138 protein-coding genes and 2 riboswitches (1 of these 140 cut by a window edge) are annotated in these 186,477 nt (G+C 35.7%); of the genes, 66 read left to right on the top strand and 72 right to left on the bottom strand.

Annotated features, from left to right (window positions below; genetic code table 11):
- From IRZ78_RS01480 to IRZ78_RS01495, 4 genes are all read right to left on the bottom strand, one after another.
- Positions 1-134, bottom strand: partial view of a SusD/RagB family nutrient-binding outer membrane lipoprotein gene (locus IRZ78_RS01480; protein WP_194614832.1) — the beginning only. 1,291 nt of this gene lie to the left of the window's left edge; 134 of the gene's 1,425 nt are visible here — the first part of the coding sequence; its start codon is at positions 132-134; the stop codon falls past the left edge of the window.
- Positions 135-146: 12 nt separating this feature from the next.
- Positions 147-3,347, bottom strand: a complete 3,201-nt coding sequence (locus IRZ78_RS01485; protein ID WP_194614833.1) for a SusC/RagA family TonB-linked outer membrane protein — start codon at positions 3,345-3,347, stop codon at positions 147-149.
- An 807-nt stretch (positions 3,348-4,154) separates the two neighbouring features.
- A complete protein-coding gene (locus IRZ78_RS01490; protein WP_065449857.1) occupies positions 4,155-4,610 on the bottom strand; it encodes a hypothetical protein in 456 nt (151 codons plus the stop codon).
- Positions 4,611-4,788: 178 nt separating this feature from the next.
- Positions 4,789-5,424: a hypothetical protein gene (locus IRZ78_RS01495; protein ID WP_194614834.1), complete on the bottom strand. Its 636-nt coding sequence runs from the start codon at positions 5,422-5,424 to the stop codon at positions 4,789-4,791.
- A 329-nt stretch (positions 5,425-5,753) separates the two neighbouring features.
- Between IRZ78_RS01495 and IRZ78_RS01500 the strand changes: the two genes are divergently transcribed.
- Positions 5,754-7,928 carry a TonB-dependent receptor gene (locus tag IRZ78_RS01500; protein WP_194614835.1) on the top strand — a complete coding sequence of 725 codons (2,175 nt, stop codon included), beginning with the start codon at positions 5,754-5,756 and terminating at the stop codon, positions 7,926-7,928.
- Between the two features lie 291 nt (positions 7,929-8,219).
- Here the strand turns inward: IRZ78_RS01500 and IRZ78_RS01505 are convergent, their stop codons facing one another.
- The gene (locus tag IRZ78_RS01505) at positions 8,220-8,786 is read right to left on the bottom strand and encodes a porin family protein (protein WP_194614836.1); all 567 of its coding nucleotides are present in this window, start codon (positions 8,784-8,786) and stop codon (positions 8,220-8,222) included.
- Positions 8,787-8,877: 91 nt separating this feature from the next.
- On the bottom strand, positions 8,878-9,636 hold the full coding sequence (locus IRZ78_RS01510; RefSeq protein WP_194614837.1) for a hypothetical protein: 759 nt from the start codon (positions 9,634-9,636) through the stop codon (positions 8,878-8,880).
- A 301-nt stretch (positions 9,637-9,937) separates the two neighbouring features.
- On the opposite strand from IRZ78_RS01510, the gene IRZ78_RS01515 reads away from it, so the two are divergent.
- From IRZ78_RS01515 to ilvN, 3 genes are all read left to right on the top strand, one after another.
- On the top strand, positions 9,938-11,041 hold the full coding sequence (locus tag IRZ78_RS01515; protein WP_194614838.1) for a histidine kinase: 1,104 nt from the start codon (positions 9,938-9,940) through the stop codon (positions 11,039-11,041).
- A complete protein-coding gene (locus IRZ78_RS01520) occupies positions 11,038-11,805 on the top strand; it encodes a LytTR family DNA-binding domain-containing protein (protein WP_194614839.1) in 768 nt (255 codons plus the stop codon). The genes IRZ78_RS01515 and IRZ78_RS01520 overlap by 4 nt, the downstream gene beginning before the upstream one ends.
- Before the next feature lie 393 nt (positions 11,806-12,198).
- Complete coding sequence (ilvN, locus tag IRZ78_RS01525; RefSeq protein WP_194614840.1) at positions 12,199-12,705, top strand: acetolactate synthase small subunit; 507 nt, start codon at positions 12,199-12,201, stop codon at positions 12,703-12,705.
- Here ilvN and IRZ78_RS01530 read toward each other — a convergent pair.
- Both IRZ78_RS01530 and IRZ78_RS01535 read right to left on the bottom strand, forming a co-directional pair.
- Positions 12,702-13,307, bottom strand: a complete 606-nt coding sequence (locus IRZ78_RS01530; RefSeq protein ID WP_194614841.1) for a hypothetical protein — start codon at positions 13,305-13,307, stop codon at positions 12,702-12,704. The genes ilvN and IRZ78_RS01530 overlap by 4 nt on opposite strands.
- 224 nt (positions 13,308-13,531) lie before the next feature.
- Positions 13,532-14,056: a PPC domain-containing DNA-binding protein gene (locus tag IRZ78_RS01535; RefSeq protein WP_194614842.1), complete on the bottom strand. Its 525-nt coding sequence runs from the start codon at positions 14,054-14,056 to the stop codon at positions 13,532-13,534.
- A 120-nt stretch (positions 14,057-14,176) separates the two neighbouring features.
- On the opposite strand from IRZ78_RS01535, the gene IRZ78_RS01540 reads away from it, so the two are divergent.
- Positions 14,177-15,397 (top strand): DUF763 domain-containing protein, encoded by a 1,221-nt coding sequence (locus IRZ78_RS01540; protein WP_194614843.1) that lies wholly within the window; start codon positions 14,177-14,179, stop codon positions 15,395-15,397.
- Positions 15,398-15,455: 58 nt separating this feature from the next.
- Here the strand turns inward: IRZ78_RS01540 and IRZ78_RS01545 are convergent, their stop codons facing one another.
- Entirely contained in the window at positions 15,456-15,650 is a 195-nt protein-coding gene (locus tag IRZ78_RS01545) for a hypothetical protein (RefSeq protein WP_065449850.1), read from the bottom strand.
- A 117-nt stretch (positions 15,651-15,767) separates the two neighbouring features.
- Positions 15,768-16,535, bottom strand: coding sequence for a LuxR C-terminal-related transcriptional regulator (locus tag IRZ78_RS01550; protein WP_194614844.1), 768 nt, complete (start codon positions 16,533-16,535; stop codon positions 15,768-15,770).
- Between the two features lie 162 nt (positions 16,536-16,697).
- Here IRZ78_RS01550 and IRZ78_RS01555 point away from each other — a divergent pair, with 162 nt between their 5' ends.
- The 3 genes from IRZ78_RS01555 (at position 16,698) to IRZ78_RS01565 (ending at position 19,027) form a co-directional block, all read left to right on the top strand.
- Positions 16,698-17,348, top strand: a complete 651-nt coding sequence (locus tag IRZ78_RS01555) for a DUF1349 domain-containing protein (RefSeq protein ID WP_194614845.1) — start codon at positions 16,698-16,700, stop codon at positions 17,346-17,348.
- 85 nt (positions 17,349-17,433) lie between these two features.
- Complete coding sequence (locus tag IRZ78_RS01560; protein ID WP_194614846.1) at positions 17,434-18,723, top strand: amidohydrolase; 1,290 nt, start codon at positions 17,434-17,436, stop codon at positions 18,721-18,723.
- A 19-nt stretch (positions 18,724-18,742) separates the two neighbouring features.
- Positions 18,743-19,027 (top strand): hypothetical protein, encoded by a 285-nt coding sequence (locus IRZ78_RS01565; RefSeq protein ID WP_228520320.1) that lies wholly within the window; start codon positions 18,743-18,745, stop codon positions 19,025-19,027.
- Here the strand turns inward: IRZ78_RS01565 and IRZ78_RS01570 are convergent, their stop codons facing one another.
- Together IRZ78_RS01570 and IRZ78_RS01575 are read right to left on the bottom strand one after the other, a co-directional pair.
- Positions 19,028-20,638 carry a family 43 glycosylhydrolase gene (locus IRZ78_RS01570; RefSeq protein WP_194614847.1) on the bottom strand — a complete coding sequence of 537 codons (1,611 nt, stop codon included), beginning with the start codon at positions 20,636-20,638 and terminating at the stop codon, positions 19,028-19,030.
- A gap of 41 nt (positions 20,639-20,679) precedes the next feature.
- Entirely contained in the window at positions 20,680-22,050 is a 1,371-nt protein-coding gene (locus IRZ78_RS01575; protein WP_194614848.1) for a glycoside hydrolase family 28 protein, read from the bottom strand.
- Positions 22,051-22,662: 612 nt separating this feature from the next.
- Here IRZ78_RS01575 and IRZ78_RS01580 point away from each other — a divergent pair.
- Positions 22,663-23,994 carry a rhamnogalacturonan acetylesterase gene (locus IRZ78_RS01580; RefSeq protein ID WP_194614849.1) on the top strand — a complete coding sequence of 444 codons (1,332 nt, stop codon included), beginning with the start codon at positions 22,663-22,665 and terminating at the stop codon, positions 23,992-23,994.
- A gap of 24 nt (positions 23,995-24,018) precedes the next feature.
- Complete coding sequence (locus IRZ78_RS01585; protein ID WP_194614850.1) at positions 24,019-26,874, top strand: glycoside hydrolase family 2 TIM barrel-domain containing protein; 2,856 nt, start codon at positions 24,019-24,021, stop codon at positions 26,872-26,874.
- A gap of 185 nt (positions 26,875-27,059) precedes the next feature.
- On the opposite strand, the gene IRZ78_RS01590 is transcribed toward IRZ78_RS01585, so the two are convergent.
- From IRZ78_RS01590 to IRZ78_RS01615, 6 genes are all read right to left on the bottom strand, one after another.
- Positions 27,060-29,498 (bottom strand): glycosyl hydrolase 115 family protein, encoded by a 2,439-nt coding sequence (locus tag IRZ78_RS01590; RefSeq protein WP_194614851.1) that lies wholly within the window; start codon positions 29,496-29,498, stop codon positions 27,060-27,062.
- 355 nt (positions 29,499-29,853) lie between these two features.
- Complete coding sequence (locus IRZ78_RS01595; RefSeq protein ID WP_194614852.1) at positions 29,854-31,194, bottom strand: hypothetical protein; 1,341 nt, start codon at positions 31,192-31,194, stop codon at positions 29,854-29,856.
- A 233-nt stretch (positions 31,195-31,427) separates the two neighbouring features.
- Positions 31,428-32,762, bottom strand: a complete 1,335-nt coding sequence (locus IRZ78_RS01600) for a glycoside hydrolase family 88 protein (RefSeq protein ID WP_194614853.1) — start codon at positions 32,760-32,762, stop codon at positions 31,428-31,430.
- A gap of 125 nt (positions 32,763-32,887) precedes the next feature.
- Positions 32,888-33,910, bottom strand: a complete 1,023-nt coding sequence (locus tag IRZ78_RS01605; protein ID WP_194614854.1) for a family 43 glycosylhydrolase — start codon at positions 33,908-33,910, stop codon at positions 32,888-32,890.
- 272 nt (positions 33,911-34,182) lie between these two features.
- On the bottom strand, positions 34,183-36,279 hold the full coding sequence (locus tag IRZ78_RS01610) for a RagB/SusD family nutrient uptake outer membrane protein (RefSeq protein ID WP_194614855.1): 2,097 nt from the start codon (positions 36,277-36,279) through the stop codon (positions 34,183-34,185).
- A gap of 47 nt (positions 36,280-36,326) precedes the next feature.
- A complete protein-coding gene (locus IRZ78_RS01615; protein WP_194614856.1) occupies positions 36,327-39,479 on the bottom strand; it encodes a TonB-dependent receptor in 3,153 nt (1,050 codons plus the stop codon).
- Between the two features lie 421 nt (positions 39,480-39,900).
- Here IRZ78_RS01615 and IRZ78_RS01620 point away from each other — a divergent pair, with 421 nt between their 5' ends.
- Positions 39,901-42,867, top strand: coding sequence for a sugar-binding domain-containing protein (locus IRZ78_RS01620; RefSeq protein WP_194614857.1), 2,967 nt, complete (start codon positions 39,901-39,903; stop codon positions 42,865-42,867).
- A complete protein-coding gene (locus tag IRZ78_RS01625) occupies positions 42,851-44,656 on the top strand; it encodes an alpha/beta hydrolase fold domain-containing protein (RefSeq protein WP_194614858.1) in 1,806 nt (601 codons plus the stop codon). The genes IRZ78_RS01620 and IRZ78_RS01625 overlap by 17 nt, the downstream gene beginning before the upstream one ends.
- Before the next feature lie 86 nt (positions 44,657-44,742).
- Here the strand turns inward: IRZ78_RS01625 and IRZ78_RS01630 are convergent, their stop codons facing one another.
- The 5 genes from IRZ78_RS01630 to IRZ78_RS01650 form a co-directional block, all read right to left on the bottom strand.
- A complete protein-coding gene (locus IRZ78_RS01630; protein WP_194614859.1) occupies positions 44,743-45,582 on the bottom strand; it encodes a DUF4249 domain-containing protein in 840 nt (279 codons plus the stop codon).
- A 4-nt stretch (positions 45,583-45,586) separates the two neighbouring features.
- Positions 45,587-48,205 carry a TonB-dependent receptor gene (locus IRZ78_RS01635; protein ID WP_194614860.1) on the bottom strand — a complete coding sequence of 873 codons (2,619 nt, stop codon included), beginning with the start codon at positions 48,203-48,205 and terminating at the stop codon, positions 45,587-45,589.
- Positions 48,206-48,305: 100 nt separating this feature from the next.
- Positions 48,306-49,154 carry a FecR family protein gene (locus IRZ78_RS01640; RefSeq protein ID WP_194614861.1) on the bottom strand — a complete coding sequence of 283 codons (849 nt, stop codon included), beginning with the start codon at positions 49,152-49,154 and terminating at the stop codon, positions 48,306-48,308.
- An 11-nt stretch (positions 49,155-49,165) separates the two neighbouring features.
- Entirely contained in the window at positions 49,166-49,375 is a 210-nt protein-coding gene (locus tag IRZ78_RS01645; protein WP_194614862.1) for a hypothetical protein, read from the bottom strand.
- A gap of 46 nt (positions 49,376-49,421) precedes the next feature.
- Positions 49,422-49,943 (bottom strand): sigma-70 family RNA polymerase sigma factor, encoded by a 522-nt coding sequence (locus IRZ78_RS01650; RefSeq protein ID WP_194614964.1) that lies wholly within the window; start codon positions 49,941-49,943, stop codon positions 49,422-49,424.
- Positions 49,944-51,260: 1,317 nt separating this feature from the next.
- Between IRZ78_RS01650 and IRZ78_RS01655 the strand changes: the two genes are divergently transcribed.
- Genes IRZ78_RS01655 through IRZ78_RS01665 form a run of 3 tightly spaced genes read left to right on the top strand, consistent with a single transcriptional unit; the run spans position 51,261 to position 56,970 of the window.
- Positions 51,261-52,367, top strand: a complete 1,107-nt coding sequence (locus IRZ78_RS01655; RefSeq protein WP_194614863.1) for an efflux RND transporter periplasmic adaptor subunit — start codon at positions 51,261-51,263, stop codon at positions 52,365-52,367.
- Positions 52,368-52,395: 28 nt separating this feature from the next.
- Positions 52,396-55,512, top strand: coding sequence for an efflux RND transporter permease subunit (locus IRZ78_RS01660; RefSeq protein WP_194614864.1), 3,117 nt, complete (start codon positions 52,396-52,398; stop codon positions 55,510-55,512).
- Between the two features lie 3 nt (positions 55,513-55,515).
- Positions 55,516-56,970, top strand: coding sequence for a TolC family protein (locus tag IRZ78_RS01665; RefSeq protein ID WP_194614865.1), 1,455 nt, complete (start codon positions 55,516-55,518; stop codon positions 56,968-56,970).
- A 294-nt stretch (positions 56,971-57,264) separates the two neighbouring features.
- Here the strand turns inward: IRZ78_RS01665 and IRZ78_RS01670 are convergent, their stop codons facing one another.
- The 3 genes from IRZ78_RS01670 to msrA all read right to left on the bottom strand — a co-directional run bounded on the left by IRZ78_RS01670 (position 57,265) and on the right by msrA (position 59,664).
- Positions 57,265-57,873 (bottom strand): 5'-methylthioadenosine/S-adenosylhomocysteine nucleosidase, encoded by a 609-nt coding sequence (locus tag IRZ78_RS01670; protein WP_194614866.1) that lies wholly within the window; start codon positions 57,871-57,873, stop codon positions 57,265-57,267.
- Positions 57,874-57,948: 75 nt separating this feature from the next.
- Positions 57,949-58,614, bottom strand: a complete 666-nt coding sequence (locus IRZ78_RS01675) for a GNAT family N-acetyltransferase (RefSeq protein ID WP_228520322.1) — start codon at positions 58,612-58,614, stop codon at positions 57,949-57,951.
- A 555-nt stretch (positions 58,615-59,169) separates the two neighbouring features.
- Positions 59,170-59,664 carry a peptide-methionine (S)-S-oxide reductase MsrA gene (gene msrA / locus IRZ78_RS01680; RefSeq protein ID WP_194614867.1) on the bottom strand — a complete coding sequence of 165 codons (495 nt, stop codon included), beginning with the start codon at positions 59,662-59,664 and terminating at the stop codon, positions 59,170-59,172.
- A 312-nt stretch (positions 59,665-59,976) separates the two neighbouring features.
- Between msrA and IRZ78_RS01685 the strand changes: the two genes are divergently transcribed.
- Positions 59,977-60,594: a hypothetical protein gene (locus IRZ78_RS01685; protein ID WP_194614868.1), complete on the top strand. Its 618-nt coding sequence runs from the start codon at positions 59,977-59,979 to the stop codon at positions 60,592-60,594.
- A gap of 306 nt (positions 60,595-60,900) precedes the next feature.
- Entirely contained in the window at positions 60,901-61,275 is a 375-nt protein-coding gene (locus IRZ78_RS01690) for a hypothetical protein (protein ID WP_194614869.1), read from the top strand.
- Between the two features lie 267 nt (positions 61,276-61,542).
- Here the strand turns inward: IRZ78_RS01690 and IRZ78_RS01695 are convergent, their stop codons facing one another.
- From IRZ78_RS01695 to IRZ78_RS01705, 3 genes are all read right to left on the bottom strand, one after another.
- Positions 61,543-63,558 carry a M56 family metallopeptidase gene (locus IRZ78_RS01695; protein WP_194614870.1) on the bottom strand — a complete coding sequence of 672 codons (2,016 nt, stop codon included), beginning with the start codon at positions 63,556-63,558 and terminating at the stop codon, positions 61,543-61,545.
- Entirely contained in the window at positions 63,555-63,917 is a 363-nt protein-coding gene (locus IRZ78_RS01700; protein ID WP_173971667.1) for a BlaI/MecI/CopY family transcriptional regulator, read from the bottom strand. The genes IRZ78_RS01695 and IRZ78_RS01700 overlap by 4 nt, the downstream gene beginning before the upstream one ends.
- A gap of 663 nt (positions 63,918-64,580) precedes the next feature.
- A complete protein-coding gene (locus IRZ78_RS01705; protein ID WP_194614871.1) occupies positions 64,581-65,609 on the bottom strand; it encodes a rod shape-determining protein in 1,029 nt (342 codons plus the stop codon).
- 384 nt (positions 65,610-65,993) lie between these two features.
- Here IRZ78_RS01705 and IRZ78_RS01710 point away from each other — a divergent pair, with 384 nt between their 5' ends.
- The 3 genes from IRZ78_RS01710 (at position 65,994) to IRZ78_RS01720 (ending at position 69,315) form a co-directional block, all read left to right on the top strand.
- Positions 65,994-66,374: a hypothetical protein gene (locus IRZ78_RS01710; RefSeq protein WP_194614872.1), complete on the top strand. Its 381-nt coding sequence runs from the start codon at positions 65,994-65,996 to the stop codon at positions 66,372-66,374.
- 230 nt (positions 66,375-66,604) lie between these two features.
- Entirely contained in the window at positions 66,605-67,342 is a 738-nt protein-coding gene (locus IRZ78_RS01715; RefSeq protein WP_194614873.1) for a hypothetical protein, read from the top strand.
- Between the two features lie 431 nt (positions 67,343-67,773).
- On the top strand, positions 67,774-69,315 hold the full coding sequence (locus IRZ78_RS01720) for a hypothetical protein (protein WP_194614874.1): 1,542 nt from the start codon (positions 67,774-67,776) through the stop codon (positions 69,313-69,315).
- A 93-nt stretch (positions 69,316-69,408) separates the two neighbouring features.
- On the opposite strand, the gene IRZ78_RS01725 is transcribed toward IRZ78_RS01720, so the two are convergent.
- The 3 genes from IRZ78_RS01725 to IRZ78_RS01735 form a co-directional block, all read right to left on the bottom strand.
- On the bottom strand, positions 69,409-69,792 hold the full coding sequence (locus tag IRZ78_RS01725) for a GreA/GreB family elongation factor (RefSeq protein ID WP_194614875.1): 384 nt from the start codon (positions 69,790-69,792) through the stop codon (positions 69,409-69,411).
- Positions 69,793-70,294: 502 nt separating this feature from the next.
- Complete coding sequence (locus IRZ78_RS01730; protein WP_194614876.1) at positions 70,295-71,395, bottom strand: SDR family oxidoreductase; 1,101 nt, start codon at positions 71,393-71,395, stop codon at positions 70,295-70,297.
- 85 nt (positions 71,396-71,480) lie between these two features.
- Positions 71,481-72,065, bottom strand: a complete 585-nt coding sequence (locus IRZ78_RS01735; RefSeq protein ID WP_194614877.1) for a Crp/Fnr family transcriptional regulator — start codon at positions 72,063-72,065, stop codon at positions 71,481-71,483.
- A gap of 305 nt (positions 72,066-72,370) precedes the next feature.
- Between IRZ78_RS01735 and IRZ78_RS01740 the strand changes: the two genes are divergently transcribed.
- From IRZ78_RS01740 to IRZ78_RS01780, 9 genes are all read left to right on the top strand, one after another.
- Entirely contained in the window at positions 72,371-72,919 is a 549-nt protein-coding gene (locus IRZ78_RS01740) for a GNAT family N-acetyltransferase (protein WP_194614878.1), read from the top strand.
- A 90-nt stretch (positions 72,920-73,009) separates the two neighbouring features.
- Positions 73,010-73,576: a contractile injection system tape measure protein gene (locus IRZ78_RS01745; RefSeq protein ID WP_194614879.1), complete on the top strand. Its 567-nt coding sequence runs from the start codon at positions 73,010-73,012 to the stop codon at positions 73,574-73,576.
- Positions 73,577-73,599: 23 nt separating this feature from the next.
- Positions 73,600-74,520 (top strand): phytanoyl-CoA dioxygenase family protein, encoded by a 921-nt coding sequence (locus IRZ78_RS01750; RefSeq protein WP_194614880.1) that lies wholly within the window; start codon positions 73,600-73,602, stop codon positions 74,518-74,520.
- Positions 74,521-74,691: 171 nt separating this feature from the next.
- Positions 74,692-74,829, top strand: coding sequence for a hypothetical protein (locus IRZ78_RS01755; protein ID WP_194614881.1), 138 nt, complete (start codon positions 74,692-74,694; stop codon positions 74,827-74,829).
- Between the two features lie 17 nt (positions 74,830-74,846).
- Complete coding sequence (locus IRZ78_RS01760; RefSeq protein ID WP_194614882.1) at positions 74,847-75,452, top strand: DNA-3-methyladenine glycosylase; 606 nt, start codon at positions 74,847-74,849, stop codon at positions 75,450-75,452.
- 313 nt (positions 75,453-75,765) lie between these two features.
- Positions 75,766-77,232 (top strand): glycoside hydrolase family 130 protein, encoded by a 1,467-nt coding sequence (locus IRZ78_RS01765; RefSeq protein WP_194614883.1) that lies wholly within the window; start codon positions 75,766-75,768, stop codon positions 77,230-77,232.
- A gap of 193 nt (positions 77,233-77,425) precedes the next feature.
- Complete coding sequence (locus IRZ78_RS01770; RefSeq protein WP_194614884.1) at positions 77,426-78,016, top strand: hypothetical protein; 591 nt, start codon at positions 77,426-77,428, stop codon at positions 78,014-78,016.
- Positions 78,017-78,511: 495 nt separating this feature from the next.
- Positions 78,512-78,814, top strand: coding sequence for a helix-turn-helix transcriptional regulator (locus IRZ78_RS01775; protein ID WP_194614885.1), 303 nt, complete (start codon positions 78,512-78,514; stop codon positions 78,812-78,814).
- Between the two features lie 46 nt (positions 78,815-78,860).
- The gene (locus IRZ78_RS01780; protein ID WP_194614886.1) at positions 78,861-79,802 is read left to right on the top strand and encodes a proline dehydrogenase family protein; all 942 of its coding nucleotides are present in this window, start codon (positions 78,861-78,863) and stop codon (positions 79,800-79,802) included.
- A 10-nt stretch (positions 79,803-79,812) separates the two neighbouring features.
- Here the strand turns inward: IRZ78_RS01780 and mqo are convergent, their stop codons facing one another.
- The 11 genes from mqo to IRZ78_RS01835 all read right to left on the bottom strand — a co-directional run bounded on the left by mqo (position 79,813) and on the right by IRZ78_RS01835 (position 93,693).
- Positions 79,813-81,408 carry a malate dehydrogenase (quinone) gene (gene mqo, locus IRZ78_RS01785; RefSeq protein ID WP_194614887.1) on the bottom strand — a complete coding sequence of 532 codons (1,596 nt, stop codon included), beginning with the start codon at positions 81,406-81,408 and terminating at the stop codon, positions 79,813-79,815.
- Positions 81,405-81,659: a hypothetical protein gene (locus IRZ78_RS01790; protein ID WP_194614888.1), complete on the bottom strand. Its 255-nt coding sequence runs from the start codon at positions 81,657-81,659 to the stop codon at positions 81,405-81,407. Before IRZ78_RS01790 ends, mqo begins: the two co-directional genes overlap by 4 nt.
- Positions 81,660-81,799: 140 nt before the next feature.
- Entirely contained in the window at positions 81,800-82,600 is an 801-nt protein-coding gene (locus IRZ78_RS01795; RefSeq protein WP_194614889.1) for a hypothetical protein, read from the bottom strand.
- A gap of 91 nt (positions 82,601-82,691) precedes the next feature.
- Positions 82,692-84,101, bottom strand: a complete 1,410-nt coding sequence (locus IRZ78_RS01800) for an efflux transporter outer membrane subunit (protein ID WP_194614890.1) — start codon at positions 84,099-84,101, stop codon at positions 82,692-82,694.
- A complete protein-coding gene (locus IRZ78_RS01805; protein WP_194614891.1) occupies positions 84,101-87,256 on the bottom strand; it encodes an efflux RND transporter permease subunit in 3,156 nt (1,051 codons plus the stop codon). Before IRZ78_RS01805 ends, IRZ78_RS01800 begins: the two co-directional genes overlap by 1 nt.
- A 31-nt stretch (positions 87,257-87,287) precedes the next feature.
- Positions 87,288-88,421, bottom strand: coding sequence for an efflux RND transporter periplasmic adaptor subunit (locus tag IRZ78_RS01810; RefSeq protein ID WP_194614892.1), 1,134 nt, complete (start codon positions 88,419-88,421; stop codon positions 87,288-87,290).
- A gap of 160 nt (positions 88,422-88,581) precedes the next feature.
- Positions 88,582-89,658 (bottom strand): adenylate/guanylate cyclase domain-containing protein, encoded by a 1,077-nt coding sequence (locus IRZ78_RS01815; protein ID WP_194614893.1) that lies wholly within the window; start codon positions 89,656-89,658, stop codon positions 88,582-88,584.
- Positions 89,659-89,828: 170 nt separating this feature from the next.
- Positions 89,829-90,584 carry a LytTR family DNA-binding domain-containing protein gene (locus tag IRZ78_RS01820; RefSeq protein ID WP_194614894.1) on the bottom strand — a complete coding sequence of 252 codons (756 nt, stop codon included), beginning with the start codon at positions 90,582-90,584 and terminating at the stop codon, positions 89,829-89,831.
- Between the two features lie 4 nt (positions 90,585-90,588).
- The gene (locus tag IRZ78_RS01825) at positions 90,589-91,683 is read right to left on the bottom strand and encodes a histidine kinase (RefSeq protein WP_194614895.1); all 1,095 of its coding nucleotides are present in this window, start codon (positions 91,681-91,683) and stop codon (positions 90,589-90,591) included.
- A 50-nt stretch (positions 91,684-91,733) separates the two neighbouring features.
- Positions 91,734-92,783: a beta-ketoacyl-ACP synthase III gene (locus IRZ78_RS01830; RefSeq protein WP_194614896.1), complete on the bottom strand. Its 1,050-nt coding sequence runs from the start codon at positions 92,781-92,783 to the stop codon at positions 91,734-91,736.
- A 76-nt stretch (positions 92,784-92,859) separates the two neighbouring features.
- A complete protein-coding gene (locus IRZ78_RS01835) occupies positions 92,860-93,693 on the bottom strand; it encodes a universal stress protein (protein WP_194614897.1) in 834 nt (277 codons plus the stop codon).
- Between the two features lie 499 nt (positions 93,694-94,192).
- Between IRZ78_RS01835 and IRZ78_RS01840 the strand changes: the two genes are divergently transcribed.
- Complete coding sequence (locus IRZ78_RS01840; protein ID WP_228520323.1) at positions 94,193-96,823, top strand: T9SS type A sorting domain-containing protein; 2,631 nt, start codon at positions 94,193-94,195, stop codon at positions 96,821-96,823.
- A 181-nt stretch (positions 96,824-97,004) separates the two neighbouring features.
- Here the strand turns inward: IRZ78_RS01840 and IRZ78_RS01845 are convergent, their stop codons facing one another.
- From IRZ78_RS01845 to IRZ78_RS01860, 4 genes are all read right to left on the bottom strand, one after another.
- On the bottom strand, positions 97,005-97,448 hold the full coding sequence (locus IRZ78_RS01845) for a VOC family protein (protein WP_194614899.1): 444 nt from the start codon (positions 97,446-97,448) through the stop codon (positions 97,005-97,007).
- Between the two features lie 420 nt (positions 97,449-97,868).
- Positions 97,869-99,362 (bottom strand): aminotransferase class V-fold PLP-dependent enzyme, encoded by a 1,494-nt coding sequence (locus IRZ78_RS01850; RefSeq protein WP_194614900.1) that lies wholly within the window; start codon positions 99,360-99,362, stop codon positions 97,869-97,871.
- A 63-nt stretch (positions 99,363-99,425) separates the two neighbouring features.
- Positions 99,426-100,886, bottom strand: a complete 1,461-nt coding sequence (locus IRZ78_RS01855) for an amino acid permease (protein WP_194614901.1) — start codon at positions 100,884-100,886, stop codon at positions 99,426-99,428.
- Positions 100,887-101,087: 201 nt separating this feature from the next.
- Positions 101,088-102,068, bottom strand: coding sequence for a TlpA disulfide reductase family protein (locus IRZ78_RS01860; protein ID WP_194614902.1), 981 nt, complete (start codon positions 102,066-102,068; stop codon positions 101,088-101,090).
- A gap of 254 nt (positions 102,069-102,322) precedes the next feature.
- Positions 102,323-102,422: riboswitch (SAM riboswitch) on the bottom strand.
- Positions 102,423-102,689: 267 nt separating this feature from the next.
- Here IRZ78_RS01860 and IRZ78_RS01865 point away from each other — a divergent pair.
- Positions 102,690-102,830 carry a hypothetical protein gene (locus IRZ78_RS01865; protein ID WP_194614972.1) on the top strand — a complete coding sequence of 47 codons (141 nt, stop codon included), beginning with the start codon at positions 102,690-102,692 and terminating at the stop codon, positions 102,828-102,830.
- A 186-nt stretch (positions 102,831-103,016) separates the two neighbouring features.
- Here the strand turns inward: IRZ78_RS01865 and IRZ78_RS01870 are convergent, their stop codons facing one another.
- Together IRZ78_RS01870 and IRZ78_RS01875 are read right to left on the bottom strand one after the other, a co-directional pair.
- On the bottom strand, positions 103,017-103,439 hold the full coding sequence (locus IRZ78_RS01870) for an MgtC/SapB family protein (protein WP_194614903.1): 423 nt from the start codon (positions 103,437-103,439) through the stop codon (positions 103,017-103,019).
- A gap of 82 nt (positions 103,440-103,521) precedes the next feature.
- Complete coding sequence (locus IRZ78_RS01875; RefSeq protein WP_194614904.1) at positions 103,522-103,890, bottom strand: helix-turn-helix domain-containing protein; 369 nt, start codon at positions 103,888-103,890, stop codon at positions 103,522-103,524.
- A 158-nt stretch (positions 103,891-104,048) separates the two neighbouring features.
- Here IRZ78_RS01875 and IRZ78_RS01880 point away from each other — a divergent pair, with 158 nt between their 5' ends.
- Complete coding sequence (locus IRZ78_RS01880; RefSeq protein ID WP_194614905.1) at positions 104,049-104,579, top strand: NAD(P)H-dependent oxidoreductase; 531 nt, start codon at positions 104,049-104,051, stop codon at positions 104,577-104,579.
- Positions 104,580-104,670: 91 nt separating this feature from the next.
- Here IRZ78_RS01880 and IRZ78_RS01885 read toward each other — a convergent pair whose 3' ends face one another.
- The 7 genes from IRZ78_RS01885 to IRZ78_RS01915 all read right to left on the bottom strand — a co-directional run bounded on the left by IRZ78_RS01885 (position 104,671) and on the right by IRZ78_RS01915 (position 113,535).
- On the bottom strand, positions 104,671-105,618 hold the full coding sequence (locus IRZ78_RS01885) for a DUF4465 domain-containing protein (RefSeq protein WP_194614906.1): 948 nt from the start codon (positions 105,616-105,618) through the stop codon (positions 104,671-104,673).
- Positions 105,619-105,676: 58 nt separating this feature from the next.
- Entirely contained in the window at positions 105,677-106,906 is a 1,230-nt protein-coding gene (locus IRZ78_RS01890) for a hypothetical protein (protein WP_194614907.1), read from the bottom strand.
- A gap of 7 nt (positions 106,907-106,913) precedes the next feature.
- A complete protein-coding gene (locus IRZ78_RS01895) occupies positions 106,914-108,146 on the bottom strand; it encodes a hypothetical protein (protein ID WP_194614908.1) in 1,233 nt (410 codons plus the stop codon).
- A 41-nt stretch (positions 108,147-108,187) separates the two neighbouring features.
- Positions 108,188-109,474 (bottom strand): cell surface protein, encoded by a 1,287-nt coding sequence (locus IRZ78_RS01900; protein ID WP_194614909.1) that lies wholly within the window; start codon positions 109,472-109,474, stop codon positions 108,188-108,190.
- A gap of 10 nt (positions 109,475-109,484) precedes the next feature.
- On the bottom strand, positions 109,485-110,630 hold the full coding sequence (locus tag IRZ78_RS01905; RefSeq protein WP_194614910.1) for a DUF5074 domain-containing protein: 1,146 nt from the start codon (positions 110,628-110,630) through the stop codon (positions 109,485-109,487).
- Positions 110,627-112,675: a TonB-dependent receptor plug domain-containing protein gene (locus tag IRZ78_RS01910; protein WP_194614911.1), complete on the bottom strand. Its 2,049-nt coding sequence runs from the start codon at positions 112,673-112,675 to the stop codon at positions 110,627-110,629. Before IRZ78_RS01910 ends, IRZ78_RS01905 begins: the two co-directional genes overlap by 4 nt.
- A gap of 113 nt (positions 112,676-112,788) precedes the next feature.
- Positions 112,789-112,997, bottom strand: a riboswitch (cobalamin riboswitch).
- A 289-nt stretch (positions 112,998-113,286) separates the two neighbouring features.
- Positions 113,287-113,535 (bottom strand): hypothetical protein, encoded by a 249-nt coding sequence (locus IRZ78_RS01915; RefSeq protein ID WP_065449787.1) that lies wholly within the window; start codon positions 113,533-113,535, stop codon positions 113,287-113,289.
- A 261-nt stretch (positions 113,536-113,796) separates the two neighbouring features.
- On the opposite strand from IRZ78_RS01915, the gene IRZ78_RS01920 reads away from it, so the two are divergent.
- The 3 genes from IRZ78_RS01920 to IRZ78_RS01930 all read left to right on the top strand — a co-directional run bounded on the left by IRZ78_RS01920 (position 113,797) and on the right by IRZ78_RS01930 (position 115,561).
- Positions 113,797-114,360 carry a Crp/Fnr family transcriptional regulator gene (locus IRZ78_RS01920; RefSeq protein ID WP_194614966.1) on the top strand — a complete coding sequence of 188 codons (564 nt, stop codon included), beginning with the start codon at positions 113,797-113,799 and terminating at the stop codon, positions 114,358-114,360.
- Between the two features lie 173 nt (positions 114,361-114,533).
- Positions 114,534-114,923, top strand: coding sequence for a RidA family protein (locus tag IRZ78_RS01925; RefSeq protein WP_194614967.1), 390 nt, complete (start codon positions 114,534-114,536; stop codon positions 114,921-114,923).
- Between the two features lie 392 nt (positions 114,924-115,315).
- Positions 115,316-115,561 carry a hypothetical protein gene (locus IRZ78_RS01930; protein WP_194614912.1) on the top strand — a complete coding sequence of 82 codons (246 nt, stop codon included), beginning with the start codon at positions 115,316-115,318 and terminating at the stop codon, positions 115,559-115,561.
- A 29-nt stretch (positions 115,562-115,590) separates the two neighbouring features.
- Here the strand turns inward: IRZ78_RS01930 and IRZ78_RS01935 are convergent, their stop codons facing one another.
- The 3 genes from IRZ78_RS01935 to IRZ78_RS01945 all read right to left on the bottom strand — a co-directional run bounded on the left by IRZ78_RS01935 (position 115,591) and on the right by IRZ78_RS01945 (position 120,694).
- Positions 115,591-117,099, bottom strand: a complete 1,509-nt coding sequence (locus IRZ78_RS01935; RefSeq protein WP_194614913.1) for a glycosyl hydrolase family 32 — start codon at positions 117,097-117,099, stop codon at positions 115,591-115,593.
- Positions 117,100-117,272: 173 nt separating this feature from the next.
- Complete coding sequence (locus IRZ78_RS01940) at positions 117,273-119,453, bottom strand: HAD-IIB family hydrolase (protein ID WP_194614914.1); 2,181 nt, start codon at positions 119,451-119,453, stop codon at positions 117,273-117,275.
- A 461-nt stretch (positions 119,454-119,914) separates the two neighbouring features.
- The gene (locus tag IRZ78_RS01945) at positions 119,915-120,694 is read right to left on the bottom strand and encodes a polysaccharide deacetylase family protein (protein ID WP_194614915.1); all 780 of its coding nucleotides are present in this window, start codon (positions 120,692-120,694) and stop codon (positions 119,915-119,917) included.
- A gap of 189 nt (positions 120,695-120,883) precedes the next feature.
- Between IRZ78_RS01945 and IRZ78_RS01950 the strand changes: the two genes are divergently transcribed.
- From IRZ78_RS01950 to IRZ78_RS01960, 3 genes are all read left to right on the top strand, one after another.
- Positions 120,884-121,576, top strand: coding sequence for a response regulator transcription factor (locus tag IRZ78_RS01950; protein WP_194614916.1), 693 nt, complete (start codon positions 120,884-120,886; stop codon positions 121,574-121,576).
- Positions 121,566-122,933 carry a HAMP domain-containing sensor histidine kinase gene (locus IRZ78_RS01955; protein ID WP_228520325.1) on the top strand — a complete coding sequence of 456 codons (1,368 nt, stop codon included), beginning with the start codon at positions 121,566-121,568 and terminating at the stop codon, positions 122,931-122,933. Before IRZ78_RS01950 ends, IRZ78_RS01955 begins: the two co-directional genes overlap by 11 nt.
- Before the next feature lie 403 nt (positions 122,934-123,336).
- A complete protein-coding gene (locus IRZ78_RS01960) occupies positions 123,337-126,552 on the top strand; it encodes a TonB-dependent receptor (RefSeq protein ID WP_194614917.1) in 3,216 nt (1,071 codons plus the stop codon).
- 183 nt (positions 126,553-126,735) lie between these two features.
- Here the strand turns inward: IRZ78_RS01960 and IRZ78_RS01965 are convergent, their stop codons facing one another.
- Together IRZ78_RS01965 and IRZ78_RS01970 are read right to left on the bottom strand one after the other, a co-directional pair.
- Positions 126,736-128,103, bottom strand: a complete 1,368-nt coding sequence (locus IRZ78_RS01965) for a HAMP domain-containing sensor histidine kinase (RefSeq protein WP_194614918.1) — start codon at positions 128,101-128,103, stop codon at positions 126,736-126,738.
- Between the two features lie 164 nt (positions 128,104-128,267).
- On the bottom strand, positions 128,268-128,774 hold the full coding sequence (locus IRZ78_RS01970; RefSeq protein WP_228520326.1) for an HAD-IA family hydrolase: 507 nt from the start codon (positions 128,772-128,774) through the stop codon (positions 128,268-128,270).
- A gap of 1,039 nt (positions 128,775-129,813) precedes the next feature.
- Between IRZ78_RS01970 and IRZ78_RS01975 the strand changes: the two genes are divergently transcribed.
- The 7 genes from IRZ78_RS01975 to IRZ78_RS02005 all read left to right on the top strand — a co-directional run bounded on the left by IRZ78_RS01975 (position 129,814) and on the right by IRZ78_RS02005 (position 143,835).
- Positions 129,814-130,353: a tail fiber protein gene (locus tag IRZ78_RS01975; RefSeq protein WP_194614919.1), complete on the top strand. Its 540-nt coding sequence runs from the start codon at positions 129,814-129,816 to the stop codon at positions 130,351-130,353.
- Positions 130,354-130,400: 47 nt separating this feature from the next.
- Entirely contained in the window at positions 130,401-130,940 is a 540-nt protein-coding gene (locus IRZ78_RS01980; RefSeq protein WP_228520328.1) for a tail fiber protein, read from the top strand.
- 15 nt (positions 130,941-130,955) lie between these two features.
- Positions 130,956-131,495, top strand: a complete 540-nt coding sequence (locus tag IRZ78_RS01985) for a tail fiber protein (protein WP_194614920.1) — start codon at positions 130,956-130,958, stop codon at positions 131,493-131,495.
- Positions 131,496-131,561: 66 nt separating this feature from the next.
- Positions 131,562-132,692, top strand: a complete 1,131-nt coding sequence (locus IRZ78_RS01990; RefSeq protein ID WP_194614921.1) for a hypothetical protein — start codon at positions 131,562-131,564, stop codon at positions 132,690-132,692.
- Positions 132,689-133,627, top strand: a complete 939-nt coding sequence (locus IRZ78_RS01995; protein WP_194614922.1) for a formyltransferase family protein — start codon at positions 132,689-132,691, stop codon at positions 133,625-133,627. Before IRZ78_RS01990 ends, IRZ78_RS01995 begins: the two co-directional genes overlap by 4 nt.
- 16 nt (positions 133,628-133,643) lie before the next feature.
- Entirely contained in the window at positions 133,644-142,934 is a 9,291-nt protein-coding gene (locus IRZ78_RS02000) for a T9SS type A sorting domain-containing protein (RefSeq protein ID WP_194614923.1), read from the top strand.
- A gap of 49 nt (positions 142,935-142,983) precedes the next feature.
- Positions 142,984-143,835 carry an outer membrane beta-barrel protein gene (locus IRZ78_RS02005; protein WP_194614924.1) on the top strand — a complete coding sequence of 284 codons (852 nt, stop codon included), beginning with the start codon at positions 142,984-142,986 and terminating at the stop codon, positions 143,833-143,835.
- 77 nt (positions 143,836-143,912) lie between these two features.
- Here the strand turns inward: IRZ78_RS02005 and IRZ78_RS02010 are convergent, their stop codons facing one another.
- Positions 143,913-144,371, bottom strand: coding sequence for a response regulator (locus IRZ78_RS02010; protein WP_194614925.1), 459 nt, complete (start codon positions 144,369-144,371; stop codon positions 143,913-143,915).
- 297 nt (positions 144,372-144,668) lie between these two features.
- On the opposite strand from IRZ78_RS02010, the gene IRZ78_RS02015 reads away from it, so the two are divergent.
- From IRZ78_RS02015 to ligD, 3 genes are all read left to right on the top strand, one after another.
- Positions 144,669-145,157 carry a hypothetical protein gene (locus IRZ78_RS02015; RefSeq protein ID WP_194614926.1) on the top strand — a complete coding sequence of 163 codons (489 nt, stop codon included), beginning with the start codon at positions 144,669-144,671 and terminating at the stop codon, positions 145,155-145,157.
- Between the two features lie 74 nt (positions 145,158-145,231).
- Positions 145,232-145,714, top strand: a complete 483-nt coding sequence (locus IRZ78_RS02020; protein ID WP_194614927.1) for a hypothetical protein — start codon at positions 145,232-145,234, stop codon at positions 145,712-145,714.
- Positions 145,701-148,253 (top strand): DNA ligase D, encoded by a 2,553-nt coding sequence (gene ligD, locus IRZ78_RS02025; protein WP_194614928.1) that lies wholly within the window; start codon positions 145,701-145,703, stop codon positions 148,251-148,253. The genes IRZ78_RS02020 and ligD overlap by 14 nt, the downstream gene beginning before the upstream one ends.
- On the opposite strand, the gene IRZ78_RS02030 is transcribed toward ligD, so the two are convergent.
- The 4 genes from IRZ78_RS02030 to IRZ78_RS02045 all read right to left on the bottom strand — a co-directional run bounded on the left by IRZ78_RS02030 (position 148,250) and on the right by IRZ78_RS02045 (position 151,227).
- Positions 148,250-149,020: a Ku protein gene (locus IRZ78_RS02030; RefSeq protein WP_194614929.1), complete on the bottom strand. Its 771-nt coding sequence runs from the start codon at positions 149,018-149,020 to the stop codon at positions 148,250-148,252. The genes ligD and IRZ78_RS02030 overlap by 4 nt on opposite strands.
- Positions 149,021-149,029: 9 nt before the next feature.
- Positions 149,030-149,398: an STAS/SEC14 domain-containing protein gene (locus IRZ78_RS02035; protein WP_194614930.1), complete on the bottom strand. Its 369-nt coding sequence runs from the start codon at positions 149,396-149,398 to the stop codon at positions 149,030-149,032.
- Positions 149,399-149,788: 390 nt separating this feature from the next.
- Positions 149,789-150,268 carry a hypothetical protein gene (locus tag IRZ78_RS02040; protein WP_194614931.1) on the bottom strand — a complete coding sequence of 160 codons (480 nt, stop codon included), beginning with the start codon at positions 150,266-150,268 and terminating at the stop codon, positions 149,789-149,791.
- Positions 150,269-150,270: 2 nt separating this feature from the next.
- Complete coding sequence (locus IRZ78_RS02045) at positions 150,271-151,227, bottom strand: heme-binding domain-containing protein (protein WP_194614932.1); 957 nt, start codon at positions 151,225-151,227, stop codon at positions 150,271-150,273.
- A 319-nt stretch (positions 151,228-151,546) separates the two neighbouring features.
- Here IRZ78_RS02045 and IRZ78_RS02050 point away from each other — a divergent pair, with 319 nt between their 5' ends.
- Positions 151,547-152,665 (top strand): LytTR family transcriptional regulator DNA-binding domain-containing protein, encoded by a 1,119-nt coding sequence (locus tag IRZ78_RS02050; RefSeq protein ID WP_194614933.1) that lies wholly within the window; start codon positions 151,547-151,549, stop codon positions 152,663-152,665.
- A 198-nt stretch (positions 152,666-152,863) separates the two neighbouring features.
- On the opposite strand, the gene IRZ78_RS02055 is transcribed toward IRZ78_RS02050, so the two are convergent.
- Positions 152,864-153,856: a TonB-dependent receptor gene (locus IRZ78_RS02055; RefSeq protein ID WP_228520330.1), complete on the bottom strand. Its 993-nt coding sequence runs from the start codon at positions 153,854-153,856 to the stop codon at positions 152,864-152,866.
- 201 nt (positions 153,857-154,057) lie between these two features.
- On the opposite strand from IRZ78_RS02055, the gene IRZ78_RS02060 reads away from it, so the two are divergent.
- From IRZ78_RS02060 to IRZ78_RS02070, 3 genes are all read left to right on the top strand, one after another.
- Positions 154,058-155,077, top strand: coding sequence for an SDR family NAD(P)-dependent oxidoreductase (locus IRZ78_RS02060; RefSeq protein ID WP_194614934.1), 1,020 nt, complete (start codon positions 154,058-154,060; stop codon positions 155,075-155,077).
- A 96-nt stretch (positions 155,078-155,173) separates the two neighbouring features.
- Positions 155,174-155,980, top strand: coding sequence for a helix-turn-helix domain-containing protein (locus IRZ78_RS02065; RefSeq protein WP_194614935.1), 807 nt, complete (start codon positions 155,174-155,176; stop codon positions 155,978-155,980).
- A gap of 337 nt (positions 155,981-156,317) precedes the next feature.
- Complete coding sequence (locus tag IRZ78_RS02070; RefSeq protein WP_194614936.1) at positions 156,318-156,647, top strand: hypothetical protein; 330 nt, start codon at positions 156,318-156,320, stop codon at positions 156,645-156,647.
- Between the two features lie 620 nt (positions 156,648-157,267).
- On the opposite strand, the gene IRZ78_RS02075 is transcribed toward IRZ78_RS02070, so the two are convergent.
- From IRZ78_RS02075 to IRZ78_RS02085, 3 genes are all read right to left on the bottom strand, one after another.
- Complete coding sequence (locus IRZ78_RS02075) at positions 157,268-158,035, bottom strand: methyltransferase domain-containing protein (RefSeq protein WP_194614937.1); 768 nt, start codon at positions 158,033-158,035, stop codon at positions 157,268-157,270.
- 1,034 nt (positions 158,036-159,069) lie between these two features.
- Positions 159,070-162,435, bottom strand: coding sequence for a CheR family methyltransferase (locus IRZ78_RS02080; RefSeq protein ID WP_194614938.1), 3,366 nt, complete (start codon positions 162,433-162,435; stop codon positions 159,070-159,072).
- Positions 162,436-162,503: 68 nt separating this feature from the next.
- Positions 162,504-162,959, bottom strand: coding sequence for a response regulator (locus IRZ78_RS02085; protein WP_194614939.1), 456 nt, complete (start codon positions 162,957-162,959; stop codon positions 162,504-162,506).
- A 316-nt stretch (positions 162,960-163,275) separates the two neighbouring features.
- On the opposite strand from IRZ78_RS02085, the gene IRZ78_RS02090 reads away from it, so the two are divergent.
- From IRZ78_RS02090 to IRZ78_RS02130, 9 genes are all read left to right on the top strand, one after another.
- On the top strand, positions 163,276-164,232 hold the full coding sequence (locus IRZ78_RS02090) for a DJ-1/PfpI family protein (protein WP_194614940.1): 957 nt from the start codon (positions 163,276-163,278) through the stop codon (positions 164,230-164,232).
- Between the two features lie 75 nt (positions 164,233-164,307).
- Positions 164,308-164,874, top strand: a complete 567-nt coding sequence (locus IRZ78_RS02095) for a cysteine hydrolase family protein (protein WP_194614941.1) — start codon at positions 164,308-164,310, stop codon at positions 164,872-164,874.
- Between the two features lie 288 nt (positions 164,875-165,162).
- Positions 165,163-165,825 (top strand): 3,4-dihydroxy-2-butanone-4-phosphate synthase, encoded by a 663-nt coding sequence (gene ribB / locus IRZ78_RS02100; protein WP_194614942.1) that lies wholly within the window; start codon positions 165,163-165,165, stop codon positions 165,823-165,825.
- Between the two features lie 3 nt (positions 165,826-165,828).
- The gene (locus IRZ78_RS02105) at positions 165,829-166,401 is read left to right on the top strand and encodes a Crp/Fnr family transcriptional regulator (RefSeq protein ID WP_194614943.1); all 573 of its coding nucleotides are present in this window, start codon (positions 165,829-165,831) and stop codon (positions 166,399-166,401) included.
- A gap of 194 nt (positions 166,402-166,595) precedes the next feature.
- On the top strand, positions 166,596-166,913 hold the full coding sequence (locus IRZ78_RS02110; protein ID WP_228520332.1) for a hypothetical protein: 318 nt from the start codon (positions 166,596-166,598) through the stop codon (positions 166,911-166,913).
- Positions 166,914-167,370: 457 nt separating this feature from the next.
- Positions 167,371-167,844 carry a DUF4625 domain-containing protein gene (locus IRZ78_RS02115; protein ID WP_194614945.1) on the top strand — a complete coding sequence of 158 codons (474 nt, stop codon included), beginning with the start codon at positions 167,371-167,373 and terminating at the stop codon, positions 167,842-167,844.
- Between the two features lie 7 nt (positions 167,845-167,851).
- A complete protein-coding gene (locus IRZ78_RS02120; RefSeq protein WP_228520333.1) occupies positions 167,852-170,284 on the top strand; it encodes a TonB-dependent receptor in 2,433 nt (810 codons plus the stop codon).
- Positions 170,285-170,315: 31 nt separating this feature from the next.
- Complete coding sequence (locus tag IRZ78_RS02125) at positions 170,316-171,218, top strand: DUF4625 domain-containing protein (RefSeq protein WP_228520335.1); 903 nt, start codon at positions 170,316-170,318, stop codon at positions 171,216-171,218.
- A 45-nt stretch (positions 171,219-171,263) separates the two neighbouring features.
- Complete coding sequence (locus tag IRZ78_RS02130; protein WP_194614947.1) at positions 171,264-172,478, top strand: hypothetical protein; 1,215 nt, start codon at positions 171,264-171,266, stop codon at positions 172,476-172,478.
- 557 nt (positions 172,479-173,035) lie between these two features.
- On the opposite strand, the gene IRZ78_RS02135 is transcribed toward IRZ78_RS02130, so the two are convergent.
- On the bottom strand, positions 173,036-174,733 hold the full coding sequence (locus tag IRZ78_RS02135) for a ribonucleoside-diphosphate reductase subunit alpha (RefSeq protein WP_194614948.1): 1,698 nt from the start codon (positions 174,731-174,733) through the stop codon (positions 173,036-173,038).
- A gap of 17 nt (positions 174,734-174,750) precedes the next feature.
- Positions 174,751-175,725 (bottom strand): ribonucleotide-diphosphate reductase subunit beta, encoded by a 975-nt coding sequence (locus IRZ78_RS02140; protein WP_194614949.1) that lies wholly within the window; start codon positions 175,723-175,725, stop codon positions 174,751-174,753.
- A gap of 602 nt (positions 175,726-176,327) precedes the next feature.
- Between IRZ78_RS02140 and IRZ78_RS02145 the strand changes: the two genes are divergently transcribed.
- The 5 genes from IRZ78_RS02145 to IRZ78_RS02165 form a co-directional block, all read left to right on the top strand.
- On the top strand, positions 176,328-176,882 hold the full coding sequence (locus IRZ78_RS02145) for a GNAT family N-acetyltransferase (protein WP_194614950.1): 555 nt from the start codon (positions 176,328-176,330) through the stop codon (positions 176,880-176,882).
- Between the two features lie 630 nt (positions 176,883-177,512).
- A complete protein-coding gene (locus IRZ78_RS02150; RefSeq protein WP_194614951.1) occupies positions 177,513-179,075 on the top strand; it encodes a histidine kinase in 1,563 nt (520 codons plus the stop codon).
- A 105-nt stretch (positions 179,076-179,180) separates the two neighbouring features.
- Entirely contained in the window at positions 179,181-181,781 is a 2,601-nt protein-coding gene (locus tag IRZ78_RS02155) for a zinc-dependent metalloprotease (RefSeq protein ID WP_194614952.1), read from the top strand.
- A gap of 25 nt (positions 181,782-181,806) precedes the next feature.
- The gene (locus tag IRZ78_RS02160; RefSeq protein ID WP_194614953.1) at positions 181,807-185,148 is read left to right on the top strand and encodes a SusC/RagA family TonB-linked outer membrane protein; all 3,342 of its coding nucleotides are present in this window, start codon (positions 181,807-181,809) and stop codon (positions 185,146-185,148) included.
- A gap of 11 nt (positions 185,149-185,159) precedes the next feature.
- On the top strand, positions 185,160-186,477 hold a 1,318-nt coding region (locus IRZ78_RS02165), incomplete at its 3' end, for a RagB/SusD family nutrient uptake outer membrane protein (protein WP_194614954.1).

The raw sequence follows: 186,477 nt of genomic DNA on the forward strand, positions 1-186,477 counted from the left end.
AATGTTCCTGTTAACAGGTAAGGAGCTAATGGAGTTTCTGTTGCATTTGGATTTTTATTGACATCATCCAGAGTGTCGCTACAAGAGACCAATGTCAATGCAAATAGCGTTATATATGATAGTTTTTTTAGCATGATTTCGTTTTTTTAAAATTTAAGATTAACATTAAGGCTAAAACTTCTGGTAGTTGGCAAAGATAAACTCTCCAATCCTTGTCCGTTTCCGGTATTAAAAGCCGTTTCAGGATCGATATTTGGTGCATCTTTGTAGATAAAAAACAAGTTACGACCAGTAGCAGTGATACTTGCAGCCTGGAAACCAAGTTTCTTGATAAATTTTCTATCAAAATTGTAACTAAGTTTTACTTCTCTTAATTTTACAAAAGTCGAACTGTAGATATAAGCTTCACTAATGTTATATGATGCTTTGTAATATTCCTGCGCACTTAAAACCTGAGTATTAGGAGTTCCGTCATCGTATACTCCTTTAAAGATCATACCATCATCATATACTATTGCACCTGCAGGAGCAGTTGCACCAGCTGGCAATAAGGTTTTTACTTTTCCTGCACCTGTAGTTACTTCATAGTAATTTAATCCCCCATTTGCTGCATCACGCCCCGGAAGCGTTTGAGCTAATACACCTGTATAAGTACCTGTTCTGTTCGTTCCTGAAAAAATTTCTCCACCTACATTCGCATCAACAAGGAACGAAAATTCAAAATTCTTGTACGATAAAGTGTTTGTGATACCACCTAAATAGTCCGGAGTATAATGTCCTAATACTTTCTTTTGCGGATCAGCTTTTGGTAATCCGTTCGCACCTACAACTATATTTCCGTTTGCATCACGTAGATAAGCTGTTCCGTAAAGCGCCCCATAAGCTTGTCCTACAGAAGCCAGTACATCAACACCACCTGAACTTGCAATGGTATAGTTTTTAATCAGTCTGTCATAGTCAAGAACCTCTACTTTACTTGTATTCTTTGCATAATTCACACCTACATTCCATTTAAAATCCTCTGTTTGAACAGGCGTTCCATCCAATTGAATTTCAATACCACGGTTGTTTATTTTACCTGCATTGATTAATTGTGAATCATAACCGCTCGCTGTAGTTGTTTTTATTTCCAGAATCTGGTCGAAACTGTTCGTGTTATAGTAAGCAAAATCAAAATGCAATCTGTTTTTCCAGAAAGAAGATTCTAAACCTAATTCAGTAGAACGGGTTGTTTCCGGTTTCAGGTTCTCGTTAAGTTTCTTTTTAGAAGAAGTCTGAATTGGATTTCCGTCAAATGCAGCCTGAAAATTATAAACTGTATTCAATTGATACGGATCTGCATCGTTACCTACTTCAGACCAGCCTCCACGTAATTTTAAGAAATCAAGAGTATTGCTTTTCAAATTCAAAGCATCAGATACTACTAAACTTCCACTAACAGAAGGATAAAAATAAGAACGATTACTGCTTGGTAATGTCGATGACCAATCATTACGTCCTGTTACGTTCAAAAACGCATAATTTTTATATCCTAATTGTGCCGATGCATATACACTGTATACTTTTAATTCTGAGAATACATTCGATGACGTTAAAGGATCGCGCGAATTAGTCAATGTGTATAAATCAGGTACGGCAAGACGAGGTGCTTTTTGATAATTGTTTGCATCGCTATGATTACGTTCATTGAATCCGGCAAGAGCATCTATACTAAAATCATCGTTTATTTTTTTAACATATTGAAAAATACCTTCTGTATTTCTTTCATCTACAGTGTAAGCATCTTCAGCATACGAACCAAAAGGAGTTCCGTTTGTACCATATTTAATCTGGTATTTTCTGCGATCATTATAATAATCAACGGCAGTACGGAATCTAAAAGTAAGCCCGTCGATAATTTTTGCTTCTAAATGGATATCTCCTATAAAACGGTTACGTTGTTGGCTTGTAGTATTGTAATATGCATTCCAATAAGGATTACTATAGTAACTGTTATTCCAGTTAACATCTCTGTTATTACGCAATTCATCAGTATCTACCTGACGTCCGAACCAAAGAAACTGAAGCATTACACCCGCTGCACGGTTACCTGTTGGTCCACCCGGCAAAGTTGGCGCAGTTGTCACGATATAATTCGCCGTTACCCCTACTTTTATGTTTTTAGATAATTGGTAATTAGTGTTAACCGTAAAGTTAGTTTTGTTTATTTCACTATTAGGCACTGTTCCTAATTGTTTTTGATTATTTACTCCCAAACGAAAATCTGATTTATCATCTGATTTTGCAATAGAGATACTATTATCGTAAGTAAGTCCTGTATTAAAGAAGTTTTTCACGTTATCCGGATGCGCCACAAAAGGAACCGCTACACCTTTAGAATAAAACTGAGGAATAAGACGTCCGTCTAGTTTAGGCCCCCAACTTTCATCAACTCCATCGTTCACTCCGCCACCTTTACCATCTACATAGCTAAACTTTCCGTTTGATCCCTGTCCAAATGAGTTTTGAAAACTTGGTAAAGTAGCCACCTGAGAAATGGTTATACCAGAACTAACAGTGATACCAAGTCCTTGCTGACTTCTGCCTGATTTTGTTGTAATAAGTACCACACCATGCGCAGCACGTGATCCGTAAAGAGCTGCAGCATTTGGTCCTTTTAGTACTGTTAATGTTTCAATATCGTTAGGATTCAAATCAGAAACTGCATTTCTAAAATCACGAGAAGCCGCAGCTCCCCCAGCAGAGTTCAACTGCGAGTTATCTACCGGAATACCATCAACCACAAATAACGGTTGGTTATTTCCTGAAATTGAAGTTTCTCCACGAATAATAATACGTGACGATCCCATATCTCCCTGAGAATTCGTGATACGTACACCGGCTAATTTACCGCTAAGACTATTTAAAAAATTCGTTTCTTTTGTATCTGATAATTCCTTGCCTTTAAGTGCCTGAGTGGTATATCCTAAAGATTTCTTTTCTTTTGTAATACCTAATGCAGTTACCACTACTTCAGACAACGCATTTTGTTCCTGCTCGATACTAACAGTAACCGGATTGGCAGTAACTACTACTTCGGTTTTTTTGTATCCTAAATAACTTACGATTAGTGTGTAAGGAAGTTTTTGTCCTGTTTGGAAATAAAATTTTCCATCAAAATCTGTTACAGCTCCGTGTGTAGTACCTTTAATGTTTATCGAAGCGCCTATCACTGGTTCTTTTGTAACAGCATCAACTACGATTCCTTCAAGTTTAGATTGAATTAACGGCTTGGTCTCTTGTGCTTTAACCCCTATGGAAATCAACAAAATGCATAAATATGCATATCTATTTAATTTTTTTTTCATTACTTTGTTTTAGTTTAATAAATAAGAAAGTCAAGGACAGATTTACTCCACTCCTGCTTCCTTATAGAGATGTACAATTTCTTTAAGCTTCACCATTTCTGCTGCAACAGAAATGGTCTTTTTTTTTCAGCTATGCATTCGTCTTTTCATTTTTATTTTTTTTTGATTACTATTATTTGTGTGAGACTTATAAGATTTTAGTGCAGAAATTAAACTCTGATATTTCTAAGAAAACTACGTAAATTACTGTTAAAGCCTTATTTTACTATAAATTCTACTAAATCGATAGAACAAAGGTAAATTAAAAATATTAGTTCCAAAATTTTAACCGAATTTTTTGAAAAAAAAATGTTAATTAAATTGAGTATCATTTTTAAAGCGCTAAAAACAAAACAGTTAAACGGTTTAGTCTTTTTTATTGCGTGTAGGAATTTTTCTAAAACAGATAGCATCAAAATTGAAAAAGTAACTTTTCTAATGATTATTACCAGAGGTTCTTACTACCTGAAAAAGTGTTAAAAAAAGTTTTTATATGATGAAAAATCCAATCTAAAATGAAATAAAACTACAGACACTAAAGAACTATGCTTAAAAGAAGCATAACAATAATTTTAAGAAAGAGAAAAGCGTCTTTATCGAAAGAAGTAAAATAGAAACTAATGATCCTGAAACTTAATTAAGTATTTGTATTGCCAGGGATAATTAGTTACAAAGAAATGAACCAGCATAAATAAAGAAACTGGTTTTTAGGCAAAAAAAAAGTTTATACTTTTCAGTATAAACTTTTTTTTGCTCTAAAATTATAAATTACATTTCGTTCAATTCATTGAACTCGTGTAAAGATTTTAATGTGTTTTCGTAAAATAAGATTGCCGCAACAAGATTTCCTTTGTCTGAGTATGGCATCATTTTTCTTTGAAACTCTACTGTAGTATCCAGGAAAGTTGTAGTACCAAGTGCCTGGTTTTCTAATATTTTTTTATGAACTCCATCGTCTGGAATACCTAAATCGGCCATAGTAACACCTGGCTTAGTAACCAAAGCGATGTAAGGTAGGGTTTTTACTAAAACTTTAATACGCTCGATGTATAGTTCCAGAAGTTCTCCCTTTTGCATACCGCTTAATTCTTTCTGATCATGGTATTTACGGATTAAGGCTGTTGTGCTAATAATACTTCTTGGGGCGTTTTTTGCCTGTGCAGAAATTGCACCGGTTGTCAAGAAGAAAAGTACGCATAGTAATAAAGTAATTTTTCTCTTCATTGTATAAATGTAATTGGTTGTTGATAAAAACAAAAATATATAAATTAACTTAAAATACAACTTTATTAATTTCTTTTTTTATTTAATAGTTGTAATTTCTTACTATATCGATCTCTATTCTAACTATTTAATTATTTTTTGTGAGATGCTGAAATTTTAGCCTTATTGCTGTTAATTTTTATGACTTGATTATTCTAAAACGTCCCGGATATTTAATCCAGATACTTTTTTTGTTGCCATAATAATCCATGAATTCTTCGCACACAAAAACTGCATGCACCTTTGACCATGCCACAACACCGCAAAATTCACTGCCTGATTGTCGCTTTAGCTTTTGTATTTGTTTGCCCAGTTTAAATCCTAAATATTTATAGATGGTTGGGGTATAAACTGCACCATCTTCTAAATCTTCTAATGCCCTGTCAAAAGTAGCTTCCTTATCAATTATCTGTTTGTATTTTGCCATTACTGCATAAGTCAATACAGCGTAATCTGTTATTTTTTCGCTCTCGCAATTGTCTTTGATAAATATAAAACCCGCAGATATTTTGGCTTTATTTATTTCGTCACTATTCAGCTCAAATGAGGCATCGTTTTTTAGCGTTATCCTTTGTAAATTATCGTTTATTTTTTCGGTTACAAAAAGATTGTCTAATCCATAAACATTCAAAGAAGCCTTGATAAAAGCAATTGATGAACAGTTGGTGCGTTCTCCTTGTTTAAAGCTTTCAAATATTTGATCTGAACTCAATTGTGCATAAGAAGCAGAACAAATAAAAATGAAAAATAAAAATGTTGAAGTAACTAATTTCATTGTCTTTAGATTTTATAATTGTTTCCCCAATGTTTTTTTGGCGAATATATAGATTTACAAATCTATAAAAAATCAACTCATAGTTGTTTTTTGATTCTTAACTTTTATCAAAAATTATAATGATTGTTTTTTACGGTTAGCATTCGATACTAATTTCAATAAAAAAAATAATCAAAAATTAAAGAAAATATTTAAATCCGTATCTTACTAGTTATCAACACAATCAGGTGTAATTGAGTTTCTCTACCACATAAAGTGATAATTTGCAGCGTTTGTTTCTTGTTTCATTTTCTATATTTGTGATTATTTAAATTAAATCTAAATAAGAAATGATAAAAATATCCCCCTTACTTTTCATGCTATTTATGATAAGTTCGATTTCTGCACAGCAAGTTTCCAAAACAAATACAACTACTACAAAAGATCAAAACATCAAAAGCCAGGATACAATCTTACCGGATCATTCGGGCACTGATAATGAATTAAAAGAAATAGTAGTTTCTGCATCCAGACAGCCGGAAATTTTAAACGAAGTCCCTTCATCGGTTACTACATTATCTAAAAAACAATTACAGCAACAACTTAATATAAGTTCTAATCTTAGCGATATCTTGGGCGCATCTGTACCTGGTCTGGGTTTTTCGACTAACAGAACTCAAAATTTAGGTCAGACTTTACGAGGCCGACGCGTGTTGGTTATGATCGACGGAATTCCTCAATCGACACCGCTTAGAGATGGTGCCAAAGATATGCGATCTCTTGATCCTACTGTTTTAGACCGTGTAGAAGTAATTAAGGGAGCAACCGCAATTTATGGTAATGGCGCAGATGGCGGTTTGATAAATTATATTACCAAAAAAGCAAATGTTGACAAAGCAATAAGTGGATCTACAGAGGCGGGAACTAATTTCTCTCTTGTAAAACCTAAACGAACAGCGGGTTTCTTTGTATCTCAGTTATTTACCGGAAAAGTAAATAAGATCGATTATGTGGTAAGCGGACGTTATGAAGAAACAGGATTGTATCGCGACGCCAAAGGACGCGTACTTTCTCCGGAATACGGAATGAATGATCTTAGAAACTGGAATGCTTACGCAAAAATTGGTTACGATATCAATACAAACAATCGTATAGAGTTAATGTACAATTATTTTAATAGTACGCAGCGTACTGATTATATTGCAAAAGCGGGAGTTTATGGTAATTTTGATTCGCCAACTACGGGAATAAAAGGACAACGCCCGGGAGTTCCTGAAGGAACACCTTATAACCATAACGCCAGTTTGAGTTATACCGGCAAAAATTTAATTGGAAATACTGATGTTAATGCTACGCTTTACTTTCAGGATTACCTTACGCTAATTAACTACAGTGACTTTTTTGAAAATAACGGACAACCGGCTACACAAAGTAAGAAGCTTGGTTTTCGTTTAAATTTGAACACGCCATACGAATTTAGTTCTCTGATATCAGGTAATATAACATACGGATTGGATATTCTTTCGGATATAACAGATACACATCTTACTGATGGAAGATTAGTAATTCCTGAAATGAATATGACGAATTTAGCGCCTTATTTTCAGCTTAAAAATATGTTTGGACCAAATCTGGTCTTAAAAACGGGTTTAAGACTCGAAAATGTAAATATCGATGTTCCGGATTATACAACTATTGGTATTCGTAATTATGTAAACGGAACTTACGTAGGCGGCGGCATTGCTGTAAATGGCGGAGCTCTTGATTTTAATGCGCTAATGTTCAATGCCGGATTGCGTTATACAAAATGGTCTTTGTTTAAACCTTTTGTAAGTTTCTCCCAGAGTTTTAGCGTTGCCGATTTAGGTTTGGTACTTCGTGCTGCCAAAGAAAATACGGTAAACAATACTTCGATAAAAGCAGTTACGGCCAATAATTACGAATTTGGATTTTCAGGAGCTTTAGATAAGCTTTCTTATGAAGGTGCTGTGTATTACAGTACTTCTAAACTAGGGGCTTCTTACGTTTACATTGACGGTAATCCACAGATTTCACGTTCGCCTGAAAAAATTTATGGTTTTGAAGTATCAGCAAAATACCGTCTTCATTCTAAAATCGATATTGGAGCAAATTATTCTTTTACAGAAGGGAAACGTGAACTTACAGACAAAAAAGTATATTTAGGAGGTGACCGAATCAATCCGCCAAAACTAACCGCTTATACCGTTTTTAGACCTTTAGAAAACTGGTCGGTTTTCCTGCAAATGATCAATACATCAGGCAGGGATAAATTCGAACCTGTAAATGGTGCTTATACTTACGGAACAGGGCCTATAAAATCTTTTACGGCTTTTAATCTTTCTTCGAGTTATACTTTCAAAGAAAAAAGCACCATTCGTTTAGGAGTCGAAAACTTATTCAACAAAGACTATTATTCTGTTATTTCGCAATGGCAGTCTAATAGTATGAATTATGTAAAAGAAAACGGGACACGCCTGACCATCAGCTTTGCGCAGGCGTTCTAATTTTCACCATTATAAGGAATCAAAAAAAGTCCTCAGTAAATATAGATTTACCGAGGACTTTTTATTTCGAACTAAACAAGTTCATTTTGTACGACCAATAAAAAGTTTTTACTTTTTAGCCAACCCAATCATCATTTTTCAATACCTAAACTACTATTTATCTTTTCGTTCAATTCTGTTCTTGCCTTTAAAACAAAAGTAATTGCGATACTAATTACAACACATAAGGAGATAAACAAGATTGCTAAAGTGATAAGCAGGCCTTTTAGTATTTTATAAAAATCCATTGTACTAAAGCAAACGAAGAGACAATCCTGCCTGAATCTGATGACTGTTTGCCTTTGCGCCAAAGTCACTCACATCAGAAAATCCCCAAACATATCTTGCATAAATCGTCACCGGTCTTATATTGACCTCGGCTCCGGCAACAAAGGCAAAATCAGTTTTTTTGAATAGTTTTTTACTATTATTTAAAACTGTTTCATTACCACTGGCCAGAAAACTAAACTGCGGACCCGCTACAACAGTAATTAATCCTTCACTGTTTAAACGCAGCAATACAGGCACACTTATATAGTTTAGCGTTTTGTCTTTTTTGAAAGCATTATTAAAAATATCTTTATAATTATCTATTATTTTGGTATTCGTCTGATTGAATAATACTTCTCCCTGAAGCCCTACAAAATCCGTAAAATTGTAGTAAGCCAAACCACCCAGCTGATAACCCAGCTCAAAATCACTATCAAAGTTTTTACCATCGAGTTTATTCATATTTACACCGCCTTTCACGCCAACATGTATCTGGCTATAACCCAATATTGACATGAATAAAGCTGTGGCTATAATAAAATTTTTCATTTTTTAATATCTTTTTAATTTAAAATAATACGATCCCGTACTACTGTTTTGTGTAGAAACGGCAGATCTAAAAAAACTGCCGTTTCTTAAATTATTTCTTCGTGTAATTTGAATATTCTGTAATCGTTTTTATATTAGTGGCCTGTCCTATAAATTTAGCTTCCATATTAAGGTTTTCATTTACAGGAACATATTGTCTTGCCTCATCGTTCCACTTGTATTTCACTACAATATCAAATTTATCTGCAGTAAGAATATTCACTTTTACCGGCTTTTCGTTTAGCGTTTGTATTTGCTCCATCTTTTTGGTTTTAAGATTGATGGTCATATAAAATCTACAATCTTTTACAAAAGCATTTTCTTTGGTAAGAGAAGCCGTCTCAACCTTATAACTAATGACCAATTGATCCGGTGTTTCTTTCTCAATTTTATAACTTGTATCATCTGTAGGCGGCGTTGACGAAGCTTTACTCTGATTTTTTCTAAAAGAATTTGTTGCCGACTTAGAAGGCGATTTTCCGTCTATAGAAACCACAGTCCATTGTTCAACTCCGGCATTAGAAGGATCGAATTTTGCAATTGTTACGGCTTCGCTGGCGCTCGTGATTATCGTTTGTTTAAAATCAAAAGCAAAATTATCAGGTCGTTTTGTTTTCTCGGGATTAAGGACGCTGGAATCAATTCCGTATTTAAAAAAGGCATCTAATACCTTTGATTTTTGTGCAGAAGCCATAGAAGTAAAAAGCACCATAAAAAGAAGCATTAAGGCATTCATGCTATAATTTCGTAAACGAGAATTCGATTTTATCGTTTTGAAATCTTCTCGTGTCATTACCATTGTTTTTTTCATTTTTTTAAAGATTATTTGTTATAATTATGGTGCAAAAATATTGTCGGTTTGTCTTTTCAAGGGAATTTATTAGGTGAAGTGACGAATCTGTCCAGTGAATCGTCGATTTGGGTTATTGAACCAAAATGCAAGTACTCTTTTTATCGAAAATCCCTTATATACAGTACATTTAGATAACATAAAATAAAGCACAGGCACTCAAAAAAATTTCTTATTTGATCGAAAACTCCCTCAAAATTCTTTTATTTGCACACTCAAAAAGGAATCAGACAACTTTTGATCTCCTGTAAAAACAAATCCCTTGCATCATACCGAAGAAATAACCGATCCTGTCAAAAAGAGCTACCAAAAGAGTCTGCTCCTGATCACGTTTTTATTCTTGGGCTCTTACGCAACCCTCTTTATTTTATTTCCATTTTCGTATTGGCGGGATTATTTTAACTTACCCGCTCATTTGATGCTTCTGGATATACTAACTAATATTATTTTCTGCACTATAATATTGATTGTCAGTCTTTTTATTGACAGGGTTTTAAACAAGAAAATATCATGGATGGTAAATCCTGTAAAACGCCTAATCATTCAAATTATATTTCAAAGCTTTGGAGCATTATTAATCATTATTTCTTTAAGCACCATTTATTATAATTATGGCGATTATTTAACGGTTACTCCACCGGTCAAAGTAGGTGTGCGGGAAGCATTATATACCATTATTTCGATCATATTATGGGCTCTAATGGTAAGCGCGTTAAATACAGGCGATTTTTTGCTGAAAAACTGGAAGAATGCTACTATAAAAGCGGCAGAATATAAAGTAAAAGCAGCCGAGAGTAAACAAATAGCAGCCGAAATCGAACTGCAAGCCCTTAAATTACAGCTTGATCCGCATTTTGTTTTTAATAACCTAAGCGTACTTTCGGAATTGATACTAAAAGATCAGCAGTTAGGACATGAATACACCGAAAATTTTGCAAAAGTCTATAGGTATTTACTAATTAATTCCCGAAAGAAACTGGTTGCGTTACAGGAAGAACTGCAGTTTCTGGAAGCCTATCTTTTTCTTATTCAGAACCGTATGGGCGATGGCTGTACTTTTGATATTAACATTGATAAATCGAAATTAAGCATGCAGATCCCGCCCATTACATTGCAGCTTTTTATCGAAAATGCCCTGAAACACAATCGTACCGAAGAAGAAAATCCGTTGCAGGTTAAAATTTATTCTAATGACAATGAGGAGATCGTAGTATCGAACACTATTTTACCGCTCATAAAAAAAGCACCTTCAACAGGAATCGGATTAAAAAATATTATCAATCGTTATGCTTTATTAAGCGACCGAAAAGTTTCTATCGAAGAAAATAAGGAGACTTTTACCATAAAAGTACCACTCATTAAATGAATACAATAAAAAAAATATTAATCCTTGAGGATGAAAAACTCAACTCGGAAAGAATTAAACGTTTGATTCTTAAAATAAAACCCGATGCCGAAATTGTAGGGGTTTTAGCGAGTGTTAAAAATACCGTTTCCTGGTTATCCGAAAACCAATCTCCCGATCTCATCCTTATGGATGTGCAATTGGCAGACGGACTGAGTTTTGAAATTTTTAATCTCGCAACTGTCACCTGCCCTATTATATTTACTACAGCGTATGACGAATATGCCATTAAGGCTTTTAAATACAATAGTGTAGACTATTTACTAAAACCAATTGAAAAAACCGAACTCGAAGCGGCTATACTAAAATTAGAAAATAATTTAAAACAATCTGTCAAACCCAATTCTCAGATTGAAGAACTAATCGCGTATATGCAGCCCAAAGAATACAGGAACCGTTTTCTTATACCGTACAGAGATGGGTATCGAAAAATTGATGTAGAGGATATTGCCTGTTTTTACTCGAACCTGAATATTAATTATGCCTATTTATTTAATGGCGAAGAAGTTGTCGTACCGCATACCCTCGAAGCTCTCGAACAGGAACTAAATCCTAAAAGTTTTTTCAGGGCGAATCGTCAGTATATTATACATATAAATTCTATCGAAAAAATCGATAACTATTTTAATGGCAAATTGAAACTAAAAATCAAACATAGTAAGGACGAAGCTGTGATTGTTAGCAGGACAAAAGCGTCCTTTTTGAAATTATGGCTCGATTATTAATTTTTTTTTCTTTCAAAGTAAACCGTTGAATAAAAATCAATACATTTGTCGCTCATCAATAAGAAAAATGAAAAACTTAATTAACATCACTATTATTAGTATTATTAGTATTATTATCATTCGATAATGATCAGGGATGTTATATAAATAAGTACATAGATACATTTAAAACCTCCCTCTTTGGGAGGTTTTTTTATTTAAAATAAACATGAAAAATTCAGTACAAAATATTATTAGCACAATTATTATTATTCGTCTTTTATGACGGGACAGGATTCTATTGTGTACTAATAAAAAGCCTTTCTCAGTCAAAATGAGAAAGGCTTTTTTATTTCCGACAAAAGCAGGCATTAAAATATCAAACCAATAAACTCTAATAATAACTAGATTCAAATGAAAAAAGAATACACTTTAACCGTTTACACAGAAGACCAAATGGGATTAATACATAAAATCGCCGTGATACTTTCCCGACGAAAAATAACTCTGGAAAGCCTGAATATTTCTGCCTGTGAAATCGATAAAATGTATCGTTTTACCCTTGTTCTAAACGAAACTTTCGAAATCGTCAGGAATGTAGCGCTTCAAATCGAAAAAGTTATTGAAGTTTTTCAGTGTAACTATAGTAAAAACGAAGAAATCGTCTGGAAACAAATGGCATTATTCAAAGTCAAAACCTCTAGCGTAATCCATCCCGAAAATACAGATGCATTGTTTCGAAAATACAACGCCCGATATATAACAATCGAAAAATATTACACCATATTTGAAGTCACGGGACAAGAAGACGAAATTAATAATCTAATTGTCGCATTAAAGCAATATGAATTAATAGAATTTATAAAAAGCGCCAGAATTGCTCTTACTATGAACAGTGAATCTTTCCAATTACCTGATTAAGGATTCACAATCTCATCATACGGAAGATTAAAAGTACCCTCGGTAATACTAATCGTTTCACCTGATGACACATTTCGAACTGTTCCCTCAAATGTGCCTTTGATGCCTTTTTTACTGATCGATTCAATTTTTACCGTAAAAAGATCGTCGCCTATAGCGGTGTTATAAAGTATGGTTCCGTCTTTAGTCTGAATGGCATATCGGCCCATCATTTCAAGCTCGGCAGGTGTTGAATAAGTGCCTGCTGTAATGTTGCCACCTACTCTCCATATTTCAAAATCTAATGATGGCGGTAATTGCTCACCCACTTTAGTCGGATGCGGTCCATCAAATCCGCCAACTACAATCATTTCAAAACGATCGTCGTTGCCTCCTCCCTGAAATTTTGCAGTACGAAAATCTATTTTTCTACCCGCTACACTTGCTCTAAAATAGTAGTCTGATTTATTTTCATCTGATCCTCCATCATCACTCGAACATGCTGAAAATAATACGATAAAAGCTGATACATAAAACAGCTGCTGCACTAATCTTGAGGCTTTATTTTTGAAAAATGATGATTTTACTGCTAAAGATCGATTACTATTGTTGTTGTTTTTCATTATAATACGTTTTGATTAACAACAAATTTAGTAACGTCCGATACGTAAAACAATACCTGATTTCATGGTAATTTCTTGCTGCTTATTTTTAACCGCAAAGCGCGCTAAGATTTTATTACTTTGGTTTTACTAAACACAAAGTTCGCAAAGCTTTGGGTGTAACTTTGCGAACTTTGCGTAACCCTTAGCGTGCTTTGCGGTTAAAATCTTAAAAGCACAATATATCATTTTAAACAAGGCAATTGCAACACATTAGCATTCAAAGGCTGTTCTATTTTTCGTTCCAGCTTTTCGTTATTCACGGTAATATAAACCTCCATAGAACCCGTTCCTACTTTCAAGGCAAGGATATGTCCGCCATAAGCATCAAACTTATCATCTGTTGCAACACCGTGTATGTGTATCGATGGTTTGCCTTCGTTCCAGGCTATAGAACCCGTTAAACTTCCCATCTCTACTTTTTTAAATGTTTTGGGATTAAATTTCTTTTGATCAAAATCATAAAAACCAAACGTCACTTCCTGCGCAAAACCAATTCCGGTAAAGTTGGCCGATGGAATTTGCTGTTCTTTTGTCAGATTTTCGATTAAGGCCAAAACATTATCGCCTTCGCGCATCACCATCAAATAGCCATAAGCAGTTTTTGTATAACGGCATTTTTGGCTGTTGTCTTTTTGTTGAGCATATATCGAATGTACTCCCAAACAAAGAAGTATTATAGCCAGCATTTTCTTAGAGGGTAAAAACATAGTATTGAATTTTAAATTTAATTTATTGTATAAATGGTTTTTGCGAAGACTGCCATCATCAAGCAACTCTAAATTTACGGATATTTTTTTCGTATTTTTGTATAAATTCAATCCTATCACATGAAACGTTCCGGTACAGCAGATCTTCCCTTACATTATGGGCATGTTCCCTTATGGCTTGCCGAACGCATGTCTAAACTCGGTTTTGCCATTGTAGAAACAATTGCAATGGAATTTTCTACTGCCGAAGTAATCAGCAAACTCAGTAATCCATTCTGGTTTCAAAGCTTTGGCGCTGTAATGGGTATGGACTGGCATTCCTCCGGAATAACAACTTCTGTACTTGGAGCATTAAAAAAATCCGTAAATCCGCATTCTAAAGAACTTGGAATTTATATCTGCGGAGGTAAAGGCAAACATTCGATGCTGACGCCACAGGAACTTTTATTTGTGGGCGAAAAAACAGGTCTCGACGGCATCAATCTTGCCAACTGCAGCCGACTTACAGCCAAGGTAGACAACACAGCCATTCAGGACGGATTTCAATTGTATCAGCATAATTTTATTGTCGATAATAAAGGACAATGGGCCGTTATTCAGCAAGGAATGAATCCAAATTCTAAAACTGCCAGAAGATACCATTGGCATTCGCAGGATTTAAAATCTTTTGTGGAAGAACCTCATACCTTTATATATGGTGAAAATCAAGGTACGATTTTAAACCTTACTGCTCAAACCGCAGCAAAATCAAGAGACGGTATTTTAGAATTGGCCAAAGAATCTCCAGCTAAAATCATGAAAGAGATGCAGTATCTTTCAATGCCGGCACATCATGATGTACGTATGGAAGATGTTAATATGAAAAGACTCGGCGCCATGCTTTGGGCCACTCACGAAAACAAACCGGAAGATTTTGAAGAATTATTACTTTTAAAAGGAATGGGACCAAGAGCTTTGCAATCACTGGCATTGGTGAGTGAAGTGATTTACGGCACTCCTACCCGATTCGAAGATCCTGCACGTTTTTCATTTGCGCACGGAGGAAAAGACGGACATCCGTTTCCTGTTCCCGTAAAAATCTACGACGAAACAATCGATACTTTGCAAAGAGCCATTCATCGCGCTAAAATTGGCAATAATGATAAAATAGATGCAATTCGTAAATTATCTGAAATCTCACGAAAAGCCGAAGAAAGTTTTACGCCCAATACCAATTTTGATGCGCTCGTGCAGAGAGAACGCGATGAATCGCACAAATACGGAGGACGAACTATTTTTGGCGATGCTAAACATCCCAAAAAAAGACCGCCAAATCCCGGAAATCAACTCGAATTATTTTAAAACTCTGAATATAATCAAAAGAAAAAAGTCTCAAATTTTAAGATTTGAGACTTTTTTTTTATTTTTTTTCTTCATTATCCAACTTATCGTCGAAATCAGGTTCTTCACCTTTAAATTTGTGTGTATCAACATCGTAATTTTCATCGTTTGTTAAAACTTCATCATGATCCTTATATTGATGTTTTCTCATGTCACTTCGATTATCAGTACCACTTTGCTTAGCAGTATTCTGATTTTGATTATTTGTTTTCATGTGATGCGTTTTTAAGTTTTATTAAAATTACTTAAAAGACCTGCATCAGTGCTTATACAATCATTTCTAAAAGTTATAAAATAACACTTTAATTATAGGGCTAATATTAAAATTGAACTACAACAAATTCAAAGCATCCGCCGTTCGTACAGCTTCAATAGAATTGCTTACATTCAGTTTTTCGAGGATATTCTGTCGGTGTCGGTTTACTGTATTAATACTTATGTTGAGTTGATCGGCAATTTCTTTACTGATAACGCCTTTACCTATTAACAATAAAACTTCTCTTTCGCGCGGTGTCAGCAAATTGATACAGTTCACATACGTATCCACATAAAAGATTTCTCCTGTTTTTGTATTGATAATTTTACCGTCGATACCGGTTAGCGTTTCTTTTTTCTCAAATAAATAATTGTAGAGACAAACCGCCAGCCACAAACCGCCTTCGGAACTGTTTTTGAGATAAAAACTGCGATGCAAAATACGCTGATATTCCTTTTTACTGTTCAGGGTTCTGATTTTGCATTTAGTGGCATAATTCAGTCTTTCGTTAGGTTCTATTGTTTTTAAAAAATTAAAAAACTCCAGTTCTAAAAGATTCCTTTCAAAAAGATCTTCAGGATGAATGCGTTGGTAAATATCTTCTTCCCAAATAGAATCAATGGTTAAAAAACCGGAAGTATCCATTTCGAAAAAACTACCAAAATCACCCGTAAAAATATAGCTTTTATTATCGGCCAGATCGGACAATACTGCTACTGAATGATCGATTTTTACAAATTCTTTCATTGTATAAATGGCCTCCTGTAAAGCTTCTTTGCGCTTATCCAGGCTGTCAATAGATTCAAAGGAAAATTGATCTTCTAATTTGGAAATGGGATTCATAACACTACTTCATTTTTTCTAATAGTATGAAACTACCATAGAGAGGGCTAAAAATAGACAATTATTTCTTTAAACCTCAAAATGGTTATAAATAACTATTGCAGTAAAAATAACGAATCGCCTACTTTGTAGATTATTAATAAAATTCAAATTTAAGAAATCATGAAGAGAATGCACTTAGTTTTAATCTTTATAGGCATCATGGCAGTAAAAGGAAATGCCCAAAAATTAAATTCAATGAACTGGCTTAATGAGCCGGCTGAGTGGGAAATAAAAGACAACACACTCACTATGCAGGTTACACCTCAATCTGATTACTGGAACAAAAGTCATTACGGATTTACAGTCTACGACGGACCTTTTTTGTATACAGAAAGAAGCGGCGAATTTGAAACTGTTGTAAAAATGAGCGGCGTTTACAAAACCAGATTCGATCAGGTTTGCCTGATGCTGCGAATTGATGAAAACAATTACATCAAAACCGGTGTAGAATATGTAGACGGTGTTTATAATATTAGTACTGTACACACCATCGATAAAAGTTCGTGGAGTGTAATGGGATTAAAAGAAAAACCTAAAAATGTCTGGATGAAGGCCGTACGCCGACTGGACGCAGTAGAAATTTTTTATTCGATAGACGCAGTGAATTATACCATGACCAATACGGTTTATTTTCCGGAACATAAAACGGTACAAGTGGGTATGATGGCGGCAAGTCCTGACGGAAAAGGCTTTACTGCTACATTCGAAGATTTTAAAATTACACATCTTCCGGATCAAAGACGTTTAGAATGGCTAAAAAACAATCAATAAAATAATGTAACATTTCTCAAAAAATGTCGTCTCTTCTATTGTACTCTTATCCTAGACCTAACCAAGCAGTAAATAAACTCCAATCATGAATTTAAAATTTTTGTTATACATCATACTAACCATTCTTGCGTTTTGTCAAAAGGCTTTTTGCCAGCAAACACAAACAGGGGGAATTCATGAATCGATAAAAACCGAAACAGATCATATTTTTAATAAGCTTGTTGACATTAGAAGAGACTTACATGAAAATCCGGAATTGGCCGGAAATGAAATACGCACACAACAAAAAATCAAACAACATTTACTTGATCTTGGACTCAATGTCGAAACCAATGTTTATGGTCACGGCGTTATTGGGATTTTAAAAGGTACCAAAAAAGGAAAAAATATTGCCTGGCGCGCCGACATGGATGCACTACCCAATGACTTCGATGATAACGTTGCTTTTAAATCTAAAACAAAAGGGATTCAGCATGGCTGTGGGCATGACGTACATATTGCAATCGCATTAGGAATAGCCGAAATACTTTCGAAACATAAAAAAGACCTTAAAGGAACTGTTTATTTTATTTTTCAACCGGAAGAAGAAACATTTGTGGGTGCAAAAAACATACTCAACAGCACTTCATTTTCTACAATACACCTGGATGAAATTTACGGATTGCACGTTACTGCATTACCATCTGATCAAATAATGGTCAAGCCAAATGAAATGTTTGCGTACCAAAAAAGAATACAAATTAAATTTAAAGAAGATCTGACGAAAGAGCAGACAACAGAACTAACCAAAAAGATTCAAGATGCATTATCCCACTATGCAGAAGGAACCAAGCCATGGGAAATACAAAATATGACCGATCCAAAAATAGGGCTTGCAAACGCAAATACCATTTTTAAAGATTACTTAATTATGGACGAGAAATTCTCTATTCATTCTAAAAATAATGAATTGATTCTGGATAATTATTTGTATGAAACGAATGCTTCAAACCTAAAAAACATTATTCCGAAAGTGAAACAAGTAATAGAAGCTGAAAATCTTAAAAATCAGCTGCTTTCGATTTCATTTACACAGGAAAATCCAACCGTTATTAATCACAAAAAATTGACCAGCGGCGCAGTAAAAACACTTGATACGATTTACGGTAAAGGATTCGTAGTGACAGATTATGGTCAGGTTCCTTATTTTAATGATGACTTTGCTTATTTCCAGCAAAAAATTCCGGGTGTTTACTTTTTTCTTGGAGGTTCTAATTTCAAAAAAGGAATTATTGCCATGAATCACGCTCCTAATTTTACTGTAGATGAGGAATGCATAAAAACCGGAGTCAGAAGTTTTTCTTCTTTAATTTTCGAAAAAGCTAATGGAAATTAAAACGCATAAAACTATTCACATGAAAAGCAAACAGCTTCTATATAGTGTAGTAAAAATGACCGCTGCATTTCAAAAAAAGATAAAAATAATGAGAGATAAAGATCGATTCCTGCACGCTTTAATAAAAAGTAACGGACACCATAATGTTATAGATCTTGGTGCACAAATTGGTCTTGACGAAAATGCTACTATGGAAATAGTGACGCAGCTTTTGGCTGAGCACAAAATCGAATATGCCTTAAACGGAGTCTGTGATTACAGTTTAATGAGAAGTCAAAACCGGCCTAAAAAAGCCAATAAGTAATCACTTTTTTATCCTGACCAAACTAACATCATCAATATAACAAAATGCTTTTGCTTTTCCTTCGGCAATAAAACCAACTTCGGCCTTTCCTCCTTTTATCGGAATATTGGTAATCATGATTATTTTCCAGGATTCATTTTTTTCTTTGATATTGTATTGCAGTTTTTCCCCGTTACTTAAAACATACATTTCCAGATTGTTGAAATCATCACTGTTTTTTATTTTGGCGGTTAGCGTGTACAAGCCATTTTCGAGTTTTACGTAGGGCGAAGAGCTAATGGTTTGGAATATTTTTCGTTTAAAATTAATTTTATCACTGATATTCAGGCTCTTTTCGCCAATAACTACTTTTCTTTCGCTTTGGGTATTAAAATGATTTAAAACCGGCGAAGTAATGCTGTCTAATCCTATTGGGTTGCCTTCAATGACTTCACTTGCCCAACCCGTTAGTTGTATTTGCACCGGTTTTACAGGACTCGGAATATGCCTGCGGTCTGCTTCGAAACTTCCGTTTTTGATGTAATTGTTATCATGGGCTACTTTCCAAATTCCGGTTTTTTCTTCAAGATTCCAGGAACTTAATGAATTAAAATAAGGCCTTGTACCATCAAATGAAAGCGGACACCATTGGTTATATCCTAATCCATTTCCGGCAAAATTGGCCCACCTGTCACCACAGAAAACTATGGTTTCCTGCTTATTTCCTTTTACAGAAAAGAAAAATCCTGTTTGCGATATATGCGCAAAATCCTCCGAAGCCCCATTCATTACCAACATTTCATTTGTTGGAAGATAAGGCCCTCTAATATCATCAGCTGTTAAGTAATAAGCAAATGATCCGTCCCAGCCATAAATATTCGATGCAAACATATAATACTTATTGTTGTACTTGAACAGGCAGTTTCCTTCACGGCTTTCGCCTTTAAAAACTTCGGTACAATCCAGTAAATTGATTTTTCCTTCTTTAATGCCAATTTCCGAAACGTATATTTTATTTCTGCCTCTTCCGTACGAATAAATAAGATAGGATTTTCCGGTATCTTCGTCTGTAAAAACCGTTTGATCGCCCGTATTACTCGTCCCGATCATTTTCTCCATATTTATTTTCTGATGCCATTCAAACTGACTCGTTGGAGAATCTGCAACAGTAATTAATACCTCTTTATCATGCTGAACAAACATGGCATATTTTTTCCATTCTTTTATATACGCCACTCCCAAACGGCCCACCCAGGTTTTCCCATTTTGATTGACTTTTTCTTTTGATAAAACATCTGCTTCAAAAACCCAATTCACTAAATCATTAGAACTATAACAGGTAACCGACTGAAAAGTAGCATTAGGCAAGGTCACAGATGGATCATTACGATACATATCAGCCTCTACATAATGAACGCCGTACCAATAATATTTTTGTTTTCCCGTAACCGGATCAGCAAATTTAAATATGCCTCCGCCCTGACTATTAATAGGCTGTCCGTCTTTGGTATACCTAAAAACATCATTTTTAATATTCAATAATTGCGCTGAAACCTTATAAATGCAGCATAAATTGATAATACAAAGAAAAATCAATGTTGTTTTTAGGCAATACTTTCTTTTGATTTTCATTTTTTTTTAAGCATTTTATTAAAATAGAAACTTTAACCCAATCAATTTTTATTGACAAAATTCACTACATTTTCATGAATGGATTTTTCGCCAGAAACCTTATCAGCAGTAACATTGGTAAGGAAAATATTCTCTACAGGAAGCTCTTTCTGCCCTAAAATCCTGGAAATAAACTTTACATTCGTTGCTTTTATATTTTCGAGATACACATTTTTTATGGGTGTAAGCCTGCGCTCAATTGTTGGAACCAGGTTTCTCCATTGGTATAAAACATCCGTTTCGATTCCAAGAATTCCTTCGTCGATTTTGCCCGATGTTATGTTACTCATATAGATATTATTCACGTAGCCGCCTCTTCTTTCGTTGGTTTTGATGAATAAAAGATGATTGAGTTTTGCGCCATCCACGACCGTGCAATTGTCTATAAATACATTTTCTATTCCGCCTGAAAGTTCACTTCCTATTGCTACCAATTGATGTCCGTTTTTAACGATACAATTGCGCATTACAATATTTTTTGAAGGCGTATTTAATCGCCACGCATCCTGATTACTTCCTGATTTTATGGCAATAGCATCATCTCCCTGATCAAAAACGCAGTTTTCTATCAGTACATTCTGGCTCATTTCAGGGTCTACTCCGTCGTTGTTATGTCCGTGCGCATAGACTTTTAGATTTCTAAGTACCACATCTTTCGACAAAAAAGGATGAATAGTCCAAAACGGACTGTTGGTAATTGTAACACCATCCATTAAAATATTTTCGCAACGATTGAACTGAATAAACTGAGGACGAAAATGTGCCGAATCATTAACCATTTGCCTCTCTTTCATGGATTTGTTGTACGAAGCCAGATAATACAGTCGTTTCAGGCTTTCCATATGCGCTTTCGGGCGGGCAAACCATTCTTTCCAAATGTCCATTTTTGCTTTTAATTCACCTTCTCCCGTAATGGCAATATTCTTGCATTGGTACGCATAAATCAAAGGCGAATAATTGTAACATTCGTATCCTTCCCAGGTCGAACGAACGGCTGGTAGATAATCATTTGGATCTTCTGAAAACAGTAACACGGCACCTTTTTTCAAATGAAGATTGACATTATTTTTAAAATGAATTTTCTTTGTAAGCCATTCCCCTTCCGGAATCACAACAATTCCTCCGCCTGCTTTATTAGCTTTCGCAATCGCTTTATTAATCGCTTCTGACGTTTTTTCTTTATTGCCTTTAATGGCTCCAAAATCTGTAATCGAAAATTGTTTGCATTTGCTGAAATCAGGAATTTTGATCGCCGGCATTTCAAACGGCGCTTTTACTACGACTTCTGTTTGCGTTACAGAAGTTGAATCTTTTTTGAAGGATAAAAAAATAAGCGAGACTAAAAGGCAATAGCAAAACGTTATTTTTTTCATTACGGAGTTTTATTTTTTTTAATTAATTATTAAAATTTGTTTAAACACATAAAATATATGTTCCTATGTGTTAAATCAAAACTATAATTGATAACCAATAAAGGATTAAAATTTAAAATCTGCTCAATCTGCAAAATCTGCGAGAGAAACATTTAACATGTTGATTTAATTTTAAAATCAACATAAATAATTAAACACCACACTTGCTAAAAAATATAACGCCCGAAGGATATCGGGCGTTAGACCACAAAAAACCACTTTTGCTTTAAACAAACTTAAAAACTTAAACAATCTATCTTTAATTGCCTTATTAAACTTCAGGCAATATCATTTTCAACAACATACATTTATACATCAGCAATTATCCTTTGTAATTTGCTTTTGTAAAATAATACAATCAAAAAAAGAAAACTGTCCTGTACTATCCTTTCTTATTGATCAATTTTATATTAAAGATTTCATTAAATAAACAATCAAATTACAAAAGGATATTTCAAGAACAGTCATTATAATAATCGATTTCATAATTTCTTTTTAACATCATAGTACAGGATACTTTATCGAAACAGAAATTTTAGATTTGAAAATCAAATAAATTAAAATCCTGAAAAATTGATAAAAATCAGAACACTCCTATTTTGTTTTTGCATACCGGCTTTTTTATTTGCCCTGCAGCCAAAAGTAAATTCGACAGCTTATGATAAGGATGCAAAATCTTTATTGTTTTATTTTGGTACTGCTGCAAAAACTTTAAAAGGAACCGTAATTAAGAATGCCATATCTTATAATTCAAGTTTAGGTTATGGATTTGATTCTAATTCAGCTTCGAATGTCAACATCAACTCCAATTCTTTTTCCACCACCAAACCCACTTACTTTTTGGTAAAAGTTCCTGAAGGCAATTATCAGATTGAAATAGTTTTAGGAAGTTCTAATAGTCCATCAAATGTTACCATAAAAGCAGAATCACGAAGATTAATGTTGAGGGAATTCACCATACAAAAAGGACAAAAAGTAACCAAAACTTTTAATGTGAATGTAAGAAGCATTAAAATCGATGACAAAACAAATATCAGCCTGAAAGACAGAGAAAAAGAAATTTTTAATTGGGATGATAAACTGACCCTTGAATTTTTGGGAGAAGTTACGATTCAGAGTATAAAAATCACTCCAAAAGATCATCTAACTGTGGTGTATCTTGCAGGAGATTCGACGGTTACAGATCAGGATGTAGAGCCCTGGGCATCGTGGGGACAATTTATTACCAATTACTTTGATGATACTGTTGTGGTGGCCAATTATGCATATTCAGGATCTTCGCTGAGTTCTTTTAAAGGAGCAAATCGTTTAAAAAAGATACTTTCGCAAATTAAGAAAGGAGATTATTTGTTTGTGGAATTTGGACATAATGACGAAAAAATCAAAGGCGAAGGAAATGGAGCCTGGGGATCCTACTCGGATTTATTGACAGAATTTGTTCAATCGGCCAAAGATAAAGGAGCGATTCCGGTTTTGGTAACGCCAACTCAACGCCGATTTTTTAATGAAAATGGCACTTTAAAAGAAACCCATGGCGAATTTCCTGCTGCGATGCGCGCTGTGGCTCAAAGAAATAACATTGCTATTATCGATATTACCAAAATGACCACTACATTGTACGAAGCCTGGGGCGACGAAGTTTCACGAAAAGCTTTTGTACAATATCCTGCCAATACTTTTCCGGGACAGGAAAAAGCACTGGACGACAATACTCATTTTAATAGTTTTGGAGCCAACGAAATTGCACTTTGCGTTCTTAAGGGAATTCGCGAACTTGACATTCCGTTACAAAAACAAATAAAAAAAGAAACTCTGGACTACAATCCTAATAAACCCAATTTTATTTCCAGCTGGACACTTCCTATGAGTGCTCGTTTCGAAATTATGAAACCAGATGGCAACTAACCAACCCAAGAATTCAAACCAATTATGATGCTCAAAAACACCATTCAAAAGTTTAGTATTATTGCTTTTACGCTTTTTATAGCCCAAAATAGTACGGCGCAGCAAACAGATAAAGTCTATCTCTCCGGAAAAGATTTTGAAAATCCTGTACAATGGGATTTTTATTGTACCGGCGGAAATAACAGTAAAGTCTGGTCTAAAATAAATGTTCCGTCGCAATGGGAATTAGAAGGTTTTGGCGAATATACCTACGGAAGATGGTACAAAGAACTGAACCAAAAAGAACCAAGCAAAGAAGAAGGTTTATATAAATATGAATTTGAAGTTCCTGCGAATTATAAAGAAAAAGACGTTGTAATTGCTTTTGGCGGCGCCATGACCGATACCGAAGTAAAAGTAAACGGAAAACTGGCCGGAGCAATTCATCAGGGAGGTTTTTATGAATTTAAATATGATATTTCATCGCTACTAAAATTTGGTGCTAAGAATATTCTGGAAGTACATGTCTGGAAACATTCTGCCAATAAATCTGTTAATGCTGCTGAAAGAAGAGCCGACTGGTGGTTGTTTGGAGGTATTTACCGTCCGGTTTGGCTGGAAGTTTCGCCAAAATCCCATATCGAAAATATTGCCGTAAACCCAAAAATGGACGGTTCTATAACGGTGGATCTAAATTTGAAAAACATTCCTAAAAACACTATTCTGGAAGCTTCGCTAAAAGGTTTGAATGGAGAGAGTTTTCAAACTTTTACTTTTCCGGTAAAAGCAAAAAGCACTAAAGAAACCATTGCTGCAAGATGGAACAACATTAAACCGTGGGATCCTGAAAATCCTAATTTATATAATCTGGAATTGGTTTTAAAACAAAACGGAACTGTTCTTCATCAATACAATAAACGAATTGGTTTTAGAACTTTGGAGTTTAAAAAACAGGACGGAATTTATGTAAACGGGACTAAAATTATCATGAAAGGAATCAATCGTCATTCTTTCTGGCCGGAAGGAGGACGAAGCACGAGCAAACGTATCAGCGAATTGGACGGTAAATTATTGAAAGACATGAATATGAATGCGGTTCGCGGTCATTATCCGCCGGACGATCACTTTCTGGCAGTTTGCGATTCGTTAGGCCTTTTTGTTTTGAATGAATTGGCGGGATGGCAAAACTCATACGATACAGAGACCGGTACAAAACTGGTCAAAGAAATGGTGACGCGTGATGTTAATCATCCGTCGGTAATTATTTGGGACAATGGTAACGAAGGCGGCTGGAACTATGATGTAGATAAAGTTTTTGCTGATAATGATCCGCAGAAAAGAATTGTGATTCATCCTTGGGCCGATTTTAATGGTTGGGATACACACCATTACCCTACTTATTTAACGGGAATGCACCGTTTTAATTCCGGAGAAAATGTCTTTTTCCCTACGGAATTTATGCACGGAACTTACGATAACGGACACGGAGCTGCTCTTGAAGACTTCTGGAACCGTTATAAAGAAAGTCCGTTGTTTGCCGGTGGATTTATGTGGGCAATGCTCGATGAGGCCGTAAAACGCTCTGACTGGACGGGCGATGTAAAATTTGATTCGAAAGGTTCGCTTGCTGCTGATGGAATTCTGGGACCACATCGTGAAAGAGAAGGAAGTTATTATACCGTAAAAGAAGTTTGGGCGCCTATTCAGTTTCATCCTAAACAAGTTACAGAGGCTTTTGACGGATCTTTTTTGATTACCAACGATTATCTTTTCAGTAATTTGAATTCCTGCAAAATGGAATTTAAAGTTTTAAAATCAGATAACGACGTGCTTTATACTAATGGTATTGCCAAAGAAATTAGTGGCGGTAAAATTGAAATTCCAAGTATTGATCCGGGAGAAACACGTAAGATTCAATTCGCCGTTCCTAGCAATTTTGCCGAAGGAGATATTTTATCGATAACTGCTTACGATCAGTTCAATAAAGAAATTTATACCTGGACTTGGCCTATTCACAAAGCGAAATTTTATGCTGATAAATTTTTAGCCGTTAAGGACATAAAAGCCAAAGCATCAGGAACTAAAACAGGCAACGAAATTACTTTAAAAGGAAATGATGTAAGGGTTACTATAGATGCTGCAAGCGGAGAGATTGTAACGATTAAAAACAAAACAGCAACTATTCCGCTTACCAATGGTCCTCGCCCAATTGGCATGAAAGCCAAATTAAAAGACATTCAGATCTCTCAGGAAGGTGATAAAGCCGTTTGTAAAGTCAATTATTCAGGCGGATTATCCTCTATAAAATGGATCATGGAACCGGACGGAAGATTTAAAATGGAATTAGTGGCTTTAAAAAATGCTTCAGGCGGCGATGGTTTCGACGGTGCTTTTTTTGAAGATAAAATCAACTCTTTCGGAATCACTTTTAGTTTTCCTGAAAAAGAAGTTACAGGCATTAAATGGTTTGGAAGAGGTCCGTATCATGTTTGGAAAAATAGAATTAAAGGAACAACTTACGGTATTTGGGAGAAAGAGTACAACAATACCATTACGGGCGAAAGTTTTGAGAATCTTATTTATCCGGAATTCAAAGGATATCACGCCAATTTATTAGGTGCGAACCTCAAAGCCGGAGCTTCATCCTTTAAAGTTTTTAGTGAGTCAGATAATTTATTCCTAAGATTATTTACACCGGATTTACCTAAAAATGCTTTCCCGGGAAGTTATCCTCAACCTGCATTTCCAGAAGGTGATATTTCGTTTATGTATGAAATTCCGGCCATGAGAGATTTTAAACCTTTAGAACAACAAGGGCCTCAAAGTCAGCCAACCAACATTCGTATCAAAAGCGGAGATGATGGTATTAAAATGAATCTATGGTTTGATTTTAGAAACTAGCTAGAAGGTTTTTTACTTTTAGGATTTTATACAAACGCAAAGTCCGCAAAGCTGTATGAACATACAGCTTTGCGGACTTTTTTCTAAACAAAAAACAAGTAAAAAATCTTAGCGTACTTTGCGTAAACCTTTGCGAATCTTTGCGTTTAAATCTTGATACTATTTCAAATCACGTAACTCATAACTCATTTAAAAGGTATCTCATAACTACTCCCTTCAGCTGTTTTATACACCGCCAATTGATCCAGCACAATTCCCGTTTGATTCACTTCTATTGTAACGGTATGTTTTCCTTTCGAAAGATTCGAAACGGGAAGCTTTACAATGACGCTGTTTCGCAACACATTTTCTTTCCAGGCATTTTCCCTGTCTTTTGTATTGATCTTAAAAAACTGAAATGCATTTTTATCCATTTGTATTCCTATTTGATGATCGAAATTATTGGCGTGCGTGGGCAATAAACGGACTTCGATGGTATAATTATCTGGTTCATCAATGTCAAATTCGTACGAAACAAACGGTTTTTTATTTATAAAAACATGCTGATCAAACGGAAATAAAGTGATCGCATTATTGCTGTATCCTAAACCGTTAATGGTTTTCCATTGGTATTCTTTTGTATCTTCTTTAGCACTAAACTGATTGGCGTGAATATAAATTCTGTCTGTTTTAATCGAAGTTTTTTTCGAAAAAAGATTCTTTTTAACCGAATCAAAAACCGGCAGATTTCGGGGATGCATCGACATCATATGATTCCACTTGCCATCACTCAATTTGGTATTATAAAAATCCGTTAGTTCCTGGATTTTCTGATAGGCCTCTGAAGCTAACACTTCATATTTATGCTTTTGATTTTCATCTGAAGTTGTGGCCTCCAAGTTCCAATATAAAAATTTATGGTTCATGTAAGCCGCCCCTTTTACCGGATATACCACCAACTGAAACCATGCGTCTTTTCTTTGTGCCGGAACAAAAGCTGCTAAACTATCTACTTTTCGAATCAAATTATCATAAACTTTTATTCTGTTCAGGGATTCTTCTGCCGAAAAATCAGAAAGTTTTACAGGCGTTGTCGGCTCAGTTTGGCTCCATCCCATATATTCCGGTTTTCTGAGTAATGCCAGGCGGTAATATTCCTCGAAAACAACACTCAAATCACTTGCAATTTCAGAAGTAAATTCCCTTGAAATCCAATCTTTCAAATACTGGTTAAGTCCGTCTGATTTGATGCTATTAATATTCCATGCCAAATCCAGAAAAAGTTCGGTAACATATTCTGCCGGTTTAATATCCCCCACATTTACAATCCACATTTTTTTGGCACCATTCTCAAAAGCTTTCGTCATTTCGTACCAGATCAAACCGGGCTGTGTTGTACTCAACCAAAGATAATCGTGAGGTCTGCCCCAATAACTAATATGATAATACACACCGCTTCCACCCGATCTTTTTTGCTCTTCAGTATTGCTCAAACGCCGAATATAGCCGTAATTATCATCAGGCCAGACCAAAGTTATGTCATCAGGAATTTTAAGTCCGTTATCGTATAATTCCAAAACTTCCTTGTACGGAACAAATGCCTGCGGAATGTCTGCCAAAGGCTTTTTGAAAGTAGTCGAAAGCATTTCACGCTGATTGACAATGATTTTTTCAACCATGGCAATAGATTCTGCCAAATCTTTAGCGCCTTCCATTTTACTGTCATGAACGCCTCGCATGCCCAATGTCATAATGGTTTCGTTCTGAGCCAGTTTTAATTCGTCTAAACGATCCTGCCAGTATTTATCGACCTGTGTTTTATTGGTGAAATAATTATAATCACCATGAATTTTTGGTTTCCATTCGTCTACATTATTGCGAAGCATAGGTTCTGCATGAGAGGATCCTATAACGATATGGTATTTTTGGGCTGTCTCCTTATTTCCCGGAATAGTAAAAAAACCTTTTGTAGAAGGATGCATCGCAGGCCAAATTGTATTGGCTTTTAAGCGCAATAACAGTTGAAATATCTTTTCGTAGGTTTTAGGACCAATGTCTCCTGTTTCTTTTTCGAAAGTTTTGGCTGCCCAGGGCTGTAATCCCCAGTCTTCATCGTTTAAAAAAATACCGCGATATTGTACAGAGGGCGATGCAATGATTCCCTTTCGGGGAAGTTGAAATGTTAGAGTTTCTTTTTTGATCGAATGAACATCTGCCCACCATTTCCAGGGAGAAACGCCCATTCGTTCTGTTATTTCAAAAATAGCATACACGGTTCCTCTCACATCTGATCCCGCCACTAAAAGATTGTCTTTCTCTTTTTTGATGGAAAATTTTTCCCATTGATTTAAAAGTTCTTTCTGAGTTGTTTTCGATTTAAAAAGAGAGGAAGAAACCTGCCCGATATAAATACCTTTTTTAGAAATTGTGCTTGCTGTGCTAATTTCCGGTCGTTTTCCGGTTAGTTCTTTGACATCATCCGCCAGTTCATTTACGGCCCAAATAATCAGGGGATCGGTATTTTTATCGATATAAATGGTTGTTGTTGCATTGGAATCTACAATAGAGAATTCATCTAAGTCTTTTTTCTGGCTATAAGAACTTAAAGTCGCGATCGTGAAAATTAATGCTGCTATTTTCTTCATTTTGAATTATTTTAAAATGGCCCCCGGATGGAACGGATTTGGCGGATTTACGTTGTTTTTTTTGTCGCAAAGGTGCTAAGGCACTAAGTTTTTTTCTTTACTGGGTTAATTAATCGCGCAAAGGCGCAGAGTCGCAAAGTTTTTTACTTAAAATTCTATTTGGCTAAAGCCAATCACTTTTAGCTTATTTTACCTCCAGCTAAAGCTGGAGGCTATCAAAACTTTGCGCCTTTGCGAGATTATTATGGTTCACGAGAAGACGCACTGCAGTGCGCCTCTACGATTCCCTTTTTTCCTTTGTTCCTTTGTTCCTTTGTTCCTCTGAACCTTTGAACCTTTGAACCTTTGAACCTTTCTAAAACCTTTTTAACCAATCTTTAGGCACATTTACAATACAAATATTCATGGTACGATTATCTTTAGAAAGCATCGCCGACTGAATCTGAATTTTTGTTCCGTCTCTGTTGAAAGTTGGGTGAATGTGGTCTGCTGCGGTTTCTTTGTGGCCTGTGGTAAGCATCATCATTTCGTTTGTTTTTCGATCAATTAAATACAAACTTCTTGAGAAATCATCGCCTACCGCCCATCTTCCGTCTGATGAACCGTGTACGTGCCATAAACCGCTGCCGCTTTTGGTTTGTCCGGCAATAATCATTTCTCTTGTTCTGAGATTTACAATGGCCAGACCAGTTGGTTTTTCTCGCGTTCCTGAATTTCCCCAATTGCTTTCCTGTCCGGGATTTTCAGGATTACGTACTTCATTGCTGTCTGTAACTTCTACCGGTTTTTCTTTATGGATATCAATTTTCCGATGTCCCATGATCGCCATTGCCACCTCATCTTTAGAAATTACAGCTTCATGCGTTACCCATTCATAATCGGATTCTGGATATAAAGGTCTTAACCCCGATGCGTCGGCCATGACCGTCCACGTTCTTTGAGGTGATTTTCCGCCCGTTTCCCAGCAAAAAACCAGTTCGCCGGGACTCCATACGTTCGACTGGATATGTCCTACCTGAAAAGGCACGGAAATCACATGTTTAAATTCGCCTGTTTTTAAATTCATACTGCTAATTCCGCCTGGTCCTGCACCCATATTTCTGGGACCAAAACTCTTTTCGATTTTAATATTGGGGTCCAGATATTTTGCGGCTTCTTCTTTTCCTATTCTAAAATAAACCTTTTCTTCATCTGCATCCAAAGCCATATCTCCCGAAGCACCCATTTCTGGACTTGCTGTACCGCAGACTCGTTCATAGGCTGCAACGGATTTCATTTTTCCGGTCTGACTATCTTTAAAAACATCGGCCAGATTGACTACCATAATCTGCATTTTATCTTGCAGTGCTTTACGCATAAAATACAATTTCATCGACTTTTGCGCCATGCACAACGTTCCGGTATAACCGCCTTCTGTAACCTGAACCATTACACCTGATTTTTCATTTACTGCCACGGCTTCTCCATTAGCTCTTTTGGTTCTGAAAATAAGCCATTCCCCATCAGATGTCCATTGCGGATGTGTTGGGTAAGTTTTAGAATCGCCCGCTGATGTTGTGGTTAAGAAAATTAATTCCTGACCTGTTACGGGATCTTTTATGATCTTTTTTTCAGAGGGGAATCGTTTTCCAATCTGGCTGAAGGCTGTTATTGTGCATAACAGGAAAAGTGTGTTTATTATTGGTTTTAATTTCATATACTGTTGATTTATTTGCCGCTAAGGCACTAAGTCGCTAAGTTTTTTTTTATTTATTACTTTGTCTATTAATCTCGCAAAGGCGCGGAAGCGCAAAGTTTTTTGAATTACTTTATCTATTTTATTTGATTAAGTTGCTAAGTTTTTTTGATATACTTTGACGATTAATCGTCAAAGTATATCAAAAATTCATAATTCATAACTTATAATTCATAACTCATAATTCACAACTCCTAACTCCTAACCTTCAATTGTATCGAGCTGTCATTGATTTCGAACTGATTGTTTTTTAGTAATAAAATCATTTCCGCTCCAGCCAATAAAACAGGGCCGTAACCGTGAGCGGCATATAAATTTATGGGACGGTAATAATAGAAAGAGGGGTCAAAACCCATTCCGGTTCCTACACAGGTTCCTTCGACCTGGCCTTTTGCATTTACTTTTGAAGCTACTGCATTCCACGCTAGTAGAACTGCAGGCGTATAAGCCAGTTTGTCAACGTAACCGCGATTGATTGCTCTGGCAATTGAATAGGCATAAATGGCTGTCGCCGAAGTTTCTAAATACGTATCATTTCGATCGATTAACTGATGCCAAAAACCAGTACCATCCTGATATTGCAATAATCCGGCAATGTGCTTTTGCAGTTGGGATAAAACCTGAGGATATCCCGGATGATCTTTAGGCAATACTTCAAGTAATTCGACCATTGTCATTATTGCCCAGCCATTTGCTCTTGCCCAATGAAACTGTGGATGCACCTGCATCGCTTCCACCCAGCCGTGCATATAAAGTCCGTTTTGAGAGTTGAACATTCGCTGAGAAAACTGATTGACTTGCTTCACAGCATCATCAAAATATTTGACATCGCCGGTATAATTTCCCATTTGAGCCAAAGCGGGAACGCTCATAAACATATCGTCTAACCAAAGCGAATTGTCCTGCGGGCGGTTTCTTGCCAGGGTTCCGTCTTTTAAGCGATGTTCTTTTTCACTGATGTATTGAATGAAATTATTGATAACAGGATCATAAGCGGCATTTGGATCTTTCTTTTTTGCTTTTATAAAAGCTGCACATAAAGCACCCGCATCGTCTAAAGCTTTTGGCTGTAAAACGCTGTGAACCGGGGAATCTTTGATATTTTCTGTTTTATAATTGGCAGCAATGTCTACGATTAATTTTAAGCGTTTATTGGCGTATTCTGCATATTTTTTTTTTTCTGTAGCATCGGCTGCCAAAAGCATTCCGGCATAGGTAACGCCCCATTCGTAACTAGTCAATCTAAAAGCACCGGGAGAAAATGCAATTTTTCCTTTCGCTTTTTTAAAATCTTTTACTTCTGAATTATCGCTTACATAAATCGCTTTTGAAGCTGTATTTTCTTCGAGAAAAGTATAAACCCTGCTCAATACGCTTTCGATATTGTTTTTCTCCGGAATAACATATGGTGTTATGTAATCGGGTTTCATTAAATGCAATGGTGCCGTTACATCGTTTGTCTGGGCAATTATATTGGTACAGATTCCGATTGCGAAAACGGTTATAATTTTGGTTAGGTTATAGTTCATATTTGTTTTTTTATTTAAGGTGAAAATTCAATTTTAAAACTTTTTTTTTTAATGATTTACTTCAATAGATAATTTCTATCATAAATATATAATTAATTAAAAATAAGACATTTAAATAATTTTAATTAATGTTTAAGATTAATATAAACTGACCGATCTCTATTACAGACGATTTCTCCATTTATGTATTCTAACTCCGCCACTTGTATAGAACTTCTCTTGGTTTCATAACTATCAATACCTTTATTTTCCGGTGTTCTTCCGGGGTGCGCAAAATAAAAAATATAGGCTCTGTCGTTATTCACAATAACATCGGGATGCCCACCAATTACTTTATCATCTTCTCCTGTTCCGGGAATTTGAAGGATGTTTTTTTCCTGACGCTTCCAATTCAGGAAATCATCTGAAGAATATACATTGAGCCCTCGCCATGAATCCGAAATCATCCAGTTTTTTCCCTTCCACTGAAATACTTTTGGACCTTCGCCCCTGTCTTTTACAATTTTCTTTCCCCTATCCACCCAATTATAGAGGTCTTTACTATCTGCACAATAAATTGATTTCCCGTCGTTTTCGTTGTTATAAAACATTCTCCACGAACCGTTTGGCAATTTAAAAACAGAAGCATCAATACATCTGTCCGAAGCCAGTTTCAATTGAGATTCGAATTTCCAGTCGATTAAATTTTTACTGGTCAGATGAATTATGGTTCGCGGATGGTACCAATCGTTAAAAATCCCCGGCACTATCGTTAAATACATATGACACAGGTTTTTGTACTGAATTACATCTGGTGCCCAATGTGTTACATCTTTAATTTTATAATTGATGTTGCAGGTATCTCTGTATTTCCAATTTGCACCATCTGTAGATTCAGCAACACCAATTCGGGTTCCGTGTACCCAGGTTATTCCTTTGGCTGTGGTATCTTTTGCTCTTCGATTGGTGTAGAACATGAACCATTTCTTTTCTTTATTGTTCCAAATAATGGTGGGATCGGCGGCTCCGTCAAAAACAGGATCCCGGTATAAAGGTTTGGCTGCAATATGAGATTTCTCTTTTTCTGCATCCTTTTGAGAGAAAACAGAAAGAGAAAAAAGCAGTATTACAAGGTTTAACAAGAGACATTTGAGGTTGATTCCTGACATTTTTTCTATTTAATTTTATACTTAAACGAGACTAATTGTATCTTTTTGACCCACTATTAATAATTAAATTATTAATTGAAGTGTTTTCTACTATATCTACTACAATTCAATTAATTACAATAAAAAAAATATTGAATGATAGACTTTAAAATTAAAACATTCAGACGGTATTGGTATCCTGCGCTTTCCTGCTTAAAAGATTACAAAAAGATACATCCTAAAAAAACCGTCTCTTTTTTGAGACGGTTTCAAAAACAAAAATTTAAAAGATATTAGTATCCAGGATTCTGCCATTCTTTCTTTTGGGCATCTGATAAATTAGAACCATCATCATTCAGCAATCCATCAATAAATGATTGCGGAATAGGGCGAAGTTCGTGTTTATTGGCAGTAATATTAGGTGCTGCTTCTGCATTGAATGCTTTTGCACGTTTGATTAACATTCCTGTACGGGAAAGCGTTTCCCAACGCTGCCATTCTCCTAGTAATTCACGTGTATATTCGTTAAGGATAAAGTTTAATGCACGTTCGTAGTCACTTGCAGCTCCTACTTTAGCAATAATCGCCTCATCTTCTGCTGGCAGGTTAGCAGGAAATGATGTTAATCTTAAATCTGATGCCGCAGTGGTAACCGGTATTGTTGGATTAGATAAATAATACGTGTTCATATCTAAATTTGAAGCCGCAAAGTTTGTCGCTGCAGTTCCTGTATTCAAAGCATTTGCTTTAAATGCCTGAGAACCGTCGTTATAGTAAGATCTGTTTTCACCGCTTTTCCATTGTGCTCTTGCTCTAATCACGTTGATATCCTGCATTGCATTACCATATTGCTGCAAACGGGCATAACATTCTGCGCGTACAAGATACGTTTCTGCAAGACGTGCCATAATTACATCACGGTGTGCATCTCCTCTCTCGGCAGTTCTTGAACCATCTTCTGTTTTATTGATTCCGGCAAAGAAATTACAAATTGGCTGATTTTTGAATGTAGGTGCTACGTAATTTCCGTTTTGGTACAATACCGAAGAGTTAGGAACATATTGTCCTGCAACCGCTGCCAAAGTTCCTGCTGTAGCAGTTTGTCTTTTTCCTGTTGTCCATTCCGGTAAACGGCCGTTTGCATCTGTCCATGTCGGAGCCTGAACACTTGCCCCAAATTTAGCACCGTTATATGTATTGTCATCTTTAGTATTTAATATCATTACAATACCAGGATCTCCAATTTTTACTCCTGCATTTGCAGTTACTACTGTATTGGCTCCATAAACAGTCCTAAACGTTTTCCACATACGCGCATCATTTACGTGATCGTAAACTGCATAAGCATATTCAGTTGGACGGCAACGTTGAAAGTCCATACTTCCAATCCAGACACCACGTTTTACCCATCCGCCTGAGAAACTTGAAAATTGCGGGGCAAAATAGCTATAAGTACGGTTTCCGAAACGACCAACTGTTGCAGCATCTCCGTTGTGTCCCGCCGCCATTAAAATTTCGCTTAATTGCTCATTCGGGCAGTCAATTCCTGTCCAGTTGGCATAAAGATCACTGTAATTATTCGTTAATGGTCCACGGGCAGAAATAGCATAACTACAAGCCTGAATTGCTTCATCAAGATCTTTTGCTTTGTAAGCTGAATTCCATTTGTCATTGCGTTCTGAGGCGCGGAATAATAATGCTTTTGCAAGGAAATGCGCAGCCGTGGCTTTTGTCCATGTAATTCCTTTTCCATAAGTAAAAACTTCACCTGCAAAAAGATTATAAGAATTACGTAAATCTGATATTACCTGCTCCCAACATTGTTCTTCGGTAGAACGTGTAAAATTACGAACAACACCAGTTGCCGGTACAGTTTGCAGTACAACGCCACCATATTGAGCGGTAAGACGATAATAGTTATAGCCACGTAAAAAATAAGCATGTGCCAGACAGCGATTACGAATAGCGATGTCATCAATTTTTTCTGCATTGGCAATAATGGTATTACAAGAAGCAATTCCGTAATACATTTCATCCCAAAGTGCTGCAGGATTTGTTGCGTTTCCGTTTGCTGCACCTGTAGATGCTGTAGCGCCAATTGGTCCAAAACGGTTGTCGTAAGTGTTCCACATTTCGTTGGTCAGATCGTTTGCATTGGTAAACTCATCCGTTCCGTACAATGTATTAGCATAAGACCATTCAAACCCAAAATGCCATCTTATATTTCCATAAAGTGATACTGTCAGGGCTTGAAGACCTTCTGATGTTTCGAAATAATCAGTCGAATACTGGCTATTCTGCTCTTCGTCAAGAAAGTCTTTCGAACAAGAGGAAATTGATAATCCTACCATTATCAAAAGTCCTATTCCTATATTTTTTATATTATTCATTTTTTTACTTTTTTTGTTATACTTAGTTCCGTTACAACACATTATTTTTAAAATCCAACTTCAAGACCCATAACGAAACTTCGATTAGAATAGGTTGAGTTTGTATCTAAGTCATAAAAGTCTAATGATTGGTAAATATTACCCGGATTTACTGCCTGCACATAAAGTTTAAAGTTTGATAAACCAATATTTTTTGTAAAATCTCTGGAGAAATTATATCCTAATGAAATATTACGAATTTTTACAAAAGATGCTTTTGGAAAACCAAGAAGTCCGGAAAATTTATCTGCTGATCCTGATGATGCCTGACCCAAAATAGGTTTTTGATATTGAGCATCTGTGTTGTCCGGTCTCCAATAATCAATTTCTCTTTGATTACTATGTGCTGTTAGAGCTTCTTCGACTTTCTCGGTTAAATAACCCGCACGTCCGTAAATATTGATTCCCAACTCAATTCCTTTGTAGGTAAAGTTATTGTTCCATCCCATTGTCCAGGTTGGATTACTGTTACCCAGTACTACACGGTCTGCAGCATCCATTTTGTAGTCACCATTTTGATCTTTCGGACGTACATTTCCAGGAGTAAAGTTGTAACTCGTACCCCATTTAGCCATTTCAGCAAGATCTTCCGGCGTATTTTGCCATAAACCTAAATTATCATAACCATAACGAACAGCAATTTGCTCGCCTATAAACCATGTATTATCCGGCATATCATTTTTACCATAGGCTAATTCCTCAATTTCATCTTTCTGCCAAGCCGCATTTAAATTTGTTTCCCAGGTAAATCCGCCACTTGTCTGAATCGGAATTAAATTAAGCGTTACCTCTACACCACGATTACTTGTTTTACCCACATTTGCAAAAGTCGAAGGAAAACCTGTGAGCGTAGGGATTTTTACCGCCATTAATAAATCATTTGTATAGGATTGATAAACATCGATAGCCCCACTTACTCTATTTTTAAAGAAACTAAAATCGATACCTAGATTATATTGTGTGGTTTTTTCCCATCCAAGTGCTTTATTAGCCAATGACAATTGAGTATCTGTATAATAAGGCTCATTTGTAGTATAACCAATCTGATTGCTCATACCATTGAACGGAAGATAGATAGAAGATACAAGTCCTTTTGTTTTATAAGGATCTACAGATGAGTTACCCGTTGTACCAAATCCTAAACGAAGCTTAAGATTTTCAATCCAGTTTACACCTTTTAGGAATTCTTCATTGTTAATTCTCCATGCTAAAGCAGCTGAAGGAAAGAAATCCCACTTATACCCTTCTGCCAATTGCGAAGCACCATCCCAACGACCTGACATTGTCAATAAATAACGATTGTCGTAACCATAGTTCGCACGGATCATATAAGAACTTAACTGACGTTCTGTAAGACCTGAACTCATACGGCCATTATTAGCCGGATTGGTAAGATCGACTGTTCCCATTGCATTCCATAAAAAAGATTTGTTTGGGATATTATTGGCATTCATAGAAGAATTTTCAACATTCCATGATGAAGCTGTCTGAAGCAGGGTCGCTCCTATTTTATGCTTAGCCGCAAAAGTACGGTCATAAGTAATCATATTGTCTAAAGTCCACGAAAGATCTCTACGGTTTTGCAGACGCGCATAATTTACGCCCGCACTTCCATCAGCATTGATTTTAAGTGATGAAGTTCCATCAACATAAACACCTTCTCTCCAATGGCGGAAATCTGGTCCAAAATTTATTTTATAACTAAGCCCTTCCAAAGGCGAGGCCAATTTACCTAAGTCAATTGTTGCAGAAAAATTACCTAAAAGACGCAATGTCTGTGATCTTTGCGTGCTTTTATCCCATTCGTCCATCACTGTATATACAGCTGACTCACCTCCCGGGTTAATAATCAATTTACCATTTGCATCATAAGGAACTGCAATGTTATAAATACTTTTAGCTGCTCCTAAAATTGCATTAGGCGCTGTTCCGCTTCTTGCTTGTAGGGTCGACATACCAAAATCCTGCTCACTCCATGAAGCATTTAACGAAGCATTGAATTTAAACCATTCTACCGGATTAATATTGGTACTCAATTTGGCAGTATAACGTTTGTACCATTGTCCTTTTTGAGTTCCTTCCTGATCCAGGTATCCAAGTGATCCATAAGCATTCACTTTTTCAGATCCACCACTGGCGCTTAAAACGTGTTCTTTACTGATTCCTGCTTGTGTTACAAGATCAACCCAGTCTGTATTGGTTACTTTAGAAGCATCCCAGGTACCGCTTTGCCATCCCTTTAAAACATTATCTCTTGATGTCTGACCGTCTAATGCACTGTCAAAAATTAATTTATCATTTGCATAAGTCGGAGAGTCCGGATGCGCATAAGTTGTAGAATTAAGATTATATGCCGCCCAGCGTCTGAACTGAATAAAATCAGCTGCATTCATTGAAGGAGCACGATCTACAACTTGAGAAGCCGTTAATGTTCCTGCATAGTTTAAACTAAAAACCCCGGATTTTCCTTGTTTAGTCGTCACAATGATAACTCCGTTTGCACCTCTTGAACCATAAATAGCAGTCGCAGATGCATCTTTAAGTACATCGATAGACGCGATATCTCTTGGATTCAGCGTTTCAATTGATGAATCAGACAACAAAGGAACTCCATCTACAACATAAAGAGGATTATTACTTGCTGTTAACGAACGCGTACCACGAATACGTACTGTACCGATAGATCCCGGACGCTCGTTGCTGGTAATATCAACTCCGGCAGCTTTTCCCTGTAATGCCTCAAGTGCATTAGCAACAGGCCTGTTCATTAATTGTTCTGCACTTACACTTGCAACTGCTCCTGTTACATCAGATTTCTTCTGCGTACCGTAACCTACTACAACCACTTCATTAAGTTGTGCTATATCATCTGCAAGTTTTACATTGATTTCTGAATTTGTACCAACTGTTATTTCCTGAGTTTTAGAACCTGTTGAAGAAAAAACCAACACCTGGCCCTGAGTTGCATTTACAGAAAACTTGCCATCAAAATCAGTGGTAGTTCCTGTCTTGGTTCCTTTAACAAGCACATTTGCACCCGGTATTGGTAAACCAGATACATCCGTGATCGTTCCTTTAACCACTTTGTTTTGCGAATAAGCTGTAGTATGCAATAAGGCAAACAGAGCAAAAATCAGCAAAAAATTAAGCTTGTTTTTCATAAAAGTTAAAATTTGGTTAATTATTTAGTTAATCCAAATTTATCGAGAACCTCCATGCTCTGTATCCTGTAGTATCCTGTTAGCTTTCAATATCTTATATTATTTTTTGTATTTATCTTAACAGAAAAAATCCACAACAGCTTGATTTACAACCAGTATTTAAACAGGATCACGCTGAAATATCATATCAAAAAAAATAATTATTTATTTTTTTACTATTCCTATTTATTTCTATAAAAAATTATGGATTGAAAAACAAAGACTACAATTTACTGCGTATTTAATTCTCTAAACAGGATGCTACAGGATGGCAATTTGACTCTATGCTTCTACTTTTACTTTAGTAATTTTTCAGATTTTGAAAAGTTTGAATTGAATTAGTGTTCTAACTGGTTCAAAATATTATAAATAAACAATCGCAATGAAGAAGGCTTTTATATATTTTACTATACTCCTGTTTAATTCTGTTCTATTCTCTCAGGAATTTAAGAGGGAAAAATTCAATTTTAATGCGGGTTGGAAACTAAAAACCGGAGATTTTAAAGATGCCGCGGCTGTAAATTTTAATGATAATTCATGGAAAAAAGTAACGCTGCCACACGCTTACAATCAGGAAGAAGCTTTTGAAAAAGATATCGAACATCTCACCACAGGAATTGTCTGGTACCGCAAAAAGTTCAAATTACCTAAAGGAATTAAGGACAATAAAATTTTTATTGAATTTGAAGGCATCCGTCAAGCGGGAGAAATTTATGTAAACGGACAAAAAGTGGGACTTCATGAAAATGGAGTGATGGCTTTTGGGTTTGATATTTCTGATTTGATGAAACCTTATCCGTCAGAAAATACTATTGCGCTTCGAATTGATAATGACTGGAAATACAAAGAGAAAGCTACCGGAGCAGCTTACCAATGGAACAATATTAATTTTAATGCTAATTATGGCGGGATTCCAAAAAACGTCTTTTTGCATATTACGAGTAAATTATACCAGACGCTTCCCCTCTATTCTTTTCTAAAAACTACGGGCGTTTATATTTATCCTTCTAAAATTGATATTGCCGCTTCAAGCGCTGTAATAAATGCCGAAACCCAAATTCGCAATGAATTCAATACGGCCAAAACAGTGGAATACGAATTGGTAATTGAAGATATCGATGGTAAACAAATCGCTTATTACTCTGGTGAAAAAACTACTATTTTGCCTAATGAAACTAAAATTATTAAAGCCAATAAACTAGTTGAAAATTTGCATTTCTGGAGTTGGGGATACGGTTATTTGTATACGGTAAAAACCATTTTGAAAGTGGATGGAAAAATTACTGATGAAGTTTCGACTAAAACGGGGTTCAGAAAAACCGATTTTAGGGAAGGTCAATTTTGGTTGAATGATAGAGTACTTCAGGTAAAAGGATATGCACAGAGAACAAGTAACGAATGGCCTGCAATTGGTATGTCGATTCCGCCGTGGTTGAGCGATTTTAGCAATAAACTCATTGTTGAAGGCAACGGAAACCTGATTCGATGGATGCACGTAACGCCCTGGAAACAGGATATTGAATCCTGCGACAGAGTTGGATTACTACAGGCAATGCCTGCAGGTGACGCCGAAAAAGATGCGCAGGGCGATACCTGGAAACAACGGGTAAACCTGATGCGCGATGCTATTATTTATAACCGAAACAATCCGAGTATTATTTTTTATGAAAGCGGCAATGAATCGATAAGTGAAGCGCATATGCATGAAATGAAAAGCCTCAGGGATACCTATGATCCTTATGGAGGACGTGCGATTGGTTCCCGTGAAATGCTGGACAGTCAGGAAGCGGAATATGGCGGAGAAATGCTTTATATTAATAAAAGCGCCAGAAAACCTTTGTGGGCAACGGAATATTCAAGAGATGAAGGTTTACGCAAATATTGGGATGAATTCTCTCCTCCGTTTCATAAAGAAGGCGACGGTCCTTTGTATCGCGGCAATCCTGCTCAGGATTACAATCACAATCAGGATCGTCATGCTATCGAAAATATTATACGCTGGTGTGATTATTACAGGGAAAGACCCGGAACCGGAAAAAGAGTGAATTCCGGTGGCGTGAATATCATATTTTCAGATTCGAATACGCACCATCGTGGTGAACAAAATTACAGAACAAGCGGCGAAGTCGATGCCATGCGTATTCCAAAAGATGGTTATTGGGCACATCAGGTCATGTGGGATGGCTGGGTAGATATCGAAAAACGCCGCACTCATATTATGGGACACTGGAATTATACCGATAAAGTTGTCAAAAACATTTACATAGTTTCGACAGCTTCTAAAGTAGAATTATTTGTGAATGGTGTTTCGCAGGGTTTTGGAAAACAAAGCAGTGAATTCTTGTTTACTTTCGAAAATATAGTCTGGCAATCAGGAACAATTAAAGCCATTGGTTATGATGAAAAAGGAATTATTTTAAGTGAAGATTCTAAAATAACGGCTGACGAACCAGCATCAATTCAATTAAAATTACATACTCAACCTCAGGGAATACTGGCTGATGGTGCCGATGTGGCTCTGATTGATGTTGAAGTAGTGGACAAAAATGGTAACCGTTGCCCGATCAGTAATGATTTGATCAGTTTTCATGTTGATGGTCCTGCTAACTGGCTTGGAGGAATTGCACAAGGGCCTAACAATTATATTCTTTCAAAGGAAATACCGGTCGAAAATGGCGTCAACAGAGTCATGATTCAATCTTTGGCGAAAGCCGGAAAAATAAAGATTACCGCTTATGCGAAAGGACTAAAAGAAGCCGAACTTACTTTCGAAACAAAGCCTATAACGGTTACAAACGCAATTTCGAAAGAACTGCCAGGAATAAATCTTCCTTCGAATCTGGAGCGCGGACCAACGCCAAAAACACCTTCTTATACGCAAAAAAGAATTGCCTTAAATATCCTGAACGCTGTTTCGCCATCGAATAATAATGAGACTTATAAAAGTTATGATGACAATGAATTGACCGAATGGCGAAATGACGGAAACAGCAATACAGGATCGATAACCTACACGCTTTCTAAACCAAGTGTGGTAAACGAATGCGTGGTTAAAATGACGGGCTGGAGAACCAAAATATATCCTATTTGTATTTTGGCCGATGGTAAAGAGGTTTTTAAAGGCAATACAACTCAAAGTTTGGGTTATATTACTATTGCACTGAAGCCTGTTCTTGCTGAAAAGATCACTATTGAATTGATTGGCGCAAGCAAAGAAAAAGATATTTTTTCTAAAATTGTCGAAGTAGATACCACAAAAGAACTAGATTTATATAAAGATAAAACATCAGTAGATGCAACCGGACAATTACGTATTGTTGAAATAGAATTTTATGAGAAAATTAAATAATTTGAGAACGCTAAAAGCCTTATACCTTTTTATATCCTTTTGGATGAGTATTGCATCATTTGCACAAAAAAAAGATATTCCGTTATGGGATAAAATTCCTGATGAGATTCAGGCAACCGGATATGCTGAAGTAACAGACAGAAAAGGCGACATTTCAGAAGGTGTCCGAATGGTTACTTTGCCTACCCTTACCGCCTATTTTGCTGCACCTGAAAAATCAAACGGAACTTCTGTTATTATTTGTCCCGGCGGTGGCTATGGTATGCTGGCCATTAATAAAGAAGGTTATAAAGTAGCAGAATGGTTCAATAGTTTAGGGATTAATGCTTTTGTTTTAAAATACAGATTACCAAGTGATATGATCATGAAAAATAAAACCGTTGGGCCTTTGCAGGATGCTCAGGAAGCGGTAAGACTGGTACGCCGAAATGCTGTGAAATGGAAACTGAACCCCAACAAAATCGGGATTATGGGTTTCTCCGCCGGAGGGCATCTGGCAGCGACATTGAGCACGCATTATAATGATAAAGTCTACACGCCAACTGATACTACAAGTGCAAAACCTAATTTTTCTATTTTAATTTATCCTGTTATTTCCATGCAAAACGGAATCACGCACGGAGGTTCAAGGGATAATTTACTTGGCAAAAATACCAGCAGCGAAGCCATAGAAAAATATTCGAATGAAAAACAAATAAATACTGCAACGCCCAAAGCTTTTTTGGTTCATGCCACTGATGATAAGGACGTTCCTGTAGAAAACAGCATTAATTATTATTTAACTTTAAAGAAAGAAAAGGTTTCGGCAGAAATGCATTTGTATGAAAACGGCGGTCACGGTTTTGGTTTAGGCGTAAAAGGAACGAATGCAACCTGGCCAAAAGCTTGTGAAAAATGGCTTAACGCCAATAATTATACGCTAAAAGCCGATGGGTATGTCTTTACTTATTTTAAAGGAAATGGCGAAGACGGCCTGCATCTGGCCTACAGCGAAGATGGTTATCAATGGAATGCTTTAAAAAATGATACTTCGTTTTTAACGCCTGAGGTTGGCAAAGATAAATTGATGAGAGATCCCTGCGTTATAAAAGGCGGTGACGGATTGTATCATATGGTCTGGACGGTAAGCTGGACAGATAAAGGAATTGGTTACGCTTCATCAAAAGATTTAATTCATTGGTCGAAACAGGAATTTATTCCTGTAATGGCACACGAGGAAAAAACAAGAAATACCTGGGCTCCCGAAATTACTTTCGATGAAAAAAATAAAACCTATATGATTTATTGGGCTTCGACAATTGACGGAAAGTTTCCGGAAACGAAATCCGATGAAGAAAAAGGATACAATCACAGAATTTATTACACGACTACCAAGGATTTTAAAAAGTTTGAAAAAACAAAATTATTGTACGAACCGGGTTTTAATGTTATCGATGCCTCGATCGTAAAACAGGATCAGGGATATGTGATGTATCTTAAAGATGAAACGCGCAATCCGGTGCAGAAAAATTTAAAAACTGCTTTCAGTAAAAATCTGACAGGTCCTTACAGCAAAGCCAGCGAACCTATTACAGGAAATTATTGGTCAGAAGGACCAACTGCAATTCAAATAGACAATCAATGGGTGGTGTATTTTGACAAATATACGCTGAAGAAATATGGTGCTGTAAAACAAACTTCAAAAGGCTGGCAGGATATTTCGGATCAGGTTAGTTTTCCTTCGGGAACTCGCCACGGCACGGTGATAAAAGTTTCAGCTGAAGAGATTATGAATTTGAAGAAAGAATAAAGTTCTCTTTTATATAAAAAAAATATACATCTGACATAATTATTTATATGCCAGATGTATTTACAAATCAACCTCCAATTAAATTCTTATTTTACTGTATACGACATACGGTTTGCTTCACAAAGCCTGAAGTAACCTAAAGCAAAATTGTTAGCATCAGTAGTATTAATTATATTTCCTCTGATATTGCCCGGTACTGCAGCAAAAGGGTTCGAATTTGTAACCTCTAAAATCAAATTCATGTAATTATAAAAGTTTTTAGAAATACCACGATGTGTGATATCAAGAACTTTTCCCGGCTTTAGATCTTCATCTGTAAATTTTTCATTGATTTCATTTCCATTCAAAAATTCATCACTTGTCGATGTGTATTCCGGATAAGGCAAAATATCCGTTTTATAATCTGTCAGATAATAATTGACCTGATCAGCAGGGTCTTTATAATAAAATGTTACCACAATAAGATCTTCTCCTGTTACATCGGCCATAAATTCCTGGTCTATTCTTTCAACTTTCGGCACAGAAACTAATTTTTCGGTAGCGGTTAGAGTTTGTCCATCAACTTGTACAAATAATTTATACTCCATATCAATTGCAGGAACAAAATTAGTACACTTATATAAACCCGGTTCAGCTTCATTAAATGTAAAAATATCTCCATTACTATTTTCAACTCTTACCTGTGCTCCTGAAACCTTTGGTGTTGTTGGACTGTAATACGAAGCCATTCTGGTTATTTTTATCGACTGTTCGTTTCCGCTTGTTCCTTTTTCCCAAATGATCTCGGCATCAATCACGATTTTAGGATCTCCAGTTTCCAGATCAAGTTCAACTACCTTGTCGCAGGATGAAAGAAGTAAAACAAAAAGAAGACTAAATAAAGTAAAAGCTTTACTTTTTAAATTGTATTTTTTTAATCGTAACATACTATTAAAATTTAAAATTATAAGAAACTCCAGGTACTAAACCATAAATAGACAGTTGTTTGGACTCATTTGCTCCCGTAGTATCATTTTGAGAAAACGTAATCGATGCAGCATTTTGTCTGTTATAAAGATTATAAATACTAAATACCCAGTAGCTTTGCCATCCTTGTTTTTTATCAGGTTTAGGCGTATAAGTTGCGCCAATATCCAGGTGATGATATGCAGGAAGTCTGTCTGAATTTCTCAAGGTATAATTAGGTACATTTCTTCCGCCAAATTCATAATAACCGTTTGGGTACGTTACCGGTTGACCTGATTGCAGGGTAAAATTAGCATTAAACGACCATTTAGGATTGAACTCGTAATTGGCAGTAATATTCAGATTATGCAATTTATCGTATCCTGATAAATACCAGCCGCCATTTGCGATACCCGGTTCTTCAGGAGTTCTTCCCGGCGTTCTTTGTTCAGCTTTAGACAAAGTATACGCAACCCATCCTGTAAAACGACCTGTATTTTTTCTGAACAATAACTCCATACCGTATGATCTCGCTTCTCCATTAAGAATATCCTGCTCGATATTGTTGTTACCCAATAAATTTGCACCATCAATGTAATCGATGCGGTTTTTTATTTTTTTATAAAATAATTCTCCTTCAAATGAATACTCGCGCTCCTTGAAATTCTTGAAATATCCTACTGCATACTGATCCAGCATTTGCGGTTTTGTAAAAGGTCCGCTTGGTGTCCAGATCGTCATAGGTAATGGAGCGCGGGTATTCGACAACATATGAATGTATTGCGACATTCTGTTGTAGCTCGCTTTTACTGAAGTTTCATCATTAAAGGCAAATGATAATGCCAATCGCGGTTCAAAGTTATCGAACTTACTGATGGTTTTTCCTTTTCCGTAATATTTACTTCCTATTGGATCTGCTTCTTCATAAATATGATATAATGGATTGTATACTACTGATTGTCCATTTTCGTACGTATTGATAGTTTCGTTACCTAAACGCAAAAACGTACTGTAACGAAGACCGTAACGAAGATTCAGCTTTTCTGTGACCTGATTTTCAACATCAAGATAAGCCGAAGTTTCTAAAGCATATTTTTTATCTAATTGATTGTAATTAAACTGCGAATCAACACCATACGGCTGTACAGTTCCCGGATTAAAATCATAGTATAAACCATCAATACCATAGTTCAGTTTAAAATTGTCTGATATCGTGTGGTTCCAGTTGTATTTAAGCCCGTAGTTGGTGATTTTACTATCCCATTCAAATTTTTGAAATGGTATTTGCAGGTTAAATTTATAATCACTGTAAAAAACAGAAAGGTTCGTATTTAAGTTGTCCGAAAATTTATGTTTCCAGCTAAACGTTCCCATCGTATTACCGTAAGTACTGGCAAAGAAATTATTAATATCGAATAAATCATTTCCCATATAACCGGAAAAAGAAATTGTATTATTGGCTCCTAAACGATAATTAAACTTGGCATTAATATCATAAAACATCACAGAACTTGTAATATCAGTCAGTTTTAAAAATAAATGCGCATAAGAAGCACGTCCTGCAATAATAAACGAACCAACGTCTTTTTTTAAAGGGCCTTGTACTAAAAGTCGGCTGGATATAAGTCCGATACCTCCATTTACTTTATACTCATTAAGATCCCCTGTTTGCTGAGTGACATCAAGAACTGATGAAACGCGTCCTCCAAATTTAGACGGAATCCCTCCTTTGTATAAATCTAATCCGTTTACGATATCTGCATTAAAAATAGAAAAGAAGCCAAACATATGAGAATCCCCATATACCGGAGCACCATCTAAAAGAATCAAATTCTGGTCAGCAGCACCTCCACGCACGTTAAAACCTGATGAAGCTTCGCCGGCGTTAGTAACACCGGGCAAAGTCAATAATGATTTTAAAGGATCCGGTTCCCCCATAGCAGTCGGAAGTCTTTTAATCTCGGCCATCGAAAGTTTATTCACACTCATTTGAGTATTCTTTACATCAACTGCCTTGCTTGTGGTGATGACTACCTGTTCCAATTCCTGACTGTCTGACTGCATGTTAAATTTCATTCTTTCATCATCAGAAATCGTAATACGCTTTTCTTTATTTTTCAAACCCACATAACTAATCTCAACGGTGTAAGTGCCATTGTCGAGTTCTATAGAAAAATATCCATTCGCATCTGTTGTAGCGCCAGTACCCGCTTCTCTTACATAAACATTAGCACCAATAACTGGCTCTCTCTCATCATCAAGAACCTGACCGGTTAGCTTGTTTTTTTTTTTAACCGATGACGCTTTCGTAGTTTTTTGCTTTACAAAGATATTATTGCCTACGATCGAGAATTGAACCGATGCGCTCTTATTCAGTTCACTGATTAATTCCTTTATTTCGGTATTGTTAAATGTACGTTTTTGGGTAAAATATTTTTGACTTGTATTAATTTGATCTGTAAAGGCAAATTTAAAATCGGTTTGATTTTCTATCTGCTTAAAAAATTCTTTTAATGTTACAGTCTGGTCTACCGTTACGGTTACGTTTTGGGAAAACATACACCAACTGAATAAAAAAAAGCATGCTGAAATTATATGCTTCATGAAATTTTGTATTTTTGAATATTATTAAATAGGATAGCTTCATACTATCTTGACAATGAGGAGGATGTTTAGTTTCGCGGCTAGTGCATCCTTTTCTTTTCTATTGAAAAGTAATCTGTTTTAAATCTTCATTTATTTCAAAGTTTAGGTTATACATTTCTGATAGTAATTCGAGAATCGTTTTTAGATCTTCTTTTTTATTAATGCGTACTGTAATTTTCTGATTATTATATTCTGCCGGAAGCATTACTTTGTACCCATAATTGGACTCGATATATAGGCTTACATTGCTTAGTTTTTCATCATCAAAATCCATAAATCTGTTAAACCCTGCTACTACAGCGGTTTCATTTCCGTAAGTAAATTTTTCTCCAGGTTTCAGTATCCATTTTTTATCCTGATTTTTTACATTCATCTGTACGCTTCCTTCATAAAGGGCAACCTCTACTCCATTTTGGTTATGTCCTGTAACGGTAAAAGAAGTTCCTAAAACTGTAGTTGTCGTTTCGTTGCAAAGCACCTGAAAAGGGTGTTTTTTGTCTTTTTTTACTTTGAAATAAGCTTCTCCGGAAACTTCAACTTTTCTGTTAACCGCAAAATTATCAGCATAAGCAATTTTAGAATTCGGGCTTAACTCTACCCTTGAACTATCTGGGAGAACAATACTTTTGATGATAGAGCTGGTATTTTCTATCGTATTTCCGGCAATACTTATATCGGTATTATTTACTAAAGACGGACCCTTAAAATAAAGTCCGGTTCCTACCAGAACAAAAAGTAAAATGGCTGCCGCTGCTGCATAATGACGCCAAGGCTTACTCTGCTTTTTTGGAGCAAACGCCTTTGCCTGGAATTGTTGCCAGGAAACCTCTTTTTCGCTATCAGAATGCGAAATGGGAGTTTCGTCCCAGATTTTTTTTAATTCTTCTTCTATTTTTTTTTCATCCATTGCTTGGGGCGTTATATTTTTTGACAATAAAATCCTTGTTTATTAAAAACACCGTAAACCATTTCCTTGATATCTCTGTTAGTTTCGATTCTTAGAATATGATTATTATTTTCTAAGTCGAATTTCATGATACAATCAGAAATAATAAACTGCAGAAGCACTACAATAAAGCTTGCATCTTCTTTGGTTGTAACATCTGTTTTATACGATTCGATATGCATTTTATGTTCCTGTTTATTAGTATAACAAACGAGAACACAAAAGTTCCTAATGCTCTTCGATTTTTTTTCGAATAAATTTACTGGCAAGGTAAATATGATTGGCAATTGTCTTTTCAGAAAGATCTGTAATTGCTGCAATCTCCTTATAGCTAAGGTTTTCCAGTTTATGTAAAGTAAATATTTTTTGTTGCTGTTCCGGAAGAAGATTGATGAAATTATGCAGTTTTTCTCTTCTTTCTTCAAAAATTATGGTTTCTGTATCCTCAGTTTCCATTTTTTCGAACCCGGGATCAAGCTGAATTATTTTATTTTCTCTGTTAACGTGATTGAGAATGATATTCTTGCATATCGTAAACAATTGTTTATCGAATAAAACGTCTTCATTAAGTAATTCTCTTTTATTATACAATCTTAAAAAAGTTTCCTGAACAAAATCCTGCGGGGTCAGCACTGTAAAATCGAAACGTCTGGCAATGTTTATCAGTTTATCGTAGTAATTGAGATATACTTCTTTGAAAGAAGCCTCATTACCTTTTTTTAAACTTAATATAAACTTCTTGTTGTCCATAAACGCAAATACGATGATTAGTCTTAACTTAAAATACCTAATAATATTGTGTTTTAAGTTGGTCGCTAAGACTTGGTTTTCGTTACCTTTTTTTAATAAAATTTTAGTTGGCAAAGAACAGAATTTTAATTTACGTTCGTAAACTTTTTTAAGAATTTTAGTTTCTCAATTACAAAAGAATAATTTTAGTTCTTTTATTACGCATAAAACGCATGCAAAAAATCTTAAATAAAATTGATTGTTAGAGGAAAGTAACTTCTTTAATTCTTTTATGTAAGTTTATTCTTTTATGTAAGTTTATTCTTTTATTTACATTATTTTATTTTTAAAACGGACTTTTAAATTGAAATAACCTGCACTATCACTCTTATTTTACCAATTTATTCCAGAATTGGATAATAGCTTTGCTGTATAATTTATCCTGTTTTTTTTAGTTTTTCTATAGCGCTTTTTCAAATTTTAGAATGCTAATATCTGATTTAAGATCAGATATTTACTATTTTATTTCTGAAGATTTAAAGCGAACCCTAAGTAAACTTCTTAAATTAATAGGGCATTTTAAAATTAGAATCAGACTAATAGTTATCTTCCATTCAATGTTATTAAAACTTAAATTTTTACCATTTTTAGAAAAAATTAAGAATTGCTTATTTTTCAAATTACTATATTTGGCGCACTATCAAATTTATCTCCTGTCTTTTTTAATGAATCCTTTCAGGAGGCGAAGAATATTGTTCATGAAACACTTTAAGTTTTTTTGTCTAGTTTTATTACTCTCGCTTTCTTTTATAAGAAGTACAGAGTCTAATAGATATCAGCCAGAACTTATTGATTATTGTACTCCGGATAATGTTTCTGCTGATGAAATTCCGTATTTTTTATCTTCAGATTTATCATTATCCAAAAATCTGGAAATTCATTTCATAGTAAAAAATAAAATAAAACACAGGGCTACACCTTCGGATAGCACTATACTAAAAACACCTTTTTTTACTAAGATCTTACATTACAAAATCTTAGTAAATAAACTAATTTATAGTATAACCACGTTTTATCAAATTCAGTGTCATAGTCACCTGCACTTGTACCAACTTTTCTAGATTTTAATTTATTTTTTAATGTAAAGAACCGCTGTTCTATTGTCTTTTATTTTTAATAAAGGCCACATTACTTATAAAAATATTTCTCAAAAACATGGCATAGCTCTTAGGGCTTCTGCCGGCACATCCATTATTTTCCATACTTATTCCCTTGTCTTCCTGTCTATTAATGATCAGGAAGAGAACCTATTTATACACCATTTTTTAAAATTTAATCATGAAAATTAAAAACAATTTATTTTTTATCGCCATTTTATCCTTATTCGTTTTAGTCTCGTGCGGAGATAAAACCCAAAAGAATGCAGACAAAATAAAAACTCTTCCCGTTTATAAGGTAACTTTAAAAGATACCATCGTTTCCAACCGATTTGTGGCCGATGTGCACGCCAAAAACAATGTAGAAATTCACGTTAGAATTCCGGGATTACTCGACAAAGTATATGTGAGTGAAGGCCAAAAAGTAAAAAAAGGCCAGCTTTTATTTCAAATAAGCGATGTAGAACTTCAAATACAACTCTTAAAAGCCCAGGCTGTTTACAAAAGTAGTATGGCCGATTTAAGAATCGCAACCGTAGAGCTGGAACAAGCTCAGACGCTTTTTAACAAAAAGGTAATTGCTGATAAGGAATTAGAATTATCTAAAGCAAAACATGATGCGGCTTCTGCCAAAGTAGCTCACGCTTCCGCGGAAAAAAAAGCGATCACCCAACAGATTAGTTTTGCTACAATTCGTGCACCATTTGACGGAACAGTGGACCGAATTCCGTTTAAAGAAGGAAGTCTGGTCGAAAACGGATCTTTACTTACAACTGTTTCACAATTAGACGATGTTTACGCGTATTTCTCTATTCCTGAGAATACCTATTTCCAGATGATGGAAGACAAAACCCTTCATACACAAGGTGATATAAAACTTGTATTGCCCAACGGAATAGTTTACGATCAAAAAGGAGAACTAAAAACCGCCGACGGAGATATTGACAGACAAACAGGCTCTATTCAATACAAAGCAAAATTTCATAATCCGCAGGGATTTATCAAACACGGAACTTCAGGAAAACTGATTATTTCAGAACCCAAAACCAATGCGATTATAATTCCGCAAAAAGCTGTTTTTTCTATTCAGGATAAACAATTCGTATTTCTGGTGGGCAAAGAAGGCATTGTAAAAATGACCAACGTCACCATTGGAAGTACTCTTGACGATGTATACATTTTAAACAAAGGGCTAAAAAATAACGATTTAATTGTTCAGGAAGGCATTCAGTCTTTGCGTGACGGAGATAAAATCAATATAAAAGAAACCCAAAACGCAACCCTGTAATTAGTATACATATTTAAAAGATTTCACAATGATAGAAATGTTTATCAAAAGAAAAATATTATCATTAATCATCTCGGTTATGATAGTACTTTTAGGATTACTGGCTTTGTTTCAGCTTCCTATTACCCAGTTTCCGGATATTGTACCGCCGTCTGTAACGGTTACGGCAAAATATACGGGAGCCAATGCGGAGGTTTCTGCCAATGCTGTGGCGCTTCCGCTGGAACGTGCCATAAACGGTGTTCCCGGAATGACGTATATGTCAACGGTAACTTCAAACGATGGTTTAACACTGATTCAGGTTTTCTTTGAAGTAGGAACCGATCCCGATTTAGCGGCTGTAAACGTTCAGAACCGTGTAACGACAATACTTGACGAACTTCCCGAAGAAGTAATTCGTGCCGGAGTTACCACCGAAAAAGAGGTAAACAGTATGCTGATGTATCTGAATATTACCAGTACCGATAAAACTCAGGATGAACAGTTTATCTTCAATTTTACGGATATTAATATTCTTCAGGAATTAAAACGTATTGATGGTGTCGGACGTGCTGAAATTATGGGGCAAAAAGAATATTCGATGCGTGTATGGCTGGATCCGCAAAAGATGCTTTCGTATAATATTTCGGCAAATGAAGTGATCAGTTCCCTTCAAAAACAAAACATTTCTGCCGCTCCGGGAAAAGTGGGTGAAGGATCAGGACAATTGGACAATCAGCTGCAATATGTAATTAAATACGGCGGAAAATTCTTTGAACCCAAACAATATGAAGAAATTCCACTGAGAGCCAATTCAGATGGAACCATCTTACGATTAAAAGACATTTCGAACATTGAATTTGGTTCGATGAGCTACGGAATGGTTTCTAAAACCGACGGAAAACCTTCGGCCTCCATAATGTTAAAACAGCGTCCGGGCTCTAATGCTTCTGAAGTTATTGCCAGTGTAAAAGAAAAAATGGCAGAACTAAAAGGAACTTCTTTTCCTCCGGGAATGGATTATAATATTGCCTATGACGTTTCGCGTTTCCTTGATGCTTCTATCGACGAAGTTTTAAAAACACTTATCGAAGCCTTTATTCTGGTGGCTTTTGTAGTTTTTATCTTCCTGCAAGACTGGCGTTCGACTTTAATTCCGGTTTTGGCCGTTCCCGTTGCCTTAATTGGCTCGTTTACTTTTATGTCGATGATGGGATTCTCGATCAATCTGTTAACTCTTTTTGCTCTAGTTCTTTCTATCGGAATTGTGGTCGATAACGCCATTGTCGTCGTCGAAGCCGTTCACGTAAAAATTTCCGAAGAACATATGGATCCTCTGCCCGCCACGATCAGCGCCATGAAAGAAATTAGCGGAGCCGTTATTGCCATTACTATTGTTATGGCTGCCGTATTTATTCCTGTAGCTTTCCTGAGCGGTCCGGTTGGGGTTTTCTACAGGCAATTCTCGTTAACCATGGCGATTAGTATTGTAATTTCCGGAATCAACGCTCTTACGCTTACTCCGGCTTTATGTGCGATTATGCTAAAAGCACACGATCCTAATAAACAAAAAACATCTTTGCTTGACAAGTTCTTCCACCGATTCAATAAATGGTTTGACAATATTACTTCTAAATACATTAGAGTACTGGTAAAATTTGCCGATCGTACTTCGATTACGGTTGGATTATTGGTTTTATTCTGTTTGTTTACCTGGGGAACGAGCAAGTTTCTTCCATCTGGATTTATTCCGTCTGAAGATCAGGGAATGGTCTATGTAAACGTAACCACACCACAAGGAGCAACGGTGGAACGTACTGAAAAAGCATTAGACGAAGTAACGCGTCTTGCCAAAGAAATAAACGGAGTTGACAACGTAACAACACTTGCCGGATACAGCATTGTAACCGAAATCGCGGGAGCTTCCTACGGAATGGGAATGATCAATTTGAAAGACTGGAAAGAACGCGATATTTCGGTAAACGAATTTATTGCCAAACTAACTGAGAAAACAAAAGGTATCAACGATGCGCAAATCGAAATTTTTGCACCGCCAACGGTTCCGGGATTTGGTAATACCAGTGGTTTTGAGCTTCGTTTGCTCGACAAATCAGGCGGAACCATTAATAATACCGATGAAGTAACCAAAAACTTTATTAAGGAACTTAACGCTTCTCCGGAAATACAAAATTCTTTTACCAGTTTTGATGCTACTTTCCCCCAGTATTTAGTTCATATTGATTATGATCTGGCGGCTAAAAAAGGAATTTCTGTAGACAATGCCATGGCGACTTTACAGACCATGCTGGGTTCATTTTATGCGACCAACTTTATTCGTTTCTCTCAAATGTATAAAGTAATGGTTCAGGCAAGTCCGCAGTTTAGAAAAAATCCGGAAAGCATTCAGGATATGTATTTGAAGAATGATGCAGGCGAAATGGTTCCGTTTTCGACTTTTATAAAACTGGAACGCGTTTACGGACCAGAAGTTTTAACGCGATATAATATGTACATGTCGGCGATGATCAACGGGGAACCTGCTGAAGGTTACAGTTCCGGAGATGCTATTGCGGCGGTAGAAAAAATCGCTGCCGAAAAACTCCCAAGCCGTTTTGAACTCGAATGGTCCGGAATGACGCGTGAAGAAATTCTCTCCGGAAACCAAACCATTTACATTTTTGCCTTATGTATTTTGTTTGTTTATCTATTGTTGGCTGCACAATACGAAAGTTTACTGCTTCCGTTTCCGGTGCTTTTAAGTCTGCCAGTGGGTGTTTTTGGTTCTTACCTTGCCCTGTTAATGGTGGGCTTAGACAACAATATTTACGCCCAGGTGGCACTCGTCATGCTAATTGGTCTGCTCGCCAAAAATGCCATCCTGATTGTGGAGTTTGCCATGGCACAAAACAAATTAGGACGCGAAATTACCCAGGCAGCAATCGAAGGCGCAAGACTTCGTTTCAGGCCCATTCTTATGACCTCATTTGCTTTTATTGCAGGATTGATTCCGTTATGTATTGCAAGCGGAGCCGGAGCGGTAGGAAATCGTTCGATTGGTACGGCTGCTGCGGGAGGAATGTTTATAGGAACTGTTTTTGGACTTGTGATCATTCCGGGGCTTTACATCCTGTTTGCCAAATTAGAAAAAGCAATGAATAAAAAATAAAACATGAAACAACAAATAAATCGATATATAATCTTTGGCGGTGTTTTGCTTCTTACCGCCTGCTCGGCACCAAAAATCAATGATAATCTGGCAGCAAAACAGCTGCCGGAAAATTTTGACCTGAAAAGAAAAAAAGCGTCTGATAGTCTGCAAACTTTTATTCCGTTAAAAACAGAAACGTATTTTAAAGATGCCAAACTGGAAAATCTTTTAAAGAAAGCAATTGCTCAAAATCCTGATTATTTAATTATGCAGGAAAGAATTTTAATTGCTAATTCTCATTTAAAAGTGGCAAAACTGGCTTTGCTGCCGTCTTTAGATCTTGTAGCAGATGCTTCGGGAACGCATTACGGAAAATATACCATGGATGGTGTAGGGAATTTTGATACCAATTTTTCCCAAAATATTAATGAGAAACAAAGGATAAACGAAAATGTTTCCCCTAACCTGTTTTTGGGTGGAAAAGTTTCCTGGGAAGCGGATATCTGGGGAAAACTGAGCAATCGTAAAAAAGCAGCACGCGAACGATTCTTTGCTTCTCAGCAAGGAATGCGTTTACTGCAAACCCGATTACTAAGTGATGTGGCCGACTTGTATTATAAACTCATTGCTCTGGACAAGCAAGCTGAGATTTACAAAAAAAACCTGAAAACACAGCAGAAAGCGCTTGATATTGTAGCGGCTCAGCGTTCTGTGGGAAAAGCGACAGAATTAGCAGTGCAGCAATTTAATGCGCAGAATAATAATATTTTGGCCGAAGCCGAACAGCTTAATTTAAGCATCGATCAAACCGAAAAAGCTTTATTGAATCTTTTAGGAGAATACGGCGGCAAAATCGAAAGAAGTGCTGATTTCTTTTCCGGTCATCTGGAGGTTTTGAATCAAAAAATAAGCGTGGATTCTATCATTCATAAAAGACCAGATGTTGCTGAAGCCTATCACGAACTGCGTGCTACAAATGCTGATGCAAAAGCAGCGCGTGCCGCCTTTTTCCCGACTTTAAATTTGGGAGGTTATGCTGGTTTTAATTCGTTTTCTTTCTCTACCTTTTTTGATAACGGATCGTTTGCCTGGCAATTGCTTGGCGGTTTAACGGCTCCTGTTTTTAATAAAGGACAGATCAAACAGGAATTTTTTGTATCCAATAAAAGACAGCAGATTTCGTTTTTACAATATCAAAATACGATTACAACGGCGTATAATGAATTAAGTGCTTTACTGCACAGAACGGAATCTTTTGTAGGCGTTTTAAAATATAAATCGAAGGAAATTGAGCATCTGGAAATTGCAGTAAACGTTTCGAATGACTTGTATTTGAGCGGTTATGCTAATTACCTGGAAATTATTAATGCTCAGAAAAATAAACTGCAGGCCGAACTGGACTTTGTTGACATTCAATTAAAAAATGCAGAGTCACAGGTATTATTGTACAAAGCTTTAGGAGGAGGAATAAACTAATCTTAAAGTAACTAATTGGTCGTAAATTTTTAAGTGCTTATAAAAACTGCAGTTATAAGAGGCTGTCTGAAATCTATTCAGGCAGCCTTTTTTTTATCACAAAGTCCCAGCGGCAAAGTTTTAGTACGCCACTCCCGATAGCTATCGGGATAAAGATTAAAATGATTTGAAAAATACGCAGATAAAAGCTCTCGCAGATCTGGCAGATTAAGCGGATTATTCTTTATCAAACTTTATCAAAAAATCTGCTGAATCTGCTAAATCTGCCAGAGAAAAAAAAATATTCGTTATCCTCTAAGAATTAGCCGCAGTTTCGTTTATATTCAATTTTAAAATACTGCCATAAGCAACAGCCGCTTTATGAACCTGAACACTCCAGTCTTCGGCTGCATTGTCATCGGCACCATCAGAGATGTATTTTAAGCACAAAAACGGAATATTTTCTTTCATGGCAATCATAGCCAACGCATAAGATTCCATATCTACCACATCATAAATGGTTTCAGAATGCTGCATTTCGAAACTATCTCCCGTACCGCAAATACCTAAGGGCAGACCGTCCATTTCCAAACCGTATTCTAAAACAGGCGGCAAACCAGACAAAGGCGTTTCATACAGAGCAAAACCAAGTCCTCTGACATCCATATCTCTTTGAACAAATTTTGTACAGCAAACTAGATCACCTTTCTTAAAATGAGTACTTCCCGCCGAACCCAGATTTACAATTACCGACGGTCTTTTTAATTGTATCGCTTTAGTCAATTCGTAGGCAGCATTGACTTTTCCAATTCCGGTAATAAGCGCAGTATGGTCTTTGAACACTTCGGCTGCTTCAGAAGCTAAGGCAAATGTAAAAAGTACCTCCTTGAAAGGATATGAATGGTTTTCGTTTATTTTTATCATAAAAATTGAAGTGTTTTTTATGTCGCAAATATCGGGTATTATTTACTTCTATATTTTCAAAATGGTTTGATTTTTTTATTTAATATTTACGGGTTTATTGTGTTTAGGATCGTAAAGCATGGCTGTACACAAACAGTTTTTTCTTTCTTTACTCATTAATATAGGGCAATTGACACAGGATTTGCAATTCTCCCAGAAAACCTCATCCGTTGTCAACTCAGCATACGTGACGGGCTCAAAACCTAATTCATGATTCATTTTCATTACAGCCAAACCGGTCGTCAGACTGAATATTTTGGCATCAGGATATTTTTGACGGCTCAATTCGAATATTTTTCTTTTAATCATTTTTGCCAAACCTGTATGTCTGAATTCAGGCGCAACAATTAATCCGGAATTAGAAACATATCGCCCCTCTTCCCAGGAAGATATAAAAGAGAATCCGGCCCATATACCTTCTGATGTAAAAGCGATGATAGCTTCGCCTTTTTTTATTTTTGATTCCAGCAATTCAGGAGAACGTCCTGAAATACCCGTTCCGCGGGCTATGGCAGAGGACAATGTGACGTCGCAAATTTCTTTTGTCCAAAAAACATGTTTGGCGCTGGCAACTTCAACCGTAAAATTCGGTATTTCTTCCGCAATTTGACTATTTTGTAATACAATTTGTTTGTTGGGGAATGGATCAGGCTCTGGAAAATCTTTGCCGAAAAAATCTATGGTACGTTGTAGGGTTTTCATATGTAGTTTGATGTATTCCCTATTTTATTAATAATACAATCTATAATGCATTTGGAAATACGAAACTGAATTTTCAATTTATATACCAATTCTCGAAAACCTATGTACTTTAACCATTATAACCTATATATCAACAACTTAATTACAAAACATACAACTTTGATTAAATGATATTCCTATCAAAATGATACGATTTTATCATTCTGATATCAATTGAACTTGTGTTTTAGGGATAACTTCAAAAATCTGTGGAGAGAAAAAAATTACCACAGAGAACGCTAAGTTTTTTTATCTTCTTTTTTATAAAAAAACACAAAGTTCACAAAGTTTTGTATTGGCTTAGCTTTGTGAACTTTGTGTTTTTAGAAGTATCCTTAAATAAAAATCTTGCGTTCTGTCATGAAAATAATTAATGAGTTTAATTTTTTTTCTCAACAACATTTAATGTCGATCCTATATTAGATAAGATTATTAAATCTTTAGCATAAAAAACCTCCAAAATCAAAGACTTTAGAGATTTGTATTTTTAATGTTTTAAACGAATCGTCATAACATTTATAAAAACGAAGTGTTAAATCGTTCAAAATGACACGTATATCCGTTTGGATTTTTGACCAGATAATCCTGATGATAACCTTCGGCAATCCAAAATTTACTAATAGGTTCAAGTGTCGTAACCACTTTTCCCTGCCATTTCTTAGAATCATCAACAAGTTGAATTACTTCTTTTGCCGCCTCCTCCTCTTCTTCGTTCTGAATAAATATAGCCGATCTGTAACTCGATCCTTTGTCATTACCCTGTCTATCTACCGTTGTTGGGTCATGCATCCTGAAAAAGTAATCCAATAATTCTTTAAAAGAAGTGATGTTGGCATCGTAAGTAATCTCTATTCCTTCTGCATGTCCGGGATGATTTTGATAAGTGGGATTATCATTTTCTCCGCCAATGTAACCCACTTCGGTATTAGTTACACCGGGACGAACACGAAAAAGGTCTTCCATACCCCAAAAACAACCTCCGGCTATATACGCTTTCTTTAAATTCTCCATAATATTTGTTTTTAAAAATCATTTTAAAACTTCAGTTTCTATAATTTTAGATTCTAAGTTTTATTGAATCAATGCATTAAAAAAATCATCTTTTAATGCTCCATTCTCTATCAAAGATAATGGATTATTTGTTGATTATATATAAAGGAAAACATAATTTAAAGTAAGAACATGGCGGTTTATGATCATTTTAAAAATCATCTAAAAAAGAATTTATATTAAATTTGAAATTAATAATTAGAAATATTTATTCAGCGCCAAGAAGAAAAACTTTTTAGATCTGGTTTGAAGCAATGATAAGTAAAAAAGAAAATGAATAAAACAGGTTTTAAATATAGTATCGCGATTATTTTTCTAATTTCATTTTTTTTTATCTATTGTAAAAAAACAGATAAGAATATTACTCTCACAGAAAAAGAATTGTACTACAAAATGTATTCAGAAAATGATAGTTTACTTGGATATTCTATGAGAAAATATGAATTTAGAAATGATACAATTATCGAAAAATACATCTCAATTAACTTAAATGGAAAAAAGAAGAATAAGTATTTGCGTGATTTTTATAGGAATGGATTAGATATGTATATTTTCTCCACTATCCAAAATGATAAAAACAAGTATTTATTTTTTTCTCCAACAATTAAAGACACCTGCTATTTTATTGACAGAAAATTAGATAATTTTTATTTGTGTGCTAAGGGAAAAATCAATTTCAAAAATCACCAGAATGTTTATAAAGTTTATTATGATGAAAGAGGATCCCATCCACGTAAAGAAACTTTGATATTAGATCAAGATTATACAATATTAGCTAGATTTGAAGATTGTTATGACTATAAAAAGGAAATTATAATTGAAAACAGTAAAACAATTGAAGATCTAAAAATTAAATTTCAAAAAGAACAAAAGAAAATTTTATGGTGGTAAAAATGCGTAATGTATTTATAGAAAAATAATGGTAAATCACTAGCAAGATACACGCGCCAGCGGGGGAAACATTTAGTTATTCTGCTAATAATTTTATAAAAAATGAAGGAATTCAAGCGCCAGATTCATTTGCTAATTGGTCTGCACAAGTTGGTGGTGGCATAATTAGTAATCGATTTGGAAAAGCAACAGATAATTACTTTGGAGGAGAAGGAATCTGAGGAAAAGTTATTGGAGAATATTTTAAAGGTATAATTGAAACAGGCTCAAATGCAGTTCCAAATTTAATAAAATAAATTATTAAAAATGAGTACAAAAAAAGTAGGAGGAATTATTGTTTTGTCCATTATAATTTTTATAATTTATGGACAACTTAAAAGTTATAGATATGAAAAGGAATTAGAGAGAAACGGAATTATTACGATTGGGAAAATTGACAGTATCCAAGAAACTCCCAAAAGAAATTATTTATATTTATCATATTATATTGGAAGCAAAAAATACATATCTTTTGAGAGCGGATTGCATAAAAATGTATTGCCAAAAGACATTGGTAAATTTTATAAAATAAAGTATTTATCAAATTCCCCTGAAATAATTAGAGGAATTTATTCTGCAGAGATTCATAACCAAAAAGAAATATTGAAATCAGGCTTTTCGCTCGAAGAAATTAAAAAATAAAAGCTGTATCCTCTGCAAAGGTTTATATTAAAAAAGCTGCGCAAATGTAGACTACGCAATTTTTTTGCTGTTAAAAAGTCGTAAATCCTCGTTCTAAGAAGAGTTCTTCCGATAAGCTGTACAAATTCATCTCTGACTTCGCAAGCAAGTTAATCCATTAAAGAACAATCACTAAAAAAGCCCATTCCTAAAGGTTTGGGCTTTTGTAGTCTTACAATCTAATTTGTTTTTTAAAAATCCTAACTGACAAAGTGATTGATCTTTATCTTAATTATGTAGCACCGATTTTAATTCGATATACTTTTCAAGATTTTTAAAATCGTGTCCTTTTCCTCTCATCGATTTAATGAAAGTTGGCGTAGCGCCTGTTGCCTGTGCTCCTACAACATCGTTCATATCCAGATTATTGAAACCAAGATCTTTGTACTGTTGTATCAAAGCAGGAGTTATATTTTGCGATTTTAATGCAATCAGGTCATCTGGTTTGATATTGGTAAAACCAGCTTTTTGAAAATCCCTGATGTATTCTGCGGTTACATTTAATGATTTCATAGCAATTAGATCACTGTTTGAAACATTGTCATATCCAACTTGTTTCAGGGAATTAATGAATGCTTTATCAATATTCAATGCTTTGAAAGCAAGGACATCATCATCGCTGTTTGAAGTGTTTTCCCCAGTATTATTAGCTTTTGCAGCACTGCGTACATCGGCAATATATTTACCATCGATGCCTTGTGATTTTAATGCTATAATATTACCCGGAGTTACCTCTTTATAACCCGACTTGCGTATTTCTTCGATATAAGCTTTGTCAATTCCTAATGATTTAAAAGGAACCAGATTCTCAAGATCAATATCCGGAATTGCCTGTTTTATCGATGCAATATAAGTTTCATTGACATCTAATGCTACAAGAGGAATAAGATGGTCTTTGTCCGGATTCTTGTAACCGCTTTGTTTTACCATTTGTACATACGAATGCTTGATGTTGATCATAAAGAAAACCATTAAGTCATCGTCTTCTGTCACTTTTATTCCTTCTTTAAGCATGGCTGCCTGATAGTTTTTATCGGCCGTAAATTTATACGTTCCCATTCCTTTATCGCCTTCAAATTTTCCGGTAAAAGTCATTGTTCCGGCTTCGCGTGTCAATGTAAATGTGCCTTGTTTGTCTCTTTGCAGGTCTTTAAATTCACTCAACTGAAAAGTGCTTGAAGAATTGTCTTTCTCATCGCTTTTTAATTGTAGATATACTTCATTGCCTTTGATCGTCGCCAACCAATTGCCTTCTGTTCGTATTGAATTTCGAACATTTGACTTTTTTGCGGCTTTTTCAGCAGACTTCTCTGTAGAATTAAGTGTTTGACTTTGCGCTGCCGGTTGATTAAAAAGGCAGGCAAACAATACCATAAGCGGTAAGAGGAAAAAATATTTCCACGTAGTGTTTACGTTTGATTTTTTTGAGTTCATCATGATGATTCGTTTTTTAAGTAATGATTGATTATAATTGGTTGTAAGACTCAAAGGAAATTGTGGTGCTGCTACTTTCAGCAGGCTAAACTGATAACTTTCTCTTTCAATAGTATCCTGTTTGAGCATTTGGTCATCGGTTAAAAATTCAAGATTAATTTCAAGTGCTTTTCGCCATTGCCAGGCAAAAGGATTGAACCACTGAAAAATGAGAACGATCTCGGCAAGCAAAAGATCTATAGTATGTTTTTGCTCGATGTGTATTTTTTCATGCAGCAAAATCTGATTGTAGGTTTCCCATTCGTATTTTTCAGGATTAATGAAAATATTGTTGGCAAAAGAACAAGGAGCTTTGTCTCCTGTTATTTCTACAATACGAAATTTTCCGTCCTGAATCACCGAACCCGAATAAGCTCTGGTAATTAATATGACTGCCTGCATTAAAAAATTTACTCCAAAAACGATTACTCCAAACCAATACAGGTAGATTAGCCATTGCAGCGCCACTTCAACATTGATGAATTGTTTTGTTGGTTCTACAGTGGTTTCCTGTATGGATTCTTGTTTTACTTGGGTTGTGCTATTTTTATGAACCGGAATTTCCGGTAAAAAAACAGCCGTTGTAGTTGGTGCATTTCTAAACGATAATTGCTGAGGCACCGGAATCAAAGGCAAAACAAAAGCCAATAGCATACAGCACAGCAATACATACCTGTTTAAATGAAAGAAAGTTTCTTTTTGCAAAAGCAGCTTGTAAAATACAAGACAGGCAGAAAGAATCAAAGCAGAATATAAGATATAAGGTATCATACTTTTCCTTTTTTAATGATATTTACTATTTCATCAAGATCCTTTTCTGTAAGCTTTTGTTCTTTTGCAAAAAAGGCAAGCATTCGCGGATAAGAGTTATCAAAATAATCACTCACAATGTCTTTTAATGCAAATTGCTGGTATTCTTCCCTACTGATGACAGGAAAAAAACAATGCATATTACCGGCTGTTTCATGATTCAGAAAACCTTTTTCTTCCAGAATCTTTACTATTGTTGCCACGCTGTTATAATGCGGTTTAGGATCTGGCAATAACGGAATTATGTCTCTTATAAAAGCTTTGTTTAAATCCCAAAAGACCTGCATGATCTGTTCTTCTCGTTTGGCTAGTTTTATCATGGTTAAATATTTTGATGCAAGATACTACTAATTAATTAGTAGACAAACTAATTGGTTAGTTTTTTAACTAATTAGTTAGTAATCGTAGAGAAATGGTACACGGATGGCACGGATTCGCTGGCGCGAAAGCACGGATTGACGCGGATTTTTAATGGTAAGTTTGGTTTTGAATGTTTGTAATGCTGAGTAAAGCCTTTACCTAAGTTTGCGTAATGGCACTCGGATGATGCGGATTTTTTAATGGTAAGTTTTGATTACGCACAATCTTGTCATCCTGACGGAGGAAGGATCACACATGAAACTCGACAAAGATTGACGATTTTGTTTATGAAGTTTTGATTACGCACAATCTTGTCATCCCGAGGAACGAAGGATCTCCGTTAGTAGATAACGCAAAGTATTTTTGATAAATTGTCGAGCTACTTGTGGAGATCCCTCGTTCCTCGGGATGACAAACTATACGAAAATAGTATTATGAAAATGACTGCCCTAGTCCCGATAGAAGCGGAAATCCTTTTGCGTCCGTCGCGGCGGACACAAAAGATTGGAACAGATTGCTTCTCCAGTTCGCTCTTTCAGACTCGGGTGCGGGATTAGCTCCTAAAAAAATTGGTCTATCGTAGAACTTTAATTAAAGAATCTATAAAAGATATAAACACAAATCTATTTTATCAATACACTTTTGTATTTTGTAATATCTTTCAGAACCACTCCAGTACCTCTAACAACAGCTCTTAAAGGATCTTCGGCAATATAAACCGGTAAATCTGTTTTTTGAGAAATTCTTTTATCAAGTCCACGTAGCATTGCTCCTCCTCCTGCGAGATACAAACCTGTGTTGTAAATATCGGCAGCCAATTCAGGCGGCGTTAACGAAAGGGTTACCATAATAGCATCTTCGATTCTAAGAATCGATTTATCTAGTGCTTTTGCAATTTCTCTATAAGTAACCTTTATCTCTTTTGGTTTTCCGGTAAGCAAATCTCTTCCTCGTACCAACATATCATTAGGAGGTTGTTCGAGTTCTTCCATTGCAGAGCCTACTTCAATTTTTATCATTTCTGCCGAGGCATCTCCAATATATAAATTGTGCTGTGTTCTCATATAATATAAGATATCATTGGTAAACACATCACCGGCAATCTTGATCGATTTATCGCAAATTATTCCGCCAAGGGCAATAACCGCAATTTCGGTAGTTCCTCCCCCAATATCCACAATAATATTACCCTGAGGCAGCATAACATCTATACCCATCCCTATAGCGGCCGCCATAGGCTCATGAATCAGGAATACTTCTTTACCATTTACACGTTCGCACGACTCTTTTACCGCTCGCATCTCAACCTCGGTAATACCGCTGGGAATACAAACCACCATTCGCAAAGAAGGCTTAAAAAGATTTTTTTTAATTTCCGGTATATTATTGATAAACCAGTTAATCATTTTTTCCGAAGCATCAAAATCTGCAATTACACCATCTTTCAGCGGTCGGATTGTTTTAATATTTTCGTGTGTTTTACCCTGCATTAAACTGGCCTCTTTGCCTACAGCAATAATTTTTCCGTTTCTTATATCTCTTGCCACAATCGATGGACTATCTACTACAATTTTTCCGTCATAAATTATTAAAGTATTCGCTGTTCCCAAATCCATAGCTATTTCCACTATCATAAAATCAAATAAGCCCATAATATAGTTTTGTTTAAGAACGCTTGTTATTGCTGTTTTATTCTCTGTAAACAGCAGAATGCAGATACTTTAGCAAAAATTAACAACAAGTAAAAACGTTTTCCTATTAAAACTTCAACATAAAAACGTCTTTAATTCTAAGTTTAAATAAGTTCTGTTAAAATTGCTATTCATTAGATTCAAAAAAAATCTATTTAATCTTAACCTTATCAATACCTACAAATTATGCAACTATAATTTATTTTCCTGTAATGAATAACAGCAACCTCTACGCTAAATTTGTAAAATACACGCCTTAAAAAAGTAAGCTTTACTATTTCTTTTAATAGAAAAAGACATAAAAGCTTCAGTTAATACAAAAAGTTTAATTTAAAAAATAGCGTTATGGAAAAGCAAAACAGCAACGAATACGGTCAGACAGACCCTGATTTTATTGATCAAAATACGCTAGTGGACGGAAACAGCATTCAAAGCGACGATCAATATAAACGAACTATTAATACGGAACCAATTCCGGAATTTGTAGAAGGCGATCCTGATTATATCGACCAGGAAACCCTTGTTGATAACGACAATTACGCCAGAGACGAGGATCCGTACCGATATGAGGAAAAATTCACAGAAGATTTGAATACAGAAATTGATATTGAAAACAATTCCTCTGTCAAATCAGAAGAGACCGAAGATCAGGATAAAACCCTTAATAAAGATACTTCTGTCAGCAACAATAACAAACAGGATGATCTTAATAAAGACGATGAATAATCGGATTATTAAAAATTACAACTACAAAATGGCATACCTATCGTATGTCATTTTTTGTATTTAAAAACAACAAACCTTCCCTTCACTTTCTGTTTTTTTCTGCAATTTGTCCTTTTCTAAAACTCTTTAGAAAGTTTAAAATCCTTACATTTACCCGCTGGCCAATCAAATTACGTTGCATAAACAATCAATTCAAGTAACGTTAAGCCAATTAATTTTAAGCAGTCAAGATGGAAAAACATACTGTATCAGTAGCATCGTTACCCTTAGATGATAATACAATATCGAATACGAAAATAAAGAAAGCTGATTTGTTACCCGATCCGGAATCTCGTCTGGATTCTATGGAAATGAAAGAAAAACCTCTTATGGATGCCAGTATTCAGTTTAGAGATTTAACGAATACTGCAACTAAAAAAGAAAGTATTGCCCGGCTGATTGATAAACTGGATGTTGAAAATAGCCTTAGATATCAAAAAACTGTAGAAGATACCTATTGCAATGTATACTCTTATGACTATTGTTATTTTTCGAAAGTATATCTGCCAACGGTTTGGTGGAAAGAAGAATCTCTGGAAAAAGTTTTAAATGGTGAAGATCTAGAAGCTATCTTTGAGCAAACGGTCGATCGCATTTATTCCAGCGCCATACACGATTGGTTCCCGAAATGGGGAGCGAGTTTTGGATGGGAAAAAATAGCTACGGTTGATGAAATGCAGCATAAGGTAAATGCCAATGGCGGAATTGGAATCATTTGTGCCAAAAGAAGAGAAAAAGGTCTTTCCGGACATATTGTTCCCGTTGTTCCTGAAACTGATTTGCATAAAGCGTATCGCGAAAATGGAATTGTAGTATATCCGCTGCAATCCCAAGCCGGAAAACTAAATTACAATTACTTCGCTGAAGTTCGTAAAGACTGGTGGAATGATGAGTTATATTCCTCGTACGTGCTTTATTATCACGAATAAAAATACAATTAAGGGAATTGCTCCAGCATTCAAAAAAAAATATTGATTATCAGCCTGTTAACTACTTGCAAATACGATAATAAAAAACTACTTTTGCAACTTAGAAAAAACAAGAATAGCAAAAGTTGTGATTTGCCTATTCCCTTGCTTAAATTATTGATACAAAAGCAATTAATAACAACAGTAATTTTATAACCTTATTATAAAAATTTACTTCTTAATTGATATTTCAGTCGATAAAATTGCAAAAATTCTAAAATATAAATTCCTATATTTTTAAAAGTAAACGAAAAACTTTTATAATGGAGGCAACAATATGCTTAATCCGTTATAGGTTTCTTGTCTCTGATTGAAACGGATTGGATTTGTATTTCCTGATAAAAAATGACTTGAAAATTTAAAATAACCTTAAAAAAAGAAAGTAAGTATAAATGAAAGACAATCAGACAAAAAAATATTATTGGGGAATAGGATTGGAAAACGAAACCTACATGCAATTTGAAGAATCCCTAATAGTTTCTGGTGAATTTATACAAGAAAAAATTGGTTTTGAGAAATACAGTATCGATTATAGAAAATGTTACAAACCTGAAAGCTTAGCTCCTATTTTAAAGAAAGCTTTTGGTTTGAATGAAAACTATAAAGTGAGCAGAATGATGAACAGTCATTCGCTGGAAAAACTTGATATCAATTATCAGCACAAAACATTATCGCCTGTTAGACCATTAGTGGATACCGCAACAGGTGAAATGATCGCACAGCCTACAGAAAACCCTGATTATCTGGGTAAATCAATCATGGAACTTTTCCTTGAAGATCAGCCGTACAATATTCAGAGTATGATTACCCAAAGAAACAAAACGATGGGTTCTGTACATTTTGATGGCGATTCGATCGAATTTGTAACCAAATATTTCGAGAACAGAACAATAGCGGAGTCCTGCAAAGAACTAAGAGCTACTAAAAAACTATTCCTGGACAAGATCAATGAATCTTCTGTACTGAAAGGAAAATTAAACTTTCCGGATTACAACAACGGTCTTAATATGTTTATGACCAATCAGGAAAACCTGGTTTTGTTTAATAACGGAACGTATCATTTTCATATTACGCTGCCGTCATTAACAGAAGACAGCCGAATTGTAGATTATAATGAATTCGAAAGAACACATGCCAATGCCATTTATTTATTGCAATGGTTTGAGCCTTTCTTTATAGCTACTCTTGGAAGTCCAGATATTATGGGCGTGATAAGTGATACTTACAGCCTGGACAAAAAATTTACTCTGGGTTCTATGCGAAATGCAATGTCGCGCTACATAGGCGTGGGAACGTATAATAAAGCGATGCCAAAAGGTAAAATCCTGACTTATAATGTTGATGATTTTAGAAAATTACTAAAATTTGAAAAAGAAGAAAACATTTGGTGGAGAGATCAGATTGAAGCTGATATGGAATACGAAATGTTATCTGAGGTTGGTCTTGATTTTAATCAGGAAAAAATGTACCAAAGCGGTTTCGAATTCAGAAGTTTTGATGAATTTCCGGCAGAATACTTAAACGATGTTCTTTTTGGGATTATCTTAATTTGTGAGCATTCTTTAAATCTTCCTGATGTTCAATGGGGACATGACAGCAAAGCCTGGAACAATCTTGTTTTTAAAACTTTAAAAATGGGTTATGCAACAGAAATTAATGAGGAAGAAAAACAGGAAGTTTTGGATTTATTGCAATTACTAAATCCTTCAGAAGCTAATTACAATACATTAAAATCAGAATTTGAAGCCATCACATTATTAGATGAGTTTTTCTTTAAAATCCTTGCGGTTTTACACGATATGTACAAAGACAACAATATTTGCCTTGATGCGATGTACGGACAAAAAACAAGTGCTCCGCCGAAATGGGATAACTTTAATAAATACCAGACCGAAAAGCATTTACAGCAAATTGGCGCTTTCTGCGAAAACTAAAAGTTTACAAAGCTGATTTTCAAAATATATCATAAAAAAACATCCCATCAAGAAAATTTCTTTTTGGGATGTTTTACATTTAAAAAGAGTGCATTACGCTACTTCTTCTACTTTTAAGATTTCCAGTTTTAGATTTCCTTTTTTAGCAGGCCATTCTACAACATTTCCTTCTTTATATCCTACCATCGCTATCCCTTCATCAGAAAGAATAGAAATTCTGTTTTTACTTACTTTGTTTTTTTCAGGACCTACAAATACAACCGTTTTTTCCTCATTGGTTGTACAATCTTTGTAAGTTACTCTTCGGTTTACAGAAACAATATCTTCCGGTAAATCTCTTCTTAGTACCTGTGTGGCTTTTTTAAGTTCATCAAGCAATAATACTTCTTCTTCTATTGTTACTTTTTTTCTTCTTACGTGATCTTTAATTAAATCGTATATTCCTGTTGTTAAAATGATATTTTGCGATTGTGACATAACTTTCTGTTTGCTCCATATTTTCACAGGTAAGATCATAACTCTTCATTGAATCGTTTATAGCTCTTTGTAATTTTGATTGCAATGATATCCTATCTCAATGAAAATTGAAGATTAAATAAAATGAGCGGTCCGGATGAAAGAATCCCTGTCTAGAGTTTTGACAGGGCTTAATTAATAAACTCTTTCGAACTTTTTAAGAAAGTATCGTCATGCAAATACAATAACGTGCCCATAAGGCTCATCAAGTCATTATTTGTTAAATAAAAATTTGAAATAGTCATTGTTTTTAAATTGCATTTTAATTTTGTGCAAGTTACTTCATTTCTTTGAAAGAAAAAACACCAAAAAACATAATAAAACGTTAACATCAACCCTATTAAACACTTATCTAATCCTAATACATTGACGGGACAAAGAAAAACTTTCCCTGTCCCGTTTTTAATTCATGATATAAGTAAAAAATTACCTTATTATCTAAGTACCCAATTGTCTAATTAATTTAAGGTATGATTTTATTGTTTCGTAACTGCGCAAACAATTCAAAAAACGAATCTTTGGTATCTTTATAAGCAACAAAGCCAAGTTTTCTACTCTTAGACATATCGGTCATTACTTCCAGAGGACGGCTTAAATCAAGATCTGTATGCCAGGCCGATGCTAATTGTCCTAAATCATCTTCTATCAATTGATGTTCATTTGCAATGGTTTTCCAGATCGTATCTTTTTTATTTAATTCTGTTTCAAGAGGTTGTATCGTTCCATTATATCCTTCCAATTCAATATCAAACCATTCTGCTATTTTCGGCCACAGCCATTTCCATCTAAAAACATCTCCGTTTGTGATATTAAAAGCTTCGTTATGAGCTTCAGGATTTGTTGCCGCCCAAATGATCTGATCGGCCAAAACTTTAGCATCTGTAACATCAGATATCCCTTTCCATTGTGCCTCAGAACCCGGCCAGATAAACGGACTTCCTTCGGTTTTGCAAATACTGGCGTAAACAGCCAAAGTGGTTCCCATATTCATGGCGTTCCCAATCGTTTTACCAATTAGCGTGTGCGGTCTGTGTATGTTCCAGCTAAAACCGTCTCTCGCTGCCGCTTCATATACTTCATCTTCCTGTGCGTAGTAAAAATTGGGCAGGTCTAATCGGGGTTGCTCTTCTCTTAATGGTGTTTGCGGTAAAGTACCTGTTGTAGCATAAGCATCAAAAGGCCCTAAATAATGTTTTAATCCCGTAACTAACGAAACATGTTTTATCGACTTTTTAGGAGATAATACGTTTAATAAATTACGAACCATGGCGCTATTTACCCTGATATTTTCTTCTTCGTTATCATTTCGCATCCATGTTGTAAAAAAAATATGAGTTGGTACAATTTCGCTTAAAGCGGTAACTAATGATTCAGTATGAAGTAAATCGGCAGCAATAGATTGTAAACCTTTAATATCATTTTTCGGATTTCGGGAAAGTCCAAAAACGGTCCATCCTTTTTCCAGAAGTTTTATGGCCAGATTACTTCCGGCAATACCGGTTGCTCCTACTACTAAGGCAATATTTCCGGCTGTTTCCTGTATTGGTAATTGTTGAGAATTCATAAGTAATTTATTTTTTCCAAAATTACTTCACAAACCTTGCTCAGAAAGATGACCTGAAACAAGAAATTCGCTTGATCTAAATCAATTATTTGGGAGCAAAAATGATATTCTTTTTAAGCCTGCTAAGGGTTTCAGGAGAAAGACCAAGATACGAAGCCAGTAAATTTTGCGGTATTCGTTTGATCAAATCAGGATTGTTTTCTATAATATGCCGGTACTTTTCTTCTGCCGTGTGGGTGTGCGAACTTATTAATCTTCGTTCTTTTGTAATTAAACTATTCTGAAAAAGCAATCGAAAATAGCGATCCATTACCGGAACTTGTATGGTTAGATTTTCGAAATCTTCTCTGGTAATCAGCAATACTTCTGAGTCTTCCATAGCATCGATGCTGTAAAAAGAAATTCCTCCACTAAAAAAGCTGCTCATGTCTGATGTCCACCAGCCTTTCGGCGAAAACTGGTTGATATGTTCATTGCCTTTATCATCTACATTATAAGCCTTTAAAAGTCCTTTTGAAACAAATGTCAAATAATTACAAACATGCCCTTCAACCACCACAAATTGCTTTTTCTTTAATTTTTTAGGTTTAAAGAAAGTCTTTATCAATTCCTTTTCGGCCGGGGTCAAAGAAACTTTTTCTTCAAGATGTTTGAAAATTATATCGTACATTTTAAACTATTTTACTTTATGAATGATGAGGCACAACAAATGTATGCTATTTATTTTTTAACTTTCATCCTCTAAAAAAATAGAGAATTACACTACCGTTTGGACACAAGTACAAAACAAACACGAATTGCAGGAATTTGCACAAATTTTAATTGGTTTATTTAGTTTGTGAAATTAATTTCACGAAATGAATTAGTGTCAATTAGTGCAATTTGTGTTTAAAATTGATTTATAATATTTATCCACACAGTAGGAGAATTAAGCCTGTTTTAATACATTGATTCGCAATTTTAAAGAGAAAAGAAATGGTATTAGATTTTAAAAACTTTCCGCAGCTTATAACAGAGCGATTAATATTGAGAAGTATTGAAAGTACTGATGCCGGGTTAATTCACAAACTACGTTCTGATGAAGTTGTAAATCAATTTGTGGGTAGAGATAATTCGTCAACATTAGAAAAAGCAAAAGAGTTTATTCTAAAAATACAAAATCTGGTCTCGAAAAATGAAGGGCTTTATTGGATCATACGACTAAAAGAAAACAACGATTTAATAGGAACTGTTTGTTTGTGGAATTTTGATCCCGAAAATGAAATCGTTGAAATTGGATATGAAATGCTGCCCGAATTTCAAGGCAGGGGAATTATGAGCGAATCCATCAAAGCAGTTACAGCCTATACTTTTGAAGAAATAAAAGCAAAGATAATTACGGCTTTTCCGTCAGCGGATAATGTCAATTCTGTAGCGATTCTAAAAAAACTGAATTTCGAATTCGAAGACAAAAAGTATAATAGTACGCATGAAAATGTAAACAATATTGTCACGTATACTTTACGAAATCATGCCTTTATTTAAAAACCAGATCAGGTATAAATACCTATACGGCAATCAGTAAAATATATTTATTTTTATATTGCTTTTGTATTCATAACTAATATCATCAAAATGGGAACACCTTCTGACCAGGGACCATCAAAAGAATTAAAAAATCGTGCCACTCCAATTAAAGAGGGAATCGCCGTTAGAAATGCCGGAATTGTTCTTTTAAATGACTATATCTCTATACTGTTCAAAAGGTTAAATCTCATTAAGGATAGCTATTTTGTAAGTATAGAAGCTCAAAAGAAAGCTGTGCAGTATTTACAATTTGTTGTTACCGGATTGACTCAAACAGAAGAAATTTATTTACCCTTAAATAAAGTACTCTGCGGTTTGCCTTTTACCGATAATGTTCCTGATACAATTGAAATTTCAGAACCAGACAGATTTCTTATACAAGGACTACTGGAAGCTGCCATCTCTCATTGGTCTGTAATCGGCAACTCCTCTGTAGATGGTTTTAGAGGCAATTGGCTCGTTCGGGACGGAATCCTTACCGATTTAGAAGAAAGATGGGAACTTACGGTCGACAAAAGAGCTTACGATATACTAATAAACAAATCTCCTTTTGCTTTCTCAATTATAAAATATCCGTGGATGAATAAACCTTTGCATGTTATTTGGCCGTATTAGAAACTATAAAACCCGCAAAAGCTATGCCCTGGACTATTCTTGAAAAACTTTGGAAACGTACTGTAAATCCTTCCCTAATTCCTTCTACAGAGGAAACACAAAGCTGGAATGAGGAAATTAAAACCTTATACGAATTGGGTATTGGTATGGAAGACACACTACAGTTTTTATATTTCGAAAAACCTGATTTAGAAACTTTTAAATCCTGGATTACTTCTAAAAAGAGAAAAGAGAATACTGAAACTGATGATTTTACAGATAACGTACTTTCAAAAGAAGATCTCGAATTCTGGAATAAAAATGGTTATGTTGTTGTAAAGGATGCTGTTTCGAAAGCAGATTGCAAAGCAACCCAAAAAGCTATTTGGGATTTTTTAGAAATGGATCCCAATCAAAAAGAAAGCTGGTACAAGAGACACGAAAATCAAAAAGGATTGATGCTTAATTTCTCTGATCATGAAACTTTAAATAAAAACAGATTTTCGCCCAGAATAAAAAAAGCATACGAACAGCTTTACAACACAAACGATATCTATAAAACGATCGACAAAGTAAGTTTTAATCCGCCTGAAACCGCTGAGTTTACTTTTTTAGGAAGTGCGCTTCATTGGGATACCAGCTTAAAACAGCCTATTACATTTGGGCTTCAGGGACTACTCTATCTCACTGATTGCGGGGTTAATGACGGCGCTTTTCATTGTGTAGCGGGATTTCATAACCAAATAAATCATTGGCTGGACAACCTGGAGCCTCATGAAAACCCAAGAGATAAAGCTCTTACAACATTAGAACCAAAACCTATTTTGGGTAATGCGGGCGATTTTATTATTTGGGATAATAGACTGCCGCATTGTGCAACGCCAAACAAAGGTAAAAGTCCCAGAATGGTGCAGTATCTTACGTATTTGCCTAATGATTATAATGCTTCGGGAGAATGGCTTTAAGCTGAAACATCAGCGTAATTGATTTGAAAATTTCATTTAAAACAAAATCAAAAAACATCCATTTCTTCATGACAATTACCTGATAATAATACAATTGTGCAATATAAATTCTATAATACTATTGTTTTAGGAAGTTTCTACATTTGTTTATATTGATTTAAATAATGTATTATGACAACTTCAAATCACAAAAACAATATTTCGAGTGCAAGAACTTCAGAAAAAAAATCTGAGGTAAAATCAACTTCATCAAGAAATAATGAAAAGACCATTATTGAAATCAAAAAAATCAGTCATAACAAACCATAATTATTAATACAATACATTTGAAATTACCCTTTTCTTATTACCTCAATCCCGATGTCCTTTTTCTGGCCAAAGATCTTTTGGGCAAAGTGCTTTTTACCCAAATTGATGGCGCGGTAACTGCAGGGGTTATCGTAGAAACCGAAGCTTATTTTGGTGTTCAGGATAAAGCATCGCATGCTTATGGCGGACGTCGTACGAGCAGAACCGAAACACTTTATCAGCATGGAGGTATTTCGTATGTTTATTTGTGCTACGGAATTCATAATCTCTTTAATATTGTAAGCTCGGTCCAAGGCGAACCTCATGCAGTATTAATACGCGCCATTGAACCTCTTATAGGATTGGATATAATGGAAACCAGACGTAAAATAGCCGCTTCAAAAGCTGCAATATCTTCAGGTCCCGGGTCTGCGGCCAAAGCTTTAGGTATCGATCGTACCTTTAACGAAAAAGAGCTCATAGGCGAAGAAATCTGGATAGAAGATCATAATATTCGCTATACTCCTGATCAAATTGCAGCAGTGTCCCGCGTTGGTGTCGCATACGCACAGGAAGATGCTCTTCTGCCCTGGCGTTTTTTTGTTACAGACAATAAATATGTAAGTAAACCCAACAAAATTTAATCTTAATTATAAATGTACTTCGCACTTTTATCAAAGCATCTAAAACTTTATAAGATCGCATCTATTTAACAATCAATGTTGTTTTTATTTTATCTTTATAATAAAATACAAACATTAATGTATAAAGCCACAATAAAAGTTTCAAAAAAAAGTTTTTTTTCGATAACAAAATCACTAACTTGTTTAGAAATAGAGAATACTTTTTAGGTATTACTATTGTTTCTGGCAGGTAAATTCTATATTTTTTTTCTAACAAATTATAGATATAGAAAACCTGAATTCATTTTTCTAACATCAAAAAAAACAGATTTATATGCGAGTATCAGTCATACGTAAAAACATAAAATTTACCCCGGATTCTAAAAGAGTTGTTGCAAGATATTTTATGAATGGCGAAGAACGGACCAAACAAATGGTTTCACGGATAATGATGCTGGACGAAAAGCAGGTATTAGAAACCTTAGAACAGACCCTTCGCGAATTTGCAAGACGTCACCGAAATATCTCGGCGATCTTTTTTAGACATTGCGAAAAAATAAAACCTATCATCGAAGCCATGCAAATCGATTATGAGGCGATATCTCTGGATCGAAAAATGCTTATAGGTTCTTATTGTACGATGGAATACGCGATAGAATCTGCCGCGATTTTTAATCCTTCGATTATAGAAGATTTTGATCAGTCAGGTCTTGAAACCGGCGAAAAACGCGTGATCATTTCTTTTCGGGCCACAGGCGAAGGTCATATTTCATCTATAGTTTTTAGACGAGGAATTCTTGATAAGGATAATAATCTTCTTGTCATGAAAATTGGCCATAATATCGACAAAGCCGAGATTGAGCATAAAACCTTATTCAATAAAGAACGCTTTTTATTGAAATTGTCCGAAATGCATACGCAGGACAAATACATTGTACAAATCATGCAGGACTTACCCGATGAGTTTGAGTTTGCTATATTGAAAAGTATGGTAAATACCGCCTTAGGCGACCCGTCGATTCGTCAGGAAAGAAGAACAGCACTTGAAGAAATACTCTGGCTTGCCGATTCATTTTATGATTTACAATTCAAACACGATTCTGACCTTACAGAACGTGTTATATTCCCGATATCCGAGTCTGAAAGCCGTGGTATCGAAGATGCGCGTTTTGTGCGATTTGAGGATGAGGATGGATCAAGCCGCGTTATGGCTACCTATACGGCATATAATGGTCACGCCATATTGCCTAAACTTATTTCTACCGAAGATTTTTACACCTTTAGGGTAATGCCTTTGCATGGTGCGGGAGCTCAGAATAAAAATCTGGCTTTATTTCCAAGAAAAATAAAAGGTAAATATGCCATGCTTTCGCGAATTGATGGCGTAAACAATTACATTATGTATTCTGACAGGGTTACACAATGGAATGATCCGATTCTTCTTCAGGAACCCCGCTATACATGGGAATTTACACAAATAGGAAACTGCGGATCACCACTTTGGACTCCTGATGGATGGCTTGTCATTACTCATGGTGTAGGTACAATGCGACGTTATTGTATTGGGGCTTCATTGCTGGATCTTGAGGATCCATCAGTAGAAATAGGAAGACTTTCAGAACCTTTGCTTTCGCCTCTTGAGGACGAGCGAGAAGGCTATGTGCCTAATGTCGTGTATTCCTGCGGAGCTATTATACACAACAATAGCCTGATATTGCCTTATGCCGTATCTGATTATTCCTCTACTTATGCTGTAGTAGATATGGTAGAGTTAATCGATGCTTTAAAGAAAAGTAAATAACGTAACGGTTACAATTGTAAAAGTTACCAATGAAACTGTTTTTAAGTCGAAAGAAATAAAGAAGAAAAGCTTTTTAAGAAATAAAATGGCTGTAAACGCAATAAATGCGTCAATTGAATGTTTTAATTAAGGAGCAATTAATTTGTTTATTTTTTAAAATCTAATTGCCATTTATATTAAATATTAAAGTTTTATGAAAAAAATATTGTTTCTGGTCACTATATTAGGCATTTCTTTACACGGGTATTCTCAAAAAGAAGTGAAAGACAAATACAAACCAATTCCGGCTAAAAATTCTGACATAAAAGAACCAGTGCCGCCAATGGAAACTCCGCCAAACGATCCTCCTCCTTTAAAAGAATCAACCGTTTTAAAAATAGATCCGGAAGAACTTTATAAAAACAATGCGCTTTACAAACCCGAAGCGAATGTCGAAGGCATTTTTTACAGAAGAAATGAATATTTAGGAGGTTTTGTAACCAATACATCTACTTCTACCATTAGATATCGCGATGCGGCTTTTGTAGATGGAGATAAAATCAAGGTCTATTTGAATGATAAAGTTATTGAAACCGAAGTAATCTTAAATGGGGATTTTCAGGGCTTTAAAATAAATCTGGTAAAAGGAATCAATAAAATCGATTTTGAAGCCTTAAACGAAGGTTCAGCTTCACCAAATACAGCTGAATTTCAGGTTTATGATGATAAAGGAACCGTTATTCAGGCAAGCCAATGGAATGTGGGTACCGGATATAAAGCTACTATTATCTTGTATAAAGAATAAAAGCGGGATATTTTAAATTCTTGCCTGTTACAATTCTTAAATAATTTTTCCAATGCCTTACAATTGTAATTTTAAATTATAATGTAATGTAAGGCATTTGAATTTTATTTTTTAAACCTATTAACTTAAGATAGAACAGCAGTAGATGGTAACCCCTATAATTATAATTGCTACCGTATAAAGATTATGTTTAATACGTTTGTGATGACGTTCAATTTTGGCTATTCTCTCATTTAGTCTCTTATTTTCCCCATCCATTATCATTTGATATTTGTCTTCCATCAATTCAAATCTTAACCATTATTGCTTCACTTACGTGTTATTGTACTTTATGGTTTTATTGCATTTGATTATTTTGAATGTTTTATTTTTAGATGAAAACCATTGTTTCTGATTTCACTTTCAAAACAGTATGACAATTAAAATATATCTTAATTCCTGAAATAAATTTTATTTTCATATCGATATATCTCGATATATAATTATATTTACATTATGGATTTTATAGAAATAAATAAAGTACTATCAAATCATGTTCGGGTTGATATACTTCACTGGCTCAAAAAACCGGAAGACTATTTTCCGCAACAAATATATGTTCCTGATTTTAGCGATGGCGTATGCGTTTGTCATATACAGGACAAAACAGGTTTATCACAATCGACTGTTTCGCATTACTTAATGATGCTGCAAAAAGTAAACTTACTCATTGCAACCCGACACGGAAAATGGACGTATTACCGAAGAAACGAAACCGAAATTGCAAAATACATCGCTACATTATCGAATGAACTTTAATGTTTAGCGATTTTAATGATCATCAAAATAATTATTCAATAAAAAAATGGAAAAAGAATTACTGTTAATGGGCGCCAATGCTCTAAGAAAAGCGGCCCTGAACGAACATGCAAAAGATTATATTCTATCGAATGAAGTTTTATTTAAAACCATAAAAAAGGCGGCAGATCGGTATATTGGAGGCGAAACACTCGAAGAAACCATTACCAAAGTCAAAGAACAAAACAAAGAAGGTTTTAAATGTTCTATGGAGTTTATGGGCGAAAATACATTAGCGGAGAAAGAAGCTTCTCAAGCCACTAACGAATTTATTAAAATCGCTCAGAAAATTAAATCGCTGCAGCTAAATTCGACAATCTCTCTTGATCTCTCGCATATTGGTTTAAAGATATCAAACGAATTGTGCCTTAACAATTTAACTTCTATTTGCCAGGAAGCCGAAAAAAAGAATATCGAAGTAACGATTAGTGCAGAAAATATCGAAATAACAGATTCAGTTATCGACATTTATAAAACGGCTTCTACAACTTTTACAAATACATCAATAACACTTCAGGCCTATTTATACAGATCGAAAGATGATTTTGAAGATTTAATAAAAGAAAACGGAAGAATAAGAATCGTTAAAGGTGCTTTTGAAACTCCGGAAAATCTTTCGATACCAAGAGGAACTGCGCTTGATGAACGCTATTTGTATTACATCGATCAATTATTGTCCAGAAATCACCGTTGCGCTATTGCTACTCATCATGATCTCATTCAGAAAGAAGTTGTCGCTTTAGTTGAAAATTATAAAACGAACAAGGATTTATATGAATTCGAAAGTTTATACGGAATTCAGACACAACAGCTTATCAATTTAAAAGAACAAGGATATCCTACAAAACTATATTTTGTTTATGGTAAAGAATGGTATTTGTATTTATGCAATAGAATTGCAGAATATCCATTGAATGTATTTCAGGCTTTAAATGATATTGTACATTAACGATTTAAGATCAATTGACTTTTTGCAATTTGATTGTATCCTTATGAATTTCTTTCCAGACAATTCCCAGTTTCTCACTGTTATTTTTTCTGATCTGATTGGCTAAGGCAATATTATCAGATAATTTTTGTCCATATGACGGAATCATTTCTTTAATTTTAGCTTGCCATTGTGGGGTTTCAAGTTCCGTTTTGTAGCATTCTTCAATTACTTTGAGCATGATCGAAACTGAAGTTGAAGCTCCTGGCGAAGCGCCCAGTAAAGCAGCGACACTACCATCTGACGCGGTAACAACCTCGGTACCAAACTGCAATATTCCGCCTTGAGTGGTTTCATCAATTTTTATGACCTGAACTCTTTGTCCGGCCACTTTTAGATCCCAGTCTTCCATTTTTGCTTTTGGGAAATACTCTCTTAAAGCTGCTAAACGCTGTTCCGGTGTTAATACCACTTGCTCGACCAAATATTTGGTAAGCGGCACATTGTCCAGTCCGGCTTCCAGCATAGGTCTGATATTATAAAAATTAAATGATGCGGGTAAATCGCCCCAGGTACCATTTTTAAGAAACTTGGATGAAAATCCTGCAAAAGGACCAAACAGGAGTTCTTTTTTTCCGTTGATGATTCGGGTATCAAGATGCGGTACAGACATTGGCGGTGAGCCTACAGAAGCTTTTCCGTATACTTTTGCCTGATGCTGTGCTATGATTTCAGGATTGTTGCAAACCAGCCACTCCCCGCTTACCGGAAATCCGCCGTAACCTTTTGCTTCGGGAATATGTGTTTTTTCAAGCAAGGGCAATGTCGCACCGCCCGCACCAATAAAAACAAACTTAGCATCGATGGTTTTGGTAGTATTGCTTTTTAAATCCTTTACAGACACTTTCCAGGTTCCGTCGCTATTTCTTTTAAAATTAGTCACCTCGTGGTTGAGTTCTAATTTCATCTTGTGTGATTTCAGTAAATTCGAAGCCAGTTCTGCGGTTAATGATCCGTAATTTACATCGGTACCAATATCGATTTTGGTTGCCGCCACTTTTTGAGAAGGATCACGGCCGTCCATTACAAGCGGAATCCAGCTTTTGATTTGTTTTTGATCATCAGAAAATTCCATTCCGGTAAAAAGCGGTTCTTTTTGCAAGGCCAAATATCTTTTTTTCAGGTATTTGACGTTATCATCACCAATAACAAAACTCATATGAGGCGTAGGATTGATAAATGTTTTGGGAGGTCCGATTTTTCCTTTTGATACTAAATACGACCAGAATTGTTTTGAAATTTCAAAAGACTCATTAATCTCAACCGCTTTATGAGTATCAATAGTTCCGTTACTGAGTTCCGGAGTATAGTTGAGTTCGCAAAGTGCCGAGTGTCCTGTTCCGGCATTGTTCCAGGCAGATGAACTTTCTTTGCCCACAGCATCGAGTCTTTCGTAAGTTACAATAGACAGATTAGGATCTAGTTCGTTAAGCATATTGGCCAGGGTTACACTCATAATTCCGCCACCCACCATAACGACATCGACGGTTTCTTCGGGATTACTTTTTTTCTCTGTGCAGGATCCTAAAATCAGGATGCACAACAAACAGCTAATACCCCTTTTCATTTGTAACTGATTTCTATTAATATAGTGATGATTTTCGAGATCGAAAACAAAAACAGAAACACAATTAATCCTGTCAAAAAGCTAAAGGCAGGTAAAATCCATCCTCCAATACCTCTTGGTGTAAACAATAAATAAAGCGTCCCTATTAAAGCGCCTAAACCAATGAGATAGGATAAAAACAAAAATACTGAAGCTAATATTTTTAATGTTTTTTGTTGTTTCAAAATGTCAGCAGAAGTTAAAGTAGTCATAGTATATTTTTATAAGTTATTAATAATAAACATTTTATATTCTTATAAAGATAAAAAAAATAAAAATAAAAAATTAACTACTTCTTACAAAAAGCATTACGGTTTATTCTGCTCCCGATTCTTCTTCATCCTTTTTTTAATTAAATACTATTCCCAGCCTCTTTCCATCGCTTTTCTTCTACAGCTATTAATTCTAATGTAGCTATGATTCTTGCCAGGTTATTTTCTAAAGAAATTTTACAGTCGCGCCATTCTTTTTTATATAAATCCTTTCTGATCTGCAAAATAAAAACACCAGTCTGGACGCACTCAGAAGTATCCTGATCTACTTGTAATGGTATTCTTTTTAGCGCTTCCCGCAGATTGAGATCGATTTCTATTTCATTTTTCATGAAAATGATACCGGTTTTATAAGGATTTTGTTCGAACCTGTGACCTCTGTATTTTAATAACTTAATCAGGGCATCCATCAATCGTAAAGCGCGCGGTATATTTTGTGGTGCAACATTGAGATAAAGAATCCCGTTAGTATCTTTCTTCTTATCCTTATTGCCCCAATATGAAACTGTATTTTGTATACTCCTGACCGGATTTATAAGCTGATCCGGAACTTTCAAAGGAGCTTGTAAATCCCTTTCTATGTCTTTTATTAAATCAAGCAAAGGTGTTGACTTCACTATTTTACGAAACTGGATTTCGTATGCTTTTTTCAAAATACCTATTTGCTGAATTCCATTATACGTTAATGGTAATTTGGGTTTACCAATTCTATTGTTCTTAAACTTGATTTGCTGGTTTAACCCCGGAAAAGGAATTTGCATTTTCTCGCAGGCATTTTTTATTTTCATACTTGAAACGCCGTAATGCTTTGTTATTTGGGTCATTGGAAATTTCCAAACCAATTCATAAAGTTCCAGGCGGGTAAAAAAAACTTTTTCCATAAATTATAATAGGCACTAAGATTTTAGAAACAAGAAAATTCATCACCTATACATAATTTGTACAGATGATGAATTATTCAAAAATACCGGCTTACTCTACTCCGCCACCCAGGGCACGATATAGGTTGATGGCTGCATTTAGCTTTTCTAATTTTATTGCAACAACATCAAGATCATTTTGCAAAGCGCTGTTTTGCGCTACAATAACCTCAAGATAAGTCGCCATTCCGCTTTTGTACAACAAGTTGGCGTCGTGGGTTGCTTTATCTAAAGAAACCGACTTTTCTGTAGCAAGTTCCATTCGTTTATCAGCATTTTTTAGTTTTGACATCGCATCAGAAACTTCTCCAACAGCGGTAATAAACGATTGTTTGAACTGAACAACTGCTTTTTCCTGTTCCAGAACTACAATTTCATAGGCTGTTCTTAATTGGCGCTTCTTGAAAATGGGCTGTACCAAATTGGCTGCAATAGTTTTAGTTACCGAACCCGGAAAATTAAACCAGGTATCAAATTCAAACGAATTAATCCCAATTGACGGGCTCAGACTCAGCGTTGGATACATAGTTGCTTTTGCAAGTCCGGTTTTAGCATTGGCAGACATAACGGCATATTCTGCAGCTTTAACATCCGGTCTTCGGCTTAAAAGCGCCGCCGGAACCCCTGAAGATAAACTCACATTCAATTCTGCTGCGTCAAGATTTCCTGAACGTGTGATGCTGTCAGGATATTCACCACATAAAATCTGTAATGCATTTTCCTGAACCGCTATATTTGCCTCTGCTAAAGGAACCAACAATTCTGCTGTTTTTTTCTGAGCTTCTGTCTGATAAAGTGCTAATGAACTAATCAATCCTGAGTTGTACTGCATTTGCATCATGCTTAACGTACTATTGCTCAAATCAATGTTTTTCTGTGCAATTTTAAGCTGCTCGTCGAGTCCTAAAAGATTATAATACGACTGGGCAACTTGCACGATAATTCTCGTTTTTAACGCCGAAAGGTTTTCTTTTTGGGCAAAATAACCCGCTTTGGCATCTCTCTTTTGCATGGCGGCTTTTCCCCAAATATCAGCTTCCCATGATAATCTAAGATTAGCACTGTAATCGTCCAGATAATCTTTGCTGGTAAATTGTGCGCTCAAAGAACCGTTAAGCGAATTTTTAGACTGATAACTTCTGCTTGCTCCTGCATCAAAATCAAGTGTAGGCAATAAGGATAATTTGGCCTGTTTGTAGGTAAGATCAAGCTGCTCCATGCTTTTTATGGCGATCAGCACTTCGTTGTTTTTAACGAGGGCTTTTTCGATTAAGCTCACCAGCATAGGATCTTTATAATAACTTTTCCAGGGATGCAAAATGGTATCTCCGGTTAATGTTATGTCTTCACGATATTTCTCAGGCGCATTTAAATCTGTTCGGGAATATTTTTTCCCTACTACGCAGGATGTCAGTAAAACACCAGCAAATAAAGAAATTCCAATTTTATATAGTACGCTCATTATTCTTCTTTTATAGTTTGAATTACAATCTTTTTACCGGATACTTTTTCCTGTAAATACTGAAAGAGGATAAAAAGTAACGGGATTACAAAAACTCCCAAAACCACTCCGCTAAACATTCCTATAGCAGCACTTACACTAATAGACCTGTTTCCTACTGCTGTTCCTCCAGAGGCAAACATCAACGGAATCATACCTACAATAAAGGCCAGGGATGTCATGATAATAGGTCTTAATCTCGATCTTGCACCTTCTATCGCTGCTTCGGCTATAGACAAGCCTGCATAACGTCTCTGAAGGGCAAATTCAACAATAAGAATGGCATTTTTGGCCAAAAGTCCGACCAGCATGATTAATCCCACCTGAACATAAATATTATTGTCCAGTCCTACTGCTTTTACTCCTGCAAAGGCGCCCAGAATTCCTGTTGGAATCGAAAGCAATACAGCAAGAGGCAATAAATAACTTTCGTATTGGGCTGCCAGTAAAAAGAATACAAACAAAAGGCATAATCCAAAAATGGCAATAGTTTGGTTTCCTCCTGCTTTTTCTTCAAGACTTAATCCTGTCCATTCGTAACTGTAATCAGATGGTAATTTATCCAGAACCGTTTCAAGATTCCCCATAATTTGTCCGTTACTGAATCCCGGCAATGCGACAGCTGTAATATTCACCGAATTATAAAGGTTATAACGGTTTACCGATTCCGGACCGTAGACTTTACGCAGTTTGACAAGGGATTTTACAGGCACCATTTCCATTTTGGCATTTCGAACAAATATTTCATTGAATGCTTCCTGATCTGTTCTAAAAACTCCATCCGCTTTGACATTCACTCTGTAAAACTTTCCAAATCGTGAAAAATCTGCCGATTGATCTCCGGCAAAATAAGTCTGTATATTGCCTAACATTTCACGAATATTCACGCCCATTTGGCTTGCCTTTTCTTCATCAACCTCCAGTTCAAGCTGCGGATAATCTGCCCTGAAAGTAGTATACGCATATTGTACTCCCGGTTGCTGCATGATCTGCCCAATTACTTTATCAGCCATTGCTTTTAATGTAGCAGGATCACGCGCTGTTCTGTCCTGAAGCACTATTTCGGCACCACTGGTTACACCAAATCCTTCTACTGGCGGCATTCTTAATACCATGATCTGACCTTCTTTTATGACAGATAATTTAGCGTTGACCATGTTCAGAATTTCATCAATATCCTTAACGGCTCCTCTGTCTTTTTTAGGTTTTAGTTTTATAAATCCTAATCCGTAAGCGGTACTCGCACTATTACTCAAAATATTAAAGCCTGTAATACTGGTATTTACATCAATAGCTTCAATAGTTTCAAGTTCTTTTTCCATTCTTTGAACCACTTCTGTAGTACGATCTAAAGCTGTACCCGGCGGCATGGATAAACTATAAAGCATAAAACCGTCATCTTCCATTGGTACAAAACTTTTTGGAGTACTCATCATCATCGCAATAGCGATGGCACTTATTCCTAAAACCAATCCTCCAGCAAGCCATTTTCTGCCAATAAGAAAACGAACTCCTTTGATATATTTACCCGTTAGGTTGTTGAAACCTGAATTGAATCCGACAAAAAAACGTTCTTTAAATCCATTTTTATGTTCCTCTCCTTCGTGTTTTCCACTATGGCTATTTTTTAATAGAAGAGCACACAATGCCGGAGTAAGCGTTAATGCATTTACGGCCGATATAATAATGGCAATCGCCAATGTATAAGCAAACTGCTTGTAGAAAATACCTGATGATCCAGTCATGAAACCAATCGGGATAAATACTGCTGACATGACCAGCGTGATCGAAACAACAGCTCCTGTAATCTCTGCCATCGCGCTATGTGTCGCTTCTTTGGCCGAAAGGCTCGAATCTTCTTCCATTTTACTGTGAACGGCTTCGACCACTACGATCGCATCATCGACGACAATACCAATGGCCAGAACCAAAGCAAAAAGCGTCAGGATGTTGATGGTGAACCCAAATACCAACAGGAAGAAAAAAGTTCCTACAATCGCCACCGGAACTGCAATAGCCGGAATAATCGTAGAACGAATGTCCTGAAGAAATATAAAAACTACTATAAAAACCAGAATAAAAGCTTCTAACAAGGTCGATTTCACCTGTCCTGTCGCCTCGTCCAGTCTTTCTTTGGTACTCATTACATTGACATACTTAATACCGGGAGGAAAAGATTTTGATAATCTTTCGACTTCTTTATTGATTCCAATCTCGATATCATTGGCATTTGAGCCTGATGTTTGTAAGATCGCCATTGTAACGGCATTTTTAGAGTTCGATTTGTTGTCACCACTGTAGGAGATTGAACCAAATTCTACTCGCGCAACATCTTTAAGCCTTAGGATATTATTACCATCGGTTTTAACGACAATGTTTTCATATTGCTCAGGTTTGTTTTTCTTTCCTTTATATCGAATAACGTATTCTAATGCTGCTTTTGATTCTTCTCCCAGTTTTCCCGGAGCCGACTCTAAACTTTGATCTGCAATCGCGCTGGTAACATCTGAAGGTACTAAACCTGCATTGGCCATTTTTCGAGGATCAAGCCAAACACGCATCGAATAATCTTTCTGTCCAAAAATTTGCACTTGCCCTACTCCGGGAACACGTTTTATTTGCGGTACCAGATTGATGTTGGCATAATTCTGCAAAAACAATTCGTCGTACTTTGCATTATCATCTGTATAAAGATTGAAAATAACAATCATACTATTTTGCTGCTTCGAGGTCGTAAGTCCCATTCTGATTACTTCCTGCGGCAATTTTGGCGTTGCCTGCTGTACTCTGTTTTGTACGTTTACGGCAGCCTGATCAGGATCGACACCTTGTTTAAAAATGACACTGATCGAAAAAGATCCGTCATTACTTGCAGTAGATTTGATGTACTGCATATTCTCTACCCCATTAATCTGTTCTTCAAGCGGTGTTACCACAGAACGTATAACGGTTTCACTATTTCCTCCGGGATATGAACCGCTTACCATTACGGTTGGCGGCGAAATATCAGGAAACCTGGTTACCGATAATCTTGTAAGACCTATGATACCTAATATCACCAATACAATGGAGATAACTGTAGCCAATACAGGCCTGTCTATTATTTTCTTTAACATGGAAAATGTTATTTATATTAAAAACAAAAATTTATTTGTTGGTTTGGGGTTTCGCCGCAGTTTTTGGCACTACTTCGACACCATCATAAAGCAAATCGATACTGTTTAATGCAATCTTATCACCTGATTTTAAGCCACTTTTTACAAAATAATCTGTACCTGCACTGCCGGCAATTTCTATAGGAACCATCGCCACTTTGTTACCTTCTTTTAGAACATAAACAAAGAATTTATCCTGAATATCCTTTACACTCGCCATTGGAACTGTAATTACCGAAGCTAAATTGCTATTCAGCACTACACGGGCAGAACCTCCTGAACGCAATTGCTTTTTAGGATTCGAGAAAACGGCTTTTAAAGCAATACTTCCTGTGGTACGGTCGATATTACCACTGGCTACTTCCAGTTTTCCCTGATGCTCGTATAGGCTGTCATCCGCCAGGATTAAACTAACGGTTTGGTTTGATTTTGCATCTTTAGAAAATTCAAGATAATCTGCTTCGCTTAAAGAGAAATAAACAAAAACGGTATTGATCTCAGAAAGAATCGTAAGCGGGACCACATCTGAAGGAGTAACCAGATTTCCTATTCTATTAGGAATCCTGCTGATGTAACCACTTACCGGTGCTTTTATCAAAGAAAAATCGGCGTTAAGCTGTGAAGATCCCAATGCTGCTTTTGCCTGCGCTGCCTGAGCTGATGCTGCATCGTAATTGGCCTGCGCTGTTTTTAACTGCATGTCTGAATATACTTTTGCCTCAACAAGCGGTTTGATCTTTTCGATTTCTAATTTGGCATTGGCAAGGTTAGCCAAAGCACTTTTGTAAGCTGCACGGCTATTATTTACCTGCTCTGCATAAACATCTGCTTTGATTTTAAACAGTGACTGGCCTTTGGTAACATAATCGCCTTCTTTAACATAAATCGCTTCAAGATAACCTGAAACCTGCGCTTTTATGTCAACATTTACAGTACCTTCAATAATACCCGGATATTTTTTTTCTACTTCGCCTGTGATCGATTTAGCCTGAAAAAAATCTACTTCAGGTTTTGGCGGCGCTACGCCTTCCGGTCCACTTTTACCGCATGAAGAAAAGCTAATGATAATCAATAAAACTACCATTTTGCTGAGTGTTTTATTATTTTGAAAAAATTGTTTTGTCATTTTATTTCACTTTTAATGAATACATAGGATTTGATGACAAAATAACAACCCAAAAGCCCCTTAAATGAACGGAACTTTACCCAACCGTATTTTTTTGATGCTGAAACGAACAATAGAACAACCGAGAAAAACAGTACGCTGACAGTACTGTAAAGAAGATTTAATCGAAAGATTTGTAGATGGTGACAGGTCTTTTTTTACCGCGCAAAATGGTAGTTTCGATTGCTGTAAAATTATCCTGATCAAAAGAAGTTAATTGTTCGAAAAAGGACTGCGTGATCAGAAGATTTGTTTTGTAATCATTGCATAAATCACGAACTCGCGCTGCGGTGCTCAGGACATCTCCGTGATAGGCAATTTCGGTTTTGATTTGTCCAATTTCGGCAACGGTTACAAGACCTTCGTTAATGGAAGCTTTGAACCTTGGAACCAAACCAAATTTACGCTTATACAATTCTTTTTTTCGTAATAAACGAACGGCAAAAGCTTCGTAAAGCTCGATACATTGCTGTCTTTTAAAACCTTCTTTTACTTTCCAGGTAAGCACGGCCTCGTCGCCTACATATTGGTAAACTTCAGCATTATACTCTACTAATATTTCTGATAAATCTGTAAAACATTCCTGCAGTAAAAGACTGTAATTATAATGCCCTGCTTCTTCTGCAACTGTGGCCGAAGAGCACATATCCAAAAACATAAAAACCCGGTATTCTACAACGGGAATCATATAATTGCCGCGTAAAAGATTTTTGAAATAATTACTTCCTAACCTACGGCTAAAAGCCTGTAAAAGGGTAATAAAAATATGAACGATTAAACAATAGGCTGTAAAACAAATCAGCCATTTTGCATTCACCTGAAGGGCAAACCAGTTATTGATCCTGATATAATGTACTTTGTTAAGTTCGAGCACGATCAAAAGTCCCAAAAAACAGACTATTAAAAACAAAAGACTTCGAAGCAATGTGGTGAGTAATATCCCGTAATTATGAAAAAACCGGGGATAGACGAATTCCTGTAAAACAAAAAGAATGCTTCCCATAAAAACACCTACCGTTAAGGCTCCTGTTATTTCTGAGAGCAAAAAATCCTTTACACCAATTTTGCGGGTAATAAAAAAAGCATCATCGATCATGCTGTACGTCATGAAGACATAGAACAAAAAAGCAGCGATCCACAGTGCAATAATCTGCAGGTATTCTTTAAATTTTAAAAAGGTTTTTAGGGAGTACTTCATTAAAGATAATTTTGATGCAATTCAAACCAAAAAGATCGTTTTGATTCGAAATAATATACAGCAAAATTAAACCTGTAATGAAGGTAAATGCAGGAAAGTATTACCCAAACGGTGATTAAATGAACCGAATAGTAAGTTATACCGCCTAAAATGAAGTTTTGAAAATTATTCTAACGATCCATCCATTGCTTGAAAAAAGGTGCTTTTTCCCTGCTGATGATCACTTCACGCTCAGGATCTGCCTTGAGCTGAATTTTGAGTTTGGCATTAAAATAATTAGCGATCGATTTGATGCTTTCGGCACGAATAAAAAACTGTCGGTTGGCGCGAAAAAAAATGTCGGGATCGAGTTCTTCCTCGAGTTCTTCCATGGTTTGCGGAATGGGTATTGTAGTGCCGTTTTTAAGGAAAAGATGCGAGGTTTTAAATTCTGAATACACAAAATCGATATCGGCTACATCAATGCTTTTGTAACCATCGCGGTAGGTAACCAAAAATCGTAATCTAAAAGAAGGTTTGTTCATGAATCCCTTTAAGATTGCCGCAATATCATCGGTATTATTTTTAACTTTCGATACCGATTTAAATTTGGTTAAAGCCTGTTCAAGTTCCGTTTTTTCGATTGGTTTCATCAAATAATCGATACTGTTTACCTTAAATGCGCGAACCGCATATTCATCATAAGCAGTTGTAAATATGATGGGGCAATTGATTTTTACTTCTTCGAAAATCGAAAAACTAATACCATCTGCCAAACGAATATCCATGGTGATTAAATCGGGCATATCATTCGTATTCAGCCATGTTACCGCACCCCGAACAGTATCTATTATATCCAGGATTTCGCAATCCGGCTCCAGTTCTTCCAATAATCTTTTAAGACGATTGGCATTGATACTTTCATCTTCTATAATTAAAATTTTCATAGTCTTAAATTAAAGGCAAACGCACACAATAGAAACCATTAGATTCTGAAAAAACGGGCATTCGGTCAAACAAAATTTTATATCTAAACTCGATATTTTTATTTCCTACTCCGGTCGAAATAAAGTTTTTACCGGATGTTGGCTGCAAATTATTGCGTACCACTAGATCGCCAACATCTGAATAAATAGCAATAACCAGCGGATTTGCTATTGTTGCACTGTTGTGTTTTACAGCATTTTCAACCAATAATTGCAGCGTTAAAGGCGGTAAATGAAGGTCGAGACAGGTCATATCTATTTGCAGTTTTAACTCTACTTTTTCTCCAAGACGTTTTTTTAACAGATAAAAATAAGCATTTAAAAATTCGATTTCTTCCCTTACCGAAATGGTATCCTTATCGAGATTGGAAATCATATAGCGATATACGCGCGTAATATTCTCCAGAAATGACGCGGCAGATTGCTGGTCTTCGTGAATTAGCTCTGTAAGTGTACTGAAATTATTAAAGATAAAATGAGGATCGAGCTGTAGTTTTAAAGATTCCAACTCTGATCTGGTAACAGCTTCCTGCAATTCAGAAGCTTTAATTTTTAGCTCGGCCGCTTCTTCAGAAGTTACGCGCCAGCGGTTCAGCAAAAAGATACTGGTATGAATGAAACTGATAAAAAGAGACAATATAGCAGCCATTAAATTTGACTGCCATATTTGTACCAATTCGCTTTCTTTTAATGGTGTCCAGGAATAAAAAAACTGCCATAAATGCGAAAAAGAATAATTTAAAAGAATATTCCCCGCGATAAGACATATAAATTGTGCAAAGGCCCTGAAAATAGGCTTTTGCTCCCAACTGATCCAATAATTTAGACTCCGGCCTACAAAAAGACTTAACTCTGTAAGTACGGCGCAATATACCAGAATGATAAAGATGTCAACTGTCCAGTCTAAAACCAGTAATGTATTTTGTTCAAAATCCTGATAGGGATTCAAGAAATAATACGACGATAAATAGAGAAAAAAAACAACCGGTATTACAATAATCCTATAATACTTATAGAAAAAATTCTTCCCTCTGGTTTTATTTTGCACATTTGAATCCATAAGCTACTATATTGACACTATATGCATTATAAAAAACACATTTGAGTATCTTATTGATACATCAAATCGTGTTTTAATATTGTTCCGTTTGCTGAAGATTCAACCGCTTTTAGCGCTCTCATTACTCCCCATTTTATACAAGTCGCTCCCCATGAAAAACCGGCTCCAAAAGTCGTTATCAGGATGTTTTGACCTGTTTTAAAATCATCTTTAAAATCCCAAAGACATAACGGAATAGTTGCCGAGGTTGTATTACCGTATTTATCGATATTTACTTTTACTTTCTCGATCCCAATATTCAAATGTTCGCTTACTGATTTTATGATTCTAAGATTCGCCTGATGAGGCACAACCCAGTCAATATCTTCTACGGTTAAGTCATTGCTTGCAAGTGCATCCTGAGAAACGCTTGACATAGACTCAACTGCTTTTTTGAATACAAAAGAACCTTCTTGTTTGATAAAATGTTCTCTGTGTATAATGCTTTGCATCGTTGCCGGCGTTTTTGAGCCTCCTGCAGGTACTAAAAGCGCAGATGTACCACTTCCGTCTGTACGCAGGATACTTTTCATCATTCCGTACTCTAAATCTGTTTTTTCTAAAAGAACCGCTCCTGCCCCGTCTCCAAAAAGAATACAAGTATTACGATCTTCATAATCTACAATAGAACTCATGGTATCCGCTCCTACTACAACCACTTTTTTATAACGTCCGCTTTCGATCATGGTAGTCGCCATTTCTAACGCGTACAAAAAACCGCTGCAGGCACCGTTTAAATCGAACCCAAATGCATTTGTAAATCCGCTTAGTTCACATACTTTACTTGCCGTAGGAGTCAAAAGATGATCCGGCGTTGCAGTTGCCAATACTAAACCATCAATTTCTAAACGATCTATTTCATAAGTTTCTAATAAATTCTCGATTGCGGCACTAGCAAGATCTGATGTTGCCAGATTTTCATCTGTAGCCAGTCTTCGCTCTTTTATCCCTGTTCTTTTTACTATCCAGTCTTCAGTTGTGTCAACCATTCTTGAAATCATCTCATTACTTAATATGGAGTTTGGTACAAATCCTCCTATAGCTGTAATTGTTGCCTTCATTTTTATTTGTTTTTGTTATTTTGAATCTTTTCTTTTGCTGTTTTTTTTGGGAGAAAAAGCAGACTGCAAAATAACGTCAGAAATTTGGAAAAGACAATAGCGGTATGTCTAAACCTGCGGCCATAATTCTAGTTTTGCTTTTATGTACTAAAGAATCCCAAAAACCATACTTTTGTGGCACCATTACTAATATATCAGCATCATATATGTTAATTTCCTTCTTAATCTCATTTATTACTGCATTTGATTTAACAGTTTTATAGAGGTATTTGACCTGTTGAAACTCTTCTTCGAGTGTAGAACTCAATAATAATCGGTCTTGTTCCTGCTTAAGATCGTCTAATTTTGCATCTACACTAAAAAATTCTACCTCTGCGCCCAGATTTCCAACAATGCTTCTTAACCAGCTGAATCTTTTGATAGACGAAAAGCTTAAAGTGTCGCAGGCATACAATATTTTTTTAATATTTTGAAAGCGGGCATTTAAAGGAACAGCTAACACAGGCGTATTTAAATTCTTGATTACTGATGTTGTCGAATTCCCCATAAGTTCCTGTTCGAAAGAGCGTTCCGCCATTCCCATAACTACAAGTTCTGCTTTATTAAGCTCTATTAAAGATGAAAGTTCTTCTTCTAAAAACGAATAACTGCAAAAGCAGCTTACTTCGATATTAAAGAGACTGGCAATGTCTTTACCTAAAGTTTCCAGCCTTTCAGAAGCTTTATCTAACTGTTTTTGCATGGCTTCGGCGCTAATGTGAGAATTGGCACTGTGAATACCTAACTGAAAGGAGTTGAAGAGAATAAGTCTGGCATTGGCACTTTTTGCAAGTCCGGCAGCATAAGTAACTGCATTATTGGCTATAGCCGAAAAATTTGTTGCTGCTATAATAGTTGGAGATACATTCATAAGATATTTATTAAGCAATTATTCCGGTAAAAGTGCTCAAATAATCTTTTCGGGGTTTTAAAAATAATACTGTAGAAGCATTATTTACTTCCCAAACGTATTATTGAGCTACCGAACTTTAAATTTACGACTAATTAGGATATATTTTTTTACTTCAGAAGTTAAAACTTTACAACTGGTTTCGTTTCTCAAAAACCATTCAACCGAAAATTTAATTTCCTTCTCTTTACTCCAAACGCTCTGTTTTTCTAAAGCATTAACCAATAGCAAATGCGAAAAACATAATTTTTGTTTAAACAAAACAATAGCACTTACAATACACAAACTTCAAATTAGACAATGCAAAACAATTAAATCGGTTATTTTTTAACATTATATCAATATTTTTATTATCATTGTAGCACAGTATAGTATAGTACTGCATTTTAACAAATTTTAATATATTATTATGCAAGAAAAAATTACAAAACAAAAATCGTCAGTCAAAAAGGTCCTTACCATGCTGTTATTTCTTACAGCAATCGTAAGTTCAGCTCAAACGTATGAATTCGAAAATGGCACGCGCACCAATAATGCCGACATACAAAATTGTGATTCCTGTTCAGGAAAAATAGTTGGCAATTTAGGTGGTACCAGCAGTGTTTCTGTCAATGTGAATGTAGCCGCGACAGGCTGGTACAAGCTGCAATTGTTTTACTGCACAGGCGATCCTAGAACGATTAGGTTAACGGCAGGTGCTGCAACCACTATTGCAATTCCGTGTGAGCCAAGTGGCGGATGGAGCACAGCAGCTTCAAAAAACGTAAGTGTATACCTTAACAGCGGTACCACTACTCTGCTTTGGGATAACACCAGTTCATGGGCACCTAATTTAGACAAGTTTGTGTTAACGCCAATTGGTTCTTCTTCTACACAAACAATTCCCTTTGGTACAAACAATAGCATCGTTTATAATTTAGGCACGAAAACCTATAATGTAAAATTTAATGGCGCGACCGTAATTACCAATGCATCGGCTTATGCTTTTAGTGATCAGCAGTATCTGAGTGGTAATTATGCTACGGCAACTTATACTTCAGAAGCATTTACAGATAATATTGGCAGCGGAACCAAACATATTTTTACTTTAAGCGGTAATTATACTTTGGGAATGCAGCAGGTTTTTTATGCTTACAGCAATAAAAATTATGTTGCCGTACAAGTTGTCCTTACCGGAAACGGTTCTAACTCTTATAAAATGTCGCCATTAACCAGTTATCAGGTAACGCCTAATTTTGGCAGCGGCGACACCAGGGCTTTATTTGTGCCTTACGATAATGATGCATGGATTCGGTACAATGCCTACGCACTTAACTCTGCCGATTTTACTGCTTCTGAGGTGACCAATATTTATAACAATACAAATCGCAAAGGTTTGGTTATTGGATCTGTTGAGCATACCAAATGGAAAACCGGTATTGCCGTAAGTGGCGGTGGTGCATCATCTGCCTATGTTTCGGTGATTGCAGGATGGACAAAAAACGATATTACAAGAGATCAACGTGGACACGGTTGGGTAAATGTGGGCCAAACAAGTTGTGCTTCGCCAAAAGTATTATTGAATGCTACTGATGACTGGCGTACGGGGCTGGAGGAATTTGCACAAGCAAATGCAGCATTGCAGTCTAAATATATTTTTGACTGGACGGCTCCAAAACCTATTGGCTGGAACAGCTGGGGTGCTATACAATCGAATATTAATCTTACAAAGGCAAAAGCTGTGGTAGACTTTTTTCATGATGATTGTCCAGCTTTCAAAACCGAAGACAATACCCTATTTATCGATCTTGATTCGTATTGGGATAATATGTCGGATGCTGAACTCGCACAGTTTGTTACTTATGCCAAAAATAAGGGATATAAAGCCGGTATTTACTGGGCTCCGTTCGTAGACTGGGGCAAGTACAATCGTCCTGTAGAAGGAAGTTCGTACACCTACAACCAATGTTGGACAATGGTGAACGGAAGTCCGCTTGAGTTAGATGGCGCTTATGCCATGGATCCTACAAGTCCGGGAACCAAAGCGAGAATTCGATATTTCATGAACCGCTTTAAAGCAGCAGGATTTGAAATGATCAAAATCGACTTTTTGACTCACGCCAGTATCGAAGCAGATGGTTTTGCCAACAATCAGCTGCATACAGGTATGGAAGCATACCAGGAAGGAATGAAATTTTTAGTAGATGAAATTGACGGAAAAATGCTTGTTCAGGCGGCAATATCGCCAAATTTGGCAACGGGTCCGTTTGTGCATGTTCGCCGTATTGCCTGCGATGCGTATACGAGTATCGGCGATACTGATTATACTTTAAATAGTACGACTTATGGCTGGTGGCAAAATAAGATCTACGATTATTTAGATGCTGATCATGTGGTTTTTGGTAATGCTTCGATTGGCGAAAATCGTGCTAGACTGTTAAGCAGTGTTGTTACAGGGACTATTACAAGCGGTGATGACTTTTCTGCTACAGGTCCGTGGAAAGCCAGATCGCAGCTTCTTTTACAAAATAATGATGTTATGAATGTTGCCCGTGCTGATATGCACTTTCTTCCGGCTGACGGAAATACGGGTTATAACGCCGCTAATATTTTCTCGGCAACCCATAATAATGTGACTTATGTGGCTGTATTTAATTACAGTAATATGGCAACTACCAACAATGTTAATTTAAGTCGTCTGGGATTGGGTTCCGGAAATTATACCGTAAAAGAATTATACTCGGGCACAATAAGTTCAACACAGGGTACATTAAACGTTCAGCTTCCTCAGGCCGATGCTGCTTTGTATGCGATTTATCAGGGACCGGTTTTAAGTACGCCCAATTACAACTGGGGAAATGCTTCGACGAACTATGTTTTTCCTAATCCGGCAACGACTACTTTCCAAATAAAATTTGATCATACAATTAATGGTCCTGTTGCCATTTCTATGTACGACTTAGTGGGGAGAGAAATCTGGAAAACGACTACTGTTGCTGAAGATATGATCAGTTCTGAAATACCTGTAAATCATCTTGCTAAAGGCGTTTATATAATAAAAGTTTCAACCGCAGCAAACAAAGTCCAAAACTTTAAATTTATCAAAAAATAAGTTTTATTTAGTTTAAACACGAATTTCACTAATTGACACTAATTTTAATTCTTGTGAAATTATTACACAAAGCAATCTGTGTTAATTCGTGAAATTCGTGTTTACTTTTTGTACTTATGTCTCAGCTTAGTTTGTGAAATTATCCCCAAACCAATTAGTGTTAATTCGTGAAATTACTGTTTTAAAATACCACAGATTCAAGAAATTCAATTACTTCGCCATTCGGACTATACACCAGACTATTATTTACAGTTACGGCTTTTCTATGATTTTTAAGTTCTAAAGTTTCTTTTGCTGATAATGGTTTTGCGCCATTTTTGATTGCTTCATCATACGCTTTTTTGGCATCCAAAACAGTAAAACAAATATGTAAAACTGAATTTTCGACATACGGATCTCCTTGCTTTCTTTTACGTCCCTGAGTAGGAAAATCGGCGTTATTGTCACATATTTCTATATAAGAATCGAATGCTTTGTTTTTGAGCATTACGCACTTTTCCAGATTAAATTCGGGTAGACTCCAATTGTGAACTTCCTCAAAATTTAGGGTTTTATAAAATTGCACGGTTCTTTCAAAATCCTGTGCTTTGATCGCAAAATGATGAAATCCTATTATATTATTCATTGTGATTGTTTTTTGATGTAAATACCTGATTTAAAAATTGTTTTTGGTTTAATTGCCTATAATTTTATCCCAACGCATTTTAAGATACATTGCTATGATATGTCACTCCTCTGGAGCTATTGAAAACTACATTCTGATTGGCTATAAATATTACGCTCCGCTGGAGCTATCGCGCCGTTTGTCATCTCGACCTAAGGAGAGCTCACACTAGAAATAACGTATAGAACGTCGCCAATCTTTATCGAGTTCCTTGTGTGATCCTTCGTTCCTCAGGATGACAAACTGGACGAAAATATTGTTATGAAAATGATTGAGCCCCGATAGACGTGGAAATCCTTTTGTGCCGGTGTTCGGCACAAAAGATTGTAACGTATAGCGGGATTAGCTCCTAAAAAAAGATTTCCTTTTATCATAGAAAATTTATTCCAGCCAAAACCATTCTTTTACCTCGTTTTCTATCGTTTCTTCTTTTACAATACTTTCATATTCATTGGTCGCACTATTGTGCTGATAATCTTTTTGCCATTCTTTATGATGCAAAACGATTTGCTTTATGGCATCAGAAATAAATAAAACCTCGTTGTTGGTCATGATGGGATGCAAAGACAAACGTACCCATCCCGGTTTATTGGTTTGGTTTCTCTGAAGAAGATCTTCAGTTATCTTGTTGGATTGTGCCTCATTGATATTGAATAAATAATGGGCATATGTACTTGCGCAGGACCAGCCGCCACGAACCTGAACCCCAAAACGATCGTTTAAAAGTCGGACGATTAAATTGTAATGAATGTCTTCTATTAAAAAGGAAACACAACCTATTCTTTCTGTTTTTAGATCTCCCAGAATAGACAAACCGGGAATCTTTTGAAACTCGCTATAACAGAGATTTAGCAATTCTTTTTCTCTTTTTTTAATATTTTCGATAGCCATTTGGTCTTTGAGTTTCAAAGCCAAAGCTGCTCTCATGACTTGCAGAAAACCCGGAGTTCCGCCATCTTCTTTGACTTCGATTGAATCACTGTAATGATATATTCCCCAGGGGTTGGTGATTTTTACATTTCCTCCTCCGGGATTATCGGGAACCTCACTTTTATACAACTTTTCATTAAAAACCAAAACGCCACAGGTTCCAGGCCCACCTAAGAATTTATGAGGAGAAAAAAAGATGGCGTCCAATTGTTCTTGAGGGTCTTTTGGGTGCATATCGATTGGTACATAAGGTGCCGCAGCAGCAAAATCGACAAAGCAGAATCCGTTGTTTTCATGCATTACTCTGGCCAGTTCATGATAAGGCGTAATGATTCCCGTAACATTTGAAGCAGCTGTAAACGAACCAATTTTTAAAGTTCTGTTGGTGTATTTTTGAAGCAATTCGTCGAGTATTTTTGGGTCGGTCAGATTATTTTCATCCGGAGGTACCATCACAACATCGGCATTGGTTTCATACCAGGAAACCTGATTGGAATGATGCTCCATATGGGTGATAAAAACAACAGGTTTATCAGCTTGATCCAACTCATTACTTACTCTGTTATGAGCATTACGCAATCCTATAAAACGCTGTAGCTTTGATAACGCGGCTGTCATTCCGGTTCCGGTTGTCACCAAAACATCAGATTCGTTAGCATTAACATGCTTTTTGATTAATTGTCTGGCATGATTGTAGGCATAAGTCGACGTTTTACCTGTTTCGCTCGAGAAAGAGTGTGTATTAGCAATCATTGGGCCTATTTTATTGAGCATAATATCTTCAATGGGCAGGTATAATCTTCCGCTGGCTACCCAGTCTGCATACAATAAGTTTTGTGTGCCATATGCCGACTCGAAAGTGTGGTTTACTCCTATTGTATTTCTTCTAAACTTAGAAAAATAGCGCTCTAACTGACTTGGTTTCGTTTTCTCAATAACATTCATTTCCATCTCATTTTTAAATTAACTTCTTTTTTTAAACTTTGATTTCTTGCTTAACTTTTTAGATTACTGATCTAAATGTTTCTTCTCTTTTCTCAATTTGCTATGTCGTTTTCCGTATAAAAAATAAAAAACAATCCCAATGGCCATCCAGATAAATAAGCGTTCCCAGCTTTCAAGAGGAAGTCCTGTCATTAGGAAAACACATACTGCGATTCCTAAAATGGGTACAAAAGGTACAAGCGGAACCCGAAATCCTCGTTTTGCATCGGGGCTTGTTTTTCGTAGAATGATAATACCTAATGAAACTAATGAAAAGGCAAATAGGGTTCCGATGCTGACCATATGTCCTAAATCTGAAATGGGTACAAATCCGGCCAACAGGCTCACAAATACCATGAAGAAAAGGTTACTTTTCCAGGGTGTTTTAAACTTGCTGTGGATATCACTAAAAAAAGAAGGTAAAAGTCCGTCTTTAGACATGCTGTAAAAAACTCTCGATTGCCCCATAAGCATGACAAGAATTACGGAGGTATATCCTGCTAAAATTGCAATAATTAAAGCACTGTTTAAGAAATGAAATCCTGTAACCGCAAAAGCAGTTGCCGCCGGACTTGCATCGCCAATAAAGGTTTTATACGAAACCATTCCTGTCATAACATAAGAAAATGCAACGTATAATACAGTCGCCACCAAAAGCGATCCTATGATCCCGATTGGCATATCTTTTTGCGGATTTTTAGATTCCTGTGCGGCTGTAGAAACGGCATCAAAACCAATAAAACCAAAGAATACCACTGCGGCTCCCCTAATGATTCCTGACCAGCCAAAGTGGCCAAATTCTCCTGTATTTTCAGGTATAAAAGGATGGTAGTTTACTTGTTGAATAAAAGACCAGCCTAAAACAATAAACAGCACAATTACGCTTAATTTTAACAATACCAGCAAATTGTTCATCGTTGCTGATTCTTTAGTGCCTTTTGCTAAAACCAACGAAAGCAAGGCTACAATTACAATGGCAGGAAGATTTACGATTCCGCCACTTAAAGTTGAGCCATCGGCTAGTTTTACTGGATCGAATGGTGAACTGGTTAATTCCGAAGGCAAATTGATATGAAGCTGTGCCAGCAATTTGGTTGCATAACTCGACCAGCTTACGGCCACGGTCGCCGATGCAAGCGCATATTCAAGAACCAGATCCCAACCAATAATCCAGGCCATAAACTCTCCCATTGTGGCGTATGTATAGGTATAAGCTGAACCCGCAACCGGAATCATCGAGGCATATTCGGCGTAGCATAATGCACAAAAAGCACAGGCAACTGCTGCAAGAATAAAAGATAAAATAACTGCCGGTCCTGCATTTTCGGCTGCTACAATGCCCGTAAGCGAAAATATTCCTGCTCCTACAATGGCGCCAATTCCAAGCGCGACAAGGTTTATGGGGCCTAATGAACGTTTTAATCCTGCTCCTTCATTTTGCTCATTTTCTGAGACTAATCTCTCTATTGATTTTTTTAATATCATAATTTTATTGTTGAGAATAATTTGTTTACCTCGCTTTTTGATAGCGTTTTAATCGTTATTCTGCTGGTAATGTTTAATGCTAAAACAGATAGAAAATGTTTTGAAAAACTATATTTTCTGACATTTAGATGTTTTAATAATCGGTTTTTACAAATTATAAAACCTGCGAAAGTTTTAAAAACCGTGCAGGTTTGTAGTTCTTTATTTTAAAAGTGATTTAAGCGTAGTCTGAAGTTCGTCTCCGTGAAGATTTCTTGCTACAATAATTCCTTTTGAATCGACTAAATAATTGGCAGGAATTGCTCTTACACCGTATAATTTTGCGATGGCACTATTCCAGAATAATAAATCAGAAACATGCAGCCAGTCTAAGTGATCGTCCTGAATTCCTTTTACCCAGTTTTCTTTCTTTTTGTCTAAAGAAATTCCGATGATATTAAAACCTTTATCATGGTATTCTTTGTAAGCTGCTACAATATTTGGGTTTTCTCTTCGGCAAGGTCCGCACCATGAAGCCCAGAAATCTACCAATGTATATCCTTTATTGTTTTCTGAAAAACGAACCGATTTTCCTTCGGGGTCGTTAGAGACAAAATCCGGTGCTTTTTTTCCCACCTGTAATCCGTTAAGCACTTTTACAAGTGCCTGAAGTTCTTTCACGTAAGTGGAATTTTGCTGACTTTTATCTAAAAGCGCAATGTTTTTTGTGATCTCTTCCGGACTTAATCTGTACGACCAATTTCTGTACAAGACATAGGAAGAAACCAGAGAGCCAGGATGTTCTGTTATAAATTTACTTATATCAATGTCCTTTGTTTTTCGGTAAGTATCAAACAAATCCTGAGATGCAGAACCTTCTACAACCGATGTGCTATAATACTTAACAGGGCTTAATTTTACCGTAACTAGAGATTTTTCAAGAAATATATATAGTGGTGAATCAGCTGTATTTACGCTTAATCCGTACAATTCAGGAAGTTTAACTTTCGTTTTAAAACTGAATTTTCCGGCGGTAACTTTTACCGAATCTATTGTGGTAAACATCTTGTTGTGAAACTTTTGCAGGTAAACATATTGGGCCACGGTATCGACAACTGTTCCTTTTAGCTGCACATTTGCGTCTTGTGCCTGGGCTGTTGTTGCGCCAAGGCATAAAGCTAGAAATACTACTATTTTTTTCATTGGGTTTGTTTTTTAAAAATTGGACATAGAAATTCCCGAACCAGTATTAAAATGGTCTATTATTGTATGGATAAAAAAGAAAAGGGATCTAAAAAAAGTTATGTGTAGTACATTCGGAAAACCAGGAGGTGGTTTTCTATTTTTGAAAATAAGTTACATTGTTCGGGACAGGCAGGTAATATTTGTTCAGTTTTCATTCTAAAAAATAAGTGATTTAATACTAATGATCTTACGCAGATTTACTAATGAAATCTATCTTATCTGTCCGCGTTGGCGGAAGGATTTAGCACCTTATTTGGCAACAGGTTGCTAAGACATCACCGGGCCTACTCCCTCAGTCTTTCTGGATAAGTTCATGTAGATTTTTTCTACTCTGCAAATATACAGATAAATTCTATGTAACTAGTAGAGTTTAAATTTATTTTTCAAAATATTTTAAATTAATTTAGAACAAAAGTAGTTGTAAAAGACAAAAAAACCTCAATAAAATAAGGGATAACAATAAAAATATCAGTTTGTTATGCACTTAAAAATATTCTGGTTTCATTTAAAATTTCCGGTATTTAGCGATTAAAAATATATACTGCATTATTAAGAAATGCTTTTCAAAACAAAAAAAAAGTGTCCTATTTAATTCCTTTCGGAAATGGTAAAGTCAAAAAAAAAATCAACGTAGGATTGGATGCCGCTGTGGGTAAAAGCGACCGGGGACTTTATTTTAGAATTGGAGAGGCTTTTAAAATAACATTATTTATTATTTAAACACATAGGAACATAGCTTTTAGGATCGGTTAAAAGGCGTTTCAATTTAAATATTAACGCATAGACAAGGTGTGAAATTTATGTTTGTAAATGTTTAAATATTTTCTCTCACAGATTGAGCAGATTTTTATTTTTTGATCTACCGTCTATTCTCTTTGTTCTTTATTCTATTCTCTCTCTCTCCTCCTACTTCCTATTCCTCATCCACTTTTCTATAGGTTCAAGAACGGTATTCACAATAGTTACCAAAAAAGTACAAATTAAAGCTTCGGCAAAATAACCTGAAGCGGCGATACAACCTATAGCGGCGCTGCACCATATTGTGGCAGCAGAATTTAGTCCGTGTACATTGGGCCCTTCCCTAAAAATAACTCCTGCTCCCAGAAATCCGACTCCCATAACTACCTGAGCGGTAATACGGGTTACATCGATATTGGGTGTGCTTGCAGCCACTTTTATAGACAATAATACAAAAGCGGCAGCTCCTGTTGCTACGAGCATATTGGTTTTTAGTCCTGTTTCTTTATGATGCCATTGCCTTTCAAAACCTATAATTAGTCCTGCGAACAATGCTATTACAAGTCGGGTAAAAAATTCTGTTGTACTCAAAATTATTGTTTTATAAGATTAGAAAAAATCTTTATTTTTTTTAAGATTAAATATAAGAATTTTCAGGATTCTAATTCCTAATCTAAACTTCTGTTTCAAGAATTTGATTTTCAAGTATCGCTTTTAATTGAGGCGCAAATGCCAATCCCCATTTATCAATTGCCACAATCAAGGGCATTAGGGATTCTCCTGATTCGGTTAGAAAATATTCTACCCGTAAAGGGATTTCATTATAAATTGTTTTTCCTAAAAGTCCGTGAAATTCAAGTTCTTTCAATTGATTTTGCAATACGCGTTTTGTAATACCATTTACAGCGTTGATAAGATCTTTAGGCCGCTTTATTCCTTTTGAAATTTCGTCCAGTAAACAAAATTTCCATTTAGAACCCACTACTTCCATGGCCACATTAAGTCCGCAATTATAATCGATTGGTATTTTTCGCTGATACATATTTCATTCCTTTTAGAAATACAAAAGTACAGACAAAAAAGATTTTCTGTACCAAATAGCAATGGGGATTAATTTATCACTATATGATTAATTCGCCCCTTATTGTTGTATTTGTTTATCAGCGCGACCTTTGCATTTCTAATTTTAATAGTTATACAATGAAAACTCTTGTAATTATAATACATCCCACGCTTGAAAATTCTTTAATTAATAAAAGATGGATTGAAGAATTAAAAAAATATCCTAACCACTATACTTTACATGATTTATACAGTTTGTATCCTGACGAAAAAATTGATGTAGAAAAAGAACAACAGCTAATAGAAAGTCATGACACGATTGTATTTCAGTTTCCGTTTTACTGGTTCAATTGTCCGCCATTGCTAAAAAAATGGCTGGATGAAGTATTGACGCACGGATGGGCCTATGGTAGTACAAGCGGTTATAAAGTAGCCAATAAAAAAATTGCACTTGCGATTTCTGCGGGTATTAGTAAAGAGGATTATAGGGCAAGCGGAAGATACAAATATACTCTGGAACAACTGACAACTCCTTTTGAGGTTACCTTCAATTATGTAAGAGCCAATTATCGTCCTTTATTTGCTTTTTATAATGCTGAAAATAATCCTTCTGCTGAAAGTATAGAAGAAAATACGGAGGAGTATATTGCTTTTCTGGAAGCTTTATAATTTATAAGAAGAATATTTATTGGGGAAGAAATATTCATAAAAAAAGCTGCAAGATTTCTTGCAGCTTTTATATGTAATGAGATTAGTGTATTTAATCTACACGTTTTACAGAAAGTTTGTCTAAACAAAAATAAGCTGCAGTATTCATTCCGTAAACTAAATCTGAATCTGTAGAACTCATCTGGAAAACAAGATATTTTACTTCTCCTAAACTCTGAAGATTACTTGTATTTACGTTTATCCATCCTGTAGGCATTACTAATGAAGATCCTGTATGATTGGCTAATGTATGTACAATAGGATTCGTGATTGTTCCGTCTTCGGCTACTCCGTAAATTAATAATTTGAAAGAATCACCTGAAGTGAATGCTCTTGCGAATCCATCTCCGTACAGACAACCGTAATACGGCCATGGATGCATGTTGATTTTTAATCCTTTCACTTCGTATAATCCTGTGTTTCCAATTTTAATCCAGTTAGAAAAAACGCTTTCGCTAAAAGTAGTTCCTTGTGGATTTTTAGGATCTAAATAGCTTGACCAATACGCCACGATATAAGGATCACCAGTTGTTCCTGGAGTTCCTGCTGCAATTGTAGAAGAAGTACCAAAACCGCTTCCGGCCATAGTTCCCCATTGATGAGGCACCCATCCATCAGATCCGCCAGGACCTGAACCAGAACCGTAATCTGTAATATCATTTACATTAGAAACGATAAAACCATCCCAATAATTATAACCTGAAGAGGTAGCTGTATGCGAAAATGTAAAAATATCAACATTTAAATTCGTGTTCGATACATACGTGTTTTCCCAGTATTTACCACCCGTTGTAGTGATTCCGCTGGTTAATAATGCACTGGTTAAATTAAGCGTTGATGTGGTTCCAATTGCCGGATCGGTAACTGTTTTTTTTGTTATATCACTGGCGTTTTTCGCTACTGCACTTGCGCTTTCGTTGCTTAAAGGGGCGTCATCATTATTACAGGATGAAAGTCCCAAGAAAAGACCAACTGTCAAAAAATAAAGTACTTTTTTCATAATTTATAAAATTTAGGGTTAATATTCGTCTTTAATAACTTTCAAGAAAAGGTGGTTTTTACTTGATTGCTTTTGGGAAATTCAAATCTTCGACGTGTGTAAAGAAATTGGTTACCAAATCTGTCGCGCCGGCTTCGGCATATGTCGAAACGTATACTTTTACAAAATCGATTCCAGGTAAATGAACTTTCTTTCCGTTGCTGTCTACAGCCCAGCTAATGTCTATTGACGGATCTTTAATCCCTCCGTAACCCCACTCAAAAGTTCCTATGTTATAGGTTGTTCCCTCTCCATCGCTTACATCTTTTACAGGCAGGTATATTTTTGTTCCTTTTAGCGTGTAAGATTCTCCCATCCATTGTGGGTAATAATTATAGCGTCTCCATTTTTTTGTTCTTGTAATAAAACCGGATGCCGTTTTATTGTCTGTCCATTTAAGATATTCTTTATCAAACTGCCAGTCTTTTGTACCTGCTACAGCAGCTTTGCCTGCATTTGGTTTGTTGTATGTAATTTCATAATTCTTTACAGTAGTCGATTTATTGTATTCGCTACCGGCAATTTCATACCATTCGTTATCGTCTGCAATACCGTTTTTATTTGCATCGTAAGCAACATAAACACTCACAGGAGAAACTTTTGAGTTGCCACTGTCTTCATTCATTTGAATCTTAAAATCACGTTTTCCGTAAGCATTTACTACAGTATGATCAAATGCTGTGGTAATAGATCCCCCGAAAGTTCCTAATGGAACCGCATTTCCTTCGATAAGATCTGACTTAACTTGTTCCAAAACTTCTGCTTTGGTAGTAAAACCATAATTATCAAGATTAAAACTCGGAGCAGGTACATAATCGATTAGCGATAATGCTTTTGAATTATAGTTTTTTCCCGTTTCTGAAACTGTAACTTTTGTAGAAGCTTGTTTTACCAATTTATCCAAGGTTACCGTTAGATCTATTGTATAATTAGCTGCTATTGCTGTTATAAACTGTAAGTTTTTGGTGTCTCCAATAACAGAATCTTTTACAGCTCCGCCAGTTCCGGTTACTTTTACTGTCCATTTGTATTTAGCAAGTTCAGCATCAGCATTTTCAATCAACACTTGTGGTTCTACGGTTACTGAATTGTATCTGCTCACAGTAAAATCTGAGGCTAATTTTAATGAAAGAGAAGCTTCTTTAACGGGTTGCGTTTCAGGGTTATCTTGTTTTGAATCGTCATTACTACAGCAGTAAAAAGTGCCAATAGCTACCAGAAACAAACTATGTTTTAAATACTTTTTCATATTCTTATTATTTTACTTTTTTTAAGTTGTATTTTTTTAATAAATGTAGATCTCCTGCACCTGCAAATTTGGCAGCCATGGAAGATTGCTGATGGCAAAGTCCCATTGGTTCGCTCACACAGTTGACTACTTTTATAAAATTAATTCCCGGAAGATTGGCTTTGTTTCCGTTTTTATCTACAGCCCAGTTGATATCAATATCTGGATTAACTGCATTTGCATATCCCCATTGCGGAGGTGTAAAATTCCATAATGTACTTTGCCCAGGGCGTGCTGTAACAAAATCTACATTAAGTCTTGTACCTTCATAAGTAACTGCGGTTTGAGCAGCCCATAAAGGATAATATTCTTTTTTGCTTTTAGATCTTGGTAAGTAATATGATTCAGGTGAATTATTTTCGCAAAAGATATGCTCACGATCAGAAAACATATCGTTTGGTCCGCCCACTACAACAGGTGCTCCGGCAGCTTTTTTATGGTAGGTTATTTTAAAATTCTTTGTTGTGGTGGCTTTCGTATGCTGGCTTCCTATGATTTCGTACCATTCGTCTTCGTCTGGTTTTCCGTTTCCATTTTTATCATAAGCAACATATACAATTCCGGGTGCCGGCGGATTCGCTTTGTCTGTTAAATCTCCTCCATAAATTCTAAAATCACTTTGTCCTGTAACATTTACAACGGTATGATCGAAACCAATAATAATAGAACCTCCAAAACCTCCTAAGTCTAGTTGATAACCTACATTAGTCTCATTGATTCTGCCCAAAGCAGTACGTAAAATATCTTCTTTTTTAAATCCGTCTTTGTATAAATCATTGGCAAACATTCCCGGTGCCGGATCAAAATCGAAAATACTCGTGATGTACGGATTGTAATTTTTAGTTTCGTTAGTTACGTTTACGATTGTTTTTTTGCTGCCTTTTTGGTCTCCTGAAGTGACATTTAAAGTAAGCTCATAAGCTCCAGCATAAATGGCTACAAAACGCAGGTCTTTTGTATTTCCTACAATAGAATCCGTCTTTTGGTTCACCGGGTTTTTAGTCAATATCCATTGGTAAACAGGGCTGGTAGTTTCGGCAAAAGCCGGTATGTTTACAACACTAAATGTCGATGTTTCGTATTTTTCCTGAAGTGTAACTGCGATCTTTTCTTCAGCTTTATCATCATCATTGTTGCTGCTGCAACCAGTAAACACGGCTGCAAAGGCAATTAATAATAAATGGGTAAGGTTTTTTTTCATGGTTTTTGGTATTATAATTTTAATTTAACATTCTAATTATTCTATTTTCTGGTCGGAATATTTTCTCCCAAAAGGTGCAAATCTGTTGCTCCCATTATTTCGGTAGAAGTTTCGCCTAACCATCCCGCTTGTTGGTTGAGACCATTATACACTTTTACAAAATCTACTCCCGGAAGGTGAATTTTGTTTCCGTTTTTATCAATTGCCCAATCAATATCTATAGCAGAATCATCGTCGTTGTTAGGTGCATTATCAGCATATCCGTAAAGAAATGCATACTGAACAAAATAGCTTCCGGTTCCGCTTTCATCAACAGCATTGTCGGGTAATCTTGTTCCTTTAAAGGTGAGGCTTGGCTGATCTTTAAGCCATTTTGGCCAGTAATCTAAGGAGTGATTGTAGGCGTTGTTTTGTGCCAGATAACCATCTTTACCCTGATTGTCTTTCCAGTAGATGTATTCTATATCAGTAAAAAGTACAGTTCCGGTTCCGCCTCCGGGAACGGGTGCTTTATTAGGATCTGGCCTGTAATAGGTGATTTCGTAATTATGAATCGTTTTTTCCATGTTGTGTCCGGCACCTTCTATTTCGTACCATTCATCATCCGGAAGTCCGTTTTTATTCTTGTCGTAAGAAACCATTATAACTCCCGCTTCACTACTGCCTCCGCGCATTGAAGTATCAGGATTAGGATTGGCATCTGCCCAGAAAGCATTGCCTAAAACCCTAAAATCACGTTTCCCTTTTATGTTTACAATGGTATGATCAAATCCAAAAACAATGTAACCACCAAATGCTCCAAGCGAAATAAGATCTCCGTTTTTCTTGGCTAGGTATGTATTGGCTCTGTCCAAAATTCTTTCGGTCGTTTCTCCGTCATTGGCTGCCGGTAAATCATTTATAAACTGTCCGGGTGCCGGTTTAAATTCAAATACCTTGTCAATAAAGGTTTTATATTCCTTTGTTTCTTTGGTTACATTTACCTTTACTTTTTGCGTTTGCATCATTCCCTGATCATTGATCAGTAACGTAAGTTCGTAAACGCCAACGTCTGTCGCAGCGAATAAGGTTTCTTTGGCTGTAACATCAGAAAACGCATAATTCTCTGACGGTCCTTTTGTCACGCTCCATGTAAATTTAGCCTCTGTACTTAAGCCATTATGTGCCGTAACTGATATTATTTTAGACCGTTGTACACTATATTCGTTTTCAACAGTAGTTTCGCCGTTATCATCGTCATTCGATCCACTATCAGAACAATTGGTAAGTGTTAGTGATACTAATAAAAGCACTGCGAATCGAAAATGTTTTAAAAAGTTGTGATACATTTTTTTCATTTTAATTTTTAGTTATAAAAGCAATATGTGCAGGAATATTCCCTGCTGTAGTTTTCCATTTTAATTTACCTTCGGGCGTAAAGCAATAGATGTAGCCTGTTACCACATAATTTTGTGCATCAGTAATATAAATTTCTTTGGTTTCAGGATTTATCTGAAGTCCGTACGGAATCATGATTTGTTTCTCGGTACCGTCTGTAATAATCTTATCACTTATTACTTTCTTTGTTTTTGTATCTAATATTCCATAAGTCACTTTATTACTATTGGTGAGGTAACTCCATGATACACTGTAATAATAGAGCAAATCGTCAACGAGACACATTCCTAAAACCGGCATATCGAGCTGCATTTTTTTCTCATCTGTTTTAGTATCAATCACAAAAAGATTCGAGGGCGTGTTGTAATAATCTCCTCTGGAACTCACATAAATATCTCCCCTGCTGTCGATTTCCATGCTGTAGAGATTGATCCCTACATCTATCTTTTTTATTTCGGTAAAAGTTTCAAGATCGATTACAGATACGGTTCTGTCGTAATTAGGAACCCTGTAACCTCCGGAATTGGCAACGTAAAGTTTCCCGTTGTGTACCACCATTTGTTCGGGCTGATAACCCACATTTACTTTTCTTTTTATTTCTAATGATGTCGTATCGATTTCTGCCACAAAACCTATTTCTGCATTGGGATCAATGGCAACCGGACCTGCATAAGAACTTACATAAGCTTTGTCTTTATAAAAAGCGACATATCTACAATTGGGAATGTCTATTTTTTTGATGCGTTTTGCTGTCCATTTATCAATAACCTCAACTTTGTTGGAAACATTAATTACAGCATAAACCTTGTTGCCATAGATTTGAATATCGTTTCCAACATCACCCAATTCTTTTACAACTGTCGGGTTTCGTTCTGAATAAATATCGGTGGTATAATTTCCTGTTCTATAACTGAATACGTCGATACTGGCACGGTTCATTCCCATATTACCTTCGTTAAGAAGATAAAAACCTTCTATTTTACCATCGCTTCTTGGCGCGGCAACATTTTTATCCGAAGATGGAAAAATGGTTTCTTCTTCCCGACAGGAAACAAAAGCAAGGGTTATCAATAAACCGAGGACTAATTTTGTTGTGATCTTTTTCATAGCTCGATACTTATTATAAATTTCATTGTGCGTCCCGGCATAGGATAATTATAAATTACCTCGTATTGCTGATCGAAAACATTATTAAGTTCTATTGCGCCTTTCATTTTATAATGCTGAAATGCAAATGATTTCTGCACTGCCAGATCATGTGTATACCAAGGCTGGACTTCGTTGACTTTTATATTATTGACATTACCATTGTAACGTTTTCCTACGTATACAAAACTGTAGTTGAAGTTCCATGTTTCGTACTCAGCGTTCAATATTCCGGATCCGCTATGCCACGGGGTGTAAGGGATCTGGTCTCCATAAGAGGACAATTCAAGACCGGCAAATTTGGTAAAATCCCTGTTTTCAGAATACGTATACGTTAAGTTGGTACTTAAATTTACTTTGCCAATATGCATGCCCATATTCACGACAGACTCTACTCCTTTACCTTTTACCTGCCCTATGTTGGTCATCATCCAGCGAAATAAATTTCCTGTAGGCGCTGCTACGATTTTATCTTTAGTATTGGTATAATAGCCATCGACCTGAAAAGATATTTTATCAAAGAATCCTTTATTTACCAGTAAATTATAAGTCAAACCAATATCGTACTGGTTCATATATTCAGGTCTTAAAGTACTCGAACCAACCATTGTATAATACAAATCATTAAAAGTGGGCATTCTGAAAATACGTTTTGCAAATGCTCTCACATTAAAATCGTAATTTTTAAAAGGTGTGTAGCCTAAAAATAAAGCGGGTGTAAATTCTTTTTTATCCGGGGCTTTTGCATTGTAGCGCACTTCTTCCTGAACATAAGTTCCCACAACGCTTCCCAAAGCTTTAAAACCACCATATCGATAAGAACTTGCCAAAGAAAATAATGCTGTATAACGCTGCGGAAAAGAAAATTGAGTATTTATTCCTTTTCTGGTTGCATTTAATCTATTGTACTGAAAATCTGTAGATAGCGAAACATCCCAATTCGACAATATACTGTACATGTTTACGGCTGAGAAATAATATTCCTGCTGGTAGTAACTATCGTCAGATTGTGCGCCTTCGGTTACGGTTTCGCCTAATATATTGGTGGTATCTCGTGCCACATAGTGCGTGTAATCGTAAGCATATTTTGCTTTGGCCTGAAACTTATATCTTTTGGTAAAATCCTTGATTAAAGTTCCTTGTGCGAAAAAATTCTTGTCGTATTGCCTGAAACCGTCTGAAAATTTATTTTCGACAATAGCTCCGGGTGCTCCTCTATCTGAATCATAATAGTACACTTTGGCATCCCAGGAACCATTATTGATTTTTCCGTAAAGGCCGGATTCAAATCGTAATGCTTCTATATCGCTATTATGTCTGGTGGCAGTGGTATCGTAGGCTACTGATCCGTCGAGATTGTTTCTTTTGTATCTAAATTTGTATTGTCCGTTTGATTTGATGTATTCAGAACTAACGTTCATGCTGACTTTATCGCTCAGTTTTTGTTCCCATCTAAAAGAAGGATCGAAATAGTTGATAGACATGGTTTTAAACCTTACCAGTAAATTTGTTTTTTTATCACCAACAAAAACAGGACGTTTTGTTCTTAAATAAATGGTCGAAGCGGCTGAAAAATCCTTTGCAGACTGAAAAATTTCACTTTTCTGTCCATTATATAAGGTTAGGGATTCCATGTCATCTAAGGAATATTTTCCCAGATCCGTGACTCCATTTTGCGCGTTACCTAACTGAATACCATCATAAAAAACACCTACATGGTGTGTACCCATATTACGTACATCGACCGTTTTAAGTCCGCCGAGACCGCCATAATCTTTAATTTGAATTCCTGCAAAATATCTCAATGCATCGGCAACATTATGGCTTGCTAAATTCTCCAGTAATTTTCCTGAAAGACTTTGTACGGGAATTACTTCCTGATATGGTTTCCCTTTTAGAATAACTTCTTTTAAAACACGCAAACTGTCATTAGATACTTGCGAATGAATCAAATATGGAGCAATAAATAAGAAAAATAATAAGAGTAATTTTTTTGTATTATACATCACTGATTTAATTAAATAAACCTCGCGGATGTAGTAATCAAAAAGCAAAAAGAGAGAATCCCACTATGCAATAGCAGGTCAATTTTTGTTGTTCGACTTTATTCCACGAAAGCCTTAAACTATGTGATTATGGCAGGTCTCCTGACTTGTTCCATCTTTAAACAACCTTCTCATTCGCCGCGGCGAACAATGGCATTAGTAACGTTTAAAGACTTATATAGAACTTACAGTAGCGGGTCTGCTCAGGATTTGCACCTGATTCCCTTTTAACTATTTTCTTTTATTTTTCTAAAGAAAACAGACCAAAATCTGACGTAAAGATATGATTATCTTTATAAAAAGAAGTACAACGTAACGAAATTACATTTTTAATAATAAATTAACAAAAATGTCATTAATAACACAAGTAACTTAAAAGCAAGTTTTTGCCAAATTAATTTGAGTCAAAATACAGCTGTAAGATCGGCAACGATTTCGATCGTTGAGGCTTGGAGAATTGGGTTCTAAAAACACATAACCCAAGGTTGAAAACTTGGGTTATAGTTGAAATAGGATTAGAAATGAAGGATCTAATAAAATGTATTTTTTTTTTATAAGCAATAAATATTTTACTATCTAAAAATTGTTATGGTATCTGCCAAATTTTCTTTGTAGATAAATGCTTTGATAAATTCCTGGACTTCATTTGTAGTTTCAGAAGGAGTTGCGAAAGAATTGATATGAAACTCATCATCCTGATCGAGGATATGAATAATTTCGGTATAGCCTTTAGAGATTAAACTACCCTTTAATTTAATAATATTCAACTGTTGTTGACTATCCAACTCCTTACGAACTTTTAGTTTTATAGCTTTATCCATTTGTAAATATTTTAAATTATTTGACTCTGATTCATTCTCAAATATAAAAATTAATTCGTTACTAATGTTCCTAAAATCGCTTTATAAAACATTATTTATCAACACACTAATAAACAAAAGTTTAAGAAATTGTTATTAATTTTATTAAATCGTTATCTACTTCCTAAATTTAATTTTCTTATATTTTATGCTAACCACAAAATTGATATCGATAATAAAAGCTTCTCTTTTATTAAAATTTCAATAACTTTGGATGCTACTATGCACAATCAACTTAGAGAACATATAGAAAAAATAATTCCTCTTACTGATGAAGAGTTTGCTTTTGTGTCTTCTCATTTTACTTCCAAAAAATTTAAAAAATATCAGTTTCTTATTCAGGAAGGTGATTCTGTCAAGTATTCTTATTTTATCATTTCGGGACTTTTAAAATTGGTATATACTGATGAAAAAGCAAAGCAGCATGTTGTTTCTTTTGCTATGGAAGATTGGTGGGAAAGTGATTACTACGCCTTTTTTACCCAAACTGAAGCTACAATGTCATTAGAATGCCTTGAAGATACTGAAGTACTTTGCTGCTCGTTTGAAGATTATAAAAACCTATGCAACGGCTTGCAGAAAATGGAACGCTTTTTTCTGGAGAAAGCCACTTTTGGTTTTCTGGGATCTCAACGCCGCATTGTTTCCTGGCAGACTTCTAACTCTAAAGAGCGTTACGACCAATTATTAAAACAATATCCTTCGCTCCTGCAGCGTGTTCCTAAAAGTCTTATTGCTTCGTATTTAGGCGTTTCGCGCGAAACATTAAGTCGATTATCTTCCTGATGTGACAATTCTCACATCAAAATCTTGAAAAATGTCACGAGTACTTTCCAGCCGTTATGATCAATTTTGTATTACAATTTTAAACTGTAATCGTGAAAAAAACGGCAAGCCTTTTAGTATTACTATTATTAACTACGATGCCTGTATTGACACAAACGAAAAAAGGAAAACAAATGGAAAAAAGAGAATTTAATCCTTGGGAATGGCAAAATCAACGCAGTTATGTACAAGCAATTGAAGTAAAAAATCCGCAAGGAACATTATATGTTTCGGGACAAACGGCGATAAGTGCTGACGGAATCTCCAGTAATGAAAACATGGAATCGCAAATAAAACTGGCATTGCAAAATCTGGAACAAGTCATTACGGAAGCCGGATATGAATGCAGCGGAATTGTTCGGTTGAATATCTATACTACTGCGACTGATGAACTTTGGCCACATTTTAATCTTATTCAGGATTGGGTGGCGAAACATGGTATGAAACAAGCGACAACTTTACTGGAAGTAAAAAGTCTTTTTGAGACTTTAAAAGTTGAACTCGAAGCGACTGTTGTAAAATAAAGTCTTCATGATATAAAAAAGCTGTGTCTTTCTTTTCAGGAAAAACGCAGCTTTTTTGTTTATTTTTTTTCTTTAAAATTAAAAAAATCAAATCAATTTATTTATTTTTTGAAAAGTTTTAAAATAAAAAAGAAGTAAAATCTTCTTACAATTTTAACCTTTAAACAATAGTCTTTCAAACGGTTATCTAAAAAAAACATATAATTCCGTCTATTTTTTTAAATTTTTTGCCTTATATTTCAAAACTAAAAATTCAATTTTTACGTAATTACCTCAAACGATAGTCTTGTAATAAGATAAATTCAATTCACTGGTACGTTTTTGGAAAAATATTGAATTTTATCTTATTCCTGATTATCGCTATTTTTTATTAAATTTTAAGAATATTAAGTTTGGACAATATTAATGTACTAAGATTAAAAAGAACTTTAGCTTACCTGGAAAGCAAACAACGTGAATTAAAAAGACAAAACGAAAACGATACCCGAAGTCTTGAGTCTATGATAAAATATCTTAAAAAAGATATGCTGGAACAGTTTAAATTAACCGAGTATGACATTTACATAAAAGGCGAAATTCACAATACCGAAACTTTTATTCATAGTGTAAAAAGTATTATAGATACTAATTCTAAGTAACCCCATCACAATCTGTCAAAGTACATTAATTATTGAGCTATTTTATTATACTCATCAATTGCTTTATTAGGATCTGCGGTTGCATATTCGTTCTCCGGTTCTGGAATGACATGAATTTTTGAATCGCTTAAAGAAACAATTGCTGAACATACGTAAACACCAATTTTACCTTCGCTGTATTTGTAATCCAGTAAAGTTAGTTTGACGATTTCGTTGATCGAAAGTTCATAATAATTTCCGTAACGAATAATCTTAAAATAAATCTCTTTATTGTCTACAATTTCAAATTGATTGGTTTGAATATTTTCGAAAACAAAATTATTTTTTACATCTTTTTCATTAAATCCCCAGGCTCTAAACTGCACAAAACCATTTACAAAATCAATTGAGATATAATAGGCCGTTCCCTGTTCGTCACATTCGATCACAAAACCAGTTTTTCCCATTCCTTCGACGGCCAGCGTTCCTTCCCAGACAAAATTTTCAGAAGGTTTATCAAAACAAAAAACTTCGTATCCGCTTCGACAGCCAATTCGCCATTTATTTTCATTTTCTACCTCAAAATTTGCCGACGGATTTCCTAAAATAGGCACCGGAACAGGCAAGTTTCTATGGTGAATAGTTCTTTGGTAAAGTGTTCTCCAATGATGATAGGTTTTTAATAATAATCGTCCGTTACTATCAACATCCAGTTGTTTTGGTGGTGGAATTACACGAAGAGTGTTGACATTTCCGCCAACGAAGTAAAAATTATAAATCAAATAATACTCGCCCTCTTTTACAATTCTTGCTGCATAATTACCTTGTGGCATTAAAACATTATTATGAAAAGCATGGTATTCTCCCTTAAAATCCGGAGAAAACCAATAACGCACTTTGATATCTTCGCGAATGGAACCCAGCAAATAATGCATTCCTTTTATTTCTACCACGCAAGGACATTCGATATCATCATAAACGTAAGCCACATGCAATGGTTTTTGCAGTACAAAACCTTTTTCTTCTCGTTTTGCTACGCCAATACAACCTCTTCTATAGGTTGGTCCTACTGCGCTTCGGGCACAAATCAGCAAATAATCTTCGCCTTCGAACTGGTATTTATAAGGATCCCGAAAACTCAGCCATTCACGCGGATTATTATCCCGGCTTTCATAATACGGAGCATCACTTTTTAGCGGTAAACCATACTGATTGTCTTTTGTCCAGTGAATCAAATCCGGCGAAACTGCCCTTCCTACTTTTTGTGTAACTCCTTTGTCCTTACGCTTTAAACCGGTATAATACATCTCATAACCTTCTCCGTCAGAGTTTTTACTAACATGCATTGTCCATAACATATCATCATCCCATTCGCCTGGATCGCCTACAAACAAGGCATTTTTTACTCTTTTCCAAGAAAGACCATCTTTTGATACTGCATGCGCAATATAATCGTGATTGGGAATAATAAGATGAAATAAATGATGCACTCCGCTTTCATCTATAAATACATCAACGTCTCCTATTTCCCAATTACTAAATCCTGAACCTGAATACATATTTAACCTATTTTATTATTGAACATATTGTGTCATTTTTGTCATCCTGAGCGAAGTCTAAATGCCACATTTCAAGGCATTAAAATCCCTTGCTACAATATGAATCGTTCCTTTGAAACTTTCTAAAAACAACGATCATCCGGACATCTCAAAGGATAACCAACATCTGTTATTTATTTAATTATTTTATAATGTTTTAATCCTTCTAAAATACCGGAAGAAGCTGAATCTTTGGCCACATAAATACTTTTTGTAGTTTCATAATCAGCCAATTCAACACTACGATTTCCTACGATGATTCCTTTTACAGCGCCTCTGAACATATCGATATCGTTTCCTGAATCTCCTGCCGCAATAACATTCGATAAAGGAATAGACCATTTACGGCATAAAAATTTAATCGCATTTCCTTTTGAAGCTCTTTTTGGGATAAAATCAAGAAATTCACCATGACTCGGGATGATATTTACTTTGTACCATCCAGCGCCTAAAACGGTGATTAATTGCTCGTGATCGTATTTTTCTTTATCATAATAATAGGATATTTTATAAGGGTTTTGCGCTTCTTCTTCCTGCAATCGTAACCACGCAACTTCTTTCAAACGGCTGACAATATCTTCTCTTTTCCATCGACCAGCCAAAAATTTAGCCCAGCCTTTGTCTAAAATATAATCTTTACCATTTGTATAATAAATTTCGGTTCCTACAGAGCAAATTATAAAATCCGGCAAAGGAAACTGTTCTTCGTCGATCACTTGTTTTACCAAAGCTAAGTTTCGTCCGGATGCCAGTGCGAATGCCATTTTATCGGTACGATTAATCAAGTGTTCTTTTAATTCTTTTAAGCCGGGATTGTTTAATTTTGGTTCTATTAATGTACCGTCGATATCCGAAACAAATAAATGCTCAACCTTACGTTTTAATCGTTCGATATTAATATTAGGATAATGCTGCTTTTTGATTCCTGAACCTGATGATAATGATAAATTTTCATTGACTAAATCTACATATTGGTTTACGTGACTTAACCAACTGTAATGTTTCTGAATATTTATTGCTCCGTTATTCGAGTAATATTTCCATTTATTTTCATTGGTTAAAATATTTCGCAATGCTTTTTTGATTTCGTCTTCGTCCAGCGGATCTACCAATTCTCCGTTTTGACAAGTCGGAATAATTTCTGATGGTCCGCCGTTCTTGGTTACCACAACAGGTAAACCCGAACTAGCCGATTCAATTACGGTTAAACCGAAGTTTTCATGCAAAGCCAAATTCACAAAAACACCTCTTTTTTCGGCTGCATAACGATAGATAATCGAAACCTCATTTTCGACGTCATGTTTCTTCGGAATTGCCATTTTTCCGTACAAATCATATTTGTCCATTAATAGTAATAAATCTGTCAGAACATCTTTTTCAGATTCCGGCATTTTCGAAATATCTTTTCTTATTCCCGCAAAAATCACCAGATTGGCAATGCTTTGCAGTTCTTTGTCTTTACCGTAAACTTCAATCAAGGTATGAAGGTTTTTATGGCGATCAGGCCTCGAAAGTGCCAGAATAAAAGGTTTGTGCGGATTTATTAAAAATTTCGAAATGGTTTCTGCTACCCAATATTTTCTCTGCTCCTCATCCATTTGCTTATCAGCATCCTGTTCTCTGTGATAATAAGGAACAAATTTTCTAGTATCAATTCCGGGAGAAATGGCATGGTATTTACCTAATTCAAAATTTTTGTAGGGTTTATAGGTTTCAATTTCCTGTTCTGTCGAAGTAACAATAAATTCAGATAATTCTAATGTTTTTTCTTCGGCAGCAATTCTTTGTTTGAACTTGAATTTCTTTTCGATTTCTTCTTCGCTCAAACCACTTTCGAGTAGTTTATTTTTTTTATGAAAACCTAAAGAATGTCCGGTATGCGCGAAAGGAATATTTAAAATTGTAGATAATTCACTGGCTACATATCCTGCGTCGCCATAATGAGAATGAATCCAGTTTGGGAAAATATCGTGAAGTTTGATATGCTGAACAATTCCGTTTACAAAAGTGTCTAAACCTTCCCATAATTGTTCTTTTGCTTTGTACTTTTTCCCTAGAAAAGGAATACGCCTTATGTCCAGTTTGTCATTAATGATTTCGATAGGTACTGCATATTCCGGAGAAAGGTTTTTATCATCAATTAACCTTGTAAAAAGATGAACATGTTCTACATCTTCGTGTTGTGATAAGAACTCTGCAAGTTCGTATACATATTTTGTTTGTCCGCCATTATCAGCATCTCTACCAATCTCCAAACCTGAACCTTTTAGTAGGCCGTGAATGTTGATTAATGAAATTCGTAATTTTGTCATCATTGTCTTTTATTTGTTAGAATTTTTAAGGTACGAAAAATCGAGCAGTTTGGCCCAAAATCATACAAAAAATAACAGGATTATTAACATTTACAGACAAAACTGTAAGAATGATAGTGGTCAGAAAGCCAATTTTAAGATTTTCGAAAAAGACGAAAAAATTGTAGATCATAAGATCAAAGATTTACAAAACGAAATTTTAGCCACAGATTATAGGATTAAAATGATTTTATAATTTGTAAAAATCATCTTAACATGATACGTATTTCCTCGCAAAAAAAAGCCACGAATTCACGAATTTAAAAATTGTTTCATCTTTTATGAAAAATAAAATTAATCTCGCAAAGGCGCTAAGACTCAAAGTTTAAACACAATATTGTCATTTCGAAGCAGGAGACTCGAACGATAGCGAACAGACCAAGTAAATCTTCGCGAGAAGCTTGACAAAAGCCCATCATTAAAATTTATTCTTCAGGCAGTAAATCATCCAAATCAGATGTTTTATAAAACTTAAGGTTGTTAAGCTTCATATACTTACAAATGAATTCTAAGGTTTCAATTTTTGTCTGATAATTTTCGGTTACATTTTTTACGGGTTTATGACCGCATAACAGCAAAATTTTATTGTGTTTTTGGGCGTAATCCAGTAATTCTAAAACATACGGAATACTAAAATGTATGTGACTGTTATCGATATCAAAGGCAAATACAATTTTTGAGTTGCTAAAAAAACTGTCTTGTTTCTCCGGAGCTTCACCACCAAAAGCTCTTCCTCTTATAATTTTAAAATCATCCGATAAAGCTTTATCAAGTGCGTCAGATCTTTCTCCGTAGGGATACGCAAAGGTCGTAACATTAAAACCTAACCTTTTCATGGAAACAATCATAGGATCTACTTCCTGTTGCATATAGGCATCGATTCCGTTTTGGTTGACAAATTTTACAGCATTGTAATGATGATATCCGTGACCGGCAATTTCGTGACCTTCTTTTTGCAATTGAAGAAGTTTTTTAATCTGAGGCTTTCCTATCGAATCGATTCTGCAAACATTAAAAGTCGCTTTCCATCCGTATTTTTTTAAGGCCTGATCGGCTTCGTACCATTCGTCTACATACGCATCATCAAAAGATAAAATCACACCTGCTTTGTACGGTTTCGATTCTTGTTTTTGTTTTTTGTTTTCGCAGGAAAAAAAGGTTAAGAACATTAAAAAAAATAATGCTTTAGTGTAGTGTAGCTTCATAATATACTTGTAATTAATAGTTCTGACTATGAAATAAATATAGTTTTATACTTCAAATATATAACATTCTTGCAGACCTTTCATTTAAATTTAATAGATCATGTACTCCTATTCGCGCATGATTTTTTTTTTAAATAACTATTGCTTTTTAATTACTTTTATGACAACAAATTTGATTACTATCCGGTTATGAATAAAGTATTATTAGTTGAAGATGATCCAAGGGTTGCTTCGTTTATTACGAGAGGACTTGAGGAACATTTGTATGAAGTCAAAACCATTACCAAAGGTTTTGAAGCGATAAAAGAAGTAATGGAGAACGAATATAATATTATTATTCTCGACATTATGCTTCCGGATATTACAGGATTTGAAGTTTGTGAAGTTTTACGAAGCCGGAAAATAATTGTTCCAATTCTTATTCTGAGCGCGCTCGATACTCCGCACGAAAAAGTAAAAGGATTACAGGCCGGAGCGGATGATTATCTGGCAAAACCTTTTTTGTTTGAAGAATTACTGGCGCGAATCAACGCCCAGCTTCGTCGTGCCGAATTCAGCACCGGAATTCTCGATTTTCAGTCGTATGCCGGAGTCGAAATTAATATGAAAGAACAAAGCGCTACAAGAGACGGAAAAGAACTGAATTTATCTTCGAGAGAATTAAAGCTTTTGATCTTTTTTATGAAAAACCGCGAGAAAGCCTTATCCCGAATTTCGATTGCACAAGCGGTTTGGAATATAGATTTTGATACGACATCAAACACCGTAGATGTTTATATTAATTATCTAAGAAATAAGATCGACAAGAACTTCCCTACTCCTCTCATTCATACCATAAAAGGAACAGGATATATGCTCAAACAAAAGAGTTATGAATATTAAAAATAAGTTAGCCACTAATTCTACTTTGCTTTTTGCTTTTATAGTAGGACTGCTTATGGCCGGATCTTTCCTTTTGTTTAGGAGTCATATGAAGGATCTTTATTTTGATAATCTAGAAGATCACGCCATGACAACGGCTCTTTTTTATTTTGAAAAAGATGAAATAAAAGAACTCAACCGTTCGCGTTATCAACAAATTGAACTTCAGTACAAACGCATCAATAATGAGTCTATACGTGTCTATGATGCTAAGACCAATAAAATTTATATAAAAGACGCTATTGATTTTCATTTAATTGATAAAGACTTAGAGAACATCAAAAAAGAAAAATTACTAACGTTTACAAGAGGCGACAGACAATTTGTTGGTTTGTTTTATAAAGACAATCAGGGCGATTTTATCATTGTAGTTTCAGGAATCGATCGTGCCGGAAATCGACAACTGGAAATGCTTGGTCTTATGTTTGTTTTGTTTTATCTCGCCGGAATTCCTCTAAATTATCTTTTAGGAACTTTCTTAGCCAAACAAACTTTCCGTCCGTTTACCGAAGTGATTGCAAAAGTTAACACCATAACAACCGAGAATCTTCATTCGAGATTAGATGTACCACAAACAAACGGCAAAGATGAGATTAAAGAATTGGTGACGACCTTCAATTATCTTTTGGAAAGATTAGAAAGCGGTATCATGATTCAGAATAATTTTCTGAAAAATGCTTCGCACGAATTAAAAACACCTCTTACCATTATTATAGGAGACATTGATGTATCGCTCCAACAACCCAGAACCAACGAGCAATATGAGCAAATTCTAAAATCGCTGCGCAAAGATACCTTACATCTTAAAGCCACTCTCGAAGGTCTTTTGGTTTTATCCGGATTGGAACTTTCTGAGCCGCAACAAATGGAAACGATCAGAGTCGATGAGATATTATGGAATGTTCTCGAGAAAAAAGCCATAGAATATCCCGAATCTAAGGTTTCATTCAATTTAAATGCGATTGCAGATCAGGAAGATTTACTTTCTGTTTACGCTAATAAACACATGCTTTTTATTGGGTTGTACAATATCTTAGATAATGCTATTAAATTCTCCTCTCCTGCACCGGTTGAAGTTTTTGCACTTTCGGATGAAAATAAACTCATTATAAAAATCGTAGATCAGGGTCCCGGAATTTCGGAAAAAGATCAAAAATCTATCTTCGATCTCTTTTTCCGAAGCGATAATACACGCCATATTCAGGGACAAGGATTGGGTCTTTTTATCACAACGCAGATTCTTAAACTTCATAATATTACTTTAATCGTAGATTCTGAACTGGGGAAAGGTACTTCGTTTTCTTTGGTGTTTCCATAAAGAATTTAATTGTTGAGTATAATTAACAACATAGAAAATAACTTAATCACAATCATTGTCATCCCGGGGAACGAGGGATGACAAAAATGCCTACGCTTAAAACGTCAAACAATTACACATTTACATTAAAATATCAATACCTAAGATTATCAATTTTCACAATCGCTAACATTAGCTTAACACTCTAATCTTTTTCTAATCTACTTTAAATCGAGCTTTAATCTACTTATTTTTAACATTTTACCCAAGTAGTTGATTTTAAAGAGCTAATTCCTTTTTCTTGAAATAACATCTTCATAATCCTAAGTTAACAATGAATAGTTTTATCATTTTAAGTTAACAAAAGCGTTAAATCTGATCGAAACAAAGACAGTTTCTTTGTCAAATAAAAACTAAAAACAACATGACAAAACTAAAACTCTTTTTTTCGGCATTTATGCTTCTTGTTATGGGGAACATTTTTGCTCAAATTACAACCTCATCTTTATCTGCAAAAGTTAGCGATGGTACAAGTCCGCTTACTGGCGCTGAGGTTACATTAACACATTTGCCTACCAATGCAGTTTACAGAGCTGTTACCGACAAACAAGGTAGGTTTAGCTTCGAAAATTTGAATGCTGGCGGACCTTACGAACTCGAAATTAAAAGTTCAGGTATTAAAGATTATTCAAACGCACAAATACATTTAGCATTGGGCGATAATGATTTACCTTTAATTGTGGTTAATAAAGCCGAAGATAATGTATTAGAAGAAGTGGTGATTACAGGCTCTAAACCTTCGTCTAAAAATAACGGAACAAGTATTAATGAGAAAAAAATCAATGGCTTACCGTTAATCAACAGAGGAATTCAGGATGTTACAAAACTGGTTCCGCAAAGTTCAAACAACTCTTTTGCAGGAACCAACTTTAGATACAACAACGTTACAATTGACGGTTCTATCAATAATGATGCGATTGGTTTTAGTCCATCTTTAGGAGGTCAGTCCGGAACTTCTGGAATGCCAGGAAGCAGCACACGCTCGAACTCTATAAGTTTGGATGCGATACAGGACATTCAGGTTTATATTGCTCCTTACGATATTAAATTAGGAAACTTTTTAGGAGGAAGCGTTAATGCTGTTACCCGCAGCGGTACAAATGAAGTAACAGGATCTATTTATAGCTATGGAAGAAATGCTGCCATCACAGGTCCTAATAATGCTGGTGACGGATCAAAAATGCCAAATTCGTTCGGGGATTACCAAGTTGGTTTCAGATTAGGTTTACCTATTATCAAAGATAAATTGTTCTTTTTCACCAACATGGAATATGCAGAAAGAACAGATCCTTTGTTCTATAATGCCGGAGAAACCAATTCTGCAGGAAAATTAACTTCATTGGTTGATAATGCTACAGCAGAACAAATTTCAAACTTCGTTAAAACAAATTATGGTTTTGATCCTGGAAGTTATGGTGCTTACAACAACTTTGCAAAAAGCCAAAAATTCTTCAATAAATTAGATTGGAAAATTAATGACAAACACTCGCTTTCGCTAAGAAACAATACAGTTATTTCTCAAGCTTCGAATTTAGAGCGTGATGCAGCAAACTTCAGGTTTTCAAGCATGGATTTCACTCAAAAAAACCAGTCTATTAGTACGGTTTTAGAATTAAAAAGCCACTTTAACAGCCAATGGTCTAACTCATTCCTTGCAAGTTATTCGGCCATTAAAGATTATCGTGATCCAAAATCATCGAATGCCATGTTTCCTCAGGCAGAAATTGGTTACAACGGGGGAACTATTTTCTTAGGAAATGATCGTGAAGCAACTGTTTTTAACATGAAACAAAATACGGCTGAAATCACTGATAACCTTACTTACAAAACAGGAAATCATACTTTATTGTTTGGAACTCACAACGAATTCTACGACATTAATTACGGATTTGTTAACGCATTAAACGGAAGAGTTTCGTACAAATCTCTGGCAGATTTCATGAATAAACTTCCTACTCGTGTTCGTGGAACATATCCTTTTGATGGTTCAACGAGAGATCAGATTTTTGATAACCCGTACGCTAAATTCAAAGTAAATCTTTATAGTGTTTATGTTCAGGATGAGATTAGAATTGGAAACAAACTTAAAGTTACTCCTGGTGTAAGAGTTGATTATACTGATTTACCAAATAAACCAAAATTAAGCCCGCAAGTTCAAAATTCTCCTGCTGATCCTAATTACGGTAATACTTATACTTACACACCATTAAGCAAAATCAATAACAACTTTTTTACTACAGCATTAGTTTCTCCAAGAATAGGATTTACATATAATGTAGATGAAGATAAAACGCTGGTTTTAAGAGGCGGATCTGGAGTATTTACAGGTAGAATTCCGTTTGCATGGTTAGGATATGCTTACTATAATGATGGTGTTGGTTACGGAAGTTATGATAAAAACAACCTTACTCCTGCTCAGGTTGCAACAGCTGGTGATCCCTTAGCAACAGGCGGATTAAACGGATATCACGATGCTACGCCAAAAGTACAGGCAGATTTAGTAGATAATAAATTTAAAATGCCGGCTGTATTAAGAAACTCTTTGGGAATCGATAAAATCATCAACGGTTACAAATTTACAACCGAAGGTATTTATACGAAAGTAATTCGTGATCTTGAATTTCAACAAGTAAATAAAACAGATAACCCTACTTATTTCTCTTACGATACGAATCACCAAATGCCAATTTATGCAGCAAACATAAACTCAGCTTTTTCTAATGCTTACTTGCTTTCTAATACAAATAAAGGATACCGATACAGCATTACCGAAATGGTTTCGAAAACATACGATTTTGGTTTGAATTTTATGGTGGCGTATACTTATGGAGATTCTCGTGACGTTACAAACGGAATTCGTAATTCTATGGAAAGTAACTTCCAGATGAACCAGTCATTGACACCAAATGATCCTCAATTGGCCACTTCAAACTTTAATATCAAACACAGAATCGTTTCTAATGTAGGATATTCGGTAAAACTGGCAGACAACAATACTTTCTCTGCTAATGCGTATTTTAATGCGCAATCAGGAAATCCGTTCTCATGGGGATTTGTAAACTCTACAATTGCAGGAACAGGACAAGCAGCAGGATTAGCTTATATCTTTAAAGATGCAGCAGAAGCAGCTAAATACATTGGTGTAAATGCAGCAGGAGTTCCTTCAGCAACAGCAGCTCAACAAGTTGCAGCTTACGAAGAATTCATTAATGGAAATGATTACCTAAAAAGCAGAAGAGGAACATTCACTCAAAGAAATGGTGATACTACTCCTTGGAACATTCAGGCAGATTTGAAATTAACAGATGAAATTAAAGTTCAAAAAGTAGGTACATTCCAAATTTCATTTAGCATGGCCAATGTTGGAAACCTTATCAACAAAGATTGGGGAAGAAGTTATTTCGTTCCAAACACTTACAATTCAACAGCCAACCTTGGGTTAACAAAATCAGGAAACTTAGGCGGAGTTGCTACTGGCGATCCAACATATACTTTCCAAAAACCTACGGCTACACCTTATACTGTGGATCAATTAGCTTCAAGATTCCAAGGACAGCTTGGTCTGAGATATTCGTTCTAAAGATTGTGTTTTATTTTTTTTATTTGTCCCCCAGTTTCACACCCTTATGAAACTGGGGGACTTTTTTTAAATCTAAATTCCAAATTCCATAAAGGAGAGTAAAAGATTTTAATCTTTTACTCTCCTTTACAAAGTTTAAAAAACTCCAACAATTGGAATTTGGAATTTTAAAAAATTGAAAAATTACCCTTTAAGTGGTAATATAAACTTAAAGGTACTTCCTTTTCTAAATTCGCTTTCGGCCCAAATTTCACCTTGATGTTTTTTTATAAATTCACTGCAAAGTAATAGTCCTAAACCATTTCCGGTTTCGTTTTCGGTTCCTTTTTGAATCACTTTTCCGTTAATTTTAAACAACTTCTCTTTTATCTTATCAGGAATTCCAATGCCGTTGTCTGTAATGGATACCTCAACTTTTTGATTTATTACCTGCATTGTAACTTTAATTTCTCCCTGCTGATCTGTAAATTTAATTGCGTTGGTCAGTAAGTTTCTCAAAACGGTATCAATCATGTATTTATCCAGCTCAACTTCGATAATTTCAGTGGGTTCAAAACTTAGATCTATGTTTTTATTTAAGGCGCTATTTTTATTGAGTGCTATATTTTCTTCAATCAATTGATTTAATACTACTTTTTGCGGATTATATTCGATCATTCCGGTTTGCACCCTTGACCAGTCTAATAAATTCTCCAGCAGTTTATAAATATTTTTGTTCGATTCGTGAAGCATTCCTGTAATTTCCTTAATCTCTTCACGGCTGTAGGTATCAATTTTTTGAGCCAATATTTCTGACAAGGTAACTGATGATCCCAACGGACCTTTAAGGTCATGGGCGATGATAGAAAAGAATAAATTTTTATCGTTTAAAAGTTTCTTGATTTTAAGGTCTTGCTTTTCCTTTACCAGCAATAAAAATCCTACTGTGCCAATAAGAGTGAGCAAAAACAAACTTATGCTATACAAACTGTCGAAAATACTGGGTCTGAAAAAATATTTTTGCGGATCGACATAACTATAAACGGCTCGCAGAAAAATTAAAATTTCAAATAAAACGTAGCATAGTAAATAAAATATTCGGAAAAAATTAGTTCCTTTTTCTCTATAGTAACCTATTGTTGGCGGTAAATAAATAGCAAATATTCCTATAGACATAATGAAAATACGGGTATCAATAGTACTCTCGAATAATGTCGCTAGGTTAAAAACTACAATTGTGGTAATAGTAAGGCCTTTTTGTAAATCATAATGTCTTTTGCACTTTGTTTTAAGCAAAGACATTATCGCTATAGTTTCGCAGCAAACCCCGAATAAAATAATAGAATTAGCGATATTAATCGAAATAAAATCCGGAATGATATTTCTTAAAAAAATTAGTATCCAGCCTATCGTCAGTAATATTTTACCATTACCAAAGGTTTTTAGTTTTTTTCTATTCTCAACCGTAGCATACGAAAACGAATAACTAAAAATAAGAATGCAAATAAACAAGTTTCCCCAAAAATAAAGTATAAAAATCGTTTTTGGATCTAGCGGCAAAAATTTGAGCATTATAGACTTTAATGTTTAAAAAACTGATGGCAAATATACAAGTTCATGATGTAATCCCCTATTATACTAAGCGCATTGGTTAAGAATGACTATTTCGGATACAAGTTATTTCAAAAAAAATCTGTTTTTATTTAAAATAGACTAAATTCAGCTTATGATTCAGCTTATGAAAATATGTGCAATTCCTGTTCTAAAAAACTTTCCATTTTATAGTCGGCTAAACTTAAGTTAACATCCTGATTTCCGTTTGTAAATGCAACCACCTTCATACCGGCTTTTTTTGCAGCCATCATTCCCGAATAAGAATCTTCGATAACAATACAATTTTCAGGATCTATTCCTAATTCTTTAGATGTCATTAAATATATAGCAGGATCAGGTTTGCCAAACTCAAGAAATTCAGCGGAGAATATACTATCAAAATATTGAGCAATACCTGCTTTTTCTAAAACTACTGGTATTATTTTATAAGGCGAATTGGTGGCTAAACCAATTTTAAAACCATTTGATTTGAGTTTTTTAATAAAGGATTCAATGCCGTTTATTTCACCCCCAGCCTGCTCTATCAGTTCAATTACTCTTGCAATCACCATTTCTTCAACCTCTTCAAGCGTTTTGCTATCCCATGGATATTTTTCGTACCAAAACCTGGTTACTTCTATAGTGGTCATTGTTTTGGTTACATTAGTAAATTCTGTACTTAAGACTACGCCAAGTGATGAAAAAACCTCAAATTCGGCTTTTTACCAAAACGGTTCCGAATCAATAATTACACCGTCCATGTCAAAAATAACTGCTTTCATAAAGTATCGGAATTCAAGTTTACTATAACTGTGGTTGAGCTGCAAAAATAAATCTTTTAGTTTTAGAATATAAACTTTAAAAACTAAAAATGATTTTCTTCAACATTCATAAATAGCATCAAAGTGCCTAAATATTAACATTCAATAAAAATTCGCCTGCAACCTTTAAAATTATTCATGGTTTGTAGTGCACTATAGTATCGCCAAATCTTCCAAAAGTATTCAAAGCCTATTTTCGTTATAAAAATAACCTCATTAACTTACATTAGAATCTTTACAAATTTGAAATACTATGAGATAGTCATGAAACGAATATAAGCTTACTCTTGCTGTATTTATTTATTAAATAAGAATTTACACAAAAAACACTGTCTTCCTGATAGTTACGTTATTTATTTTTGTAATTTTATTCGTTCAAATACGCGAAATCACCCTTTCTACGAGCCTAAAAACATGTTTTATCAGTACATTTTTCCATAAAAAGCTACTTTTTTTACCGAAAAATCAATCCGCGAATTCAGAATTTATACATCAAAACTTATCTGACATAAAAAGGACATTTCATGACATGAAAAAGCCGTTTTATAACATCTTTTTCTGGTGATAGGTAATAGATATCTAATTTTAAAATCAAATTAAGGAAACAGTGTTAATTAGCATACAATACTATTGAGGTATAAAAACAAAATGCTAAATCTTCGAAAGGTTTTACTTTTTGAAAGTTTCTGTTTCAAAATCTGAATTATAATATAATCACTCTACAAAAACAGGTAAAAATACCTGTATATGAGACATTTATAAAAAGTAAATTAGCGTTCTATTAAAATACTATAGCGTTCTGTTTTATAAAAAAATAGTCGTAATCTAAAACTAAATCTAATCATTAACTATTTAAATCAATATAATTATGGAAGGAACAATTGGAGAAATACGTCTAATGGCTGGAAGTTATGCACCTGTCAATTGGGCATTTTGTAATGGTCAGATACTTGCAGTACAAAGCAACACTCCATTATTTGCTATTATAGGTACCACATATGGCGGAAATGGCTCCACTACATTTGCATTGCCCAATTTGTGCGGTCGTACAGTTATTGGAAGGGGTCAGGGAGTAGGTTTATCAGATTATGATTTAGGTCAGATATCCGGAACAAATGCGATAACACTAACAAGTTTAGAACTCCCTTCACACACACATGTCTCTTTGGCTTCGATTTCAATTCCTGCTTATTCAGATTCAGGTGATCTTGATACGCCCGCTGGAAACACTCTTGCCGCTAAACCCAATATGTACAGTTCAGCACCAGGTGAAGATGATATGAAACCTACTGCATTCGGTGTAACTGTCGGACCAATTGGCTCGGGGCAGCCAATCACTATAACTCAACCCACATTGGGCATGAATTACATGATCTGTTTAGTTGGAAATTTTCCTCCCCGCTCATAAACGAACAAACTCAAAAACTATAATTTAAATCTAAAAATATATTAATTATGGAAGGAAATTTAGGAGAAATCCGATTATTTGCCGGAAACTTCCCACCAGCAAATTGGGCTTATTGCGATGGATCTTCACAAAGTATTGCTAACTATGACGCTCTTTTTGTCATAATAGGCACCACATATGGAGGAGATGGTGTATCAACATTTAATCTTCCTGATCTTCGTGGCCGAGTTCCAGTTGGTGTTGGTCAGGGCATAGGCCTGCCTAATGTTGTACTGGGTCAGATAGGCGGAACAGAAACAACTACTATGACCATAAATCAAATGCCCACACATAGTCATATTGGAACCGGTTCAGTTGCAATAGCTACCGTTAATGCACCAGGAAATACAGGATCACCAACAGGAAATGTTTTAGCCGGTTTAACAAAAGCTTATACCGCAATAGCAGGCGACGATACGCTAAAAACCGCTGCGGCAACGGTTACTCTTACAAATACAGGCAACACTACTCCTTTCAGTATTATACAACCTTATCTTTCTACAAATTACATTATTTGTATGCAGGGTATTTTTCCAACTAGAAACTAACTAAAAACAATAATTATGGAAGGAATAATCTCAGAAATTCGATTATTTGCTGGAAATTTTGCACCTAAATTTTGGGCAATTTGTGCGGGCCAAACACTTAATATTAACACTAACCAGGCATTATTCAGTCTTTTAGGGACTACATACGGAGGTAACGGAATTCAAACCTTTCAATTGCCTGATTTTAGAGGACGAATTGCTGCAGGAACAGGTCCTGCGCAAGGAATTACTCAATTTCCATTAGGTGCCAAAATTGGTACAAATACTGTAACGGCAACTCTTTCAAATCTGCCATTGCATACACATACAGCTCAGGGTTCATTGACATTAAAGGCGTTTGCAGATACAGGAGATACAGGGTCTGCATCAGATGCCAGTCTGGCCTCTTTACCCAATCTTTATTCTACAGCTACACCAGATAGTGCTTTAAAGCCAGTAACAGCTGTAATAACAATAGGACAGACAGGAAATAACCAGCCCATGTCAATTCAACAGCCTTATTTGGGCCTGAATTATATAATATGCCTTCAGGGGCTTTTCCCTTCAAGAAACTAACATAAATTACCCATTAGAGTTTCTAATGGGTTGTTTTGTTTTTTTAAATTATCTATTCAATTGCTTATGAAAATAGCTTTACTCATGCCCCGATCTGTCATTTACCCTTCGATGTCTTTTGACATAATGGATGGATTTAAATCTGCCCTGAAAAAAACAAGCCACGACGAAAAACATGAAATTGTAACTGCCAGTATAGGAGTTGGCGGTAATAATAAGGAAATTTATACTTGTTCTGAACAATTACTCTTAAATGGTACAGATATTATAATTGCTTACATAAACCCTGTTACTGCTGAATTTATACAACCGCTTTTTGAAAGTTCGGGTAAATTATTGATTGTATTAGACAGCGGTTACCACTTTCAAAATTTTGAAAAAAAATTATCTAACGTTTATTTCATTTCATTAGAAGGTAATTTATGCTCACGGGCTATTGTTCGTAAAGCTATCGAAGAAGGTCAAAATAATTTTGTTTTTACCTGTTCTTTTTATGATGCAGGATACCGCCCTCCCTACACGTATTCGACTGCTGCAGAAGACAAAGGAGCCACTATTAGTTATAACCACATTACTCCTTTGAAACGTTCAGAATTAAACTTAAGTCCATTAGATCAATATATTGAACAGCATAAGGATGTCTCCATATTTACCTCATTTTGCGGAGACATGGCAGAAGATTTCTTTAGAGAATCATCAAAATTAAAAAATATTGCTTCTTCAAAAACATACGGAAGTGGCTTTACAGCCGAAGAATTATGGCTCAATAAAATACCATATCCAGGATACAACTGGAGCTGTGCAGTTGCATGGTCTTCAGTTACTGACAATAAGGAAAATGAAGATTTTATAGCTACAATGAAAAATATTAAAGAACAGAAAGCGAATCTCTTTTCTCTTTTAGGATGGGAAGCTGCTTTGTTTATTACAAATTCAGATGGCCAGTCATTAGATAATATTGCTATTGACTCCCCGAGAGGAAAAGTATACATGAATCCAAACACTGGATTTTCCGAAGCACCACTGTATTACGCTACTGTAACCAAAAATGAAGAAACAGGCAATTGCCTCTTAGAAAATATAACTGAAGTTTCGGGCTTGGAGGAAGAACGTGAACGCTTACAATATCATATCCTGGCTGTTCAAGATATACCTTCAAATTCCTGGATTAATTCTTATGCCTGTCTGGAATCATGAGTACTATTAGAGACATAGCGATTTTATGTAATAACAGAATGGCTTTTCCGGCTATACAAACTTTACATAGCCTTGGAAGGCTACATTCTATTGGAGTACCTGTAGAAAATGAAGATGTAAAAGCCTTTTGTGCTGTTTTTGCTTCAGATGCAGGAATTAATTTAATAATAATTGAAAAATCGAAACTAAAATTTCAGCTTCAGGAAATCACGGCAATTAAGGATCTGAAATTCATTTTTACAATGACTTTTCCATGGAAAGTCCCTGAAGAACTGATCAGACAACATCCTAATTTGTTTTATAATTTCCACTATGGTCTGTTGCCGGAAATGCGTGGAGCAGATCCTGTTTTTCAATCGATCAAAAAACAAAAAAATGAAACTGGAATTTCTGTTCACGCTATAGAAAAAGAAATTGATAAGGGAAAAATAATCTTGCGAAAAACGCTTCCGCTGCATACAGATTTTACACATGGAATGTTATGCACTCATTTATCGTACCTCGCTTCTTATATTTTGCCAGAAGTATTAACGCTTCTGCATCGTAATGATGAAGGTATGCATCAGGATGAAACAGTAGCGGAATACTATAAAAAACCCACTATTGCTGATGTCAGCATTCAATGGGAACATCAGGATTCAAAATCAATTCAGGCTTTAGTGAATGCATGTAATCCCTGGAATAAAGGAGCTTACACGCATTGGAATGGTTTAAATGTACGAATAGTAGAAGTCTCACAAACGGATACACTGCGCGCAGATCAGCATGCTCCCGGAACTATTTTAGAAATAAATGAAAACAAGGGATTAATCATACAATGTTATAATAATACCCAATTGCGTATCAATACAGTTTATACGGATGAAGGATTTATGAGTGGGCATAAATTGCTCGCTTTTGGTATCAAAAACGGTGAACAATTTGCCACTTTATAATTTAACTATCTTAATTATGGAACATTTTTACTCTCAAATCAAAAAATTTTTAAATATCGCCTTGTTTTTGGGGATATTTTTACAAAGCTACATTGTGAATTCTCAGACTCTGGCAAACGGTGACCTTATTTTTACCGGCTACGATTCAAATTTCTCACAAACCGATGGTGGTGATGTATTTTCGTTTGTACTTCTTACCCCTATACCTGCAGGTACTGTAATTAATTTTACAGACAGAGGCTATTTTGAAACCTTAACCTGGCAAGTTGTAAGTGGTACCGAAGGATCCATTTCATGGACTAGTGGAACTGCTATTGCGGCAGGAACAGAGGTCATGATAAAAGGTATGACTGCTTCGACTTATAACGTGGCTACTGGTGCTACAACAACAAATGGTACCGTAGTTATTACCGAAGGAACTATGACAAATGGACTAAATTTATCTTTTACGGGAGATCAGGTTATCGCTTTTCAAGGCGGTGCAGGCTCTGTTACTGGAAGCGGAGTTACCCTTATTAGTGGATTACATTATTTTCGTTGTGCTACTGCACCGGGAACCTCTCAGGCAACCTGGGATCCTGATGCCTGTGCCAACGGAACAAATGGCTCTATCAGGCCTCCGGCTCTAATTGCAGGTACAAGTGCATTTTATACAGGAGGTTCTACTCCTAGCGCTGCAAAGTTTAATCTAAGCAGTACTGATCCTATTACTACTATAGCACAAATTAGAACCGCAGTCATGAATCCGTCAAACTGGACACTTTCTGCTATTTCACTTGCCATGCCATCAGCTGCTCCTTTTTTAGGAACACCACCAGCAATTACTGGTAATCCGCCTAACAGAACGCTTTGTATTGGCGGTACCACTACTTTTCCAATTACCGCAACGAATGCCAGTGGTTATCAATGGCAGGAAAATACAGGAAGTGGTTTTGCAAACCTTTCTAATACAGCACCTTATTCTGGCGTAACTTCAGCAACTTTAACCATAACAGGAGTAACGGCAGCGATGAGCGGTTACACCTATAGATGTATTGCAAGCGGAACTGGCACAGCCACCTCTAATCCGGCAACATTAACTGTCCCTAGTACAACTGTTATTACAACTGCACAAAGCAATGTTACCTGTAATGGCGGAAACAATGGTTCAGCCACTGTATCAGCTTCAGGAAGTTTTCCACCCTATACGTATTTATGGTCCTCTTCGGCGGGTACAGCAGCAACCGCAACAAATCTTACTGCAGGAACTTATACAGTTACGGCTACAGATAATATTGGATGTCCTACACCATATACTGTAACAATAACAGAGCCTACGTTAGCAGCTTCATCGCCATCAATAACGACCCAACCTGCTTCTTATTCAGCTTGTACAGGATCAACTGCTTCATTTACAGTTGCTGCAACAAATACTGCAACTTATCAATGGCAGGTAGACAATGGCTCCGGATATGCTAATATTACCAATGGAGGTGCTAGTCCTAATTACTCCGGATCTAATACTGCAAACCTTAGCATAAGTTCTATTACTTCTGGAATGAATGGTTATTCTTACCGAGTTGTACTTACAAGTTCATGCTCCAATACAATTGCATCGAATGGTTTGGCGCAATTAAATGTAACTTCGCTACCAGTAGCTACAGCAATACCTGCTTCTGCATCAATTTGTAGCGGAACTTCTCCAAATATTGCTTTAACATCAGCACCAGGTGGTGCTACATTCTCCTGGACAGTTGTTACAACAAGTGGTACAGTTACTGGTGCTTCTGCTAGTTCGGGGACTTCTATCAATCAGACTCTTACTGGCAATGGTATTGTTACTTATACCGTAACACCTAGTCTTAATAGTTGTTCTGGTACACCGATTACCGTAGTCATTACAGTTAATCCTCTTCCCTCTATAGCAGCACAACCTTCAGCTTCTACCATATGTGCAGGAGCCAATACAACTTTTTCTGTAACTGCTACTAATGCCACTGGCTATCAATGGCAGGTAGATCAGGGTGCTGGTTTTTCTAATATTTCAAATGGAGCACCTTATTCAGGAGCCACTACAGCTACACTTACTATAACAGGAGCCACTACTGGACTTAATGGATATGTTTACAGAGCTGTCGCTACAGGTACATGTATACCAAATGCAGTTTCAAACGCTGCCGCACTTACTATTAATTCTGCACCGGGTATTACAACACAACCTTCTGCCAGTACAATCTGTGTAGGAGCGAATGCTACCTTTTCTGTTACAGCTTCTGGTGCTACCGGATATCAATGGCAAGTAGATCAGGGTGCTGGTTTTTCTAATATTGCAAATGGGGCTCCTTACTCTGGAGCAACTACTGCAACACTTACTATAACAGGAGCAACTGTTGGATTAAATGGTTATGTTTACAGAGTTGTCGCTACAGGGGCATGTACACCTGATGCCGTTTCAAACACTGCAGCTCTTACCATAAATTCTGCACCCGCCATTACCACACAACCTAGTAATAGTATTACCTGTTTAGGTACAAATGCTACTTTTACCGTTGCTGCTTCCAATGCTACCGGATATCAATGGCAGGTAAATCAAGGTGCTGGTTTCTTTAATATTCCAAATATTGCTCCTTATTCCGGAGCAACTACAGCAACACTTACCATAACAGGTGTTACTGCCGATATGGATGGATATGTATACCGGGTTGTAACGACAGGCTTATGTACACCTGCAGCTACATCTTCAGCAAGAACATTAACAATACCTATTATTATTGCAGGCGCATCACAAACTAATATTGCCTGTAATGGTGTTGCAACTGGTATTGCAACTGTTAGCCCAACCGGAGGAACAGCTCCTTATACCTTTCTATGGTCTAACAATGCGATTACTTCTTCTATAAGCGGCCTTACAGCAGGAACTTATAGTGTAACGATTAAAGATGCTAACCAATGCGAAAAAATACAAAATTTCACAATAACTGAACCACCTGTATTAGTGGCGTCTCAAGGAGCAATAAACAATGTAAGCTGTAACGGAGGTTCTAACGGAACTGCTACGGTAAATGTTACGGGAGGAACAGGCATAGGCAGTTACACTTATTCATGGGCTCCAACAGGAGGTTCTGCCGCTACAGCATCAGGACTTGCAGCTGGAACTTATACAGTAACCGTAACAGATGCTAATTCATGTCAAAAAACTTTACCTTTTACTATTACTGAACCTGCAGCCTTAGCTGTAACATCTTCGCAAGTTGATATATTATGTAACGGATCTGCAACTGGATCTGCAACTCTAAATGCAACCGGAGGAACAGGAACAGGCACTTATACTTATTCATGGGCTCCGTCAGGAGGAACAGCTGCTACTGCTACTGGCTTAACTGCTGGTACTTATACAGTAACAATCACAGACGCTAACAGCTGCTCAACTACAAAATCAATTACAATAACAGAACCTTTAACTCCATTAACTGCCTCTCAAGGAACAACTGTTAATGTAAATTGTTATGGACAAACTACCGGATCAGCTACCGTAAATGTAACCGGCGGGACCGGTTCTTACTCTTACTCTTGGGCACCTTCTGGTGGTACAGGAGCTACAGCGTCAGGCTTATCCGCTGGAAATTATACTGTAACCATTTTCGATGATAATGGGTGTATGACATCTCAAAACTTTAACATCAGCCAGCCTGGAGCAGCACTTTCAGCAAGTACATCTTCAACAGGAGTTAGTTGTTATAACGGATCAAATGGTACTGCAAGCGTAACGGTATCTGGAGGAACTCCTAATTATACTTATTCATGGGCACCTTCTGGAGGTACTGCCGATACAGCAACAGGGCTTACTGCCGGAAATTATACCTGTACAATTACTGATTCAAAAGGATGTATATTGATTCAACCTGTCACTGTTAGTGGTCCTTCTGCATTATCCAGTACGATTGCAAAAGTAGACGTTTCCTGTAATGGAGGAACTAATGGATCAGCTACCGTAACAGCTTCTGGAGGAACTGGTGCATATACCTATTCATGGGCACCAACAGGTGGAAATGCCGCAACAGCATCGGGGCTTCCTCAGGGAACTTATACCGTAACTGTTACTGATGCAAATAGTTGTTTTATAACTCAAAGCGTTACCATAGATCAGCCTGCATCTTTAACCGTTATCCCATCACAAACTGATGTTTTATGTAATGGTGGAGCTACCGCAACAGCAACTGTAACAACTAGCGGAGGAACTTTACCTTATACTTATGCGTGGTCACCGGCTGGCGGAACTGATGCAACTGCAACAGGGCTTAGCGTTGGAAACTATGCTTGTATGATTACTGATGCAAACGGGTGTACTTTTACACAATTTTTCGCAATTTCCGAACCTCCAACTCTTACTTCATCAATAACAAAAATAGATGCAACTTGCTTAATAGGCGGTCAATCAACTGTAAGTGTTAATGGCGGTACGCTCCCATATTCTTATTCATGGTCTCCATCAGGTGGAAACGCAGCAACTGCAACAGGTCTTAGCGCAGGAAATTATACAGTCATTGTTACTGATGGAAACGGATGTACCACTACCCAAAATACAGTTATTGGTACAACTAACACACTTGTTGCTACTACATCTCAAACTGATGTTTTATGTAATGGTGCAAATACAGGTTCAGCTTCGGTAGTTCCATCAGGAGCACCGGGTCCATTTAGTTATGTTTGGGCACCCTCTGGCGGAAATAGCGATACTGCAAGCAACCTTACAGCTGGTAACTATTCAGTAACAATAACTTCTGCAAATGGTTGTTCTATTGTAAAAAACTTTACAATTACTGAGCCTTCTGCTTTAACAGTTACTCCATCACAAATCGATCTGTTATGTAATGGTGGAACTACAGGACAAGCATCTGTAAGCGTAACAGGAGGAACTGGTGCATATACTTATGCATGGTCTCCATCAGGTGGAAATGCTGCAACTGCAACAGGACTTACTGCCGGAACTTATATGGTAACAATTACGGATGGTAACTTATGTCAAACCACACAATCGTTTACAATTACAGAACCTAATGCTCTTACTGCTACAATTGCTCCAACAAATGTGAGCTGTAACGGAGGAACTAATGGATCTGCAACTGTAACAGTTTCTGGAGGAACTGGTGCATATACTTATGCATGGGCACCTACCGGAGGTACTGCCGATACAGCAACAGGACTTAGCGCAGGAACTTATACTGTAACAATTACTGATGCTAATAGCTGTACTACAACTCAAAGTGTTACTCTAACTGAACCAGCTGTTTTAGTCGCTTCTGTGGGAAGTCAAAGTGATATTACCTGCAACGGTCTTAACAATGGATCTGCAACAGTAAATGTAACTGGCGGAACTGGAACTTATACCTACGCTTGGTCTCCATCAGGTGGAACTGCTGATACAGCAACTGGACTTAGCCCGGGAACTTATACTGTAACAGTAACAGATGCAAACAGTTGTACTGTAAATCAAAGTTTTACAATTATAGAACCAGCTGTTTTAACTTCTTCTATTACTGGTCAAACTTATATTTTATGCAATGGAGGAACTACAGGATCTGCGACTGTAACAGCAATTGGCGGAACTGGAGCTTATACTTATTCATGGTCTCCATCAGGTGGAACTGCTGATACAGCAACAGGACTTAGTGCCGGAACTTATACCGTAACTGTTACTGATGCTAAGAGCTGTACAACAACTCAAAGTGTTACGATAACTGAACCTAATGCTCTTACCGCTACAATAGTTCCAACAAACGTGAGCTGTAACGGAGGAACTACAGGAGCTGCAACCGTAACTGCAACTGGAGGAACTGGTGCATATACTTATGCATGGTCACCTTCTGGAGGAACTGCAGCAACGGCAACAGAACTTACTGCGGGAACTTATATCGTAACGGTTACAGATGCCAATAGCTGTACTACAACTCAAAGCGTTACTATAACAGAACCAGCTGCTTTAGTAGCTTCTGTGGGAGGTCAAAATAATGTTACCTGCAACGGTCTTAACAATGGATCTGCAACCGTAATAGCAACTGGCGGAACCGGAACTTATACCTACGCTTGGTCACCATCAGGTGGAACGGCTGATACTGCAACAGGACTTAGCCCGGGTGTTTACACAGTAATCGTAACAGATGCAAACAATTGTACTGCAACTCAATCTTTCACAATTACAGAACCAGCTGTTTTAACTGCTACCATTACAGGTCAAACTGATGTTACTTGTAATGGTCAGGCAAATGGATCCGCAACGGTAACAGCAACTGGCGGAACAGGTTTATATACTTATGCATGGTCTCCATCAGGTGGAACGGCTGATACTGCAACAGGACTTAGTGGCGGAACTTACACCGTAACCATTACTGATGTTAATAATTGTGCAACAACTCAAAGTGTTACTATAACTGAGCCTAATGCTCTTACTGCTACAATAGCCCCAACAAACGTGAGCTGTAACGGAGGAACTACAGGAGCTGCAACAGTAACTGCAACTGGAGGAACTGGAACTTATACTTACGCTTGGGCACCTTCTGGAGGAACTGCTGCAACGGCAACACAACTTACTGCGGGAACTTATGTCGTAACGGTTACAGATGCTAATAGCTGTACTACAACTCAAAGTGTTACTATAACTCAACCAGCTGCTTTAATTGCTTCTGTGGGAGGTCAAAGTGATGTTACCTGCAACGGTCTTAACAATGGATCTGCAAACGTAATAGCAACTGGCGGAACCGGAACTTATACCTACGCTTGGTCTCCATCAGGTGGAACGGCTGATACAGCAACAGGACTTAGCCCAGGTGTTTACACAGTAACCGTAACAGATACAAACAATTGTACTGCAAATCAAAGTTTTATAATTACACAACCTGCTGTTTTAACTGCTTCTATTACTGGTCAAACTGATGTTACTTGTAATGGTCAGGCAAATGGATCTGCAACTGTAACAGCAACTGGAGGAACCGGAACCTATACTTATCTATGGTCTCCATCAGGAGGAAATGCTGCAACTGCAACAGGACTTAGTGGCGGAACTTATACCGTAACCGTTACTGATGCTAATAGCTGTACTACAACTCAAAGTGTTACGATAACTGAGCCTAATGCTCTTAGTGCTACAATAGCTCCAACAAATGTGAGTTGTAACGGTGGAACTACAGGAGCTGCAACCGTAACCGCAACTGGAGGATCTGGTACCTATACATATTCATGGTCACCTTCTGGAGGAACTGCTGCAACGGCAACAGGACTTACTGCGGGAACTTATACAGTAACTGTTACTGATGCTAATAGCTGTACTACAACTCAAAGCGTTACTGTAACTGAACCAAGCTTAATCGTTGCTTCTATTACAACCAAAACAGATGTTACTTGTAATGGTGCAAGTAATGGATCTGCAACGGTAACTGCAACTGGAGGAACTGGCGCATATACTTATGTATGGGCTCCATCAGGTGGAAACGCAGCAACGGCAACAGGACTTAATATTGGAATTTACACCGTAACAGTAACTGATGTTAATGGATGTAGTGCAACACAAAACGTTACAATCAGTGAGCCATCTGCCTTAACTGCAACAACTACACAAACAGATGTAACTTGTATGGGAGCAACTGATGGATCTGCAAGTGTAACTGCAACTGGAGGAACTGGTACATATACTTATGCATGGTCTCCATCAGGTGGAAACGCTGCAACTGCAACTGGTCTTATCGCAGGAAATTACACTGTAACAATTACCGATGCAAACGGATGTTCAGTGACAAAATCACTAAGCATAATAACAATTCCTGATGTAACAGCGCCAGTGCCTAATTTAGCAACATTGCCAACTATCACTGCTAGCTGTTCAATTACAGCGGCTCAAATTCCTGTTCCAACAGCAACTGACAACTGTGCAGGAATTATAAAGGCTACCACAACTAGTCCTTTAAGCTACACAGCTGTGGGAACTTATACAATCACATGGACTTATGATGACGGACATGGAAATACTTCATCTCAAAATCAAACGATTAATGTAACAGCTTCATCTTTAGATCAGGTAACTTTTAGCAATGCTGAATATACTTTTGATGGAAATCTTCATAGCCTGCAAGTTGAAAATCTTCCTGCCGGAGCTTCTGTAGCGTATACTATTACACCAGCGGCAAGTACACAAAATGGTGCAATAAATGCTGGTATTTATACTGTTACTGCAATAGTTTCACCTTCAGCAAGTACGCCAAATTGTTTACCAATTACACTTACTGCGCAACTTACTATCAATAAAGCGCCTCAACAAATTACTTTTGATGCAATTCCTGCAAAAATTCTTGGAGCAAATAATAACTTCAACTTAGAAGCAACTTCTAGTTCAGGTTTGCCAATTCGTTACTCTTTTACATATACTTCTGCCCTGCCACCTGCAAATGTTTCGGCAATTGGGTTAGTTAATTTGTTAAGATCTGGCGATTTAGTAATTGTAGCACATCAGGATGGTAATGAAAACTATTTACCTGCTGCGAATGTGGAACAAGTTCTTGTTATTAAAAACAATGATATAACGATTCCAAAAATTACGCTTGGAAGTAAAGTATACCAAAATCCCGCTAAGGAAATTAAATATTTGATGGAATGTGGTGAAAACAATCCAAATGTTGCCTTCTCAAATGAAACCGGAGCAACATTCACACCTTCTGCCAATTTTACTATTACAACTCCTAAACCGGGAATTTATACGCAAAATGTTACTGTTACTTCACAAGACGGAACAGCAACGGCTATGTATGCTTTAACTATAGAAAAGCCATTTGGTTTCTATGATATTGTTCATCAAAAATTCAACAATGTATTGCTAATCAATAACAATCCTCAAACCAATGGAGGTTATGAATTTGTTTCGTACCAATGGTTTAAAAATGGGCAATTGGTAGGAACAGGTCAATATTATTCAGCGGGAGATGATTTAGCGAATTCATTAGATACTTCTGCCGACTATAGTGTAAAAATGACCACCAAAGACGGAAAAACACTTCAGACTTGTAGTGCCAAAATTACGACTCAAAAATCGTTGGTGGCCAGACTTTATCCTAACCCAATTCAAACAGGACAAGTGATTACGGTCGAAGCAGATTTCCCTGCAGAAGAATTAGAAAACATGCAAATTAGCCTGTATTCTGTTTCGGGTCAATTGATAAAAACATTGAAATCATCTACGGTAAGAACTGAAGTTCAGTTACCTGATGCTGAGAGTAATATGTATGTTGTAGTTATTGAAACTGCCAATATCAAGAAAACGCTAAAAGTAATTGTAAATAAATAAAACCTGTCAGTGCTATTTTCGAATAGCACTGGCATTAAAAAAAAATAAGATGAAAAAATATATACGAAACTATATAACATCAATATCCATCGTTACAGTAGTTTTAGGATCTTGCCTAAACAGTTACGGTCAGGATAGAAAGCAGGAATTATCAATAGCTGTGGGAGGACCGTTTTCATTTCTAAAATCTAATAATGGCGGAGAGCTAGTACCCGGAAACGGAATAAATGCAGGAATTCGATATTCATATTACTTAAATGAAGGTTTAAGTATTGGTATTGGTGCCGAATATCAAACTTACAGTTCTGATGTGAAATATGGATTTTATGGCGGACAATATAACGCTGTTGATGCTGAAAATGAAGCTTTTCAATTTCGATACAAAGCAACAAATTTAAGAGAGCAACAAAAATTAGGATACGTTAATATTCCAATTAATATTCAGTTTGAAACTCCCGGCGCTACAAAATTATATCTTGCAGCAGGAGCTAAAATAGGTTTTGCTACCACCGGAAGTTACGAAAGTACTTTCCAGAACCTTACTACAAGCGGCTATTATCCGCAATATAATGTAGAGCTGTTCAGCCCGTCATTTGCCGGGTTTAAGAATGTAAACAACTTAAAAACAAGTAAACAGGATCTGGATACAGAGGTGTCTTATTCTGCTACATTCGAAACTGGTTTGAAACAAAAAATTGGGGATCACAGCGCTATCTACATCGGACTTTATTTAGACTACGGATTAAATAATATCTATGATAATAAAGGAAGCAAAAATCTGGTACAATACCATCCGGAATTACCTGTGCAGCTGCAATACAACAGCGTACTTGATACTTCTATTTCAAATGATATCAGATTGGTTTCTTATGGGCTTAAACTAAGATATGCTATTCGATAAATCAAAATTTGATCAGTGAGATAAGCTCATCAGTAGTAATAAAAAAAATCCATTCGTTGCGGCGAATGGTTTTTTTTTTATTCAATTTTAACTGCTTTAATCTCGATCTTATTATACTGGGCAATAGATTTTGGTTCATGCCAATATTCTATAATCGTCTTGATAACCTGCTTGAATTTATCATAGTCAAAAGGCTTCACAAAATAACTATGAGTAGGCAAAGAATAAGGATCGATTACAAAACTCTGCTCAAATAATGTGGTAAAAAACAAGTACGGACAATTGAATATCGTCCCTACTCCATTATTATCCGGATTCGTTTCCATTACTTTATAATTCATAACATTCAATAGTACAATATCAGAAAACACCAAAAAAGGTTTAATCTGATGGCGAAGCATATAATTACAAGCCGTTTCGGCAGTATTAAAATATAGAATTGGGTTCGCGTAGTTGAGTTCACTAAAAACCTCAATAAATAATTTACGGTCTTCCTGTTTATTTTCTATTACAACTATAGGTCCTTTTTTATTCATAACAATAAGTTTAAATTCTGGTTTGCACGTGCGCTACTTCATGGAGTTTATTCTATTCAAATATTTTAAAAATTGAGCGAAAATTACTTACAAAATCTTCATTTCTCCTTATATAATTTTCATTTACCGCAATATGGTTAAGGATTTCTTTTGCTAAAAGCTAAAATGCTGTTAATTATATAATTACTGTTTCAAATTTTATAAGTAAATACCACTACTTCATAACTAATTTTGAGTTACACATTTAGAATCAGGAAAATACATTTTGATTATCTAATAATTTAATATCAAATAGCTATGAATACTTCAAACCATAAAACAAGACAAACTCATGGAAGTTACATCAAGGACGATCGCATTTTGCAGCCACAGCAAGATGAGACTCGCTTAGAATCTGATACCACACAAAATGATATCTATGCTTCAAGTTACAATAGCAACGAAAGTTATGTTGATGAATATCAGAAACGAATGGATGAAGAAGGAGATTATCATGACTATCAAATTTTAAATGAAGAGGAAGATCCGGATGATTTAGATGATAATTTCGAAGATGCACTGGACAGAGAAAATGAAGACGACGATTATTTTGAAGAAGATGATCTCGACGAAGAGCTTGACGAAAGTGATTTAGATGATGATCTTATAGAAGATTATGACGAAAATGATCGTGAGCCGGACAGTTTCACTACCGAAAAATTAAAACAGGACGAACTCGATCAGGAATACGATATCGATCAGGATCTTGAAGAAAAAGATCCCGTAAACAAACCCAGAGAGTTTTAATAAAAGCTTTGCTCAGATAAACCATTCTCTCGTGAATGGTTTATTTTATTTCTCATAAATCAAATCAGCTTATCATGGATATCTATACTTTTTTTCAATTAATAATTGTTACAATCGCAGCCACAACGGCCATGACTTTATTCAGTTATATTGTATCAGCAAGTTTTCGGGAATTGTACAAAGAACCCGTTTTATTAACTTTTATGTTAAGCAAACTCAAACTCGAATTATCCAATAAGGTAAAAGAAACATTAGCCTGGTTATTGCATTATTTTATAGGTTTCCTTTTTGTCCTGGCCTATTATTTTTTATGGGTAAACGACATTTTACCTATTTCTTTTCTAACGGCCTTTTTACTGGGTTTTGTTAGCGGAATCATTGGCATTATTGGCTGGATGATTATGTTTAAAATGAGTGATCATCAACCTAAAATCGATTTTAAAGGCTATTATTTTCAGTTGCTTCTCGCCCATATCATTTTCGGTCTTGTTGCAACAGGTATTTATACTCTTTCATTAACTGTTTTAATCTTAACAAACGCTCATGTCACTGTCTAAATACAATCAAAAAAGAGATTTTAAACAAACTCAGGAACCAAAAGGTAAAGTCGAAAAATCGGCAAGCCAATTGATTTTTGTGGTACAAAAACATGCAGCTTCGCATTTGCATTACGATTTTAGATTAGAAATGGATGGTGTGCTGAAAAGCTGGGCGATTCCTAAAGGTCCGTCTATGAATCCTGATGATAAACGTTTGGCAATGATGGTCGAAGATCATCCGTATAGTTATAAAGATTTTGAAGGCACAATTCCCGCAGGAAATTACGGTGCCGGAAATGTTATTGTTTGGGATAATGGTACTTATACGCCAGATGAACCAACGCCAAACCCTGAAAAAACCTTATTGGCAGATCTTAAAAAAGGTCATTTAAGTTTTGTTTTAAAAGGAAAAAAACTAAAAGGAGAATTCTCATTAATCAAACTAAAAGGCAAACAGGAAAATGCCTGGTTACTCATAAAAAAACACGATCCTCATGCTACAGAAAGTGATATCTTAAATAAAAATAAATCGGTTATATCTGAAAGGACTCTGGAAGAATTAGAAAAAAAATCCAAAAAAATGGATGAGAAAGCAAATGAAAAAAAAGCTTCAAGAAAAAATCATTCCTCAACTGAAACGCCTGCCGTTTTTATCAAACCCATGTTAGCCAATACCAAAGAAAAAGCGTTTGATGACAGTAATTGGGTATTCGAAAACAAATACGATGGCTACAGGGCGATTTCTGTAATTAATCCTGCTGATATACAATTATTTAGCCGAAATGAATTATCTTTTAATGCCAATTTTAAACCTATAGCAGATGAATTACAAAAAATAGATCATATTGCAGTTTTAGACGGTGAAATTGTTGTGGAAGACGAAAACGGAAAAGCCAATTTTCAGCTACTTCAAAACTATCTGAAAACAGGTTTTGGAACTTTGAAATATTATGTTTTTGATCTTCTTAATTTAGATGGAAACCTCATCACTGATTTATCACTGCTCGAAAGAAAGGAACTGCTTAAAACTTTATTCAATAAATATGATTTTAAAAATATTTATTACTCAGAACATACCGTAGAGAAAGGGTTGAAACAATTCGATCTTTCGATAAAAAATAAAGGCGAAGGTATTGTTGCCAAAAAAGCCGATAGTACTTATATCCCCAATAAAAGAAGCAGCTACTGGCTTAAAATTAAAATTTCGAATGAAGAAGAAGCCATTATTATTGGAATTACCGAACCCAAAAAATCCAGAAAATATTTTGGAGCCATTTTACTGGGGCAATATTACGGCAAAAGGCTTCAGTTTATAGGAAAGTGCGGAACCGGTTTTACAGATTCGACCCTAAAAGAGTTGTATACAAAACTGCAGCCGCATTTTGTGAATGAATCTCCGCTTAGCGAAAAAATTGCACTAAGGGATGAAATTCAATGGGTGAAACCAAAGCTGGTCTGTCAGGTTAAATTCTCAGAATGGACAAATGACAAGCATTTAAGACATCCTGTATATCTGGGTTTAAGAATAGATAAAAAAGCATCGGAAGTTTTTGTTCCATCTAATATTAAATCAAATAATGCAATCGAAAAAGATGTAAAAGAAGATACCATGAAAGAGAAACCAACTCCCTCAACAGAAAACGATTACGATTTAAAAATAGGAAAAACTACTTTGCATTTGACCAATCAAAACAAGATTTATTTTCCTGATGATGGTATTACCAAAGGAGAAATTGTACAGTATTATAATGAGGTAGCCGATTTAATTCTTCCCTATCTTAAAGATCGTCCGCAATCTATGAATCGTTTTCCTAACGGAATCAATGCGCCCGGATTTTATCAAAAAGATGTCGATGTTGATAAAGTTCCGTCCTGGCTCAAAACCAAAAAAATCTTTTCAGAATCGAATGAAGAATATCTCAATTACCTGATTTGTAATGACAGGGCAACTTTGCTTTATATGGCCAATTTGGGCTGCATCGAAATGAATCCGTGGAATTCTACAATCAAACACGTCGAAAATCCGGACTGGCTTGTGATTGATATTGATCCTGAAAAAGATGACTTTGCAGAAGTTGTAAAAACGGCTCTAACCGTAAAAGAAGTTCTCGATGAACTCGAAACCGATTGTTATTGCAAAACTTCAGGCGCTACCGGATTACACGTTTACATTCCGCTAGGCGCGCAATACGATTACGATTCTATTAAAATCTTTGGCGAATTACTGGCTACCGAAATTCATTCGCGTTTACCCAAAACAACCTCTTTAGAACGAAGTATCAAAAAAAGAAACCATAAAATTTATATTGATTATCTACAAAACCGACGCGGGCAAACTCTGGCATCGCCTTATTCTGTAAGGCCTAAGCCGGGAGCAACAGTTTCGACCCCATTAGAATGGAGCGAAGTAAATTCGAAACTGCATCCATCCCAATTTACTATCAAAAATGTGCTGAAACGTTTTGAGAAAAAAGGAGATTTATGGCAGCCCGTTTTAGGAAAAGGTGCTAATATTAAAAAGATATTACACAAACTGGAAAACAAAAATCCTCATTAAGAGGATTTCTTTTTTTCCAGACTTGCTTTTAGCATCGCCATCAAATCGTCGCTTTGTTTGTGAACAACTTTAAGTTTTGGTGCAGCTTGTTTTTTACCCTTCGCTTTGTTCTTTATAATTTGCATAAGCTTGGCGGTATATTCGTCTTTATAAGCGCTGATATCGAATTTCTCCGTAAGCTGATCGATCAGTTTTTCGGCCATATCCATTTCTTTCGTGGCTTTCTTAGACGCTGCGGGCAGTTTTAATTCTGATGTATCTCTTATTTCCTGTTCAAAACGAATTCGGTTTAAAAGAATCACATTTTTATATGGTTTTAAAATGGCCAGGCTTTCCTTGTTACGCAAAACAAAACTCGTTACCCCTACTTTACCTGATGCTTCAAGCGCATCTCTTAGCAAAGCATAAGCATTCATGGCGCCTTTGTCAGGCTCAAGATAATACGGCTGTTCGTAGTAAATGCTATTAATTTCTTTTTCTAACGCAAAACTCTGAATGTTGATCGTTTTTGTTTTCTCAGCATCTGCGGCTTCAAAATCAGCATCTTCAAGAATTATATATTTGTCGTCTATTTTATACCCTTTTACAATATTGGCATACGCGACTTCTTTTCCCGTATTTTCATTTACCCTCTTGAATTTGATGTTGGCATGATCTTTTTCATCCAGCATATCCATATCAATACTGCTTTCCTGCACAGCAGAAAAAATTTTAATGGGAATATTGATTAACCCAAAACTAATCGATCCTGTCCAAATTGCTCTCATAACTTTAATTTATAAAATTGAATTTCCTTCGACCCATTTCAGGGCTTTATTGAAAGCTAGCTTTTTAAAACCACGTAATTCACCCGTGCTATTAAAAGTAAATCCGTCATTAAAATTCATTTCTTCAGAGTCTGAGACAATCGCTACCCTGTTCCAGTTTTCAAATTGTTGTAATCCCAAAACAGCATCCTGGAACCAGACATTTTCAGTAAAATTCTGAACATCTGTATCTAGCGCAAATAAAAAATTAATTTCATTTGATTCTTTTGATAATCCTTCTAATTCAGGAAGCACAACGCTCTTAAAATCAGCTGTTGTTACCTGACCCAAAGCCCTAAAAGCAATTAAATTTTTGGCTGTTTCTATTTTATGTATCATAATGATTATAGCTTGAATTGTTGTTGTAATAATTTCTTTTACAGAGGATTAAAATTAATCAGGATCAAGTCAGAAATTTTACACGATTATGGGTAGAGATTACAAAACTCCAATAACACAAGTGACAGTCACCACTTACAAGGATTTTTTCACGCAGATTTTAATGTAGATAATAATAGCTTAAATCTTTTAAAAATCTGCGTGAAAGAATTCATTATACTTAACAGGTTTTACCAATAAAACTTCATGAAAAAAACTCCAAAATCTATGACTTCGGAGCTTCTAATTTACCTTTTAAATCATTTTGCCATTGCAGCATCGTCAATAAAACCTAACACTTCTAGCTGGTTTCTAAAGTATTACAAATGTCTCGCTTCGATTTCAGCAGATTTATAATTGAGGCACAATTTCCTTTTTTTGCTGAAGTAAAAGACTTATTCGATAAGCATTACCAAGAGTATCTTTTTGTAGTTCCATTTTGTTTCCTTCGTATTTTTTATAGATTAAACGTTCTTTTTCTACATTGGATTCCAAAATTTCAAGCGATACTAATTTTCCCGGAATAATGGCCCCAATCCAGTTAGGATCTGACTTTTGATGCCAGGTAATGCATACTAATTTTTCTCCTTTTTGATGATGGAAACTGTTTGTTTTAATTCTTTCAATTGCCATTTGATTTCCATACAGCAATGATGTTGTGTGTGTTTTGTTGTTAATCGAAGAATTGATGACCTGCAAACCAGAAACATTATCCAGCATTGCATCCGGTAATGAAGCCTCTTTATTCAAAGCGTTTTCATTCGCTTTATCTGAGCAGGAGAAAAGAAAAAACAAAGAAAGAATTCCTGTAAAATAGAGTATTGTTTTCATATTTAATGACGTATTGGAAGTGTGAATACATAATCGTTTTTTTCCATAGGCTTGTGGCAATTCATACATTCGATTACAAAATCGGCTCTCTTGCCATACGGAATCAGTTCTGTTGTTTTAAAACGCGAAAATCCCCAGCCGAAAGTTTTCTTGTATTTATTATGATCCTTAATCATAAATTCTACTTGCTTAAAAGCGCCCTGAGAAATATTGCCATCCTCATCTTCAATTTCATCATAAGCCGCTTTAGCCAAAATAGAACCGTCCGGCCAAGGGCTAATCTTCTTTTCTTTAATCGCTTTTATAGCAATATCATTTCCGTAGATAATTCGCATTGTTCCATTATCCATACGTTGCGTCGTACTTACAACAGCCCAGTTTTTATAATCGGATATGTAAGCAATCCCGTTTGGTGTCTTTGGTATTTTAACTGAATTTTCAACCTTTTTTAATTCTTTCGATTGATCATTCAAAGCCTTTATTTTAGATGTATCCTGAGGTTTATTATTCACTCTTAAACTCCAAATATAATTTTGAAGCACTTTTATATCTTTTTGAGAGAGTTTTGCCTGAGGATGTGCCAATGTATAACTCTGCAAAGGCATCGCTCCCTGAGAAACCTGATTGACAGATTCCCAAAGTTTTGCCTTTTGATCTGCCGGTGATAACTTATCCCATTCAGAAAAATTGAGTCCGCTCCTTCCCTCTTTTATATGTTGTGCAACAAACCACGACACGGGAACTATTTTATCATACCAACTTAAATTGGTTTGGTTCGAATGACAATCATAACAGGAGTTTCTTAAAATAGTTTGTACTTCATGTGGTACTTTTAAATCTCCCGTAACTGGTGGATTTGTAATTACGGGACGAATAAATTGTATTCCTGCAAAAATCAAAAACAAGATTATTAACGGAATCACGATGACTTTTCTTTTATACACTTTTTGCTTCTTCATATCGTTGTTTTTCTGGTTAATTGCTAAACTTTAAACTCAATTTAAATTTGAAAATCAAAATCAGACAGACCAAAAATGATCATTTCGAAATTTCATACTGCAAATAAAGAACTGAAAACCCACTGAAATCAACTTAAAATGCGCGAAAGGGAAAAAATGAACTTAAAAGGGAATAAATAGAATTGAATAGAATTTGGCTTTCTCTATATTGATATCTTAGTTACAGAAATTGATTTCCAATTCTCTTTTTAGTATCGAAATAATTACACCCAACCCATATTTATTAATTAAATTTGACTCTTGAATACAAACTTTTCCCATGAAAAAAGACAAGCTTTATCTTTTCACTTTTTTATCATTACTTATTGTCGTATACATTTGCGGATACTTTAGCATGAATTATCTGGTCAATCTGAGTACCGAACAATTTCTAAAAATTCAGATTGAATCCAGTAAAAGAGAAGCCAAAGAAATGGCGAACCTGATTTCTTTACAAGCACAACAAAATAGTGATAGAAAGGTAATCATTAATAACGTACAAAAGAGCATTGAAAAAACCGATACCCAAACCGGATTCATTTGCATGTTCGATCAAACAGGAAAAGAAATATGCCATCCTAATCCGGAAAAAATTGGCCGAATGACGGGTCCTGAAGAATCGTATATTTCTACAACGCATAACGAAGTAAATCCTGAAGATTTTTATTCGTATCTAAAAAACAAAACCGAAGGCGGCGGTATTCGCAACTACAATAATCCAAAAAAAGATTCTGAAATTATCTATCTCTATCCGGTAAAAAACACCGATTGGATTATTGCTTCGCACGCCAATCTTCAAAGCATCAATAAACAGGTGCAGGATTTAAAATTCTACTTTATTCTGGTGTACATAAGCACTGGGGCTTTGATTGTTTTGCTTTCTTTTTTTATGATTCGCCTTTTTGGAAGTCGATACGAAAGAAAACTGGAACAGAAAAATGAAAACCTTTTAAATGAAGTTTTAAGCCTTTCGAAACTCAATTATGATTTAACCAGTTACAAATCAAAATTAGAATTGAATGAGCAATTAAAGGTTCAGGAAGTATCTAGTTTTACTGCGAATAAAAAGAGGATTTTAACGAATCTTAAAAACGAAATCGTCTCACTCGAGATAGAACAAATCGCTTATATCTACATGGAAAATACGATCACTTACGTGAAAGATGTAAACGGAAAAATCTCGACCAGTAACAACAGTCTCGAAGAAATTTACACCGAATTAGACAACTCAACTTTTTTCAGAGCCAACAGACAATTTATTCTGGCTATAAAATCAATAGACAAAATACTCAAATACGGTAATAATCAGTTGAAAATCGAAGTTGTTCCCAATTCTACAATCGATATCATCATTAGCAAAAATAAAGCTGCAGAATTTAAAGCATGGTTGAATAAATAAGAAATATTTCAAGTCAAAGCTGAACCGATATTTCATAGAAAACCAAAGCTCCCATACATATTTATATATCGCTCCTATGGAGCTTTTATATAAACTGTTTATACAATGTCATTAAAAACAACAATATTGTGTTTAAACTTTCTTCTTAACTCCCGATAGCCATCGGGATTGCGAGATTAATTTTATTTTCTAAAGAGCTTAAATGTTTGTTAAATTGTCTACTTTAATACCCAGTCTGTATTTGGGCTGATCGTAAAAAAGTGAAGCATCTAAGACGGTATAGGACGGAATCGAAAATTTGAAAGTCGTCGTATTGGTCTGGTAATATTCGCTGCCATAAATACCTCCAAAAACAAAACCTAACCCTTGCGCGGGACCGTTTACAATTCTATAACTCGCCCATAAATTCGCCGTTCTTGGAGACCCCGCTGTTGTTGGCCTTAATCCCTGAACGTTGGCATTACTTTTTTCAAATTTACTATCATTATACGTATAACCAGCGACGATATTTAATCCTGAAATTGGATTGGCAATCAACTCAGCTTCAAAACCTTTACTCACCTGAGTTCTGTCCTGAATAGAATAATTGATATGATCCGGATCATCGCGTGTAATGTTTGTAACCTGAATATCATAATAGCTAAGTGTTGCTGATATCTTATTCAAATCAAATTTAAAACCTCCCTCATACTGGTTCGCCTGATTGGGTTTAAAAGTGTTTCCGTTAAAATCAGAACCCGAAACGTTGCTAAAACCATTCATATAATTACCAAAAACAGAAATCCTGTCTTTCATAATTTGATATACCATTCCAAATTTTGGTGAAAATGCCGTTTGATTGTAATTTCCTGCAATAGAGTCTTTACTTGGGTAATAAGTTCCTTCATTTTCGTATCGATCTACACGAATTCCCCCCATTACTAATAATTTGTCTGTTACATTCAAAACATCCGAAACGTAGGCGCTATACGTATTTTCGTTAGTCGATACATAATTCGTGAATTTTATCTTAGGATCAGCAAACATTGGAGCCACTTTATTTATATTAAAATTATTGTAAGCATCTCCCGGTTTTTTATAATCCATAACAGGCATATTTACAATAGCATCCTTACGTGTAGCGCGTAGGCTGTAAAAATCTAAACCGGCCACTACCCTATTTTTTAGTTTACCAATGTTAAAAACACACAATAGCAAGGCTTTAAGAATTTTATTACTTAAAATATATATCCGGTAAAAAGAAGATACATAAAGTCAAAATCATACAATTTATTCCTGTTTGAAGATCGTCTCAAATGACTTTTTAAACAAAGTAAAATTGACTTTTTAAACAAAACTCAAAAAATAATGCCGCTATAACTTTGCTCCCGTAACAAATAACACTTACTAAAAATGGAAACAAATAATTATCAGGGAGCATTGCAAAAACCTTTACAATCAGGATTTAATGCAAAATCAACAGCAGACGAAATCATCAAAGGAATTGATCTTACCGGAAAAATTGCTATTGTAACGGGCGGACATACCGGAATTGGTCTAGAAACAACCAAAACACTTTCGAACGCCGGAGCCACCGTAATTGTTGCCGCAAGAGATTTGGCTAAAGCCGAAAAAAATCTAAACGGAATCAACAATGTAGAATTAGAAGCGTTGGATTTCATGAATCCGGATTCTATTGATGCTTTTGCCTTAAAATTTTTATCTTCAAACAGACCTCTGCATCTATTGATTAATAATGCCGGAATTATGTGGGTGCCATTACGAAGAGATCATCGCGGTCATGAATCGCAATTGGTGACCAATTATTTGGGTCAGTTTCAATTGACTGCCCAATTATTTCCTGCCCTTAAAAAAGCAAACGGAGCGAGAGTACTGAATGTATCTTCATACGGGCATCAAATGGCACCTTTTAATTTTGATGATCCTAATTTTCTTCATCGTGATTATGACACGTTACAAGGTTACGGACAATCTAAAACGGCTTGTAATTTATTTGCTTTAGAATTAGACAATCGCACCAAAGAATTCAATGTAAGAGCTTATTCTTTACATCCGGGAAGCGTTTTAGGAACCGATCTAGGGAGAGAAGAACCCATAGAATTATTCAAACAAATGGGAACACACGATCAGGATGGCAACCTGAAACCTGAGGTTGCTGCTTTGCTAAAAACAATTCCGCAAGGGACTGCAACAACCATCTGGTGCGCTACAAGCCCAATGCTCAATAATATAGGCGGAGTGTATTGCGAAGATGCGGATATAGCAGAACTTGACCTCGGCAATATCGAACATAGATTTGATGATCCTGCAACAATTCGCGGTGTGCAGCCCTATTCTTTAGATCATGATAATGCCAAAAGATTATGGGATTTAAGCGAAAGAATGACCGGAATCACATTCGAAATTAATTAATCCCGTTACTGTAGAAAACAAAATGCCACCAGAGATTCTTATCTTTGATAAATTGAAATAGCAAATCTGCTGGTTAAAAATTAATAATATTTCAAAATGGAACATATCTCAAAATATTTAACTCAGGATATCAAACTCTCGTGCTACGAAGATAAGTTCTTTAAATCAGATTTGGTTTTCGATGATCATATGTTGATTTGGTTCATATCAGGAGAAACGAAAATCATTCAGGCCGACGCTGCTTTTACTTTCAAGGCAGGGGATATTTTTTTGATTCCCAGAAATTTACTCGCCACTATTATCAACTATCCTAAAAATGGTCAGCCACATAAAACCGTCGTAATGTATCTTTCGACCAAACGCCTGAAGGAATTCTACAAAAACATCGATTTAGATGCAAACAGAATTGCTGAACAAAAAATTATCAGTTATAACAATCATCCGTTATTAGAAAGCTGTCTGGCTTCATTAATACCCTACTTTGATATCGAAGGCGATTTCCCTGAGAATTTAGCCTCTCTAAAAATCACCGAAGCCATTAGTATTCTTAGAGAAATTGACAAAGGAATCGATAATATCCTCGCCAACTTTGATGAACCCGGCAAAATAGATCTAATAGATTTTATGCAGCGCAACTTCATGTTTAATATGCCAATGGAAAAATTAGGCTATTTAACCGGCCGAAGCTTATCTACTTTCAACAGGGATTTCAAAAAATACTTCAATACAACCCCACAAAAATGGCTCACAAAAAAAAGACTAGAGCTCGCCCATTATCAATTATCCGAAAACAAGAAAAAACCAATCGAGGTTTATTACGAAGTGGGTTTCGAAAATTTATCTCATTTCTCGTATGCCTTTAAAAAACAATTTGGCTATGCACCGACCTCGCTGAAGGTTTAGATTTTAGATTTTTAGATTTTTAGATTTTTAGATTTTTCCCTATCATTTTCAAAGTTTATAACTTTGAAAAAGATTTATTCTAGCATAGCCCGAGGTTTCAACCTTGGGATACAGATTGTGATAAAATATCGGCATCGTGTTGTGTATATATTGCAGTCATGGATTGCATCAAACGGTTTAAACCGTTCGCTATGTTTAAAGCAATCAAACAATAACAAAATCCGCACACATCCGCATTTTGGCGTAAGTGAATCCGTGCCATCCGTGTGCCATCGCTCATTTACTCATTATCTAATTATCTAATTTTTCGATATCTCATATTAACAAAATCTATTTTATGCTTTCTATTGCTCTTAGTGTAATGTGGTTCATTGTTATTAAACCTCCATTTCATTTTATCCTGCTTACACTTTTACTTTTAAATCTTATTTCAGTAGTAAGAAATTGGTGCGAACATATGGGAACTTCTTTAGAACGCAAGACTAATACATATTGGTTTCCAATGGGTTTTGGCATTAGCAATCATGATGTTCATCATCAACATCCAAATTTGTCCTGGCTTACATTAAAAATTGGTTTAATGAAACGAAAGAAAAATTCTAATCCGATAAAAAGCCTAAAGGGCATTTTTTTTGATAAAGCATTTACTTTTTACAAGGCTAAATAAGATTTTAAAGGATTAAATATTCTTCTCAGATTTTAGCAGATTAAATTTTAGATATTATCTACGTACATCAGCTTAGATCTTTTTAAAATCTGGGTGAAAATTTTTAAACAGATAGAAACATAGATTCTGCGCTCCGATTAGAGGTAGCTTAAAAAAATCTAGATTTTATCACATAGTTATTCGACTCAAGCTATGCGGTAATATTTAAAGTGAAACGCCTTTTAAACGATCCTAAAAGCTATGTCTCTATGTGTTTAAATAAAGCCAAAGATTAAAAGATTTTTTTTTACCCAGATTTCGCAGATTACAACAGATTATGCAGATTTAATTCAAAATAATCATCTGCAAACATCTGCCTAAATCTTTTTAAAATCTGCGTAAAAATTTTTACACACATAGCTTTACGACCGGTCTATGCGGTAATATTTAAAGTAAAACGCTTTTTAAACGATCCTAAAAGCTATGTTTCTATGTGTTTAAATAAAGCCAAAGATTAAAAGATTTTTTTCACCCAGATTTCGCAGATTACAACAGATTATGCAGATTTAATTCAAAATAATCATCTGCAAACATCTGCCCAAATCTTTTTAAAATCTACGTGAAAATATTTAGACATCTAATTACCTCTTAATACCATAAAGCAAAATCCTTTTAAACGAATAAATCGCTGGAAGTTTAGGGAAATACTCCGCAATTCTCTCTTTATACGTTTTAATAAAAAGCGCTTTCTCCTCCCCTTCCAAACGCTCTATATACGGGATCAAAGCCGAGCCCGATATAAAATTATAAAGCGTTTCATGATCGTTGGCAATGATAGGATATACTTTTTGCTGAATCTGCAACTCTTCGAGTCCGCCATCAAACAGAATTTGCGCATATTCGTCGATACTCAAAACAGGGGAATCTCTTTTGTAGCCTTTCAAATACGATTTAAAAGGTTCTTCATCAACCAAATCACTAAGAATTACATTGAGTTTATTTTCCGGCTGAACCGGCATTTGTACTGCAAATTGTCCTTTTGGGTTCACGAGTTTTATTAAGTCTGTAAATAACGTTTCGTGATCGTTTGACCATTGCAAAGCTGCATTACTAAAAATTAAATCCCATTTTTCGCCTGAAGCTAATGTTTCTTCTGTAGTTGCTTTTCTAAAATGCAGACGATTTGTTTCTAAAGCTTTCGATTGTTCCAGCATTTCTGCCGACGAATCTACACCCAGAAAACTGGCTTCTTTGAATTTATCAGACAAAATAGCCGTTTGCTCTCCCGTGCCACAACCTAAATCAATGGCTTTCATGCCGTTTACAGGCTTTATAAAATCGGCCAGATCATAAAAAGGCTGATAACGAATATTTTTGAATTTATTATAGATTTCCGGATTCCAAGGCATTGTATTTTATTTTATAAATTTCATTCGATCAGCAAAAGTTCGCGATCAAAGCAAAATTGGGTTACTAAAAACTAAGATACAAAATTCTTGTGGGTTTTATTAGGAGCTTTATCCAGCTCCCGAAGCTCAATGTCATTAAGTTAAGGAGAAATCTATAAAATCACTTAACAGTTAATCAAGAAAGCAATTAGAAAAATCCGTTTTATCAGCGTTTTCGCTTTAGCTCCCGAAGTCTTGGGACAGTACAATCAGCGTCTAATTTTGACACGGATAAAACAGATTTACTTCGTAAAAACGCGGATAAAAGCGGATTTGATTTGCAATAATTTTTATTCTTTTAAAGCTTAACTTAATGACATTGCCCGATCCCGAAACTTCGGGACGGGACTATATCTTTTATTTTTCTAAAGAAAAAAAATAAAAGGAATAACGCTTCTGCAAAAAGGAATGCTAAACGTAAATATAGCGCGGATTTGCAATCATGAGTGTGCCAAACTTTTAAAAATGGGCTGAAAGTCCTAAAAGCAATAGCGTAGTGCAACGCACTACGAATTAAATCAAAAGTGGAAATTGCCTTGAAAGGGCAAAAGAAAATAGAGCATAAAGAGGCAAAGAAAAAGGTGTTTTCCAGGAGAACATCATGTAAAGTAAATGTGCTTTTTGAAATTAGGCTTCCGCCCTTTCAGGGCTTAAAATTACAATCGTTTTTTATTCATAGTGCTTCGCACCATGCTATTGCTGAGGCTCTTTCAGAGCAACAGGTTTCGCAAATTTATAATTTGCAATCCGTGCCTGTTCCAATATTAAAGTGATTTTAGATTATCGTTCTTACTATATTGTGATATCCTTTGCGGGCACGAATTGCAAATATGCACTATTGTGTCTTGGTAATATTAATATCGCGGGCGATAGGGTTTTGAAATATATAACAATAAAGAAAGATTAAGCAATACGTATAAATACGGGTTTTAGTGAATGACTGTTATTACCTTTCAGCATATCGTCTTTTCATTAATTAAATAAATTGTAAACTCTTAAACCGGCAAAATAATATGAAACTCAGCGCCAATATTTTCTTCGGCTTTTGAGAAAATAATGCCTTTGTGGTTTTCTACGATTTTTTTGCCAATGGCGAGGCCAATTCCGGTTCCGGTGTAAACTTCGTTGTTGTGTAACCTTTGGAAAATGGTAAAAATTTTATTCTCGTATTGTTTGTTAAAACCTATGCCGTTGTCTTTTATGATGATTTCGCAGTAGGTTAAAGTGGGATCCAAGGTTGGAAATTTTTTAATCTCACTGGCAGTCATTTTATGCGAATTGATTTCGACTTTAGAGCTTGAACCGTCGTTTTTATAGAACTTAAGAGCATTGCTTATTAAATTATAAAAAAGCTGGTTCATCTGTAACGGAATCGCATTGATAACAGGCAATTCACCTACTTTTATCTCAAGATCGCGTTCTTCAATCATTAACTCAAAATCAACCAGAATATCAGCTATAATAACATTTAGATCTGTTACTGCAAACAGTCTGTCAGGGTTGTTAAGATAAGAATAAGCCAGTAAATCTTTAATGAGCGTATTCATTCTTATCGAAGATTTGCTGATTTTTTCGACTAGAGTAAGAGCTTCAGCAGAAAAATCTTCATTCATTTCCAGCAATCGGCTTATGAACATCAATATTTTACGCAAAGGTTCCTGCAAATCATGACTGGCCACATAGGCATATTCCTGCAGCTGCACATTAGCGCCGTGCAAATTCTTAACAGAACTTTCGAGTTCTTGATTCGCTGTAAGCAAATCGGTAGTGCGTTCCTCTACTTTTGCTTCAAAACCACTTGATAATACCTGCAGTCTTTTTTCGATAATTCTGCGTTCGGTAATATCTTCAATTGCCAGTAAAATCAATTGTTCTTTACTGGTTTCATTGGTTACTTGTCTGGCATTTAAAAGCATGACACTTTCGCCGTAAGGCAATAAATTTACTGAGATCTGATAATCATCAAGCTGCGTTTTTTCGGGCAATACTTTTTCGAGCATGGCACGCATCGGGATATTATCAAAAAGATGATTTTGTATTTCGTAAATTAGTTTTCCGGTGGCTTCTTCCTTGGTAATATTGTATTTTTTAGAAAATGCCCTGTTGATATTTTTTATCCTTAAATTGGTGTCCAGCACTACAATAGGTTCTCTAAGAGTCGCTACAATGGCCTCAGTATAATTTTTAGATATATTTATTTGCTGTTGTTTGTTCAGGAGTTCCTGATTAATCTGCAAAAGCTCTTCGTTACTGGATTGCAATTCTTCTTTTGAGGTTTCCAGTTCTTCATTCAGACTTTGCAGTTCCTCGCTCCCACTCAATAATTCCTCATTGGCGCTTTGCAGTTCTTCGTTAGATGCTTCCTGCTCTTCGCTAATGGCGTTTACATCGTCATGAATTTTGGCCAGTTCTTTCTCGAGTTGCGCAATCCTTCTCAAATTAGTATTTTCGCGTAGTTCTTCTGCCGTAATCTGATTCGAAATTACATCTTCTTTTCGAACAACGGTTTTATAAAACAAAACCAAAAAGTAAGGTTCTGAAGTATCTTCTAAGGGATGAATTTCAATAGAAACTTCGCTAATAGTGCCTTTATTTTTAACCTGAATTCCTTCTTTTTTGACCAAAGCTCCCGTTTCTTTGGCTTTATGCCAGGTATTTCGTAGTTCAAATGCCAAACCTTCCTTGGTCATTTTTAGCAAATTAAACGTAGGTTTTCCTGTCGAAAGTTCAATAAATTCGGATATAGAAGCATTTATATGTACAATGTCCATTTGCTCGTTTACAATAACACTGGCAGGAGTATATTTAGAAATCAAGAGTGCTTCGGCGCTTTTTCTAAAGTCTTCTTTGACGATTTCTTTTCGTTGAATATCGGCTTTTAAGGTTTTCAATTTATCATTGCCTCCCATACCGGAATGTACCAATCGGCCTGAAACCTGTTTACGGGTATAAATTTTTCCCGCTTTCTCGAATGGCTGAAAAAGTTCAGCGGCAGGAACAGCAGTTTCTGATTTTCCTAAAAGTAAAAATCCGTTTTCTTTTAAGGCGTAATGAAAAGTAGCCAGCGATTTTTTCTGCAAAAACGAATCCATGTAAATGAATACATTTCGACACGTAATCAGATCCATTTTGGCAAAAGGCGGATCAGTTAGAAAATTATGTACTGCAAAAATGCATAAATCCCTAATTTGACTTTTAATTTTGTAACCGTTTGTATTGGCGGTAAAATATTTGGTCAGGATGGTTTCAGAAACATTTCGCATTTGCGATTTTCTGTAAAACCCAATTCGTGCTTTGGCTATCGCCACTTCAGAAATATCCGAAGCAAAAATCTGAATTTCTTTTCCCTCCAAATTTTCGCCTAAAAACTCATGAAGCGCAATTGCCAAAGTATAGGCTTCTTCTCCTGTAGAACATCCTGCAATCCAGATACGTATGGCGTTTCCTTCGGTTATTCTGTTGGTTAATAAGGGAAAAACTTTTTCTCTCATTATTTGAAATATCTTGGTATCTCTAAAAAATTCAGTCACAGGAATCAATAAATCGTTGAACAAATCTTCTGGCGCCAGTTTATCGCCCTGAAGTACTTTTAGATAATCTCTTAAACTTACGATTTTATTCAAAGCCATTCTTCTGGCAATGCGTCTGCGTATGGTAGTTTGTTTGTAATAAGTAAAATCTACACCGCTATGATGGCGTAAAATTTTGATAATTTCCTGAAATATTTCTTCGTCATCGGGATCGTTTTCTTCGCTAATCTGATCTCTGGCTTTTGATAGTTCGATCAATTTCTGTACAATCTTACCTGGCGATAGCACATAATCTACTACTCCGGCATTAATAGCGTTTTGAGGCATTTCGTTGTTAGCCGCTTCAATATCCTGGGCAAAAGTAATTCCGCCGTGTTTTTTGATCGCTTTAAGACCAATTGTTCCGTCAGATCCGTTTCCTGAAAGCAATACGCCATAGGCAAGGTCAAGATGCACCTCCGCCAATGAATTAAAAAACACATCTATTGCCTGATTTTTAGTGTCCTTTTCTCTTGGGTTCAATTTTAAAACACCATCAAAAGAAGTAAGCATTTTATTCTCCGGAATAACATATATAGTATTGGGAGCCAAATGAATATCATCGGTAATTTCGTTTATTGGAATTTTGGAAACACGCGAAAGCAGCTCTGTAAGCATACTGTCATGCAGCGGATGCAAATGCTGCACAATGACGTAGGCCATTTCAGAATCAGCAGGAATGGCTTCAATAAATTGTCTAAAAGCCTCTAATCCTCCTGCAGAAGCACCAATACCAACTATGGGAAAATCCTGGCGGGTAGCCTTGGGTAAATTGTTCTTTTGCTTATGCATGATTTCAATTTTTAAATATTTAAGTAATTATAAATCAATGCATAATATTAAAACTGCATATTTTTTTACTAAACTGTAATAACGAAAGATTCAATTTTTGCATCTCCTAATTTTTCTTTCCAATCTGTTTCGATCACCTTTTTTAATAATTTCTTTAAATCACTAAAAGCAATAGGTTTTACCACGTAAGCGTTCGCACCTAATCCGAAAGTGCTTTTGACACCATCTGCAGTTGCAGATGTTGAGTAAATAGCAATAACCGGAATATCTTTAAACTTAGCATCTTCGCGAATTTGCTGTAAGGTCTCAAAACCGGATAAAATAGGCATATTCAGGTCTAAGAAAATGATATCCGGAATACCCAAACTGGTATCATAAAGACGATCGAGAAGTTCTACACCATTTTTACAAAATTCGATTGGATAATCGAGATCAAGATCTTCCAGAGCTTCTGCAAAAAAATCTCTATCGTCTTCATCATCATCGGTAAGTAAAATCTTTATATTCTTTTGAGTATTCATCATTGGGTCGCGTTAGATTCAAATGTACGCTTAAATAAATTGGAATGAAGAATTAGCTTTGATTAACTTAACATTTTATCAATAAGATTATCAATTTGTTTAAAAAATAGCTATTAATACACTTAAATCATTGATAATATTGAGTTTAATTCACTTTTACACACTTGTATTATATCTACATATAAATAGTCTTTTACCTACATAAATATTTTTTTATTTTTTTAAGAAAGAAGGAACGATCCACTACAAATAAGCTTAAAATGAAATTAATGGCTTATTTTTGTGTTATGCAAAATGAAATAGCCAAGAGATTGTGCCAATGACAAAAACAATCATATATTTTTACATTCCTAAACAAGTCACACTTCTTGACTTAAGCGGTGTTGTCGAAGTTTTTCAGGAAGCAATTGGTTTAGGATTTCAATATGAGCTTCAATTTATTAGCAGCCAGTCTTCTGTAGTTTCATCTTCGGGGCTAGAGTTTGCATCGTTAACCCATTTTTCTAAAACAAATCCAAAAGAAAATGATCTTGTTTTTATTTCGGGAAGCAGTACGCACCAGATCGATCTGAATGCTGAAGACGCTTTGTTTTTTGAATGGCTTCAACAATTAAATGCTAATCAAACTACAATTTGCAGTATTTGTTCAGGCGCTTTTCTTTTGGCGAAAGCCGGACTTTTAGACCATAAAGAATGTACGACACACTGGAAATTGGTAGATAAGCTCAAAAAAGATTTTCCGCTTGCCAAAACTCAAAATAATACTTTGTTTACCCAATCGGGAACTATTTATACGAGCGCCGGAATTATAACGGGAATTGATCTTGCGCTGCATATCATCGAACAGCGCCATGGCAAAGAAACCGCAGCTACGATTGCAAAAGAATTGGTAGTCTATAAAAGAAGGCATGGCAATGACGAACAGGAAAGCGTGTATTTGCAAAACCGAAATCATCGCGACGAAAAGATTCATATCATTCAGGATTGGATTATTTCGAATTTGGAAAAAACGTCTACAATCGATTTTTTAGCCGAATTGATTCACATTGGCCCCAGAAACCTGACACGAATTTTCAAAAAACAAACCGGAATCACCATCGCAGAATATCGAACCAAACTACGGATCGAAAAGGCTAAAAGTTTACTCCTTAATTCTGATTATAAAATAGAACATATTGCCCATTTATGCGGTTATAAAACCTCCAAACAATTAAGGGTTATTCTCGAAAGTTATCTTGACGCCTTACCTACTGAAATCAAAAACTGCTGGTCTTAAAACGACTATCGTTTGTCCTTTTTTGATCTTTAATAGAAAGGTAAATTTGCCTATAACAATCTAATTTATAAAAAGATGAAACTTAGAGACCAAAATACAGCCCTGATTTTAATTGATGTTCAGAAGGGTTTTAATGAAGAAAACCATTGGGGCGGAAACCGAAATAATAAAGATGCCGAAACCAAAATGGCTCAGATTCTCGGGCAATGGAGAACATTAAAATTGCCCATTTTTCATATTGTGCATAGTTCTCTGCATCCGGATTCAAAACTGCACGCTTCGCATCCGGGATTCGAAATCAAAGACGAAGTAAAACCTATTACCGGAGAACCTGTGATTACAAAAAATGTCAACAGCGCTTTTACAGGAACTGATTTAAAAGAAAGATTAGACAATCTCAATATCAAAACACTTGTTATTGTGGGCTTAACAACGAATCATTGCGTCTCGACAACGGCAAGAATGGCGGGAAATTTTGGTTATGATGTCTACTTAATTTCTGACGCGACAGCAACCTTCGACCGAATTGGCATCAACGGCGAAAAATACGATTCGGAATTAGTACATCAAATATCCCTGGCAAGTTTGCACAACGAATTCGCAGAAGTAATCGATACTAAAAGACTTTTAGAATTAATTTAAGAGTTTTTTGCCACAAATTTCTTTTGTAATGCTAAAAATAGTTAACCACAAATTACACAAATTTCCGCAAATTTCTTTTTACAATCTTTAATCTTAAAAAAAATAAAAACAATACTAAAGTCTAATGTCTATGCGCAATCATAAAAAAATAATTTGCGAAAATTTGCTTAATTTGTGGTTAAAATTCATAACCAACTAGAATAGCTCATTTTATTGACCTACATCAAACTTTTGCATCTTAAACAATTCTAGATTTGCTGCTCATTAATTTAAAATATCCAAAACAAAATGATCGGCACACTACCATATCCTTTAGAAAAATTTGGTTTAACAAGCGTACAACGTGTAGAAAACGCGCTACAACATCTGCAAAACGGAAAAGGAATTTTATTAACCGATGATGAAGACCGCGAAAATGAAGGTGATTTGATATTTTCGGCACAACATATGAGCATTAAAGATATGGCTCTGATGATTCGCGAATGCAGCGGAATTGTCTGCCTTTGTCTGTCTAACGAAAAAGCAGATGAACTCGAATTGCCTTATATGGTTAAGGAAAACACAAGCAGTTTTCAGACTCCGTTTACCATAACTATCGAAGCCAAAGAAGGCGTGACAACCGGAGTTTCGGCAGTAGATCGCATTACCACTATTAAAGCGGCAAGTGCTGTAAATGCAAAAGCCTCAGACTTAGCCAGACCCGGACATATTTTCCCTTTACGTGCCAAAAACAACGGAGTTCTCGAACGAAACGGACATACAGAAGGCAGTGTAGATTTAATGAAATTAGCAGGTTTACAACCAGAGGCTGTTTTGTGTGAGTTAATGAATGAAGATGGCAGTATGGCCAAACTTGACAAAATCATTAGCTTTGCAGAAGAACACGATTTGGTAGTATTGTCTATTGAGGATATTATTTATTACCGCAAATTTGTGAGAGATTATAAGTAACAAATGATATACGAGCAACTTGGTGATTATATAAAAAATCGTATTGAGGTTTCTGATGAAAGCCTCAATACGATTTTATCTTATTTTAAGCCCCTAAAACACGATAAAAATGAGCTATTGGTTTCAGCGGGACAAACCAGTCAGAATACTTATTTTGTGGGCAAAGGCTGCCTGAGAATCTATTATATCAATGAAGAAGGAAAAGATGTAACCCGATATATTGCTTTCGAAAACCAAATTGCTACGGCGTTAGTAAGTTTTATTACCAAAGCCCCTTCGGCAGAATATATACAAGTGATCGAAAAATCGGAACTATTGTATATTACTCATGAAGATTTTAATCACTTACTTCAAACCATCCCGGAATGGATGCAATTTTATTGTCGCTATTTAGAAAGAGCTTATGTCAATAATACCAACAGATTGATGTCTTTTACCACCATGGATGCTCTCGAACGATACCAGCTTTTACTAAAAATAAATCCGACGATTGTAAAACGTTTACCAAATAAAATTGTGGCGTCGTACATCAACGTTTCGCAGGAAACACTAAGCAGATTGAAGTCTAAGTTTTGATGTTAAAAATCAATATTAATTATTAATTATTAATTCTGTATTCTTTACTCTATATTCTTTATTCTAACTATTTACTACTTTTTTAATGAAACAATGTTGCATTTATAAATAAGAATTTTATATTTGCAACAATATTGCATTATCAATATCGATTCATCTGAATGAAAAAGAATTTTAAAATATTAAATCTTTTTATGCCGCTAATAGTAGTATTTGCTATACTATTTCCGGCAATACATTCGTATGAACACATACAGAATCATAATGCGGCGCATAAATGCATTCAGCATTACAATTATTCTTCTAAAACCGAATTTAAAGTACACGACCATTCAAACGAAGAATGTGCTATTTGTCATTTTAAATTTAGCCCTGTTGGTACTTTCTCATTTGTAACCTTTCAATTTTATAAAAACAGTACAATAATCCATTTTGTACATTTTTATTCAAAATCATATTCTCCATTTTTCAAAGGCTCTTTATTCTCATTAAGGGCACCTCCTATTGTCTAGAACTATAAAAAGTAATCATTTCATTTTTATGAATTGATGTGCGTTTGTATGTTTTAGAATCTAATTTAAGTTCGAAAAGCAATTCACTTTTCTTAATCATTACTATTAGTTTTTTCTTGCAACAACTTGCTTAGAAACACGTTTTACTATTTGGATATGTAAAATTTTCCCTTTCGGGGAATAAAACTAAATTGTCTATAATCAGATCGAAAAGAATAGTATGGCCATTATTTTCTACCACATTAAATTCAATAATCTAATTGAATCAGCACTTCGCACGCCTGCTTTTTACATTTCACATTCCACAATCTAAAAATCTAAAGTCTAAAATCTAAAATCTAAAATTTTTGCGTCGTCTTGTTATGCCGTAAAGTGCCATTTCCTGCGATTTTCTGCGCATTAGACTGCTTTTTTGTAACTCAATTTTTTACATATGAATCCTTTTAAAATCAACAAAATGAAGCCAACTAAAATTCTTGTCGTCGCTTTACTAAGTGTTTTTGCTCTGTCGTCATGCAGCAGCGACAACAACGAAATTGATACCGAATATCCTGTAATCGATAATTCGGCTTCGAATGCATTCCCGATACAATGCAGCGAAATCACCCGCGGACAAAAAATTACTTTTAGGGCAAAATTTACAGACAATGCTGCTTTGGGATCATACAGTCTCGACATTCATCACAATTTTGACCATCACACGCACAGTACCGAAGTTAATAATTGTCTTGCAGATCCTATCAAAAAGCCTGTGAATCCTATGTTGTACATCAATTCAGTTACAATTCCAGATGGACAAAAAAATTACGAAGCTGTGCAGGAAATCACGATCCCAACCGATATTGATCCGGGCGATTATCATTTTATGATCCGCCTGACCGATAAAGAAGGCTGGCAGACCATTAAAGGCTTAAGTATTAAAATTTTATAATGAATTGATGAACGAAAATAAACCGAATCGATTACGGACTTTTTTCCTGCTGCTTTGCTGTTTTGCTATAGTTACAAAAGCTGCAGCGCAATCTGTTCTTGTATCCGGCAGCGTATTTTCCGACGGCCATAAACCGTTGGATGGCGCTATCGTTACCCTTTATCCTTCTGCTATAAGTATGCTTACAGATCAACAAGGGCATTTTTTCTTTCCTCAAATCCCTAAAAATTCTAACAGATTAACAGTGAGTTATTCCGGTTATTCGCTTTATGAAGTAAAACTTTCGTTGGAGAAAAATTCAAATGCCCTGCCTCCTATTTTCTTAAAACCCGAAGCAAAACAATTACAAGAAGTTGTGATTACAGATAGCTATGAAGCACGCCGAAAAAAGACAGAATCTCTGAATATCGAAACCGTTAACAGCAGTTTTATTCAGCGCAATCTCGGCGGAAGCCTGATGCAATCGCTGCAAAGACTTCCGGGTGTTAAAACCATTTCTATTGGTTCAGGAGGTTCAAAACCCCTGATTCGCGGAATGAGTTTTAATCAGGTGATTGTGGTAGAAAATGGTATCAAACACGAAGGCCAGCAATGGGGCGCTGATCATGGTTTAGAAATCGATCAATATGCCGTAAATCGGGTTGAAATTATCAAAGGGCCATCTTCATTCCTATACGGATCTGATGCTATTGGCAGCGCTATTAATATAAAACCTGTCCCCTTTCCTTCTAAAAATGTTTTGGGCGGAATCGCTGATTTTACAGGAAAAAGCAACAACGAACAATTTGGAGGATCGTTTAATTTATTTGGCCGCAATGAAAAATGGTTTTTCGATACCCGAATCACCGCGATGGAATATGGCGATTACCGCGTTCCTACTGATACCGTACATGTGTACAACTATGCCGTGCCGTTGTACAAAAATCATTTGCGTAATACCGCAGGAAAAGAAATCGATTTACACGGAAGTGTTGGTTACGTTACTGATCGATTTAAATCGGTTTTCTATATAAGTAATATTTACACCAAAAGCGGCTTTTTTGCCAATGCCCACGGACTAGAACCAAGAAATGTTGACACCGACCTTCATGACAAATCGAGCCGTGATATTCTAATGCCTTATCAGGAAGTGACGCATACTAAAATGAGTAATACCACTTCATTTTCAATAGGAACTCATAAACTGGAAACACAATTGGGTTTTCAGCAAAATTTCCGTCGCGAATGGAGTCATTATGTCAATCATGGCTATATGCCACCGCTTTATCCTGAAGATATGTATGCGCCAAAAGATCTCGAAAGGCAATATGATAAGGAAGTTTTTTCTGTAGCTATTAAAGATGAGTTTTCGATACAAAAACATCAAATTACAATGGGTATAAACGGCGAACAGCAGCAAAATACAATTAATGGCTGGAGTTTCCTGATTCCCGCTTTCAAACAATCGAATGCCGGATTATTTGTTTACGATAAATATCAGCTCAATGATTTATGGCTGCTTCATGGCGCAGTACGTCTGGATTATGGGCGAATCGAAATGAAACAATATACAGATTGGTTTCAAAGCGAAATTACAGAAAATGGCGAGACTCGTTCTGAGTATTTAAAACGTTCAGAAAACCTGACAAGAACATTCAACAGTTTCAACTGGTCAGCGGGTGTTAATTATACTCCGGGACAATTATCGCTTAAAGCTAATCTGGGAACAAGTTTTAGAATGCCCATTGCCAAAGAACTGGCCTCAAACGGGGTGAATTATCATTATTTCAGGTTTGAAAAAGGAGATCCCAATTTATCGGCAGAACGTTCGTATCAATTAGATCTTGGTATCGATTGGCAGCAAAACAAATGGTCGGTGCAGCTGAGTCCGTTTTTCAATTATTTCCCCAATTACATTTACCTGAATCCTACTTCACAGCATGATATTTATTACGGAGCCGGAAATCAGGTATTTGAATATAAGCAAAGTAAAGTCATGCGTTATGGCGGAGAATTGCAAACACGTTACCAATTCCTGAAAAATTTAAGCGGCGAGATTTTGGCTGAATATCTGTATTCAGAACAATTATCAGGGAGCAAAAAAGGCTATACACTTCCCTTCTCTCCGCCTGCTTCGGTTTTGTTTGGACTGACATATAATCCCGAAATTAAAGGCTTAAATGACACTTATTTCTCGCTTGATTATCGCTATACCGCACAACAAAATCAGATTGTTCCTCCCGAAAGAAAAACGGCTAGCAGCAACGTATTCAATCTCACAATGGGAACCAAAGCAAAAGCGGGACAACAGGATTTTATCATTAGCCTTCAGGTTCAGAATTTATTCAATGCAAAATACCTAAATCATACCAGTTTTTACAGGCTGATTGAACTTCCTGAAGCAAGCCGAAATATTATTCTATCTGTGAAAATTCCCTTTTTAATACATAAATCAATTTAATATGAATTCAATTAACAAACCCCAATTCCTTATGAAAAAAGCAAAATTATTGCTGCTGTTTTTTGTTGTCGCCGCTGTATTTACAGCCTGTGATAACGACGATAATAACGAAGTTTCTAAACCAACAGCCACGAATGTTGAGATTGGAACTGCGAATAACAAACGCGCCTTAATTGGCCGCGATTTCCATTTCAACGCTGATGTAATTGCCGGTGATAAAATTGCCGATGTACAAATCAAAATCCTTCCTAAAAAAGGTGAAACTTATACTAAAGACTGGAAGTTCGAATTGTCATTTATAGAATATAAAGGAGCTAAAAACACCAATGTACACAAGCATTTTAATATCCCTGCCGATGCTCCCGAAGGTAAATTCGATTTCTCGTTTATCGTTCTGGATGAAAACGGGTCGCAACTCGAAATCAAAGAAGAAATGACCATTACAGATCCTGCCAATATGCCTGCTGATCCGTTAATTGGGCGTGATATGCTTTCTCGAAATGACGATCTTATTTATTATATGGAAACATGGACAGAACCGGAACTGATCTTCAAAAAGAACGATAAAATCACAGCGCATGCACAAGTAAGCCAGATTATGGGCGACGGAATTCTATATTCTGTTTTGATAAAAAAGAGCCTTAATTACCATCCCGAAAGTATTGACAATCTTGATTTCAAAAAAGTTATCGTGATTTCAAAAGTAGAACATACAGGTCTTCCGGCGGCTTCAAAAATTACGACGCTGCAAAAAATCAATGACGTTTGGGGTGGTGAAAGTATCGTCGTTGGCACTGATAAAGATGCCGAAGGAAACCCTACAACCGCAGATAAATCATGGCAATCCGGACAATACAACTGGGTCATACTTTATAAAAATACCTCTTATAATCTGAGCGTCTACAAATCAATGCCTATTACCATTAATTTTTAATTTGTAAATTTTTTAAAACCTAAATTAATTTAAACACTTTTTACCATGAAAAACAATTATTTCAAACTCCTTCTCTTATTTGCTTTATCCGCTTTTGCTGTCTCTTGCAGCAATGACGATGACAATACTACCGAAACGCCAGAAGAAACCCTTTCTGAATACAAATTTTTAAGAGTATTATTGTCTGATGAAAAAACAACCGCCATTACGCTTGTAAATCCGGTTGACGCTACGATAACTTCTTTTAATGCCAAATTTGCAAAGTCATCACTTTATACCACAGAATCCGGTCGCTATGCGGGACTTGTTCACCGTGCAGACAATACGGTTGAAACTTTCGACAGCGGATTCGAAAGTCACGGTGATCACGTTGATGTAGACGGAATCCCTAAATTTGGTACCTTAACAGGACAAGCGCCTTTGCCAACGCATTTTAAAAGTAAAATTGGAGAATTACTCACTTTCAATGACGGAGACGGAACTTTATCGGTTGCCAAGGAATCGGAGATCAATACAGCCGGAGCTAAATTTAAAGTAATAAATGCAGGTTTATTGGCGCATCATGGCGCTATGGCGACTTTCTTAAACGGAACTTACGCCATTACCCAAAAAGACAATTCAGTTGCGGGAACATTGCCTGAAAAAGTAAAAATTATCGACAATACAGGTAAAACGCTTTTTGAATCTACTATTGCAACAAAAGGAATCCACGGAAATGCTTCTGACGGAACTTACGCGGTTTTTGGTTCAGCAAACGGCGTGCTTGTAGTAGAAAGTTCAGGAAAACAAAAATTAATTGCGCTTCCGGAAGACTTTGGAAGTGCCTGGTTTGGAACCATTTTAGAAACGAAAGCCAAAGGAAAATTTATAGGATATACCGCCGCAAAAGGTGCTTATTTAATTGATGTTACATCCGGAACGATCAAACCAATTTTGCAAAGCACTAGTATTATGCAATGTAAAGTAAGCTACAATACCAGTAAATTAGGGATTCTGCTGTTTTCAGGCGAATTCAAATTATTCAACCTGACCAGTTTGCAAGTTGAAAAAGAAGGAAAAGTAATTCCGGAAACAGCAAGCGATGCAGCCTCGAAACCACAAATTCAGTTAACAGAGAATTTTGCGTACATCACTTCTCCATCAACCGGAGAATTATTGCAATTGAATTTGTCTAATATGAAAATTGAAAAGAAAATAAAGGTTTCGAATACACCTTATACGATTACTCTTTTGGGCTTTGAAAATAGTAAAGGTCATTAGTTTTTGTTTTTTTTATTTTGAGAAAGACTGTCTGTAAAAGGGCAGTCTTTTTTTTTCTTACTTGTCATTGCGTTGAACGAAGCAACGATGTTTTTTAAGTCAAGAAAGTAGCCCGTTTTTTTGTCATCCCGAGGAACGAGGGATCTCCACAAGTAGCTCGACAATCCAAGCAAAACTTTGTGTTAGTTTCTTGCGGAGATCCCTCGTTCCTCGGGATGACAAACTTTGTGGTGATTTTCTTTGTGGCATTTCTAGTGTGATCTCTCCTCCGTCGAGATGACAAGATTGTGGTTACAAGATTGTGTTAACATTCTTTGTCGAATTTCTCGCGGAGATCCCTCTCCCGAAGCTTCGGGATCGGGATGACAAACTTTGTGGTGATTTTCTTTGTGGCATTTCTAGTGTGATCTCTCCTCCGTCGAGATGACAAAAATGCGCTGACTAACTTTGACAAAGATCCCCAAACCCAAAAAAACCAGCGAAAACCCGCTAAACCCGAATAATCCGCGGGCCAAAAAAAAACGAAAAGGCTGTCAAAATTAGACAGCCTTTACTTTTTATGATTCGCAACTACTACAAGTCACCAAACTCGTAACCAATTCTTTAGATACACTTTGGCTGCGTTGGTAATACAAACTCTTGATTCCTAATTGCCATGCTTCGATAAGCAAACGGTTTACATCCTTAATTGGTAAATCCGATGGGATATTTAAGTTGATACTTTGTCCCTGATCTACATATTTCTGACGGATTGAAGCTTGTTGCACAATCTCTAACTGACTGATTTCTTTAAAGGTTTTAAAGACATCTTTCTCTAATTGACTCAACTGACTCATGTGCTGAACGCTTCCGCCATTTAGCATGATTTCTCTCCAGACTTCTTCGTTATCAAGGCCTTTTTCTTCTAATAAGGTTTTTAGGTATTTATTTTTACGCATAAAATTACCTTTACTCAAACCTGCTTTATAGTAATTACTGCTAAAGGGTTCAATTCCCGGTGAAGTTTGCCCTAAAATAGCCGATGATGAAGTCGTTGGCGCAATTGCCATTGTTGTGGTATTACGTCTTCCGTATCCTTTTAATAACTCCGGTTCGCCATAAATTCTGGCCAAATCCTGAGTTGCCTTATCGGCTTTATCACTGATATGTTTGAAAATTTCTGTGGTTTTCATTTTGGCTTCAAGACCTTCAAACGGAATCATATTTTTTTGCAAATACGAATGCCATCCTAAAACCCCTAATCCTAGTGCGCGGTGTCTTTTTGCAAAACGATTCGCTGCTGCCAGATAATAATTCCCTTCTGTTTTTTCGATGAATTCCTGTAAAACCGCATCAAGGAAAAAGATCGCCAGTTTTACTGCTTCAGTATCTTTCCATTCTTCGTAAAGTTCCAGGTTCATTGACGAAAGGCAGCAAATAAACGATTCATCAAAGCTCGATGGCAACATGATTTCGCTGCATAAATTACTTGCGTTGATACGCAGGTTTTTGTCTTTATAAACTTGTGGCTTGTTTTTGTTTACATTGTCACTAAAAAAGATATAAGGCAATCCTTTTTGCTGACGGCTTTCCAGAACTTTAGCCCAAACTTGTCTTTTATCTGCATCACCATCAATCATTTCCTGCATCCAGTAATCCGGTACACAAATTCCGGTAAACAAGTTCTGGATTGGATTTCCGATGCTTTTTATCTTCAAAAATTCTTCGATATCCGGGTGATCTACGTCTAAATAAGCTGCAAAAGCCCCTCTACGAACGCCACCTTGCGAAATCGTATCCATCGTCGTATCAAAAAGTTTCATGAAACTTACCGCTCCACTACTCTTTCCGTTATCGGTTACGGCACTTCCTCTTTCGCGCAATTCTCCAAAATAGCCTGAAGTTCCTCCGCCAATTTTGGTCTGCATGATTACTTCACCCAATTTATGTGTAATTCCTTCGATTTCATCTGGAACGTGAACATTAAAACAAGAAATTGGCAAACCGCGTTCTGTTCCCATATTGGCCCAAACTGGCGAGCTGATACTCATCCAGCCGCGTTCGATCATTTCTACAAAAGACTCTTTTAACTCAGGTTTGTACAATCTTTTTGCAGCAGCGGTACAAATTCTGTCAATTGCCCCTTCTACGGTTTCACCTTTTAAAAGATATCCACGATTTAAAATTTGCTCACTTTCAGAGTTTTTCCACCACATTTTATTGTCTGCTTCGCTTAGCGGAGCGCTGTTTCCTGAAATTGTATCTATTGTATTCATAATTGTAATTTGCTGTTTTAGAAAAGGTCGTTTGCCGTAATACTTTTGTCGTGTTTGGTATATTCTACCGGTCTTTTCGCAAAGAAATCATCAAGGCTGTTGGCAAAAACTTCTTCCTCGAACCATGCCATTGCTTTATAATCTTCTGCAGGAACATTAAATATGGTTGGAATATTGATCTGAGTCAGACTTTCGTCTAATCTGAATTTCATGAAGTTTACCAAATCTGCTTTTTTGATTGTTTCGATTTCACCATCTTCAAAAATCCAGTCTAATATATCGGCTTCAACGTTGATAGAATCCTTAACCGTTTCCCTGATAAGCGTTAAAGTTTCCTCATCAAAATAATCCGGGAATTCTTCGCGTATTTTGTTTACAATATAAATTCCGCCATTGGCATGAATTTGTTCGTCTATAGAAGTCCATGCGATAATATTGCTCACATTTTTCATATATCCTTTAAATCTTGTAAACGACAATAAAATCGCAAACTGGCTGAAAAGTGATACATTTTCGATTAGAATACTGAATAATATCAGCGAAACCACGTACTTTTTATTGTCTTGCGATTTTGTATCTTTTAATACATTCGAAAGATAATCTACACGTTTGCGGATCACCGGAATCTCCATAAGTTTTTCGAATTCATCATTATATCCTAAAACCTCCAAAAGGCGCGAATATGCCTCAGAATGCCTGAACTCACATTCAGCAAAAGTACTTCCTAATCCGTTGAATTCCGGTTTTGGGAAATGCTCATAAATATTACCCCAAAAACTTTTTACGGCTACTTCTATTTGTGCAATGGCCAATAAACTATTTTTGATGGCTGTTTTTTCGGCGGCATTCAAAAGCGAATGAAAATCCTGAGTATCAGCAGTAAAATCGACTTCGGTATGCACCCAATACGCTTTATTGATGGCTTCAGTAAATTGTAACACTTCTGGATATTCAAAAGGTTTATAGTTGATTCTTTTATCGAAAATAGACATATGTATAGTATTAAATGGTGACTTATTTAAAATAAAAATGATTCGTTTATTGGGGGAGTTTAAACGATATTTCTATAAATACAAAATTAACCCACAGTTCTTCTTTAAACCACCTTTTGATGTTAAAAAACCATCCAATTATCAACAGCCGAAAGCCTCTTAAAATCGATCAGAAATTTACATTTTATCAACAGCCTTAAAATATTCCGTAACACCCAAAACATCAGCTATTTAAAATAAATCTAAATAGAGTTATCAACATAAAAAAGGAAGTCGATATCCATTTCAAAAAAAACAGTTATCAACAATCGACTTAAAAAAAGTAGCTTTTTTCATACGTTTTTATCGTTTTATTAAAAATAATTTCGTCCGGCAAGAACATTTTCAGTCTTGTTCTTTTTATACCATTATTTGCTCATCTTTCTACTCTTAAAAATAAATAACTTTTTGATTTTAAGTGATTTATATTAACAAAACGAATCCTTTAGATTTTCTTATTTTTATCTAAAATCCAAAAATCAACACTATTTTTCGCATTATTTTAATGAAAAGGATTAATATTTAAAACTTACCGTAATTTTGTACTCTTAAAATAAGAAATCATGATTATTAGAAAAGCAACAATTGACGATTCAGAATCTATTGCCAAATATTTATTGTTAGCAATGGAACAAATTATATATAAATTTATTGATGAAAAGGATCCAAAAACAGCTTACTATTTCCTGCTTCATTTTGTTGAATCTGAAAACAATCAGTACTCTTATCAGAATTGTTTTGTAGCCGAAGAAAACGACGAAATTGTTGGTGCAGTTGCTGTTTATGATGGAGGAAAACTACAAGAACTGCGAAAACCTGTTGTTGATTATGTTCGTCTTAATTTCAATCCTGATTTTAGTCCCGAAAACGAAACGCAAAGCGGAGAGTTTTATATTGATTCTTTAGCCGTAAGTCCAAATCATCAGGGAAAAGGAATTGGTTCTCAACTATTGCAGTTTTTGATTGAAGAATTTGTAACCAAAAACAAACAGACTTTAGGTTTATTGGTTGAGGAAGGAAATCCCGGAGCGAAAAAACTCTATTTAAAATTAGGTTTTAAAGTGGTTGGAGTGAAAACTTTGGTGGGAAAAACTTTGGAACATTTACAGATTTCTTAGTTTTTTGTTTCAGGTTTCAGGGTTGAAATGAGAATACTTTGTCATTTTACCGCAAAGAGCGCAAAGTTATACGCAAAGTTCGCAAAGTATCTTCGAAGCATATCAATTTTTGCTACCGAGTGCTCAAGTTTTTTTTACTGGGCTGGAATAATCTCGCAAAGGCGCAAGGATGCAAAGTCTGTGTTTTAATAGTATTTAATTAACTCTAAAATAAGAACATAAGCTTAAAAAACTTTGCGCCCCTGCGTCTTTGCGAGATTAAAACATTGCAACTTAAAAATTAAGTTTACAAACATTAGCAAATACAAAGTTTAAACACAAAGCTTTGCGTCCCGAGGCTTCGGGATGCGTTTTTATAAAACCTTGCTTAGTAAAAAATCTTGCGCCCTTTGCGGTAAAATGGTAAAGTACTTCCATTCACTTTTCAAACCTGAAACCTGAAACTTGAAACAATTTCAACCTCTTTTCTCTCTTAACAAGATTTTTACTAAACGACTACCCGAAATATGTGTTAAGATTTCATAACTCAAAGTGTATCAGTCAAAAAGTTTTATATTTGCACACCAAAAAATTTATTACCCTATTACAATTAAGGACTTCAATGCTCCTTAATTTTTTTTTTATTACACTTTGAAATTTACATTAAAAAATACCTTTTCCGGCAGGAACTTCTTCATTTTAGGAATCATTTTCATTGTTCTTACGCTGCTTTCTATTTATATACTGAGTGGTTTAATGACCGAGGTTACCGAAAAATCAAATGCCGAAAGTTCACAGCGAAGCTTTGTAAAAAAACAGGAAGTCATTGCGCAGGAATTAACCCGCTTTTTAGAGACCAAAAACGAACTAAAACGAATTGTTGATATCAGCAATGCTAAAAACTTATCTGATAATCTAAAAGTTTTAAGTACTATTCATGCCAATGATAGTCTTGTCAAAAACAACTGGTTTGAGATTAATGACAAACAAATCGAATTTACAAGTTCCAAAAACAGCCCTGCTTTAAAAACTTCTATAAAGGATTTTGGTACTAAAAACAAAGACTTAAAACAATCTAATTCTATTGTTGACGATTCTGAAAACTTTTTTTGGCGTATTTATTATAAATACATCGCTGCGAATGGTACTGTGGTTCGATACGGCTATGATATAGATCTGCAGTCTCTTCAGTCTTATTTCTCGACTATTGACCAGAAAGCGCCCAATTATGCTTTTGTTTTCGATAAAAAGGGAACGATCATTTATCATCCTGAAATAAAATTACTCAAAAAGAATATTTTTAAGCTTACCAATATAGCACCTCAGGATACTACTTTTGCTAAAAAAGAAGGATTCAGCAAACGAATTGCGCCTTCGGAATATTTGCTTTTGGATATTGTACGATATACCAAACGTCTGAATGTAAAAGGAACACATTGGTATATCGCGGTAAACTTTCCGAGAGAAATTGCTAATGAAGATGTAAATGCGGTTAAAAAATATGCGTATCTCATTTATATTATTACCACTGCTATATTAATTGTCTTCTTTTATTTGTTTAACATTTTCACCCGAAGAACTTTTCAGGAGAAAGAAATCCTGTCTCAGGAAAAAAACAAGCTTCTCTTGGAAAACGAAATGATTAATAAAGAGAAAGCCCTGATTCAGCTACAGCAATTGAAGGAGCAGATTAATCCGCATTTTTTATTCAATTCGCTGAATTCGCTGTATATGCTGATTGAAAATAATACCGGCGTGGCGCGGAAATTTACATTAAACCTTTCTAAAATTTACAGGTATCTTATAAATCCTCCTGTTAACAATATTGTTACGGTTCAGGAAGAATTGCTTTTTATCGAAAAATACATCTTTTTGCAGCAAACCCGTTTTACTGGAGAATTCGTCTTTACGATCACTATTGAAGATGAAAGCTTTCTGGCAAAAAAAGTGCCTTATCTGGCTTTTCAGATTGCGGTTGAAAATGCGATCAAACATAATATTGCTTCTGAAGAAACTCCATTAAAAATAACAATTAGCATTAACGAAAACGTTGTAATTATTACCAATAATTTAAACGAAAAGCAAAACTTCGGGAAAGAATCTAAGTTTGGTCACAAATACTTACAAAGTATTTATAATTACTACGGTAAGGACGATTTTAAAGCCTTCAAAAAAGATGGCGATTTTACTTGCATTTTACCTTTAATTGGATAAAAAAAAACATTCACTCCCGAAAAAAAGCCACTCACTCCATTTTGCTTTTTTTAACGTAATTCATGCAATATTTTTAGCCAAAAATTAACCTAAACTTAACTTTCTATGAGAGAAAAGGCATTGTTGAGAAGTCTAAAAAATATCGCTTTGGTGGTATTGGTACTGAATACTAGTACTATGATGGCTCAAAAAAAGAATAAAAAGAATAAAGAAGACAAAACAGAACAAGTTAAGGATTCATTAAAAAATTCGAAAGGACAAAAATATGATGACCTTATCAAAAAAGGGACTTTCAAAAAAGGATTGTTCAATACCATTCAGGTAAAAACAGACCTTTACCTGGAGATCAATGATTCATTGTTTCAAAGAGAGTTTTTGGTTGTCAATAAAATTTCAAATGTTCCTTTACCTGTTAATGATGCAGGTTTAAATAAAGGAATGAATTACGAGAATAAAATCATCACGTTTCATAAAGATCTTGTTGCCAAAAAAGTTTGGGTAAAATCATCTGTACCTAAAGTTTCATCGCCGGTTGGAGATGCTATTACACAATCTGTCAACAGCAATTTCTCAGAATCGATTATCGAAGTTTTTGATATCGAAACCAAAAACAATGATTCGACATCAGTAGTAATCAAAGCCAATAAGGTTTTCGACGGAAAACAAAAAAGTTTTAATGATGTGTTAAGCAATATTGGTTTTGGAGGATCTGTAAAATCTGAACTTTCGTATATAGAAAATGTGAAAACGTTTCCTAAAAATATTGTCGTAAAATCGCAACTGACTACTTCTGTTGCTGAAGGCGGTCCTGCCCTTTCGGTTACAATTGGTGTTACTTCTAATATTATTTTATTGGATAAAGTACCTATGCAGGCTCGTTTTGCCGACAAACGTGTTGGGTATTTCTCTGAGAAACACTGGTATTTTAGTGATAATCAACATGCCATGCTCGAAAAAGAACTGATTACGCGCTGGAGATTAGAGCCTAAAAAAGAAGATATCGAAAGATACAAAAAAGGCGAATTGGTAGAACCTAAAAAGCCTATTGTTTATTATATCGATCCATCGACACCAAAACAATGGCGCTCTTATATTATAGAAGGAGTTCGCGACTGGCAGGCCGCTTTTGAAAAAGCAGGTTTTAAAAATGCCGTTATCGCAAAAGAACCTACAGAAGAAGATACAGATTTTGATATTGATGATGTACGCTACTCCGTGATTACTTATGTGGCTTCGCCAAAATCAAATGCTATGGGACCTGCGGTTGTAGACCCAAGAAGCGGTGAAATTATTGAATCTGATATTATCTGGTGGCACAATGTAATGACTTCATTACAAAGCTGGATGCGCATTCAGACCGGAGCAATTGACCCAAAAGCAAGAGGCAACAAATTTAGCGATGAACACATGGGAGAAGCAATTCGTTTTGTATCGTCTCATGAGGTTGGACACACTTTTGGCTTGAAACACAATATGGGTGCTTCATTTGCTTATCCGGTAGAATCATTAAGATCACCAGCTTTTACAGCAAAAATGGGAGGAACTGCTCCTTCGATCATGGATTATGCACGTTACAATTATATCGCTCAACCGGAAGATAATGTAGAAGCTATCACGCCAAAAATTGGTGAATACGATAAATATGCTATCGAATGGGGTTACAGATGGTATGCAGATCAAACAGAAGAACACAATGCGTTGAACGCCCTGATCTCGAAACACCAAAATGATCCTGTTTATTTCTACGGAGAACAACAAGACGGTGACAGTACAATAGATCCTCGTTCACAATCTGAAGATTTGGGTGATGACGCTATGAAAGCCAGCGAATACGGACTTAAAAACTTAAAAAGAGTTGTTGGAAAAATCCTGGAATGGACGTATGATAAGGATGAATCTTATTACCAAACGGGTAAACTATATATTGGTGCAATTGGCCAATGGAATTTGTACAACTATCATGTATTAACCAATGTTGGTGGTATTTATTTGAATACTACAGTTCATGGTGATAACAAACAAAGTTATGTAGCGGTTCCGGCTGCGATCCAGAAAAGAGCGGTTTCTTACTTATTAAACAATAGTATTAAACTTCCGGAATGGCTGTTTTTTAACCCGATTTTGGATAAAACAAATCCGTTGAAAGATTCACCTCTTGGGCCTTACGAATACACGCCTTATACATTGGCAAGAGAATTACAATATGGAGTTTTATACAATCTGTTAAGTGACGATCGTTTATTGCGAATGACAGAAAACGAACTGTATCAGCGTAACGAGGTAAAAGAAAATGTATTCACGGTAACACAATTATTCAAAACAGTACACCAAAGCATTTTTGCTCCTACGATCCAAAACAAATCACTTACGATTATGGAGCGTATGACACAGAAAAACTATGTAGATGTTTTAATTGTTTCTACCAACAAACTTTTTGAAAAAACAGATACTAAAAAAATTATTCAGTTAGAAGAAACATTAAGCATGCCTCATTTATGTGATTATTTAGAGGAATCTAAAATGGCACGTAATATTAATCAGTCGGCTCTGAAAAGAGTTTCTGAAGTTACATCTGATAAAAAAGGCGAATTAAATCAGATTTTGCAATTATTGAAAACAAAGAGAAACATTGGCAATCAGGAAACGAAAAACCATTATTTCGACCTCATTCAACGTATCGAAAAAGCATTAAACAACACACTATAATTTAACACAATCCAAAAACAAACCAATGAAGAATTTATTTTACATGCTGAGTTTCCTACTTGCCCTCTCGGGGTATGCGCAGGAAAGGACTATTAAAGGAAAAGTACTGGACGCCAAAGACGGACTGCCGATACCGGGAGTTACTGTTTATGTCGAGAACAGTTCTATATCCAACAACACAGAACAAAAAGGGGTCATCACGAGCGCAAGCCTAGGTACAGTAACTGATTTTGATGGTGCATTCGAATTCAAAATCAACAGTAACATCAAAAGTTTAAGAGTTTCCTATATGGGATATTTGCCTTATACAATTGATATTACAGATAAAAACCAATATACTATTTCTTTAAAATCTGACGTAAGCGAATTAAAAGAAATTGTAGTTACAGGTTACCAAAAGATCGAAAAAAGAAAACTGACTTCAGCTGTTGCAAAAGTTGAAATGGCAGATATCAAACAAGCGGGTGTGGCGAGTTTGGATCAAATGTTAATTGGTCAGGTTGCGGGTGTTGCCGTAACACAACAAACAGGAGCTCCGGGAACGATCTCAAAAATCAGAATTCGTGGTACAGCATCTCTTAATGGTGCACAGGATCCGTTATGGGTTTTAGATGGTTTACCTCTTGAAGGAAATGATGTTCCTCAAAACTACGACAAAGACAATATTGACGTATTGAGCAATTTTTCTATCGCAGGTTTAAATCCTGAAGATATTAAAGATATTACCATATTAAAAGATGCTGCTGCAACTGCCATTTACGGTGCAAGAGCTGCAAACGGAGTTATTGTGGTAACGACTAAAAAAGGAAAAAAAGGAAGTATGAAAGTAGATTTGAATGTAAATACTTTCGTGACTCAAAAACCTGATTTTTCTAAATTAAACCTTTTAAATTCTTCTCAAAAAGTAGATTTTGAACTTTCGCTGGCTTCAAGAGAGAATTTGACTTACAGAGACGGTAATGGAGAAATTTCCCGTATTCTTAATCAGGCTAATGAATTAGGAGCCTACAGATCGGGAGGTTTTTCGTCTCTAAGTCCAGCAACACAAAACTCAATCAACGCTTTAAGAAATGTCAATACTAATTGGGGTGATTTATTGTACAGAAGTGCTATCAATAAACAGTATACATTAAGTTTATCTGGTGGTGGAGAAAAATCTGATTACTATTTCTCTTTAGGAGCTTACAATGAAGAAGGTGCTACTATAGGAACTGGTTTTGACAGATACAACCTTACCTTAAAAAACAACTTTGATGTAACCGATAAATTGCATGTTGGTGTTGGAATTTTTGGTACGCAAAGCAAGAAATCATCTTATATTTCAGATACAGACACTTTTACCAATCCTGCTAATTACTCCAGAAATGCAAATCCATATCTAACGCCATTAAACGCTGATGGAAGTTATAATTATGATAAAGATATGCTTGGATATGGAAACGGAAGAGTATATATTCCTTTTAATTACTTAGAAGAAAGAGAAAATACCAATTATGAATTGACAACAAGATCTATAAAAGCATTGCTTGATGTTGATTATAATATTACAAAAGGATTAAAAGCAAGTACACAAATTGGTTTACAGTTTGACAACAATGCCTCTGAAAAATATGCCGGTAAAGACACTTACTATACCCGAAAAGAAAGAGAAAAAACAAGTGTATTTGCAAACGGAGCTTATACTTATTTCCTTCCTGTTGGCGGAATTATTCAAAATTCAAACACTGACTTTTTTCAATATAACTGGAAAACGATGGTGAACTATAGCACCACTCTTGGAGGAAAACATGAGTTAGAATTTATGGTGGGTAATGAATTAAGAAAAAACAAAAGCACAGCTATCAATACAAAAGGTTTTGGTTTCGACCCAAAAACGTTGACTACAACTCAAATTGTTTTTCCAACTGAAAATTATGCAGCTGACGCAAACTACAGAACGTATTTAAAGAATGAAAACGAAAATGCATTTGCATCGTTTTTTGCAACAGCATCTTATACTTATGACAGAAAATATACTTTCTTTGGAAGTGTTCGTTACGACGGTTCAGATTTATTTGGTGTAGATCCTAAATACAAATACTTACCATTATGGGCAGTTTCCGGTTCATGGGCAGTATCTGAAGAAAATTTCTTAAAAGGTAATGAAGTAGTTTCTAATTTACGATTACGTGCATCTTACGGTTTACAAGGAAATATCGATAAAAACACTTCTCCCTATGTAGTTGGAGAAAACAAAACGGTAGTTATTTTACCGGGGCAAACAGAACCTATTATTAATGTAATTTCTCCTCCAAATGATAAATTAAGATGGGAAAAGACAGAGAATACCAACTTTGGGATGGATCTTGGTTTGTTCAATAACCGTATTAGTATTGTAACAGATGTTTACGGAAGAAAAAGTACCGATTTAATTGGTTTACAATCGCTTCCTGTTGAAAACGGTTTTGAGTTTACAAACGCTAACTGGGCTCAGGTAACGAATAAAGGATATGAGATAGCTTTGTCTACACGAAACATTGATCGCCCGAACTTTAAGTGGAATACCACTATAAATTTTGCTCACAATAAGAGCAAGGTTGATCGTATTCAGACAAGATCTAATAGTTATTTACCATCAAGAGAAGGATTACCTGTTAATGCCGTATTTGCATTAAAAACAGCAGGAATTGATGAAAGTGGTTTCCCTTTATTTGTAAACAAAAAAGGAGAAACTGTAAGCACACAAACTCTTTTTGGTCTTTTTGATCCTTATGCAGATTTCTTCCCTGGCGTTTTATCTCAATCAAAACTTACGGATGAAGAAACAAGAGATTTGTTTAGTTATGTTGGAGATGCAGATCCTAAATTTACCGGTGGTTTTATCAACACTTTTAAAGTTCATAATTTTGATCTTACAATTGCTACTACTTTCAATCTTAAACAAACCGTTGTTGAGAAACCAAATTTTAATGGTACAACGTTAGATCGTGGTCAAAACTACACTACAGATGTTCTTAATGCATGGTCACCTACTAATACAGGTTCACACATACCAGGAATTACCAGTGAGACTTCAGGAACAGGAGATTCATGGATGGCATACCAATGGTATTCTGGCGGAGCACCACTTAATGTTTACAATTATCTGGATACCTGGGTTCACGAAATGAGTTACATGCGTTTAAGCAGTGTTCGTTTAGGATATTCATTGCCTAAAACTGCAACAAAAACTTTGTTTATGGATAGCATTAGATTTAGTATCGAAGGAAGAAACTTATTTGTAATCAGCTCTGATTATAAAGGTTACTTTGACCCGGAAACATTCGGAAATATCTATGCACAACCAATCCCAAGATCAATTTCTTTAGGATGTAACCTAACTTTTTAATCTGATTTAAAATGAAAAATATATTAAAATACGTATTCTTTGCCGGTGTAGCCATTACGACTGTAAGCTGCGACCATTATCTTGATGTTGAACCGGTTGGCAAAGTAATTCCGGAAACCTTAACTGATTATAGAGCAATAATGACAAAAGGCTATTCTATAACAGCTATTCATAAAGCATTATCTGCTATTAGAGCAGACGAATTGGTTTTAGATGAATTTAATGATAATGCCACTTTCTACAGGGATCATTATATTTGGAAAGATGCCAATCCTGATAAAACAACAAACAGTTTTCCGTATGCTGGTTTGTACAACAGAATTTTCTATACGAATGTGATCATCAACGAAGCAAGCGCAAAATTAGCGCCTTCTGCAGAGAAAGATCAATTACTTGGAGAAGCTTATGCATTAAGAGCATTAACTTACTTTGACTTATTGAACATATTTAGTAAACCTTATAATGCTGCAACAGCTGCAACAGACAGAGGAGTTCCATTAGCTTTAAAAATAGATTTAGAACAGGCTTATGTTCCCCAAAGTGTCGCTGTTATTTACGACCAGATTTTATCTGATGATGAAGAGGCTAGAAAATTATTGAATTTAGATACTCAAACAGCGGGTATAAACTACCGTTTTTCTAAAGCTTCATTATATGCTATGGAATCTCGTATTTTCCTTTACAGAAAAGAATGGGCTAAAGCTATTGAAGCTGCAGATAAAGCCATGACATACAAAAGTGCTTTAATCAACTTAAACACAACAGCTGCTTTGCCTAATCTTTATAACGGACCAGAATCTATACTAGCGCTTGAGGATCCTTTTATTAATCTTTTAAAAGGGACATCCTATGCTGCGCCAACCTTAACAGGGGTTTATGATAAAACAAACGACTTACGTTTTGCTTTGTATTATCAGGCAAGCGGAAGCAGATACAGATTCAGAAAAGGGGGTGATATCGCTCAAAAATGTACTTTCAGAACAGCTGAATTGTACTTAACCAAAGCAGAAGCATCAGCACAATTAAACGATCTGCCAACAGCGAGAACAACTGTAATCACTTTTATCAAAAACAGATATACTGCAACGGCTTTTAACGCCTTAAGTTCATCGATTGCTGCTATGACACAAACTCAGCTTCTTGATTTTATTACTCAGGAAAGACAACGTGAGTTTGCTGTAGAAGGTCACCGTTGGTTTGATTTGCGAAGAACCACTCAAAAACAAATCATTCATACTTTTAATGATCAGGATTATACATTAATAGAAAATGATCCGCGTTATACGCTTCCATTTCCTCTTGATGCCCGTTTAAACAATCCTGAATTGT

It is taken from the genome of Flavobacterium sp. CSZ (assembly GCF_015350725.1).
In the GTDB taxonomy this organism is placed as follows: Bacteria; Bacteroidota; Bacteroidia; order Flavobacteriales; family Flavobacteriaceae; genus Flavobacterium.

Excerpts from the sequence above, each read along its gene's own strand:
- IRZ78_RS01800 (WP_194614890.1), bottom strand. The coding sequence starts at position 84,101 with ATGAGCGTACTATATAAAATTGGAATTTCTTTATTTGCTGGTGTTTTA.
- IRZ78_RS01490 (WP_065449857.1), bottom strand. The coding sequence starts at position 4,610 with ATGAAGAGAAAAATTACTTTATTACTATGCGTACTTTTCTTCTTGACA.
- IRZ78_RS01825 (WP_194614895.1), bottom strand. The coding sequence starts at position 91,683 with ATGGATTCAAATGTGCAAAATAAAACCAGAGGGAAGAATTTTTTCTAT.
- IRZ78_RS01850 (WP_194614900.1), bottom strand. The coding sequence starts at position 99,362 with ATGAATGTTATTGAGAAAACGAAACCAAGTCAGTTAGAGCGCTATTTT.
- IRZ78_RS01530 (WP_194614841.1), bottom strand. The coding sequence starts at position 13,307 with ATGAAAAACAACAACAATAGTAATCGATCTTTAGCAGTAAAATCATCA.
- IRZ78_RS01575 (WP_194614848.1), bottom strand. The coding sequence starts at position 22,050 with ATGAAAAAAATAACGTTTTGCTATTGCCTTTTAGTCTCGCTTATTTTT.
- IRZ78_RS01920 (WP_194614966.1), top strand. The coding sequence starts at position 113,797 with ATGCACAATCAACTTAGAGAACATATAGAAAAAATAATTCCTCTTACT.
- IRZ78_RS01725 (WP_194614875.1), bottom strand. The coding sequence starts at position 69,792 with ATGTCACAATCGCAAAATATCATTTTAACAACAGGAATATACGATTTA.
- IRZ78_RS01540 (WP_194614843.1), top strand. The coding sequence starts at position 14,177 with ATGAAACGTTCCGGTACAGCAGATCTTCCCTTACATTATGGGCATGTT.
- ilvN (WP_194614840.1), top strand. The coding sequence starts at position 12,199 with ATGAAAAAAGAATACACTTTAACCGTTTACACAGAAGACCAAATGGGA.
- IRZ78_RS01915 (WP_065449787.1), bottom strand. The coding sequence starts at position 113,535 with ATGGATAAAGCTATAAAACTAAAAGTTCGTAAGGAGTTGGATAGTCAA.
- IRZ78_RS02105 (WP_194614943.1), top strand. The coding sequence starts at position 165,829 with ATGATATACGAGCAACTTGGTGATTATATAAAAAATCGTATTGAGGTT.
- IRZ78_RS01670 (WP_194614866.1), bottom strand. The coding sequence starts at position 57,873 with ATGATAAAAATAAACGAAAACCATTCATATCCTTTCAAGGAGGTACTT.
- IRZ78_RS02075 (WP_194614937.1), bottom strand. The coding sequence starts at position 158,035 with ATGCCTTGGAATCCGGAAATCTATAATAAATTCAAAAATATTCGTTAT.
- IRZ78_RS01710 (WP_194614872.1), top strand. The coding sequence starts at position 65,994 with ATGGAAAAGCAAAACAGCAACGAATACGGTCAGACAGACCCTGATTTT.
- IRZ78_RS01485 (WP_194614833.1), bottom strand. The coding sequence starts at position 3,347 with ATGAAAAAAAAATTAAATAGATATGCATATTTATGCATTTTGTTGATT.
- IRZ78_RS01695 (WP_194614870.1), bottom strand. The coding sequence starts at position 63,558 with ATGATACCTTATATCTTATATTCTGCTTTGATTCTTTCTGCCTGTCTT.
- IRZ78_RS01875 (WP_194614904.1), bottom strand. The coding sequence starts at position 103,890 with ATGTATCAGCGAAAAATACCAATCGATTATAATTGCGGACTTAATGTG.
- IRZ78_RS01885 (WP_194614906.1), bottom strand. The coding sequence starts at position 105,618 with ATGAAAAAAGTACTTTATTTTTTGACAGTTGGTCTTTTCTTGGGACTT.
- IRZ78_RS02115 (WP_194614945.1), top strand. The coding sequence starts at position 167,371 with ATGAAGCCAACTAAAATTCTTGTCGTCGCTTTACTAAGTGTTTTTGCT.
- IRZ78_RS01795 (WP_194614889.1), bottom strand. The coding sequence starts at position 82,600 with ATGGAAAAAGTTTTTTTTACCCGCCTGGAACTTTATGAATTGGTTTGG.
- IRZ78_RS01645 (WP_194614862.1), bottom strand. The coding sequence starts at position 49,375 with ATGCATATCGAATCGTATAAAACAGATGTTACAACCAAAGAAGATGCA.
- IRZ78_RS01550 (WP_194614844.1), bottom strand. The coding sequence starts at position 16,535 with ATGAATCCCATTTCCAAATTAGAAGATCAATTTTCCTTTGAATCTATT.
- IRZ78_RS01940 (WP_194614914.1), bottom strand. The coding sequence starts at position 119,453 with ATGATGACAAAATTACGAATTTCATTAATCAACATTCACGGCCTACTA.
- IRZ78_RS01590 (WP_194614851.1), bottom strand. The coding sequence starts at position 29,498 with ATGAAGAAAATAGCAGCATTAATTTTCACGATCGCGACTTTAAGTTCT.
- IRZ78_RS02030 (WP_194614929.1), bottom strand. The coding sequence starts at position 149,020 with ATGAGAGCAATTTGGACAGGATCGATTAGTTTTGGGTTAATCAATATT.
- IRZ78_RS02060 (WP_194614934.1), top strand. The coding sequence starts at position 154,058 with ATGGAAACAAATAATTATCAGGGAGCATTGCAAAAACCTTTACAATCA.
- IRZ78_RS01780 (WP_194614886.1), top strand. The coding sequence starts at position 78,861 with ATGGAAAAAGAATTACTGTTAATGGGCGCCAATGCTCTAAGAAAAGCG.
- IRZ78_RS02085 (WP_194614939.1), bottom strand. The coding sequence starts at position 162,959 with ATGATGAATACTCAAAAGAATATAAAGATTTTACTTACCGATGATGAT.
- IRZ78_RS01615 (WP_194614856.1), bottom strand. The coding sequence starts at position 39,479 with ATGAAAAACAAGCTTAATTTTTTGCTGATTTTTGCTCTGTTTGCCTTA.
- IRZ78_RS01945 (WP_194614915.1), bottom strand. The coding sequence starts at position 120,694 with ATGAAGCTACACTACACTAAAGCATTATTTTTTTTAATGTTCTTAACC.
- IRZ78_RS01570 (WP_194614847.1), bottom strand. The coding sequence starts at position 20,638 with ATGAAAATCAAAAGAAAGTATTGCCTAAAAACAACATTGATTTTTCTT.
- IRZ78_RS01890 (WP_194614907.1), bottom strand. The coding sequence starts at position 106,906 with ATGAAAAAGTATTTAAAACATAGTTTGTTTCTGGTAGCTATTGGCACT.
- IRZ78_RS01595 (WP_194614852.1), bottom strand. The coding sequence starts at position 31,194 with ATGAAATTAAAACCAATAATAAACACACTTTTCCTGTTATGCACAATA.
- IRZ78_RS01775 (WP_194614885.1), top strand. The coding sequence starts at position 78,512 with ATGGATTTTATAGAAATAAATAAAGTACTATCAAATCATGTTCGGGTT.
- IRZ78_RS01495 (WP_194614834.1), bottom strand. The coding sequence starts at position 5,424 with ATGAAATTAGTTACTTCAACATTTTTATTTTTCATTTTTATTTGTTCT.
- IRZ78_RS01770 (WP_194614884.1), top strand. The coding sequence starts at position 77,426 with ATGAAAAAAATATTGTTTCTGGTCACTATATTAGGCATTTCTTTACAC.
- IRZ78_RS02135 (WP_194614948.1), bottom strand. The coding sequence starts at position 174,733 with ATGAATACAATAGATACAATTTCAGGAAACAGCGCTCCGCTAAGCGAA.
- IRZ78_RS01565 (WP_228520320.1), top strand. The coding sequence starts at position 18,743 with ATGAAAAGCAAACAGCTTCTATATAGTGTAGTAAAAATGACCGCTGCA.
- IRZ78_RS01555 (WP_194614845.1), top strand. The coding sequence starts at position 16,698 with ATGAAGAGAATGCACTTAGTTTTAATCTTTATAGGCATCATGGCAGTA.
- IRZ78_RS01965 (WP_194614918.1), bottom strand. The coding sequence starts at position 128,103 with ATGCTCAAATTTTTGCCGCTAGATCCAAAAACGATTTTTATACTTTAT.
- IRZ78_RS01925 (WP_194614967.1), top strand. The coding sequence starts at position 114,534 with ATGGAAAAAAGAGAATTTAATCCTTGGGAATGGCAAAATCAACGCAGT.
- IRZ78_RS01650 (WP_194614964.1), bottom strand. The coding sequence starts at position 49,943 with ATGGACAACAAGAAGTTTATATTAAGTTTAAAAAAAGGTAATGAGGCT.
- IRZ78_RS01655 (WP_194614863.1), top strand. The coding sequence starts at position 51,261 with ATGAAAATTAAAAACAATTTATTTTTTATCGCCATTTTATCCTTATTC.
- IRZ78_RS02095 (WP_194614941.1), top strand. The coding sequence starts at position 164,308 with ATGAAACTTAGAGACCAAAATACAGCCCTGATTTTAATTGATGTTCAG.
- IRZ78_RS01905 (WP_194614910.1), bottom strand. The coding sequence starts at position 110,630 with ATGAAAAAGATCACAACAAAATTAGTCCTCGGTTTATTGATAACCCTT.
- IRZ78_RS01950 (WP_194614916.1), top strand. The coding sequence starts at position 120,884 with ATGAATAAAGTATTATTAGTTGAAGATGATCCAAGGGTTGCTTCGTTT.
- IRZ78_RS02020 (WP_194614927.1), top strand. The coding sequence starts at position 145,232 with ATGGATATCTATACTTTTTTTCAATTAATAATTGTTACAATCGCAGCC.
- IRZ78_RS01820 (WP_194614894.1), bottom strand. The coding sequence starts at position 90,584 with ATGAAAATTTTAATTATAGAAGATGAAAGTATCAATGCCAATCGTCTT.
- IRZ78_RS01705 (WP_194614871.1), bottom strand. The coding sequence starts at position 65,609 with ATGGGCTTATTTGATTTTATGATAGTGGAAATAGCTATGGATTTGGGA.
- IRZ78_RS01995 (WP_194614922.1), top strand. The coding sequence starts at position 132,689 with ATGAGTACTATTAGAGACATAGCGATTTTATGTAATAACAGAATGGCT.
- IRZ78_RS01910 (WP_194614911.1), bottom strand. The coding sequence starts at position 112,675 with ATGTATAATACAAAAAAATTACTCTTATTATTTTTCTTATTTATTGCT.
- IRZ78_RS01955 (WP_228520325.1), top strand. The coding sequence starts at position 121,566 with ATGAATATTAAAAATAAGTTAGCCACTAATTCTACTTTGCTTTTTGCT.
- IRZ78_RS01830 (WP_194614896.1), bottom strand. The coding sequence starts at position 92,783 with ATGAAGGCAACAATTACAGCTATAGGAGGATTTGTACCAAACTCCATA.
- IRZ78_RS01560 (WP_194614846.1), top strand. The coding sequence starts at position 17,434 with ATGAATTTAAAATTTTTGTTATACATCATACTAACCATTCTTGCGTTT.
- IRZ78_RS02035 (WP_194614930.1), bottom strand. The coding sequence starts at position 149,398 with ATGATACATAAAATAGAAACAGCCAAAAATTTAATTGCTTTTAGGGCT.
- IRZ78_RS01545 (WP_065449850.1), bottom strand. The coding sequence starts at position 15,650 with ATGAAAACAAATAATCAAAATCAGAATACTGCTAAGCAAAGTGGTACT.
- IRZ78_RS01665 (WP_194614865.1), top strand. The coding sequence starts at position 55,516 with ATGAAACAACAAATAAATCGATATATAATCTTTGGCGGTGTTTTGCTT.
- IRZ78_RS01520 (WP_194614839.1), top strand. The coding sequence starts at position 11,038 with ATGAATACAATAAAAAAAATATTAATCCTTGAGGATGAAAAACTCAAC.
- IRZ78_RS01970 (WP_228520326.1), bottom strand. The coding sequence starts at position 128,774 with ATGACCACTATAGAAGTAACCAGGTTTTGGTACGAAAAATATCCATGG.
- IRZ78_RS01840 (WP_228520323.1), top strand. The coding sequence starts at position 94,193 with ATGCTGTTATTTCTTACAGCAATCGTAAGTTCAGCTCAAACGTATGAA.
- IRZ78_RS01630 (WP_194614859.1), bottom strand. The coding sequence starts at position 45,582 with ATGTTACGATTAAAAAAATACAATTTAAAAAGTAAAGCTTTTACTTTA.
- IRZ78_RS01740 (WP_194614878.1), top strand. The coding sequence starts at position 72,371 with ATGGTATTAGATTTTAAAAACTTTCCGCAGCTTATAACAGAGCGATTA.
- IRZ78_RS01960 (WP_194614917.1), top strand. The coding sequence starts at position 123,337 with ATGACAAAACTAAAACTCTTTTTTTCGGCATTTATGCTTCTTGTTATG.
- IRZ78_RS02145 (WP_194614950.1), top strand. The coding sequence starts at position 176,328 with ATGATTATTAGAAAAGCAACAATTGACGATTCAGAATCTATTGCCAAA.
- IRZ78_RS01720 (WP_194614874.1), top strand. The coding sequence starts at position 67,774 with ATGAAAGACAATCAGACAAAAAAATATTATTGGGGAATAGGATTGGAA.
- IRZ78_RS02050 (WP_194614933.1), top strand. The coding sequence starts at position 151,547 with ATGAAAAAAGACAAGCTTTATCTTTTCACTTTTTTATCATTACTTATT.
- IRZ78_RS02110 (WP_228520332.1), top strand. The coding sequence starts at position 166,596 with ATGCCGCTAATAGTAGTATTTGCTATACTATTTCCGGCAATACATTCG.
- IRZ78_RS02040 (WP_194614931.1), bottom strand. The coding sequence starts at position 150,268 with ATGAAAACAATACTCTATTTTACAGGAATTCTTTCTTTGTTTTTTCTT.
- ligD (WP_194614928.1), top strand. The coding sequence starts at position 145,701 with ATGTCACTGTCTAAATACAATCAAAAAAGAGATTTTAAACAAACTCAG.
- IRZ78_RS01535 (WP_194614842.1), bottom strand. The coding sequence starts at position 14,056 with ATGTTTTTACCCTCTAAGAAAATGCTGGCTATAATACTTCTTTGTTTG.
- IRZ78_RS01635 (WP_194614860.1), bottom strand. The coding sequence starts at position 48,205 with ATGAAGCATATAATTTCAGCATGCTTTTTTTTATTCAGTTGGTGTATG.
- IRZ78_RS02000 (WP_194614923.1), top strand. The coding sequence starts at position 133,644 with ATGGAACATTTTTACTCTCAAATCAAAAAATTTTTAAATATCGCCTTG.
- IRZ78_RS01610 (WP_194614855.1), bottom strand. The coding sequence starts at position 36,279 with ATGAATAATATAAAAAATATAGGAATAGGACTTTTGATAATGGTAGGA.
- IRZ78_RS01585 (WP_194614850.1), top strand. The coding sequence starts at position 24,019 with ATGATGCTCAAAAACACCATTCAAAAGTTTAGTATTATTGCTTTTACG.
- IRZ78_RS01815 (WP_194614893.1), bottom strand. The coding sequence starts at position 89,658 with ATGAAGTACTCCCTAAAAACCTTTTTAAAATTTAAAGAATACCTGCAG.
- IRZ78_RS02090 (WP_194614940.1), top strand. The coding sequence starts at position 163,276 with ATGACAAAAACAATCATATATTTTTACATTCCTAAACAAGTCACACTT.
- msrA (WP_194614867.1), bottom strand. The coding sequence starts at position 59,664 with ATGGAGAATTTAAAGAAAGCGTATATAGCCGGAGGTTGTTTTTGGGGT.
- IRZ78_RS02125 (WP_228520335.1), top strand. The coding sequence starts at position 170,316 with ATGAAAAAAGCAAAATTATTGCTGCTGTTTTTTGTTGTCGCCGCTGTA.
- IRZ78_RS02080 (WP_194614938.1), bottom strand. The coding sequence starts at position 162,435 with ATGCATAAGCAAAAGAACAATTTACCCAAGGCTACCCGCCAGGATTTT.
- IRZ78_RS01765 (WP_194614883.1), top strand. The coding sequence starts at position 75,766 with ATGCGAGTATCAGTCATACGTAAAAACATAAAATTTACCCCGGATTCT.
- IRZ78_RS01625 (WP_194614858.1), top strand. The coding sequence starts at position 42,851 with ATGAGAAAATTAAATAATTTGAGAACGCTAAAAGCCTTATACCTTTTT.
- IRZ78_RS01900 (WP_194614909.1), bottom strand. The coding sequence starts at position 109,474 with ATGTATCACAACTTTTTAAAACATTTTCGATTCGCAGTGCTTTTATTA.
- IRZ78_RS02160 (WP_194614953.1), top strand. The coding sequence starts at position 181,807 with ATGAAGAATTTATTTTACATGCTGAGTTTCCTACTTGCCCTCTCGGGG.
- IRZ78_RS01985 (WP_194614920.1), top strand. The coding sequence starts at position 130,956 with ATGGAAGGAATAATCTCAGAAATTCGATTATTTGCTGGAAATTTTGCA.
- IRZ78_RS01715 (WP_194614873.1), top strand. The coding sequence starts at position 66,605 with ATGGAAAAACATACTGTATCAGTAGCATCGTTACCCTTAGATGATAAT.
- IRZ78_RS01660 (WP_194614864.1), top strand. The coding sequence starts at position 52,396 with ATGATAGAAATGTTTATCAAAAGAAAAATATTATCATTAATCATCTCG.
- IRZ78_RS01990 (WP_194614921.1), top strand. The coding sequence starts at position 131,562 with ATGAAAATAGCTTTACTCATGCCCCGATCTGTCATTTACCCTTCGATG.
- IRZ78_RS01640 (WP_194614861.1), bottom strand. The coding sequence starts at position 49,154 with ATGGATGAAAAAAAAATAGAAGAAGAATTAAAAAAAATCTGGGACGAA.
- IRZ78_RS01505 (WP_194614836.1), bottom strand. The coding sequence starts at position 8,786 with ATGAAAAATTTTATTATAGCCACAGCTTTATTCATGTCAATATTGGGT.
- IRZ78_RS01700 (WP_173971667.1), bottom strand. The coding sequence starts at position 63,917 with ATGATAAAACTAGCCAAACGAGAAGAACAGATCATGCAGGTCTTTTGG.
- IRZ78_RS01730 (WP_194614876.1), bottom strand. The coding sequence starts at position 71,395 with ATGAATTCTCAACAATTACCAATACAGGAAACAGCCGGAAATATTGCC.
- IRZ78_RS01980 (WP_228520328.1), top strand. The coding sequence starts at position 130,401 with ATGGAAGGAAATTTAGGAGAAATCCGATTATTTGCCGGAAACTTCCCA.
- IRZ78_RS01750 (WP_194614880.1), top strand. The coding sequence starts at position 73,600 with ATGCCCTGGACTATTCTTGAAAAACTTTGGAAACGTACTGTAAATCCT.
- IRZ78_RS02015 (WP_194614926.1), top strand. The coding sequence starts at position 144,669 with ATGAATACTTCAAACCATAAAACAAGACAAACTCATGGAAGTTACATC.
- IRZ78_RS02155 (WP_194614952.1), top strand. The coding sequence starts at position 179,181 with ATGAGAGAAAAGGCATTGTTGAGAAGTCTAAAAAATATCGCTTTGGTG.
- IRZ78_RS01835 (WP_194614897.1), bottom strand. The coding sequence starts at position 93,693 with ATGAATGTATCTCCAACTATTATAGCAGCAACAAATTTTTCGGCTATA.
- IRZ78_RS01880 (WP_194614905.1), top strand. The coding sequence starts at position 104,049 with ATGAAAACTCTTGTAATTATAATACATCCCACGCTTGAAAATTCTTTA.
- IRZ78_RS01860 (WP_194614902.1), bottom strand. The coding sequence starts at position 102,068 with ATGAAAAAAATAGTAGTATTTCTAGCTTTATGCCTTGGCGCAACAACA.
- IRZ78_RS01510 (WP_194614837.1), bottom strand. The coding sequence starts at position 9,636 with ATGAAAAAAACAATGGTAATGACACGAGAAGATTTCAAAACGATAAAA.
- IRZ78_RS02140 (WP_194614949.1), bottom strand. The coding sequence starts at position 175,725 with ATGTCTATTTTCGATAAAAGAATCAACTATAAACCTTTTGAATATCCA.
- IRZ78_RS01810 (WP_194614892.1), bottom strand. The coding sequence starts at position 88,421 with ATGACAAAACAATTTTTTCAAAATAATAAAACACTCAGCAAAATGGTA.
- IRZ78_RS02010 (WP_194614925.1), bottom strand. The coding sequence starts at position 144,371 with ATGAATAAAAAAGGACCTATAGTTGTAATAGAAAATAAACAGGAAGAC.
- IRZ78_RS01745 (WP_194614879.1), top strand. The coding sequence starts at position 73,010 with ATGGGAACACCTTCTGACCAGGGACCATCAAAAGAATTAAAAAATCGT.
- IRZ78_RS01935 (WP_194614913.1), bottom strand. The coding sequence starts at position 117,099 with ATGTATTCAGGTTCAGGATTTAGTAATTGGGAAATAGGAGACGTTGAT.
- mqo (WP_194614887.1), bottom strand. The coding sequence starts at position 81,408 with ATGAAAAGGGGTATTAGCTGTTTGTTGTGCATCCTGATTTTAGGATCC.
- IRZ78_RS01755 (WP_194614881.1), top strand. The coding sequence starts at position 74,692 with ATGACAACTTCAAATCACAAAAACAATATTTCGAGTGCAAGAACTTCA.
- IRZ78_RS01805 (WP_194614891.1), bottom strand. The coding sequence starts at position 87,256 with ATGTTAAAGAAAATAATAGACAGGCCTGTATTGGCTACAGTTATCTCC.
- IRZ78_RS02120 (WP_228520333.1), top strand. The coding sequence starts at position 167,852 with ATGAACGAAAATAAACCGAATCGATTACGGACTTTTTTCCTGCTGCTT.
- IRZ78_RS01895 (WP_194614908.1), bottom strand. The coding sequence starts at position 108,146 with ATGAAAAAAAACCTTACCCATTTATTATTAATTGCCTTTGCAGCCGTG.
- IRZ78_RS01605 (WP_194614854.1), bottom strand. The coding sequence starts at position 33,910 with ATGTCAGGAATCAACCTCAAATGTCTCTTGTTAAACCTTGTAATACTG.
- IRZ78_RS01675 (WP_228520322.1), bottom strand. The coding sequence starts at position 58,614 with ATGAAAACCCTACAACGTACCATAGATTTTTTCGGCAAAGATTTTCCA.
- IRZ78_RS02065 (WP_194614935.1), top strand. The coding sequence starts at position 155,174 with ATGGAACATATCTCAAAATATTTAACTCAGGATATCAAACTCTCGTGC.
- IRZ78_RS01845 (WP_194614899.1), bottom strand. The coding sequence starts at position 97,448 with ATGAATAATATAATAGGATTTCATCATTTTGCGATCAAAGCACAGGAT.
- IRZ78_RS01685 (WP_194614868.1), top strand. The coding sequence starts at position 59,977 with ATGAATAAAACAGGTTTTAAATATAGTATCGCGATTATTTTTCTAATT.
- IRZ78_RS02005 (WP_194614924.1), top strand. The coding sequence starts at position 142,984 with ATGAAAAAATATATACGAAACTATATAACATCAATATCCATCGTTACA.
- IRZ78_RS01735 (WP_194614877.1), bottom strand. The coding sequence starts at position 72,065 with ATGTACGATATAATTTTCAAACATCTTGAAGAAAAAGTTTCTTTGACC.
- IRZ78_RS02070 (WP_194614936.1), top strand. The coding sequence starts at position 156,318 with ATGCTTTCTATTGCTCTTAGTGTAATGTGGTTCATTGTTATTAAACCT.
- ribB (WP_194614942.1), top strand. The coding sequence starts at position 165,163 with ATGATCGGCACACTACCATATCCTTTAGAAAAATTTGGTTTAACAAGC.
- IRZ78_RS02045 (WP_194614932.1), bottom strand. The coding sequence starts at position 151,227 with ATGAAGAAGCAAAAAGTGTATAAAAGAAAAGTCATCGTGATTCCGTTA.
- IRZ78_RS01600 (WP_194614853.1), bottom strand. The coding sequence starts at position 32,762 with ATGAACTATAACCTAACCAAAATTATAACCGTTTTCGCAATCGGAATC.
- IRZ78_RS01500 (WP_194614835.1), top strand. The coding sequence starts at position 5,754 with ATGATAAAAATATCCCCCTTACTTTTCATGCTATTTATGATAAGTTCG.
- IRZ78_RS01975 (WP_194614919.1), top strand. The coding sequence starts at position 129,814 with ATGGAAGGAACAATTGGAGAAATACGTCTAATGGCTGGAAGTTATGCA.
- IRZ78_RS01620 (WP_194614857.1), top strand. The coding sequence starts at position 39,901 with ATGAAGAAGGCTTTTATATATTTTACTATACTCCTGTTTAATTCTGTT.
- IRZ78_RS01790 (WP_194614888.1), bottom strand. The coding sequence starts at position 81,659 with ATGACTACTTTAACTTCTGCTGACATTTTGAAACAACAAAAAACATTA.
- IRZ78_RS01690 (WP_194614869.1), top strand. The coding sequence starts at position 60,901 with ATGAGTACAAAAAAAGTAGGAGGAATTATTGTTTTGTCCATTATAATT.
- IRZ78_RS02130 (WP_194614947.1), top strand. The coding sequence starts at position 171,264 with ATGAAAAACAATTATTTCAAACTCCTTCTCTTATTTGCTTTATCCGCT.
- IRZ78_RS01855 (WP_194614901.1), bottom strand. The coding sequence starts at position 100,886 with ATGATATTAAAAAAATCAATAGAGAGATTAGTCTCAGAAAATGAGCAA.